Consider the following 230686-nt stretch of genomic DNA (forward strand, 5'->3'; position numbering starts at 1 on the left):
GGCTGCTCCTAGTACGAGAGGACCGGAGTGGACGAACCTCTGGTGTTCCGGTTGTCACGCCAGTGGCATTGCCGGGTAGCTATGTTCGGAATAGATAACCGCTGAAAGCATCTAAGCGGGAAACTAGCCTCAAGATGAGATCTCACTGGGACCTTGAGTCCCCTGAAGGGCCGTCGAAGACTACGACGTTGATAGGTTGGGTGTGTAAGCGCTGTGAGGCGTTGAGCTAACCAATACTAATTGCCCGTGAGGCTTGACCATATAACACCCAAGCAATTTGACTACTCGAAAGAGCATCAGATTGCGGTGTGTGAAGACGAAAGAACCGAAAGTTCGAGATGCTCACAAAACACCAGCTGTCACATACCCAATTTGCTGAAGCGAGGCCAACCGGCCACGACTCAGTACCCGAATTTCTTGACGACCATAGAGCGTTGGAACCACCTGATCCCATCCCGAACTCAGAAGTGAAACGATGCATCGCCGATGGTAGTGTGGGGTTTCCCCATGTGAGAGTAGGTCATCGTCAAGATTAAATTCCAAAACCCCTATCTGCGTATGCAGGTAGGGGTTTTGTCTTTCTGGCTCCTCCCCCCTGTAGGAGCAAGCTCGCTCCTACAATGAAGCAAGTCGCCTTCAATGCTAAAGTCCTCCCTCGATTTGCGCTTTCCAAGGAAGCCTTTATGCCGGACGCAACGTCCCTCACTGCTGGTTTTATGGTGGTTCATGGCAATCGCCTGGACGAGTTACGCAGCCTGGTAGTGAGCTGGATGCGGCGCTACCCGCTGGCTCCCCTGGAAAATGAAATCGCCCTGGTGCAGAGCAACGGCATTGCCCAGTGGCTGAAGCTGGCACTGGCCGAAGACGCTGAGGATGACGACATGGGCGGCTGCGGGATCGCCGCCGCCATCGACGTGCAATTGCCCGGCAGTTTCATGTGGCAGCTCTATCGGATGGTCCTGGGGCGCGACGACATTCCGGCCAAGTCGCTGCTGGATAAAGCCCCCCTGACCTGGCGCCTGATGCGCCTGCTGCCGCAGGTGATCGATCAGCCGCACTTCGAGCCGCTACAGCGCTTTCTCACCCATGACACCGATTTGCGCAAACGCTATCAATTGGCTGAGCGCCTGGCGGATCTGTTCGACCAGTACCAGGTGTACCGCGCCGATTGGCTCGAAGACTGGGCCGAAGGTCGTCACCAGTTACGCAACGGCAGGGGCGAAGCCAAGCCGCTGACCGCCGCCAATGCCTGGCAGGCGGAGTTGTGGCGTGCACTGTTGCTGGATGTCGGTGCTGCAGGGATGGCGCAAAGCAGGGCCGGCGTGCATCAGCGGTTTATCGAACGCATCAACAGCCTCGACGTGGCTCCTACCGGATTACCGTCACGGGTCATTGTATTCGGCATTTCCTCCCTGCCCGCTCAAGCCCTGGAAGCCCTGGCCGGCCTGGCTAGATTCAGCCAGGTGCTGCTGTGCGTGCACAATCCCTGTCGTCACCATTGGGCAGACATCGTCGCCGACAAGGACCTGTTGCGCCATCAATACAAACGGCAGGCGCGCAAGAGCGGCATGCCCGGCGTGCTCGACCCGCAAACCCTGCATCAACACGCCCATCCGTTACTCGCGGCATGGGGCAAGCAGGGGCGGGACTACATCAACCTGCTCGACAGCTACGACGATCCCAACAGCTATCGTTCGGCGTTTCGTGACGGTCGCATCGACCTGTTCAGTGACAGCCAGCCGCTGCACATGCTCAACCAGTTGCAGGACGACATCCTTGAGTTGCGTCCGCTGGGCGAAACCCGCGAATGCTGGCCGGCCGTGGACTTGAAGAAAGACTCGTCGATCCGCTTCCACATTGCCCACAGCGCTCAACGCGAAGTGGAGATCCTGCACGATCAGTTGCTCGCGCGCTTCAGCGCCGATCCGCTATTGCGGCCCCGGGACGTGATTGTCATGGTCCCGGACATCGATGCCTATGCCCCGCACATTCGCGCGGTGTTCGGCCAGCTGGAGCGCCACGATCCGCGCTTCATACCCTTCACTCTCGCCGACCAGGGCCAGCGCGGCCGTGATCCGTTGCTGATCGCGGTCGAACATCTGCTCAAGCTGCCAGACAGCCGTTTCCCGGTGAGCGAGATTCTCGACCTGCTCGACGTCCCTGCGCTAAGGGAGCGCTTCGGCGTAGAGGAGCGTGACCTGCCAACCCTGCACCGCTGGATCGAAGGGGCAGGCATCCGCTGGGGGATGAATGCCGAGCAGCGTGCCGGCCTGGGCCTGCCTGAGGCACTGGAGCAGAACAGTTGGCGATTTGGCCTGCGGCGGATGTTGCTCGGCTACGCCGTTGGCAGTTCCGGCGCCTGTGGCGGCATCGAACCCTACGACGAGATCGGTGGCCTGGATGCCGCGCTCATCGGCCCACTGGTTGCGCTGCTGGATGCCCTGGAAATCGCCCACCACGAACTCACTCGACCGGCATCGCCGCAGCAATGGAGCCTGCGTTTGCAGGCATTGGTGGCACTGTTCTTCCAGGCCAGCAACGAGCACGACGAGTATTTGCTGACGCAGCTGGAAACCTTGCGCGAAACCTGGCTCGAAAACTGTGAGTCAGTTGGCTTGCACGACGAGCTGACCCTGACCGTCGTCCGTGAAGCCTGGCTCGCCGGTCTCGATCAGGGGCGCCTGTCCCAGCGCTTTCTGGCCGGTGCGGTCAACTTCTGCACCTTGATGCCCATGCGCGCGATCCCGTTCAAGCTGGTGTGCCTGCTAGGCATGAACGATGGCGACTACCCGCGGGCACAGCCGCCGCTGGATTTCGACCTTATGGGCAGCGACTACCGCCCCGGCGATCGCTCGCGACGTGAGGATGACCGCTATTTGCTGCTGGAAGCATTGCTGTCGGCGCGCGAGCAGCTCTATGTCAGTTGGGTCGGTCGCAGCATCCGCGATAACAGCGAGCGCCCGGCATCGGTGCTCATCGGCCAGCTTCGGGACCATCTGGCCAGCGGTTGGCGATTGGTCGATGCCGAGGAGGACCTACTCGAAGCCCTGACCCAGGAGCACCCGCTGCAACCCTTCAGCGCCCGTTACTTCCACCAGGGGGATGCCTTGTTCAGCTATGCCAGCGAGTGGCAGGTGCTCCATCAAGCCAGCGGGCAGGCGCCTGTCAGCGAGCTACTGGATGCCCACGTCCAGGAGGAACCGCTGAGTCTGGGACAACTACAGGATTTCCTGCGCAACCCGGTGCGTCATTTCTTCAGTCAGCGCCTGAAGGTGTTCTTCGAGGCGGCCGAAGTGCCTTTGGCCGATGAAGAGCCCTTTGTCCTCGATGCCTTGCAACGCTATAGCCTGAGCGACAGTTTGCTCGGCGCCGCACTGGCAGACCTGGATAACTGCGAACGGGTGCTGGAGGCGCAGGCCAGTCGCCTGCAAAACAGCGGGCTGTTGCCAATGGCGGGGTTTGGCGAATGCCTGCAACGGGAGTTGATCGAACCCTTGCCGGATTTGCTCGCGCGTTATCAACAGCTTCTGGCCTTATGGCCAACGCCCCTGACCAGCGCCCTGCCAGTCAATTTGCAAGTGGATGGCCTGCGCATCGAGGGTTGGCTCAGTGGCCTGCATCAACGCGCCGACGGCGGCTTGCTGTCGGTCACGACGATCCCCAACAGCATCGGTTCGATCAAGTCGCGCAAATGGCATCGGCTGACGCGGCCGTGGGTCAACCACCTGGTGGCGTGCGCCAGCGGCATGGCGATGACCACGGCCCTGGTGGCCAGTGACGACAGCCTGATACTCGAGCCGATTGCCCGGGAGCGTGCTTTGCGAACCCTGGGCGATCTGTTGCAGGCCTGGCAAGCGGGCATGCGCCAACCCCTGCCGATCGCGGTCAAGACCGCCTTTGCCTGGCTCGGCCAGACCGACCCGCTCAAAGCCCAGGCCGCCGCGCGCAAGGCCTACGAAGGTGATGGCTTGACCACCGACGGCGAGCGCCGCGAAAGCGTGGCGCTCGCGCGTCAGTTCGCCGATTACGACGCCCTGGTCGCCGACGAGACGTTCGCCGATTGGTGTGACGCCCTGTATCGACCGCTGCTTGAGGCCCCTTGGCGTTCAGTGTCCAGCGAGGAGCCCCGCCCATGACCACCCAGACCCCCTTGGCCCTGGCGTTCCCGCTGCGTGGCAGTCAACTGATCGAGGCCAGTGCCGGGACCGGCAAGACCTTCACCATTTCCGCGTTGTACCTGCGCCTGGTCCTTGGCCACGGTGGCGAGCCTTGTGGTTTCGGCCGTGAACTGCTGCCGCCGCAAATCCTCGTGGTGACCTTTACCGATGCCGCCACCAAAGAGCTGCGCGAACGCATTCGCACGCGCCTGGCCGAAGCCGCGCGGTTTTTCCGCGAGGAAACGCCGGCCCCGGACGCGCTGATCAACCAGCTGCGCGAAGAGTACGCACCCGATCAGTGGCCCGGCTGCGCCAATCGCCTGGACATCGCCGCGCAATGGATGGATGAGGCGGCGGTGTCGACCATCCACAGTTGGTGCCAGCGCATGTTGCGCGAGCACGCCTTCGACAGTGGCAGCCTGTTTACCCAGACCCTGGAAACCGATCACAGCGATCTGCTCGGTGAAGTGCTGCGCGATTACTGGCGGCTGTTCTGTTATCCGATGCAGGGCGATGCGTTGAACTGGGTGCGCGGCAATTGGGGCGGACCGGCGGCCTTGTTGCCGCGGATCCGCGGGCTGTTCGCCAGCGCGCGTGACACTCTCGCCGGTGTTGAGCCGGCGCAACTGATCAACGAATGTTTGCAGGAGCGCCGGGCCGCCCTGCTTGAGCTCAAGATGCCATGGCGCCAATGGGCCGACGAGCTGCTGGCCCTGTGTCACGAAGGTGTCGCCAGCAAGAGTGTCGACGGGCGCAAGATGCAGGCGCGGTATTTCGAGCCCTGGTTCGAGAAAATCAAAGCCTGGGCCGAAGACGAGGCCCTCGAGCAACTGGACATCGGTACCGGCTTCAGCCGCCTGACCCCCGACGGCATGGCGGAAGCCTGGAAGAAGGGCCCTGCGCCGGACCATCCAGGCCTGGACGCCATGCCCGGGCTAAAGGCCTGCCTCGATGGTTTGCCGACACCCGATGCCGCTGTGCTGCAACACTCTGCCCACTGGGTAGGCGCGCGCTTCGAAGAGGAAAAGCGCCGCCGTGCTGAAATGGGTTTCGACGACATGTTGCTGCGCCTGGACGCGGCGCTGCAAAGCGAGGGCGGCGAGCGCCTGGCGACCTTGATCCGCGAGCAGTTCCCGGTGGCGTTGATCGACGAATTCCAGGACACCGACCCGGTGCAGTACCGGATCTTCGAGAGCATCTACCGCATTGAAGACAACAGCCCCGACAGCGGACTGTTCCTGATCGGCGACCCGAAGCAGGCGATCTACGCCTTCCGCGGCGCCGACATCTACACCTACCTGCGCGCCCGCCAGGCCACCACGGGCCGCCTGCATACCCTGGGCACCAACTTCCGTTCGAGCCATGGCATGGTCAGTGCCGTGAACCATGTATTCGACTGTGCCGAGTCTCGCGAGTCGGGGCGTGGGGCCTTTCTGTTCCGGGAAAAAAATGGCGACAACCCGGTGCCGTTCCTGCCCGTCGAGTCCCAGGGGCGCAAGGAAGTTCTGCGCATCAATCAGCAGGCCGTCCCGGCGTTGAACATCTGGCACCTGGCGGCCGAGCAGCCGATGTCCGGCGCGGTCTATCGGCAACAACTGGCCGCCGCCTGTGCCAGTGAAATCACCGCCTTGCTCAATGGCGGGCAACAAGGCCTGGCGGGGTTCGTGCGTGACGACCAGGTGCTCAAAGGCCTGATGCCGGCGGACATTGCCATCCTCGTGCGTGACGGCAAGGAGGCCCAGGCGGTGCGTGCCGAGCTCTCTGCCCGCGGCGTGCGCAGCGTTTATCTGTCGGACAAGGACTCGGTGTTCGCCGCGCAGGAAGCCCACGACGTACTCACCTGGCTCAAGGCCTGCGCCGAGCCGGACGTCGAGCGGCCGCTGCGGGCGGCATTGGCCAGCATCACGCTGAACCTGTCATTGTCCGAACTGGAGCAGTTGAACCAGGACGAACTGGCCTGGGAATCCCGGGTCATGCAGTTCCGCCGTTATCGCGAGCTGTGGCGCAAGCAGGGTGTGTTGCCGATGCTGCGACGCTTGCTGCATGACTTCAAGCTGCCCCAGGCCTTGATGGCCCGCAGCGATGGCGAGCGGGTGCTGACCAACCTGTTGCACCTGTCCGAGTTGCTGCAACAGGCAGCCGCCGAACTGGACGGCGAGCAGGCCTTGATCCGGCATTTGTCCGAGCACCTGGCGTTGTCGGGCCAGGCCGGTGAAGAGCAGATCCTGCGCCTGGAAAGCGATGAGCAACTGGTCAAGGTCGTGACCATCCACAAGTCCAAGGGACTTGAGTACCCGTTGGTATTCCTGCCGTTCATTTGCTCGGCGAAACCGGTGGATGGCAGCCGCCTGCCATTGCATTACCACGACGCCACGGGCAAGGCCCAGGTGACCCTGAGCCCCACGCCCGAACTGATTGCCCAGGCCGATGACGAGCGTCTGGCCGAAGACCTGCGCCTGCTGTACGTGGCCCTGACCCGGGCGCAACACGTCTGCTGGTTGGGCGTGGCGGATCTCAAGCGCGGCAACAACAACAGCTCGGTGCTGCACCTGTCGGCGCTGGGGTATCTGTTGGGCGGCGGTGCCTGCCTGAACGAGTCGGCGGGTTTGCAGGCCTGGTTACGGGACCTGCAACAGGGCTGTCCGGCGATCGGCTACGGCGAAATGCCCGAGGCCACCCTCGAGTCTTACCATCCCCCGCAGAACACCGCGGCGTTGCTGGCGCCGTTGACGGTGCAACGCAAGGCCAGTGAAAACTGGTGGATTGCCTCCTACAGCGCCTTGCGTATTGGCGACAGCCTGAGCATCGGCAGTGATCAGGCGCCGGAAAGTCCGCAGGCACAGAAACTCTTCGACGACGAACGTCTCGACCCACACGCCCCCCGCGAGATGGTGGCTGGCGGTGCCGATATCCATCGATTCCCCCGTGGCCCGAACCCGGGCACCTTTCTCCATGGCTTGCTCGAATGGGCCGGTGGCGAAGGGTTTGCCGCCACCCCGCAGGCGGTGGAGGATGCGATTGGCCGTCGCTGCAATCGCCGAGGCTGGGAAGGCTGGATCACCACGCTGAGTGAATGGTTGCAGCACCTGCTCAAGTCGCCGTTGCCTGTGGCTAGCGACCAGGCACCGGTGATTTTCGCGCAGTTGACCCAGTACCAGGTCGAGATGGAATTCTGGTTCGCCAGCCACAAGGTCGATGTGCTCAAGCTCGATGCCCTGGTCTGCCAATACACCCACAACGGTGTGCCGCGGGTGGCCGCGGAACCTGTCTTGCTCAATGGCATGTTCAAGGGCTTCATCGACCTGACGTTCGAGCATGATGGCCGCTACTACGTCGCCGACTACAAATCCAACTGGCTCGGAGTTGACGACGCGGCCTATACCGAACAGGCCATGGAGCAGTCGATCCTCGACAACCGCTACGACCTGCAATACGTGCTGTACCTGCTGGCCCTGCATCGCCAGCTCAAGGCGCGGCTGGCCGATTACGACTACGACCGGCATGTCGGTGGTGCGCTGTACCTGTTCCTGCGGGGCACGCGTGCGCCGAGCCAGGGCGTGTATTTCGCCCGTCCGCCCCGGGCGCTGATCGAGCAACTGGACCGCCTGTTCCAGGGCAAACCGCAGCCCAGGGTCGAACCGGCCTGGGAACAGGGAGTACTGCTATGAACCGTACCTTCGCCGATGTGCTGGCGACGCCGCTGACTGCCGAGAGCCTGGCGCAACTCAGCCCGTTGAGTCGTGCCGAAGACCTGTTGCTGCTGCTCTCGCGCTGGGTCGAGCGTGGCTGGTTGCGCGCACTGGACAAGGCCTTCGTCGGCTTTCTTCACGAGCTGGCACCGGCCGATGACCCGCTGGTGCTGCTGGCGGCGGCATTGACCAGTCACCAGTTGGGCCACGGGCATGTCTGCCTGGACCTGTTCGAGACGCTCAAGGAGCCGGACTTCGCCCTGTCGCTGCCTCCGGAAGGCGACCTGCAAGGTGGCGCGATGTTGCTGCCTTCGCAGCTGCTGGAAACCCTGGATGGCGCCCATTGGTGCAAGGTGCTGGCATCCAGCAGCCTGGTTGCCCTGGCCGCGGACGAGCGCGAGAACGTGCAGCAGCGGCCCCTGGTGTTGGCCGGCAAGCGCCTGTACCTGCGGCGCTACTGGGCCTACGAGCGACGCATCGACGATGCGTTGCGTGAGCGCCTGGCTGCGCAGGAAGACGCACCGCAGGATCTGTTGCAACGCCTGACCGGTCTGTTTGGCCCGGCCAGGCCCGGTGAGGTCATCGACTGGCAGAAACTGGCCTGCGCCCTCGCCACTCGCAGCGCGTTCAGTATCGTCACCGGCGGTCCGGGCACCGGCAAGACCACTACCGTGGTGCGCTTGCTCGCGCTGCTCCAGGCGCCGGCGGTAGAGGCGGGCAAACCGCTGCGCATTCGCCTTGCCGCGCCTACCGGCAAGGCCGCGGCACGGCTGACCGAATCCATCAGTGCGCAAGTGCGGACGCTGAAAGTCACGGAAGCCATCCGCGAAAAAATTCCCTCCGATGTCACCACCGTGCACCGCCTGCTCGGCAGTCGCCCGGGGACCCGACATTTCCGTCACCACGCCGGCAATCACTTGCCGCTGGATGTGTTGGTGGTGGACGAAGCGTCGATGATCGACCTGGAAATGATGGCCAACCTGCTCGATGCGCTGCCGGCCCATGCCCGCCTGGTGCTGCTGGGTGACAAGGACCAGTTGGCGTCGGTGGAGGCCGGTGCCGTGCTGGGCGATCTGTGTCGCGACGCCGAGGCGGGTTGGTACAGCCCGCAGACTCGCCAATGGTTGCAGGCCGTCAGTGGCGAGAGCCTCGAAGCGAGTGGGTTGCAGGAAGACACCCAGGGTTCCCATCCGCTCGCCCAGCAAGTGGTGATGTTGCGCCACTCGCGGCGCTTCGGCGAAGGCAGCGGCATTGGCCAACTAGCCCGTTGGGTCAACCAGCAACAGCCCGCGCAAGCCCGTAAATTGCTGGCGGCGCGCAGCCATGACGATGTGTTCTGCCTGTCCCTCAAGAATGAACAGGATCGGGCACTGGAGCGCCTGTTGCTCGAAGGTCATGGCGAAGGGCCGCAAGGATACCGGTATTACTTGAGCCTGCTGCGCAATCAGCGCCCACCGCTGGATTGCCCACTGGAAGACCCGCGCTGGACCGATTGGGCTCGGCAGGTCCTGCAGGCGTTCGACGCGTTCCAGTTGTTATGCGCCGTGCGCAAAGGGCCGTGGGGCGTGGAAGGCCTGAACCAGCGGGTGACCGACGCCTTGCTCAAGGCGCGGCTGATCGACAGCGACCAGCAGTGGTACGAAGGCCGGCCGGTGCTGATGACCCGCAACGATTACGGCCTGGGCCTGATGAATGGCGACATCGGCATCGCCCTCAAGCTTCCCGAACGCGAGGGCCCCGAGGCCGGGAAGCTTGTGCTGCGGGTCGCGTTCCCGAGGAACGACGGCCAGGGCGGCGTGCGATTTGTACTGCCCAGTCGTCTCAATGATGTCGAAACCGTGTACGCCATGACCGTGCACAAATCCCAGGGCTCGGAATTCGCCCACACCGCCTTGATCCTGCCCGATGCCCTGAACCCGGTGCTCACCAAGGAGCTGATCTACACCGGCATCACCCGGGCCAAGGACTGGTTCACCTTGATCGAACCTCGGGCCGGCGTCTTCGAAGAAGCGGTGCGACGCCGGGTCAAACGCTTGAGTGGGTTGATGCTGGAGCTCAAGGAGGGGATCGACTGACAGCGCTCGCAGCGCATCTGCCAAAAAGTGGACGATTCACTTCACGCCATGAAAGCACCGTCAAAAAAACAGTGATTTAACCAATTGCTCGCGACAAAATTTTATCATGGTGTGAAGTGTAAAGTGCAAAAGCTGACCTAGACTACAGGCTTGAATGGTCTGGCTTCATGAGATTTTCAGCGCTGCGACTATTGGGTTTTCATATCCAAAGAGCGAATGCCAATATGAGTGATGGTTCCGTAGCACACTCTCGATTAAATGTACTTGATGGATGGCGCGGCATAAGTATATTGCTTGTCCTGGCGTGTCACCTGCTACCACTCGGCCCAAAGATCCTGCAATTGAATTCCGCTGCAGGTGTCATGGGCATGGCTATATTTTTTACCCTGTCGGGTTTCCTGATAACAAGTTTCCTGCTCAAGAACGACAGCGTCATTGATTTCTTGATTCGCAGGTTCTTTCGGATTGTGCCTCTTGCCTGGTTGTACATGGCAATTGTCTTGCCGATCATGAGCAGCCCTCCGGATTACTACCTCGCAAACTTTCTGTTCTATGCCAACTGGCCGCCCATGTGGCTTGGCAATGTAAACGGGCATTTATGGAGTTTGTGCATGGAGGTCCAGTTTTATGTTGCTATCGCTTTGCTGGTCGTCATGATGCGGAAAAAGTGGATGGTGATGATTCCTTTATTCGCCATCGCCGTCACGACCTACCGAGTCATGAACGATGCCCATGTCGTGATCAACACCTATTACCGCATTGATGAAATACTTTCTGGCTGTTTACTTGCCCTGATATACCACAAAAGAGTGGGCAGCACCTTTGTGAAGCTTCCGCAACAAATATGGGTTGTGCAAATAGTGTTGTTCCTCCTGTTTATTGTTTCCAGTCATCCCGACGGCGGCTTCATGAACTACCTGCGCCCCTATATTGCCGCCGCCATGGTGGGGAGCACGTTAGTCAATGGCCAGACACGCATTGTTGCCCAGGTTCTGAATAATCGCGTTCTGTTTTATATCGCCACCATTTCCTACGCGCTCTACGTTGTTCATCCACTGCTGGCACATACCTGGCTGGGTAGCGGAGATACCGTCATAAAATATTTGAAGCGTCCGTTGTTGTTCGCCGCCATTTTCATGACCGCGCATATCTCGACTTTCTATTATGAAAAGTGGTGGATTGCTTTTGGTAAGACATTGTCCAGGAAAGTCGCTGGCCAACCCGTTCCAACTTAAAGGTTGGCGCTACCTGATTCCTTGAAAAATCTCAGTCGGCAAACAGCATTTGCCGACTGTCCCCCATCAACAGCGCCTGGTTCTGCTCGGTTACCGCGCGGATGTAATCCCACAACAGGGTAATCCGCTTGAGCTTGCGCAGATCCTCCCGGCAGTACATCCAGAACTGCCGGGTGATGTTGATCTCCTGCGGCAACACCGCCAGCAACCGTGGGTCCTGGGCGGCGAGGAAGCACGGCAGGATGGCCAGTGATCGCCCTTGCTGCGCCGCCACGAACTGCGCGATCACGCTGGTGCTGCGCAGATTGGCGCTGGCGCCGGGGAGCACGTTGGCCAGGTACAGCAGCTCGGAGCTGAACGCCAGGTCGTCGACATAACTGATGAACGAATGTTTGCCCAGGTCGGCCGGGCGGCGGATGGTCGGGTGTTTGTCGAGGTATTCCTGGGTCGCGTACAGCTGCAGGCGGTAGTCGGTCAGTTTGCAGCATACGTAAGGCCCGTGTTCCGGGCGTTCCAGGGCGATGACGATGTCGGCCTCGCGCTTGGACAGGCTGATGAAGTGCGGCAGCGGCAGGATATCCACCGAGATCGCCGGGTAGGCGTCGACGAAATGGCTCAGTTGCGGGGTAATGAAAAAGCTGCCGAACCCTTCGGTGCAGCCCATTCGCACATGGCCGGACAACGCCACCCCGGAGCCCGAAACCTGCTCGCAGGCCATGTGCAGCGTGCTTTCGATCGACTCGGCGTACCCCAGCAGGCGCTGGCCTTCGGCGGTCAGGACAAAACCGCTGGTCCGGGATTTCTCGAACAGCAAGGTGCCCAGCGAAGCTTCCAGTGAACTGATGCGCCGCGACACGGTGGTGTAGTCGACGGCCAGGCGCTTGGCCGCGGTGCTGGCCTTGCGGGTGCGGGCGACTTCGAGGAAAAACTTGAGGTCATCCCAGTTCAGCGAGCCTAGAGAGGTGATGTTTTTTTGCATGTTGGACCGGCTTTTATGTGCGTTCTTATTAGAAGTTTGCACATCTATACTCCAAAAACAGTCCGATCACCAATTTGCGGCACACGCCTCATCGCATGGCGACTTTTTCGCCCTGGCTCCCAAGATAAAAACAAGCATCCGGAGACCCACATGAACGCTTCGCTCACGCCCAACGAAACCACCGTACAAAAGGTCAAGCTGTTGATCGACGGCGAATGGGTCGAATCCCAGACCACCGAATGGCACGACATCATCAACCCGGCCACCCAACAGGTGCTGGCCAAGGTGCCGTTTGCCACCGCTCAAGAAGTCGACGCGGCCATCAGTGCAGCCCATCGCGCCTTCCAGACCTGGAAGCTGACGCCGATCGGCGCGCGGATGCGCATCATGCTCAAGCTCCAGGCCTTGATCCGTGAACACTCCAAGCGCATCGCCGTGGTCCTGAGCGCCGAGCAGGGCAAAACCATTGCCGACGCTGAGGGCGACATTTTCCGTGGCCTGGAAGTGGTCGAACACGCCTGCTCCATCGGCAGCCTGCAAATGGGCGAATTCGCTGAAAACGTCGCAGGCGGTGTCGATACCTACACCCTGCGCCAGCCGATCGGCGTGTGCGCCGGCATTACCCCGTTCAACTTCCCGGCGATGATTCCGCTGTGGATGTTCCCGATGGCCATCGCCTGCGGCAACACCTTCGTGCTCAAACCGTCCGAGCAGGACCCGATGTCGACCATGCTGCTGGTGGAGCTGGCCATCGAGGCCGGCGTTCCGGCCGGCGTGCTCAACGTCGTGCACGGTGGCAAGGACGTGGTGGATGCGCTCTGCACCCACAAGGACATCAAGGCCGTTTCCTTCGTCGGTTCGACGGCGGTCGGCACCCACGTCTACGACCTGGCCGGCAAGCACGGCAAACGCGTGCAATCGATGATGGGCGCGAAGAACCACGCCGTGGTGCTGCCCGATGCCAATCGCGAACAGGCGCTGAATGCGCTGGTGGGCGCCGGTTTTGGCGCAGCCGGTCAACGCTGCATGGCCACCTCGGTGGTCGTGCTGGTGGGCGCGGCCAAGCAATGGCTGCCTGACCTGAAGGCGCTGGCGCAGAAACTGACGGTGAATGCCGGCAGCGAGCCGGGCACCGACGTCGGCCCGGTGATCTCCAAAAAAGCCAAACAGCGAATTCTTGATCTGATCGAAAGCGGCATCAAGGAAGGCGCGAAACTCGAGCTCGATGGTCGCGAAATCACGGTTCCCGGTTACGAGAAGGGCAACTTTGTCGGCCCGACCCTGTTCTCCGGCGTGACCACCGACATGCAGATCTACACCCAGGAAATCTTCGGCCCGGTGCTGGTGGTACTGGAAGTGAATACCCTCGACGAGGCCATCGCCCTGGTCAACGCCAACCCGTTCGGCAACGGCACCGGCCTGTTCACCCAATCCGGTGCGGCGGCGCGCAAGTTCCAGAACGAAATCGACGTCGGCCAGGTCGGCATCAACATCCCGATCCCGGTGCCAGTGCCGTTCTTCAGCTTCACCGGTTCCCGTGGTTCCAAGCTCGGCGACCTCGGCCCGTATGGCAAGCAAGTGGTGCAGTTCTACACTCAGACCAAGACCGTCACCAGCCGCTGGTTCGATGACGACAGCGTCAACGACGGTGTGAACACCACCATCAACTTGCGTTAAGGAGCCGGACATGAACATCGCTTTTATCGGTCTCGGCAACATGGGCGCGCCGATGGCGCGCAACCTGATCAAGGCCGGCCATGCACTGCGCCTGGTCGACCTGAACAAAACCGTGCTGGCGGAGCTTGAGCAACTGGGCGGCAGCATCAGCGCTTCGGCACGTGAGGCGGCAGAAGGCGCGGAACTGGTGATCACCATGCTGCCGGCTGCTGTGCATGTGCGCAGCGTCTGGCTAGGCGAAGACGGCGTGCTCGCCGGTATCGGCAAGGGCGTGCCTGCCGTGGATTGCAGCACCATCGATCCGCAGACCGCCCGTGACGTGGCCGCCGCTGCTGCGAAGCAGGGCGTGACCATGGCCGATGCGCCGGTTTCCGGTGGTACCGGTGGCGCCGCGGCAGGGACCTTGACCTTCATGGTCGGCGCGACCCCTGAACTGTTCGCGACCCTGCAACCGGTGCTCGCGCAGATGGGCCGTAACATCGTCCATTGCGGCGAAGTCGGCACCGGGCAGATCGCCAAGATCTGCAACAACCTGCTGCTGGGCATTTCCATGGTCGGCGTCAGCGAAGCCATGGCGTTGGGTGATGCGTTGGGTATCGACACCAAGGTGCTGGCGGGCATCATCAACAGCTCCACCGGGCGTTGCTGGAGTTCGGAGATGTACAACCCGTGGCCGGGCATCGTCGAAACGGCCCCGGCCTCGCGCGGCTATACCGGGGGCTTTGGCGCCGAGCTGATGCTCAAGGACCTGGGGCTGGCCACTGAAGCAGCGCGTTCGGCGCACCAGCCGGTGGTAATGGGCGCGGTGGCGCAACAGTTGTATCAGGCGATGAGTTTGCGTGGGGAAGGCGGCAGTGACTTCTCGGCGATCATCAACAGCTATCGCAAGCCGCAATAATCATGCTGAAAACCTGTGGGAGCGAGCTTGCTCGCGATGGTCGTCAACGATAACGCTGGAAGCCTGGCTCCCCGCGGTGCTCTCAGGTTTTTCGCGAGCAAGCTCGCTCCTACAGAGAAGCGCATCGACATTTACCGGGAAATCACATTGCGTGATCTCCCGGTTTTTTTGCATCAGGCAAACACGAAATACTTGCGCACGGTTTCCACCACTTCCCAGGTGCCTTTCATCCCCGGCTCAACGACAAAAATGTCACCGGCGCGCAGGTGGATCGGCTCTTTTCCCTCAGGGGTGATGATGCAGTAGCCCTCGCGGAAATCGCAGTATTCCCACTTCACGTATTCCACGTACCACTTGCCCGGCGTGCAGATCCAGGTGCCCATGATCTTGCTGCCGTCTTCGCTGGTGTAGGCGTTGAGGTTGACGGTGTGCGGGTCGCCTTCGAGTTTTTCCCATTTGCAGGCATCGAGTACGGGCAGCGGGTGGGTGTCGCGAAGAACGGTGATCGGTGCGGTCATGATGACTCCGGCGTTGGGGAGAACTGAAGTCGCACCCTATAGGGCCTGCCCGGGCGCCAGTTGTCTGTGCTCGACATCGAGGTATCCAGAAACGCAGCGGCTCGACGCCTGCCAGCGACTGTGGCGCCATTGAAATTTCCACGCCATAAACCGCCGATATCTGGCAGTTTGTGCGAAAGCCCCAGGCGTTTTCGAAGTTTTTTGCAAGAACATGCACAGGTATCGCTCGTATCATTCACTTCGGAAAAGGCCGAGAGCTGTGTTATGAAAAAAACAATGTCGTGGTGGGACATCAGCCCGCCCTTGAGTACCGCAACACCGACCTGGCCGGGCGATACGCCGTTTCAGGAAGAACGCGTCTGGACCCTGGGGCCTGAATGCCCGGTGAATGTCGGGCGTATCACGCTGTCGCCGCACACTGGCGCCCATGTCGACGCGCCGCTGCACTACAGCAAGGACGGCGCGGCCATTGGCGATGTGCCTCTCGACGTCTATATCGGGCCTTGCCGGGTACTGCATTGCCTGGATAGCGACGCGCTGGTGCAACCTGGGCAACTGCATGGTCGCTTGGCGAACCTGCCCGAACGCGTGCTGCTACGAACTTATCAACAGGCGCCGCAGACCACCTGGGACCCCGAATTCACCGCGGTCGGCAAAGACACCGTCGACCTGCTCGCCAGTCTCGGCGTGCGCCTGATCGGTATCGACACGCCGTCGCTGGACCCGCAGCAATCCAAGACCATGGACGCGCACAACGCCGTGGCGCGTCACGGCATGGCCATTCTCGAAGGCATCGTGCTCGATGACGTCCCGGAAGGGGACTACGAGTTGATCGCGCTGCCACTGCGATTTGCCAACCTCGACGCCAGCCCGGTCAGGGCGATCTTGCGTCCACTGAATTCATCGCTACATCAGGAGCCTGTTCAATGAGCCAATGTCCGTATTCGCCTGCCAATCAGACAGCGGAGTGGCATAACGCCGAGCTGAATTTTTCCGACTCCATGAGCTACGGCGACTACCTGGACCTGGGGCGTATTCTCAGCGCCCAGCACCCGTTGTCGCCGGACCATAACGAGATGCTGTTCATCATCCAGCACCAGACCTCCGAGCTGTGGATGAAACTGATGCTGCATGAGCTCAAGGCCGCCCGCGAACACGTTCGGCTGGGTGAGCTGGCGCCGGCCTTCAAGATGCTGGCGCGGGTCTCGCGAATCTTTGATCAGCTGGTGCATGCGTGGACGGTACTGGCCACCATGACGCCCACCGAGTACCACTCGATCAGGCCTTTCCTGGGGCAATCGTCGGGCTTCCAGTCGTTCCAGTACCGTGAAATCGAGTTCATCCTGGGTAACAAGAGCGCGACGCTGTTGCGCCCCCACGCCCATCGGCCGGAGCTGTTGCAGGAACTGGAAAAAGCCATCGCCACGCCTTCGCTGTATGACGAAGCCATTCGCTTGATGGCCAACGCCGGGCTGGCGATCGACCCGCAGCGTTTCGAGCGTGACCCGAGCGCCCCGACGCAGCATGACGCCTCGGTTGAAGCGGCCTGGCGTGTGGTCTACAAGGATCCGACGCGTTATTGGGATCTCTATCAACTGGCCGAGAAATTCATCGATCTCGAAGACTCGTTCCGCCAGTGGCGCTTCCGCCATGTCACCACGGTCGAGCGGATCATCGGCTTCCAGCCTGGCACGGGTGGCACTGAAGGAGTGGGTTACCTGCGCAAGATGCTCGATACCGTGCTGTTCCCGGAATTGTGGCGGGTGCGTTCGACCCTTTGACCTGACAGGCATTAAAAAGCCCCGGCATTCAATGAATACCGGGGCTTTTTGTTGCGCGCTGGATTATTGAGCGACTGGCAAGCCGCGATCGCGCGCCACGCGCACCCGGTAGAACAGGTAGATGATCGCCACCCACACCGGGATGGCGATGACCGACGCGCGGATGCCCGGAATCATCCACATCACGCAGATGATCATGGCCATGAACGCCAGGCACAGGTAGTTGCTATAGGGAAACCAGAACGACTTGAAGCCGGGCACTATGCCTTGCTGGCCCATGATCTTGCGAAATTTCAGGTGGGTCAGGCTGATCAGCGTCCAGTTGATCATCAACGAGGCGACCACCAGGGCGAACAGCAACTCCAGCGCTTCATGGGGCGCCAGGTAGTTGACCAGCACCGACAGCATCGTGATCAGTGCCGAGATGCCCAGCGCCCGCAGAGGCACGCCCTGTTTGTTCAGTTTCATCAGTGATTTGGGTGCGTCGCCCTGTTCGGCCAGGCCGTAGAGCATGCGGCTGTTGCAGTAGACGCCGCTGTTGTAGACCGAGAGCGCCGCGGTGAGCACCACGAAGTTGAGGATATGCGCGGCGGTGTCGCTGCCGATCAGCGAGAAGATCTGTACGAACGGGCTGCCGCTGTAGGCATCGCCGGACGCGCCGAGGGTCTGCAGCAGTTGATCCCAGGGGTACAGCGACAGCAGCACGGTGAGGGCGCCGACGTAGAAGATCAGCACGCGATAAACCACCTGGTTGATCGCCTTGGGGATCACCTTCCTCGGTTCGCTGGCTTCAGCGGCCGTGATGCCGACCAGTTCCAGGCCACCGAAGGAGAACATGATGAACGCCATCGACATCAGCAAGCCGGTGGTGCCGTTGGGGAAGAAACCGCCGTGGCTCCACAGGTTGCTGACCGACGCCTGCGGGCCGCCAGTGCCGCTGAACAGCATGTAGCAGCCCAGGACGATCATGCCGATGATCGCCACGACCTTGATGATCGCGAACCAGAACTCCATCTCGCCGAAGACTTTGACGTTCATCGTGTTGATCAGGTTGACCAGGACGAAGAACACCGCGGCGCTGACCCAGGTCGGGATCTCCGGCCACCAGAACTGCACGTACTTGCCCACGGCCGTCAGCTCGGCCATGCCCACCAGCACGTACAGCACCCAGTAGTTCCAGCCGGACAGGAAGCCGGCATAACCGCTCCAGTACTTGTGGGCGAAATGACTGAAGGAACCGGCCACCGGCTCCTCGACGATCATCTCGCCCAGCTGGCGCATGATCAGGAAAGCGATGAACCCGGCAATCGCATAACCGAGGATCATCGACGGCCCGGCCGACTTGAGCACACCCGCCGAGCCCAGGAACAGCCCGGTGCCAATCGCCCCACCCAGGGCGATCAATTGAATGTGCCGGTTCTTCAACCCCCGCTTGAGCGAGCCCTGTTGCAAGATTTCATCCGCCATCTCGTTCCCTTCTGGTTATTGTTGTCAGGCCTGATTTGAAAGATCAGATATTACTCTCGGTGAACTTTTCGTAATACAGGTGAACGCTGTCCAGCGCCTGGCTTTGTAACCAGTCCTTGATCGACTCGACCATCGGCGGTGGGCCGCAGACGTACATGTCGACCGGCGCGTCGCGCAATTCACTGAGGTCGAAATGCTCGGCAATGTAGCCGCGCTTGCCCGTCCACTGAGGCGATGGATCACTGACCACTTCGGAGTAGCGAAACCCCGGAAGGCGCTCGGCATAGGCCTCGATCCGTGCGCGTTCACACAGGTCGGCAGCGTCGCGCACGCCGTAGTACAGATGCACCGGCTGCACGCAACCGCGTTCGGCGAGGTCGTCGAGCATACCCAGCAGCGCCGACAGCCCGGTGCCACCCGCCACCAGGATCAGCGGTTTGGCCACCTGCCGCAGATAGAACGCGCCCAGCGGTGCCTCGAGCATGATTTCGTCGCCCACCTGGCAGCGTTCACGGATGTAGTTGCTCATCACCCCGTCGGGCAACAGGCGAATCAAAAATTGCAGTTGATTGTGCTCGCTCGGCCGATTGGCAAACGAGTAGGAACGCTTGCTCTCGGTGCCCGGAATCGACAACCGGGTGTATTGCCCCGGGAGAAAATCCAGCGGGGTGGTCGTACCGAGGTCCAGGTGCAGGATCGCGGTGCTGGCAGAAATCTGCCTGACGTCGGTCACCGTTGCGCTCAGTTGCTCCGGACCCGAGGCGTTGCACAGGGTGGAGGCGAAGTCGAAATAGAACGCCGCGTCGGATTTGACCCGCGTCTGGCAGGTGAGCATCTTGCGCTGTTGCAGGTCCAGGCTCGAGAGCGCTTCCTCGTCCACGTAATCCTGGCTGTAGTCGCCGGACTCACAGCGCCCCTGGCAGGTGCCGCAGACGCCCTCGCGGCAATCCAGGGGAATGTTGATGCCGTTGCGCAGGGCGGCGTCGAGCAGGATTTCGTTGGGTTGTACGGGAAAGAACAGGGTTTTGCCGTCGGCAAAGCTGAACGCTACTTTGTGATTCATGCCTCGGTCTCCAGGGATTCAGAGGTGGTAGAAGTCGAGTACCGAGTTGATGGTGTCGTTGAGCAGCAGCACATGCTTGCGGCTGATCAGCCAGCTGTCGGCGTGGGGCTTGAGCCGGTAGGTGGCGCGGCCATAGAACTGCTCCGACGTGGCCAGGCGATAGAACAGCGTGTGCCAGTTCAGGCGCACCTCCAGCTCACCGCCCTCGAGTTCGTTAATCCGCACGTTGTTGATCAAATGCAGGGTGCGCGGCATCGGCGTCGAGGACGCGGATTTGCCCGTGCGCAGGCGGAACACGCGATCTTCCAGGCCGGAACGGTTGGGGTAGTAGATCAGCGACATTTCGCGCTTGGGGTCGCGGGTGTAGACGTGTTCCGAATCCCATTGCGGCAGGTGGAATTCACTCTGCTCGGCGAACAGCTGGACGTAGGCGTCCCAGTCCTGGGCGTCGCACAGTTCGGATTTGCGGTAGAAGAACTGTTCGATCTGGTACTGCAATTGCGCATTCATCATTGCACCTCACGGAGTTTCAGGGATTTCGCGTCCAGGCCATCGAGCAGGAATTTCTGCCAGTTGCTGTGCTGGTTGACGTAGAGCCCTTCGTGGGTGAATTCGGTGCCGGTCATGGCCGGGGCGATGCCGATCGCCTCGCTGTTGGGCGTGGCGCCGGTGGCCCAGCGATGACTGCCACGGGAAATGTCGCTCCAGCGCTCCAGGCGTGCCTGGAAACCGCGCTGGGCTTCACGGAATTCCACCAGGTCGTCCGGCGTGCCGAGGCCCGACACGTTGAAGAAATCCTCGAACTGGCGAATGCGGTTTTCGCGGTCGGCATCCGACTCGTTTTTCACCCCGATGCACTGGCTGATGATCTCGGTCTTGTTCCAGGCCACCGGGCGGATGATGCGCAGTTGCGAGCTGATCTGGTCGAGGAAAAACAGGCTCGGGTAGACGTTCAGGTTACGCAGGCGATGCATCATCCATTCGGCCTTTTCCTGGCCGTGTTCTTCGACCAGGCGCGGCATGATGGTGGCGTAGCCCGAGCGTACTGTCGGGTTCGGCATGTCGCTGAATAACACGCTGTGGCCGTTGTTGAAGGCGAACCAGCCGTCATCGGTATTGGCATCGCCTGCACCGAGCTTGCTGTAGTCCAGGGTGCTGCCGTTGCCGCTGCCGTTCTCGCTATTGACCTGCTGGCGATGCTGCACCGTGGCCACGTAGTTATAGTGCACGGTGCTGACGTGATAACCGTCGAGGCCGTTTTCGTTCTGCAGTTTCCAGTTACCGTCGTAGGTGTAGGCCGACTTGCCGGGCAGCACTTCCAGCTCACCGGTGGGTGACTGGGCGACCATCATGTCGAAGAACACCTTGGCGTCGCCGAGGAAGTCTTCCAGGCTGTTGTCGGCGTGAACATCGAGGCTGATGAACACGAAACCCTTGTAGCTCTCGATGCGCGCCTTTTTCAGGCCACGGGTGGCCTTGTCGAAGCCTTCCGGATACTCGCCAGGCGCCTTGACCTTCACCAGGCGCCCGTCGCTCTTGTAGCACCAGGCATGGAACGGGCAGGTGAAGGTCGACTGGTTACCCTTGCCGACCCGGGTCAGGGTCGTGCCGCGATGCTGGCAGGCGTTGATCAGGGCGTTGAGCTGCCCGTTGCCGTCGCGGGTAATGATCATCGGCTGGCGGCCGGCGCGCATCGTGACGAAATCGTGGTTATTGGCCAGCTCGCTTTCGTGGCAGGCGTAGATCCAGTTCTTCTCGAAGATCAGTTCCATTTCCAGATCGAACAACTGCGGCTCGGTGAAAATATCCCGGGCGATGCGGAACACGCCTTCTGCCGGACGGAAGTCCAGGCAACCCTGGATAAACGCTTTCCACTGCTCGACGTTTTTTTCGCCACTCATGGGTGTGCACCTGTTTTTTATTGGGGCTAATCGGTGTGCGCATTAGAGGGAGCGGGACGGGTAGGGGTCTATCCGGTTTGTCGGCGAAGGCAGTCCGTATAATTTGTGGGGTAACACGCGCGGGGTATCAAGCTGTGCAGCGACTACCCAAACCGCGCGCCAAACGATGAACGGCTGCCCCTGTTTGCAGCAATGAGGTACTGTCTTGCACAACCTCGAGTGCCTGTAGGGGAGCGTTCTCCGGCTGCGTTATCCGCCTAGTCGAGGATTGCTATCCACTAAGTTGGCACTGGGGTTTTGTGGCTTGGAACTTGCCTTCTCCACGCCTGAGACGCGCCGTCAGAGCGCGCTGAAAAATAGCCCGTGGGTGCACCGTGATGAACAGCAAAAACGATCCGCAGTGTCGCGACATTCGTGTCGACAGCGATGATCTCGAGGCCGCGAGAAACTGGATGTCCGGTATTTGCGGGCCACATCGACTCGTGAGCACGACGCCCGAGCGGATCCGCTTCCATCACAGCGCCAACATGTTCAAGTCGATGGCCACGACCCTGGGCACCATCGAATACGGCACCGATGTCACCATCGATATCGAAGACGCCGAGCACTTCAGCAGCTACAGCCTGAGCCTGCCCCTGGTGGGCGAGCAGGAGTTGAGCAAAAACGGCAGCGTGGTGAAGTCCGACCGCGACCAGGGTGTGATCATTTCGCCGAATGAAAACCAGCTGCTGGCGATCTCCGGCGATTGCCGCAAGGTCCAGGTGGTGATCACCCGCGTTGCCATGAGCGAGTCCCTGCAGGGCTTGCTGCAGCGACCGCTGGATGAACCCTTGCGCTTCGAACCGGTGATGGATGCGGTCGACGGCGCGTCGGCTTCGTGGTGGCGCATGGCGCGCTATTTTATCGCCGAGCTGGAACGCAGCAACGAACTCTACGAGCAGGTGGCCTTTACCCGGGACATTGAGAGCTCGCTGATCAAAGGCCTGATCCTCGCCCAGCCGAACAACTACTCGGAAGAGTTGCGCGAGGTGCTGGGCGTGAAGTTGCCGCACTACCTGATCCGGGCGCGGCAATACATTCACGACAATGCTCGCGAGGCCCTGCACCTGGAGGACATCGAGCTCGCCGCCGGGGTTTCGCGCTTCAAGCTGTTCGAGGCATTCAAGAAGTACTTCGCGCTGTCGCCGATGGTCTACCTGAAGAAATACCGGCTGAACGGCGTGCGCCAGGAGATTCTCGAGCACGGCTCGGCGCGCAATATTTCCGCGATCGCCATGGGCTGGGGGTTCACCCACCTGGGGCGTTTTTCCGCCGAGTATCGCAAGCTGTTCGACGAATCCCCGAGCATGACCTTGCAGCGCAACGAAGCCCGGCGCATGCGCGGCTTCTGAGCGAACCCCGTGGGAGCGGGCTTGCTCGCGAATGCGGTGGTCCAGTGAACATTGATGTCATCTGACACTCCCTCTTCGCGAGCAAGCCCGCTCCCACAGGTTTAGCAGTGCGTTGCTCCCTTACTTGCGCACCACCAGGTCCAGCAACGCTTCGCGCTCCTTGATTTTCTGCAGGACGATTTCCGAGCGGATATCGGTGACCCCCGCCGTGCGGTTCAAGTGGTTGACGATGAAATCGGAGAAGTGCTTGAGGTTGCGCGCCTGGACCCGCAGCACATAGTTGCTCGCGCCCGTGATCACGTACGCGGTGACCACTTCCGGCCACGACTGGACCTTCTTGATAAAGGTCTCGTGCCAGTCCTCGACGTCCTGTCGCAACGACACATGGACGATGGCTTCCAGTTCGATCCCCAGCCGCTCGGCATTCAGCACGGCGCGATAACCGCTGATGACTCCCTCGCTTTCCAGCAGGCGCAACCGGCGCAGGCAGGCCGACGGCGACAGGGCGACTTTCTCTGCCAGTTCCTGGTTGCTGATACGGCCATCCAGTTGCAGTTGATGGAGGATTCGCAGGTCTGTCGAGTCGAGATTCATGGCTGGTGTAAATCCGCGTTTATAGGAGTTGTATTCGAATTTTATGCGAAACAACTACCCTATGGCCGCTTACTTTGCACGAAAATTCTGCAAGGCATCGTTCATTATCTCTCCACAGAAAAGGGCCAGACAACGCCCGGAAAAACGCGACGACCTTCAAAGAACAGGACACCCGATGACAACAAGAAACGATTGCCTGACGCTCGATGCCCAGGACACTCTCGCGCCGCTACGCCAGCAGTTTGCGCTACCCGACGGTGTGATTTATCTCGATGGCAATTCCCTGGGCGCACGGCCGGTCGCGGCATTGGCGCGGGCTCAGGAGGTGATTGCCCAGGAGTGGGGCAATGGCCTGATCCGCAGCTGGAACAGTGCCGGTTGGCGCGACCTTTCCGAGCGTCTGGGCAATCGCCTGGCCGGGCTGATCGGCGCCCGAGACGGCGAAGTGGTGGTGACCGATACGACCTCGATCAACCTGTTCAAGGTGCTCAGTGCCGCGCTGCGTGTGCAGGCCACAAGGTCGCCGACGCGACGGGTGATTGTCACCGAAAGCAGTAACTTCCCCACCGACCTGTACATCGCCGAAGGCCTGGCCGACATGCTGCAGCAGGGTTACACCCTGCGCCTGGTCGACAGCCCTGAAGAGCTGCCGCAAGCGATCGACCAGGATACGGCGGTGGTGATGCTCACCCACGTCAACTACAAGACCGGCTACATGCACGACATGCAGGCCCTGACCACGCTGGCCCACGAGTGTGGGGCGCTGGCCATCTGGGACCTGGCGCATTCCGCCGGGGCGGTGCCGGTCGACCTGCATCAGGCGGGCGCCGACTACGCCATCGGCTGCACCTACAAGTACCTCAATGGCGGTCCGGGTTCCCAGGCGTTTGTCTGGGTCAATCCACAGTTGTGCGATCTGGTGGCGCAGCCGCTGTCGGGGTGGTTCGGCCATTCGCGGCAGTTCGCCATGGAATCGCGCTACGAGCCGAGCAGCGGCATCGCCCGCTACCTGTGCGGCACCCAGCCGATCACTTCGTTGGCAATGGTCGAGTGCGGCCTGGACGTGTTCGCCCAGACCGACATGGCCAGCCTGCGCCGCAAATCCCTGGCCCTGACGGACCTGTTCATCGAACTGGTCGAGCAGCGTTGCGCGGCACACGAACTGAAGTTGATCACGCCGCGTGAGCACGCCAAACGTGGCAGTCACGTCAGCTTCGAACACCCTGAAGGTTATGCGGTAATTCAAGCCCTGATCGAGCGGGGCGTCATCGGTGATTACCGCGAGCCGCGCATCATGCGCTTCGGCTTTACCCCGCTGTACACGACCTTCACCGAGGTCTGGGACGCGGTGCAGATCCTCGGCGAAATTCTCGATCAAAAAACCTGGGCACAAGCGCAATTCCAGGTTCGCCACAGCGTCACCTGATACCGCCGATATTCACCCCTGTTGCCGGGTTTCCTGGCAGCAGGGCTTCGGTCGTCCTCGATAAACAGTTCTGTGCAATCACAATAACAAGGAACACGCAGAATGAGACTCTCCCCCTGGCCCACCTTGTCGCTCGCCCTCGGCAGTTGCCTCGGGCAAATGGCCTACGCCGCCGCCGACGACGGATTCGTCGAAGACAGCAGCCTGACCCTGACCAACCGTAACTTCTATTTCTACCGCAACAACCTCAACAACCCAGGCGGGCAGAATTACCGGGATGAATGGGCCCACGGGATCATGCTCGATTACCGCTCCGGCTACACCCAGGGCACGGTGGGGTTCGGCGTCGATGCCTACGCGCAACTCGGCATCAAGCTCGACAGTGGCAAGGGACGCACGGGCACGGGTTTGCTGCCGGTCGATTCCAATGGCCATCCCGAGGATGAGTACTCCGAAGCGGGTGGCGCGGTGAAGGCGCGGATATCCCGCACCGAACTCAAGTACGGCAACCTGACACCGCTCAACCCGGTGTTCGGCACTGGCAATGCGCGACTGTTCACCAGCGTGGCCACCGGCTTTCAACTGACCAGCAATGAGCTCAAGGCCCTGCAACTGGACATCGGTCATTTCACCGCCGGCAACGACAGCAATTCGACCAACGCCGATGGCGCGCTGAAAGCGCTGTACGCTGGCGTGGAAACCCGCAGCGTCGATTATCTGGGCGGCAGCTACGCCCTGAGCGATCAACTGAGCGTCAGCCTGTACGGTTCGCAATTCACCGACATCTGGCGGCAGTACTACGCCAACGGCAACTACACCTTTGCCCTGGGTGAAGGCCAGTCGCTGAACCTGGATTTCAATATTTATCGCACCAACGACGACGGCCAGAGCCTGGCCGGCAGGATCGACAACACCACCTGGTCGCTGGCCAGCGGGTACAAGTTCGGCGCCCATCGATTGACCCTGGCGTATCAACAGGTCAATGGCAATGAGCCGTTCGATTACCTGGGTTTCGACCAGCAGCCGGGGACTTCGATTTTCCTCTCCAACTCGGTGCAGGTGCTCGATTTCAACGCCCCCAACGAACGCTCATGGCAACTGCGTTATGACCTGGACATGGCGCCATTCGGCGTGCCTGGCCTGAGCTTCATGTCGCGTTACGTCAGTGGCGATCATATCGACGACAGCCATTACGACGGTGGCCCCAACGGCGCTTATGGACGCTACGGCGATGACGGCAAGCGCTGGGAGCGCGACATCGAAGCGCGCTACGTCGTGCAGTCGGGCAAGGCCAGGGACCTGTCGCTGCGGGTGCGCCAGGCCAGTGTGCGCTCGACTGCGCAAGTGGCGAGGGCCGATACCACGGACAACAACGAAGTGCGCATCATCATCGAATATCCACTGAGTATTTTCTGATCCCTGTCCTGCTGTGCGTGGCTGATCCCCACCGGTAAAAACCAAGACGTGCTCTTCAAGAAAGACAATATTCAGAGGACATAAAAATGACCGATAACACCGGTTTTGAAACGATATCCAACCGTGAGCAGGGCCTGCGGCGTCAGCTGACGTCCGGGCAGATGAGCATGATCGCCATTGGCGGTGCGATCGGCACCGGACTGTTCATGGGCAGTGCCTACGCGATCGGGTATGCCGGGCCGAGCGTGCTGCTCAGCTACGCCATCGGCGCGATCATCACGCTGTTGTTGATGGGCTGCCTGGCGGAAATGACCGTGGCCCACTCGACCTCCGGTTCGTTCGGTGCCTACGCCGAATTCTATGTATCCCCGCTGGCCGGGTTCCTGGTGCGCTATGCCTATTGGGCGGCGATCGTGCTGGCGGTCGGCACGGAAGTGACGGCGGTGGCGATGTACATGAAGTACTGGTTTGCCAACGTGCCGGAATGGGTGTGGATCGTCTCCTTCTCCAGTGTGCTGATCGTGCTCAATGCCATCAGCGTGAAGACCTTCGGTACCTTCGAGTACTGGTTCTCGACCATCAAGATCGGCGCGATTGTCGGCTTCATCATCCTCGCGGTGTACGTGGTGTTCGGTTCCGGTAACCCGGAATACGGCGTGCACAACTACACCGCCCACGGCGGCTTTTTCCCCAATGGCCTGCAAGGCATGTGGGTCGCGGTGATCGTGTCGATCTTCAGCTACCTGAGCGTAGAGATGATCGCGGTGGCCGCCGGTGAGGCGCAGGACCCCGAGCAAGCGGTGAAGAAAGCCTTTCGCGCGACCATCGTGCGCCTGGTGGTGTTCTACCTCCTGACCCTCGCCCTGATGCTGGCGATCGTGCCGTGGGTCCAGGCCGGTCATGCCCAGAGCCCGTTCGTCACGGTGATGCAGGCCATCGGCATTCCCGGCGCCACCGGGGTGATGAATTTCGTGATCCTGATCGCCGCGTTGTCGGCGATGAACAGTCAGTTGTACATCACCACGCGCATGATGTTCAGCCTGTCCCGTGGCGGCTACGCACCCAAGTCCATGGGCAAACTGAGCAAGACCGGGATTCCGCTGAACGCCCTGTTGCTGTCGAGCTCGGGCATTGCCCTGGCGACGTTGCTCAACATCCTGTACCCGGAAAGTTCGTTCACCTTGATGATGGCGATCTCGATGTTCGGCGCCATCTTCACCTGGTTCATGATCTTCCTGACCCACTATTGTTTCCGTCGTTATCACCAGCGCCACGGCGAGCGAAAACTGTCGTTTCGCATGCGCCTGTTCCCCTACAGCACGTTGTTGGGCTTGGTGCTGATGGGTGCGGTGATGATCACCACCTACTTCACCGAAGCCTTCAAGATGACCCTGGTGTTTGGCGTGCCGTTCCTGGTGCTGCTGACGGTGGTCTATGGCGTGTTTTTCAGGAAGCCAAAACCGGCCTCACTCGCTGCGCAAGGCCTCGAGCAACGCTCTGGCATAACCGGGCAGGCCAGTGAATGAGCGCGCGCACAGCAGTAATTTTCGCTGTGCCCAATCTTCCTTCAGCGCGAAGCTTTTGAGCGGCTGATCCAGTGCACGGCGCTGGATCGCCGCCAGCGGTACGATGGCCAGCCCGGCGCCGCGAGCCACCATGCGAATCACCCCGTCGAAGCCTTCCGCACGGATGCGGATCTGCATGCGCATGCCCGCGTGCAGCGCCTGTTCTTCGAGGTACACCGCGAGTGCGCTGTTGGCGGTCAGCCCCACGTAATCGAACTGCAACGTATCACTGAAATTCGGTGGCTCGCCGCCTGCCAAGGGATGCCCGGGCGGCATGATCAGCACCAGCGGATCGTTGCGAAAGGGCAGGGTTTCGAGCGAGTGGGTGTCTACGGCGTCGGAGACGATGCCCAGGTCGGCCGCACCCTGGCGCAAGGCGTGGGTGATGCGCGTGCTGGGCAATTCCTGCAGGTCGATGTCGAGGTTGGGGTGCTCGCGCAGGAAATCGGCGAGCAGTTCCGGCAGGTATTCGGTGATCGCCGTGGTGTTGCACAACAAGCGCACCTGGCCTTTGACGCCCTTGGCATAGTCAGCCAGGTCCTGCTGCATGCGTTCGGCCTGTTGCAGCAGGACCCGGGCGTGCTGGGCGAGGGCTTTGCCGGCAGGCGTAGGGGTTACGCCACGACGGCCGCGCTCCAGGAACTCAGTACCGAGTGATGCTTCCATCGCGCGGATTCGTGCGCTCGCGGCGGCCAGGGACAGATGGCTGCGCGCGGCGCCGGCGGTGATGTTGCCGCTGTCGAGGATGTTCAGGTAGAGGCGCAGGTCGGTCAGGTCGAAGTGCATCGGCAATCTCTGGGAATGTGTTGTCTGGTCGGACGCCTTCGCGAGCAAGCCCGCTCCCACATTTGAAATGCATCCCCCTGTGGGAGCGGGCTTGCTCGCGAAGTCGCCAGTGGCCTTAACTCTTCTTCAGCCTCTTGCTGTAAGAGAGGCACCCTCAGTATATGGCAGATTTTCATCCGGCCAATCCAGGCTCAGGATAGCCCCATGAACACACTCGCCTCGTTCTACCAAAATCTCGGATTTACCCTGTCATTGCTGGTCATTGCCACCTTCCTGCTGGCCGGCATGATCAAAGGGGTCATCGGTCTTGGCCTGCCAACCATCGCCATGGGCTTGCTCGGTCTGGCTATGGCCCCATCACAGGCTGCCGCGCTGTTGATCATTCCCGCGACCCTGACCAACGTCTGGCAACTGGCCTTCGGCGGGCATCTGCACGGGCTGATCAAGCGGCTGTGGCCGATGCTGCTGGCCATTTTCATCGGCACCGGCGCGGGCACGCTGTGGATCGGCATGGCTGGCGGCCACTGGGTGGTGCGCGGATTGGGGGCGGCGTTGCTGCTCTATGCGTTGAGCGGTTTGTGCCTGCCGACCTTGCGAGTAGGGGCTCGCAATGAGCGCTGGCTAGGTCCGCTGTGCGGCGTACTGACGGGCGTCATCACGTCGGCCACCGGCGTGTTCGTGATTCCGGCGGTGCCGTACCTGCAGGCGCTGGGCTTGAGCAAGGATGAACTGGTGCAGGCGCTGGGCCTGTCGTTCACCGTCTCGACCCTGGCCCTGGCCGGCGGCCTGCTATGGCGCGGCGCTCTCGGCGGTGGCGAGTTGAGTGCATCGTTGTTGGCGCTGATCCCGGCGGTGCTCGGCATGTGGCTGGGGCAGTGGCTGCGCCAGCGGATCAGCGCCGTGTTGTTCAAACGCGTGTTCTTCATTGGCCTCGGCTTGCTTGGCGGCCATTTGTTGATCAGCGGCTAGCGGACGACGGGCTGAGCATGTCAATGGCGCGGATCTCGAAATCCCGCTCCAGGTATTCATCGCGCTGTTCGAGAAACTGTTTCATGTGCGGCAGGTTCGAGTGCACGTCGAGGTGTGCCTGGGACTGCCAGATCTCGTAGAAGATAAACAGGGTCGGGTCCTGCTTGTCGCGCAGCATGTGGTACTCGATGCAGCCGGGCTCGGCGCGACTGGCTTCCACATAGCCGCTGAAAAACGCTTCGAAGGCGTCGGATTTTTCCGGGCGGGTCTTGGCGTGCAGGATGAAACCTTGCATTTCACTCATCAGAAAACACTCCTCATTTCAGAATCGGCCCTAGTTTAAGGCAACAATCACCGATTGATTCGTGCGTGTGGGTCAAATGAATTTTGCACAATGGCCGCTTACTCCGCGCGAGCCAGGTCTTTACTCTGCCGCTATCCGATTCCTGACCCTTCCCGAGACCTCCCATGAAAAAAGTCCTGTTGCTCAATGGCGGCAAACAATTCGCCCACTCCGATGGCCGCTACAACACCACCTTGCATGAAGCCGCGCTGAGCGTGCTGGATCGCGGTGGGGTAGATGTCAAAGCCACATTTATCGACGAGGGTTACGACGTCGCCGAAGAAGTCGCCAAATTCCTCTGGGCCGACGTGATCATCTACCAGATGCCCGGCTGGTGGATGGGCGCGCCATGGACCGTCAAGAAGTACATCGACGAAGTCTTCACCGAAGGTCACGGTAGCCTCTACGCCAGCGACGGCCGCACCCGTTCCGACGCCTCGCAGAAATACGGCAGTGGCGGCCTGATCCACGGCAAGCAGTACATGCTGTCGCTGACCTGGAACGCGCCGCAGCAAGCCTTCGACGACCCGACCGACTTCTTCGAGGCCAAGGGCGTGGACGCGGTGTACTTCCCGTTCCACAAGGCCAACGAATTCCTCGGCATGACCGCTTTGCCGACCTTCCTCTGCGTGGACGTGATGAAACGTCCGAACATCGAAGCCGATGTGGCGCGTTATGAGCAGCATCTGAAAGAGGTGTTTGGCCTGAAGGCGTAACGCTCGGCTACTATCGGTCTCAGCGGCTAAAAGATCGCAGCCTTCGGCAGCTCCTACAGGTGTACGCAATACCTTGTAGGAGCTGCCGAAGGCTGCGATCTTTTAGCGATTTTCGTCAAAGAGGACACTCGTGAAAGCCAGATCCGATGAATTGCAGATTTTCGTCTGCGTGATCGAGTGCGGGTCGATTTCCGCGGCGGCCGAGCAGGTCGGGCAAACACCGTCGGCGGTCAGCCGCACGCTGTCGCGGCTCGAGGCCAAGCTCGATACCACGCTGATCAACCGCACCACGCGACGCATGGACCTGACCGAGGAGGGCAAGTACTTCTTCGAACACGCCAAGCTGATTCTCGATCAGATGGACGAACTCGAGGAGCGCTTGTCCTCACGCCAGCAAACCCCGTCCGGGCGCTTGCGCATCAACGCCGCGTCGCCATTCATGCTGCACGCCATCGTGCCCTACATCGATGAATTCCGCCGGCTCTATCCGGACATCCAGCTCGAGCTCAACAGCAACGACCTGATCATCGACCTGCTCGAGCAAAGTACCGACATCGCCATCCGCATCGGCACCCTGGCCGACTCGACCCTGCACGCACGCTCTCTGGGATGCAGTCCGATTCACATCGTCGCCAGCCCGGCGTATCTGGAAAAACACGGCACCCCGACCGCCGTGGCGGATCTGGCCGAACACACCCTGCTGGGCTTCACCCAGAACGAAGGCCTCAACCAATGGCCGCTGCGCTATGTGCACGGCGATCGCTGGCCGATCCAGGCGTCGCTCAGCGCTTCCAGCGGCGAAACCCTCCGCCACCTGGCGCTGGAAGGCCAGGGCATCGCCAGCCTGTCGCACTACATGACCATCGAGGACATTCGTGCCGGACGGTTGAAGGTGTTGCTGGCCGAATTCAACAGTGGTTATCGCCAGCCGATCAACGCGGTGTACTACCGCAACTCGCAGTTGGCCTTGCGCATCCAGTGTTTCCTCGACTTCATCCAGAGCAAACTGGCGGTGTACGCGTCCACGGATTTCAGCGGCTGATTCGTGATTGCAGCGCAAGAGTGAATTGGGTCAGCGGGGATTTTTCGCCAGGGATCGCTGCTGGATACTCGTTGCATCACTTATCCACGCAGGGAGTTTCTCCATGAACGTATTCGTTACCGGCGCTGCCGGTTTTATCGGCGGCTCCATCGCCACCGGCCTGATCAAGGCCGGTCACAAGGTTACCGGCCTGGTGCGCAACGCCGAACAGGCGGATGAGCTCAAAGCGCTGGGCATCATGCCAGTCATCGGTACGCTGGATGACAGCGCACTGTTGGCCGAACAGGCCCGGGCCGCCGACGCTGTGATCAACGCCGCCAGCAGCGACCATCGCGGTGCAGTCGAAGCTTTGCTCGATGCCTTGCGCGGCTCCAACAAAGTGTTCCTGCACACCAGCGGTTCGAGCATCGTCGGCGACGCCTCGGGCGGCAAGTCCAGCGACGTAATCTACCGTGAAGACAACTTGCCGGAACCCACTGTGGACAAGGCCGCACGGGTGGCCATCGACAACCTGATCCTCGCCGCGGCCAAGGATGGCGTGAACTCGGCCGTCATCTGCAACACCCTGATCTACGGCCACAGCCTCGGCGTCAATCGCGACAGCGTGCAGCTGCCGCGCTTGCTGAAACAGGCGCGCAAAAGCGGCGTGGTCCACCATGTCGGCACCGGGCAGAACATCTGGTCCAATGTGCACATCGAAGACGTGGTGGCGCTGTACCTGCTGGCGCTGAGCAAAAACGTCCCAGGCACCTTCTACTTTGTCGAAAGCGGCGAAGCGTCGTTCATCGACATGACCACGGCGATCGCCGAGGCGTTGAGCCTGGGCCAGCCGCAAGACTGGCCATTGAAGGATGCCGAAGCCGAGTGGGGTTATGAAATGGCCAATTATGGCCTGGGCTCCAATAGCCGGGTTCGCGGTACCCGTGCGCGGGAGATATTGGGCTGGGTGCCGAAGCGTACGTCGGTGCTGGAGTGGATTCGTAACGAGATGGTGTGAGTTCGCTTTAGACCGAGTTGCTGCTTTCGCGAGCAAGCCCGCTCCCACACTTGACCGCATTGTCCAGACGGACGCGGTCTAATGTGGGAGCGGGCTTGCTCGCGAAGGCGTTTCTGAAGCCGCATAAACTGGCCGGAACGCCCTCGATTCCGTAACATCCGCACACTCTTTCTTGCTACTCCCTGCATGCGGTCCCCCATGAAACCAAAACATCTACGCGCCGATGCCCTGGCCGGGCTCACGACGTCTTTCGCCCTGTTGCCCGAATGCATTGCCTTCGCGCTGGTGGCGCATCTCAATCCGCTGATGGGCCTGTATGGTGCGTTCATCATTTGCACCCTGACCGCGCTGTTCGGTGGCCGGCCAGGCATGGTCTCCGGTGCCGCCGGGTCGATGGCGGTGGTGATCGTCGCGCTGGTGGTGCAGCAGGGTGTGCAGTACCTGCTGGCGACGGTGCTGCTGGGCGGCTTGATCATGGCGGCGTTCGGCCTGCTGCGGCTGGGCAAGCTGGTGCGCATGGTGCCGCACCCGGTGATGCTCGGTTTCGTCAACGGCCTGGCGATCATCATTGCCCTGGCGCAACTGGAGCACTTCAAGAGTGGCGAGACCTGGCTGAGCGGTACGCCGTTGTACTTCATGATCGGCCTGGTGGCGGTGACGATGGCGATCGTCTATGTGCTGCCACGCCTGACCCGCGCAGTGCCGCCCGCGTTGGTGGCGATCCTCGGGGTAGGACTGGCTGTCTACTTCCTCGGCCTGCCAACCCGCACCCTGGGAGACATGGCACACATCGCCGGTGGCTTGCCGACATTCGCTTTGCCAGACATTCCCTGGAACCTGGAAACCCTGCGCATCATTGCGCCTTACGCGATCCTGATGGCGATGGTTGGCCTGTTGGAAACCTTGCTGACCCTGAACCTCACCGACGAAATCACCGAGAGCCGCGGCTACCCCGATCGCGAATGCGTGGCGCTGGGCGCGGCCAACGTGGTGTCCGGTCTGTTCGGCGGCATGGGCGGTTGCGCGATGATCGGCCAAACCGTGATCAACCTGAGCTCCGGGGGCCGCGGCCGGCTGTCCGGTGTGGTCGCCGGGGTGTCGATACTGCTGTTCATCCTTTTCCTGTCGCCATTGATCGAACGTATTCCGTTGGCGGCGTTGGTCGGGGTGATGTTCGTGGTCTCGCAGCAGACCTTCGCCTGGGCTTCGCTGCGGGTGCTGAACAAGGTGCCGATGAACGATGTACTGGTGATTATCGCGGTGACAGTGATCACGGTGTTCACCGATCTGGCCACGGCGGTGTTGTGCGGCATCATCATCGCGGCGCTGAATTTCGCCTGGCAGCAGGCCCGGCAGCTGTACGCCGACAGTCACCTGGAAAACGACGGCAGCAAGCTTTACCGCGTCCATGGCACGCTGTTCTTCGCCTCGACCACCCCTTTCCTCAATCAATTCGATCCGGCCAACGACCCTGCGCAAGTGACCCTCGATTGCCGCCACTTGAGCTTCGTCGATTACTCGGCCATTGCCGCGCTCGACACCCTGCGCGAGCGCTACAGCAAGGCCGGCAAACACCTGCGGGTGCTGGGCCTGTCCGAGCGCTGCAAGAAACTGCTCAAACGTGCCCGGGTGCAACACGACTGAGACCGACCAGCGCAGGCGTGATGAAAATCCGCCTGCCTGATTTTCATTATTTGCGACACGGCATATCTCTGAGCGACATCCCTTACCTCTGCACGAAAATTACTTTCACCTCGTTTGAAAGTTACTCCTCGAAATGTTTTAAGAGTTTCACAAAACTTTCGACGTGACCCTCTCGAGGAGTACCGCATGACCCCGTCCTTCGGCTATTGGCTGCTGGTGTATGCCGCTGTCGCCATCATCGCGCTGATCGTGCTGATCGCCCGCTACCGGCTCAATCCGTTCATTGTCATCACCCTGATTTCCATCGGCCTGGCGCTGGTGGCGGGCATGCCGCCGTCCGGTGTGGTCGGGGCCTATGAGGCAGGTGTCGGCAAGACCCTGGGGCATATCGCGCTGGTGGTGGCGCTGGGCACCATGCTCGGCAAGATGATGGCGGAGTCCGGCGGCGCCGAGCAGGTGGCGCGCACCCTGATCGACCGCTTCGGCGAGAAGAACGCACATTGGGCGATGGTCTGCATCGCGTTCCTGGTGGGGCTGCCGTTGTTCTTCGAGGTCGGTTTCGTGCTGCTGGTGCCGATTGCCTTCACCGTGGCGCGGCGGGTCGGCGTGTCGATCCTGATGGTCGGCCTGCCGATGGTCGCCGGCCTGTCGGTGGTGCATGCGCTGGTGCCACCGCACCCGGCGGCGATGCTGGCGGTGCAGATGTACCAGGCGTCGGTGGGGCAGACCTTGCTCTATGCGATTGCGATCGGCATTCCGACCGCGATCATCGCCGGCCCCCTGTATGCCAAATTCATCGTACCGCGCATCCAGCTGCCGGCGGAAAACCCGCTGGAACGGCAGTTCCTCGAGCGAGAACCGCGCGACAGCCTGCCGAGTTTCGGCCTGACCATGGCGACCATCCTGTTGCCGGTGGTGCTGATGCTGATCGGCGGCTGGGCCAACCTGATTTCCACCCCGGGCAGCGGCCTCAACCAGTTCCTGCTGTTCATCGGCAACTCGGTCATCGCGCTGCTGCTGGCGACCTTGCTGAGCTTCTGGACCCTCGGCCTGGCCCAGGGTTTCAATCGCGAGTCGATCCTCAAGTTCACCAACGAATGCCTGGCGCCGACCGCCAGCATCACCTTGCTGGTGGGCGCCGGCGGCGGCCTGAACCGGATCCTGGTGGACGCCGGCGTGACCGACCAGATCGTCGGCCTGGCCCACGAATTTCACCTGTCGCCGTTGCTGATGGGCTGGTTGTTCGCGGCGTTGATGCGCATCGCCACCGGTTCTGCCACCGTGGCCATGACCACCGCCTCGGGCGTGGTCGCACCCGTCGCCATCGCCATGGGGTATCCGCATCCGGAGTTGCTGGTGCTGGCGACAGGGGGGGGTCGGTGATTTTTTCCCACGTCAACGACGGCGGCTTCTGGCTGATCAAGGAATACTTCAATATGACGGTCACCCAGACCTTCAAGACCTGGACGGTGCTGGAGACCCTGATCTCGCTCGTCGCCTTCGGCCTGACCGTGGGCCTTTCCTACCTGATTTAGCCGGAGCCGCCTGCCATGGACATCCTCTACCAGATCCGCGCCCGCCAGGATTCCTTCAGCGCCGGCGAAGGACGCATCGCCCGCCTGATGCTCGACGATGTGGGCTTTGCCGCCTCCGCCAGTCTCGATGAGCTGGCGCTGCGCGCCGAAGTCAGCACCGCCACGCTCTCGCGTTTCGCCCGCACGGTCGGCTGCAAGGATTTGCGCGACCTGCGCTTGCAACTGGCCCAGGCCAGCGGCGTCGGCAGCCGTTTCCTCGACCCGGCGGGCACGCCGGAGCAGTCGGCGTTTTACGGGCAGATCGTCGGCGACATCGAGTCGACCCTGCGCCAGCACCTGTCGGCTTTTGACGAATCGCGGTTCGCCGATGCGGTGAAACTGCTGGGCAAGGCGCGGATGATTCACGCTTTCGGCATGGGCGGCTGCTCGACCTTGTGCAGCGATGAGTTGCAGGTGCGCCTGGTGCGCCTTGGCTACCCGATCGCGGTCTGCCACGACGCGGTGATGATGCGCATCACGGCGGCCAGCCTCAGTCCTGATCAGGTGGTCATCGTCTGCTCACTGACGGGCATCACCCCCGAACTGCTGGAAACCGTGGAACTGGCCCGCAACTACGGCGCGCGCATCCTGGCCATCACCCGAGGCGATTCGCCGCTGGCGCAACTGGCCGACATCGTGCTGCCGCTGCAAAGCGCCGAGACCTCGTTCATCTACAAACCGACAGCGGCACGCTACGGCATGTTGCTCGCCATCGATGTGCTTGCCACCGAGCTGGCACTGGCCAATCCTCAAGACAATCAAGAACGCCTGCGGCGGATCAAACTCGCCCTGGACGATTACCGCGGCGGCGACGATCACCTGCCGCTGGGAGACTGACATGATGTACGACACGCTGATTCGCAATGCCCTGGTCATCGACGGCAGCAACAGTCCTGGCTACCTGGCCGACGTGGCGATCCTGAACGGGCGCATCGAGCGCATCGGCGACTTGCAGGATGCCCGTGCCAGCGATGAGATCGACGCCGCCGGCCGCGTGCTGGCGCCCGGCTTCATCGATGTGCACACCCACGACGACACGGTGGTGATCCGTCAGCCGCAGATGCTGCCCAAGCTCAGCCAGGGCGTGACCACGGTGATCGTCGGCAATTGCGGGATCAGCGCTTCGCCGGTGAGCCTGCGCGGCGATCCACCGGACCCGATGAACCTGCTCGGCAGCGCGGCGGCCTTTGTTTATCCGACGTTCAGCGATTACCGCGCGGCGGTCGAGGCGGCGAACACCACGCTCAACGTCGCCGCATTGGTTGGCCATACCGCGTTGCGCAGCAACCACCTCGACGACCTGTTCCGCACCGCCACGCCGGATGAAATTGCCGCGATGCGCGAGCAACTGCGCGACAGTCTCGAGGCCGGCGCGCTGGGCTTGTCCACCGGTCTTGCCTACGCCAGTGCGTTCTCGGCTTCCACCGACGAAGTCATGCAACTGACCGAAGAGCTGACCGCGTTCGGGGCGGTCTACACCACCCATCTGCGCAGTGAATTCGAACCGGTGCTGGAGGCCATGGACGAGGCGTTCCAGATCGGCCGCCATGCGAAATCCCCGGTGATCATCTCCCACCTCAAATGTGCCGGTGCCGGTAACTGGGGGCGCAGCCCGCAACTGCTGGCGTCTCTTGAACAGGCCGCGAAGACCCACCCAGTGGGCTGCGATTGCTACCCGTATGCCGCCAGCTCCTCGACCCTGGACCTCAAGCAGGTCACCGATGCCCACCGCATTACCATCACCTGGTCGACGCCACACCCGCAGATGGGCGGGCGCGACCTGATGGACATCGCCGCCGAGTGGAACCTGTCCCTGCTCGATGCCGCCCGCCAGCTGCAACCGGCCGGCGCGGTGTACTACGGGATGGACGAAAACGATGTGCGACGGATCCTCGCGCACCCGCTGTCGATGGTCGGCTCCGACGGCCTGCCCGAAGACCCGTTTCCCCATCCACGCCTGTGGGGCGCTTTCCCACGGGTGCTCGGCCATTTCAGCCGTGACGTCGGCCTGTTTCCACTGCACACCGCCGTGCACAAGATGACCGGCTTGTCGGCGGCGCGATTCGGCTTGAAGCAAAGGGGCGAGATCCGCGAAGGCCACTGGGCCGACCTGGTGCTGTTCGACCCGGCGACCATTCGCGATGTGGCCGACTTCAACGATCCGCAGCGGGCGGCCGAAGGCATCGATGGCGTGTGGGTCAACGGGGTATTGAGCTACCAGGACGGTCAGGCGAACGGGCGCAGGGAAGGGCGGTTCCTGGCGCGGGAAGGGGATTTGCGTGCGGGGTTCCTGTGACATTGGTGTTTACCAATGCGATGAGTGGGTGAGGCCGTTCGGCAACTTTTTGAGTTTTTATCCGGGCATGATGTGCTAGCATGCAATCAATGATTTCATTGATTGCAGAGGGCGTCATGGCCAGTATCACGATTAGAAATCTGGACGATCAGATCAAGGAGCAATTACGAATCGCGGCTGCCCATAACGGGCATTCGATGGAAGAGGAAGCCCGACTTATTCTGGGTAGAGCATTGGCTACAGTCGATCGTGCGGGAGGACTCGGCAGCAGAATTCGTAGCAGGTTTGGTGCGTGCGGTGGCGTTGAACTTGATCTGCCTGCACGGCAGGAGAAAGCAACCGCGGTAGATTTCTCCGAATGATAGTGCTCGATACCAATGTTCTTTCTGAATTTATGCGGGTTGAACCTGACGCTCAGGTTCTGGCTTGGGTTGATGCACAACCTGCCATGGAGTTGGCCATTGTTGCCATTACCGTGGCGGAAATTCTCCATGGCATCGCCCGTCTCCCTTCCGGCAAGCGCAAACAAAAGCTTGAAGCCCACGCGATGGCAATGTTTGAAGAAGACTTCGCCGGAAGGATATTGCCCTTTGATGTGCATGCTGCAGTCGAGTACGCGACACTTGTGGCGGGTTGTGAAGCCAAGGGGCGGGCTGTGTCGATGGCTGATGCGCAGATTGCCGCTGTCTGCCGAATCCACGGAGCACCGATCGCCACCCGCAATGTTCGTGACTTCGAGTTTTCCGGCTTGGAGGTGATCAATCCGTGGCAAGCCTGAGAATTCAAGGTTGCCGGGCAACATAGAATCTCCCACAGGATGCTCATTGAACCTGTGGGAGCGAGCCTGCTCGCGAATGAATCTTTCATTCACCGCGCAGTGAACGTCAGACGCGGAAGTGGCTGACCATCATCTGCAACTGATTCCCCAACCGCGCCAGCTCAACACTGGACGCCGCCGTCTCATCACTCGCCGCAGCGGTTTGTTCCGACACATCACGCACGTTGACGATGCTGCGGCTGATCTCTTCGGCCACCGCGCTTTGCTGTTCGGCCGCGGCCGCGATCTGCTGGTTCATCGACTGGATGTTGGACACCGTGCGGGTGATGTTTTCCAGTGAGGCGCCGGCCTTGCGGGTCAGGGCCACGCTGCTGTCGGTCAGGGTGCGGCTGTTGTTCATCACGGTCGCCACTTGCTGGGTGCCGTTCTGCAGGGCGGCCACCAGGCCTTCGATTTCCTCGGTGGATTTCTGTGTGCGTTGGGCCAGGCCCCGCACTTCGTCGGCCACCACGGCAAAACCGCGTCCGGCTTCACCAGCGCGTGCCGCTTCAATCGCGGCGTTGAGCGCCAGCAGGTTGGTCTGTTCGGCCACGGCCTTGATCACGTCCATGACACTGCCGATCTTGTCGCTTTCCTGTTGCAGCAGGCCCATGGCTTCAGTGGAGCGCACCACTTCGCTGGCCAGGCGTTCGATCTGGGTGATGGCTTCAGCGACAACCTTGTCCCCTGCGCGTGCTTCGCCATCCGCCGCGGCGGCGGCCTGGGAGGCTTGCTCGGCGTTGCGCGCGACTTCCTGCACGGTGGCGGTCATCTCGTGCATGGCGGTGGCGACCTGGTCGGTCTCGACTTTCTGGCTGTTGACCCCGGCGCTGGTCTGCTCGGTCACGGCCGACAGCTCTTCGGCTGCGCTGGCGATCTGGGTGACGCCGTCGCGGATACCGCTGATCAGGTCGCGCAGGGTCACGCCCATGCGCGCAATGCCTTGTTGCAAGACACCCAGCTCATCGCGACGCGTGACCCTGACGTCCTGGGACAGGTCGCCGCTGGCGATGCGATCGACCACGGCCAGGGTCTCGCGCAACGGACCGGTGATCTGCCGGGTAATGACAACGGCGGCAATAATGCCCACCAGCAATGCCAGCAGGGTGCTGATCAGTTGCAGGGTACGCGCCTGGGCGCTTTCAGCGTCACGACGGTCGAGCTGGATCTGATACAGCTGCTCGCTCAGGCTGACGATGGCCGCGCCCTCGTCGGTCATTTCCTTGCGCGCCTGCACAGCCTCGCTGTTCGCCGCTTTATAGGCCTGCAAGGCGCTGCGGTAGTTGCCCAGCGCGGTCTCCAGTTGGCGCAGGGCCTGGGGCTGGATGTCGCTGAAATGCACGTTGAGCTGTTGCAGGCTGGCAATTGCGGCGTCCAGTTGCGCCACGGCTTTTTGCTCGGTCTCGGCATTGGTGGTGGCGGTGTAGCCACGCACTTCATAGCGGGCCAGCAGGAACGCTTGCTTGGCGGCGGTGATGGCCTGGAACTGTTCGAAGCGCTGATCACTCGGTGGCAGTCGTTGCACGCGGCTGTTCAGGTCGTCGATCAGCGTGCTGGCCGTTTCGGCGTTGCTGCCCATGACGTCGCGCGCGCTGTTGCCGGTACGGTAGGCGTCGCGCATCTTGGCCAGGGACGTCTTGTAGGCGTCGATGACGCTGCCTTGTTCTTTGAGCAGCTTGAGGTTTTCCGGGCTCTTGAACTTCGCCAGCAGCGCTTGCTGCTGATCGGAAAAGGCCTGAAGGGTGGTCTGTACGTTCTGCGCGGTGGCTTCGTCGCCGTTGGTCAGCATGTACTGCAGGCGCACCACGCGCAGCTTGGTCAGGCCGGCGTTGAGCTGGGTGATGTCGCTCATCCAGTTGCTGCGGTCAATCAAGCTGCCCAGGCTGGTCCAGCCGGTCAGGGCGAGGACGCAGGTCAGGGCCAGGACCAGGCCAAAGCCCAGGCCCAGTTTCAGGTTCACGCTGATGTTGCCGAACCAGCTATTCATCAAAATTCCTCCAGGAACGTGGTGTTTCTTGATCGTCGGTTGGCTGGAAGATTGTTGTTCTTAGGCGCCAGCAAGGTGGGTTGCAGGTCTGTATCGGCAGCAATCGCGAGAGCTGAAAGGATTTTGTCGGACGGATGCTGTAACAAGCTTTTGCTAGGGGCTTAAGCTTTTTTTCACATCGGTTTCACTGGCAGCCGACGCCCGCCTCTTTACTCTCACGGCACCTGATGAAGGGCTGCGAGGCGGCTTGTTGTGGAATTGAGACTGAGTCTGTTCGGAATACACCGCTCGATCGACCTGAGCCGTTTTACCCGTTATCGCAATCCGCTCGTGGTGCTGGCCACGGCGATGCTGGCGCTGGCCATGACGGTATTGCTGTTGCGGGCTGACGCCGTGCCGGATCTGGCCCATGGCAACGTGGAGGGCGCGCGGGCGCTGTTGGCGGGTTGGGCCAGGGGCGACATGATCGTGCTGGTGCGCCATGTCGAGCGTTGCGATCACTCCAGCGCCCCCTGCCTGAGTGGCGATGATGGCATTACCGATCGTTCGCGCAGCGTTGCGGTGGCGGTCGGTGCGCAGTTCGAGCAGCTTGGGCTGGGGAAGGCCGACATCTACAACAGCCCGATGGTGCGTACGGCGCAGACCAGCGGGTACATGTTCAACTCGGTCGGCGCTGGCGACGACTGGCTGATCAACTGCAAGGGCACGATGCTGCGCGACGCGCTGACGCACAAGGTCCCCGGGCGCAACCTGATCCTGGTGACCCATAGCGAATGCATGGCGCAACTGCAAAAGGATCTCAAGTTGCCCATCTCGACTCTTGGTTACGGCGCCTCGCTTTTCGTTACCGCCCAAGCGCAACAAGCGCCCCACATACTCGGGTTCATCGAGGCCTCGGACTGGCAATCGGTGACCACCGAATGAATTCACTCTGTCACCAGGACACGCCATGCTGACGGCTTCACGCTCGCGTTTTTACTGGGTGAACTTCGGTATCCCACTGGCCTGCGCGGTCGTGGTGTTCCTGATGTTCGACCTGACCCGGATCGACATCGCCTTCAACGATCTGTTTTATGACCCGGTGACGCAAACATTCCCTCTGGACCATGTGCACCTGTTCGAAAAGATCACCCATAAATGGGCGCGGATCATTCCGAACTGGACTGGCGAGATCGCCATCATCGGTGCCTTGCTGTCGTTTCTCTGGCCGCGCCTGAAGGCGGAAAAACACGCGAAGATCATCGCCGTCCTGGAAAAGATCAAGGTCGCGCCGGTGCTACGTTTTGCCAGCAAACATCGGCGGGATTTCCTCTACGTGGTGTTTGCCTTCTCCATCAGCACCGGCGTCATCCACTATCTCAAGGGTCATACCAGTGTGTATTGCCCGATCGAGACCACCCAGTACGGCGGGAAGATCGAGCACAGGGAGTGGTACGAGAATTTCGATTTGTTGAAAGTCGCCGGTGACGGTCGTTGCTGGCCCGGCGGGCATGCCTCCGGTGGTTTCACCATGCTGGCGCTGTACTTTGTTGCCCGCCGTTACCGCTGGCGCTATTCCAAGGCAATCATGTACGGCTCGCTGGCCCTGGGGTTTGTCTATGGCACGACACGGGTGGTGCAGGGCTGGCACTACATGTCCCACACCTTCTGGGCCGGGATCTTCGTGTGGCTGGCGTGTTTACTGACGGCGCTGGCCTTTTACGGAAGAGCGCGGTTGGAGATGCCGGTGCTGCAAAAGGATTGTCGCAAATTGCGGGTTGAGCGTAGCCCGCAGTTTGAGTGAGATGTTCTGTTTTTTTGTTGCCTGGCAAATTGCTTTCGCGAGCAAGCCCGCTCCCACAATAGTCTTTCGGTGGCCGCAGAATTTGCATACGCCACAGACTAAATGTGGGAGCGGGCTTGCTCGCGAAGAACGATAACGCGGTCTACTTTCCTAGCCCTGCGGATCGACATTATCCAGCGCCCTGTTCACAGCCAGCTCCGCCAGCATGACGATCTGCGCAATCCCAAGCGCGGTGTTGCGCTGGGGGCCGTGAAGGTAAGTGGCGAAGTCATTGAGCATGACGCTGGCTGAAGCCAGTGATTCACAAGCGTGGGCGAGGAGGTTTTCGGATTTGATGTCGGGGAGGATCGTGAAGAAGGGGCTGGGGCGATAGGGCTTTTCGGTTGTGAAAGGCGGATCCGGGATAAGTTTATCCATCTGAGTTCTCCACTCGATTTGAGAACCACCGCCACTCACCGATCTCACGCGGCGAAATGGGTGGCAGCTGTGTGCGGAGTGAGATCACCGGGAGTAGGAAACCGGCCAGACCGAAGTCTGCCCGCACACAGCCGCCATAAAACATTGCTGACAGCGGATAGCTGGCGGCAATTATGGTGGTACTGGCACTGGATTCATACTCCCGGGATCTCACGCCCGATCACTGAGTTATCAGTGACCAACAAAGGCTAAACAGCCCCCTTCCGAGCGACAACCTGAAAGACCTGTGGGATTTTTCTTCGCGAGTTGTTTCAAAGTAGGACATTTCGCAAGACAAAAAAAAGCCCGCGGGAGGGCGGGCAAACCGTAGTTTCTTGAATGAGCAAGGGCAAATGTACAGGGAGTTGCCTGAACCCGGGGTGAAGAAAAGTTCATGTGTTGCCCGGCAGGCGAAACCGGAAAATTGCTCAATACTCCATCACCTTCTGCCTCTGCATAATCCACCCCGCCTCCCCAGGCATCAACCGATACTGAATCTCGCGCATTTTCCCGGTCCGGCCCGCCGAAGCGTCGGCACTGTCATACAGCGCAAACCGCTGCACCAAGGTGTTTTTCACCACGGCAAACTCGTCCTCGCCCCGATACCCCTCGGCGACCTTCGGGTCTTCGCTGACCGGTGGCAGATAGATCGCACTGAGGGATTTTTTACGGTTGGCGGCGTAGGCGACGAGTTCGCCGGGCAATCCGCGCCCTGGTGACCTGACGAACACGTAAATTTCCGGAGAGCCATCCCGATCAAGGTCTCCGACCTCCGCCCGAGCGATGTCGCCGGCCAAGGGGTGAGTCATGGCTGAATTATCGATTTCCAGCCCTTGGGGAGCGATGCGCACTGCCCGGCCGCCATCGACCGACTCATCCGTCACATGAAAAACAATGCCTTGCAGTTCCAGCGTCTGGTCGAAAGGCCGGCTGCCATTGCCGGCATCGAAGGCGTCGACTTCGCTGGCGGCGTGTGCCGGTAGGCAAACCATCGCTGCCAGGAGGGCCAGAATCCGCATATTCATGTTTTGCATTCCTCAATGCTTCTGGTCAGTGGAGGATCGAGCCTGTAGTGAAGTCATCAGCATAGATCCGCCCACGACCCGCCAGTGACCTATTCTTTTGATTCCGGCCAGCATCGAAAGGGGCAAGACCCATGAACGATTTGCTGAAAAAAGTACTCGACGCCCATGGCCAGCTGGAGCGCTGGAACAAGTTTGCCTCGCTCAACGCCACCATCATCACGGGCGGGGAATTATGGGCAATGAAAAGCGTGGTGCAAGACACCATGCCCCGCGTGATGACCGTCAGCCTGCACCAGCAAAACGCCAGCGTGACACCCTTCGGCAACCCGCACTGGCGCACGGCATTCCGGGCCGACTACATCGCCATCGAAACCACCGAGGGCGAAATCGTGCGCGAGCGCTCGAACCCGCGAGAGTCATTCGCCGGGCACGACATGAACACACCTTGGGACCCGCTGCACCGTGCGTACTTCAGCGGGTACGCCATGTGGACCTACCTGACGACGCCGTTTTTCATGGCGATGGCGGATTTCAACGTCACTGAAATCACCCCCTGGCAGGAAGGCCCTGAGACCTGGCGCGGTCTGCGGGTCGAGTTCCCGGAACACATCGCCAGCCACAGCCGTGTCCAGGATTTTTACTTCGCTGACGACGGCCTGTTGCGTCGACACGACTATCACGTCGACGTGGCCGGCGGCTTCGCAGCCGCCCAATACGTGGGCGAGTACGTTGAAGCCCAGGGCTTTCGCTTTCCCTCCCGGCGCAGAGCCTACCTGCGGGGCGAGGACAGGCAACCCCTGCGCGAGAGGGTGATGGTGTCGATTGACCTGAGTGACTTTCGTTTGAGTTGAAGGGCAAAAGTGGTGCCTAGTCCTGAACCAGGTCACCCCAGCGCATCACCTTCTCAAGGTGGCCAGTGTGCTCATCCCGTTGTTCATTTAAAACCACAAATCCCTGGCGCTCATAGAAATGGATGCTGGGCGCATTCGCCGAATATACAGTCACCGTAGCGTTGACCTGGAGGCCTTGGCGTCCGCGAGAAGCCGCGTACCTATGCCGTGCCCCTGATGCTCAGGCGATACGAAAAGCGCCGCAAGCGTGTCGCCATACACGGAGCAAAATCCTGCGACGGCCCCATCGGCCTCAAATACTCTGGACATGGCGCCGGGCAGGTAGACCTCGCGCATGGCATCAAGCTGGTTGCGCCAGAATTCGGGGGCGATGAAGTGATGCGCCTGGATTGACGCCCGTAGCCAGATGTCCAATACGGGTTCCAGGTCCAGGTTTCGAAAGTCGCGGATCATGAGGCCTCTCATCATTATCTGCCGGAGCAGGGTAAGTAACAGTATGTACATTCCCACCCAATGGTCCCAAACATCCAGTGGTGCACCCATTGAACGACAAACCATCGGCGAGTCAGGCGCCGAGGTTTCTCGCATTCGCTGCATCAGCGGCGAACACCTGTTTGTGAAGTCCGAACCCGTTGGCGTCCATAGTGAGCTGCCGCAAGAGATTGAGCGTCTTCGCTGGATGAACCAGCTCGACCTGCCTGCGCCAACCGTTCTTGATGCCACGACAGAAAACAATCGCCATTGGTTACTCATGAGTGCCGTCCCCGGACAGGATCTGGCCAGTGCCAACGATCTGTCTCCACCCCAAGTCATCCGCATCCTGGCAGTGGCACTGCGTACTCTGCACCAGGTGCCAATCGAGGCATGTCCCTTTGATCACCCGTTGGAGCAGCGCATAGCCGCCGCCCGGAGTCGAGTGAGTGCCGGGCTCGTTGACGAGGCAGACTTTGACGATGAGCGGCTGGGTCGGACCGCTGTGGATGTTTTCGCAGAGCTGCTGTCGACGCTCCCTGAAACCTATGATCTTGCGGTCACCCACGGCGACGCCTGCCTGCCGAATTTCATGGTCGAAGGAACCCGTTTTACCGGCTACATCGACTGCGGCCGACTAGGCATCAGTGACATTTACCAAGATCTTGCGCTGGCTGCCCGAAGCATAGAGCGCAACCTTGGACAGGCATGGGTAGCGCCATTTTTCCACGCCTATGGTGTGGAACCCGATCAGCAACGGATAGCGTTTTACTGTTTGCTGGACGAGTTCTACTGATGAGCTGCGAACGAGGTTGCTGAACAGCGGCTCCAGTGACAGGCGGGCACGGGCGTAGTCCATTATCAACAGAACATTATTCATGCTGACTCCCTTCCCGCAGGCTCTGCATGAAGTGCATGCCGCCGTTTTTGCGGTGGTTTGGTTGGCCTCTTCGCGGGCAAGCCCGCTCCTACAGGGGGGCGTATCAGCTTTGGATTACCGAACCCCAGATGCAACAAAACCCGCACTGGGCGGGTTTTGTCTTGCTTCGTATTTGGTGGAGCCGGGGGGATTTGAACCCCCGTCCGCCAGTACTCCGCTGTCGGTACTACATGCGTAGCCGTGTCTATTAAGTTAACCCTCAGCGACCCGACGGGCAGGGTGCTTTGGGCGAGTTGTGTAAGTTTTAGCCGCTTCGTCCACAACGTACTGCACGGCGATTCTGTTCTATATGACAATCACTTTGGGTTTACAGACATCCCCTGGTGATTGCTGGACCCGAAGGTACCAGAAGCTCAGGGCTAAGGCTGCTTACGCAGCGAGAGCGAATTCCTGGCCGTAGTTTTCGTCATTGGCAACTATAAGTAGTTGCAACAGTGGATTTACGAGTTCTGTTACCAACTCGGCATGCACCTAAAGTTTCGCAACCGGCGTCGAATCCTAAACGGCCCCGAACTCATTGCTCGTGAATCCGATGAGCAACAAGCCTGTGTAGTCTACGCCAATGTGGCACGGAAGGCCAACCCGAAGGTTGGCCTTGTCTGTGATCACTTTTTCGTAGGGCTGCGCTGCTGAATTTTCTCAAGCATCTGACTGGAGATCTCGATGCAGTCCTTCTCGTTACCGGCTGCCTTGGCCTTTTCCGCATCCTCCAGCGCAGTTTTTGCGTTATCCATGGAGCTCTCGGATACGGCAGGCGCGGTGGTGATGGCGTTCTTCAGTTTGGCAATGTTCCCGTCACAAAGATTTTCGTCCGCTGCGAACACCGGCGATGCCAACAGTGCAGCAGAAATGAACAATCCAGCCATTGCAGAGTGCTTCATGGGTATCTCCTTGCGCATGAGGGCTCGGTGCTGCCGGTGAATCGGGCTGCCAGCCGAGGTGGTTATAAGCCCGATTAGAGGGCCTAGCTAAATGACTATAGCCGCGCGCAGGAATTCGGTTTTTTTTTGCGATTGCGTGGGGGTAAGAATTTGTAGGAGCGAGCTCGCGATGGATCTTGGGGTAACGAGTTTATCCAGACAGCACGCGTTATCGTTGACGTCCATCGCGAGCAAGCTTGCTCCTACAGGGTGGGGCGCGCTTGGGTTACGCGGTCTACCAGGTACACCAGGCTGTGATAATCGATTCCGCCATGCTGGCTCAAGCCGATTTCGCAGGTGCGGCTGGTGGAGATGCCTTCGCTGCAATACTGCACGGCATCCTTCAACGTGCGCAGCGAATGGGCGTTCAGCTCGGGGGTGGTGAAGCCCTTGTCGCCGGCGAATCCGCAGCAGTGAATGCCTTCGGGGATGACCACGTGGTTGCTGCATTTGCGCGCCAGATCGATCAGCGCCTGGCTTTCGCCAAGGTGCTGGGTGCTGCAGGTGACATGCACCGCGATGGGCGCGTCCTGCGGTGTGAACTGCAGTCGATCCATCAAGTGCGTACGAATGAAGCGCACCGGGTCGTACAGGTCCAGGCGCACATCGCCCAGGTCCTGGGTCAGGCGCAGCGTGCAGGGGCTGGTGTCGCAGTAGATCGGGTCGAGTCCGCCACGGCTGGCGTGGAGCAGGGCGCCGATCAGTTCCTGGCGTTTGTGTTCGGCCTGTTCGGCATAACCCTTGGAGGCGAACGGCTGGCCGCAGCAGAGGTTGTCCAGGTTGTCCGGGAAGACCACCTGGTAACCGGCTTTTTCCAGCAGGCCGCGGGTCTTGTCGTACAGCGACATCTGTTCCTTGTCGCCCGCCGCCGGCCCCATCGCGCGTGAGACGCACGCGGCCAGGTACACCACGCGCGGGCGTTCGTCGGTCACCGTCGGGCTGAAGCGAATGGCTTTTTCCGGCTGCGGCATGGCGTTGGTCCATTGCGGGACCTGACCTTTGGACAAGCGCGTCAAGGTCGCCGACAACTTTGCCAGGCGCGGCGCCCCCAGCAACATCCGTGCGCCATTGGCCACGTGCAGGGTGAAACGCGCACCTTGCAGCGCCGTGGCGAAATTGCCTTCAAGCCAGTTGGCGGTTTTCGTATGAGATGCGTGTAGGCCGCGAAGCTTTTTCACCAGCTCGCCGGTGTTGATGCCCACAGGGCAACGCTGCGCACAAAGACCGGTGGCCGCGCAGGTATCGATGCCCTGGTATTCGTAGGCCGCTTCAAGTTCGCGGGTATCGACGCCGGCGCGTTTCTTCGCCTGGATGTCCCGCCAGATGACGATGCGCTGGCGCGGGCTCAAGGTCAGTCCTTTGGACGGGCAGACCGGTTCGCAGAAGCCGCATTCGATGCACTTATCCACAATCTCGTCGGCGGCGGGTAAGGGTTTCAAGTGCTTGAGGTGGATCTGCGGGTCTTCGCTGAGAACCACGTCCGGATTGAGTATGCCGTTGGGATCGAGCAGGCGCTTGAGCTGCCACATCAACTGGTAGGCGTCGCTGCCCCATTCCAGTTCGACAAAGGGTGCCATGTTGCGCCCGGTGCCGTGCTCGGCCTTCAGTGAACCGCCGAACTCGACCGCCACCAGTTGCGCCACGTCGTCCATGAACGCCTGATAGCGTGCGACTTCTTCCGGGTTGTTGAAGCCTTGGGTGAAGACGAAGTGCAGATTGCCTTCCAGTGCATGTCCGAAAAGGATCGCTTCGTCGTAGTGATGTTTGTCGAACAACTCGATCAGTCGGTTCACGCCGATGGCCAGTTGTTCCACCGGGAAGGTCACGTCCTCGATAATCACCGTGGTTCCGGTTTTGCGCACCGCGCCGACGGCGGGGAAGGTGTCCTTGCGGATCGCCCAGAGCCGGGCGTTTTCCAGCGGGTCTTCGGTGAAGTCGACTTGTTTCTCTACCGGGAACGAGGACAGCGACGCCATGATCTGCGCCAGTTGTTCCTGCAGCAACGAGGACGATGCGGCGCGGGATTCGATCAGCAGGGCGCAGGCATTGTTCGACAGCTGTTGTACGAAAGCGGGCATGCCGGGTTTGTTCTGCACCGAACGCAGGCTGCGCCGGTCCAGCAGCTCTACCGCTGACACCGGTTGGCTTTTAAGCACGGTGACGGCGTTGCAGCAGGTTTCCACATCGGGGAATACGATCAGCGCCGAGGCCTTGTTCGGGTGATCGATTACGGTGTCGTAGGTCACCGCGCTGATAAAGCCGAGGGTGCCTTCGGAGCCCACCAGCAAGTGGCTCAAGATATCCACAGGCTCGTCGTAATCCACCAGGGCGTTGAGTGACAGGCCGGTGGTATTTTTCAGACGGTATTTGTGGCGAATTTTCGCAGCCAGATCGGCATTAGCGCGGGTCTCGCGGCCCAAGGTCGCGAGACGCTCCAGCAGGTCGCCATGACTGGCGCGAAACGCCGCGACACTCGCAGCATCTTCGGTATCGAGACGGCTGCCGTCGGCCAGCACCAGGCGAATGCCGGCCAGGGTGTGATAGGTGTTTTGTGCCGTGCCGCAGCACATGCCGCTGGCATTGTTGGCAACGATGCCGCCGATTTTACAGGCGTTGATCGAGGCCGGGTCCGGGCCGATCTTGCGCCCGAACGGTGCCAGCCAGGCATTGGCCTGCGCGCCGATCACCCCCGGTTGCAGGCGGATTTGTGTGCCCTGGCCACGGATCTCGCGACCGTTCCAGTTATCCCCCAGCACGATCAACACCGAATCGCTGATGGCTTGCCCGGACAGACTGGTGCCGGCGGCGCGGAAGGTCACCGGCACCCGATCGCGTTGCGCCAGTTTGAGCAGCGCCACCACTTCCTCTTCGGACTCGACGCGAATCACCAGTTGTGGATTCAGGCGATAGAAGCTGGCATCGGTGCCGAAGGCCAGCGTCGACAGCGGATCGTCGAAACGTCGTTCCTGGGGAATCAGTTGCTGCGCTTCGCGCAGGAAAGCGGCTGGTAGACTCATTGGTCCTCCAGGATCAGCACCACCAGGTCTTTCGGACCGTGGGCGCCGTAGGCCAGGACTTGCTCGATGTCAGCGGTTTTCGACGGGCCGGACACCAGCAGGGCATTGGTCGGCATGCCCTGGGCCCATTCGAATTCCTGTTGTACCTGATAGAAATTGTCGCGGATTTCACTGGCCTTGAGCAGGGCGAAATGCACCGGGGGCGCCAGGCTCATCAGGCGCGGTTCTTCCCGCGTCGGCCAGATAATCAGGCTGCCCGTGGCGGCGATTGCGCCAAGGGTGGTGGTCAGGCTCGCCGGGGTATCGTTGAACAGTTCGGCTTTCCATTCTTCAACCGGACGGTTGTAGGCCTTGAGCGCCGGCAGCCCGGGATTTGTCGCCCAGTGCTGCGTGACACGTTGCCCATGCGGCGTAGTCGGGGCGATCAACAGGCTGGGCAGTTGGCGCTCCTGCAGCAGTTTCGCCAACACCGCCGGCCAGTCTTCGCCGGACGTCAGATGGATTTCCGTGTGTACCGCTTCCATCAGTTTGCGCAGCTGCGGGATGCGTTGCTCCGGGGTGTAAGTGTAGGGCTGGGTCACCAGATCGACATCGAAGTCGTCCGCCACTGGCGTGGTGCCTGTCAGACTTTTACGCAATTTGGCGAGGATGTTTTGCTTGGCGCTCATCAACGGTCTCCCTGTTTGGCCAGATGCTCGCGGGCCATGTCATGCAGTGAGCGGGCAGCGGGTTTTGGCGCGCTGTGGTTTTGCGTCCACGGGCCGACATTCCTTGGCGTCAGGGCGCGCAGGCGAGTCGCCGCCAGGACGAACAGGCGATACAGCGTCGGCGAGCTGTTGAGCCTGGCCCAGGCGTTCCAGATGAACCGCTCCTTGCGCGAGTACTTGCTGCCCTGGCCGCGCATCACTTGATGAGGGCTGTCGGGCGCCTTGACGTTTTCTTCCCGCAGGCGACGCAGCAGTGAAGGAATCGGAATCTTTACCGGGCACACCTCACCGCAGGCACCGCACAACGAAGAGGCACTTGGGTGGTCCGGGACTTTCGCCAGGCCAACCATGTGCGGGGTGATGATTTTTCCAATAGGGCCGGGGTAGACCTCGCTGTAGGCATGGCCGCCGATTCGAGTGTAGACCGGGCAATGGTTCATGCAGGCGCCGCAACGGATGCAGTTCAGGGTCTGGCGCAGTTCGCTGTCGGCAAAGGCCTGGCTGCGACCATTGTCGAGCAGTACCAGGTGAACTTCCTGAGGGCCGTCGAGCTCATGCGCCTTGCGCGGGCCGGAGATCATGTTGACGTAGGTGGTGATCGGGATGCCCAGGGCCGAGCGGGTCAGCAACGACAGCAGCGGCACTACGTCGCGCAGGTTCTCCACGACTTTTTCGATGCCGGTGACGGCGATGTGCACCGGTGGCACCGTGGTGGTCATGCGGCCGTTGCCTTCGTTTTCCACCAGCAGCAGGGTGCCGGTCTCGGCCACGGCGAAGTTGACGCCGGAGACGCCGATGTCCGCTTCGAAGAATTTCTGCCGCAGGACCCTGCGACCGATCTGAATGAGTTGGTCAACGTCCTTGGTGTATTCCACGCCAAGTTTGTCGTGGAACAAGGACGCGACCTGACCGGCATTCTTGTGGATCGCCGGCATGATTATGTGTGAAGGCTTCTCGTGGTCGAGCTGGACGATGTACTCGCCCATGTCCGATTCCAGGCATTCAATGCCCTGTTCAGCGAGGACGTGGTTCATCTCCATTTCTTCGCTGACCATCGATTTGCCCTTGATCACTTGCCGCCCCTCGTGAGCGCGGATGATCGAGAGGACGATGCCATTGGCTTCGTCCACCGTTTCCGCCCAGTGCACTGTCACACCGTTGCGGGTCAGGTTTCGTTCAAGTTGCTCGAGCAGGTCGGGCAACTTCGATAAAGCTCGGGCGCGGACAGCATTGCCCAGCGCGCGCAGGTGTTCTCTTTCATGGGCATCGCTGAAAGCCGCGGCCCGTTTGGTCATCAGCGAATCCATCGCCTTGCGGAAGTTGCCGCGCAATTGCGCATCACCCAAGGCCTCGTGAGCCCGGGCGCGAAAGTCTTCTTCTACGGCGACCGTAGGAATAATCTCGGCGGCGCTCATTGGGCACCCCCGGTACGCTGCCAGAGGAAACTGGCCAGGTGTTGGCCACGCAACGCTTCTTTCTGTTTCTCCAGCGAGCCGTTGATATTCATCAGGCAACCGCAATCGGCACTGAGTACCTGGTGCGCGCCGGATTCCTTCAGCGAGCGGGTCTTGTCGGCCACCATCGCCCCGGAAATGTCTGGCATTCGGACGCTGAAAGTCCCACCGAAGCCACAGCATTCGCTTTCGTGACTGTGCTCGACTCGTTCCACGTTGCCCAGTTGCGCCAACAGTTCGCGGCCGTGCAGGTGGGTGTTCATTTCCCGGCGGGCCGAACACGAGGTGTGCAGCGCTACTTTCACCGGTGTGCCGCTGTCCTTGAACTGCACTTTGCAGACAAATAACAGGAACTCGGCCAGCTCGTAGGTCCTGGAAGCCAGTGCCTGAACCTGCTTCAAGGTGTCCGGTTCGTCCTTGAACAAGTCGGCATAGTGTTCGCGCAACATGCCCGCGCAGGAACCCGAAGGCACCACCACCGGACAATCCCCGGCGAACAGCGCCAGTTGCGAGCGTGCCACGGTCCTGGCCTGCTCGGTGTAACCCGAGGTGTAGGCCGGTTGCCCGCAGCAGCTTTGCCCTTGCGGGTACTCGACACGGATGCCTTCGCGTTCCAGCAAGTGGATCGCGTCCATTCCGGCTTGCGGGTAGAACAGATCCACTACGCAGGTGCCGAACAGGTACACCCGTTGCGGTTTTTCGCTGGGGTATTGCCGAGGCTCGGGCAGTGGCGGGGCGACGCGGGTCGCATTCGGCACAGCGTTGTAAAAAAGCTCGCTCATCAGGCGTGTCTCCGGGTGGGCCCGGTTATCCGTCCGCTGAGGCCGCTGAATATAGACAGAGATTCTTTCAGCAGCCTTGCAGACCGGGTGGTGAATAGCTGACGCCGGGGTTGTGGCCCGGCGTCGGTTTTTTCCTTGTCGCCTGTAGGACTCAGTGCACCAGCATGCCGGTGAGCCAGTAGGCCTGGGCCAGGGTGATCAGGCCGACAATCGTTGCAAAGAACAGGCTGTGCTTGAGGGTGAAGCGGAACAGGTCCGATTCCTTGCCCACCAGGCCAGTCGCGGCGCAGGCCACGGCGATCGATTGTGGCGAGATCATCTTGCCGGTCACGCCGCCGCTGGTGTTCGCTGCCACCAGCAAGGTGTCGTTGACGCCGATCTGGTGGGCGGTGGTTGCCTGCAACGAACTGAACAGCGCGTTGGACGAGGTATCGGAACCGGTCAGGAACACGCCCAGCCAGCCGAGGAACGGCGAGAAGAACGGGAAGGCGGCGCCCGTGCCGGCGAGGACCAGGGCCATGGTCGAGGACATGCCCGAGTAGTTGGTGACGAACGCAAAGGCCAGCACCATGCCGATGGACAGGATCGGCCAGCGCAGTTCGTAGAAGGTCTCTTTCAAAGTGGTCAGACCAGTTTTGATATTGATCTTCAGGACCAGCATCGAGATCAGCGCCGAGAAGAAGATCGCGGTACCGGTGGCGGAAATCGGGTCAAGCTTGAACACGGCCGGGAGGGCGGTCGGCGCGGCCACGATCGGCGCGACCTTGATCACCAGCTGATCCAGATGCGGAATGGCGAAGTTGAACACGAAGCTGTACATCGAGCCGCCAGCGGCAAACATCGCCTTGAACGGCTTGAGGGTCCAGATGGTCACCAGCACGGTCAGGATCAGGAACGGCGACCAGGCTTTGAAAATTTCCCCCAGGCTGTAAGGCGAAGCTACGGTAGTGCGTTTCTGGCCGAAGCCACCGGCGCTGGCGCTGACCACGGAAGCCGACACGGCACCGACGATGTGCTGGCCGGCGGCGCGTTTGGGCTGCCAGACCTTGAGGAACAGGGTCAGGGAAATCAGGCTGGCCAGGGCCGACGTGATATCCGGCAGTTCCGGGCCGATGAAGTTGGAGGTGAAGTATTGGGTCACGGCGAAGCTCAAACCTGCGACTAGCGCTGCCGGCCAGGTTTCACGGACGCCACGCAGGCCATCCATCATGAACACCAGCCAGAACGGCACGAACAGCGACAGCAGTGGCAGCTGGCGACCGGTCATGGCGCCGATCTTGAAAGCGTCGATGCCGGTCACTTGCCCGGCGACGATGATCGGAATACCGAGTGCGCCGAAGGCCACTGGCGCGGTGTTCGCGATCAGGCACAGGCCCGCTGCGTACAGAGGGTTGAAGCCCAGCCCTACGAGCAGCGCCGCGGTGATCGCCACCGGTGCGCCGAAACCGGCCGCGCCTTCGAGGAACGCACCGAAGCAGAAGCCGATCAGCAGCACTTGCAGGCGTTGGTCGTCGGTGATCGACAGCACCGAGCTGCGGATCACTTCGAACTGGCCACTCTTGACCGTCAGTTTGTAGAGGAATACCGCCGCCACGATGATCCAGGCGATCGGCCACAGGCCATAGGCAAAGCCATACCCGGCGGCGGCGAACGCCATGTCCACGGGCATCTTGAAGGCAAGGATCGCCACCAGGATTGACAAGGCCAGGGTGATGCTGCCGGCCACGTGTCCTTTGAGACGGAACACGGCCAGGGCCAGGAAGAAAAACACGATGGGAATGACGGCTGCGAGTGCGGACAGGCCGAGGCTGCCGAGCGGGCTGTAGAGCTGTTGCCAGGTTTGCATATGGGGTGGCCCCTAATTGTTGTTGGTCAGGCACTGATCAGCGTTCTTGGTTAATTGGTAATACCAATTTACAATCGCTGTTGGCTAGGGTAAAAGCCTTGTAGGCGGTGTGTCAATTTGCCGCCCTAAAACTTTTGTCGTAGGCAGGGTTTTGAACTGTTCGGAAAATGCTCGCGTGGCAGGTGCCTGCGCCGTATGGATAGGCCAGAATAGAGCCCCGGCGCACCGTCGGGTTGTTGGAGAAAATGAGTTATGGCGTTTGATCAGATTCGGCAGCGCCGTTTGTCTGACGATATTGTCGAGCAGCTCGAGGGGATGATCCTCGAGGGCACGCTGAAGGCGGGTGAGCGCTTGCCGGCCGAGCGCGCGTTGGCCGAGCAATTTGGCGTTTCTCGTCCATCGTTACGCGAAGCCATTCAGAAGCTGACCGCCAAGGGCCTGTTGGTCAGTCGTCAGGGTGGAGGCAATTACGTGGTCGAATCCCTGGGCACGACCTTCAGTGATCCCCTGTTGCATCTGCTGGAAAGCAACCCCGAAGCCCAGCGCGACCTGCTGGAGTTTCGCCACACGCTGGAAGCGTCCTGCGCCTATTACGCGGCGTTGCGCGCCACCGACGTTGATCGCGAGCGGCTGACCGCGGCGTTCAATCAATTGCAGGACTGCTATTCGCGTCACGATGAAGTCAGTCGGGCGGAAGAGGGCGCGGCGGATGCAAGTTTTCATCTGGCGATTGCCGAAGCCAGTCATAACGCGGTGTTGCTGCACACCATTCGTGGCCTGTTCGACCTGCTCAAGCGCAACGTGGTCACCAACATCGGCGGCATGTACAAGCAGCGCACCGAAACCCGCGACATGCTGATTACGCAGCACCGGGAGTTGTATCAGGCGATTATCGAAGGCAGGGCGGAGCAGGCGCGGGAAGTCTCCAGTCGACACATCCTGTATGTGCAGGAGGTGCTGGAGGAGGTGCGTCAGGAAGTGCAGCGCGTGGCTCGGGCGGAGCGGCGCAAGGGGACGTAGTCAGACGGTTTTGTATCGTTTGTGCGATTGCATTCGCGAGCAAGCCCGCTCCCACATTTGTTTTGTGTCGTTCACAAATCCATTGTGGGAGCGGGCTTGCTCGCGAAAGCGGTCTTAGGGCAAAGACTAATCTTCCTTGCCCTTGTTGCGCACCGCACGCTGCAATTCGCGCCCGGCGTCGCGTTCGCGCTCGGTATCGCGCTTGTCGTATTCCTTCTTGCCCTTGCCCAGAGCGATCTCGCACTTGACCATGTGCTTGCTCCAGTACCAGGACAGGCACACGCAGGCATAGCCTTTTTGCTGCACGGCGGCGGCGAGCTTTTCCAGCTCCCGCCGGTTGAGCAGCAATTTTCGCGTGCGCACCGGATCAGCGATGACATGGGTGCTGGCGGTCGTCAGGGGCGTGATGTGGCTGCCGAGCAGCCAGGCTTCGCCATCCTTGAGCAGTACGTAACTGTCAACCAGTTGCAACTTGCTTGCCCGCAGACTTTTTACTTCCCAGCCGGCCAGGACCAGACCAGCCTCGAACCGATGTTCGATGAAGTAATCGTGTCGCGCCTTTTTATTTTGCGCGATGGTCCCTGTTGGGTGTTTCTTCTGTTTAGCCATAGGGGCGGCATTATAGGGAGTTGCGCGCGAGTCGGCTACGGGATTGCTGCGTGCTTGAGCAGGTTGATTGAATCCCGGACAATGCGGCCTCTTTTTGAACGCTTGGTCGTAATAACGATGTCGACAGACAAGGTTTCTGTCCACGGCAGTTGGGCTAGCCGCTGGGTCTTCATACTCGCCGCGACCGGTTCGGCCGTGGGCCTGGGTAGTATCTGGAAATTCCCCTACATGGTCGGGGTCTATGGCGGCGGGGCCTTCGTGCTGATGTTCCTGGCCTGTATCGCGTTGATCGGTGTGCCGGTCATGCTCGCCGAAACCCTGATCGGCCGGCGCGCCCGGCAGAGCCCGGCCAATGCCTTGAAGGTGCTGGCGCTGGAAGCGGGGCATTCGGGCAAGTGGTCCTGGGGCGCGTTTGCCGGAATGATCACGGCCTTGCTGATCCTGTCTTTCTATAGTGTGGTCGGCGGCTGGTCGCTGGACTACATCATCGACATGGGGCGTGGCGACTTCCAGGGGGCGACGGCCGATCAGGTGGGGGCGTACTTTGGCAATGTAATTGCCGATCCATGGCGCCTGACACTTTGGCACACGATTTTCATGCTGCTATCGGCGGTCGTCATCGCCAAGGGCGTGGTGGCGGGACTTGAGCGCAGCCTGCGGATCATGATGCCGCTGCTGTTCGTGATGATCCTTGTGCTGCTGGGCTACAGCATGACCACCGGGCATTTCATGGAGGGCGTACATTTCATGTTCGACTTCCATCCGGAAAAAGTGCTCGACGGCTTGCTGCCGGCCATGGGGCACGCGTTCTTTTCCCTGAGCGTCGGGGTCGGTTCGATCATGATCTACGGCGCCTACATGCCCAAGCATTCGTCGATTTCCGGGACGGTCGTGGGTGTGGCGCTGCTGGATACCTTCGTGTCCCTGGTGGCCGGCCTGGCATTGTTTCCGATTGTGTTTGCTGGCGGCCTGAACCCGAGCGAAGGCCCTGGCCTGATGTTTGTCAGCCTGCCATTTGCCTTTGGTAACGTAGCGTTTGGCCAGTTGATGGGCGTAGTGTTCTTCGTGCTGGTCGCGATTGCAGCCTGGAGTTCGGCCATATCCTTGCTCGAGCCCATGGTGGCTTATTTGGTCGAGCGCTCGAAGATCAGTCGCGCCTGGGTCACCTTCTGGCTGGCGTTTACCTGCTGGTTTGTCGGTCTGGGCACCGTGTTTTCCTTCAATATCTGGAAGGAGGCCAAGTTTTTCGTGAACGAAGGCGGGCTGTTTCACCTCTATCAATGGGGTGCGGCGGGCGGCCTGGATTTCTTCGGCGTGATCGATTTCTTCACCTCGCGAATCATGCTGCCGCTGGGTGGATTGTGTTTCGTGGTTTTTGCAGGCTGGGTAATGGGGCGTGACGCAGTGCGTGATGAACTGTCGATGCGTAACCCGATGTTGTTTGCCCTGTCCTTGTTCTTGATGCGCTATGTGGCGCCCATCGGCATTCTCGTAGTGTTTGCCGCCCAGCTCTGGAAGTGACGCTGACATGACGACACACATTTCACGTTCGGCCTTGCTGCCGTACCCTGCGCAAGCGCTGTATGACCTGGTCAACGACGTGGCTCGGTATCCGGAATTCCTGCCCTGGTGTTCAACGGCCGAAGTCCTGGAAAGCTCCGCCGAGCATATGCGCGCCAGCGTTGGCGTGGCCAAGGGCGGGCTCAGCCAGCATTTCGTGACGCGCAACACCCTGGTGTCCGGCCAGTCGATCGAGATGAATCTCGAAGAGGGGCCGTTCACTCAGTTGCATGGAGTGTGGGTGTTCAAGCCGTTGGGCGAGAAAGCCTGCAAGATCAGCCTGGACCTGTCGTTCGATTACGCAGGCCCGATCATTCGCGCGACCCTGGGGCCGTTGTTCAATCAGGCGGCCAATACGCTGGTGGACGCGTTCTGCCAGCGCGCCAAGCAAATGCATGGTTGAGGCGATGATAGAGGTCGAGGTGGTCTATGCCGCCGTTGATCGCCAGGTGCTCTTGCCGGTGAAGGTGCCGGCAGGCACATCCGTTCGCGCCGCCTTGCTGAAGTCCGGTATTGCTCAAGCTTTTCCGGAGCTGGAACTGTCGCAGTGCCCGGTGGGGATTTTCGGCAAGGTGGTCGTCCATCCCGACAGTCGCCCGGTGCAACCGGGGGATCGCATCGAGATTTACCGGCCATTGCTGGCGGATCCGAAGGAGGTGCGTCGACTGCGTGCGGCCAAGGCTGCCGAGGCTAAAGCGCGAAATCAGTGAGCCGGGTAAATGCCAGGCATTAAAAAACCCGGACATGCCGGGTTTTTTTACGTCGCAAATTATTGCGGCGAGGTTTCCAGAGGTTCTGGAGTCGGAACGGGTACGGTTTCGACACCGTCCACTTCCTTCTGGATCTGATCGAGCAACGAACCTGGCTTGACCGGTTTTTCCGGTTTCGGCTGTTCGACGTTCTCTGCCGGCGCAGTGACGGCAGGGGCGCTGTCCTTGCCCAGAATGGCTTCGTCGCGGCTCATGCCGGGCATGAAGTCGCCAGAAAGGCTGACAAGCTGGTCATTTGGGTTGAAGATAACGCTAATGCGTTCCTGTTGGCGTTCACCGCCACCCGGTTGCAGGCTATACAAGTAATCCCAGCGATCGGCATGGAACGTATCAGTCAGCAGAGGGTTGCCCATGATAAACCGTACTTGCTTTCGGGTCATTCCCGGGCGTAACTGGTCTATCATGTCCTGCGTGACGACATTGCCCTGCTGGATGTCGATTTTGTAAACCCCGGGGAATGAACAACCGGCGAGTGCGAGCAGTCCCACAAAGGTGAAACTGGTTAGCAAGAGCTTGGTGTTTTGCATCGGTGGGCGACTTCCACTATCTTGGCTGGGACAACGTAAACGCCGATCATACCCGCATTAAGAGAAGCTGCGAAGCAGCATCGCGAGAAAGCTGACCATGGTTGAAAATAGCGAACTACGCAAAGCCGGCCTCAAAGTGACCCTGCCACGGGTCAAGATTCTGCAAATGCTCGACTCTGCCGAGCAGCGCCACATGAGTGCCGAGGATGTCTACAAGGCATTGATGGAGGCTGGCGAGGACGTCGGTCTGGCCACGGTTTACCGTGTACTGACCCAGTTCGAGGCAGCTGGACTTGTGGTGCGGCACAACTTCGACGGAGGCCACGCGGTCTTCGAACTGGACGACGGCAAGCATCACGACCATATGGTCAACGTCGAAACCAGCGAAGTGATCGAATTCTTCGACGAAGAAATCGAGCGCCTGCAGAAAGCCATCGTCGACAAGTATGGCTTCGAGATGGTTGATCACAATCTTGTGCTGTACGTGCGCAAGAAAAAGTAAGCATGTCGCGCGAACCCACGGTTCGCGAAACGAACGAAGGCGACCCCAGGGTCGCCTTCGTGCTTTCTGCTGCTTGTGCAGGTTTGGATAGGCCTGTAGGAGCTGCCGCAGGCTGCGATCTTTTGACCTTATAAAAGCAAGTTCAAAAGATCGCAGCCTGCGGCAGCTCCTACAGTTCGCTTTAGATTTTTGCAGTGACGACCATTTTCTTGGCGTGAGCCAGGGATTCCTTGGTCAGGTCGATGCCGCCCAGCATCCGGGCCACTTCTTCGACGCGATCGTTCTTGCTCAGTTTGGAGACGGCCGTGCGAGTGGCATCTTCACCGCGCACTTTATGCACAAACAAATGCTGATGGCCCTGCGCCGCCACCTGTGGCAAGTGCGTCACTGTCAGCACTTGGCCGCGCTCGCCGAGACGCCGCAGCAACTGGCCGACGATTTCCGCGGTGGGGCCACCGATGCCCACGTCCACTTCGTCGAACACCAGGGTCGGTACGCGGGAGGTTTGCGCGGTGATGACCTGGATGGCCAGGCTGATTCGCGACAGTTCGCCGCCCGATGCCACCTTCGCCAGGGCTTTTAAAGGCTGCCCGGGGTTCGCGCTGACCAACAGTTCTACCTGCTCAAGCCCGTTCGGCAGCAATTCATTGCTGTTGTTCGGCCGCAGCTCGATGGCAAAGCGCCCGCCGGGCATGCCCAGGCGCTGGATCTCCTGTTCCACCGCGCTGGCCAGGCTGCTGGAGGCTTGGTGGCGCAGGTCGCTCAACTCCCGAGCCTTCTCTTGATAATGACGGGCATAGGATGCCAGCTCATCGCTCAGTCGCTCGATGGACTCATCGTTGGCGTTCAGGGTTTCGATTTCATCCAGCAAGCGCTGCTGCATCTCGGCGACCTCGGTCGGCTGGATGCGGTGTTTGCGCGCCATGGTGTAGATCGCATCGAGGCGTTCTTCCAGGTATTGAAGGCGCGCCGGGTCTGCGTCGAAGTTATCCAGGAAGCGGTTCAGCTCACCCACGGCCTCTTCAACCTGGATCTGCGCGCTGGTCAGCAGGCTGCTGGCTTCGCCCAGCGCGCCAATCGAGCTGTTCACGCTCGACAGGCGGTTCAGGCTTGCCGTCAGGGCGTTCAGGACATTGCCGGAATCGCTCTCGCTGCATTGTTCCACCACTTGCCGGCAGATACCCAGCAAGGTTTCCGCGTTTGTCAGGTTCTTGTGTTCCTGTTCCAGTTCTTCCAGTTCGTTGTCGCCCAGGCCAAGGTTTTCCAATTCTTCAAGCTGGTAGCTGAGCAACTGATGGCGGGCGCGTTGCTCATCGCCGGAGTTGGACAGTCGCTCAAGCTCCTGGTGAGTCTGGCGCCAGCGCTGGGCCGCCAGATGAACCTGGCGGGCGAGGTCCGTGGCACCGGCGTACTCGTCGAGCAGGCGGCGGTGGGTGTCGGTCTTTAGCAGGGACTGGTGTTCGTGCTGGCTGTGGATGTCGATCAGCAGCTCACCCAAGGCCTTGAGATCACCCAGCGGGCAGGGCGTGCCGTTGATGTAGCCGCGCGAGCGCCCTTCGGCGGTGATGACCCGGCGCAAGATGCACGGTCCATCGTTCTCGAGGTCGCGCTCGGCGAGCCAGGTGCTGGCTTCCGGGATGTCGACCAGGTCGAAGGTGGCCAGGATATCGGCCTTGTCTGCGCCGGGGCGGACCACGCCGCTGTCGGCGCGGTCGCCGAGGGTCAGGCCCAGGGCGTCGAGCATGATCGACTTGCCGGCGCCGGTTTCCCCTGTGATCACGCTCATTCCTCGATCCAGTTCAAGATCGAGATGTTCAACGATGGCGTAGTTATGTACGGACAGGTGCACCAGCATGAAGGCCGCTCCCAGGCTTTAGGTCTGGTTATTTATACAGTGTTTTGTTTCTGGCTGACAATGCCCCTCGTTAGCTCGTTTCGCTTGAGCCGACGAAATCCTTAGCGCGCCGGGGAATGACAATGCAGAGCTTTTTGTAGGGTTAATCGCATCCAGCCCCTTGAAGCCGGATTTTGCGGCCCCATATAGCTGGACAGAAGCGCGAGTCGAGCTCGCGGACGATATTGAAAGGAGAATTCTATGGCTGACGAACAGACAGTGGATACGCAAAATCTAGACGCCGACCAGGCTTCCCAGGCTTCGGGTGATGACCTGGCGGCTCGTGTACAAGTGCTCGAAGAGCAACTGGCAGCTGCGCAGGATCAGGCTTTGCGTGTAGCCGCCGATCTGCAGAACGTCCGCCGTCGCGCCGAGCAGGATGTGGAAAAGGCTCACAAATTCGCGCTGGAAAAATTCGCCAGCGACCTGCTGCCGATCATCGACAGCCTGGAGCGCGGCCTGGAGTTGTCCAGCCCGGATGACGAAAGCATTCGTCCGATGCGCGAAGGGATCGAGCTGACCCTGAAAATGTTCCAGGACACCCTGAAACGTTATCAGCTGGAAGCGATCGATCCGCACGGCGAACCGTTCAACGCCGTTCTGCATCAGGCAATGGCCATGCAGGAAAGCGCCGACCTCGAGCCGAACAGTGTTCTGAAGGTGTTCCAGAAGGGCTATCAGCTCAATGGACGCCTGCTGCGCCCGGCCATGGTCGTGGTCAGCAAGGCCCCTGCGCCAGTTTCGCCTTCGATTGACGAGCAGGCTTGAAATTAGCCGCAAGGCCCCCATTTAGAAGTCAAGCGTTTAAGTGCTACCGCAGTTAGCCACCACTGCTGCGGCAACCAAATCCAAAGTTTCGGGAGAGTGAACATGGGCAAAATTATCGGTATCGACCTGGGGACTACCAACTCCTGCGTCTCCGTGCTGGAAAACGGCAAGGCCAAAGTTATTGAAAACGCAGAAGGCGCGCGTACCACGCCGTCGATCATCGCGTACGCCAACGATGGCGAAATCCTGGTTGGCCAGTCCGCCAAGCGTCAGGCTGTGACCAATCCGCACAACACCCTGTATGCGGTGAAGCGTCTGATCGGTCGTCGCTTCGAAGAAGAAGTGGTACAGAAAGACATCCAGATGGTCCCTTACAAGATCGTCAAGGCTGACAACAACGACGCCTGGGTTGAAGTGAACGGCCAGAAAATGGCACCGCCACAAATCTCGGCTGAAATCCTCAAGAAAATGAAGAAGACCGCCGAAGACTACCTCGGCGAGCCAGTGACCGAAGCGGTGATCACCGTTCCGGCCTACTTCAACGACAGCCAGCGTCAAGCGACCAAGGACGCCGGCCGCATCGCCGGTCTGGATGTGAAACGTATCATCAACGAACCAACCGCAGCCGCTCTGGCTTACGGTATGGACAAGGCCAAGGGCGATCACACCGTGATCGTTTATGACCTGGGTGGCGGTACGTTCGACGTTTCCGTGATCGAGATCGCTGAAGTCGATGGCGAGCACCAGTTCGAAGTATTGGCCACCAATGGCGATACGTTCCTGGGCGGTGAAGACTTCGACATTCGTCTGATCGACTACCTCGTCGACGAATTCAAGAAAGAAAGCGGCATGAACCTCAAGGGTGATCCGCTGGCGATGCAGCGCCTGAAAGAAGCCGCTGAAAAAGCCAAGATCGAGCTGTCTTCCGCTCAGTCGACCGACGTCAACCTGCCGTACATCACTGCAGACGCCACCGGTCCAAAGCACCTGAACGTGAAGATCTCCCGCGCCAAGCTGGAATCGCTGGTTGAAGACCTGGTTCAACGCACCATCGAGCCTTGCCGCATTGCGCTGAAAGACTCCGGTATCGAGATCGGCGCGATCAACGACGTGATCCTGGTCGGCGGTCAGACCCGTATGCCACTGGTTCAGAAACTGGTGACCGAGTTCTTCGGTAAAGAAGCACGTAAAGACGTGAACCCGGACGAAGCTGTCGCCATGGGTGCTGCCATCCAGGGCGCGGTACTGGCCGGTGACGTGAAAGACGTTCTGCTGCTGGACGTCAGCCCGCTGACCCTGGGTATCGAGACCATGGGTGGCGTGATGACCGCGCTGATCGAGAAAAACACCACGATTCCTACCAAGAAATCGCAAGTGTTCTCGACTGCCGACGACAACCAGGGCGCCGTGACCATTCACGTGCTGCAAGGTGAGCGTAAGCAGGCTGCACAGAACAAGTCCCTGGGCAAGTTCGACCTGGCCGAGATTCCACCAGCACCACGTGGCGTGCCACAAATCGAAGTGACCTTCGACATCGACGCCAACGGTATCCTGCACGTAGGCGCCAAGGACAAGGCCACCGGCAAGACTCAGTCGATCGTGATCAAGGCCAACTCCGGTCTGTCCGACGAAGAGATCGAGCGCATGGTGCGTGATGCCGAGGCCAACGCCGAGGAAGACCGCAAGTTCGAAGAGCTGGCCGCTGCCCGTAACCAGGGCGATGCACTGGTTCACTCGACGCGCAAAATGGTTGCCGATGCTGGCGACAAGGTAAGCGCTGAAGAGAAGACTGCGATCGAAGCTGCCGTGGTTGCCCTGGAAGCCGCTGTGAAAGGCGACGACAAGGCTGCTATCGAAGCCAAGGTTGAAGAGCTGTCGAAAGTCTCCGCTCCAGTGGCGCAGAAGATGTACGCCGAACAGGCTCAGCCAGCTGAAGGCGCGGCGCCGCAAGGTGAGTCGGCCGAGAAGGCTGATGACGTGGTCGACGCTGAGTTCGAAGAAGTCAAAGACCACAAGTAAGTTGTTGGTCGGCCGGTTGACTGCCTTGCGGCGGTGACTGGTAGGATGTCGCCGCGCGGGAGCTTGCTCCCGCGTTGGCGTATCTGGAATACGCGAATTTTTACAGCATGCGACAACGTTCGGATGTTGGTGGTATGGCCGGAAATGCTCCTGCTTTTCGCGCCGCAAGTACCGCAAGAATCAAAGACCAGGATCGTTGAATTGACGTGAGTTGGGTCCGGGCCTGTATTGGGGCTCAATGAGTTCGGCAGACTCAGGAGGGTTTTGTCGAACGTCCTCAAGAGTGCAGAGACTTATGGCAAAGCGTGACTATTACGAGATATTGGGTGTTGAACGAGGCTCAAGCGAGGCGGACCTGAAAAAGGCTTACCGTCGCCTGGCGATGAAACACCACCCGGACCGTAATCCTGATGACAAGGCATCGGAAGAGATGTTCAAGGAGGCCAACGAGGCCTACGAAGTGCTGTCCGACTCCAGCAAGCGTGCGGCGTACGACCAGTACGGCCATGCCGGTGTAGACCCGAGCATGGGTGGCGGCGGTGCCGGTTTCGGCGGTCAGAACTTCTCCGACATCTTCGGCGATGTCTTCAGCGACTTCTTCGGTGGCGGTCGCGGTGGTTCCCGTGGCGGTGCCCAGCGTGGCAGTGACTTGCGCTACACCCTGGAGCTGGACCTGGAAGAAGCGGTGCGCGGCACGACCGTGAATATCCGCGTTCCGACACTGGTCAACTGCAAGCCGTGCGACGGCTCGGGTGCCAAGAAAGGCTCCTCGCCAGTGACTTGCCCGACCTGTGGCGGTATCGGCCAGGTGCGCATGCAGCAAGGCTTCTTCTCGGTGCAGCAAACCTGCCCGCGTTGCCATGGCCAGGGCAAGATCATCTCCGACCCGTGCGACTCCTGTCACGGCGAAGGTCGTGTCGAAGAGTACAAGACCCTGTCGGTGAAAGTGCCGGCCGGTGTCGACACCGGTGACCGCATTCGCTTGTCGGGCGAAGGCGAGGCGGGCGCCATGGGCGGGCCGACCGGCGATCTGTACGTGGTGATCAACGTGCGCGAGCACTCGATCTTCCAGCGTGACGGCAAGCACCTGTTCTGTGAAGTGCCGATCAGCTTCGTCGATGCGGCGCTGGGCGGCGAGCTGGAGATTCCGACCCTCGATGGTCGGGTCAAGCTGAAAATCCCTGAAGGGACCCAGACCGGCAAGCAGTTCCGCGTGCGTGGCAAGGGCGTTGCGCCGGTGCGTGGCGGCGGTGCGGGTGACTTGATGTGCCGTGTGGCGGTCGAGACGCCGGTCAACCTGAGCCGTCGTCAGCGTGAAATGCTCGAAGAGTTCCGCAACTCCCTGGCGGACGACAACAGTCATTCACCGAAAACCACAGGCTGGTTCGAAGGCGTGAAGCGCTTCTTCGGCGATTTGTAAGGAGACAGGCATGCGACGTATAGCTGTGATGGGCGCCGCCGGGCGCATGGGCAAAACCCTGATCGAAGCCGTGCAGCAAGCACAGGGTGCCGGTCTGACGGCGGCAGTGGATCGTCCTGACAGCACGCTGGTCGGCGCGGACGCTGGCGAGCTGGCGGCCATCGGTCGCATCGGTGTGCCGTTGTCGGGGGATCTGGATCGTGTGGTCGATGAGTTCGACGTGCTGATCGACTTCACCCACCCGACGGTGACCCTGAAGAACCTCGCCTTCTGCCGTAAGCACAACAAGGCGATGATCATCGGTACTACCGGCTTCAGCGTTGAAGAGAAGCAGTTGCTGGTGGAGGCGGGCAAGGAAATCCCGATCGTCTTCGCGGCCAACTTCAGCGTCGGCGTAAACCTGTGCCTGAAGCTGCTCGACACCGCCGCTCGGGTGCTGGGTGACGATGTCGATATCGAGATCACCGAAGCCCACCATCGGCATAAGGTCGATGCGCCGTCTGGTACCGCCGTGCGCATGGGTGAAGTGATTGCCGACGCCCTGGGTCGCGACCTGAAGAAAGTCGCGGTTTACGGTCGTGAAGGCCAGACCGGTGCTCGCGAGCGCGAGACGATCGGTTTTGCCACTGTTCGCGCTGGCGACATCGTCGGTGATCACACCGTGTTGTTTGCCGCCGACGGTGAGCGCGTCGAAATCACGCACAAGGCCTCCAGTCGCATGACCTTCGCCAAGGGCGCGGTCCGTGCCGCTTTGTGGCTGGATGGGCGCGAGCCTGGTCTTTATGACATGCAAGACGTGCTCGACCTGCGTTAAGATGCACCCGAAATCGGGCTCGCGCACAGCGTTCGAGCCCGGTTTTATCCCGCCAAGCGACGTCCTGTCGCATTCTCCAGCCTTTAAGGCTCATTGGCGGTAGACCAAAAATGCCTTTTTCTGTAAGCTACAGCTTTAGTGTGTCCACTAAAAGCGCGCAGAATAATTCAGTGAAGAAGCGGGGTGACGTGTCCATACGTCACTCCGCTTTTTTACAACCTGCGATCGCCCTTTCAGGCTTTATTTACGGGAGGTCTTCTTGACTAAGCCAGCCATACTCGCCCTTGCTGATGGCAGCATTTTTCGCGGCGAAGCCATTGGAGCCGACGGTCAAACCGTTGGTGAGGTGGTGTTCAACACCGCAATGACCGGCTATCAGGAAATCCTTACCGATCCTTCCTACGCCCAACAAATCGTTACCCTGACTTACCCGCACATCGGCAACACCGGCACCACGCCGGAAGACGCCGAGTCCAACCGCGTCTGGTCGGCTGGCCTGGTCATCCGTGACCTGCCACTGGTGGCGAGCAACTGGCGTAACACCATGTCCCTGTCCGACTACCTGAAGGCCAACAACGTTGTGGCCATCGCCGGTATCGACACCCGCCGCCTGACGCGCATCCTGCGTGAAAAAGGCGCGCAGAACGGCTGCATCATGGCCGGTGACAACATTTCCGAAGAAGCCGCCATCGCCGCCGCCCAGGGTTTCCCTGGCCTCAAGGGCATGGACCTGGCGAAAGTCGTCAGTACCACCGAGAAATACGAGTGGCGCTCGACTGTCTGGGACCTGAAAACCGACAGCCACGCAACCATCGAAGCCTCCGAGCTGCCGTACCACGTGGTGGCCTACGACTACGGCGTCAAGGTGAACATCCTGCGCATGCTGGTCGAGCGCGGCTGCCGTGTGACCGTGGTGCCTGCCCAGACGCCTGCCGCCGATGTACTGGCCCTGAAGCCGGACGGCGTGTTCCTGTCCAACGGCCCTGGTGATCCGGAGCCTTGCGACTACGCGATCCAGGCGATCAAGGACGTGCTGGAAACCGAGATCCCGGTATTCGGCATCTGCCTAGGTCACCAGCTGCTGGCCCTGGCCTCCGGCGCCAAGACCCTGAAAATGGGCCACGGCCACCACGGTGCCAACCACCCGGTCCAGGACCTGGACACTGGTGTTGTGATGATCACCAGCCAGAACCACGGTTTCGCGGTAGACGAAGCGACCCTGCCGGCCAACGTTCGCGCGATCCACAAATCGCTGTTCGACGGCACCCTGCAAGGTATCGAGCGTACCGACAAGAGCGCCTTCAGCTTCCAGGGTCACCCGGAAGCGAGCCCTGGCCCGAACGACGTAGCACCCCTGTTCGATCGCTTCATCAACGAGATGGCCAAGCGACGCTGATCGCTCGCCCTGATGTTGCAAAGCCTGAGGGCGGCCCCGACACCGGTGGCCCCCTCGGGTCTTCACAGATTGAACAAGACGGCTTGCCGACTGACCTGCGGATTTGAGTGACAAACCCATGCCAAAACGTACAGACATTAAAAGCATCCTGATTCTCGGCGCTGGCCCGATCGTTATCGGCCAGGCCTGCGAATTCGACTACTCCGGCGCCCAGGCCTGCAAAGCCCTGCGCGAAGAGGGTTACCGCGTCATCCTGGTGAACTCCAACCCGGCCACCATCATGACCGACCCGGCCATGGCCGACGCCACCTACATCGAGCCGATCAAGTGGCAGACCGTTGCCAAGATCATCGAGAAGGAGCGTCCGGACGCGCTGCTGCCAACCATGGGCGGCCAGACTGCACTGAACTGCGCCCTGGACCTGGAGCGTGAAGGCGTTCTCGAGAAGTTCGGCGTAGAAATGATCGGTGCCAACGCCGACACCATCGACAAGGCTGAAGACCGTTCGCGTTTCGACAAGGCGATGAAGTCCATCGGCCTGGCGTGCCCGCGTTCCGGTATCGCCCACAGCATGGAAGAGGCCAATGCGGTCCTCGAGAAGCTTGGCTTCCCGTGCATCATCCGTCCGTCCTTCACCATGGGCGGCACCGGTGGCGGTATCGCTTACAACCGTGAAGAGTTCGAAGAAATCTGCGCCCGCGGCCTGGACCTGTCGCCGACCAAAGAGCTGCTGATCGACGAATCGCTGATCGGCTGGAAAGAATACGAGATGGAGGTTGTCCGCGATAAGAAGGACAACTGCATCATCGTCTGCTCCATCGAAAACTTCGACCCGATGGGCGTGCACACCGGTGACTCGATCACCGTGGCACCGGCACAGACCCTGACCGACAAGGAATACCAGATCCTGCGTAACGCCTCCCTGGCGGTACTGCGCGAGATCGGCGTGGAAACCGGCGGTTCCAACGTTCAGTTCGGCATCTGCCCGAACACCGGCCGCATGGTTGTGATCGAGATGAACCCGCGTGTATCCCGCTCGTCGGCACTGGCTTCGAAAGCCACCGGCTTCCCGATTGCCAAGGTCGCGGCCAAACTGGCTGTGGGCTACACCCTGGACGAGCTGTCGAACGACATCACCGGCGGCAAGACCCCGGCGTCCTTCGAGCCGTCCATCGACTACGTCGTGACCAAGCTGCCACGTTTCGCCTTCGAGAAATTCGCCAAGGCTGACGCGCGCCTCACCACTCAGATGAAGTCGGTCGGTGAAGTCATGGCCATCGGCCGTACTTTCCAGGAATCCCTGCAGAAAGCCCTGCGCGGCCTGGAAGTAGGCGTTTGCGGCCTGGACGAGAAGGTTGACCTGAGCAACCCGGAAAGCATGAGCGTGCTCAAGCGCGAGCTGACCGTGCCGGGCGCCGAGCGTATCTGGTACGTGGCGGACGCCATGCGCGCCGGCATGAGTGTTGAAGACATCTTCGGCATGACCATGATCGATCCGTGGTTCCTGGTACAGATGGAAGACCTGATCAAGGACGAAGAGAAGGTCAAGACCCTGGGTCTGACCAGCATCGACCGCGACCTGATGTTCCGCCTCAAGCGCAAAGGCTTCTCCGACATGCGCCTGGCCAAGCTGCTGGGTGTGACCGAGAAGAGCCTGCGTGCTCACCGCCACAAGCTGGAAATCTTCCCGGTCTACAAGCGCGTCGACACCTGCGCCGCCGAGTTCGCCACCGATACCGCGTACCTGTATTCGACGTACGAAGAAGAGTGCGAAGCCGCGCCATCGGGCCGCGACAAGATCATGATCCTGGGCGGCGGTCCTAACCGTATCGGCCAGGGCATCGAGTTCGACTACTGCTGCGTACACGCGGCACTGGCCCTGCGCGATGACGGGTACGAGACCATCATGGTCAACTGCAACCCGGAAACCGTTTCCACCGACTACGACACCTCCGATCGCCTGTACTTCGAACCAGTGACCCTGGAAGACGTGCTGGAAATCGTCCGCGTCGAGAAGCCAAAAGGCGTGATCGTCCAGTACGGCGGCCAGACCCCGCTGAAACTGGCCCGTGCCCTGGAAGCCGCAGGCGTGCCGATCATCGGCACCAGCCCTGACGCCATCGACCGTGCCGAAGACCGCGAGCGCTTCCAGCAGATGGTCCAGCGCCTGAACCTGCGTCAGCCGCCAAACGCCACCGTGCGCAGCGAAGACGAAGCGATTCGTGCAGCCGCCAAGATCGGTTACCCGCTGGTGGTGCGTCCGTCCTACGTATTGGGCGGTCGTGCGATGGAAATCGTCTACGAAGAAGAAGAACTCAAGCGCTACCTGCGTGAAGCGGTTCAAGTGTCCAACGACAGCCCGGTGCTGCTGGACCACTTCCTCAACTGCGCCATCGAAATGGACGTGGATGCGGTCTGCGACGGTAAAGACGTCGTCATCGGCGCAATCATGCAGCACATCGAGCAGGCTGGCGTTCACTCCGGTGACTCGGCATGCTCGCTGCCGCCGTACTCGCTGCCGGCGCACATCCAGGACGAGATGCGCGAACAGGTCAAGAAAATGGCCCTGGAGCTGGGCGTGGTCGGCCTGATGAACGTTCAGTTGGCGCTGCAAGGCGAAGACATCTACGTCATCGAAGTCAACCCGCGTGCTTCGCGTACCGTACCGTTCGTGTCCAAGTGCATCGGTGTTTCCCTGGCGATGATCGCCGCACGCGTGATGGCCGGTAAAACCCTGAAAGAGCTGGGTTTCACCAAGGAAATCATCCCGAACTTCTACAGTGTGAAAGAGGCGGTGTTCCCATTCGCCAAATTCCCTGGTGTTGACCCGATCCTCGGCCCGGAGATGAAGTCCACCGGTGAAGTGATGGGCGTGGGCGACACCTTCGGTGAAGCATTCGCCAAGGCCCAGATGGGCGCCAGCGAAGTGCTGCCGACCGGCGGTACTGCGTTCATCAGTGTTCGTGATGACGACAAGCCACTGGTTGCGGGCGTGGCCCGTGATCTGATCAACTTGGGCTTCGAAGTGGTTGCCACTGCCGGTACCGCCAAGCTGATCGAAGCGGCAGGCCTGAAAGTGCGCCGCGTGAACAAGGTGACCGAAGGGCGTCCGCACGTAGTCGACATGATCAAGAATGACGAAGTCACCCTGATCATCAACACCACTGAAGGCCGTCAGTCGATCGCTGACTCCTATTCCATTCGTCGCAACGCGCTGCAGCACAAGATCTACTGCACCACGACCATTGCTGCTGGCGAAGCGATCTGCGAAGCGCTGAAGTTCGGTCCCGAGAAGACCGTACGCCGCTTGCAGGATCTACACGCAGGATTGAAGGCATGAGCATAACCAAGTACCCGATGACCGTTCAGGGCGCTCGCGCCCTGGAAGAAGAACACACTCACCTGACCAAGGTCGTTCGTCCGAAGCTCAGCCAGGACATCGGTACGGCCCGTGAGTTGGGTGACTTGAAGGAAAACGCCGAATATCACGCTGCTCGCGAGCAGCAGGGTATGGTCGAGGCGCGGATTCGTGACATCGAAGGCCGGATCCAGAATCAGGTCATCATCGATGTCACGACCATTCCTCACACCGGCAAAGTGATCTTCGGCACCACCGTTGAAATCGCCAACGTCGAGACGGATGAGCGCGTCACCTACCACATCGTGGGAGAGGACGAGGCAGACTTCAAACTCGGCAAGATTTCGGTGGGCGCACCCCTGGCCCGTGCCTTGATCGGCAAGGAAGAGGGTGATGTGGTTGCAGTAAAAACGCCAAGCGGCGTTATCGAGTACGAGATTGTCGAAGTCCGTCACATCTGAAGCCAGGCGCCCGCTGCATGCGGGCGCCATGCTCTGGCAGCTGGCCCAGATGTTGTGGGTCGGCGGCCTGTGGCTGGTACATCTGGGCTTGCAGCCGGTGTTGGGCCGAATTGGCCTGGCACCGTTGCTGATCGATGAGATCGCCGGCTTGTTCGAAACCATGGTGGTGATGTTTGCCGCCGTGTGCGTGATCTTTCAGGCTTTGGTGCTGGTACAGGCCAATGGCCTTGCCAGTCTATGGCGGGATTTTCGTGGGCAGGTGTTGCTGATCGCGTTGTGCGCGTGTGCGATGTTTGTCGCGGTGCTTGTCGGCTGGCCTGATGCGCAGCGCTGGCAGGTGTTCAGCTATATGGTCCTGGGGTTCTCGGGATTGGTGCTGATCATGCAGCCGGTACCCGGATGGAGTGGCAGGGTGCGCGAAGCACACCCTTGACCCTTGTCATCACTTGAAGCGATGGACGTTCGACAGCTGCTTGTTGACGCTGAAGTTCTTGCGGTAAATCAGTGCCATCTTGCCGATGACCTGTACCAGATCCGCTTTGCCAACCTTGCACAGCTCGGCAATGGATGCCAGGCGCGATTCGCGATCGAGGATGTTGAGCTTGATCTTGATCAGCTCGTGATCCGCCAATGCGCGTTCGAGTTCGGCTAACACACCTTCAGTCAAACCGTTGTCAGCCACAATCAAAACTGGTTTCAGATGGTGGCCAATGGATTTGTACTGTTTCTTCTGCTCTTGAGTGAGCGGCATAATCTGACCCTTTCGTCTGGATTCTGTAAAATGGCGGCCATTTTACCCGAGGGTTCGTGGATCCGCCCAACTAATCACGACCCTTATCATCGAGGTGCCCGATGGCGCGTTCCAAGACAAGCCTTGAGTGGCTGAAAAGACATGTCAATGATCCCTATGTGAAGCAAGCGCAGAAGGACGGGTACCGCTCGCGTGCGAGTTACAAGCTTCTGGAGATCCAGGAGAAGTACAAGCTGATCCGTCCGGGCATGAGCGTTGTCGACCTGGGTGCGGCGCCCGGTGGCTGGTCGCAGGTCACCAGCCGGCTGATCGGTGGCCAGGGTCGTCTGATCGCCTCGGACATCCTGGAAATGGACGGCATTCCGGACGTGACTTTCATCCAGGGTGACTTCACCCAGGACGAAGTGCTCGCCCGGATCCTTGAGGCCGTCGGTAATTCGCAGGTGGACCTTGTGATTTCCGATATGGCCCCCAATATGAGTGGTACGCCTGAAGTGGACATGCCCAAAGCCATGTTCCTGTGCGAGCTGGCACTTGATTTGGCTGAGCGGATACTCAAACCTGGTGGTAATTTCGTGATCAAGATCTTTCAGGGCGAAGGTTTCGATGTCTACCTGAAGGACGCTCGCAAGAAATTCGACAAGATCCAGATGCTCAAGCCGGACTCTTCGCGTGGCAGCTCTCGCGAGCAATACATGCTGGCTTGGGGCTATCGCGGTCGCAGTGAGTAAAACGAGGTTTTTTGGCGGGGTGATAGGTTTTTCGTATTTCGCCTCGCGTGCATAAGCGAATATTGTGTAGAAAGTGTTTCACAAAGGGTTACAGACGGCGCCTGCCAGAGTTGTAGGTAATGTAGTAAGTTAGGCCGGTGAATATCATGCGAAGCGCGCGCCAACGCGGCGCTTGCTTCAGAGGGTAGTTAATTGAACGATATGGCAAAGAATCTGATCCTGTGGTTGATCATCGCGGCTGTCCTGGTGACGGTGATGAACAACTTCTCCAGCCCTAACGAGCCGCAGACCCTCAACTATTCCGACTTCATCCAGCAGGTCAAGGATGGCAAGGTCGAGCGCGTGGCGGTTGATGGCTACGTGATTACCGGCAAACGCAACGATGGCGACAGCTTCAAGACCATTCGTCCGGCAATCCAGGACAACGGCCTGATCGGCGACCTGGTGGACAACCACGTCGTGGTCGAAGGCAAGCAGCCTGAGCAGCAAAGCATCTGGACTCAACTCCTGGTGGCGAGCTTCCCGATCCTGGTGATCATCGCGGTGTTCATGTTCTTCATGCGCCAGATGCAGGGCGGTGCCGGTGGCAAGGGTGGCCCTATGAGCTTCGGCAAGAGCAAGGCGCGCCTGCTCTCCGAAGACCAGGTGAAAACCACCCTGGCAGACGTTGCAGGTTGCGACGAAGCCAAGGAAGAAGTCGGCGAGCTGGTCGAGTTCCTGCGTGATCCGGGCAAGTTCCAGCGCCTGGGTGGCCGCATTCCTCGCGGCGTACTGATGGTCGGTCCTCCGGGCACCGGTAAAACCTTGCTGGCCAAGGCGATTGCCGGCGAAGCCAAGGTGCCTTTCTTTACCATTTCCGGTTCCGATTTCGTCGAAATGTTCGTCGGTGTCGGTGCCAGCCGTGTTCGCGATATGTTCGAGCAGGCCAAGAAACACGCGCCATGCATCATCTTCATCGATGAAATCGACGCCGTCGGTCGCCACCGTGGTGCCGGCATGGGCGGTGGTCACGATGAGCGCGAGCAGACTCTCAACCAGTTGCTGGTGGAGATGGACGGCTTCGAAATGAATGACGGCATCATCGTGATTGCCGCGACCAACCGTCCCGACGTACTGGACCCTGCGTTGCTGCGTCCAGGCCGTTTCGACCGTCAGGTCGTGGTCGGTCTGCCGGATATCCGTGGTCGCGAACAGATTCTCAAGGTCCACATGCGCAAAGTGCCAATGGGTGATGACGTCGCTCCGGCCGTGATCGCTCGTGGTACCCCTGGTTTCTCCGGTGCCGACCTGGCCAACCTGGTCAACGAGGCGTCGTTGTTCGCTGCCCGTGCCGGCAAGCGCATCGTCGAGATGAAAGAGTTCGAACTGGCCAAAGACAAGATCATGATGGGTGCCGAGCGCAAATCCATGGTCATGTCCGAGAAAGAAAAGCAGAACACCGCTTATCACGAAGCTGGCCACGCCATTGTCGGTCGCGTCGTGCCTGAGCATGATCCGGTGTACAAGGTCTCGATCATCCCGCGCGGTCGTGCGCTGGGTGTGACCATGTTCTTGCCGGAGGAAGATCGCTATAGCCTGTCCAAGCGCGCACTGATCAGCCAGATCTGCTCGCTCTACGGTGGCCGTATCGCTGAAGAAATGACCCTGGGCTTCGATGGCGTCACCACCGGTGCATCGAACGACATCATGCGTGCCAGCCAGATTGCGCGGAACATGGTGACCAAGTGGGGCCTTTCCGAGAAGCTTGGTCCGCTGATGTACGCCGAAGAAGAGGGCGAAGTGTTCCTCGGTCGCGGCGGCGGTGGCCAGAGTGCAAGTTTCTCCGGTGAGACAGCCAAGCTGATCGACTCCGAAGTGCGCAGCATCATCGACCAGTGCTACGGCACGGCCAAGCAGATTCTCACGGACAACCGTGACAAACTCGACGCCATGGCCGATGCCCTGATGAAGTATGAAACCATCGATGCCGAGCAGATCGACGACATCATGGCTGGACGCACCCCTCGCGAACCTCGCGACTGGTCGGGCGGTACCGGTACATCCGGCACCCCTCCGGCAGTGCAGGGCGAACGTCCGGAAACACCTATCGGCGGTCCCGCTGCTGACGTTTAAGGTTTGAAATGACTTTTGTTCAGTCCTCGACCCGGTTGCCTTGCGGCAACCGGGTTCTTGATTTGGCCCAGACGCATGTCATGGGCATTCTCAATGTCACTCCCGATTCTTTCTCCGATGGTGGTCAATTCAGCCAGCTCGATGCGGCGTTGCGCCATGCCGAAGCCATGGTCGCGGCTGGCGCCACATTGATCGATGTCGGCGGCGAGTCCACTCGTCCGGGCGCCAGGGCGGTTTCTCCGCTCGAAGAGCTGGAGCGCGTGGCGCCGATCGTCGAGCGGATCCACCGTGAGCTGGATGTGATCATCTCCGTTGATACCTCCACACCCGCGGTCATGCGCGAAACAGCGCGACTCGGTGCCGGCTTGATCAATGACGTGCGTTCGTTGCGCCGCGAAGGAGCGCTGGATGCGGCGGCGGCTACCGGCTTGCCCGTGTGCCTGATGCACATGCTCGGTGAGCCGGGTGACATGCAGGACAACCCGCACTACCAGGACGTCACCCAAGAGGTGGGCCAGTTTCTTGCCGAGCGCATGGCTCAATGCGCAGCGGTGGGCATTCCGGCTGAGCGGATCATTCTCGATCCGGGTTTTGGCTTCGCAAAAAACCTGCAGCACAATCTAAGCTTGTTCAAGCACATGGAAGCCTTGCATGCCTTGGGGCGCCCGCTGTTGGTTGGGGTGTCGCGCAAGAGCATGATCGGTCAGGCGTTGAATCGTCCCGTCGGGGAGCGCCTGTACGGCGGTCTTGCCCTCGCGGCGCTGGCATCGCACAAAGGTGCGCGTATATTGCGTGTCCATGACGTAGCTGAAACAGTTGATGTGGTGAAAATGATCACCGCCGTGGAATCAGCCGAATAAGAAAGATGGAGTAATTATGACTAAGAAATATTTTGGCACCGACGGTATTCGTGGTCGGGTCGGCGTTTATCCGATCACTCCTGACTTCATGCTCAAGCTGGGCTGGGCTGCCGGCATGGCGTTCCGCAAGATGGGTGCGTGCAAGGTGCTGGTAGGCAAGGACACGCGGATTTCCGGGTACATGTTCGAATCGGCACTCGAGGCCGGGCTGACGTCTGCGGGTGCCGACGTGATGCTCCTGGGCCCGATGCCGACGCCGGCCATCGCGTACCTGACGCGCACCTTCCATGCTGAAGCCGGCATCGTGATCAGTGCGTCGCACAATCCCCATGACGACAATGGCATCAAGTTTTTCTCCGGGAAGGGCACCAAGCTTCCCGATGAAATCGAGCACATGATCGAAGAGCTGCTCGATACCCCGATGACCGTGGTTGAGTCGAGCAAGATCGGCAAGGTCTCGCGAATCAATGACGCCTCCGGTCGTTATATCGAATTCTGCAAGAGCAGCGTGCCGACCGGCACCAGCTTTGCCGGCCTGAAGGTCGTCATCGACTGCGCTCACGGTGCCACGTACAAGGTGGCGCCGAGCGTATTCCGCGAGCTGGGTGCCGAGGTCGTGGTCCTGTCTGCGCACCCCAATGGCTTGAATATCAACGACAACTGCGGTTCGACCCACATGGGCCAGCTTCAGGCTGCCGTGCTGGCCGAGCATGCCGACCTGGGTATCGCGTTCGACGGTGACGGTGATCGCGTGCTGATGGTCGATCACACCGGTGCCATCGTCGACGGCGACGAACTGCTGTACATCATCGCTCGCGATCTGCATGAGCAGAACAAGCTGCAAGGCGGTGTGGTCGGTACATTGATGAGTAACCTGGGGCTGGAGCTCGCCCTGGCGGACCTGGCGATTCCCTTCGTGCGCGCCAACGTCGGTGACCGTTATGTGATCGCTGATCTGCTGGAACGCAACTGGCTGGTGGGTGGCGAGAACTCGGGGCATATCGTGTGCTTCCATCACACCACCACCGGTGACGCAATCATTGCCGCGCTGCAGGTGCTGATGGCATTGAAGACTCGCTCCCAGGGCCTGGCAGAGGCACGCCAGGCATTACGCAAGTGTCCTCAGGTGTTGATCAACGTGCGTTTCGGCGGCGGTGCAAACCCGCTAGAGCATGCGTCGGTTAAGGAAGCCAGCGAGCGTGTTACCCAGGCCATGGCGGGTCGCGGGCGGGTTCTGTTGCGCAAGTCCGGGACAGAGCCGCTGGTGCGTGTGATGGTCGAAGGCGAAGACGAAACCCTGGTTCGCGGCTACGCCGAAGAGCTGGCAAAACTGGTTACTGAAGTTTCTGCCTGAATTCGGCTTGCCAGCCTCGATTGTGTTGGGTAACATCTGCGCCCACTTTGACCGACGAGGTACAGCATGCGTCGCCCTATGGTAGCTGGTAACTGGAAGATGCACGGTACCCGCGCCAGCGTCGCTGAGCTGATCGACGGCCTATGTGACTTGGCCTTGCCGAGCGGTGTTGAGGTAGCGGTGTTCCCGCCTTTGTTGCATATCAGCCAAGTGGTTGATGGCTTGAAAGGAAAGTCGGTTTCGATCGGCGCGCAGAATTCTGCGGTGGAATCCGGACAAGGTGCACTGACCGGTGAGGTCTCGCCAAGTCAGTTGGTGGATGCAGGTTGTTCCCTGGTGCTTGTCGGGCACTCCGAACGCCGCCAGATAATGGGCGAGCAGGACGAAGTGCTGATTCGCAAGTTTGCAGCGGCACAGGCAAGCGGTCTGGTTCCGATGTTGTGCATAGGGGAAACCCTGGAGCAGCGTGAAGCCGGCAAGACCCTTGAAGTTGTCTCGCAGCAACTGGGCAGCATCATCGACGAGCTGGGTGTCGGTGTGTTTGCCAAGGCAGTAATCGCTTACGAGCCGGTCTGGGCCATTGGCACCGGGCTGACTGCTTCGCCGCAACAGGCGCAGGATGTGCACGCAGCCATCCGCGCACAGTTGGCGGCAGAGAATTCTGAAATCGCACAAGGTGTGCGGCTTCTATACGGCGGCAGCGTGAAGGCGGCCAATGCGGTCGAACTGTTCGGCATGCCGGATATCGATGGGGGCCTCATTGGTGGGGCTTCCCTGAATGCAGATGAGTTCGGTGCGATTTGTCGCGCCGCGGGAAACTGAAAAAATGCTGGAAACAGTCGTAGTCGTTTTTCATCTGCTGGGTGCATTGGGCGTAGTAGCTCTGGTTTTGCTGCAGCAGGGTAAAGGTGCGGACGCTGGCGCGTCTTTCGGAGCAGGTGCTTCAAATACTGTGTTCGGAAGCCAAGGTTCCTCTACCTTTCTTAGTAAGTTTACTGCTATACTTGCCGCAGGTTTCTTCATAACCAGCTTAGGGTTAGGTTACTTTGCTAAAGAGAAAGCTCACCAGCTGACTCAAGTAGGTTTGCCAAACCCGGCAGTGTTGGAAGTTCCAAAGCAACAACCGGCTTCTGATGATGTCCCGGTGCTTCAAGAGCAAAAGTCGGCTACTCCAGCGACTGACGTACCTCCAGCTCAAGAGCAGAAGTAAGAAGGGTTTCAAACGTAGTATTGCCGAGGTGGTGGAATTGGTAGACACGCAACCTTGAGGTGGTTGTGCCCATAGGGTGTAGGGGTTCGAGTCCCCTTCTCGGTACCAATTAGTCAGGAGAGCCCGCTGTTGCGGGCTTTCTTGCAGGTGGAAGGTTACATTGACCCTGTAGGGGATCGGTCGTATACTTCCGCCCCAGCTTTGTCGCGGGGTGGAGCAGTCTGGTAGCTCGTCGGGCTCATAACCCGAAGGTCGTCGGTTCAAATCCGGCCCCCGCAACCAGTTTAAGGAGCCCCTTTTAAGGGGCTTTTTGTTAGCTGGACACTTCCAGCGCCGCTGTTCGACGGCGTTTCAAGGATGGGCGTTTCGCCCATTTTTTTATTTTGCACAGCATGCACATACATGCACGAGGGGGTTCAGGTGTCGAGCAAGCTAGAAGAGTTGCAGGCCTTGCTGGCCCCGGTGGTCGTGGCCCTAGGCTATGAATGCTGGGGTATCGAGTTTTCGGCTCAGGGTCGTCACTCGATGTTGCGCGTTTATATCGATAAAGAGGGCGGTGTGCTGGTGGACGATTGTGCCATCGTCAGCCGTCAGATCAGCGGTGTACTGGATGTTGAAGATCCGATCTCCGTTGAATACACCCTCGAAGTTTCCTCGCCAGGCATGGAACGCCCGCTGTTCACTCTTGAGCAGTTTGCAAAATTTGCCGGTGAACAAGTGAAGATCAAGCTGCGCTCGCCTTTTGAAGGACGACGCAACTTTCAGGGCCTTCTGCGCGGTGTAGAAGAGCAGGACGTCGTGGTGCAGGTAGATGACCATGAGTTCCTGTTGCCGATCGATATGATCGACAAGGCCAACATTATTCCCAGTTTTGACTGAGGCGTGCCAGATACTGCGGATCCCGCGGATCCAATGGCTTGCGAAAGGCGAGGCGTACGATGAGCAAAGAAGTACTGCTGGTTGTTGAGTCGGTATCCAATGAAAAGGGTGTACCGGCAAGCGTAATTTTTGAAGCGCTGGAGCTGGCTCTGGCCACGGCTACCAAAAAGCGTTTTGAAGACGAAGTTGATCTGCGTGTGGAAATCAACCGCCACACCGGTGCTTACGAAACCTTCCGTCGCTGGACGGTCGTCGAAGAAGAAAACCTGGACGATCCGGCCATCGAAACCTGGCCGAGCAAGGTTGCTGAAACGCACCCTGGCGCCAAGGTCGGTGACGTTGTAGAAGAGAAGATCGAATCGATCGAGTTCGGCCGCATCGCTGCACAGACTGCCAAGCAAGTCATCGTGCAGAAGGTTCGCGAAGCCGAGCGCGCCCAGGTTGTTGACGCTTACCGCGAGCGCCTGGGTGAAATCATCTCCGGCACCGTGAAAAAAGTCACCCGCGACAACGTGATCGTCGACCTGGGTAACAACGCTGAAGCGTTGCTGGCCCGTGAAGACATCATTTCTCGCGAAACTTTCCGGGTTGGCGTGCGCTTGCGTGCGCTGCTCAAGGAAATCCGCACCGAGAACCGCGGCCCACAGTTGATCCTGTCGCGTACCGCGCCGGAAATGCTGATCGAGTTGTTCCGCATCGAAGTGCCGGAAATTGCCGAAGGCCTGATCGAAGTAATGGCTGCGTCCCGTGATCCGGGTTCGCGCGCCAAGATCGCCGTGCGCTCCAAGGACAAACGCATCGACCCGCAGGGCGCTTGCATCGGTATGCGCGGTTCGCGCGTCCAGGCAGTGTCGGGTGAGTTGGGCGGTGAGCGTGTGGACATCGTCCTGTGGGACGATAACCCGGCTCAGTTCGTGATCAACGCCATGTCCCCGGCCGAGGTTGCGGCAATTATCGTTGACGAAGATGCCCATGCAATGGACATCGCCGTCGGCGCAGACAATCTGGCTCAGGCCATCGGTCGTGGTGGTCAGAACGTGCGTCTGGCCAGCCAGTTGACTGGCTGGACCCTGAACGTGATGACCGAATCGGACATCCAGGCTAAACAGCAAGCAGAAACCGGCGACATCCTGCGCAACTTCATCGACGAGCTGGAAGTCGACGAAGAGCTGGCACAGGTGCTGGTCGATGAAGGCTTCACCAGCCTGGAAGAGATTGCCTACGTACCGTTGGAAGAAATGCTCAACATCGACGGCTTTGACGAAGAAATCGTCAACGAGCTTCGCGCTCGTGCCAAGGATCGTTTGTTGACCAAAGCCATCGCTACTGAGGAAAAGCTGGCAGACGCCCATCCGGCCGAAGACCTGCTCTCGCTTGAGGGTATGGACAAGGATTTGGCGATGGAACTGGCGGTGCGCGGCGTAATTACCCGCGAAGACCTGGCCGAGCAGTCTATTGACGACCTGCTCGACATCGACGGCATTGACGATGATCGTGCCGGCAAGTTGATCATGGCCGCCCGAGCCCACTGGTTCGAGTAATTAGGCGCGGCCTGAGGAGAGAAGTGCATGACGCAAGTCACGGTGAAACAACTGGCCGATGAGGTCAAAACACCGGTAGAGCGCCTGTTGCAGCAGATGCGTGAGGCAGGTCTGCCGCACACCGCCGCCGAAGAAAGTGTGACTGACAGTGAGAAGCAATCGTTGCTGACTCACTTGAAAAGCAGCCACAAGGCGAAAGTGGAAGAACCACGCAAGATTACGCTGCAGCGTAAAACCACCAGCACCCTGCGTGTTGCTGGCAGCAAAAGCATCAGCGTTGAAGTACGCAAGAAGAAAGTCTTCGTACAGCGCAGCCCGGAAGAAATCGAAGCCGAGCGCAAGCGTGAACTGGATGAACGTCGCGCAGTAGAAAATGCTGCACGTCAGAAGGCTGAAGAAGAAGCCAAGCGCCGCGCCGAAGAAGAAGCGCGTCGCCAGCCTGCTGCTGCACCGACCGCTCCAGCCCAACCCGTTGCAGCGCCCGCTGCGGTGGCCGAGCCTGTGCGCGAAAGCGCACCGGTCGTGGCAGCCGCTCTGGCACCTGCAGCCGATGCCCGCAAGCGTGACGAACAGCGTCGTCCGGACAAACCACGTGCCGACGACAGCAATCGTCGCGGTAGTGGCGATGGCGAGCGCAAAAACGCTCCGCATCGTGCTTCGGTCAAGGAAAAGGCGCCAGCGCCACGTGTTGCCCCACGTACTACCGACGAAGAAAGCGATGGCTTCCGTCGTGGTGGTCGTGGCAAGGCCAAGCTGAAGAAACGCAACGCCCACGGTTTCCAGAGCCCAACCGGCCCTGTCGTGCGCGAAGTGAAGATCGGCGAAACCATCACTGTTGGCGATCTCGCCCAACAGATGTCGGTGAAGGCTGCTGAAATCATCAAGTTCATGTTCAAACTGGGTACCCCAGCGACCATCAACCAGGTACTGGACCAGGAAACTGCCCAGCTGGTTGCCGAAGAGCTGGGCCACAAAGTGACCCTGGTCAGCGACACCGCCCTGGAAGATTCCCTGGCCGAGTCCCTGAAGTTTGAAGGCGAGGCTGTTTCCCGTGCACCAGTCGTGACCGTAATGGGCCACGTTGACCACGGTAAGACTTCCCTGCTCGACTACATCCGTCGTGCCAAGGTAGCTGCTGGCGAAGCCGGTGGTATCACCCAGCACATCGGTGCGTACCACGTTGAAACCGACCGTGGCATGGTGACGTTCCTCGACACCCCTGGTCACGCCGCGTTTACCGCAATGCGTGCCCGTGGTGCCAAGGCGACCGACATCGTGATCCTGGTGGTTGCAGCGGACGACGGCGTGATGCCGCAGACCATCGAAGCAGTTCAGCACGCCAAGGCTGCTGGCGTTCCGCTGGTTGTCGCGGTGAACAAGATCGACAAGCCAGGTGCTGACCTCGATCGCATCCGTAGCGAACTGTCGGTACACGGCGTGACCTCGGAAGAGTGGGGTGGTGACACTCCATTCGTACCGGTCTCGGCGAAGATGGGTACTGGCGTCGACGAACTGCTCGAAGCCGTTCTGTTGCAAGCCGAAGTCCTGGAACTGACCGCTACCCCATCGGCTCCTGGCCGTGGTGTCGTGGTTGAGTCCCGCCTGGACAAGGGCCGTGGCCCGGTGGCTACCGTGCTGGTTCAAGACGGTACCCTGCGTCAAGGCGACATGGTCCTGGTCGGTTCGAACTACGGCCGTGTACGTGCCATGCTCGACGAGAACGGCAAGCCAATCAAGGAAGCCGGTCCGGCCATCCCTGTCGAGATCCTCGGCCTGGACGGTACCCCGGACGCTGGCGACGAGATGAGCGTGGTTGCCGACGAGAAGAAAGCCCGTGAAGTGGCTCTGTTCCGTCAAGGCAAGTTCCGCGAAGTCAAGCTGGCCCGTGCTCACGCCGGCAAGCTGGAAAACATCTTCGAAAACATGGGCCAGGAAGAGAAGAAGACGCTCAACATCGTCCTCAAATCCGACGTCCGTGGTTCGTTGGAAGCGTTGAACGGTGCCTTGAACGGCCTGGGTAACGACGAAGTGCAAGTGCGTGTGGTCGGTGGCGGTGTCGGTGGTATCACCGAATCCGACGCCAACCTGGCACTGGCCTCCAACGCTGTACTGTTCGGCTTCAACGTGCGTGCCGATGCTGGCGCGCGCAAGATCGTCGAGCAGGAAGGTCTGGATATGCGTTACTACAACGTGATCTACGACATCATCGAAGACGTCAAGAAAGCCCTGACCGGCATGCTCGGCAGCGATGTTCGCGAGAACATCCTGGGTATCGCCGAAGTGCGTGACGTGTTCCGTTCGCCGAAGTTTGGCGCGATCGCCGGTTGCATGGTGATCGAAGGTGTCGTTCACCGTAACCGTCCAATCCGTGTTCTGCGTGAAGACATCGTTATCTTCGAAGGCGAGCTGGAATCCCTGCGCCGCTTCAAGGATGACGCGTCGGAAGTACGTGCCGGCATGGAATGCGGTATCGGCGTGAAGAGCTACAACGACGTCAAGGTCGGTGACAAGATCGAAGTCTTCGAGAAGGTTCAGGTTGCTCGCAGCCTCTAACTCGCGCACTTCAAGAGCCGTGATGGCCAGCCGCATGCAATTGCGCGGCGCATCGCCCGGACTCTAAACGCAACGCCCGGTCTGGCTTTTGTCAGGCCGGGCGTTTGCCGCTTTCAGACCACACGGGTTTCACCGTGGGGCAGTAACAGGTAACAAGACATGGCAAAAGAATACAGCCGTACCCAACGTATCGGCGATCAGATGCAGCGCGAGCTGGCACAACTGATCCGTCGTGAAGTCAAAGACCCGCGCGTCGGCCTGGTCACCATTACCGCTGTGGAAGTCAGCCGTGACGTCGGTCACGCGAAGATCTTCATCACCGTAATGGGCCAGGACAGCCACGAAGACATCGCGCAAAGCATCAAGGTGCTCAACTCCGCCGCCGGTTTCCTGCGCATGCAGCTGGCTCGCGAGATGAAGCTGCGCAGCGTTCCGCAGTTGCACTTCCACTACGATGAAAGCGTCGTGCGCGGTGCGCATCTGTCGGCCTTGATCGAGCGTGCAGTAGCCGAAGACAACCAGCACTCGGTTGCGGCACAAGCCGAAGACACCAAGGAGTAATCGGTGGCTCAGGTCAAACGTATCCGTCGTAACGTCAGTGGCATCATCCTGCTCGACAAACCGCTGGGATTCACCTCCAACGCGGCCTTGCAGAAGGTCCGCTGGTTGCTCAACGCCGAGAAGGCCGGGCACACCGGCAGTCTCGATCCGCTGGCCACTGGCGTGTTGCCGCTGTGCTTCGGTGAGGCCACCAAGTTCTCGCAGTACCTGCTCGATTCCGACAAGGGTTACGAAACCCTGGCGCAGCTGGGCAAGACCACCACCACGGCCGATGCCGAGGGTGAGGTTTTGCAGGAGCGCCCGGTGACCGTTGGTCAGGCCGATATCGAAGCTGTGTTGCCGCAATTTCGTGGGCAAATCAGTCAGATACCGCCCATGTACTCGGCCCTCAAGCGTGACGGGCAGCCCCTGTACAAGCTGGCCCGTGCAGGTGAAGTAGTGGAGCGCGAAGCGCGTTCTGTTACTATTACGCGCTTGGAATTGCTGGCCTTCGAAGGTGATACTGCGCGGCTTGCGGTGGATTGCACCAAAGGCACCTATATCCGCACCCTGGTGGAGGATATCGGTGAGCAACTCGGTTGTGGCGCTTACGTTGCAGAACTGCGACGTACCCAGGCCGGGCCTTTCACCCTGGCGCAGACCGTTACCCTCGAAGAGCTGGAAGCGGTACATGCCGAAGGCGGCAACGAGGCGGTCGACCGCTTCCTGATGCCATCGGACAGCGGCCTGCTGGATTGGCCACTGTTGCAGTTCTCGGAAGCGAGTGCGTTCTACTGGCTCAACGGCCAGCCGGTACGCGCCCCGGATGCCCCGAAGTTCGGCATGGTACGGGTACAGGATCACAATGGTCGCTTCATCGGTATCGGTGAAGTGAGCGAAGACGGGCGCATCGCGCCGCGTCGACTGATTCGGTCAGAATGACCGAACGAGTGTGGCTGTTAGCAGGCACGGTCACTACTCATTTTTAGATACAGGGATTTTTCCCTGGCCTGTTGAAACTGTTTTTGAAACAGTTTCCTGATAAAAGGATTGCCACATGGCTCTCGACGTTCAAGAAAAAGCTCAAATCGTAGCTGACTACCAGCAAGCTGTTGGTGACACTGGTTCGCCAGAAGTGCAAGTTGCACTGCTGACCGCCAACATCAACAAACTGCAAGGTCACTTCAAGGCCAACGGTAAAGACCACCACTCCCGTCGTGGTCTGATCCGCATGGTTAACCAGCGTCGTAAGCTGCTGGACTACCTGAAAGGCAAAGACGTGAGCCGTTACAGCGCTCTGATCGGTCGCCTGGGTCTGCGTCGCTAATAAGCGATTGCGCTAGAGGTTGGTTGTCTGTCGTGCGTCAGCGGTTTTCCGCCGGCGCGTGGCAGGCTCCCAGCCTCAAGTTTTATCTGGATATCCGTTTTGCCTGTGTGACACCCAGGACAACCGGTCGGGCCGATTCCCGGCGTTGCCCAAGAATTTCGCAAGAACCCAGTTTCCCCAAGAGCCACAAAAGAAGGTAGGACACCGTGAACCCGGTAATCAAAAAGTTCCAGTTCGGTCAGTCGACCGTCACCCTCGAGACCGGCCGTATCGCCCGTCAGGCCTCCGGCGCAGTATTGGTCACCGTTGACGACGACGTCAGCGTATTGGTGACCGTCGTTGGTGCCAAGCAAGCCGATCCAGGCAAGGGCTTCTTCCCTCTGTCTGTTCATTACCAGGAAAAGACTTACGCTGCCGGTAAGATCCCTGGCGGTTTCTTCAAGCGCGAAGGCCGTCCTTCCGAGAAAGAAACCCTGACTTCCCGACTGATCGACCGTCCGATCCGTCCGCTGTTCCCTGAAGGCTTCATGAACGAAGTGCAGGTTGTCTGCACCGTCGTGTCCACCAGCAAGAAGACCGATCCGGACATCGCTGCGATGATCGGTACCTCGGCTGCCCTGGCCATCTCCGGCATTCCTTTCGATGGCCCGATCGGCGCAGCCCGCGTTGCTTTCCACGAAAGCACCGGCTACCTGCTGAACCCGACTTACGAACAGCAGGCTGCTTCGAGCCTGGACATGGTCGTTGCCGGTACTTCGGACGCCGTGCTGATGGTTGAATCGGAAGCCAAAGAGCTGACCGAAGACCAGATGCTGGGCGCGGTACTGTTTGCTCACGACGAATTCCAGGTTGTGATCAACGCTGTTAAAGAATTGGCCGCTGAAGCTGCCAAGCCAACCTGGACCTGGGCTCCTGCGCCAGAAGCCACCGAACTGCTGGGCGCTATCCGTGCCGAGTTCGGCGAAGCGATCTCCCAGGCCTACACCATCACCGTCAAGGCCGACCGTTACGCTCGCCTGGGCGAGTTGAAGGACCAGGTCGTTGCCAAGCTGTCCGGTGAAGAAGGCCAGCCTTCCTCCAGCGAAGTCAAAGCAGCCTTCGGCGAAATCGAATACCGCACCGTTCGCGAAAACATCGTAAACGGCAAGCCACGTATCGACGGTCGCGACACCAAGACCGTTCGTCCGTTGAACATCGAAGTCGGCGTTCTGCCAAAGACCCACGGTTCGGCTCTGTTCACCCGTGGCGAAACCCAGGCCCTGGTAGTCGCGACCCTGGGCACCGCCCGTGACGCACAACTGCTGGACACCCTGGAAGGCGAGAAAAAAGACCCGTTCATGCTGCACTACAACTTCCCTCCGTTCTCGGTGGGCGAGTGTGGTCGCATGGGTGGCGCTGGTCGTCGCGAAATCGGTCACGGCCGTCTGGCCCGTCGTTCGGTTTCGGCCATGCTGCCTGCCGCTGACGTGTTCCCGTACACCATCCGTGTAGTGTCGGAAATCACCGAATCCAACGGCTCGAGCTCGATGGCTTCCGTTTGCGGCGCTTCCCTGGCCCTGATGGACGCTGGTGTGCCGATGAAGGCGCCGGTTGCCGGTATCGCCATGGGCCTGGTTAAAGAAGGTGAGAAATTCGCCGTCCTGACCGACATCCTGGGTGACGAAGACCACCTGGGCGACATGGACTTCAAGGTAGCCGGTACCGCCAAAGGCGTCACCGCGCTGCAGATGGACATCAAGATCAAGGGCATCACCGAAGAGATCATGGAGATCGCTCTGGGCCAAGCCCTGGAAGCGCGCCTGAACATCCTCGGCCAGATGAACCAGATCATTGGCCAGTCGCGTACCGAACTGTCGGCCAACGCTCCGACCATGATCGCGATGAAAATCGACACCGACAAGATCCGTGACGTCATCGGTAAAGGCGGCGCGACCATTCGTGCGATCTGTGAAGAGACCAAGGCTTCGATCGACATCGAAGACGACGGCTCGATCAAGATCTTCGGCGAAACCAAGGAAGCTGCAGAAGCTGCTCGTCAGCGCGTCCTGGGTATCACCGCTGAAGCCGAAATCGGCAAGATCTACGTCGGTAAGGTTGAGCGCATCGTCGACTTCGGCGCATTCGTCAACATCCTGCCTGGCAAGGACGGTCTGGTTCACATCTCCATGCTGAGCGATGCTCGCGTTGAGAAAGTGACCGACATCCTGAAAGAAGGTCAGGAAGTGGAAGTACTGGTACTGGACGTGGACAACCGCGGCCGTATCAAGCTGTCCATCAAGGACGTAGCAGCAGCGAAGGCTTCGGGCGTTTAATTACTCCCGCGTCTGACCGCTGAACAACAAAGCGCCCCGACTGGTTCGGGGCGTTTTGCTGTGCGCAGATCGCAGCTTATGCAGGAGCTGCCGCAGGGTGCGATCTTTTGATTTTAAACGTGTTCGAAGTTGCCTGACTCCATGGTCAGTGCTAGGTTTAGCCCACTGCCCGTGTAGCTCAGCCGGTAGAGCAGCGCACTCGTAACGCGAAGGTCGCAGGTTCGATTCCTGTCTCGGGCACCAGCGACACGTTGTTTTCAGATGATCCCGAATGGTTCTGAAGGCCAGAAAAACCGGGTTTCAAGCGGTTTTTTTGCGTCAGAGAGATCCTTGATGATCCAGATCCATCTTCCATTCCCCCGATCTAAGAGAACGCCATGACCGTTAAAGAGATGTCCCAGGAAGCAAGGCACGTAGAAGCACTGAAGAAATACGTGTTGGATGCGCCAGAATTGATGGACGAGATCAAGGACCTGCCCGCCGACGATCAGAAAGACCAGATCCAGTGGGCGTTCGAGGATGAAGCCGAAGCCCAGGGCTTGCAGCCGTGGGAACTGACGCTCAAATACACATCAACCCCCGAAGAGTACGAGGCCGAGCGCCTGAAACTGCATAAGGAAGCGGCTGAAGTGTTGGGTGTCGAGTGGGATGAGTACTGCGAGATGAACAATCTGGTGGTCTGACAAAAACGCCGGCCTTCATGAGGCCGGCGTTTTTCGTTCAACGACGCGTGATCAGAGGCTCAGTCGCATCGACAGATCCACAGCCTTCACATCCTTGGTCATCGCCCCAATCGAAATGTAATCCACCCCGGTTTCGGCAATCGGCAGCAATGTGCTTTCGTTGATCCCGCCGCTGGCCTCCAGCTTTGCCTTGCCATCGTTCAGGCGCACGGCTTCGCGCATGTCATCCAGGCTCAGTTCGTCGAGCATGATGATGTCGGCCCCGGCCGCCAGGGCTTCCTTGAGTTCATCCAGGCTTTCCACTTCGATCTCTACCGGCTTGCCCGGTGCAATCTTGTGCGCGGCGGCGATGGCCTGGGGGATGCCTCCGCTGGCGGCGATGTGGTTTTCCTTGATCAGGAAGGCGTCGTACAGGCCGATGCGATGGTTGTGGCAGCCGCCGCAGGTGACCGCGTACTTTTGCGCCAGGCGCAGCCCCGGCAAGGTCTTGCGGGTGTCGAGCAGTTTCACCCGGGTTTCGGCAACGAAGTCTGCCAGTTGCTGCGCGCGAGTGGCGACGCCAGAGAGCATTTGCAGGAAGTTCAGCGCGCTACGTTCGCCCGTCAGCAGCGAGCGGGCCGGCCCTTCGAGGTGGAACAACACCTGGTTGGGCTTTACGCGCTCGCCATCGGCGACCTGCCAATGCACCGCCACCCGTGGGTCCAGCTGCCGGAACACGGTATCGACCCAGGCAGTGCCACAGATGACGGCGGCGTCGCGGGTGATGATGGTGGCTTTGGCCAGGCGTTCGGCCGGGATCAGCTGCGCGGTGATGTCGCCGCTGCCGATGTCTTCGAGCAGCGCGCGGCGCACGTTGGCTTCGATTTCGGCGTTCAAATCGGCGAGACGTAGATTCGGCATAAGCAACTCCACAAACAAAGTGGTCCGATTATAGGGCCATGCTACCGGGCAACCCAAGGCATCAGCATTGTTCCCGGTCGATTCCGTGCCTGATCGACATCCGTGAGACTGTTCTTTTCATGCGCAGCGAGCGTCGGGGTGGCGTTAGGGCTACCTTTATCCGATAATTCGCCTTGGATTTGACGTCACGACTTTGACGGCTGCAGATTTCAGGAGGCTGGATGCACAACGACGGGAATGTGGTGCCTTTGCGCAGGGTCGCTACCGACCAGACGGCGCACCCGCCACTCGCCCGCCTGCCTGTCATCGTCCTGCAGGTTCGCGACAAGGCTACTCAACAGCTCAGGCAGGGCTTGCAGACGCTGTTCGATAATGCCGACGATAGCCTCTTCGAAATGGCTGACCGGGCACTCGATGACGTCGAGCAGAACCTGTTGTTTGAGGCGATGCGCGATTTGCGCTTGAAGCGCAAAAGCATCGAGCGGTTGTTTTTTGAGCAATTCTTCGAGGCGTTCATCAGCCTCGGTCAATGCGACCTCGCTTACAGGGCCCTGCCTCGGTCATTGTCTGCCGATACCCGCGGGGCGCTGCCGGATGACGGGCTGGAGCGTAACCAGGCTGTGGATGCGATGGTCAATCAGGTGCTCTATCGCGACGGATTTGCCCTTGACCAACTCACCGCCCGCCTCAGCACGTTGCTGGGCAGGACGCTGATCGAGCAGAACAATCCCCTGGGGCCGACGATGCTCTGCCAGTGCTTCCTTGGGGCCGGACGCCACCTGGGCGTGGACATCAAGGTCAAGCTGATTATCCTCAAGCTGTTTGATCGCTATGTGCTCAGTGGCGCCGGCCAGCTTTACGCCCAGGCCAACCAACTGCTGGTCGCCACCGGTGTGCTACCTGGCCTCACGCCCGCCCCGACCATCTCCACAACGGATAACGCCAGCGCCGGTACGGTTGCCACGCCAGCAGATCCGCAGGCTGATGAGATCGTGCCCGCGGTACTGGCGGCGCTGCAGGACCTGTTGTTGCAGGTGCGCGCGAGCATTGCCAATTCTCCTGGGCCCGAGGCCGGTGATCATGAGCGCGACAGTCTGTACCGGCGCATCGAGCACGTGGTGCAGCGTTTTTTGGACGAGTTTGTCGACGACCCGGCGATATTTTCTGAACTGCTGAATGAGTTCCTTGCGTTCGCCCGTGACGAACGCCGTCGCAGGGAATTGCTTGAGCAGCGGATTCGTGATGCCGAGGAAAGTCGCGGCAGAACCGCTTTGGCCCGCCAGCGAGTCGAGCAGGCTTTGAATCAGGCGCTGCTGGGCGAGAAATTGCCACAAAGTGTGCTGGGGTTCGTGCAAGACGCCTGGAGCAACGTTTTGCTGATGACCTGCCTCAAGCATGGCCATCTGTCGCTGCCGTGGCAGGCAGATGTGCAGACCATGGTGCAATTGATCTGGAGCGTCCAGCGTCATGACCTGCCCGATGCACAAGAACATTTGTTGACGCTGGTCCCGGGGTTGCTCAAGTCATTGCGCGAGGGACTGAGCAGTTCGGCGTTCGATCCGTTTGCCACGAGCAAGTTTTTCAGCGAGCTGGAGCGCTTGCACGTTCAATCGTTCGAGCATCCAGGGCATTCAGCAGGTGCGACGGCGATGGTCGAGGTGTTGGAGCCATTCACTCTGCCTACGGCTGGGGAAAGTCCCGCCGACACTGCTCGCGTGCTCGAGGATAGCGCATTGTTTGAACGCGCGCTGGCGTCGGTGATCGCAAAACTGCAGCGCCTCAATCGCGTCTAGTGATCGCCCCCGGTGGGCTATCGCGGCATACTGGGTGCCAACACAGTCGTCGTGAAGGAACCTGTATGCAGCTGGACCCCGCGAGCGGTTGGTGCAAGGGTGTGCATTTATGCCCCTCGCCCAACTTCAATGCGCGCCCCGAGGGCGAAATTTCCCTGCTGGTGATTCATAACATCAGCCTGCCGCCAGCGCAGTTCAAGACTGGCAAGGTGCAGGCGTTTTTCCAGAACTGCCTGGATGTCACGGAGCATCCCTACTTTGCAGGGATTGCCGATTTGCGGGTGTCTGCGCATTTCCTGATCGAGCGTGATGGCAGCGTCACTCAGTTTGTCTCTTGCCTCGAGCGTGCCTGGCATGCGGGAGTTTCGAGTTTCGAGGGGCGGGAAACCTGTAACGATTTTTCCGTAGGCATCGAACTCGAAGGCACGGATGATCTGCCATTCGACGATGCGCAATACCGAGCGTTGATTTCCCTGACTCGCCAGCTGCAAGCGGCGTTTCCGGCAATCACCACGCAACGCATCTGCGGGCACAGCGACATCGCCCCCGGGCGCAAGACTGATCCGGGGCCCGCGTTCGACTGGGCACGCTATCGGGCAGCCCTGGCACAAGAGGAAGGATAATGAGTTTTCTGGTGTTGCTGTTGGCGGTGTGGATCGAGAAATTTTCGGCCCTGCGCCATCGGGTTCAACGCGACGCTGGCTGGATTCGCGAGCTGCACAAGCTTGAACTCGGCCCGCGCCTGGTGAACCGTCCGTGGCTGGTCCTGGCGGTGCTGGTGTTGTTTCCGGTGGCGTTGCTGGGCTTGCTGCTGGTGGTGCTCGACCCTGTCGCCTACGGCCTGTTGGCGCTGCCGGTGCATTTGCTGGTGGTGATCTACAGCCTGGGTCGCGGTGATCTGCTGGCCGGTCTCGGTCCCTTCCGCGATGCCTGGCGTCGCGAAGACCTGCAAGCGGCGGCCCATGTGGCCAAGCGTGACCTGGACATCTGCGCCGACAATGCCGAGCAACTGCTGGAGCGGGTCGAAGGGCATTTGCTGTGGGAGGCCTACCAGAGCTTTTTCGCGATCATTTTCTGGTACTTCCTGCTGGGGCCGGTCGCCGCCCTGAGCTATCGATTGCTGGCCTTGGCCGAAGAACACGGGCAAAACCCCGCCGTGGTCGAGCGCGCCGCGCAACTGCGCCATGCATTCGACTGGGTGCCAGTGCGTCTGTTGGCCGCCAGCCTTGCCCTGGTTGGCAACTTTGTCGCGGTCAGCCGGGTGATGCTGCACGAACTGCTGAACTGGAACATCAGCGCCGCACAACTGATCGAACGGGTCGGACTGGTGGCCGGTGAAATCCCCGCCCCGGTGGTCGGGCCTGAGGGCATCCACAATCTTGACCGTATCTGGGAGTTGCTGCTGCGGGCGGCAGTGCTCTGGTATGCGGGGTTTGCGTTGTGGACTGTGTTGCCGTAGGCGCCGGCTTACCGAGTCGCCGCATGCTCGCGGATGCACCCGACCCACTGTAGGAGCTGGCTTGCCAGCGATGGAGGTCAACGATGACGCTTGGAGCCTGACACCCTGCGGTGTTCTCAGGTTTTTCGCGAGCAAGCTCGCTCCTACAGAGTTAACCGGGTTGCCCACAGCGCAGAACCTGGTACACGGTTCCCTGCCTGCGCCAGCAATTATTTGTGCGCACCGTTAACCTTAAGTTACAAAACATCCCCCTGATTTACGCTATACAGAGATAGCGCCGAATAGTGGCTATCTGCTCTCTCGCTGCGCCCACCCATAAAAATAAGAAATCCAAGGGAGACTTCCAGTGAAGAGCTTGCTCTATCCCGCCGTCGCGCTGATGAACCGCCTGAGTTTTGGCATGAAGTTCAGCCTGATCAGCGTACTGTTCCTGGTGCCAATGCTGGTCACCAACTTCTACCTGGTGCGTGACTCCTATCGCGAATTCCAGGGCACCCGGGTCGAACTGCAGAGCCTGGACCTGTTGGGCAGCAGCCTCGCACTGCGGCGTGATCTGGAGACCCTGAACAATCTTGTGCAGATCAACGTCGCCTTGGGCCAATCCGGCAAGGCGGCGAATCTCGAGGCGCAGATCAATACGCTGGAACAAGGCGTTCTGGCACGCTTGCAGGGGTTGACGGCGATGGCCACCGATCCCGAGCAGATCGCATTGTTCGATGGCAAGCGCGATGAAATGATCAGCGCGTTCAAGGCCCAGCAGACGGAAAAATCCCTGCAAAGCAAAAGTGCACTGATCGGCAAACTGGTCGGCAATGCCCAGGTCTTCGGCCAGATTATCGCCAGCCAGGCCGGCCTGAGCCACGACAGCCAGAGTGACATGCGCCAGCTGAGCGAACTCGTCACCAACATCACCCCGCGCATCACCCAGATGCTCGGCGAAGGCCGTGCATTGGGCTCCGCTTCGCTGGGCCAGGGGTTTCTCAATTCGTCGTCGAGTACGCGTTTCGATGAATTGCTCGCGCAAATCGAAAAGCTCCAGGCCGAGTATGGCCTGAAGCTGCAGGATGCCACGGGCTCCAGCAATGCCGCGCGTGAAGCCCTGGCTGCCCCGGCTGACAGCAGCAAGGCCTCGTTGAAAAAGGCCAGTGAACTGTTCGAAGAGCAAGTGGTGATGGCCGACACGCTCGATGCACCGTGGCTGGCCTTCTACGATCAGGTCTCGACGCTGATGGGCCAGACCTACCAGCTCAATGAAGCCACCTTGAAATTTCTCGGTACCCAGTTGCAACAGCGCCTGGACCAGAACCGCACGCACATGATCCTGCAGGCCGTTGCGCTGTCGGTGGTGTTCGTACTGATCTTTTATCTTTACGGCGCCTTCTACGCCTCCACCCGCACCACCCTCAAGCGTCTTGGCGCGGTCATGGACAAGGTGGCGGCTGGCGACATGACGGTCACCTTCAATGCCCACAGCCGTGATGAACTGGGTGAGTTGGGCGAGGTGTTCAACGGTACCGTGAAAAAAATCCATGACTTGATCGAGCGTGTCGGTCAGACCGTCGGCGAAGTCGAGCGCCAGGCCGGGCAAGTCGAGAGTGTCTCGGCGCAAAGCAACCAGGCCGTGGCCGGGCAGCGCTCGCAGATCGAGCAGGTCGCCACGGCGATGAACCAGATGTCGGCCACTTCCCTGGAGGTGGCGCGCAGCGCGGCCGCCGCTGTCAGCAGCGCCCACAGTGTCAACGACGAAACGGTGAGCGGTCGTGGGCTGGTGCAGTCGCAGCAGGGCAGCATCGCGGCACTGGCCAGCGAAATCGACCAATCGGTGCAGGTGATCAACCAGTTGGCCAGCGACAGTCAGTCCATCAGCCGTGTGCTGGAGGTGATAAAGAGCATCGCCGAACAGACCAACCTGCTGGCGCTCAATGCCGCCATCGAGGCTGCCAGGGCGGGTGAGCAGGGTCGCGGGTTTGCGGTGGTGGCGGATGAAGTCCGCACGCTGGCCAAGCGCACCCAGCAATCGACCGAAGAGATCGAACAGATGATCGCCAAGCTGCACGGCGGTGTCGGGGCCGCGGTCAAGGCGATGGGCGTCAGCCATGAGATGGCCAGCGGCACGGTGGGGCAGTCGGAAAAGGTCCAGCAGGCCCTGGAAAATATCCTTGGGGCGGTCGGCATGATCGTCGACCAGAACCAGCAGATCGCCGCGGCTGTGGAACAGCAGACCGCAGTCGCCCATGACATTGACCAGAACATCGTCGAGATCAATCGTGCCGGAGAACGCACGGCCGAAGGTGCGCACCAGACCGAGGATGCCAGTCGAGCGCTGTCGGCGCAGGTGGTCGAGCTCAAACAGCTGATCAGCGCGTTCCGGGTCTGAAAGCTCTGTAGTACCTCTTCCCAATGCCTGGAGGAAACCTCCTGTTTTCCTCCGGGCTCTGGTTTTTCGGCTTCAATGAAGGAGTATCCACTTCACTGACCGCTTGGAGGAGGCACGGTTATGGCTGTTGCAACACTTGGAATCCAGGGTCGCTGTGCACATTGCCAGCGCACGCTGTTGCTTAAACCCTGGCAACTCAATGCCATTGCAATCAACGAAGCATTCACCTGTTCGCACTGCCAGAAAACCCTGCAACTGTGCGACCCGAAACAGATCAGGCGCTTCAAGTCCCTGGACTCGATAGCCATGTTGAAGGCAAGCCTGTTGGTCACGATTTGCACCACATTGCTGGTGGTGCTGGTACTGGAATGGATCGGTATATTCAGCGTCGTGGAACAGCTGAATTTTTCGCTGGGCGCGATTTTCGTCTACTTCGTTGCCCTTCGATTTGCCCGTCAGCGTCAGCACATGACACTGATTCTCGAGGCCGCCAAGGCCCACGTCGACTGATCACCAGTTGAACAGTTCACGGGCATTGGCGGTGCTGGCGGCGGCCAGTTGTTCGGGGGCGAGCGACATGATTTGCGCCAGCGCCGTGCAGATCGCCGGCAAGTGCGCCGGGCTGTTGCGCTGGCCGGGGAACATCGCCGGTGCCATGTCCGGCGAGTCGGTTTCCAGCACCACCGATTCCAGCGGCAACCGCGCGAGCACCCGGTGCATGCGCAGTGCCTGGGGCCAAGTCGCCGCGCCCCCGAGACCGAGCTTGAAACCGAGCTTGATGTATTCGCGGGCTTCTTCCTGGCTGCCGGCGAAGGCATGGATGATCCCGGCGCGTTTCAATTTGAAGCGTTTAAGCGTGGCAATCACGGCCGCATGACTGCGGCGCACATGAATCAGCGCGGGCAGGTGGAAATCCACCGCCAGTTGCAGTTGCGCGTCGAACAGCGCTTGCTGACGTTCGCGATCCAGGGTTTCGATGAAGTAGTCCAGGCCGATCTCGCCCACAGCACACAGCTGGCGATGGCCAGCCAATCGCGTCAGCCAGTCGCCCAGCTCGGTGAGATGCTCGGGACGATGATCCTCGAGATACACCGGGTGCAAACCGAAGGCCGCATGCAGGTCGGCATCGCTTTGCACCAGATCCCAGACACGTTGCCAATTGCCCTGATAAACCCCCAGCACCACCATCTGCCGCACCCCGAGTGCGCGGCTTTCGGCCATCAGCGCCTGACGATCCGCGTCGAAGTCGGGGAAATCCAGGTGAGTGTGGGTGTCGATCAGGTCCATAGCTCAGTCCTGGCGAATACGTTGTTTGAACGTCCGCGCGATGGCCTGCACACCGGGTTGGTAATCGGATTGCTCGATGGCCGCCAGGGCGAGCGCGAGTGCCTTGTCGGCAATCAATTGGTGTTGCTGCGCCATGGCATTCACCGGCAGCGGCAGGAAATCAAGCAACTGGGTGTCACCAAATGTGCCGAGGCGCAGCGGGCGGGTTTTCAGCGGGAAGTCGTGCAATGCATCGAACACGCCCTGCAGCAGGACATAGGACGTGGTCACCAGGGCTTCTGGCAAATGCCCTACGCGCTGGAGCAATTCTTCCATCAACTGTTTGCCGCATTCACGGCTGAACGAATCACCGTGTTCGATCAGGACCTCGCCGTCGTACCCGATCAAGGCCTCCTTGAAGCCGGCGGCCCGTTCCTGGCTGATGCTCAACTCGGGGCGGGCACCGATCAAGGCGATCTGTTTGGGCAGCGGATCAAGCAGGCTCTGGGTCAGGTGCAGGCTGGCCTCGCGGTCGTCGCTGATCACCGAGCAGAAATACTCGGGCTCCATGACCCGGTCGATGGCGATGATCGGAATGCCTTTGGCTTGCAGCAGGCGATAGCTGTCGTCGCCCGGCGGCAGGCAACTGGCGACGATCAGGGCATCACAGCGACGGGCGCGGAACAGTTGCAGCAGTTGCCGTTCACTGTCGGGTGCATCGTCGGAGCTGGCGATCAACAGCTGATAGCCACGCGCCCGGGCGCCTTGTTCCAGGAGCTTGGCGATCCGCGCGTAACTGGGGTTTTCCAGGTCCGGCAGAATGAAGCCCAAGGTCCGGGTGTGGCGACTGCGCAGGCCGGCCGCCTGGGGATTAGGCGTGAAGCCATGTTCTTCGACGACCGCGCGCACGCGCTCGACGGTAGCGCTGCTGATGCGTTGCTGTTCGGCCTTGCCATTGATGACGTAGCTGGCGGTGGTGACAGACACACCGGCCAGCTGGGCTATATCACTGAGTTTCAACCCGCTATTCCTTGTTTTCTCGAGGTTGCCTCGACATTTTCACCAATCCTACCCGATTCAGGCAGGCGACCTTTGTCACAACGCACCCGACAAGTTGGGCTTCAACGATGCAACATTATCGAGTAACGTGCCAATCACTCTAGATTAAACGATTCAGCAAGCGTATTTTCTACGTTAATGGCTGCTTTGGCCGGTTCTGCCGCGAAACCACCAAAGATTGTTTAAAGACAAAGGCCTAAGCTGAATCATTCAAAAACAATACCTGGCGCCCCAAGGGTGCCAACAGGAGAAAGCATGCTCGAGCTCACCATAGAGCAGATATCCATGGGCCAGTCGGCTGTGGATAAGTCCGCCGCGCTGCAACTGCTGGCCCGGCACCTGGTTGCCGATGGCCTGGTTGACGAGGGCTACCTCGCCGGCTTGCAGGCACGCGAAGCCCAGGGCTCGACCTTTCTCGGTCAAGGTATTGCCATCCCCCACGGTACGCCCGAAACCCGCGATCAGGTGTTTTCCACAGGCGTACGCCTGATGCAATTCCCCGACGGCGTGGACTGGGGCGACGGACAGATTGTCTACCTGGCGATTGGTATTGCCGCCAAGTCCGACGAACACCTGCGCCTGTTGCAACTGCTGACCCGTGCCCTCGGTGAAACTGATCTGGGCCAGGCCTTGCGCCGCGCCGGTTCCGCCGAGGCCCTGCTGAAATTGCTGCAAGGGGCGCCGCAGGAGCTGGCGCTGGATGCGCAGATGATCGGCCTGGGCGTTGCCGCCGAAGATTTCGAGGAGTTGGTCTGGCGCGGCGCGCGTTTGCTGCGTCAGGCCGACTGCGTCAGCAACGGTTTCTCCGCCGTGTTGCAGCAGGTCGAAGCGCTGCCGCTGGGCGATGGCCTGTGGTGGCTGCACAGTGAGCAAACGGTCAAGCGCCCGGGCCTGGCGTTCGTCACCCCGGACAAACCGCTGCGTTACCTCGGCCAACCGCTGAACGGTTTATTTTGTCTGGCCAGTCTTGGCGAGGCCCATCAAGCGTTGCTCGAACGGCTGTGTGCGTTGCTGATAGAAGGTCGCGGCCATGAGTTAGGCCGCGCCACCAGTTGCCGCGCCGTGCTGGAAGTGCTGGGTGGTGAGCTGCCAGCCGATTGGCCGAGCGCGCGCATAACGCTGGCCAACGCCCACGGCCTGCATGCCCGTCCGGCGAAAATCCTCGCCCAACTGGCGAAGAGTTTTGAGGGTGAGATTCGTATCCGCATCGTCGATGGCCAGGACAGCGCGGTGTCGGTCAAGAGCCTGAGCAAACTGCTCAGCCTCGGCGCCCGTCGTGGCCAGGTGCTGGAAATCATCGCCGAGCCAGGCATCGCTGCCGACGCCTTGCCCGCCTTGTTGGCCGCCATCGAAGAAGGTCTTGGTGAAGAAGTCGAGCCGTTGCCACCGATGAGTCAGCCGCGTGAAGACATTGTCGAGGTGGCCCAGGTGCTGCTCGCCCCGGCGTCCGGCAGTCTGGTGCAGGCCATCGCGGCCGCCCCGGGAATCGCCATCGGCCCGGCGCATATCCAGGTGCTGCAAACCATCGATTACCCGCTGCGCGGAGAATCCGCCGCCATCGAGCGTGAGCGTCTCAAGCAAGCGTTGGCGCACGTTCGCCAGGACATCGGCGGCTTGATCGAGCGCAGCAAGGCCAAGGCTATCCGCGAGATTTTCATCACCCACCAGGAAATGCTCGACGATCCGGAATTGACCGATGAAGTCGACACCCGCCTCAAGCAGGGCGAAAGCGCGGAAGCGGCGTGGATGTCGGTGATCGAAGCCGCCGCCCGGCAACAGGAATCCTTGCAGGACGCCCTGCTCGCCGAGCGCGCCGCCGACCTGCGTGATATCGGTCGACGGGTGCTGGCGCAACTCAGTGGTGTCGAAACCCTGAGTGAGCCTGAACAACCGTACATTCTGGTAATGGACGAAGTCGGCCCGTCCGACGTGGCGCGGCTTGATCCGACCCGGGTCGCCGGCATTCTCACCGCCCGGGGTGGCGCCACCGCCCACAGCGCGATTGTCGCGCGGGCCTTGGGGATTCCAGCGCTGGTCGGCGCCGGCGCGGCGGTGTTACTGCTGGCGCCGGGTACGCCGTTGTTGATCGATGGCCAGCGCGGTCGCCTGCATGTAGACGCTGATGCCGCCACGTTGCAACGCGCCACCGTAGAGCGCGACACCCGCGAACAACGCCTGAAGGCCGCCGCCGAGCAACGGCATCAACCGGCGTTGACCACCGACGGTCACGCCGTCGAAGTGTTCGCCAACATCGGCGAAAGCGCCGGCGTCACCAGCGCGGTGGAGCAGGGCGCCGAAGGCATCGGTCTGCTGCGCACCGAGCTTATTTTCATGGCCCACCCGCAAGCGCCGGACGAGGCGACCCAGGAAGCCGAATACCGCCGTGTGCTCGATGGCCTGGCCGGTCGGCCGCTGGTGGTGCGCACCCTGGATGTGGGAGGCGATAAACCGCTGCCGTATTGGCCGATCGCCAAGGAAGAAAATCCGTTCCTCGGCGTGCGCGGCATTCGCTTGACCCTGCAACGACCGCAGATCATGGAAGCGCAGCTGCGCGCCTTGCTGCGCGCCGCCGACAACCGTCCGCTGCGGATCATGTTCCCGATGGTCGGCAGCGTCGACGAGTGGCGCCAGGCGCGAGACATGACCGAGCGCCTGCGCCTGGAAATACCGGTTGCGGACCTGCAATTGGGGATCATGATCGAAGTGCCGTCGGCGGCCCTGCTGGCGCCGGTGCTGGCCAGGGAAGTCGATTTTTTCAGCGTCGGCACCAATGACCTGACGCAATACACCCTGGCCATCGACCGCGGCCATCCGACCTTGTCGGCCCAGGCGGATGGCTTGCATCCGGCGGTGCTGCAACTGATCGACATCACCGTGCGCGCGGCCCATGCCCATGGCAAGTGGGTCGGCGTGTGCGGCGAGCTGGCGGCCGATCCGCTGGCGGTGCCGGTGCTGGTCGGCCTGGGTGTGGATGAGCTCAGTGTCGGCGGGCGCAGCATTGCCGAGGTCAAGGCGCGAATTCGCGAGCTCAGTCTCGCCCAGGCCCGCACGCTGGCCCAACAAGCCCTGCTCGTGGGCAGCGCCAATGAAGTACGTGAATTAGTGGAGGCCCTGTAATGGCCAAGATTCTGACCCTGACCCTGAACCCTGCGCTGGACCTTACGGTCGAGTTGTCGCGCCTGGAGGCCGGTCAGGTCAACCGCAGCGACGCCATGCACACCCACGCCGCCGGCAAAGGGGTGAACGTGGCGCAAGTGCTGGCAGACCTGGGGCATCAACTGACGGTCAGCGGCTTCCTCGGCGAAGACAATCCGCAGGCGTTTGAAACCCTGTTCGCCAAACGCGGTTTTGTCGATGCCTTTATCCGGGTTCCCGGTGAGACACGCAGCAATATCAAACTGGCGGAAAGCGATGGGCGCATCACCGACCTCAATGGGCCGGGACCGCTGGTCAGTGCTGAGGCGCAGCAGGCCTTGCTCGAGCGACTCGAGCGGATTGCACCGGGACATGACGCGGTCGTGGTGGCCGGCAGCCTGCCCCAGGGCATCAGCCCGCAGTGGTTGCAGGCGTTGATCGTGCGCTTGAAAGGCCTGGGCCTGAAGGTGGCCCTCGACACCAGCGGGCCGGCCTTGCGTGCCGCGCTCAAGGCCGGTCCATGGTTGATCAAGCCCAATGCCGAGGAACTGGCGGAAGTGCTCGGTGGCGAGGTGGTGTCGGTCTTGGCCCAGGCGCAAGCCGCCAGCCGTCTGCACGCCCAAGGCATTGAACATGTGGTGATCTCCCACGGCGCTGAAGGCGTGAACTGGTTCAGTGTCGGTTCGGCGCTGCACGCCACGCCCCCCAAGGTCAGTGTCGCCAGCACGGTCGGAGCGGGTGATTCGCTGCTGGCCGGCATGCTGCATGGCCTGGTCAGCGCCGACACGCCGGAGCAGACGTTGCGCACCGCCACGGCGATCGCCGCGATGGCGGTCACCCAGATCGGTTTCGGTATCAGCGATGCGGCGCAACTGGCGCAGCTCGAACAGGGTGTGCGCGTGCGCCCCCTGACAGAACAATAAGAGGGTTGGTCATGAAGTTAGCCATTGTTACTGCCTGCCCGAACGGCATGGTCACCAGTGTGCTGTGTGCCCGCTTGCTCGATGCGGCGGCCCAGCGTCAGGGCTGGAGCACCAGCGTCGAAATAAGCGATGCGGCGCACCCCGAACGGCAATTGTCGGCGGCCACGATCGACGCGGCCGAATGGGTGTTGCTGGTGACCAGCGCGCCTGTGGATATGTCGCGTTTCGTCGGCAAGCGCTTGTTCCAGAGCACCCCGGCCCAGGCGCTGCAAGATGTCGAAGCGGTGCTGCGTCGTGGCGCTGAAGAGGCTCAGGTGTATGTCGCACCTCAAGCCGTGGTCGAGCCGGTGGCCGTGGTCAAGAACGCGCCGCGACTGGTTGCCGTGACGGCCTGTCCGACCGGTGTCGCCCACACCTTCATGGCGGCCGAAGCCTTGCAGCAAGCGGCCAAGCGCCTGGGCTATGACTTGCAGGTGGAAACCCAGGGCTCGGTCGGCGCACGCAACCCGCTGAGCAGCGACGCGATTGCCGACGCCGATGTGGTATTGCTGGCGGCGGACATCGAAGTCGCCACCGATCGTTTTGCCGGCAAGAAGATTTACCGTTGCGGCACCGGCATTGCTCTCAAGCAGGCTGAGGCAACGCTGAATAAAGCGCTGGCCGAAGGCAAGCAGGAAACCGCCTCGACCGGTGCCAAGGGGCCAGCCAGGCAAGAGAAGACCGGCGTCTACAAACACCTGCTGACCGGCGTGTCGTTCATGTTGCCGATGGTGGTGGCGGGCGGCTTGATGATCGCCTTGTCGTTCGTGTTCGGCATTACCGCGTTCAAGGAAGAGGGGACGCTGGCGGCGGCGCTGATGCAGATCGGCGGCGAGACTGCGTTCAAGCTGATGGTGCCGTTGTTGGCGGGTTATATCGCCTACTCGATTGCCGACCGTCCGGGCCTGGCGCCGGGGATGATTGGCGGGTTGCTGGCGAGTACCCTGGGCGCCGGGTTTATCGGCGGGATCATCGCCGGTTTTATCGCCGGTTACGCGGCGCAGGCGATCAATCGTTATGCACGGTTGCCGCAGAGTCTTGAGGCACTGAAACCGATCCTGATCATCCCGTTGCTGGCGAGCCTGTTCACCGGCCTGGTGATGATCTACGTGGTCGGCAAACCGGTGGCGGGCATGCTCGCCGGGCTTACGCATTTCCTCGACAGCATGGGCACCACCAACGCGATTCTGCTCGGCGTGTTGCTGGGCGGCATGATGTGCGTCGACCTCGGCGGGCCGATCAACAAGGCTGCGTATGCGTTTTCGGTCGGGTTGCTGGCGTCGTCGAGTTATGCACCGATGGCGGCGACCATGGCCGCCGGCATGGTGCCGCCGATCGGCCTGGGCATCGCCACGTTCATCGCCCGGCGCAAGTTCGCCCAGACTGAACGCGAGGCGGGTAAGGCGGCGCTGGTGCTGGGGCTGTGCTTCATCTCCGAAGGCGCAATTCCGTTTGCCGCGAAGGACCCGCTGCGGGTGATCCCGGCGAGCATTGCCGGCGGTGCGCTGACCGGTGCGTTGTCGATGTACTTCGGCTGCAAGCTGATGGCGCCCCATGGCGGGTTGTTCGTGTTGGCGATTCCGAATGCGATCAACCATGCGTTGCTGTATCTGCTGGCGATTGTTGCCGGGAGCTTGTTGACGGCGGTGGTGTATGCGCTGGTCAAGCGGCCGGAGGTGGTGGAGTTGGCGTTGGAGCCCGTCAAGGCATAGATCAAAAGATCGCAGCCTTCGGCAGCTCCTACATTGGAATGCATTCCCCTGTAGGAGCTGCCGAAGGCTGCGATCTTTTTTCCGGGAGAACACCATGAGCGAATTCGACCCCGGTCGGCGACGTGTCATGCAGGCGCTCGGTGCCGGTTTGTTGATGCCGAGCCTGGCACCGGCGGTGATCGCTTCGGTCAAGGATCGTCCGCAACTCACCGATGGCGTGCAGTCCGGCGACTTGCAGGGCGATAAAGCGATCGTCTGGAGCCGCTGCGATCGCCCCGCACGCATGGTGGTGGAGTGGGACACCCGCAGTCTTTTTCCCAACCCCCGGCGCTTCGTCTCGGCGCTGACAGACGCCCGCAGCGACTTCACGGCGCGGGTCGATCTCACCGGCCTGCCCGCCGACCAGGCGATTTTCTATCGCGTGCAATTCGAAGACGCCCAGAGCGGCGTCGCCAGTGAACCCTGGTTCGGCCACCTGCGCAGCGTGCCCCAGACCCGGCGCGACATTCGTTTCGTCTGGAGCGGCGACACTGCTGGCCAGGGCTACGGTATCAATCCAGACATCGGCGGCATGCGCATCTACGAAGCGATGCGCCTGCGCCTGCCGGACTTCTTTATCCACAGCGGCGACACCATCTATGCCGACGGCCCGATACCGGCGCAGCTCCTCACCGAGGGCGGCCGGGTGTGGCGCAACATTACCAGCGAGGCGAAGAGCAGGGTCGCCAAAAACCTCGACGATTTCCGTGGCAATTACCGCTACAACCTGATGGACGAAAACATCCGCCGCTTCAACGCCGAAGTCCCGCAGATCTGGCAATGGGATGACCACGAAGTGGTGAACAACTGGTCTCCGGGCACAGCGCTGGGTGTGCGCTACGCCAACAAAGATATCCACAGCCTGGTCAGTCGTGGACGTCAGGCCTGGCTCGAATATGCACCGATGCGCTGGCAGAGCGCCGAGGGTGGCAAACGGATTTACCGTCAAATCGATTACGGGCCGTTGCTCGATGTGTTCGTGCTCGACATGCGCAGTTATCGCGGGGCCAATGACGCCAACCTTGGCGATGCCAAGCCGTTTCTTGGGCGCGAACAACTGGACTGGCTGAAGGCTTCGTTGAAAGCGTCCAAGGCCCAATGGAAAGTCATCGCCGCCGACATGTCGATTGGCCTCGGCGCACCGGATGGCAAGGTCAGCCCCGGCGTGACGCGCTGGGAAGCGGTGGCCAACGGTGACCCCGGACCGGCTCAGGGGCGGGAGCTGGAAATCGCCGAGCTGCTGGGTTTTCTGCGGGCGCAGCAGGTGCGCAATTTTGTCTGGCTGACGGCGGAGGTGCACTATTGCGCGGCGCATCACTATCACCCTGACCGTGCCGCGTTCCAGGACTTCGAACCGTTCTGGGAGTTTGTCGCGGGGCCGCTGAATGCGGGGAGCTTCGGCCCGGATACGCTGGACAGAACTTTCGGTCCTGAAGTGGTGTTCGAGAAAGCGCCACCGGTGCACAACATGTCGCCGTTTGGCGGATTCCAGTTTTTTGGCGAGGTGAACATCGACGGGCAGAGCGGGGAGTTGAGTGTGGTGTTGCGGGATCTGGAGGGGGTGGCGGTGTTCGAGCAGAAACTGCAACCTCTGTAACAACACCAATCCCATCCCCTTGTAGGAGCTGCCGCAGGCTGCGATCTTTTGATGTTGAAAAAATCAAAAGATCGCAGCCTGCGGCAGCTCCTACAAGGGCGTGCGGGGTCAGTAGACGTCGCGGCGGTAGCGGCCCTGTTCGATCAGGCGCTCGACCTCGGCAGCGCCGAGTACATCGTTGAGCACTTGATCGACGCCTGAGGCCATGCCCTGCAGGCTGCCGCAGATGTAGATCACCGCACCGTCCGCCAGCCATTTCTTCAGCTCATTGGCCGATTCGCGCAGGCGATCCTGCACGTAGATCTTCTCGGCCTGGTCCCGGGAAAACGCCAGGTCCAGGCGCTCGAGATCGCCGGCAATCAACCACTCTTGCAGCTCATCGCGACACAGGTAGTCGTGCTCACGATTGCGCTCGCCGAACAACAGCCAGTGACGCTGTTGGCCATCGGCGATGCGCGCCTTGAGCAGGCTGCGCAAGCCGGCGAGGCCGGTGCCGTTGCCCAGCAGGATCATCGGCACCGGTTCGTTGGGCAGGTGAAAGCCGCTGTTGCGCCGCACCCGCAGGCTGATGCTGCCGCCCACGGGGGCGTGTTCGGTCAGCCAGCCGGAACCGACGCCAAGGCTGCCATCGGCATGCAGCTCCTGGCGCACGATCAGCTCCAGGACACCATCGGCGGCAATCGAGGCGATGGAGTATTCGCGCATCGCCAACGGCACCAGCGCATCCACCAGCGCCTGGGCATGCAAGCCGACCAGGTGCGTACGGTTCTCGGGCAGCTGGCGACCGGCGAGGGCCTGCTCCAGGGTTTGCGCCAAGCCATCGAGTTCAATCGTGGCGCGGCCGTCGATCCCCAGGCCGTCGAGGAAGTGTTCGATGGCCCAAGGGCAATTGCGTGGCAGCACTTCCACCAGGTCACCGGCCAGCCAACTGCTGGTGGTGGGGGCGGCCAGGCCAAGCAGGTACACCGGGGAACCGCTGCTGTCCGGGTTGAGCAGCTCGCGACGGGTCAGGGTCCAGTTGTCGTAACGCGGGGCCTGCCAGGTGTCGATCGGCGCCTGGCCGGTCAGCTGGCCGAGTTGCTGCTGCCAGTGACGCAAGGCATAGGGGTCGCCACTGTCGACTTCCACCGGCGCGAACAAGGTCTTGCCGCCGTGCTCGCCCAGCCAGTTGTGCAGGCGGTGGGCGAACCCGCAGAAGTGTTGATACTGCCGGTCGCCGAGGCCAAGCACGGCGTAGTTCAGGCTGTCGAGGCTCAACGCCCGGCCCAGCACCTTGCGCTCGAAACCGCGGGCGCTGTCCGGCGCTTCGCCGTCACCGAAGGTGCTGACCACGAACAGCGCATTGCTTGAGCCCTGCAGATCCTGCTCGCTGACAGTGGCCAACGGCTGCACGTTGACTGGCAGGCCAGCAGCCTGCAACTGGCCGGCGGTCTGCCAGGCCAGTTGCTCGGCAAAGCCACTCTGGCTGGCGAAACCGATCAGCCATGCCGGGGTGTCGCCGGCGGGTTGGGCCAGGCCTTTGCGGGCGTCCTTGATCTGGCGTTTCTTGCGCCGGCGATCCAGGTACAGCAGCCAGCCGGTGATGAAGAACAGCGGCATGCTCAAGGCCGTGAGCGTCAGGATGATGCGCCCGACGATGCCGAAGTAGCTGCCTACGTGCAGCGCATAGATGCTGGTCAGCAGTTGCGCTTTGACGCTCTTGTCGCTGTAGCGGTCATGGTGTTTGATCGCGCCGGTCACCGGGTCGAGGCTGATCTGGTTCAGCGCACGGTCGTGGGGCGAGTTTTTCAACAGGTAGAAAACGGTCGCCGGTTGCCCGGCCACGGGGGGCATGCGCGTGTTGTAGAAGCTCAGGTCGGGACCGGCGGCGCTGTAGATGCTGCTCCACATCGCCGAATAATCGGCCGTCGGCGCCGGACCGCTTGGCCCAGGGCCGCGTCCGCCGCGCACGCGTTCGTTCTGTGGCGAATCGGAGAGCAATCGGGTCAGGCCCTTGTTGTACCACTCGTAGGACCAGGACAGCCCGGTCAACGCGGCCAGGAGGTAAAACACCAGGCACCAGGTGCCGGCAATCGAGTGCAGGTCCCAGTTGAAGCTGCGGCCTTTTTTCTTCCAGTCGAGGGTCAGCCAGGCGCGCCAGCTTTTCCACTGGCGAGGCCAGCGCAGGTACAGGCCGGACAGGCAGAAGAACACCAGGATCAGGGTGCAGGCACCGGTGATCTGCCGACCGGTATCGCCCATGGCAAGGAAGCGGTGCAGTTGCAGCATCAGGCCGAAGAAGCCCTGGCCGGTGGCGTCGCCCAGCAGTTCACCGGTGTAGGGGTCGAAGTAACGCATGGGGCCGCGCCGCTCGCCCGCTGGCGGAGTGAAGAACACTTTGGCGGCAGTGTCGCTGTCGATGCCCACCGAGAGCATTGCGACTTTCATGCCCGTCGTCGCTTCGATCTTTTCCACCAGATCGGCGGGTGGCAGCACGCCAGCGACTTGCTTCTGGACTTGCAACACGGAAGGGTTCAGCGCGGACAGGATCTCATCCTGAAACGAGACCGTCGCACCGGTGATGCCCATCAGGGCCAGGACCAGTCCGGCAGTGATGCCAAAAAACCAGTGCAACTGGAACAGGGTTTTCTTCAACACGTCGCTCGCCTTGTTCGTTCAAAAGTAATCATCACGGCGCGCATTATGCCGTGGGTTGTCGAGAAACATTCCCTTTGCACACAAAAGCCCCGTTCACCTGGATGAACGGGGCTGGCCCCCTGTGAGCTGCCGAAGGCTGCGATCCTTTGATCTTGAAAAACAAAATCAAAAGATCGCAGCCTGCGGCAGCTCCTACAGGTGAGTACGCATTGCCTGTAGGAGCTGTCGAGTGCAACGAGGCTGCGATCTTTTAAAAGGCAGCGCCTACAGGTTTGAGTCATCAGAAGTGGAAGTTGGTGCTCAGCAACGCAGTCCGGCCCGCCGCCTGGTTGGCGAAGTGGGTGGAGAACGCCTTGTCGTAGTAGGTGACGTCGGTCAGGTTCTGCACGTTCAGTTGCAGGTCGATGTTCTTGGTCAGCTTGTAGGCGGCCATCGCGTCGTAACGCACATAGTCGTTGACCATGGTGGTGTTGGCCACGCTGCCGAACACGTCGTCGACATAGAACGCACCGCCACCGATGGTCAGCTTCGGCGTGACCTGGTAGGTCGTCCACAGGCTGGCGCTGTTTTTCGGCGTGTTAGGCAGTTCGTTGCCATCGTTGGCCGCACCCAGCGGACCACCGTCAACCTGCTCGCTGTCCATGTAGGCGTAACCGGCGAAGACTTGCCATTTGTCGGTGAGCTTGCCGGTGGCCGACAGCTCGACACCCTGCACGCGGGTCTTGCCGGCGTTTTCGTACGAGGTGGTATCGACCTGCACACGGGCGTTGTCTTTCTCGGTGCGGAAGATATCCGCGGTCAAGGACAGACGATCGTTCAGCAGATCCCACTTGGTACCGATTTCGTAGTTCTTGGTGGTTTCCGGCTCCATGTCGCTGCTCAGCAGGTTGCCGTTACGATCCGGAGTGCCGCCCAGCGGGTTGCCGTCCTGACCTTCGCCAAGCGTGGAGCCCGGAGGTGTCGCGGACGTCGCGTAGGACGCATAGATGCTGCCATTTTCCGCGGGTTTGTAGACCACACCGAACTGACCGGTAACGAACTCGCTGACGTCATCGCCCTTGGAAGTCGTGGTGCCGGCGGCGTTGTAGGTCTTGTAGTCGGTGTCGAAATGGTCGTAGCGCAGGCCCATGTTCACCAGCCACTGATCGGACAACGTCAGGGTGTCGAACACGTAAAGCGCGTAGGTTTTACCCGTGGTGTCGGTGCCGGCGTAGTTGCGGCTGATCGAACCGTTCCATGGATCGTTCGGGTTCGGGTTCGCCAGCGAGGTGCAGTTGTAGCCACTTGGTGCGCCGATGATTGCCGGGTTGCAAGTGGTGGTGGCTGCGGGTGTCCCCGGCGTGGTGTCGGTGTTGACGGTGTATGAGGACTTCTTGCTTTCCTCGCGGCTCAACTCGATACCGGTGGCGAAGCTGTTCTTGAAGCCGGCGATGTAGACATCACCAAACAGGTCGGTCTGGTTGGTCGTCGTATCGGTGTTGCTCACACGGGTGTTGGCCCGACGCCAGACGGTGCCGTTGTTGACGTTGCCCTTGCTGTCGTCCGGCTGGGTCAGGATGTAGTCCTGCATGCTGCTGCCGTGGCGCAGGGTGTTCTTGACGGTCAGTGCGTCGTTCAGGTCGTGCTCGACGGCGATGGTCGCGGTGTCGGTACGGCCCTTGCGGAAGTCACGATCGGTCAGGCCGTAGAAGTTGCTGCTGTCGCCGCCGGCGTAAGGTTTGTCCGGATTGGACTTGGTGCGGGCAGCCGAGCCACCGGCCGGGATGGTGTAGGGAATACCCGAGTCCGGCGTGTCGTTGCTTTCCAGGTGGTAGTAGTCAAGGTTGACGCGGGTGTCGGTGCCCAGGCCAAAGGCCAGCGATGGCGCGACGCCCCAGCGATCGTAGTCGACGCTTTCACGGCCGGCGACGTTGCTTTCGTGGCTCATCAGGTTCAGACGACCGGCAGCGGTGTCGGAGAACTGGTAGTTGCCGTCCATGGTGTAGCGCTGGGTCTGGTCCGAACCCCAGGTGAAGCCACCGTCGAACGAGTCGCCCAGGTGCGCTTTCTTGCTCACCAGGTTGATGCTGCCGCCGGCTGCGCCGCGACCGCCAATGGCCGAGTTCGGGCCCTTGCTCACTTCGATCGATTCAACGGCGAAGATTTCGCGGCTCTGCGAACCGGTATCGCGCACGCCGTCCAGGTAGGTGTCGCCCTGGGCATCGAAGCCACGGATGAAAGGACGGTCGCCCTGTGGGTTGCCGCCTTCGCCGGCACCGAAGGTGATGCCTGGAACGGTGCGCAGTGCGTCCTGCATGTTCAGGGCGCCGGTGTCCTTGAGGACCTGCTGCGGGATGACGGTGATCGAGCGCGGAGTGTCTACCAGCGGCGCGGTGTACTTGGGCGAGGAGGCTTTCTCGACGTTGTAGGAGGTCTCGTCCTGGGCTTCGCCGGTGATCGCGGTAGCGCCAAGGGAAATGGTGTTGCTCGGCGCTTTCTCGTCGGTTTTTTCAGCGGCGAAAGCCATGTGGCCCGCAGAGCCGGCCGTGATTGCCACGCCAATGGCGCAAGTGAGCAGACGCGGTGAACTGACCGGTAGTTGTGGGTGCTGACGTGACATTTTTTATTCCCCTCCCCAAGGATTTGAGGCGGCGGAATATAGGGTAAACACGTATTCGTATCAATTGCGAAACATTACTATTCGCACTGAATTTACATTCTTTACAATTTAACCTTACGGTTTTTGCTGTTTCATTCGTCTGGCGGGTTTTACACAGGCAATAAGAATCAATACCATTGGCACCCTTTTGCTTTCAGGTGCTTGCCCCATGCTGCTGCACATTCCCGGCTTGTTCGAAAAAGAAGAAGTGCAGCGCATTCGCGAGGCCTTGCAACAGGCTGATTGGGCCGATGGCAAGATCACCGCCGGCTATCAATCGGCCAAGGCCAAGCACAACCTGCAGCTGCCGGAAGGTCATCCGCTGGCCAAGGAAATCGGCGCGGCCATGCTGGAGCGGCTGTGGAAGAATCCGCAGTTCATGTCGGCGGCATTGCCGCACAAGGTGTTTCCTCCGTTGCTGAACTGTTACACGGCCGGCGGCAGTTTCGACTTCCACATCGACAACGCCGTGCGCCAGCCCAAGGGCAGTATCGAACGGGTGCGCACCGACCTTTCCGCCACGCTGTTCTTCAGCGAGCCCGAGGACTACGACGGCGGCGAACTGGAAATCCAGGACACCTACGGCACCCAGCGCGTGAAGTTGCCGGCTGGGGACATGGTGTTGTACCCGGGCACCAGCCTGCACAAGGTCAATGCGGTTACCCGAGGTACACGTTACGCCTCGTTCTTCTGGACCCAGAGCCTGGTGCGCGAAGACAGCCAGCGTGCCCTGTTATTCGAGATGGACGGGGCGATCCGGCAGTTGACCGAGGACGTGCCGGATCACCCTTCGCTGATTCGCCTGACCGGTACCTATCACAACCTGTTGCGTCGCTGGGTCGAGGTATGAGTTTTCAATTGCGTCGCGAGGAAGTCTTCGACGGCGATGCGCTCAAATCCATGCTTGATGAAAGCCCGGCCCGTGCTGCCCAAGCCATTTTGATGGCTGCCCGCGAAAACCTCCTCGATGCCCAGGCGTTGCTCGGGCAGATTCTGCTGGACGGGCAGGGGATCGCCCAGGATCAGCCGCTGGCCGTGCGCTGGTTTGACATCGCCGCCCGGCGTGGACATCTGATGGCGCGTAACATGCTCGGGCGTTGTCATGAGCATGGTTGGGGCTGCGAGGCGGATGCCGCTGTTGCCGCCGTACACTATCGCCAGGCTGCAGAAGCCGGGCTGGATTGGGCGATGTACAACTACGCCAATCTGCTGGCGACCGGGCGTGGGGTGGTTGAGGATCAACTGCAGGCGCTCAACCTCTATCGCCGCGCGGCTGAGCTGGGCCACGCGAAGTCGATGAATCTGCTGGGGCGATATCTGGAAGAAGGGCAGGTGTGCCCTGCGGACCCGGCGGCGGCCCGTGACTGGTATCGGCGTTCGGCCGAGGGTGGGGATTTTCGCGGGCAGTTCAGCTTTGCGGCGGTGTTGGCTGATGAAGGGAATGTCGATCAAGCGCTGGTTTGGCTACGTAAGGCGCTGATCACCGGGAATCTGAATTTTCTGCGGGTGGCGAGCGGGGCGCTGATGAGCGCCACGGATCCGCGCATCCAGATGCTGGCGAACGATTACCGCCGCCGCTGCACCGAACTCGCCTCGGTCCTGTAGGAGCCGGCTTGCTGGCGATTAACGGTCACGCGGTATATCTGGTTAACCGCGGTGCCTGGATCGCCAGCAAGCCGGCTCCTACAGGGTTGTGGTGGGTCGATATTTTGTAATCACCCACAAAAAAGCCCATGACACGTCATGGGCTTTTTGATTTCTGCGAGCGGTACTTACACGTAGAACGACTTCAGCGGCGGGAAGCCATTGAACTCGACGGCGCTGTAGCTGGTGGTGTACGCACCGGTCGACAGCCAGTACAGGCGATCACCGATGGCCAGGTTCAGCGGCAGGCCGTACTTGTAGTTCTCGTACATGATGTCGGCGCTGTCGCAGGTAGGACCGGCGATGACGACTTCTTCCATCTCGCCTTTCTTTTCGGTCCAGATCGGGAACTTGATGGCTTCGTCCATGGTTTCGATCAGGCCGGAGAACTTGCCCACGTCCGTGTACACCCAACGCTCGACGGCGGTACGGGATTTACGCGCGACCAGCACCACTTCGCTGACCAGGATGCCGGCGTTGGCGATCAGCGAACGGCCCGGCTCCAGGATGATTTCCGGCAGGTCGTCGCCGAAGTCTTCCTTGAGGAAGCGAATGATTTCTTCAGCGTAGGTTTCCAGGCTGTTGGTGCGGGTGATGTAGTTGGCCGGGAAGCCACCGCCCATGTTGATCAGCTTCAGGACGATGCCGTCTTCTTCCTTCAGGCGCTCGAAGATCACCTTGACCTTGGCGATCGCGGCGTCCCAGACGCTGATGTCGCGCTGCTGCGAGCCCACGTGGAAGGAGATGCCGTACGGCACCAGGCCCAGGTCACGGGCGAGGATCAGCAGGTCCATGGCCATGTCGGTCTGGCAGCCGAATTTGCGCGACAAAGGCCAGTCGGCGGTGGTCGAGCCTTCGGTCAGGATACGTACGTAGACTTTCGAGCCCGGTGCGGCCTTGGCGATGTTGCGCAGGTCGGCTTCGGAGTCGGTGGCATACAGGCGCACGCCCTTCTCGTAGAAGTAGCGGATGTCCTTGGATTTCTTGATGGTGTTGCCGTAGCTGATCTGGTCGGCGCTGACGCCGCGGCTCAGCACTTTGTCCAGCTCGTAGATCGAGGCGATGTCGAAGCTCGAGCCTTTCTCTTTGAGCAGGTCGATGATTTCCACGGCCGGGTTGGCCTTGACCGCGTAGTAGACCTTGGCGAATTCGAAACCGGCGCGCAGGTCATCGTAGGCCTGGCTGATCATCGCGGTGTCGATCACCACGAACGGGGTTTCTTGCTTGTCGGCGAACGCCTTCATTTTCTGAAAGGTTTCGCGCGCGAAATAATCTTCGACCTGGATCGACATGCTGGGAACTCCTACTGGCAAACTGAAATTATCAATGGGTGCAAATGAACGTCCTCCGTATCCCCACTTTGGTTCGCCTACTTCCCAAGGCATGTCGCCGAAAGCAAAAAGGCCATGGGGAAGCGCTGCTTTCCCTTGGCCTTGCTGTCTCGTCGTCAGTACTTGAGCCGGATGGATCGTTTCCAGCATGGACGTTCGGCGCGAACTTTAGGGCGTGAGGGGCTTGAGATCAACAAAAAATGTCGCGTTTTTACACGCATCCGTCGTGCGGTCCCCGACAGCTACTGGTGTAAAGGACCTATGTGACGGTGTGATGTTCCCGTTGCAGGGAGATTTGAGGTGTTTCAGGGGGATTTGTGGTGTGCCATTCGCGAGCAAGCCCGCTCCCACACTCAACCGCGTTCACTCATCGGAGTGCGGGCGAAATGTGGGAGCGGGCTTGGTCCGGGCGGCGTTCCGACGAAGGCGTCAGATCAGGCGACAGCAGTTTCTGCTGGCGAAACAATACTGGTCTTGCCCCCACGGGACTTGCCAGAGCTCAAGTACTCGGCAATCGACTCCTGAGTCACCTCACCCAAAAACACCCGCTCGGCATCCATCACCGGCAACCACGAGCGATTGAACTCATACATGCGCGACAACAGGATGCGCAAATGCTCGTCATACGCCGCCGTGGCGTTGAACTCACGCAGATACTGCCCGCAAGTGCCGCTCTGACGGTGCAGGTCGCGACGACGCACATAACCCAGCGCCTTGTTCTCGGCACAGGTGACCACCACGTAGCGACGGTCATGCTCGTCCATCAATTCCAGCGCATCGGCCACCGGCGTTTCCGGGCTTACCGACGGCGCGTTGTCCGCCGCATCTTCGGCTTTCACCAGCAACAGACGCTTGAGGGTGCTGTCCTGGCCGACGAAATTGCTGACGAAATCGTCCGCCGGGTGCGCCAGCAGGGTGTCCGGATGGTCGATCTGCAGCAGTTTGCCGGCGCGGAAGATCGCGATCTTGTCACCCAGCTTGATGGCTTCGTCGATGTCGTGGCTGACCATGATCACGGTCTTGTTCAGCGCCCGCTGCATCTCGAAGAACTCGTTCTGGATCATCTCGCGGTTGATCGGGTCGACCGCGCCGAACGGTTCGTCCATCAGCAACAGCGGTGCATCGGCGGCCAGTGCGCGAATCACGCCGATCCGCTGTTGCTGGCCACCGGACAGTTCCCGAGGGTAGCGATGCAGGTACTGCTTGGGTTCCAGCTTGATCATGCTCATCAACTCGCGGGCGCGGTCGTGGCATTTCTGTTTGTCCCAGCCAAGCAGCTTGGGCACCACGACGATGTTTTCTTCGATGGTCATGTTGGGGAACAGGCCGATCTGCTGGATCACATAACCGATGTTACGGCGCAGGGTCACTTCGTCGAGGCCGGTGGTGTCTTCACCATTGATCAGGATCTTGCCCGAGGTCGGTTTGATCAGGCGGTTGATCATCTTCAGCGTGGTGCTCTTGCCGCAGCCCGAAGGCCCGAGGAATACGCAGATTTCGCCTTCATTGACGGTCAGGCTCACCGAGTCCACGGCTTTCACGTCTTTGCCGTTGCTTTGGAAGGTCTTGCTGAGGTTTTGAAGTTCAATCATTTGAGCAGTCCTTTTGGAGTCAGCGAGCGTTGCAGCCATTGCAGAAGCAGGTCGGCGAAGATGGCCAGGAGGCTGACCAGCACGGCGCCGACGATCAGCATCGACATGTCGCTGCGGCTGATGGAAGCGAGGATGAGTACGCCGAGGCCACCGGCGCCGATGGTCGCGGCGATGGTCATGACACCGATGTTCATGACCACGGCGGTGCGCACACCGGCGAGGATCACTGGCACGGCAATCGGCAGTTCGACCATGCGCAGGCGCTGGCCGAAGGTCATGCCGATGCCGCGCGCGGCTTCGCGGATGCCCGGTTCGACGTTGGTCAGGGCCAGGTAGGTGTTACGCATGATCGGCAGCAGCGAGTATAGGAACACCGCGGTGATGGCCGGCATCGGGCCCAGGCCTTGGCCGAACTTGGAGTAGAACGGCAGCAGCAGGCCGAACAGGGCAATCGACGGCACCGTCAGCAGCACCGTGGCGCTGGCCTGGAGCGGGCCGGCGAGCGTCGGGAAACGCGTCATCAACACGCCCAGCGGCACACCGACCACGATCGCCAGGGTCACGGCGATGCCCACCAGGGTGATGTGTTGCCCGGTCAGGTGCAGTACCTGTGCCCAGTCGAGGTGGGAAAAGGCGTTGAGAAATTCCATGGCTTTTCCTCCTTATTTGATTGGATGCTGGCGCAGGAAATCTGCGGCAACGGACGAAGGGCTTTGGTGATCGACATCGACCCGCGCATTAAGCTCGCGCATGGTGTTGTCGTCGAACAGTTCAGCCAGCGGCTTGAGCTGTTCGGCCAATTGCGGATGCGCATCGAGGTAGGCCTGGCGCACCACGGGCGCGGCGGTGTAGTCGGGGAAGTAGTGCTTGTCGTCTTCCAGCAGCTTGAGCTTGAAGGCGTTCAAGCGACCGTCGGTGGTGTAGACCAGACCGGCGAATACTTGACCGTTGCGCAGGGCGGTGTAGACCAGGCCGGCGTCCATCTGGCGGATGTTCTTGCGGGTCAGGCTCATGTCGTACAGCTTGACCATGCCGTCCAGACCGTCGGAACGGTTGGCGAACTCGGTGTCCAGCGCCACCAGATTGTTGGTCCTGGCTTCATCGCGCAGCACCTTGTTCAGATCGCTGATGCTGTGGATCTGCGGGTATTTATCCGCGACGTTTTTCGGCAGGGCGAGGGCATAGGTGTTGCTGAATTTCGACGGGGTCAGCCAGACCAGGCCTTTTTTCCCGTCGAGTTCTTTCACCCGGGCGTAGGACTGTTCGCTGTCGAGTTTTTCCGTCACATGGTTGTAGGCCACCAGCGACACGCCGGTGTATTCCCAGAGCATGTCCAGCTGTCCGCTTTCGTGGGCGCTGCGGGCCAGATTGCTGCCCAGGCCGCCGGTCACCTGCACGTCATAACCCTTGGTGCGCAGGTACTGGGAGGTGATCTCCGCCAGCAGCGTCTGTTCGGTGAACACCCGGGCGCCGATGCGGATCAACGGTTTTTCCGCGGCTTGGGCAAATCCTGCGAACAGCAGGACGCAGCCCAGTAAAAAGCTTGAAGTCTTCATGATGATTCCTTTGCCGAGGCTTAAGACGGGCGCAAACCGCGTTCGAGCCAGAGACGGCTGGCGATTGTCACCAGGCCATCGAGCAGCAACGCCAGCAGGGCGGTGCAGGCCGCGCCCAGCAGCAGTTGCGGCTGGTTGTTCAGGGCGATGCCGGGGAAGATCAGGCTGCCCAGGCTGTTCGCGCCGATCAGGAACGCCAGTGGCGCGGTACCCACGTTGATCGCCAGGGCCACGCGCACGCCACCGATGATGATCGGCACGGCATTCGGCAGTTCGACCCGCCACAGCACTTGAGACGGGGTCATGCCGATGCCGACGGCGGCTTCCTTGAGCGAACCCTGGACGTTTTTCAGGCCTTCGTAGGTGTTGCGCACGATGGGCAACAGTGAAGCGAGGAACAGGGCGAAGATCGCGGGGCCGCTGCCGATGCCGAGGATGCCCAGGGCGATGGCCAGTACGGCGAGAGGCGGCACGGTGTTGCCGATGTTGAAGAGCTGCATGAAGCGCTCGGCGCGACCCACCATGCTCGGGCGGCTGAGGAAGATGCCGGCGGGGATGCCCACAACGAGGGCGGCCAGCATGGAAGCGAGGACGAGAATCAGATGAGCTTGCAGGTAAAACAACAAATCGTCGCGGTAGTGTTCGATCGTGTTGATGCCGATCCAGTGGATCAGCAGGGCCAGAAGGGCGATTACCAGCGCGCCTCCTATCAGCCCTTTGCCATAGCGAATAGCCACAGGCGGACTCCTTTTTTTCAGTCGGCGAACACTTCCCCGTGTGGCAACGCCATTCCTGGCTGCCGAAAAAGTGATCGCGAGATGCAGCTCATGCCGAGCGCTTTCCACTGTAGGAGCGAGCTTGCTCGCGATGGGCGTCAACGATAACGCTGGGTACCTGAATGTACGCGTTGTCTGGACGTTTTTCGCGAGCAAGCTCGCTCCTACAGAGGGCTAGCGCACGGCTATCGAGCCATGAGCACAGCCTCGTCAGGCTGAAATGCGGGTGTTTCAGGCCCCCGACGAGTGGTCGTTACGGGGGAGTGGACGTCTCCGTGCTTTAAAAGGTTCCCATCTACGGCAGCATTTGGCCACCCCTGATGTGCTCAACGGTTCGGTTATTGACTCAACTTGGGCTATAATCTGCGCCCTTTTTTGAATCACCTGCCAGGCGATTTCCCATGACCAAACAGGCCGCCGAAGTCGCGAAACGCCGCACTTTCGCCATTATTTCCCACCCCGATGCCGGTAAGACCACCATCACCGAGAAGCTCTTGCTGATGGGCAAGGCGATTGCGGTAGCCGGTACGGTGAAATCTCGTAAATCCGACCGCCATGCCACCTCCGACTGGATGGAAATGGAAAAACAACGGGGTATTTCCATTACCACGTCGGTCATGCAGTTCCCGTATCGCGAGCACATGATCAACCTGCTCGACACCCCGGGCCACGAAGACTTCTCCGAAGATACCTACCGCACCCTGACGGCAGTGGACTCGGCCTTGATGGTCCTCGACGGCGGTAAGGGCGTTGAGCCACGGACCATCGCCTTGATGGACGTCTGCCGTCTGCGTGACACGCCGATCGTCAGCTTCATCAACAAACTCGACCGTGACATCCGCGACCCGATCGAACTGCTCGACGAAATCGAAGCGGTCCTCAAGATCAAGGCCGCGCCGATCACCTGGCCGATCGGCTGCTACCGTGACTTCAAAGGCGTGTATCACCTCGCCGACGACTACATCATCGTCTACACCGCCGGTCACGGCCACGAGCGCACCGAAACCAAAATCATCGAGAAGCTCGATTCCGATGAAGCCCGCGCGCACCTGGGTGACGAATACGAGCGTTTCATCGAGCAACTGGAGTTGGTGCAGGGTGCCTGCCACGAATTCAACCAGCAGGAATTCCTCGATGGCCAGCTGACCCCGGTGTTCTTCGGTACCGCACTGGGCAACTTCGGTGTCGACCACGTACTCGACGCCGTCGTTGACTGGGCTCCGCGCCCACTGGCCCGGGTGGCCAACGAGCGCACCGTGGAGCCGGTGGAAGAGAAGTTCTCGGGCTTCATCTTCAAGATCCAGGCGAACATGGACCCGAAACACCGCGACCGTATCGCCTTCATGCGCATCTGCTCCGGCAAGTACGAAAAAGGCATGAAGATGCGCCACGTGCGCACCGGCAAGGACGTGCGCATCGGCGATGCACTGACCTTCTTCTCCTCCGAGCGTGAGCAACTGGAAGAAGCGTTTGCCGGGGACATCATCGGCCTGCACAACCACGGCACCATCCAGATCGGCGACACCTTCAGCGAAGGCGAAGTCCTGGGTTTCACCGGCATCCCGCACTTCGCGCCGGAACTGTTCCGCCGCGTACGCCTGAAGGACCCGCTGAAATCCAAGCAACTGCGCCAGGGCCTGCAACAGCTGGCCGAAGAAGGCGCGACCCAGGTGTTCTTCCCGGAACGCAGCAACGACATCATCCTCGGCGCCGTCGGTGTGCTGCAGTTCGACGTGGTCGCCAGCCGCCTGAAGGAGGAATACAAGGTCGAGTGCTCCTACGAGCCAATCACCGTTTATTCCGCGCGCTGGATCGAATGCAGCGACAAGAAGAAGCTTGAGGAATTTTCCAACAAGGCCGTGGAAAACCTGGCACTGGACGGCGGCGGTCACCTGACCTACCTCGCGCCTACCCGGGTCAACCTGGCCCTGATGGAAGAGCGCTGGCCGGACGTGAAATTCCGCGCGACGCGCGAGCATCACTAAGCATCAAGTTGAAACACCCAAAACCCCGTTGCGAAAGCTGCGGGGTTTTTTGTTACCACACGGTTCAATGTGGGAGCGGGCTTGCTCGCGAAAGCGGAGTGTCAGTCAACATTGATATTGGGTGTGATGGACTCTTCGCGAGCAAGCCCGCTCCCACACTGGACAGTGTTGTTATTGAGTTTGGGTATAACCCTTATTCAAAACCAGTCTCTACATTCACGGCATTTCCGCCCATCCGTTAGCGTCCTATCTGGAGAACGGGGCTGATCGCGACTAGATTTAATCAGCGCCAGACAGGCACTCTACGAAAGGATGGACTCGGCTATGAACAGGTTGCTACGCATTGTGTTGCTGTTGAAGGTATTGGTGATGCTGGCTTTCGGCAGTTCGGCGGTCTGGGCCGAGTGCGAGGATCATGAAACCCAGGCGTCGAGCGGGCAGGGGACCCACGGTGAGCTGATGATCGCCAAGTCCGAATCGGAACCGGGCGACAAGGGGCAGGGTGGTGCCGACAACGATGATGACTCGACCACCGATGAACCGGACTCCGACGATTCGGACGAAGGCGATAGCCAGACGTAAATGGCAGACAAAACAACCCCCCTGTAGGAGCGAGCTTGCTCGCGATGGACGTCAACGATGACACGTGCTTTCAGAAAGAATGCGGCGTATTTGAGTGCATCGCGAGCAAGCTCGCTCCTACAGGAGTTCTGGGCTCAGGTTTGAAGCCCGTAGACCACCGGCCCGTGATGCCCGAAGTCGATGAATGCCTCGGCGCCAATGATAATGCGAGCGGCGCCCTGCACCTTCACGTCCCACGCCAGTCCCCCTGAAGGACCAAAGGAAACCCACCCTGACCCGGACCTGCCGAATCGGGTGTCATGCTCTCCATTGTGCAACAACCTGCCAGCGATGATATGCAGTGCCCGATTGTGACCGACCACGACAATCTTGCCATCCGGCTGCTGGGCCAAGGATCTCCAGAATGTTTCAGGACCGGTGTCGGTCAATACCGGACGCCCGCCATTCCACTCCTTGTCGGGGTGACCGTCTGCGGTAAATCTCATCACCATGCCGATGGTATCCATCAGACCGCCAGCACACACCAGCTTGCCATCAGCCTGTGCGATGAGTTGACGCATTCTGAGTGAGCCATCCGATATTGCGAAGAAAGCAAAGCCATCGACACCAAATTGGCTATCGATCTTCCCTTGCAGATCATAACGTGCAAGAACGAGCTGACCGGATAGGGTGGTCCCGCCAACAACTATTTTTCCGCCTTGAATCACAACGCTGTTAACACGGATGAAGTCATCCCCGTTTTCGATCTCGATAAAACCCCTAACACCGAAACCGGTATCGAGTTCACCATTACTGTGCAGGCGAGCCAGCAGTGACCCTTGGGATTCACTGATGTAATAGGTGAACGACACAAGCACTTTTCCATCACCCTGCAGACAACCGTCGATCAACTCCACTTGGGAATAATCATGCTGTGCCACAGGAACAACGACACTGCCAAAGACCAGGTCAGGGCTGCCGTTGGCATTAAAGCGTCTCAGTGCTGCCCGGCGGATACCGTCGGGTTCCCGGGTCTCGCCGATCACCAGGATCCTGCGATCGTCCTGCAGTAGCAAGCGCACCGGCGTTGCCTGTTTACCGCTGACAAACTGCCACTCACCGGTGTTGCCGTCATGACCAAAGTTCGTGTCCTTGATACCGTCAAAATCGGTTCGGTACAGAGTGAAACCCTTTCCCTGCTGGGTAGCGTAGGTCAGGGCACCTTCAGCCGATAACACGACGGCCCTGACCGAGCCGGCCAGAAAGTCGGGGCGGATCTGGCCAAAATCACCAAATCCCGGGTCTAGCTGACCAGCGTTTTCGATTGTTGTTTGAATTTCCATGATGCTTGCACCTGTCCCTGTCGTTTGAATGTTTCCGGGTCTACGCCTTGTGTCGCGTGACTCTCCGACGGGATTCAAACAAAACGGCTGGACGTGCGTAACTGTCAGAAAAGACAGTGCACTTGTGCAAACAAAAGAAAAACCCCTCCTCCCTCGATTGATGGCAATCGAAAGAGAAGGGGTTTGCCTGATTAAAGCGCCTCAGTGACCGAGGCGTTATTTACGCCGCGCCGTCGAGGAATTGCTCGGCGTAATGGCAAGCCACCTGGCGACTGTCGAGCAGGCGCAAGGCCGGCTCTTCAGTGCTGCAACGCTCGGTAGCGTAAGGGCAGCGCTTGTGGAAAGCGCAGCCGGCGGGCGGGTTCAGCGGGTTGGGCAACTCGCCGACGATCTTGATTTTCGGTTTGTCCGGGTCCGGGTGGATGGTCGGCGTGGCCGACAACAGCGCCTGGGTGTACGGGTGCAGGGGACGGGTGTAGATGTCTTCCTTGGGACCCATTTCCACCGGGCGGCCGAGGTACATCACCATCACGTGGTCGGCGACGTGACGCACCACCGCCAGGTTGTGGGAGATGAACACGTAGGCGGTGTTGAACTCTTGCTGCAGGTCCATGAACAGGTTGAGCACCTGCGCCTGGATCGACACGTCCAGCGCCGAGGTCGGTTCGTCCGCCACCAGCACTTTCGGTTGAAGCATCATGGCGCGGGCCAGGGCGATCCGCTGACGCTGACCGCCGGAGAACATGTGCGGATAGCGCTGGTAGTGCTCGGGACGCAAGCCCACCTGCTTCATCATCGCCTGGACTTTCTCGCGACGTTCGGTGGCCGACAGGTTGGTGTTGATCAGCAAGGGCTCTGCCAGCTGATCACCGATTTTCTGCCGTGGGTTCAACGAGGCGTATGGGCTCTGGAACACCATCTGCACGTCTTTACGCAGTTGCTTGCGCTGGGCCTTGTCGGCACCGGCGACTTCCTGGCCGGCGATTTTCAGGGAGCCGGAGGACGGCTCCTCGATCAGGGTCAGGGCACGGGCCAGGGTGGACTTGCCACAGCCCGACTCACCCACCACGGCGAGGGTCTTGCCGGCTTCCAGTTCGAACGACACCCCGTTGAGGGCGCGTACGGTAGCGTGACCCTTGAACAGGCCACGGGACACTTCGTAGTGACGGGTCAGGTCGCGGGCGGTAAGTACGACGGCCATTACGCCACCTCCTGGTTCAGCGGGTAGAAGCAGCGGGCGAGGCTGTTGCTTTTCGGGTCAAGGGCCGGACGCTGCACGCGACAGTTGTCCTGCACGTACGGGCAGCGCGGCGACAGCAGGCAGCCCTGCGGACGGTCGTAGCGACCGGGAACGATGCCCGGCAGGGTCGACAGGCGCGAGGCGCCCAGGCTGTGTTCCGGAATCGCCTTGAGCAACGCTTCGCTGTACGGGTGCGCCGGGATGTCGAACAGCTGCGGCACCTGGCCGACTTCGACGGCTTGGCCGGCGTACATCACGCACACGCGCTGGGCGGTTTCGGCGACGACCGCGAGGTCGTGGGTGATCAGCACCAGGCCCATGTTCTGCTCTTTCTGCAACGCCAGCAGCAGGTCCATGATCTGCGCCTGGATCGTTACGTCCAGCGCGGTGGTCGGTTCGTCGGCGATCAGCAGTTTCGGCTCGCCGGCAATCGCCATGGCGATCGCGACGCGCTGGCTCATGCCACCGGACAGTTGGTGCGGGTAGGCGTCCATGCGGCTGGCCGCGCCCGGGATTTCCACTTTTTCCAGCAACTCGATGGCGCGCTTGCGGGCGGCCTTGCCGGACATTTTCAGGTGCAGGCGCAGCACTTCTTCGATCTGGAAACCGACGGTGTAGCTCGGGTTCAGCGCGGTCATCGGGTCCTGGAAGACCATCGACAGGTCCTTGCCGACGATCTGCCGACGCTGACGGTTGCTGAGCTTGAGCATGTCCTTGCCGTCGAAGCTGAGCGAGTCGGCGGTGACGATGCCGGGATGCTCGATCAGGCCCATCAGCGCCATCATGGTCACGGATTTACCCGAACCCGACTCGCCAACGATGGCCAGCACTTCGCCCTTGTCCACTTTCAGGTCGAGGCCATCGACCACGGGCGTGGCGTTCTTGTCGCCGAAGCGAACGTTGAGATTCTTGATTTCTAACAGTGACATTGGAATCTCCTCAGGCGGCGTTCTTGAGTTTCGGGTCCAGCGCGTCGCGCAGGCCGTCACCCATCAAGTTGATTGCCAGCACGCTGAGCAAAATGGTCAAACCAGGCAGACTGACTACCCACCAGGCGCGTTCGATGTAGTCGCGAGCCGACGCCAGCATGGTGCCCCACTCAGGGGTTGGCGGCTGAACGCCAAGGCCGAGGAAGCCCAGTGCGGCGGCATCGAGAATCGCCGAGGAAAAGCTCAGGGTGGCCTGGACAATCAGCGGCGCCATGCAGTTGGGCAGCACGGTGACGAACATCAGGCGTGGCAGGCCGGCACCGGCCAGGCGCGCGGCGGTCACGTAGTCGCGATTCAGTTCACCCATCACCGCGGCGCGGGTCAGGCGCACGTAGGACGGCAGGGACACCACGGCGATGGCGATCACGGTGTTGATCAGGCCAGGGCCGAGGATGGCGACGATCGCCACGGCCAGCAGCAGGGACGGCAGGGCCAGCATGATGTCCATCAGGCGCATGATGGTCGGGCCGACGGCTTTCGGGAAGAAACCGGCGAGCAGGCCCAGCAGGATCCCCGGGATCAGCGACATCACCACCGACGACAAGCCGATCAGCAGCGACAGGCGCGAGCCCTGGATCAGGCGCGACAGCAGGTCGCGACCCAGTTCATCGGTACCCAGCAGGAACTGGATCTGCCCGCCTTCCAGCCAGGCTGGCGGGGTGAGCAGGAAGTCGCGGTACTGCTCGCTCGGGTCATGGGGGGCAACCCACGGGGCGAAGATGGCGCAGAAAATCACCAGCAGCATGAACATCAGGCCGGCAACGGCACCTTTGTTCCTGGAGAACGCTTGCCAGAATTCTTTATACGGCGACGGATACAGCAGGCTTTGATCCACGGCGGACGTGGTGGTGGCTACTGAGGATGTTGGAGTGCTCATGGTATTGACCTCAGCGCTGATGACGGATGCGTGGGTTGGCAAAGCCGTAGAGGATGTCCACTACGAAGTTGACCAGAATCACCAGGCAGGCGATTAACAGGATGCCGTTTTGTACGACGGGGTAGTCACGGGCGCCAATGGCTTCGATCAGCCATTTGCCGATGCCCGGCCAGGAGAAGATGGTCTCGGTCAGGACCGCACCGGCTAGCAGGGTGCCGACTTGCAGGCCCACCACGGTCAGCACCGGAATCAGCGCGTTGCGCAGGCCATGCACGAACACCACGCGCGAGGGCGACAGGCCTTTGGCGCGGGCGGTACGGATGTAGTCTTCACGCAGCACTTCTAGCATCGACGAACGGGTCATGCGCGCGATCACCGCCAGCGGGATGGTGCCCAGCACGATGGCCGGCAGGATCAGGTGATGCAGGGCATCGAAGAACGCGCCGACGTCATCGGCCAGCAGTGTATCGATCAGCATGAAACCGGTGCGCGGCTCGATGTCATAGAGCAGGTCGATCCGCCCCGACACCGGGGTCCAGCCCAGGGACACCGAGAAGAACATGATCAGGATCAGGCCCCACCAGAAGATCGGCATCGAGTATCCCGCCAGGGAGATGCCCATCACCCCATGGTCGAACAGGGACCCTCGCTTGAGGGCCGCGATCACCCCGGCCAGCAGGCCCAGGATGCCGGCGAACAGCAGGGCGGCCATGGACAGTTCCAGGGTCGCAGGGAAGAGGGAGGTGAACTCGTTCCAGACGCTTTCACGGGTACGCAGGGATTCCCCGAGATCGCCGTGGGCCAGTTTGCCGATGTAATCCAGGTACTGGGCATACAGGGGTTTGTTCAGACCTAGGCGTTCCATTGCCTGAGCGTGCATTTCCGGGTCGACTCTGCGTTCGCCCATCATGACTTCCACGGGGTCGCCAGGGATCATGCGAATCAACGCGAATGTCAGCAAGGTGATGCCGAAGAACGTGGGGATCAGTAACCCCAGTCGGCGGGCAATAAAACTAAACATCGTAAGGTGTACCTCATCAGCCGGTTAGGCGTGCCCGGCATGCCAGGGTGCGGCAATGCCGGGAGTTTCTTATCTACTTCACCTGGGTGGTGGCGAAGTTATTGGTGGTGAGCGGGCTAATCTGGTAGCCCTCTACGTTGTTGCGCATTGCGGTAAACATTCTAGTGTGTGCGAGGCTGATCCATGGCTGGTCCTGGTTAAAGATAACCTGAGCCTGTTCGTACAGCGCTGCACGCTCGGCCGGGTCGGTTTTTTCACGGGCCTGGTCAAGCAGGGCCTGGAATTTTTCATTGCACCAGCGAGCGTAGTTTTCGCCGTTCTTCGCGGCCTCGCAACTGAGCATAGGCGTCAGGAAGTTATCCGGGTCGCCGTTATCGCCCGCCCATCCGGCGGAAACCATGTCGTGCTCGCCGTTTTTCGCGCGCTTGAGCATCTCGCCCCATTCCATTACGCGGATGTCGATCTTGATCCCGACCTTGGCCAGGTCGGCCTGCATCATCTGCGCCGCAAGCATCGGGTTCGGGTTGGTTGCGCCGCCACCGTTGCGGGTGAACAGGGTGAAGGTGGTGCCTTCCGGTACGCCGGCTTCCTTGAGCAGGGCGCGGGCCTTGTCCAGGTCGCGGGTCGGGTTTTTCAGCGTGTGGTTGTAGCCCAGCAGGGTGTCCGGGTACGGGTTGACCGCCACGGTGGCATTGCCCTTGCCGAACAGCGCGTTGACCGCGGCTTCCTTGTCGAACGCGATGTCGATGGCCTTGCGCACGCGCGCATCGCTCAAGTACTTGTGCGTAGTGTTGATGGCGATGTAGGCGACGGTCATCGCGTTCATTTCCTCGACCTTCAGGTTCGAGTCTTTCTTGATGCTCGGGATGTCATCCGGCTTCGGATACAGCGCGACCTGGCATTCGTTGGCCTTGAGCTTCTGCAGGCGCACGTTGTTGTCGGTGGCGATGGCCAGGATCAGCGAATCGGCCGGCGGCTTGCCACGGAAGTAGTCCGGGTTGGCCTTGAAGCGAACCTGGGCGTCCTTGTTGTAGCGCTGGAAGACGAACGGCCCGGTGCCGATCGGCTTGCTGTTGAGGTCGCCGGTCTTGTTGGCCTTGAGCAGCTGGTCGGCGTACTCGGCAGGGTAAATCGAGGAGAACGCCATGGCGATGTCGGCCAGGAACGGCGCTTCGCGGCGGGTCAGGGTGAACTTGACCGTGTTGTCGTCGACCTTCTCGACGCTCTTGAGCAGCTCTTTGAAGCCCATGCTTTCAAAGTACGGGAAACCGACGCTCGAGAGCTTGTGCCATGGATGGTTCGGGTCCAGCTGGCGCTGGAAGCTCCAGACCACGTCGTCGGCATTCAGGTCGCGGGTCGGCTTGAAGTATTCGGTGGTGTGGAACTTGACGCCTTTGCGCAAGTGGAAGGTGTAGGTCAGGCCGTCTTCACTGATGTCCCAGGATTCGGCCAGGGCCGGAATCACCTCGGTGGTCCCTGGTTTGAAGTCCGCCAGGCGATTGAAGATGGTTTCGGCCACCGCATCGGCTGTGACTGCAGTCGTGTACTGGACCATGTCGAAGCCTTCGGGGCTGTTTTCGGTACAGACCACCAGCGGCTTGGCCGATACACCCACCGCGACGCTCAGCAAGGCGGCCGCGATGGCCGCGCGTAGGGGAAGCATTTTCATCAAGAACCCTCTGCAATCGGTTTAAGGACAATAGTCGGATGGCTGATTCGTCGCTGAATCAGCCGTCCGGCGGGTGCATTACAGGATGTTGAACGGAACCGTGGTCACCAGACGGAACTCGTTGATGCTGCCATCAGCCTGGTTTTCACTGGCGCGGTGAGCGGTGTAGGTGCCACGGATAGTGGTGGCCTTGAACGGACCGCTCTGGACGGCGTAGGTTGCACCGATGCCGTATTCGTAGTGGTGTTCGCCGTCTTGCGACTGGATACCGTCGTAGCCCTTGTCCGCCACGCCCTTGTTGCCGGTGTAGTGGGTACCGTCGATGCCCCAGCCACGTGCCTGGTAGATGTTGAACTTCAGGCCGGGTACGCCGTACTCGGCCATGTTCAGGCCGTAGGCGATCTGGAAGGACTTCTCGTTCGGGCCGTTGAAGTCCGACAGCAGGGAGTTGGCCAGGTAGATGCCGTTGGTTTCGTGCAGGTAGTCGAAGTACTCGTTACCGTTCACTTCCTGGTACGAGAAGGTCAGGGTGTGCGCCTGGTGGGTCAGGCCGAACGACAGGGAGTAGGTGTCGTTGTCGATGTCGCCGATCAGTGCTTTGCCTTCTTCCTGGGTCTTGTAGTAGTTCAGGCCGGTGGTCAGGCTCAGGACCTGGCTGTCACCCAGTACGTGGGTGGCGCCGAAGTAGTACTGGTTCCAGATGTCTTCGGCCTGGGTGGCCCAGAGGCTGGTGGTCAGGCTGGCGAACGGGGTGTAGGTGATGCCGCCGGTGTAGACGTGATCGGTTTCAACGATACCGTTGGCGTATTCGGTGCGGAACTTGCGCTGGCTTTCTTCGGTACGCGGAGAGTTGCGATCGAAGGTGGCCAGGTCGAATTGCAGGTTGTTCAGCTCTTCACTGTGGATCGCCACACCCTGGAAGCTCGAAGGCAGCGCACGGTTACCGATGACGTCGACCATCGGGCTGCTGAAGTTCTGGCGACCGGCAGTCAGGGTGGTGTTGGAAATACGCGCCTTGACGTTGGCCAGGCCCAGCTTGCTCCACTGGCCAACGGCGTCGCCGCCTTCTTCGGTCAGGGTACGGTTGTTGCCCGCGCCTGGGCGAGTGCCCGGTGCGCCACCGTTGTTGGACGCCAGGTCCTTGCGGTCCTGGTCCAGGGCGATGGCGTTGTAGGCCGCGACTTCAGTGCTGAAACCGAGGGCACCTTCGGTGAAGCCCGAGTTGTACTTGACGATCGTGCCTTGAACCCAGTTGATACGGCGGTCAGTCGGGGTCGAAACGCCGTCTTTCTTGTAGGAAAATTTGGCCCCACGTTTCAGTTGTTCGTTGGCGTACCAGTTACGGGTCGTGCCGCTGATCGACTGGCCTTCCAGGAAGCCGGTTGCTTCGCTCTGGGCGCTTTTTTCATTCAGGGTAACCGGGGTATACGCCTGGCTTTGGGTTTCAGCGTATGCCGTGGCGGTTACGCTGCTGATGGCCAGGGCCAGTATCGCAGTGCTGCTCAGTTTCATGGGTGAAGCTCCTTACTTTCTATTATTAATGCCGGTCTTTTTTGGTGATCCGGCTATTTGCTTTGGAACACTTGCACACATCGCAAACGTTTGCTGCTGACCAGAATGGCGAATGACGGCAATACGCTTGCGTGGAGGCGCAATGCGCCCCCAGCGTTTTCAGCTACACGGTTTTATTTTTCGATGCCGACACCCGAGAACACGTTGCGACCGAAGGGGCTGACCTTGAACCCTTCGACTTTGGCGCTCAACGGCTGGTTGACCGTCGAGTGGGCGACCGGCGTGATCGGTACCTGCTGCTTGAGGTACTGCTGCGCCTGTTTGTAGAGCAGGGTGCGCTGGTCGCGGTCGGTCACGACCTTGGCCTGCTTGATCAGCTTGTCGTAAGCCGGATCACACCACATGGAGTAGTTGTTGCCGCCAATGGCGTCGCAGCTGTACAGCGTGCCGAGCCAGTTGTCCGGGTCACCGTTGTCGCCGGTCCAGCCGATCAGGCTGATATCGTGCTCGCCATTCTTGGTGCGCTTGATGTACTCGCCCCATTCGTAGCTGACGATCTTGACCTTGAGGCCGATCTTCGCCCAGTCAGCCTGGAGCATTTCGGCCATCAACTTGGCGTTGGGGTTGTAGGGGCGCTGTACGGGCATGGCCCACAGGGTGATTTCGGTGCCTTCCTTGACGCCGGCAGCCTTGAGCAGTTCCTTGGCTTTTTCCGGGTTGTAGGCGGCGTCCTTGATGCTGTCGTCGTAGGACCATTGGGTCGGCGGCATGGCGTTGACCGCCAGTTGCCCCGCACCCTGGTAAACGGCGTTGAGAATGCTTTGCTTGTTCACCGCCATGTCCAGCGCCTGGCGCACTTCGAGCTGGTCGAACGGCTTGTGCCGAACGTTGTAGGCGATGTAACCCAGGTTGAAGCCGGGCTTTTCGATCAACTGCAGCGCGGGGTCGTTTTTCAGAGCGGTCACGTCGGCGGGGCGCGGGTGCAGGGTGACCTGGCACTCGTTGGCCTTGAGCTTCTGCACGCGCACCGAGGCGTCGGTGTTGATGGCGAAAATCAGATTGTCGAGCTTGACCCGGCTCGGGTCCCAGTATTGCTTGTTGCCGGTGTAACGGATGTTCGAGTCTTTCTGGTAGCTCTTGAACACGAACGGCCCGGTGCCGATCGGCTTCTGGTTGATGTCGCTCGGCTTGCCTTCCGCCAGCAGCTTGTCGGCGTACTCGGCGGAGAGAATCGCGGCGAAGCTCATGGCGATGTTCTGGATGAACGCGGCATCCACGCTGTTGAGCGTCATGACCACGGTCAGCGGCCCGGTCTTTTCGACCTTGGCGATATTCTTGTTCAGGCTCATCCCGTTGAAATAGGGGAATTCGGTCGGATAGGCCTTACGGAACGGTTGCTGCGGATCGAGCATGCGATTGAAGGTGAACAGCACGTCGTCAGCGTTGAAGTCGCGGGTCGGCGTGAAGTACTTGGTCGTGTGAAATTTCACCCCGGGACGCAGGTGAAAAGTGTACTTGAGGCCGTCCTCGGAAATATCCCAACTCGTGGCCAGGCCCGGTACGACATTGGTCGAGCCTTTTTCGAACTCGGCCAGGCGGTTGTACAGCGGTTCGGCGGCGTCGTTATCGGTCGCGGTGGTGTATTGCGCGGTGTCGAAGCCGGCGGGGCTGCCTTCGGAACAGAACACCAGGCTATTGGAGGCAGCCTGGCTCATGGACGTGGCGGCCAACAGGCCCGCGCCCAGCAATGCGGATAAAACCAAGGTATGGCGCATGACGCTCTCTCTTGTTCAGTGATTGGCAATGAGGACTCCAAAGGGAGGTCTCATTGGTCTCAAGCCATGACGTGCAGCAAAACCGATGACCCACGCATGAACTGGTCGAATCCCGACGGTATGAACCGTGGGTCCGGCAGTAAATACGAAGAGTCCTAAAGACTCGTAGGAAAAGGCGACGCGTCCTAATGCTCTGCTGTAGGCAGCAGACGATTTGGAGGTAGGCGGATTCCTGCTTTCTCGGTCGATAAAGTAACGGCGACGTCAAGAAACGTCGCCGTTACCGAACCTTATTTGCTGACGCTGACGCCGTAGAAGGAGTTCAAGCCAAACGGGCTGATCTTGAAGTCCTGCACATTGGCGCGCATGGGTTGGAACACCGTCGAGTGAGCGATAGGTGTCATTGGAACAGCATCTTTGAGGACGTGTTGCGCCTGTTTGTACAGCTCGGTGCGCTTGCCCTGGTCCGAAGTACGCTTGGCTTGTTTGACGATGTCGTCGAACTTCTTGTCGCACCACTTGGAGAAGTTGTTGCCTTCCAGCGAGTCGCAGCCGAACAGCACGTTCAGCCAGTTATCGGGATCACCATTGTCACCGCTCCAGCCAATCAGCATTGCCTGGTTCTCGCCACCTTTGGAGCGCTTGATGTACTCGCCCCACTCGTAGCTCTGGATCTTGACCTTGAGGCCGACCTTCGCCCAGTCGGACTGCAGCATTTCTGCCATCAGCTTGGCGTTCGGGTTGTATGGACGCTGGACCGGCATCGCCCACAGAACGATTTCGGTGCCTTCTTTCACACCGGCTTCCTTGAGCAGCTCCTTGGCTTTCTCAGGGTTGTACGGCGCATCCTTGATGGTGGTGTCGTAGGACCACTGGGTCGGCGGCATGGCGTTGACGGCCAGTTGGCCGGCGCCCTGGTACACGGAGTCGATGATCTGTTGCTTGTTGACGGCCATGTCCAGTGCCTGACGCACTTTCAGTTGGGCCAACGGGTTTGGCTCGTTGCTGCCCTTGACCTTGTCCATCACGTTGTAGGCGATGTAACCCAGGTTGAAACCAGCCTGGTCAGGCAGCTTCAGGGTCTTGTCTTCGCGCAGCGCTTTCAGGTCGGCTGGACGAGGGAACAGGGTGACCTGGCACTCGTTTTTCTTCAGCTTCTGGATGCGTACCGACGGGTCGGTGGTGATGGCGAAGATCAGGTTGTCGATCTTGACGTCGTCCGGCTTCCAGTAGTCCTTGTTCCCGGTGTAGCGGATGTTGGAGTCTTTCTGGTAGCTCTTGAACACGAACGGACCAGTGCCGACCGGCTTCTGGTTGATGTCAGCGGCCTTGCCTTCTTTGAGCAGCTGGGCGGCGTACTCGGCGGACTGGATCGAGGCGAAGCTCATGGCCATGTTCTGGATGAACGCAGCATCGACGTCTTTCAGGGTGAACTTGACGGTTTTGTCGTCGACTTTATCGATCTTGGTGATGTTGGTGTCCATCCCCATGTCGGTGAAGTACGGGAATTCGGTCGGGTACGCTTTGCGGAACGGGTCATCCTTGTTAATCATGCGATTGAAGGTGAACAGCACGTCGTCCGCGTTGAACTCACGAGTCGGCTTGAAATACGGGGTGGTGTGGAACTTGACGCCTTCGCGCAGGTGGAAGGTGTAGGTCAGGCCGTCATCGGAGACGTCCCAGCTGGTCGCCAGGCCAGGAATGACGGCGGTACCGCCGCGCTCGAACTGGGTCAGGCGGTTGAACATGGTTTCGGCAGAGGCGTCGAAGTCGGTTCCGGTGGTGTATTGACCTGGATCGAAACCGGCCGGGCTCCCTTCGGAGCAGAACACCAGGTTAGTCGCAGCTTGGGCGAACGGTGCGCTAGCTAGCAAGCTGGCACCTAATAAAAACGGAATGACCGCTTGTTTAAGCATGGTGGCCTCATGATTTGTTGTCATTTTTTGATTTTGAGGACGACCTCGTGAGTCGTGCCTGCGGATACTTATGCAGGGGCCATACCCAATGCAAGATCCAGAGCGACTACAGGCATTAAACAGTGGCACGAACGTACCTTAATGTCGCATTAGTATAAAACCTGGCGCATTTGAACGTTTGCGCGGTGTTTTTGTAGTGCAATTGGCGCACCTTTATGGTGCGTTAAAGCCTTGGGCTGCCCGTGGGTGGGGCGGGGTGTTACCTATTTATACCCAGTCCTTGAGGGGTGTGCGGGGGTGAATGGGAGTGGTTATCGTTGCACTGGTACTGGTCGCAGGTTGCGAGTTGTACAAGGTGCAACTTTTCATTCCAATTTGTACGACATCTCCGTAGGAGTTGCCGCAGGCTGCGATCTTTTCGGTCGCCGCTGAAATGTCTTTGAGAGCATAGAACAAGATCAAAAGATCGCAGCCTGCGGCAGCTCCTACAGGGTGAATTCGAAAAAAAACGGCGGTCACCTGAGTGATCGCCGTTTTTTTGTATTCAGTTATCGAATCAAGGCATCAGCACTTCAATCGAGCCATCGGCCGTCATGCTGACCTGGCTGGTGCCGGCTTCCACTTCCGGGGTCACCGGAGCGGCGTCCATGCTGGCTGCTTTCATCATCATCGGTGCGCGCATGTACGGTTGCGGGTAGCCATTGCTGTTGAAGTTCAGGTTGACGATTTTGTATCCCTTGCCGCCCAGGGCGTCAGTGGCGAGTTGGGCGCGGGCCTTGAAGGCCGTCACGGCCTCCTTCAGCAAGGCATCTTCGCTGGCCTTGCGGGTGGGGGGGGCGATGGCGAAATCCATGCCGCCCATTTTCAGGTCGCCGAGCAGTTCGCCGGTCAGCTTGGACAGGGCCGCGAAGTCCGGGCTTTCCAGACGCAGTTCGGCACGCTCGCGCCAGCCGGTGATTTTCTGGCCCTTGGCGTCGTAGATCGGGTAGCTGTTGCGGCTGCCCTGGCGCAGGGTGATGTCCTTCACTTGCTTGGCCTGGGCCAGGGCCTTGTTCATGGTGGTGCTGACGTCCGCGGCGAGTTTGGCCGGGTCGGTGTTCTGATCTTCGGTGTAGAGGGTCACGATCATCAGGTCGCGAGCCACTTCCTGGCTGACTTCGGCGCGCAGGGAAATCTGGTTGTAGTGAAGCTCGTCGGCGGCCATGGCCGGGAGGGCGGCGAGGGTGCCAGCACTCAGGGCGAGGAGGGCGGCGCTGCGGCGGAATGTGTGCATGAAGGCTCCTGGGTGGGTGCGCAGGTTGATGTGCGGGCCTGCGTGAAACCATCAGACTCTAGCTTTGATGATCCGGTTCGCGCACTTACAACTTTTATACAGACGATTGCAGGTGGCTGCTTCGCAGCCAATCGCGGGCAAGCCACGCTCCTGCAGGGGTATGCGTTTGAATGTGGGAGTGTGGCCGTTTGCCGCACTTTCGCCTGCCAGCCCCCGCGCTTGGTTATACTCCCGTCGATCCGCCTGGAGCGCTCATCAGGAGAGCTCATGCTCGCCCCCGTTCAAATCACTTCCGCCACACGCCAGAATCTCTGGCGGCTGACGTTCATCCGCACCCTGGTATTGGCCGCTCAAGCCGGTTCCGTGGGCCTGGCCTACTGGTTCGAGCTGCTGCCACTGCCCTGGTTCCAATTGGCCGCGACCCTCGGCTGCTCGATGTTGCTGTGTGCGTTCACGGCCATTCGGCTGCGCACCACCTGGCCGGTCACCGAGCTCGAATACGCGGTGCAACTGGCCTGCGACCTGTTTATCCACAGTGCGCTGCTGTATTTCTCGGGCGGCTCGACCAACCCGTTCGTTTCTTATTACCTGGTGCCGCTGACCATCGCGGCAGTGACCTTGCCATGGCGATATTCGGTGATTCTGTCGGGCATCGCCCTGACCATGTACACCTTGCTGCTGGCGCGCTTCTACCCGCTGCAAACCTTCCCGATTGCCCGGGAAAACCTGCAGGTGTACGGGATGTGGTTGAGCTTCGCGCTGGCGGCGGCAGTGATCACGTTCTTTGCCGCGCGCATGGCCGAAGAGCTGCGTCGCCAGGAAGAGCTGCGGGCCATTCGCCGGGAAGAAGGCCTGCGCGACCAGCAGCTGTTGGCCGTCGCCACCCAGGCGGCGGGCGCTGCCCATGAATTGGGCACGCCGCTGGCGACCATGAGCGTGTTGCTCAAGGAGATGCAACAGGATCATCCTGACCCGATGCTGCAGGATGACCTGAAAGTGCTGCAGGATCAGGTCAAATTGTGCAAAGAGACCTTGCAGCAGCTGGTTCGGGCGGCGGAGGCCAATCGCCGGCTGGCCGTGCAGATGCAGGACGTCACCGACTGGCTCGACGAAGCGCTCAATCGTTGGCACCTGATGCGTCCGGAAGCCAGTTATCGCTTCCAGCGCCTGGGCCAGGGCTCGGTGCCGCGCATGGCACCACCGCCGGACCTGACCCAGGCGTTGCTCAATTTACTCAACAACGCGGCGGATGCCTGTCCCGAAGGGCTGCAAGTGACCCTGGACTGGAATGCCGAAGACTTGACCATCAGCATCCGCGACCACGGTGCGGGCGTGCCGCTGGCCATCGCCGAGCAGATCGGCAAGCCATTTTTTACCACCAAGGGCAAAGGTTTCGGCCTGGGCCTGTTTTTGAGCAAGGCCAGCGTGACACGCGCCGGCGGCTCAGTGAAACTCTACAGTCATGAGGAAGGCGGCACGCTCACCGAGCTGCGCCTGCCCCATGGCGCCCGAGGAGACGAACATGAGTGACGAAATCCAAGTTGAAGGCGAAGAACTGCCGCATTTGCTGCTGGTCGACGACGACGCGACCTTTACCCGGGTGATGGCCCGCGCCATGGCCCGCCGTGGCTTTCGCGTCAGCACCGCCGGTTCCGCCGAAGAAGGGCTGACCATCGCCCAGGCCGATCTGCCGGACTATGCCGCGCTGGACCTGAAAATGGATGGCGACTCGGGCCTGGTGCTGCTGCCCAAGTTGCTGGAAATGGACCCGGAAATGCGCGTGGTGATCCTCACCGGTTATTCGAGCATCGCCACGGCCGTTGAGGCGATCAAGCGCGGCGCCTGCAACTACCTGTGCAAGCCGGCCGACGCCGACGACGTGCTGGCGGCGCTGCTGTCCGAACACGCCGACCTCGACAGCCTGGTGCCGGAAAACCCGATGTCCGTGGACCGCCTGCAGTGGGAACACATCCAGCGCGTGTTGACCGAGCACGAAGGCAACATCTCCGCCACCGCCCGCGCCCTGGGCATGCACCGCCGCACGCTGCAGCGCAAACTGCAGAAGCGTCCCGTTCGACGCTGAACCAACGCTGAACGAATGCGGGCCGCTCCTCGCGACAAACCGAACCGATCATCTATGATCGGTTCGTGCATGTATTTTTTCTTATCGAGCCTTATCCATGAATCAGAACGCTGAATATTCCGCGGTCAATGATGCTGTGCGCGGGCAGTTTTTTCGAAAAGTCTGGGCGATGATCACGCCTTACTGGCAGAGCGAAGAAAAGGTCAAGGCCTGGACATTGCTGATCGCCGTGATTGCGTTGTCGCTGATGAGCGTGGGCATCTCGGTGTGGTTCAACACCTGGTACAAGGATTTCTACAACGCCCTGCAGCAAAAGGACGAGGAAGCGTTCTGGCGGCTGATCCTGTATTTCTGCGCGATTGCGGCGGTGGCGATCGTCGGTGCGGTGTACCGGCTCTACCTGACGCAGATGCTGACGATTCGCTGGCGGGCCTGGCTCACCGAAAAGCATTTCGCCCGCTGGCTGGGCAACAAGAATTACTACCAGCTGGAGCAGGGCGGCTACACCGATAACCCGGACCAGCGCATTTCCGAAGACCTCAACAATTTCACCTCCGACACCTTGAGCCTGGGCGTTGGGCTGTTGCGCAATGTCGTCAGCCTGGTGTCGTTCTCGATCATCCTCTGGGGTGTGTCAGGGAGCATCGAGGTATTCGGGGTGACCATTCCCGGCTACATGTTCTGGTGCGTACTGGTCTACGCCGTGGTGGGTAGCTGGCTGACGCATTTGATCGGTCGCCGCCTGATCGGCCTGAACAACCGGCAACAACGCTTCGAAGCCGACCTGCGTTTCTCCATGGTGCGGATTCGCGAGAATGCCGAAAGCATTGCGCTGTACAACGGCGAGCCCAATGAGAACCGCCGCCTGACCCAGCGTTTCTCGATGGTCTGGCACAACTTCTGGGACATCATGAAGGTGTCCAAGCGCCTGACCTTCTTCACTTCCGGCTACGAGCAGGCCGCCATCATCTTCCCGTTCATGGTGGCCGCGCCGCGTTATCTCTCCGGCAAGATCGAACTGGGTGAGCTGATGCAGATCAGCTCGGCGTTTGGCAATGTCCAGGACAGCTTCAGCTGGTTCATCACCGCGTACCAGAGCCTCGCCTCATGGCGCGCCACCTGCGATCGTCTGCTCAGCTTCCGTCAGGCCATGACCGACAACGAGCAACGGGCGCCAGCCATTGACGTGCAGAACGCGGGCTCGGCCTTGAAGGTGCACAACCTCGGCCTCGACCTGGCCGACGGTCGCCACCTGTTGACCAGTGCCGACATGACTGTGGAGGAGGGCGAGCGCGTCATGCTCAGCGGCCGTTCCGGCAGCGGCAAGTCGACCTTGCTGCGGGCGATGGGGCACCTGTGGCCAGCGGGGCATGGCAGTATCCGGCTGCCGGCGGCGCGCTATCTGTTCCTGCCGCAAAAGCCTTACTTGCCGATTGGCACGCTGCGCGAAGCGCTGAGTTATCCACAGGCCGGCGATACCTACCCCAACGAGCGCTACGTGCACGTTCTGGAAACGTGCCGTTTGCCGCATCTGGTGGCGCGACTCGACGAAGCCAATCACTGGCAACGCATGCTGTCGCCGGGCGAGCAGCAACGCCTGGCCTTCGCCCGTGCACTGCTTTATGCACCGCAATGGCTGTACATGGACGAAGCGACTTCGGCGATGGATGAAGAAGACGAGGCGTCGCTGTACCAGGCACTGATCGATGAGTTGCCGGGCCTGAGTATCGTCAGCGTCGGCCATCGCAGCAGCCTCAAGCGTTTCCACCCACGGCACGTTCGTATCGAGAACGGGCATTTGGTGGACCAGACCGTGACCGCCTGATGGGTGATCGTACAACCGCGTTGCGCTATGATGCGGTTTCAGCAGCCGAATTTTTCGAGACAGATGTTCACCATGGAAAACCCGAACGCCGCACCACGCCTCCCTCGCAAGCGCCGCAGCCTCGCTCAGGAACTGGTGACGGTGCTGTCCGAGCAGATCCGCGACGGTCACCTCAAGCGTGGCGACAAGTTGCCCACCGAGTCGGCGATCATGGATGCCCATGGCGTCAGCCGCACCGTGGTGCGTGAAGCGATTTCCCGTTTGCAGGCGGCCGGGCAGGTGGAAACCCGTCACGGCATCGGCACCTTCGTGCTCGACACCCCGAGCCCGAGCGGTTTTCGCATCGACCCGGCGACTGTGGTCACCCTGCGTGACGTGCTGGCGATTCTGGAACTGCGCATCAGCCTTGAAGTGGAATCCGCCGGCCTCGCCGCGCAACGCCGCAGCCCCGAGCAGTTGGCGCTGATGCGCGCGGCACTGGATGCGCTGAACGAAAGTGTTTCCCACGCCAGCGATGCCGTGGCTTCGGACTTCCAGTTCCACCTGCAGATTGCCCTGGCAACCGGCAACCGCTACTTCACCGACATCATGACCCACCTGGGTACCAGCATCATTCCGCGTACCCGCCTGAACTCCGCGCGCCTGGCCCATGACGATCAGCAGCACTACATGAATCGCCTGAGCCGCGAGCACGAAGAGATCTACGACGCCATCGCCCGCCAGGACTCCGACGCGGCGCGCGCCGCCATGCGCCTGCACCTGACCAACAGCCGCGAGCGGCTGCGTCATGCCCATGAAGAGGCTGAGGCGCAGCGGGGTTAAAATTTCCTGGCGTAATTATTTATTGCCTGGCAGATAGCCTTCGCGAGCAAGCCCGCTCCCACAATTGATTTCGGATGCTCACAAGATTTGTGCTCGCAGACAATCCAATGTGGGAGCGGGCTTGCTCGCGAAATAGCCAGCGGCCATTTCACACACCTTTCAGCAAGCCCACAAACATCTCCTCCGACAACCTATCTCCAAAAACGCCGGATAGTAGCATCCCTCATTTCTCGTCCATTTTGCTGAAAAGCCCATATCAGTAGTCTTGGGAGACTTTTGTCGAACAATTTTCACCCCCGGCGATGAAATGCAGTTGACGGTTATTTTTTAAGTTGTACGATGACCTACAACTTCGGCGCAGGCTGAACGGTTTTCTCACACACAAACGTCGCTACCCAGGGTGTTCGAATAATGAATCCACAAGAACTGAAGTCCATCCTCTCTTCCGGTCTGCTGTCTTTCCCGGTCACCGATTTCAATGCCCAGGGCGATTTCAACCGCGCTGGCTATATCAAGCGTCTGGAATGGCTGGCCCCATACGGCGCCTCGGCTCTGTTCGCCGCAGGCGGCACCGGTGAGTTCTTCTCCCTGGCGGCCAGCGAATATTCGGAAATCATCAAGACTGCCGTCGACACCTGCGCCACCAGCGTGCCAATCCTCGCCGGCGTCGGCGGTTCGACCCGCCAGGCTATCGAGTACGCACAGGAAGCCGAGCGTCTTGGCGCCAAAGGCCTGTTGCTGCTGCCGCACTACCTGACCGAAGCGAGCCAGGACGGCGTCGCCGCCCACGTTGAGGCCGTGTGCAAGTCGGTCAACATCGGCGTGGTGGTCTACAACCGTAACGTCTGCCGCCTGAACGCGCCCCTGCTGGAACGTCTGGCCGAGCGCTGCCCGAACCTGATCGGCTACAAGGATGGCCTGGGTGATATCGAGTTGATGGTGTCGATCCGTCGCCGCCTCGGTGATCGCTTCAGCTACCTGGGTGGCCTGCCGACCGCCGAAGTCTATGCTGCGGCCTACAAGGCGCTGGGCGTGCCGGTCTACTCCTCGGCGGTGTTCAACTTCATCCCGAAAACCGCGATGGATTTCTACCACGCGATCGCTCGCGAAGATCACGCCACCGTCGGCAAGATCATCGATGACTTCTTCCTGCCGTACCTGGACATCCGTAACCGCAAGGCCGGTTACGCAGTGAGCATTGTCAAGGCCGGGGCAAAAATTGCCGGTTACGACGCAGGTCCTGTGCGTGCGCCGCTGACCGACCTGACCGGCGAAGAGTACGAAATGCTCGCCGCGCTGATCGACAAGCAGGGTGCGCAGTAATACATCCGATTTAGTAAGGCCGCTGAGCGATCAGCGGCCTTTTGCGTGAGGAGATCTTAAAGTGGCAGATGCAAAGCGTTTCGATAACTACATCAATGGCGAATGGGTTGCCGGTGGCGATTACTCGGCCAACATCAACCCGTCCGAACTGACCGATGCCATCGGCGATTACGCCAAGGCTGACCTGGCCCAGGTCAACGCCGCCATCGACGCTGCCCGTGCCGCGTTCCCGGCATGGTCCACGTCCGGTATCCAGGCGCGTCACGACTCGCTGGATAAAGTCGGCACTGAAATCCTCGCCCGTCGCGAAGAGCTCGGCACCCTGCTGGCCCGGGAAGAGGGCAAGACCCTGCCCGAAGCCATCGGCGAAGTGACCCGCGCCGGTAACATTTTCAAGTTCTTCGCCGGTGAATGCCTGCGCCTGTCCGGCGACTACCTGCCGTCAGTGCGTCCTGGCGTCAACGTGGAAGTCACCCGCGAAGCCCTCGGCGTGGTCGGTCTGATCACCCCGTGGAACTTCCCGATTGCCATCCCGGCGTGGAAAATCGCCCCGGCCCTGGCCTATGGTAACTGCGTGGTACTCAAGCCTGCCGACCTGGTGCCGGGTTGTGCCTGGGCCCTGGCTGAAATCATCTCCCGTGCGGGCTTCCCGGCCGGTGTGTTCAACCTGGTGATGGGCAGCGGTCGTGTGGTTGGCGATGCACTGGTGCACAGCCCTAAAGTCGATGGCATCAGCTTCACCGGTTCCGTGGGCGTCGGTCGGCAGATCGCCGTCAGCTGCGTGTCGCGCCAGGCCAAAGTACAGCTGGAAATGGGCGGCAAGAACCCGCAGATCATTCTCGACGACGCCGACCTCAAGCAAGCGGTCGAGCTGTCGGTGCAGAGCGCGTTCTACTCCACCGGCCAGCGTTGCACGGCATCGAGCCGCTTTATCGTCACCGCCGGGATCCACGACCAGTTCGTCGAAGCCATGGCCGAGCGCATGAAGTCGATCAAGGTCGGCCACGCGTTGAAAGCCGGCACCGACATCGGTCCAGTGGTGTCGCAAGCGCAGCTGGAACAGGACATGAAGTACATCGACATCGGCCAGTCCGAAGGTGCGCGCCTGGTCAGCGGCGGTGGTCTGGTGACCTGCGACACCGAGGGCTACTTCCTCGCGCCAACGCTGTTTGCCGACAGTGAAGCGTCGATGCGCATCAGCCGCGAAGAGATCTTCGGCCCGGTGGCCAACATCGTTCGCGTGGCCGATTACGAAGCCGCACTGGCCATGGCCAACAACACCGAATTCGGCTTGTCCGCGGGCATCGCCACGACTTCGTTGAAATACGCCAACCACTTCAAGCGCCACTCCCAGGCCGGGATGGTGATGGTCAACCTGCCGACCGCCGGCGTGGATTACCACGTTCCGTTCGGTGGTCGTAAAGGTTCATCCTATGGATCACGTGAGCAAGGTCGCTATGCGCAAGAGTTCTACACGGTCGTAAAAACGTCCTACGTCGGCTCCTGATACACCGCAATACCCCTGTAGGAGCTGCCGCAGGCTGCGATCTTTGCTTTTAAAGATCAAAAGATCGCAGCCTCGTTTCACTCGTCAGCTCCTACAGGGAGCAACCAAAGATTCACCCCGCATAAAAATAATCAGTGGGAGTACATCTACATGCAATCGACCAAGAAGCCGACTCACGTCCGCTATCTGATCCTGCTCATGCTGTTTCTGGTGACCACGATCAACTACGCCGACCGCGCCACCATCGCCATCGCCGGCTCCAGCCTGCAGAAAGACCTCGGCATCGACGCAGTCACCCTCGGCTACATCTTCTCCGCATTCGGTTGGGCCTACGTGGCCGGGCAAATTCCCGGTGGCTGGCTGCTGGACCGTTTCGGTTCGAAAAAAATCTATGCCTTGAGCATCTTCACCTGGTCGCTGTTCACCGTGTTGCAGGGCTATGTCGGCGAGTTCGGCATGTCCACGGCGGTGGTCGCGCTGTTCATGCTGCGCTTCCTGGTGGGCCTGGCCGAAGCGCCATCCTTCCCCGGCAACGCACGCATCGTCGCGGCCTGGTTCCCGACGGCTGAACGCGGCACCGCTTCGGCAATCTTCAACTCGGCGCAATACTTCGCCACCGTGTTGTTCGCACCACTGATGGGCTGGATCGTCTACAGCTTCGGCTGGCAGCACGTGTTCATCGTCATGGGCGTGATCGGCATCATCTTTTCGGGCATCTGGCTGAAAGTGATCTACAGCCCACGCCAGCACCCGATGATCAATGACGCCGAGTTCAAGCACATCGCCGACAACGGCGGCATGGTCGACATGGACCAGGACAAGGGCAAAGGCAAGAAGACTGACGGCCCGAAGTGGGACTACATCCGCCAACTGCTGACCAACCGCATGATGCTCGGCGTGTACCTGGGCCAATACTGCATCAACGGCATCACTTACTTTTTCCTGACCTGGTTCCCGGTGTACCTGGTGCAGGAGCGCGGCATGACCATCCTCAAGGCTGGTTTCATCGCCTCGTTGCCGGCGATCTGCGGCTTCATCGGCGGTGTGCTCGGCGGGGTGATTTCCGACTACCTGCTGCGCAAGGGCCATTCCCTGACCTTCGCCCGCAAGGCGCCGATCATCGCCGGCCTGCTGGTGTCCAGCAGCATCGTCGCCTGCAACTACGTGGACGTTGAATGGATGGTCGTGGGCTTCATGGCCCTGGCGTTCTTCGGCAAAGGCGTGGGTGCATTGGGTTGGGCCGTGGTGTCCGATACTTCACCGAAGCAGATCGCCGGTTTGAGCGGTGGCCTGTTCAACACCTTCGGTAACCTGGCCTCGATCACCACGCCAATCGTCATCGGTTACATCATCAGCTCCACCGGTTCGTTCAAGTGGGCGTTGGTGTTTGTCGGTTGCAACGCACTGGTCGCGGTGTTCAGCTATCTGGTCATCGTCGGTCCGATCAAGCGAGTGGTGCTCAAGGAGCCGCCGGTAAACGGTCCTGAAGCATCCGGTAAATTGTCTCAAGCGCATTCCTGAGGAGCGGCGTCATGCAGTTGATTGAACATTCCGACTCGCCGCGTTACATCCGCCTGCACGAGCGGGACAACGTGGTGATCGTGGTCAATGACCAGGGTGTACCGGTCGGTACCGAGTTCCCGGATGGCCTGGTCACCGTGGACTTCGTGCCACAGAGCCACAAGGTCACCCTTGAAGACATTCCCGAGGGTGGCCAGGTGATTCGCTACGGCCAGGTCATCGGCTACGCCCTGCGGCCGATTCCCCGTGGCAGTTGGGTCAAGGAAGATCAACTGCGCATGCCGACCGCGCCGCCGCTGGACAGCCTGCCGCTGTCCACCGAAGTGCCGGCCGCGCAGGCACCGCTGGAAGGTTATACGTTCGAGGGTTATCGCAACGCCGACGGTACGGTCGGCACGCGCAACATCCTGGGTATCACCACCACGGTGCAGTGCGTAACGGGTGTGCTGGATCATGCGGTCAAGCGCATCAAGGACGAACTGCTGCCCAAGTACCCGCACGTCGATGAGGTGGTGGCGCTGACCCACAGCTACGGCTGCGGTGTGGCAATCACCGCCACCGACGCGTACATCCCGATCCGCACCGTGCGCAACCTGGCGCGCAACCCGAACCTGGGTGGCGAAGCCCTGGTGATCAGCCTGGGCTGCGAGAAATTGCAGGCCGGGCAGGTGATGCACGAGGACGATGCCTCGGTGGACTTGAGTGAGCCGTGGCTGTATCGCCTGCAGGATTCCAGCCACGGTTTTACCGAGATGATCGAGCAGATCATGGAACTGGCTGAAATCCGCCTGAAGAAACTCGACCAGCGCCGCCGGGAAACCGTGCCGGCGTCGGAGCTGATCCTCGGCATGCAGTGTGGCGGCAGTGATGCGTTTTCCGGGATCACCGCCAACCCGGCCCTGGGTTATGCCTCGGACCTGTTGCTGCGTGCCGGTGCGACGGTGATGTTCTCCGAAGTGACCGAAGTGCGCGACGCGATCTACCTGCTGACCTCCCGCGCGAAAACCGAGGACGTCGCGCAGGAACTGGTGCGGGAAATGGATTGGTACGACCGTTATCTGGCCAAGGGTGAGGCGGACCGCAGCGCCAACACCACGCCGGGTAACAAGAAGGGCGGGTTGTCGAACATCGTCGAGAAGTCCCTGGGCTCGATCGTCAAGTCCGGCAGCAGCGCTATCACGGGTGTTCTCGGCCCTGGCGAGCGGTTCAAGGAAAAAGGCCTGATTTTCTGCGCGACCCCGGCCAGTGACTTTGTCTGCGGTACGTTGCAACTGGCGGCGGGGATGAACCTGCATGTGTTCACCACGGGGCGCGGTACGCCTTATGGACTGGCCATGGCACCGGTGGTGAAAGTGTCGACCCGGACGGAACTGGCGCAGCGCTGGCCGGACCTGATCGACATCGACGCCGGGCGCATTGCCACCGGGCGCGCGTCCATTGAGGAGCTTGGCTGGGAGTTGTTCCACTACTACCTGGATGTGGCCAGCGGCAAACAGCAGACCTGGGCTGAAAAGCACAAGCTGCATAACGACATCACCTTGTTCAACCCGGCGCCGATCACGTAACACCGCGTTGTCTGCTTCGCGAGCAAGCCCGCTCCCACATTCGACCGCGTTCTGCCAGAAGGAATGCGATCAAATGTGGGAGCGGGCTTGCTCGCGAAGGCGTTCTCCCAGACGCCAACGTCCCTGGTGGCTTATCATTAGCCAACTAACGACACCATCTAGGTTCCCACCGGCATGCTGGCAATTTTCCTCGAAACCCTGAACATCACCGCACCGGTGTTCGCCATGCTGTTTCTCGGGGTGTTGCTCAAGCGCATCGACTGGATCAACGACAACTTCATCCATACCGCCTCGTCCCTGGTGTTCAACGTCACCATGCCGGCGCTGCTGTTCCTGGGCATCCTGCATGCCGATTTGCATGCCGCGTTGCAACCGGCACTGCTGATCTACTTCTCCCTCGCCACCTTGGTGTGCTTCGCCATTGCCTGGGGCTGGGCGATCTTCAGGTGCCCGCGCGAAGACCGGGGAATTTATACCCAGGGTGCGTTTCGCGGTAATAACGGCGTGATCGGCCTGGCACTGGCCGCGAGCATGTATGGCGACTACGGGATTTCCCTGGGGGCGATCCTGGCGGCGCTGGTGATCCTGTTCTACAACACGCTGTCGACCATCGTGCTGGCGGTGTACAGCCCGGTGATCAAGTCCGACCCGTGGAGCATCTGCAAAAGCGTGATGGTCAATCCGCTGATCATCAGCGTGATTACGGCGGCGCCCTTTGCCTATTTCAAGATCAGCCTGCCGGGCTGGCTGGAGACGTCCGGCCAGTACCTGGCACAAACCACCTTGCCGCTGGCGTTGATCTGCATTGGCGGCACGCTGTCGCTGGCGGCCATGCGCAAAAGCGGCTCGATGGCGCTCAGTTCTAGCCTGGTGAAAATGCTCGGCCTGCCGATCCTGGCGACGCTCGGCGCGTGGCTCTGGGGTTTTCGTGGTGCGGAGCTGGGCATTCTGTTCCTGTACTTCGGCAGCCCGACCGCCGCCGCCAGTTTTGTCATGGCCCGGGCTGCCAATGGCAATCATGAACTGGCGGCGGCGATCATCGTGATCACCACGCTGATGGCGGCGGTGACCACCAACATCGGGATCTTTTTGTTGCAGTGGGGTGGGTGGATCTAGCGGCTGGCCATCTCGGGCAGGGTTTTGCACAGTGGCCCGGTCTCTGGAGGTGCTGCGGTCGGGTAGCGATCAGGCAGGACCTGTACCGGTGTGGTGACGACAAAACCATCGGCGAAGGTCGCCTCGACAAATGTTGCTGTCCAGCCCTGTTCGGGTGTTTCTATCTGTACCTGTGCATGCAATGGGGTGGAAGGGGTGACATGCCGTGGCTGATAACGAATTCCGCAAGCATCCCGGAAGTCTCGCGCCATCGGGTTCACGGCCGTCCATTGAGTGACCTGAACCGGCGCCTCGGTAAAGTGCAGCGAAACGGCTTTGCCCGTTCCATGGGTTGTTGCGCTTGTCGTCACGGAGGGTAACGGGCGATCTTGCTGCCACCGGTTGACCACAGGAATCAGTGAGCTTTCAACGAATTGCCGGATGCCGTTGTGGCTGGAATTGGGGGCAACCCGCAGGCTCTTCGGCCCAGGCAGTCGATCGAAATAGATATCCGAATTGTCAGGGGTGAAAAAGTCGTCACTGCTGGCGTTGACGATGTATTTCGCAATGGCCAATCGCTCGGCATAGGCACTGTCCAGATAAGCCAGGGGGTCGACGATTTTCAGCAGTTTCTCGAAGTTTTCGGTGTGGCGCAGACGGAGCACCCCTTCGCTGTAATAGTCATAGAAGGCCAGCGGCCAGTTTTTGCCATAGGTTTGAAAGGTATGTTCGAACACTTTGGCTGTGCCGAGTCCATCAATGACAAATGGCACGACGGCGTTGACGCGCTCATCGGCAATAGCGGCCAGCCAGGCTGCCCAGGCGCGTTTCGACACCCCACTGGCAATAAATCGTTCAACGTTCCATGGCTTCAGTTCTTTCTGGGCAAGGTCCATCGCCTTGACCAGGGACGCCATCATCGGTACATGAGCCGACATGTAGGGGCGCGTTTCAGGACTTTCGAGAAATAATTTCCAACTATGGGCCACGCTTGAGTCTTCTGTGCGGGGAACTCCGTCATCGGCGTAAGTGAGATATTGATTGGGGATGTTGCTGAGCGAGATGACGATTGTATTGGTTTGGCGTGCAACTTCCAGGGCCATGGCTTGAGTGAAATCTGTAGGTTCAGATTTAGCCTTGTTACCGGCAGGTATGTTGGTTCCGTTGTTCGCCACCAGTAGTGCCTGTCCATGAAGGGCATTGTGTGGGATATAAATGTCGACACTATGTTTCCATTGTTCCGGGCTGACCAGTCCTTCAGGCGACCACTGTTGAGATGACAGATCAAAGCTGCGCTTCTCTACGCCAGGAAAGACCTGGGTACCTTTTGCTACGTAGAGTAATGGTTTGGAGGCTTCCTGATTTTTATAGCAGTTCAGTATTTCGCTGAAGTCGTTGGGGGGAGAGCATTTGTCGACCAGCGTTTCGGCTTGTGCCGTGAAGCTTGCCAGGCCTAGGGTTATTAACATGTTTGGTAGAATGACACGAAGAGTGGATCGCATTGGACTAGTCTCGCTTGTTTCAATTTATTTTATGATTGTTATCGCGGGATTTTTTTGCGACGGTAAAAATATTGTCTTCGTGTCATCGTTATTGGAAGTTATTTTGTGGGTGTTGTTTTTCTGGATATATGTAATGGAAAGTGACTTATATAAGTAGGCTTGGAGTTCTGGCGGTCGAATGCATTCGACGGGACGGCGAAATCAATCACCATCCCCTCGAACGAAGTTTTAACAGGTAGGGGGGTTACTGATATTGCTCGATCACTTCCTGCGCCGCGCGAAACGCATCGATGGCCGCCGGCACGCCGGCGTACACCGCACAATGCAGCAGTGCCTCGCGAATCTCCTCCACGGTGCAGCCGTTGTTCAGCGCGCCGCGCACATGACCTTTCAATTCCTGCGGGCACTTCAGCGCAGTCAACGCGGCCAGGGTGATCAGGCTGCGGGTTTTCAACGGCAGGCCTTCGCGATTCCACACCCCGCCCCAGGCATGTTCGTTGACGAAGTCCTGCAGCGGCTGGGTGAACTCGGTGGCGTTGCCCAGTGCGCGGTCGACGAAGCTGTCGCCCATCACTTGGCGACGTACTTCGACGCCGGATTTTTTATTCTCGGTCATGGCAATTCCCTCTTGTGGTGTTGGCGACGCCAGGCGCGCAGTGACGTGAACAACAGGAACGCCAACAGTGCCGGCAGGACAAAAAACAGCATCAGGTGTTCAAGCTTGCCAGCCAGCGGCATGCCGGTGGTGAACGACACCACGTGCAGGCCGTAGGCCAGGTACAGGCCCAGAAACAGCAGGCCTTCGGCGCGGGTCACCCGGTAACCGGAATAGAATACCGGCAGGCACAACGCCGCGACGCCGAGCATCACCGGCAGATCGAATTCCAGCGCATTAGGCGATACCGACAAGGGCGACGGCGCGATCAGCGCCGTCAAGCCAAGCACGCCCAGGAGGTTGAACAGATTGCTGCCGATCACGTTGCCCACGGCAATTTCCCGTTCACCGCGCAAGGCGGCGATCAGGGAAGTGGCCAGCTCCGGGAGTGAGGTGCCGACGGCGACGATGGTCAGGCCGATGATCCGCTCCGACAACCCCAGGTCGGTGGCGACCGCGACCGCCGCCCCCAGCAGCAGATGCCCGGCGTACACCAGCATCGCCAGGCCGGCGACGATCATCAGCAGGCTGGTGAACCATGGCGCTTCCCCTGTATGGCCATGAGTCGACACCGGGCGCACCGAATGTCGCGACTGGCGCAGCAACAAGGCCAGGTACAGCAGCAGTGCCACCAGCAGCATGACGCCGTCGGTACGGGTCAGCTCTTCATTCCACGCCAGGAAGAACACCAGCAGGCTGGCGCCGATCATCAGCGGGATGTCCAGGCGCACCAGTTGCCGGGAAACCCGCAACGGTATGATCAGGGCGGAGAGCCCGAGGGTCACGAGGATGTTGAAGATGCTGCTGCCGATCACGCTGCCGACGGCAATGTCGGCGTTATGTGCCAGGGTGGCTTGCAGGCTGACCGCCATCTGCGGTGCGCTGCTGCCAAGGGCGACGATGGTCAGGCCGATGATCAGCGGGCGTACATGCAGGCGTGCCGCCAGGCGCACCGCAGCGCGCACCATCAGTTCGGCGCCGGCAATCAGCAGCACCAGCCCGCTGAGCAATTCGATCACGCTGATCAGGGGTAAATCGGCTAGTCCGAAAATGGTCGGGGCTCCGTCGGTCAGTCGAGGGCTTGCACGCGAACCCGCGCGGTGCCGCTCTTGAGCATGCCCAGGCGCTCGGCGGCTTCATGGGACAGGTCGATCAGGCGGCCACGGGTATGCGGGCCACGGTCGTTGATGCGTACCACGCAGGATCTGTCGTTGTTCAGGTTGGTGACCTTCACCCGTGTACCGAAGGGTAGCTGGCGATGGGCGGCGGTCAGGGAATTCTTGTTGAAGCGCTCGCCACTGGCGGTGCGTTTGCCTTGGTGTTTGGCGCCGTAGTAAGAGGCAACGCCGGTTTTGTCGTAGCCGTGGGGGTCGACAACATCGTTGCTGGCGCAACCGGCCAGGAGCGAGAGGAGGGCGCAGGCGCCGAGTAGACGCTTCATAGAAGGGTTTCCCGAAACAATTGTAGGAGCGAGCTTGCTCGCGATTGGCATTCTGACAATCAACTTTGTGTTGAGTGCCGGACCGCCTTCGCGAGCAAGCTCGCTCCTACGCTCCATTCCGATCAGCCTTCGAGCTTGCTTTTCAGCAATTCGTTGACCTGTTGCGGGTTGGCCTTGCCTTTGGAGGCTTTCATGGCCTGGCCGACGAAGAAGCCGAACATCTTGCCGCGCTTGGCTTCGTCTGCCGCGCGGTATTGCTCGACCTGCTCGGCGTTGGCCGCGAGCATTTCGTCCAGCACCGCCGAAATGGCGCCGGTGTCGGTCACTTGCTTCAAGCCGCGCTTGTCGATGATCTCGTCCGCGCTGCCTTCGCCGTTGGCCATGGCTTCGAATACCACCTTGGCGATCTTGCCGGAGATGGTGTTGTCCTTGATGCGCTGCAACATGCCGCCCAGTTGCTCGGCGGAAACCGGCGACTGATCGATGTCCAGGCCTTGCTTGTTGAGCAGGCTGCCCAACTCGACCATTACCCAGTTCGCTGCCAGCTTGGCGTCGCCGCCAATGCTCGCGACCTTCTCGAAGTAGTCGGCCTGCTCGCGGCTGGTGGCCAGCACGCTGGCGTCGTACACCGACAGGCCGAACTGCTCCTGGAAACGCTCGCGTTTCTGCGGTGGCAATTCCGGCAGGGTGGCGCGCACGTCATCGAGGAAGGTGTTTTCGATCACGACTGGCAGCAGGTCTGGATCGGGGAAGTAACGGTAGTCGTTGGCTTCCTCTTTGCTGCGCATCGGACGGGTCTCGTCCTTGTTCGGGTCGTATAGCCGAGTCTGCTGGATCACCTTGCCGCCGTCTTCGATCAGCTCGATCTGGCGTTGGATCTCGCTGTTGATCGCCTTCTCGATGAAACGGAACGAGTTGACGTTCTTGATCTCGCAGCGCGTACCGAACTCGACCTGGCCTTTCGGACGGATCGACACGTTGCAGTCGCAACGCAGCGAGCCTTCGGCCATGTTGCCGTCGCAGATGCCCAGGTAGCGCACCAGCGCGTGGATCGCCTTGACGTAGGCCACGGCTTCCTTGGCGCTGCGCATGTCCGGCTCGGAAACGATTTCCAGCAGCGGAGTGCCGGCACGGTTCAGGTCGATGCCGCTGGCGCCGCTGAATTCTTCGTGCAGGCTCTTGCCGGCGTCTTCTTCCAGGTGCGCGCGGGTGATGCCGACGCGTTTGACCGTGCCGTCCTCAAGGGCGATGTCCAGGTGGCCCTTGCCGACGATCGGCAGTTCCATCTGGCTGATCTGGTAGCCCTTGGGCAGGTCAGGGTAGAAGTAGTTTTTACGGGCGAACACGTTGTGCTGGCCGATCTCGGCGTCAATCGCCAGACCGAACATCACCGCCATGCGCACCGCTTCCTGGTTCAACACCGGCAACACGCCGGGCATGCCCAGGTCGATCAGGCTGGCCTGGGTGTTCGGCTCGGAACCGAAGGTGGTGGAACTACCGGAAAAGATTTTCGACCGGGTGGTGAGCTGGGTATGAATCTCCAGCCCGATCACGACTTCCCATTGCATGTGTGTCTCCTCAGAAGCCGGTTGGGGTGCGGGTGTGCCAGTCAGTGTGTAACTGATACTGGTGGGCAACGTTCAACAGGCGACCTTCCTGGAAATACGGAGCGAGCAGCTGCACGCCGACCGGCAGGCCGTCGACAAAACCGGCCGGCATCGACAGGCCTGGCAGGCCGGCGAGGTTGGCGGTGATGGTGTAGACGTCTTCCAGGTAGGCAGCGACCGGGTCGCTGTTCTTGGCGCCGAGCTTCCAGGCCGGGTTCGGCGTGGTTGGGCCGAGGATGATGTCGACCTCGTTGAAGGCGGCCATGAAGTCGTTCTTGATCAGGCGACGGATCTTCTGCGCCTTCAGGTAGTAGGCGTCGTAGTAACCGGCGGACAGCGCATAGGCACCGACCATGATCCGGCGCTGCACTTCCGGGCCGAAGCCTTCGCCACGGGAGCGCTTGTACAGGTCGATCAGGTTGACCGGGTTTTCGCAGCGGTAGCCGAAACGCACGCCGTCGAAACGCGACAGGTTGGACGAGGCTTCCGCCGGGGCGATCACGTAGTACGCCGGGATCGCGTGCTGCATGTTCGGCAGGCTGATTTCCTTGACCACGGCACCGAGCTTTTCCAGCTCCTTGACGCTGTTGTGGATCAGCTCGGCGATGCGCGGGTCGAGACCGGCGCTGAAATACTCTTTAGGCACGCCGATGCGCAGGCCTTGCAGCGAACCGTTGAGGCTGGCGCTGTAGTCCGGCACGGGCTCGTCGATGCTGGTGGAGTCGTTCGGATCGAAGCCGGCCATACCTTGCAACAATATTGCGCAGTCTTCGGCCGTGCGCGCCAACGGACCGCCCTGATCGAGGCTGGAGGCGTAAGCGATCATGCCCCAGCGCGAAACACGACCGTACGTCGGTTTCAGGCCCGTCAGGTTGGTCAGCGCAGCGGGCTGACGAATGGAGCCACCGGTGTCGGTACCGGTAGCGGCAGGCAACAGACGAGCGGCCACCGCAGCGGCCGAGCCACCGGACGAACCGCCGGGCACGTGTTCCAGGTTCCACGGGTTTTTCACCGCGCCGTAGTAGCTCGACTCGTTGGCCGAACCCATGGCGAATTCGTCCATGTTGGTCTTGCCCAGGGTCACGGCCCCGGCAGCGGCCAGCTTGGCGACAACGGTCGCGTCATAGGGGGCCTTGAAGTTGTCGAGCATCTTCGAGCCACAGCTGGTGCGGATGCCCTGGGTGCAGAACAGGTCCTTGTGGGCGATCGGCGCGCCGAGCAGGGCGCCGCTCTCACCGTTGGCCCGGCGTGCGTCAGCGGCTTTCGCCTGCGTGAGCGCCAGGTCTTCGGTGAGGCTGATGAAACTGTTGAGCTGCGGGTCGAGCTGGGCGATGCGCGCCAGCAGGACTTTGGTCAGCTCTTCGGAGGAAAACTTTTTATCGGCGAGTCCGCGGGCGATCTCGGCCAGAGTCAATTGATGCATTGCAGGCTCTTTCCCTTTAGTCGATGACTTTCGGAACCAGGTACAGGCCGTTTTCGACCGCTGGTGCGATGGACTGGTAGGCCTCGCGGTGATTGGTCTCGGTCACGACGTCCGCACGCAGGCGCTGGCTGGCTTCCAGAGGGTGGGCCAGCGGTTCGATACCGTCGGTATCGACTGCCTGCATTTCGTCGACCAGCCCGAGAATGCTGTTGAGGGCCGAAGTGATGTGTGGAAGATCGGCATCATTGAGGCCCAGACAGGCCAGATGAGCGATTTTTTCCACGTCGGAGCGTTCAAGCGCCATTGGGATTCTCCAGTGGAAAACAAAACGGACGGCGTCCGTGTGTTAGATTGTCGGAACACTACCGCACTTCTACGGTCATATGGCCGCGATTGTGGGGTTTGGTGCACATAAAAGCGGTCAATTTAACATATTGGCGCCTTGCCCAAAATCCCTGTCGTTGTTAGAGTTTGCCGCACTTTTTTACCCACGCGTTGCCTAGGGTCCCTTTCCCATGTTCAAGAAACTGCGTGGCATGTTTTCCAGCGATCTTTCCATTGACCTGGGCACTGCCAACACCCTTATTTACGTGCGTGAGCGCGGTATCGTCCTGAATGAGCCATCGGTTGTGGCCATTCGGACGCACGGTAACCAGAAAAGTGTCGTTGCTGTCGGCACCGAAGCGAAGCGCATGTTGGGCCGTACGCCGGGCAACATTGCTGCCATTCGTCCGATGAAAGACGGCGTGATCGCCGACTTCAGCGTCTGCGAAAAGATGCTGCAGTACTTTATCAACAAGGTTCATGAAAACAGCTTCCTGCAGCCCAGCCCTCGTGTGTTGATCTGCGTTCCGTGCAAATCCACCCAGGTTGAGCGTCGTGCCATCCGTGAATCGGCACTCGGTGCCGGTGCCCGTGAAGTATTCCTGATCGAAGAGCCGATGGCTGCCGCGATCGGTGCCGGCCTGCCGGTTGAAGAAGCCCGCGGTTCGATGGTCGTGGATATCGGTGGTGGTACCACCGAAATCGCGCTGATCTCCCTGAACGGTGTGGTGTATGCCGAATCCGTACGGGTTGGCGGCGACCGCTTCGACGAAGCGATCATCACCTACGTGCGCCGCAACTACGGCAGCCTGATCGGTGAATCGACGGCCGAGCGCATCAAGCAGGAAATCGGTACCGCCTACCCGGGCGGCGAAGTTCGCGAAGTCGACGTTCGTGGCCGCAACCTGGCCGAAGGCGTTCCACGGGCATTCACCCTGAACTCCAACGAAGTGCTGGAAGCTCTGCAAGAGTCCCTGGCCACCATCGTTCAGGCAGTGAAGAGTGCGCTGGAGCAATCGCCGCCGGAACTGGCTTCCGATATCGCCGAGCGTGGCCTGGTGCTGACCGGTGGTGGCGCGCTGCTGCGTGACCTCGACAAGCTGCTGGCCCAGGAAACCGGTCTGCCGGTGATCGTTGCCGAAGATCCGCTGACCTGTGTTGCTCGCGGCGGTGGCCGTGCATTGGAAATGATGGATAAACACACCATGGACCTGCTCTCCAGCGAATAAATGCCGGATCGCCTCTATGCTGTTGAGCGCGCAGGCGGCACTTTGCAGTGCTGCCTGTTCGCGTTTATCTTCTGTCGTCTGCATCCAGGCCGGTTTGATGCCGTATGAATAAAGAGAACATTTGCCTGGGAGGAGCGGCTTATTAAACCGCTTTTCACCAAGGGTCCCTCACTGGGCGTGCGCTTGTTGGTGCTGGTCGTGCTGTCGGTCGCGCTGATGGTGGTCGATGCCCGCTTCACACTGTTCAAACCAGTGCGTAGCCAGATGTCGCTGGTGCTGATGCAGTCTTACTGGATCACCGACCTGCCGCAGCGGCTATGGCAGGGTGTGGCCAGCCAGTTTGGCAGTCGCACCGAGCTCGTCGCCGAAAACGAAAAACTCAAGAGCGAAAACCTGCTGTTGCAGGGGCGCATGCAAAAGCTTGCCTCCCTCACCGAGCAGAACGTTCGGCTGCGCGAGTTGCTCAACTCTTCGGCACTGGTCAACGAAAAGGTCGAAGTGGCCGAACTGATCGGCATGGACCCCAACCCGTTCACCCATCGCATCATCATCAACAAGGGTGAGCGCGACGGCGTGGTGCTCGGTCAGCCGGTACTCGATGCCCGTGGCCTGATGGGCCAGGTGGTCGAGTTGATGCCCTACACGTCCCGGGTCCTGCTGCTGACCGATTCCACCCACAGTATTCCGGTGCAGGTCAACCGCAACGGCCTGCGCGCCATTGCCAGCGGCACTGGCAACCCGGAGCGCCTGGAACTGCGTCATGTGGCCGATACCGCAGATATCAAGGAAGGCGACCTGCTGGTCAGTTCCGGCCTCGGCCAGCGCTTTCCGGCCGGTTATCCGGTGGCGACAGTGAAGGAAGTGATCCACGATTCCGGCCAGCCGTTCGCCATCGTTCGCGCCGTACCGACTGCCGCCTTGAACCGCAGCCGTTACCTGCTGCTGGTGTTCAGCGACACCCGCACCGCCGAAGAGCGCGCCAACGACGCTGCCCAGGCCCAGGAAAGCCTGGATGCGCAGGGTGGTGGGCCGATCATTCCGGCGACGGTGCCGAGGCCGGCGATTGTTCCGGCGGCTGTTGCCGCTCCCGCTGCTCCAGCCGCCCCGACTGCTGCCACCACCCCGGCCAAGCCTGCCGCGACTGCACCCGCCAAGCCACCGGCGGCGCAACCCGCCGCCGCCAAGCCTGCGGCCAAACCGCCTGTCTCCGCGCCGGCTACCACCAGGGGACGAGAATAATGGTTGGTGTTACAGCTTCCCGAAACGGCTGGATCGTCTGGCTGACATTCGCCATCGGCATGTTGCTCAGCGTATCGCCGCTGCCGCAATTCATGGAGATCCTGCGACCCCTGTGGCTGGCCTTGCTGCTGGCGTTCTGGGCGCTGGCGCTGCCGCAGAAAGTCGGGATGGTCACCGCGTGGTGCCTGGGCCTGGCGGAGGATGTGCTGTACGGCACGCTGCTGGGCCAGAATGCGTTGATCCTGACGCTCATCACCTACCTGGTGCTGGCGCTGCAACAACGCCTGCGCATGTTCCCGATGTGGCAACAGAGCCTGGTGATCCTGGTGATCTTCGGCCTGGCCCAGCTGGTACAGCTCTGGCTCAGCGCCCTGACCGGCAACCGTCAACCGACCCTGGCGCTGGTATTGCCGGCACTGGTCAGCGCGTTGCTCTGGCCCTGGATCAGCTTCGGTTTGCGCGGATTGCGTCGACGCTACAAAATCAATTAATTCGCCTCGGCATTCAGACAGGGAGAGGTCTTGATGAAACAGCTGTACCTCGCCTCTGGCTCACCGCGTCGGCGTGAGCTGCTCACGCAGATCGGCGTGCCATTCACCGCCGTCAGTGCGGACATCGATGAAACCCCTTTGACCCATGAAAGCCCGTCGGCCTATGTCGAGCGCCTGGCGCGCGGCAAGGCCGAGGCCGGACGCGGCGCGATCTCTCCTGCAGCCTCGTGCTGCGTGCTCGGTGCCGACACCGCCGTGGTGCTCGACGGAAAAATTCTTGGCAAACCAGTTGATGAAGCCGACGCGTGCGCCATGCTGAAGATGTTGTCCGGGCGCGAGCATCAGGTCCTGACCGCGATTGCGCTGCTCGACGGCGAGCGCTGTGAGTCTCGGGTGGTCATCAGCCAGGTCCGCTTTCGGGCTATCAGCCCTGATGAAGCGACCGCCTACTGGGCCAGTGGCGAACCCCGGGACAAGGCCGGTGGATACGGTATTCAAGGACTGGGCGCGGTGTTTGTCGCCGGGCTCACTGGAAGTTACTCGGCGGTGGTTGGACTGCCGTTGTGCGAAACCGCGGAACTGCTCGGCCATTTCGGCATACCCTGTTGGCAACCCCATAACGCGCGCTAAGCGTTGTATCCGGCCATTATCGTGAACATGCCTGAACGAGACCCTGCCATGAGTGAAGAGATCCTGATCAACATCACGCCGATGGAATCGCGCGTGGCGGTGGTCGAAAACGGTGTCCTGCAAGAAGTTCATGTCGAGCGCACGCAAAAGCGCGGGATCGTCGGCAACATCTACAAGGGCAAGGTGGTGCGGGTATTGCCGGGCATGCAGGCGGCGTTCGTCGATATCGGCCTGGACCGCGCCGCGTTCATTCATGCGTCGGAAATCTCCCTGCGTGAAGGGCCGGCGGTCGAGAGCATCAGTGCGCTGGTGCACGAAGGCCAGAGCCTGGTGGTGCAAGTCACCAAGGACCCGATCGGCTCCAAAGGCGCGCGACTGACGACGCAGCTGTCGATCCCTTCGCGTTACCTGGTGTACATGCCGCGCACCGCGCACGTCGGTATTTCGCTGAAGATCGAAGACGAAGCCGAACGCGATCGCCTCAAGCAAGTGGTGACCGATTGCGTGGCGAAGGAAGGCATCAAGGAAGCCGGCGGTTTCATCCTGCGCACGGCGGCCGAGGGCGCCGGCGCCGATGAGATCCTCATGGACATCCGCTATCTGCGCCGGTTGTGGGACCAGATCAGCGAGCAGATCAAAACCATCAGTGCCCCCAGCGTTATTTACGAAGACCTTGGCCTGGCGCTACGCACGCTGCGGGACCTGGTGAGCCCTAAGATCGAGAAAATTCGCATCGATTCCCGGGAAACCTTCCAGAAAACCACGCAGTTCGTCGCCGAACTGATGCCGGAGATCGCCGATCGTCTGGAACATTACCCGGGCGAGCGGCCGATTTTCGACCTGTACGGCGTAGAAGACGAAATCCAGAAGGCCCTTGAGCGCAAAGTCCCGTTGAAGTCCGGCGGATACCTGGTGGTCGACCCGGCGGAAGCCATGAGCACCATCGACGTCAACACCGGGGCGTTCGTCGGGCATCGCAACCTTGAAGAAACCATCTTCAAGACCAACCTCGAAGCGGCGACCGCCATTGCACGCCAGCTGAGGCTGCGTAACCTGGGTGGCATCATCATCATCGACTTCATCGACATGGAAGATGAAGAGCACCAGCGCCAGGTGCTGCGCACGCTGGAGAAGCAACTGGAGCGTGACCACGCCAAGACCAACATCATCGGCATCACCGAGTTGGGCCTGGTGCAGATGACCCGCAAGCGCACCCGCGAAAGCCTCGAGCAGGTCCTGTGCGAGCCGTGCACGAGTTGCCAGGGGCGCGGCAAGCTGAAAACGCCGGAAACCATTTGCTATGAAATCTTCCGCGAAATCCTCCGTGAGGCTCGCGCCTATCAGGCGGAAGGCTATCGTGTATTAGCGAACCAGAGAGTCGTCGACCGCCTGCTCGATGAAGAGTCGGGCAACGTCGCCGAACTTGAAGTGTTCATCGGGCGCACCATCAGGTTCCAGGTCGAAACCATGTATTCCCAGGAACAATACGACGTCGTGCTGCTCTGAACTGCTGCGTCTTGAATTTTCCTGAACGGCTGGCCTCAGCTTTCTGCAAGACTTTTGCCATGGGAGCCAACTGACATGGAGCGTCTGACACGCATATTGGCCGCACTGACCCGCTGGGGTCTGGGCCTGTGCGCGTTGGTTTTGGTGTTGATGGCGTTGTACGTCAGCCTTGGCCGGGAACTGGCGCCGTTGGTAGCCGAGTATCGTGCCGAAGTCGAAACCAAGGCCAGCGAAGCCTTGGGCATGCCCCTGCAAATCGGTGAGTTGAAAGGCAGTTGGAGCGGCTTCGCGCCTGTTTTGTCCGCTCACGACGTGACGGTGGGCGAGGGTGCCAACGCCTTGCACCTGGAGCAGGTGCGGGCGATCCCGGACCTGTGGGCCAGTCTGCTGGCTCGCGATGTGCGCATCGCCAATCTGGAACTCAATGGCCTGAAGATCAGCCTCAAGCAAGGCGATGATGGCAAGTGGGCGCTGGAAGGTTTGCCGGTAAAGGAAGATCAGCCCCTCGACCCGGAGCAGTTGCTCAATCGCATGCAAATGATCCAGCAGCTGTCGGTGCTCGACAGCCAGGTCACTTTGCAGCCGTGGGGGGAATCGCCGCTGACCCTGACGTACGTCGGCTTGAGTCTCAAAACCGGCGCCTACCGCCAGCGCCTCGATGCCCGCTTGACCCTGCCCGATGGCCAGCCATTGGCCATGAGTTTGCGTAGCCGCATTCGTGCCAGCGAGTGGAAGGACGGCGAGGTGGAAGCCTATGCGAGCCTGCCGCAAAGCGACTGGGCGAAATGGTTGCCCGAAACCCTGACCCAGAATTGGAATTTCTCCGAGATCAAGGCCGGTGGCGAGCTGTGGGTTACCTGGGGCAAGGGCGCCCTGCAAAGTGCCGCCATCCGTTTGAATGCCCCGCAACTCAAGGGTGCCTATGCCGAGCGCAAGCCGATCCAGATCAATAACCTGGCGCTTAACGGTTATTTCCAGCGCAGCGCCGAGGGCATGCTGGTCACGGTAGATTCCCTGGCCATGAACCTTGCAGAAACGCGTTGGGAGTCGCGCCTGCAATTGAAGCAGACCACGGCCGCGGACAGCACCCAGAATCTCTGGCACCTGCAAGCCGACCGTCTCGACCTGACGCCGCTCACACCGCTGCTCAATGCCCTGGCGCCCTTGCCGGAAGGTGTTGCCAAGGTGGTCGAACGGCTCAAGGTCACCGGTGGACTGCGCAACGTGCTGATCGACGTGAAACCCAATGCCACAGACGACAGTCGGTTCAGCTTCGCGGCCAACCTTGATCGGGTCGGCTTTGACGCGTATCACGGCGCGCCGGCGGCGCGTAATGTCTCGGGCAGCATCAGCGGGGACCTTGGCCATGGCGAGTTGCGCATGGACAGCAAGGATTTCATGCTGCACCTGGACCCGATTTTCGCCAAGCCATGGCAATACATCCAGGCCAACGCCACCTTGACCTGGAAGCTCGACAAGGAAAGTTTCACCCTGATCGCGCCGTACCTGAAGGTGTTGGGCGAAGAGGGCAAGATTGCCGGCGATTTCCTGATCCGCCTGTTCTTCGATGACACGAAGGAAGACTACATGGACCTGCGGGTCGGCATGGTGGAGGGCGACGGTCGCTACACCGCGAAATACCTGCCGACCGTTCTCAGCCCGGCGCTGGACGAATGGCTGCGTACGGCGATTCTCAAAGGTGCGGTGGACGAGGGTTTCTTCCAGTACCAGGGCTCGTTGAACCATGGCGCGGCGGAAACGGCCCGCAGCATCAGCCTGTTTTTCAAGGTCCACGATGCCGAACTGGCGTTTCAGCCTGGCTGGCCGCATGTCAGCAAGGTCACCGGTGATGTGTTCGTAGAAGACAGCGGCGTGCGGGTTCTGGCCAGCCAGGGGCAGTTGCTCGACACCAAGGTCCGCGACATCTACGTCAATATTCCCCACGTGCCTGACGGGCAGAACAGTCATCTGTTTCTCGATGGCGCGTTCGCTGGCGGCCTGGGCGATGGCTTGAAAATTCTCAAGGAAGCGCCGATTGGCACGGCCGAAACGTTCGCTGGCTGGGAAGGCGAAGGCGACCTGCAAGGCAAGCTCAAGCTGGATATTCCGCTGGCCAAGGGCGAGCCGCCGAAGATCCTGGTCGACTTCAAGACGGCCAAGGCCCGCCTGAAACTGCCCGAACCGCCCCTTGAGCTGACTCAGCTCAAGGGTGACTTCCGGTTCGACAGCAGCAAAGGCTTGAGTGGGCAGAACATCAGCGCGCGCGCCTTCGACAAGCCGGTGACTGCGCAAATTTTCGCCGAGGGTCGCGAGGGCAAGCTCAACACCCGGGTCACCGCTTCCGGGCAGGTCGAAGTGAAGAAACTCACGGACTGGCTGAGCGTGACCCAGCCGTTGCCGGTGAGCGGCGTGATCCCCTATCAATTGCAACTGACCCTCAATGGCGCCGATAGCCAGTTGCTGGTCAATTCCAATCTCAGGGGTGTGGCCGTCGATCTGCCGGCGCCCTTTGGCCTGGCGCCGGATGCCGGGCGCGACACCTCGTTCCGCATGACCCTGCAAGGCGAGGAGCGGCGCTACTGGGTGAACTACGGTGAACTGGCGAACTTCACATTTGCTGCACCGGCCAGCAACTTTGCCAACGGCCGTGGCGAGTTGTTCCTCGGCAATGGCAATGCCGTGTTGCCCGACACAAAGGGCCTGCGCATTCGTGGCACGCTGTCGGAGCTGGATATCGGCCCGTGGCAGGACCTGATGAACAAGTATGCCGGGCAAGACCCAGGCGGTAATGCCAAGCAGTTGCTCAGTGGATTGGACGTCAAGGTCGGCAAGCTCCGCGCTTTCGGCACAACGTTGGACCAGGCAGCGGTGCAGCTGACACGCAAACCGTCCGCCTGGGCCTTGCAGCTCGACAGCCAGCAGGTCAAGGGCAACGCCAGCCTCCCGGATGCCAAAGCCGCGCCGATGGTGATCAACCTGCAGACCGTGCGGCTGCCGGCACCTGACCCGACGGTGCTGGCCGATGAAAACTCGCCGGACCCCCTGGCCTCGGTAGACCCGAAAAAGATCCCGGCGCTGGATATCACCATCAACCAGCTGTACCAGGGTAACGACCTGGTCGGTGCCTGGTCGCTGAAAGTGCGTCCGACGGCCAAGGGTATAGCGCTCAACTCGCTGGATATGGGCCTCAAGGGCATCCTCCTGCAAGGCAGCGGCGGCTGGGAAGGTGCGCCGGGCGCCAGCACCAGCTGGTACAAGGGGCGGATCAGCGGCAAGAATCTTGCGGATGTGCTCAAGGGCTGGGGCTTTGCGCCGAGCGTCACCAGCCAGGAATTCCACATGGATGTCGACGGCCGCTGGCCCGGCTCGCCGGCATGGCTGGCCACCAAGCGCTTCTCCGGCACCCTCGATGCATCGCTCAATGAAGGCCAGTTTGTCGAGGTTGAAGGCAGTGCCCAGGCGTTGCGGGTGTTTGGCCTGCTCAACTTCAACTCGATTGGCCGCCGCTTGCGCCTGGACTTTTCCGACCTGTTCGGCAAAGGCCTGAGCTATGACCGGGTCAAGGGCCTGCTGGTGGCGACCAATGGCGTGTACGTGACCCGCGAACCTATCCGCCTGACGGGCCCGTCGAGCACCATCGAGCTCAACGGTACCCTGAACATGGTAGCCGATCAGATCGATGCCAAATTGATGGTGACCTTGCCGGTGACCAACAACCTGCCCATTGCCGCACTGATCGTCGGCGCGCCGGCCATCGGCGGGGCGCTGTTCCTGATCGACAAGTTGATCGGTGACCGTGTGTCGCGTTTTGCCAGCGTGAAATACACGGTCAAGGGGCCGTGGAAAGAACCGAAAATCACCTTCGACAAGGCTTTTTGAGAAACCACTGCCCTGGCCTATGGAGTAGCATGGCCGTACCTCCCCCTGCGTTGATACCTGAACAGGAAAAGGCCATGTCCGTAGCGGTAATTCAAATGGTCAGCCAAAGCGAAGTGCCGGCCAATCTGGCCCGGGCGCGCCAATTGCTGGAACAGGCGGCCGCCGGCGGTGCGAAACTGGCCGTGTTGCCGGAAAACTTCGCCGCCATGGGCCGGCGCGACGTCGCCGACATCGGTCGCGCCGAGGCCCTGGGCGAAGGCCCGATCCTGCCGTGGTTGAAACAGACGGCCCGCGACCTCAAGTTATGGATAGTGGCCGGTACCTTGCCGCTGCCGCCGGTGGATCAACCGACGGCCAAGGTGCATGCCTGCTCGTTGTTGGTAAATGATCACGGCGAGACGGTGGCGCGCTACGACAAGCTGCACCTGTTTGACGTGGACGTGGCGGACAATCGCGGCCGTTATCGCGAATCCGATGACTATGCTTATGGCAGTGGCGTGGTGGTTGCGGACACACCGGTGGGGCGAGTCGGCCTGACGGTCTGTTATGACCTGCGCTTCCCGGAGCTGTATAGCGAGTTACGCGCTGCCGGGGCGGAGTTGATTACCGTGCCATCGGCGTTTACCGCGGTGACCGGTGCGGCGCATTGGGACGTGCTGATTCGTGCGCGAGCCATCGAAACCCAGTGTTATGTGCTCGCGGCCGCCCAGGGTGGAACACATCCGGGACCGAGGGAAACCTGGGGGCACGCGGCCATTGTCGACCCCTGGGGACGGGTACTGGCTCAACAGGATCAAGGCGAGGCCGTGCTGCTGGCCGAACGCGATAGCAGCGAACAGGCGTCCATCCGGGCGCGGATGCCGGTGTCCAGTCACCGGCGCTTTTTCTCGCAGGGCGCCCAGCGACCTGCCTCAGAACGATGAATTTAAGGCGTAAAGCATATGAGCGAGTTGTTGTCCTCAGTCAGTGAACACCTCCTGGCACCGGGTGGCGTAACGATCGAAAGCCTGCAAGGTGTGCTCGGCGACTTGGCCGGCCCGGGCATCGATGCCGCCGACCTGTATTTCCAGGGGCAGATTTCCGAGTCCTGGGCGCTGGAAGACGGCATCGTCAAGGAAGGCAGTTTCAACCTCGACCAAGGGGTTGGCGTGCGCGCGCAATCCGGTGAGAAGACCGGTTTTGCGTACAGCAACGCCATCACCCTGGAAGCCCTGGGCGCGGCGGCCCGTGCTGCCCGGTCGATCTCCCGAGCCGGGCAGAATGGCACCGTGCAAGCGTTCACCACCCAGGACGTGGCGCAGTTGTACGGGCCGGACAATCCTCTGGAAGTGCTGACCCGTGCCGAGAAAGTCGATCTGCTCAAGCGCATCGATGCCGCTACCCGAGCCCTCGATCCGCGCATCCAGCAGGTCACCGTGAGCATGGCCGGTGTCTGGGAGCGGATCCTGGTGGCGTCCACCGACGGCGGCCTGGCGGCGGATGTACGGCCGCTGGTGCGCTTCAACGTCAGCGTGATCGTCGAGCAGAACGGCCGCCGCGAGCGCGGTGGCCACGGCGGTGGCGGGCGTACCGACTACCGTTATTTCCTCGCTGAAGACCGCGCCATGAGCTATGCCCGTGAGGCGCTGCGCCAGGCCTTGGTCAATCTGGAAGCCATCCCGGCGCCGGCCGGTACCTTGCCGGTGGTGCTGGGTTCGGGCTGGTCGGGCGTGTTGCTGCACGAGGCGGTCGGCCACGGCCTGGAAGGCGACTTCAACCGCAAAGGCAGTTCGGCCTACAGCGGGCGCATGGGCGAGATGGTTGCGTCCAAGCTGTGCACCATCGTCGATGACGGCACCCTGGCCGGTCGCCGTGGCTCCTTGAGCGTCGACGACGAAGGGACGCCGACCGAGTGCACCACGCTGATCGAAAACGGCGTACTCAAGGGCTACATGCAGGACAAGCTCAACGCCCGCCTGATGGGCGTGGCCCGCACCGGTAACGGTCGCCGCGAATCCTACGCGCACCTGCCGATGCCGCGCATGACCAACACCTACATGCTGGCCGGCGAAAGCGATCCGGAAGAAATCATCGCCTCGGTGAAACGCGGCATCTACTGCGCCAACCTCGGCGGTGGCCAGGTGGACATCACCAGCGGCAAGTTCGTGTTCTCCACCAGCGAGGCGTACCTGATCGAGGACGGCAAGATCACCGCCCCGGTCAAAGGCGCGACGTTGATCGGCAACGGCCCTGAGGCCATGAGCAAGGTGTCGATGGTCGGTAACGACCTGGCACTGGACAGCGGCGTGGGGACGTGTGGCAAGGATGGGCAGTCGGTGCCGGTGGGTGTCGGCCAGCCAACGCTGAAAATTGATGCGATCACCGTGGGTGGCACGGGCGCATAGGGATTGATACATCCCCTGTAGGAGCTGCCGAAGGCTGCGATCTTTTGCTTTTTAGAAGATCAAAAGATCGCAGCCTGCGGCAGCTCCTACAGGAGTTGCGATGGCTTAACGCAGACCGCGTTGAGTCTCGTCCAGCTCACGGATGTACTTGAAGATTTTACGGCTGGAAGCAGGAGGCTTGTTTTGCGCAACCTCGTGCTGGGCCTGACGGATCAGGGAACGCAATTGCTGGCGGTCCGCGTCCGGGTAGTCGACGACGAATTTTTCCAGTACGGCATCGTCGCCGGCGATCAGGCGATCGCGCCAACGTTCCAGGTTATGGAAGCGTTCGTTGTACTGGCGGGTGGAGGCATCGAGTTGATCGAGCAAGACCAGAATCGCGTCAGTGTCCTGATCGCGCATCAGCTTGCCGATGAACTGAAGGTGCCGTTTACGCGCGATGTTCGCGGTGTGCTTGGGCGCATCGGCCAGGGCCCGACGCATGGCGTCGGTCAACGGCAGCTTTGCCAGCAAGTCAGGCTTGAGCGTTGTAAGGCGCTCGCCGAGGTCAACCAGAGCATGCAGCTCGCGTTTAACCTGGGATTTGCTTTTTTCTCCCGTATCGAGGGAGTCGTCGTAAGAATCAACCATGGTGGCCGTCCGCAAAGAAACGCCGCCATGATAACCAGTCGGGGGCCGCTTGTCCGGCCCGGTCGCTCGATGACCGTTACCGAAAGCAGAATTTGAGTGGAGAACAGCATGAGTGCAGTTGAGAGCGTCGGCCCACAAGCGTTGCCGGCACTGCAAGAACAGGTCGAGCAGATCATCGCTGAAGCCAAGCGCCAGGGCGCCAGTGCCTGTGAAGTGGCGGTGTCGCTGGAACAAGGCCTGTCGACCACGGTTCGTCAGCGTGAAGTCGAAACCGTCGAATTCAACCGCGACCAGGGTTTTGGCATCACGCTGTACGTCGGTCAGCGCAAGGGCTCGGCCAGCACCTCGGCCAGTGGCCCTGAGGCGATTCGCGAAACCGTAGCCGCTGCCCTTGCGATTGCCAAACACACCTCGGAAGACGAAGCTTCGGGCCTGGCGGATGCCGCGCTGATGGCCAAGGACGTGCAGGACTTCGACCTGTTCCACCAATGGGATATCACCCCGGAACAGGCGATCGAGCAGGCTCTGGCCTGTGAGGCTGCAGCCTTTGCTGCCGACAGCCGGATCAAGAACGCCGATGGTACGACCCTGAGTACCCATCAGGGCTGCCGTGTCTACGGCAACAGCCACGGGTTTGTTGGCGGTTATGCGTCGACCCGGCATAGCTTGAGCTGCGTCATGATCGCCGAGGCCGATGGCCAGATGCAGCGCGATTACTGGTACGACGTGAACCGCCAGGGCAACCTGCTGGCCGATCCGGTGAGCATCGGTCAACGTGCTGCCCAGCGCGCGGCGAGCCGTCTGGGCGCGCGTCCGGTGCCGACCTGCGAAGTGCCGGTGCTGTTTTCCGCGGAGCTGGCCGGTGGTTTGTTCGGCAGTTTCCTGTCGGCGATTTCCGGCGGCAGCCTGTATCGCAAATCGTCGTTCCTCGAAGGTACCCTGGGGCAGAAGCTGTTCCCGGAATGGCTGACCATCGACGAGCGTCCGCACCTGATGCGGGCCATGGGCAGTGCGGCATTTGACGGCGATGGCCTGGCGACCTACGCCAAACCGTTCGTCGAAAAAGGCGAGCTGGTGTCCTACATCCTCGGCACCTATTCCGGCCGCAAGCTTGGCATGCCGAGCACCGCCAACGCGGGCGGCGTGCACAACCTGTTCGTCACCCACGGTGATGAGGACCAGGCTGCGTTGCTGCGTCGCATGGGCCGCGGCCTGCTGGTGACCGAACTGATGGGCCAGGGCCTGAACATGGTGACCGGCGATTACTCCCGTGGCGCGGCGGGTTACTGGGTCGAGAACGGCGAAATCCAGTTCGCGGTCCAGGAAGTGACCATCGCCGGCAACATGCGCGACATGTTCAAGCAGATCGTTGCCGTGGGTAATGACCTGGAGCTGCGCAGTAACATTCGCACCGGTTCGGTGTTGATCGAGCGGATGACGGTGGCGGGCAGCTAAGCCTCGCCGTTACACAAAAAGGCGCGCCACCCCAGGTGGTGGCCTTTTTTTTATATGCCTTACACAGATCCCATGTGGGAGCGGGCTTGCTCGCGAAGGCGGCACGCCAGTCAACGAAGATGTTGAATGTGCTGGCCTCTTCGCGAGCAAGCCCGCTCCCACAGAGTGTTCTACGTGCGCTATCGAGCTTGTGTTGGTTCTCATTATCATCTAATAATAAATCTCATTACCGAATGAGCCCCGGATCATGAGTTCTGCCTTGCACGAGCAGCCTTACCTCGAAAGCTGGCGCTGGATGAGTCGCCAGATCCGTTGCGCGATGGATCCCGACGAGCCGCGCCTGATCGATCATTACCTGGCCGAAGGCCGGTATCTGGCCTGTTGCACGGCAACCTCGCCCTGGACCATTGCCCAAACCTCGTTCCGTTTGCTGCTCGACACCGCCGCCGATGTCGCGCTGCCCTGGCACTGGCGCACTTACTGCCTCGACCAGGCCTGGCGCCCTTTGCGCGAACTCGAACGCCTCGCCTTGTGCAAATGCCGACTCAAGCGCTGGCAGAGCTACACCTGGCAACTGGCGACCTGCGAGCTGCAACCCTCGATTCCCTTAACTGAACTGGTGCAAGGATTTTCAGATGACCAAGACACGTATTGAGCGCGACAGCATGGGCGAACTTCAGGTCCCGCATGACGCCCTCTATGGCGCACAGACTCAGCGTGCAGTGGATAACTTCCCGATCAGCGGCAAGCCAATGCCGGTGCAGTTCATTCGCGCGTTGATCCTGGCCAAGGCTGCGGCAGCGCGCGCCAACATCGAGCTCAAGCAGATCAGCGAGTCCCAGGGCATCGCCATCGTCGAGGCTGCGCAAGGCTTGCTGGAAGGCGATTTCATGCAGCACTTCCCGGTGGATGTGTTCCAGACCGGTTCCGGCACCAGCTCCAACATGAACGCCAACGAAGTGATCGCCACCCTGGCCAGCCGCCTGCTCGGCGAGCCGGTGAACCCCAACGATCACGTCAATTGCGGGCAGAGCAGCAACGACATCATCCCGACCACTATCCACGTCAGTGCCGCGCTGGCCTTGCACGAGCAGTTGTTGCCGGCCCTGAACGGGCTGGTGCAGGTGATCGAGCGCAAGGCGCAAGAGGTGCATCACCACGTCAAGACCGGGCGCACCCACCTGATGGATGCCATGCCGGTGCGCATGAGCCAGGTGCTCAAGGGTTGGGCGCAACAGCTCAAGGCCAACATCGGCCATTTGCAAGGCCTTCAGCCAAGCCTGCAATCCCTGGCCCAGGGCGGTACGGCAGTGGGCACCGGGGTCAATGCGCATCCCGAATTCGCGGCGCGCTTCAGCCAACAACTGAGCAAGCTGACCCAGGTGCAATTTACGCCGGGCGTGGATCTGTTTGCCTTGATCGGCTCCCAGGACACCGCCGTTGCCGTTTCCGGCCAGCTCAAGGCGACCGCGGTGTCGCTGATGAAAATCGCCAACGACCTGCGCTGGATGAACTCCGGTCCTCTGGCTGGCCTGGGTGAGATAGAGCTCGAAGCCTTGCAACCGGGGTCTTCGATCATGCCCGGCAAGGTCAACCCGGTGATCCCGGAGGCCACCGCCATGGTCGCCGCCCAGGTAATCGGCAACGACACGGCGATCACCATCGCCGGTCAGTCGGGCAATTTCGAGCTCAACGTGATGCTGCCCATCGTCGCCCAGAACCTGCTGGGCAGCATCGAATTGCTGGCCAACTCCAGCCGTCTGCTGGGGGAAAAGGCCATTGCCAGCTTCAAGGTCAACGAAGACCGGATCAAGCAAGCGCTCTCGCGCAACCCGATCCTGGTGACGGCACTCAACCCGATCATTGGCTACCAGAAAGCCGCTGAAATCGCCAAGAAGGCCTATCAGCAGGGCCGCCCGGTGATCGATGTCGCACTTGAGCACACCGAACTTCCGCGTAGCCAGCTGGAAGCGTTGCTCAACCCGGAAAAACTCACCGCTGGCGGCGTGTAACCGCCACCACCGCTTTGGAGGCTCACCATGGAACACTGGAAACGCACGATCGAAAGGGCAAATCGCTGTTTCATGTTGGGCGAGCTGGTCGATGCCCGCGAGGCTTACTTGCAGGCATTGGCCCTGGCCCAGGTGCTGTTCGAGCGCTGGGCAAATGCCGATGAAGCGGTGGCGGCCTGCGTGATCTCCCATCACAACCTGGCGGACCTGCATTTGCGCCTGAACCAGCCGGAGGAGAGCGCCGAGTACCTGTGCGCCATCCACCAGCGCCTGCTACAGACCGTGCAGGACCCGCGACTGACGCCAGCGCTGCGTGAAGCGGCGCTGCGCCAGAGCAACAAGACCTACGTCGAACTGCTGAATTTCATCAGCGAGCACGGTGAATATCCACGCACCCATCGGTTGCTGCACATCGAGACTGCCTCACCGTCGCATCGCCCTGCGCCTCACCATCATGGAGTCCACTGAACATGGCTTTTACCCTGCCTGCCTTGCCGTATGCCTACGACGCCCTGGAACCGCACATCGATGCGCAGACCATGGAGATCCACTACACCAAACACCACCAGACCTATATCAACAACCTCAACGCTGCGGTCGAGGGCACCGAGTTCGCCGAGTGGCCAGTGGAAAAGCTGGTGGCCGCCGTGCAGCAACTGCCGGAGAAGCTCCGTGCGGCGGTGATCAACCAGGGCGGCGGCCACGCCAACCATTCATTGTTCTGGGAAGTCATGGCGCCGCACGGCGGCGGCAAGCCTGAAGGCGCGCTGGCCAAGGCGATCGATGAGCAGCTGGGTGGCCTCGACAGTTTCAAGGACGCTTTCACCAAGGCGGCGTTGACTCGTTTCGGCAGTGGCTGGGCGTGGCTGAGCGTAACCCCACAAAAGACCCTGGTCGTGGAAAGCAGCGGCAACCAGGACAGCCCGTTGATGAACGGCAATACGCCGATCCTCGGCCTGGATGTGTGGGAACACGCCTATTACCTGCGGTATCAGAACCGCCGTCCGGAATACATCAGCGCGTTCTACAACGTGATCAATTGGCCGGAAGTTGCGGCGCGCTATCAAGCGGCACTGGCCTGAGTCCTTTATAAAAACAACCCAAGGCTGATTATGGGCACTGAAACGCTGGCGATCGGAAGTGGACGAATGTTTCGTTACGCATTCGGATCGCTGTTACTGCTGGCGGGCATGAGCTTGCTGGTTGCACATGGGCTGGCCTGGCTGGACCTTGAACCGCGGCTGTCGCGGGCGTTGCAGGGCGGTGCGATCTGCGCCCTGGGCACGGCGCTCGGGGCTGTGCCGGTGCTGGTGATCCGGCGCATGCCCCAGGCACTCAGCGATTCGCTGCTGGGCTTTGGTGCTGGCGTCATGCTCGCGGCGACAGCGTTTTCGCTGATCATGCCGGGCATTGCCGCGGCAGAAAACCTGGGCATGAGTCCGTGGGCCGCCAGCGGCCTGATGTGTCTTGGCATCCTGCTCGGCGCCTTCGGTCTGTTCCTGGTGGATTGCCAGGTCTCGGGTGCTTCACCGCAAATGCTCGTCGGCACCGTGGAGCATCCGGTCATTGCGCCACGGATCTGGCTGTTCGTGTTTGCCATCATTGCCCATAACATCCCCGAAGGCATGGCGGTCGGCGTGTCGGCCGGTGGCGGCATGCCTGACGCCGACAGCCTGGCGATGGGCATCGCCTTGCAGGATGTGCCGGAGGGGTTGGTGATCGCATTGGTCCTGGCCGGGGCAGGGATGTCGCGTTTCAAGGCCTTCCTGATCGGTGCGGCGTCAGGGTTGGTGGAGCCAGTGTTCGCGCTGTTGTGCGCATGGCTGGTGAGCCTGGCCGAACTGTTGTTGCCTTTGGGGTTGGCGCTGGCAGCGGGGGCGATGCTGTTGGTGGTCACCCACGAAGTGATTCCCGAGTCGCGCCGCAATGGTCACGACAAATTGGCAAGCCTTGGGCTGCTGATCGGGTTTTGCCTGATGATGGTGATGGATACGGCGTTGGCCTAAAAAGATCGCAGCCTGCGGCAGCTCCTACAGGTAAACACGATCCCATGTAGGAGCTGCCGCAGGCTGCGATCTTTTGATCTTGACCTTTATTCGCCTTCGTCGAAGTAGTTGTTGATCAACTTCACCAGCGCATCCAGCGCTTCCTGTTCCTGCTCGCCTTCCGTGCTCAGGTAAATCCTGGTGCCCTTGCCGGCGGCCAGCATCATCATCGCCATGATGCTTTTACCGTCGACGGTGGTCTCTGGCGTGCGTCCTACCCTGATCGTGCAATCCTTGAATTGACCGGCGATTCCAACGAATTTTGCCGAAGCGCGGGCATGCAGGCCCAGCTTGTTGATGATTTCGATTTCCAGAGCAGGCATCGCGGTGTGAATCCTTTAGCTGAGGTCGCGGTGGCGAACCTGGACGTTCTTCAGGGATTGCTGCAGGACCTGGCCAAGACGTTCAGTCAGGTAGACGGAGCGGTGATGGCCGCCGGTGCAGCCAATGGCAATAGTGACATAGGCGCGGTTGCTGGCGGCAAAACGTGGCAGCCATTTGAGCAGGTACGTAGAAATGTCCTGGAACATCTCCTCGACATCGGGTTGCGCCGCCAGGTAATCGGCCACCGGTTGGTCGAGCCCGGACTGCTCGCGCAGTTCCGGCTTCCAGTAAGGATTGGGCAGGCAGCGCACATCGAATACCAGATCGGCGTCGACCGGCATGCCACGCTTGAACCCGAACGACTCGACGAGGAATGCCGTACCGGGTTCCGGCTGGTTCAGCAGGCGCAGCTTGATGGTATCGCGCAGTTGATACAGGTTCAGGCTGGTGGTGTTGAGCTTGAGGTCGGCCAGGTCGGCAATCGGCCCGAGCAGGGTGGTCTCGTCGTTGATCGCCTCGGCCAGTGAGCGGTTGGCATTGCTCAGCGGGTGACGGCGGCGGGTTTCCGAGAAACGCTTCAGCAGGGTTTCCTCGTCGGCATCCAGGTACAGGACATCGCACTGGATGTGGCGGCTGCGCACTTCGGCCAGCAGCTCGGGGAAACGCGACAGGTGACTTGGCAGGTTGCGCGCATCGATGGATACGGCAACCAGCGGTTGCGCCAGCTCGGTGTGAATCAGCGCGCGCTCGGCCAGTTCGGGCAGCAAACCGGCAGGCAGGTTGTCGATGCAGTAGTAGCCGTTGTCCTCGAGGACGTCGAGGGCGGTACTTTTACCTGAGCCGGAACGACCGCTGACGATGATCAAGCGCATGATTAGTGACCGTTTTGCTCGTCCAGGACAACCTGATACAAGGCTTCATTGCTCGCGGCACTGCGCAGTTTTTCGCGCACTTCCTTGCGGTCGAGCATGCTGGCGATCTGGCGCAAAAGCTCCAGGTGCGCATCGGTAGCGGCTTCCGGGACCAGTAGCACGAACAACAGGTCAACCGGGGCGCCATCGATGGCGTCGAAATCGATAGGGGCGTCGAGGTGCATCAAGGCGCTGATGGGCGATGTGCAGCCCTTCAGGCGACAGTGGGGAATGGCGATGCCGTTGCCAAAACCGGTCGAACCGAGTTTTTCACGGGCAATCAAAGCCTCGAAGACATCTTGCATCTCCAGATCCGGCACTTCCCGGGCGATCAGGTTGGCAATTTGCTCGAGGGCTTTCTTTTTACTGCCGCCCGGCACGTTCACCAGGGAACGGCCGGGGGTCAGGATGCTTTCAAGTCGGATCATGGGTTGGGAGTGTTAACGACCCGTAGCGCCCTGGAGGAGGCTCTGGGTCTTTTCCTTATGCTTTTTGAGTTGTTTATCCAGCTTGTCGGTCAGTAAGTCGATAGCTGCGTACATATCAGTATGTTCCGCGTTTGCGACGACCTCATTGCCGGGAATATGCAGCGTGGCTTCGATTTTTTGCTTCAGCTTTTCGACGCACATCGTGACTTGCACGTTGGTGATCTTGTCGAAATGTCGCTCCAATCGTTCGAGTTTTTCGCCGATGTAGGTGCGAAGAGGTTCGGTCACTTCCAGTTGGTGTCCACTGATGTTGACTTGCATACAGCTTCTCCTTCGTTGCCAGTGCATAAAGCGGCAGATCCAGATGATCTGCCACTGGAACGCTGTGGCGTGGCCCTACATCAACCGCTTGCGTTCGCTCGAAGGCGCGATCCCGAGGGATTCGCGGTACTTGGCGACGGTGCGGCGAGCCACCTGAATGCCTTGTGCCTCCAGTAAACCAGCGATCTTGCTGTCACTCAACGGCTTTTTCTGATTTTCCGCCGCCACCAGTTTTTTGATGATCGCGCGAATCGCCGTGGACGAGCATTCTCCGCCCTCGGAGGTGCTGACGTGACTGGAGAAAAAGTATTTCAGTTCATAGATGCCCCGAGGGGTATGCATGAATTTCTGCGTGGTCACCCGCGAAATCGTCGACTCGTGCATGCCGACCGCTTCGGCGATGTCATGCAGCACCAGCGGTTTCATGGCCTCGTCGCCGTACTCCAGGAAGCCGCGCTGATGCTCGACAATCTGCGTGGCCACTTTCATCAGGGTTTCGTTGCGGCTCTGCAGGCTCTTGATGAACCAGCGGGCTTCCTGCAGCTGATTGCGCATGAAGGTGTTGTCGGCGCTGGTGTCGGCACGGCGCACGAAGCCTGCGTACTGGGCGTTGACCCGCAGGCGCGGCACCGACTCCTGGTTCAACTCCACCAACCAGCGCTCGTTGTCCTTGCGCACGATCACGTCGGGTACCACGTATTCGGCTTCGGTCGACTCGATTTGCGAGCCAGGGCGCGGGTTGAGGCTCTGCACGAGTTCGATCACCTGGCGCAGTTCGTCTTCCTTGAGCTTCATGCGGCGCATCAGCTGGCTGTAGTCGCGGCTGCCGAGCAAGTCGATGTAGTCGGTGACCAGGCGCTTGGCCTCGGCCAGCCAAGGCGTCTTGGCGGGTAGCTGGCGCAATTGCAGCAGCAGGCATTCGCCCAGGTTGCGGGCAGCGATGCCGGCGGGTTCGAATTGCTGGATGCGGTGCAGGACGGCTTCGATTTCGTCCAGTTCGATGTCCAGTTCCGGATCGAAGGCTTCGAGGATCTCCTCCAGCGTCTCGTCCAGATAACCCTGGTTGTTGATGCAGTCGATCAGGGTCACGGCGATCAGGCGATCGGTGTCGGACATCGGTGCCAGGTTCAATTGCCACAGCAGGTGGCTTTGCAGGCTCTCGCCCGCCGATGTGCGGGTGGTGAAATCCCACTCGTCGTCATCGTTGCTCGGCAGGCTGCTGGCACTGGTCTGGTACACGTCTTCCCAGGCGGTGTCGACCGGCAGTTCGTTAGGAATTCGCTCGTTCCAGTCGCCTTCCTCGAGGTTATCGACCGTCGGGGCGGTTTCCTGGTAAGAGGGTTCCTGGATGTCGGTACTGGGCTTGTGTTCGGCGTTGTCGGCCAGCGGGTCGGAATTGTCGAAGTCGTCGCCTTCTTCCTGGCGCTCGAGCATCGGGTTGGACTCCAGGGCCTCCTGGATTTCCTGTTGCAGGTCCAGGGTCGACAATTGGAGCAGGCGGATGGCCTGTTGCAGCTGCGGTGTCATCGTCAGCTGCTGGCCCATTCTCAAGACTAGCGATGGTTTCATGGCAGGGGCTTAACACCTTATTCGCCGGCGCACATGCGCCATCCACTACAGGGCGCCGGAGCGCCAAACATAAGCAAATTATATGCCCGAAACCGCGGCGTTTGCCTAGAGCGCTGTAACAATAAAAAAAGGTTGATTTTTTATTGCGCCGAGCGCTCGGTCGACCCGCCGGACACCTCGACGCTTACAGACGGAATTCGTGCCCCAGGTACACTTCCTTGACCAGGTCATTGGCCAGGATGGTTTCAGCGTCACCTTCGGCGATCAGTTGGCCATCGTTGACGATATAGGCGGTTTCGCAGATATCCAGGGTTTCACGGACGTTGTGGTCGGTGATCAGTACGCCGATGCCCTTGGCCTTGAGGTGATGGATGATCTGCTTGATGTCGCCCACCGAAATCGGGTCGACGCCGGCGAACGGTTCGTCGAGCAGGATGAATTTCGGGTTGGTGGCCAGTGCCCGGGCGATTTCCACGCGGCGGCGCTCGCCGCCGGACAGGCTCATGCCGAGGTTGTCGCGGATGTGGCTGATGTGGAATTCCTGCAGCAGGCTTTCCAGTTCCTTGCGGCGACCGGCCTTGTCGAGTTCCTTGCGGGTCTCGAGGATGGCCATGATGTTGTCGGCCACCGACAGTTTGCGGAAGATCGACGCTTCCTGTGGCAGATAGCCGATGCCCGCCTTGGCGCGACCGTGCATCGGCTGGTGGCTGACGTCGAGGTCATCAATCAGCACGCGGCCCTGATCGGCCTGTACCAGGCCGACGATCATGTAGAAGCAGGTGGTCTTGCCGGCGCCGTTGGGGCCGAGCAGGCCGACGATCTGGCCGCTGTCGATGGACAGGCTGACGTCACGCACGACCTGGCGGCTCTTGTAGCTCTTGGCCAGGTGCTGGGCTTTCAGAGTTGCCATTACGGGGCCTTTTGCTCGTCGGTTTTCTTTTTCGGCTGGATCACCATGTCGATGCGCGGACGCGACTCGGTCACCTTGCTGCCTGTGGCGCGACCGGCGCTGGCCAGTTTCTTCTCGGTGTCATAGACGATTTTCTCGCCTTGGGTGACGTTGTTGTCCTTGTCGATGACTTTGGCCTTGTCGATCAGCACGACGCGGTTTTGCGGAGCGAGGTACTGGATGGTCACGCCCCAGCCCTGCACCGGCTTGGCGTCGCCAGCCGTCTGCATTTGCTCGAAGTAAGCCAGGTTGCCCACCGAGGTCACCACGTCGATGTCGCCGTTCGGCGCGCGGGTCATGGTCACCTTGTTGCCGGTGACCTTCATCGAGCCCTGGGTGATGATGACGTCGCCGGTGTACGTGGCGATGCCTTGCTTGTCGTCCAGCTGGGCATCGTCGGCCTGAATGCGAATAGGCTGCTGTTGATCGTCCGGCAGAGCCCAGGCGCTCACGCTTCCCAGTGCAGCGCCCAGACTGAGCAAAATAGGGAGGGTTTTAACGAGCCTCATACTGTCCTCTTACGTTCGATAGCAGGTGTATCCTGCTTTCTTTCAAATACGCCTTCATTCCCTTGCCAGTCGATACACCGCCAGCGCCGTCGATTCTAACGTCTCGCTCGGTCTGCGCATATTGCTGCTGCGGGAACACGGTCATGCGAGTGGTGGTGATCAGCGTCCTGCGATTTTTCTCGTCAAAACGTGTAATGCGTACTGAATCGATCAACTCGACCTCAGTGCCGTCGGGATTGACCTCGCCTTTTTCGCTCTGCACGTGCCACGGAAACTCGGTGCCGCGGAACATGTTCAGGTCGGGGTTTGTCAGCAGCGTCACCTCGGTGGCCTTGAGGTGCTCGACCTTGTCCGACGTCATCTCGTACTGCAGCCTGCCGTCCGGCAGGAACTGTACGCTGTGGGCGTTGGTGGCGTAATAGTCGATCGCACTCTCATCGACTTGCACGACCGGCTTGTCGAGGAAGCGTTCCGGGCTGATGTTCCAGTAGCCGACCGCAGCGAAAATCGCCGTGATGCTACCGAACACCAGTATGTTGCGAAACTTTTTACTTAGCATTATCTGGCTCACAGGTACGCGGCGTTAGCCTCATCGAGACGGCCTTGGGCGCGCAGGATCAATTCGCAGAATTCACGGGCGGCACCTTCGCCACCTCGGGCCTGGGTGATGCCGTGAGCGTGCTCGCGCACGAAGCTGGCGGCATTGGCCACGGCCATGCCCATGCCGACGCGGCGGATCACTGGCAGGTCCGGCAAATCGTCTCCGAGGTAGGCGACCTGCTCATAGCTTAGGCCGAGTTGGCCAAGAAGCTCGTCGAGCACCACCAGTTTGTCCTCGCGGCCCTGATACAGGTGGGGGATGCCGAGGTTCTTCGCCCGTCGCTCGACCACCGGGGTTTTGCGCCCGCTGATGATCGCGGTTTGCACGCCGGCCGCCATCAGCATCTTGATGCCCTGGCCGTCGAGCGTGTTGAAGGTCTTGAATTCGCTGCCGTCTTCGAGGAAGTACAGGCGCCCGTCGGTCAGGACGCCGTCGACATCGAACACCGCCAGCTTGATCTGTTTGCCGCGTTGCAGCAGGTCAGCGCTCATTACATTACTCCCGCACGCAGCAAGTCGTGCATGTTCAAGGCGCCGACCGGGCGATCTTCGCTGTCGACCACGACCAGCGCGTTGATTTTGTGATCTTCCATTATTTTCAGGGCCTCGGCGGCGAGCATTTCGGCACGGGCCGTCTTGCCGTGGGCTGTCATGACCTGATCGATGGTGGCGCTGTGGATGTCGATACTGCGGTCCAGCGTGCGTCGCAAGTCGCCGTCGGTGAAGATCCCGGCCAGCTTGCCATCGGCCTCGAGCACCACGGTCATGCCCAGGCCTTTGCGGGTCATTTCCATCAGCGCATCCTTGAGCAGGGTGCCGCGTTGTACTTGCGGCAGCTCCTGCCCGGCGTGCATGACGTTTTCAACTTTCAGCAGCAGGCGTCGGCCCAATGCACCGCCCGGGTGGGAGAAGGCGAAGTCCTCGGCGGTAAAGCCGCGTGCTTCCAGCAACGCGACGGCCAGGGCATCGCCCATGACCAGCGCGGCGGTCGTCGACGAGGTGGGCGCGAGGTTCAGCGGGCAGGCTTCATGCTCGACATGCACATTCAAGTTGACCTCGGCGGCCTTGGCCAGCGGTGAGTGGGGCTTGCCGGTCATGCTGATCAACTGGATGCCCAGGCGCTTGATCAGCGGCAACAAGGTGACGATTTCATTGGTTGAGCCGGAATTCGACAGCGCCAGGATGATGTCGTCGCGGGTGATCATGCCCATGTCGCCATGGCTGGCCTCGGCGGGGTGCACGAAAAAGGCCGTGGTGCCAGTACTGGCCAGGGTCGCGGCGATCTTGTTGCCGATATGCCCCGATTTGCCCATGCCGACCACGACGACACGGCCTTTGCTGGCCAGAATCATTTCGCAGGCGCGCACGAAATCCGCGTCGATACGGGGCAGCAAGCCTTTTACGGCTTCCACTTCGAGGCGGATGGTGCGTTGTGCTGACTTGATCAGGTCGCTGGATTGGCTCATTTCGAAAATGTTTAGCCTGATGAAAAGGCGGCGATTATAGCCGGTATGGTTCAAACCCTCACGCAAGTTCGTTGCCCATTGTCATTCATTGTTACCTAATCCCCTCTGGATTGAGCCTTCCTGGCTGTCATGTTGCTGAACATGGCCCGGCATTGGCCTTGGGCGCGTGCCGCTTGCAGTGATATAGTTCGCCGCCAGTTCGGCCCGCCCAGGAGGTAGTGTGCTTTTGTCAGGAAGCCAGGCGTCCGAGTGTGAGGCTGCATCGCAAGGAGTTTAGATGAGCGCCGATAACGCCTACGCGGTCGAGCTGAAGGGACTGACCTTCAAGCGCGGTACGCGCAGCATTTTCAATAACATTGATATCCGCATCCCGCGCGGCAAGGTCACCGGCATCATGGGGCCTTCCGGATGTGGCAAGACCACGCTGTTGCGCCTGATGGGCGCGCAGTTGCGGCCTGCCAGTGGCGAAGTCTGGGTCAATGGCCAGAACCTGCCGACGTTGTCGCGCAGTGATCTGTTCGATGCACGCAAGCACATGGGTGTGCTGTTTCAGAGTGGCGCACTGTTTACCGACCTCGATGTCTTCGAGAACGTCGCCTTCCCGTTGCGCGTTCATACCGGGCTGCCCGAAGAAATGATCCGCGACATCGTCCTGCTCAAATTGCAGGCCGTGGGGTTGCGTGGCGCCATCGACCTGATGCCCGACGAGCTGTCCGGCGGCATGAAACGTCGCGTCGCACTGGCGCGGGCGATTGCGCTCGATCCACAGATTCTCATGTATGACGAGCCTTTTGTCGGCCAGGACCCCATTGCCATGGGCGTGCTGGTGCGTCTGATCCGCTTGCTCAACGATGCGCTGGGCATTACCAGTATCGTGGTGTCCCATGACCTGGCCGAAACCGCCAGCATTGCCGACTACATCTATGTGGTGGGCGATGGCCAGGTATTGGGGCAGGGCACGCCCGACGAACTGATGAACTCGGACGAGCCGCGTATCCGTCAATTCATGACAGGCGAGCCCGACGGTCCGGTCGCCTATCACTTTCCAGCGACGGATTACCGCGCAGATCTTCTGGGGAAGCGTTGATGCGCAAGATTTCACTGTTGGAAAGGGTGCGCCGGTTCGGCCACGCGGGCATCGATGTGCTGGCGGTGTTCGGGCGCTCCTCGATTTTCCTGTTTCATGCACTGCTGGGGCGCGGCGGTATCGGTGGCGGGTTTGGCCTGCTGGTCAAGCAACTGCATTCGGTGGGGGTAATGTCCCTGGTGATCATCGTGGTCTCCGGGATATTCATCGGCATGGTGCTGGCGCTCCAGGGCTTCAACATCCTGTCCAGCTACGGTTCGGAGCAGGCGGTGGGGCAGATGGTGGCGCTGACGCTGCTGCGTGAACTGGGGCCGGTGGTCACCGCATTGCTGTTCGCCGGGCGTGCCGGTTCGGCGCTGACGGCGGAAATCGGCAACATGAAGTCCACCGAACAGCTCTCCAGCCTGGAAATGATCGGGGTGGACCCGCTCAAGTACATCATTGCCCCGCGCCTGTGGGCCGGCTTCATTTCCTTGCCGGTGCTGGCGATGATTTTCAGCGTGGTGGGTATCTGGGGCGGTTCCTGGGTGGCCGTCGACTGGCTGGGTGTCTATGACGGCTCCTACTGGGCGAACATGCAGAACAGCGTGACGTTTGCCGACGATGTGCTCAACGGCATCATCAAAAGCATGGTTTTTGCCTTTGTCGTGACCTGGATCGCCGTATTCCAAGGCTATGACTGTGAGCCCACTTCAGAAGGGATCAGTCGTGCCACTACCAAGACCGTGGTGTATGCCTCTTTGGCTGTGCTCGGCCTGGACTTTATTCTGACCGCCTTGATGTTTGGAGATTTCTGATGCAAAACCGCACCCTGGAAATCGGTGTCGGCCTTTTCTTGCTGGCTGGCATCCTGGCTTTGCTGTTGTTGGCGTTGCGGGTCAGTGGACTGTCCCCGAGCCCGAACACCGAAACCTATAAACTTTATGCGTATTTCGACAATATCGCCGGATTGACTGTCAGAGCCAAGGTGACCATGGCCGGTGTGACCATCGGCAAGGTCACGGCAATCGATCTGGACCGCGACAGTTTCACTGGTCGGGTGACCATGCAGCTGGAGAAGCGTGTAGATAATCTACCGGCAGACTCCACTGCATCTATCCTGACCGCTGGCCTGTTGGGCGAGAAGTACATCGGTATCAGCGTGGGTGGGGAAGAAGCCCTGCTCAAGGATGGCGGGACCATCCATGACACCCAGTCGTCGCTGGTGCTCGAGGACCTGATCGGTAAATTCCTGCTCAATACCGTTAGCAAAGACGCCAAATGAGGAGCTTTTGAATGATCTCTACCTTGCGACGTGGCCTGTTGGTTTTGCTCGCGGCCTTGCCGTTGGTGGCTAACGCCGTGGCGGCGCCTTCCGCGCACGAACTGGTCCAGGACACCACCAACCGGTTGCTGGCCGACCTGGCCGCCAACAAAGAGAAATACAAGCAGGACCCGCAGGACTTCTATGCGGCGCTCAACAGCATCGTCGGCCCGGTGGTGGATGCCGAGGGCATTTCCAAGAGCATCATGACGGTCAAGTACTCGCGCAAGGCTACTCCGGCGCAAATGAAGACCTTTGAAGAAAACTTCAAGAAGGGTCTGTTCCAGTTCTATGGCAATGCCTTGCTGGAGTACAACAACCAGGGCATCACCGTTGATCCTGCCAAGGACGAGTCGGGCGAACGTACCAGCGTCGGCATGACGGTCAAGGGCAGCAACGGCGCGATCTATCCTGTGTCCTACACACTGGAGAAGGTCGGCGGCGAGTGGAAGCTGCGTAACGTCATCATCAACGGCATCAACATTGGCAAGCTGTTCCGTGATCAGTTCGCTGATGCGATGCAGCGCAATGGCAACGACCTGGACAAAACCATCAATGGTTGGGCAGGGGAAGTCGCCAAGGCCAAGGAATCCACCGAGAAACAGACCCAATGAGTGAGTCGGCGGTCCGCATGGACGAGGCCGGCGAGCTGCGGCTCAGCGGTGTGCTGGATTATCGAACCGGTCCGGAGCTGCGCCGGCAGGGGCAGTCGCTGATTAACTCCAGCAAGGCCGCGGCCGTGGTGGTCGATTGTTCAGCGGTGGAGAAGTCCAGCAGCGTCGGTCTGTCGTTGCTGTTGTGTTTCATGCGTGATGCCCAGGCGGCCGGCAAGGCGCTGAGCATCCGCGGGATGCCAGAAGATATGCGCGAAATAGCCCAGGTCAGTGAGCTGACCGAGCTGTTGGCGCATCCCTAACCCGCATCTATAAGGAAGCCCCCCGTCAGAGTCCTGCTTCCCGGGGTTCGCAGGCGCGGGGCTTTTTTGTATGATGTCCGACCCGCGCGCACAGGGCGCCGATTGAGGTTGAGCATGCAGGCCAACGAAGTTAAGAGCTTTCTTGAAGGAAAGCTGCCCGGAACGAATGTAGAAGTCGAGGGCGAAGGCTGCAATTTCCAGCTGAACGTGATTAGCGATGAACTGGCGGCGTTGAGCCCGGTGAAGCGTCAGCAGCAGATCTATGCCCATTTGAACCCGTGGATCACCGATGGCAGCATCCATGCGGTCACTATGAAATTTTTCAGCAGCGCGGCCTGGGCCGAGCGCACCTGAGCCCAAGGGCGTCGAGATTCTTATGGATAAATTGATTATTACTGGCGGTGCTCGTCTCGATGGCGAAATCCGTATCTCCGGGGCAAAGAACTCGGCACTGCCGATTCTCGCTGCCACCCTGCTGTGCGACGGTCCCGTGACCGTGGCCAACCTGCCGCACCTGCACGACATCACCACCATGATCGAGTTGTTCGGTCGCATGGGCATCGAGCCGGTGATCGACGAGAAGCTGGCCGTTGAAATCGACCCGCGCACCATCAAGACCCTGATCGCTCCGTACGAACTGGTTAAAACCATGCGTGCGTCGATCCTGGTGCTGGGCCCGATGGTTGCCCGCTTCGGTGAAGCCGAAGTCGCGCTGCCTGGCGGTTGCGCCATCGGCTCGCGTCCGGTTGACCTGCACATCCGTGGCCTGGAAGCCATGGGCGCGATCATCGACGTCGAAGGCGGCTACATCAAGGCCAAGGCCCCTGAAGGCGGCCTGCGTGGCGCGCACTTCTTCTTCGACACCGTCAGTGTGACCGGTACCGAAAACATCATGATGGCGGCCGCTTTGGCCAAGGGTCGCAGCGTTCTGGCTAACGCCGCGCGCGAGCCGGAAGTGGTCGACCTGGCGAACTTCCTGAACGCCATGGGTGCCAAGGTTTCCGGTGCTGGCACCGACACCATCACCATCGATGGCGTCGAGCGTCTGCACACCACCACCTACAAGGTGATGCCGGACCGTATCGAAACCGGCACCTACCTGGTGGCCGCGGCCGTGACCGGCGGGCGTGTGAAGGTCAAGGACACCGATCCGACCATCCTCGAAGCCGTGCTGGAAAAACTCCGCGAAGCCGGTGCCGAAATCACCTGCGGCGAAGACTGGATCGAGCTGAACATGCACGGCAAGCGGCCTAAAGCCGTCAACGTGCGCACCGCTCCGTACCCGGCGTTCCCGACCGACATGCAGGCGCAGTTCATCTCCCTCAACGCCATTGCCGAAGGCACGGGCGCCGTGATCGAGACAATCTTCGAAAACCGCTTCATGCACGTGTACGAACTGCACCGCATGGGCGCCAAGATCCAGGTCGAAGGCAACACCGCCATCGTTACCGGTACCGAGAAGCTCAAGGGCGCGCCAGTGATGGCCACCGACCTGCGTGCCTCGGCCAGCCTGGTGATCTCGGCGCTGATCGCCGACGGCGACACCCTGATCGACCGCATCTACCACATAGACCGTGGTTACGAGTGCATCGAAGAGAAACTGCAGATGCTGGGCGCCAAGATCCGCCGCGTTCCGGGCTAGTACCTGCTGCATGGGCACAGGGAAGTGCCCGTTGAATTGTTCAAAGTCGAGGGTGGTCTACACCCTCGATGTATGTCCGGCGCCATTTGCGACCGGGCATGAGTACCTTGATAAGGACTGACGTTTCCCATGTTGACCATCGCACTGTCCAAGGGCCGCATCCTTGACGACACCCTGCCGCTTCTGGCTGAAGCGGGCATCGTGCCGACCGAGAATCCGGACAAGAGCCGCAAGCTGATCATCCCCACGACCCAGGAAGATGTACGCCTGTTGATCGTGCGTGCCACCGACGTGCCGACTTATGTCGAGCATGGTGCCGCCGACCTCGGTGTCGCCGGTAAAGACGTGCTGATGGAATACGGCGGCCAGGGCCTGTACGAGCCTCTGGACCTGCAGATTGCCCAGTGCAAGTTGATGACCGCCGGCAAGGTCGGCGCAGTCGAGCCCAAGGGCCGCCTGCGTATCGCCACCAAGTTCGTCAACGTTGCCAAGCGCTACTACGCCGAGCAGGGCCGTCAGGTCGACATCATCAAGCTCTACGGCTCGATGGAGCTGGCGCCGCTGATCGGCCTGGCCGACAAGATCATCGACGTGGTCGACACCGGTAACACGCTGCGGGCCAACGGCCTGGAGCCACAGGATTTCATCGCGGCCATCAGCTCCCGACTGATCGTCAACAAGGCTTCGATGAAAATGCAGCACGCCCGTATCCAGGCGTTGATCGACACCCTGCGCAAGGCAGTGGAGTCTCGACACCGCGGCTGATTCACCTGCGCGGCCTTGAGTCGCGCCCGTCTATCCGCCTCATAGCCAGAATTCTCAGGTGCCCAAGCGGAAACGACTGCTAAGTTAGGGCGCCTGAGTTTTTTGCCAATCCTATGAGGCTCTCGCTATGACCGCACCGACTGCAATTCGCCGACTCAACGCTGCTGACCCGGATTTCGCGCATCATCTGGATCATCTGCTGAGCTGGGAAAGTGTGTCTGACGACTCGGTCAATCAGCGAGTGCTGGACATCATCAAGGCCGTGCGCGAGCGCGGTGACGCGGCGCTGGTGGACTTCACCCGTCAGTTCGACGGCCTGGACGTGAAGTCCATGGCGGACCTGATCCTGCCGCGCGAGCGTCTGGAGCTGGCACTGACGCGCATTACCGTGCCCCAGCGCGAAGCCTTGGAAAAAGCCGCGGCCCGGGTACGCAGCTATCACGAAAAGCAGAAGCAGGACTCCTGGAGCTACACCGAGGCCGATGGCACCGTGCTGGGCCAGAAGGTCACGCCGCTGGATCGCGCCGGCCTGTACGTGCCGGGTGGCAAGGCGTCCTACCCGTCGTCGGTGCTGATGAACGCGATTCCGGCCAAGGTCGCCGGCGTGACCGAAGTGGTCATGGTGGTGCCGACTCCCCGCGGTGAGATCAACGAGCTTGTGCTGGCTGCCGCCTGCATCGCCGGTGTCGACCGTGTATTCACCATCGGGGGTGCCCAGGCGGTGGCCGCGTTGGCCTACGGTACCGAAAGCGTGCCGATGGTCGATAAGGTGGTCGGCCCGGGCAACATCTACGTTGCCACTGCCAAGCGCCACGTATTCGGCCAGGTCGGTATCGACATGATCGCCGGTCCGTCGGAGATCCTCGTGGTGTGTGACGGCAAGACCGATCCGGACTGGATCGCCATGGACCTGTTCTCCCAGGCCGAGCACGACGAAGACGCCCAGGCGATCCTGGTCAGCCCGGATGCCGAGTTCCTCGACCAGGTTGCCGCGAGCATCGCCAAGCTGATGCCGACCATGGAACGCGCCCAGATCATCGAAACCTCGATCAACGGCCGTGGTGCGCTGATCAAGGTGCGCGACATGGAGCAAGCCATCGAAGTGGCCAACCGCATCGCGCCGGAGCACCTGGAGCTGTCGGTTGCCGATCCACAGGCCTGGCTGCCGCAGATTCGCCATGCCGGTGCCATCTTCATGGGCCGTCACACCAGCGAAGCGCTGGGCGACTACTGCGCAGGCCCGAACCATGTGTTGCCGACTTCCGGCACGGCGCGATTCTCGTCGCCGCTGGGTGTGTACGACTTCCAGAAGCGTTCGTCGATCATTTTTTGCTCGGAGCAGGGCGCGTCCGACCTGGGCAAAACCGCTTCCGTGCTGGCCCGTGGCGAGTCGCTGACCGCCCACGCCCGCAGTGCCGAATACCGCATCATCGACGACAAGCAGGGGAACTGAGATGAGTAAATTCTGGAGCCCGTTCGTCAAGAACCTGGTGCCGTACGTACCGGGCGAACAGCCAAAACTGGCGAAACTGGTGAAGCTCAACACCAATGAAAACCCGTACGGTCCATCGCCCAAAGCCCTGGCTGCGATGCAGACTGAACTGAACGACAACCTGCGCCTGTACCCGGACCCGAACAGCGATCGGCTGAAAAATGCCGTGGCCCAGTACTACGGCGTGCAGAGCAACCAGGTGTTCCTCGGCAACGGTTCCGACGAAGTCCTGGCGCACATCTTCCACGGTTTGCTGCAGCACGATCAGCCGTTGCTGTTCCCGGATATCAGCTACAGCTTCTACCCGGTCTACTGCGGCTTGTATGGCATCCAGTTCGATGCGGTGCCGCTGGACGAGCAGTTCCAGATCAACCCGGCGGACTACGCCAAACCGAACGGCGGGATTATTTTCCCCAACCCGAACGCACCGACCGGTTGCCTGTTGGCACTCGATGCCATCGAGCAGATCCTCAAGGCCAGCCCGGATTCGGTGGTGGTGGTCGATGAGGCCTACATCGATTTCGGCGGCGAGACGGCGATCAGCCTGGTGGATCGTTATCCGAACCTGCTGGTGACCCAGACCCTGTCCAAGTCGCGCTCGCTGGCCGGTCTGCGGGTCGGCTTGGCGGTGGGGCATCCGGACCTGATCGAGGCGCTGGAGCGGATCAAGAACAGCTTCAACTCCTATCCGCTGGATCGGATGGCGAACGTCGGGGCCGCGGCGGCGTTCGAGGATCGTGAGTACTTCGACAAGACGTGCCGCCTGGTGATCGAGAGTCGCGAGAAGGTCGTCGCACAGTTGAAAGCGAAGGGCTTCGAAGTACTGCCATCGGCGGCGAACTTCATTTTCGCCCGTCACCCCCAGCACGATGCAGCAGGCCTGGCGGCCAAACTGCGCGAGCAAGGCGTGATCGTCCGGCACTTCAAGCAGGAGCGGATTGCCCAGTTCCTGCGGATCTCGATCGGTACACCTGAGCAGAATCAGGCACTGATCGACGGCCTCGGCGACCTATAAACCCTGTGGGAGCGGGCTTGCTCGAAGCTGTGTCAGCGACATGGGTGTCGACTGACACACCTTCGCGAGCAAGCCCGCTCCCACATTGGTTTTGTGCTGCCTGCTTAGTTTTCTTCTTTCTCTTTGACCGGCGCAGGCGGCGGACGCAAGCCAATCTCAGCCGTTAGCTTCAGTTCCTTGCCATTGCGCATCACCTGGATCGCGACCTTGTCGGTCGGCTTGATCCGCGCCACCTGATTCATCGAGCGACGGCCATCGCCAGCCGGCTCGCCGTCGATGCTGAGGATCACATCGCCCAATTGCAGGCCGGCCTTTTGCGCCGGACCGTCACGGAAAATCCCCGCGACCACGATGCCCGGGCGCCCCGACAGGCCAAACGACTCCGCCAGTTCCTGGGACAACGGCTGCACTTCGATACCGAGCCAGCCGCGAATCACCTGGCCGTGTTCGATGATCGACTTCATCACTTCCATGGCCAGCTTTACCGGAATCGCGAAGCCGATGCCTTGGGAACCGCCGGACTTGGAAAAAATCGCCGTGTTGATGCCGGTCAGGTTGCCGTTGGCGTCCACCAGCGCACCGCCTGAGTTGCCGGGGTTGATCGCGGCGTCGGTCTGGATGAAGTCTTCGTAGTTGTTCAGGCCCAGCTGATTGCGCCCGGTGGCGCTGATGATGCCCATGGTCACGGTCTGGCCGACGCCGAACGGGTTGCCGATGGCCAGGGTCACGTCGCCAATGCGGATATTGTCGGAGCGGCCGACGGTGATCGACGGCAGGTTCTTCAGGTCGATCTTGAGGACCGCCAGGTCGGTTTCCGGATCGCTGCCGATCACCCGTGCCAGGGTTTCACGGCCGTCCTTGAGCGCCACCACGATCTGGTCAGCACCGCTGGTCACGTGGTTGTTGGTGAGGATGTAGCCTTGCGGGCTCATGATCACGCCGGAACCGAGGCTCGACTCCATGCGTTTCTGCTTGGGCGAGTTGTCACCGAAGAAACGGCGAAACTGCGGATCCTCGAACAGCGGGTGATTGGGTTTGTTGATGACTTTGGTGGTGTACAGGTTCACCACCGACGGCGCGGCGGTGGTCACCGCGTCGGCATAGGACACCGGACCTTGCTGCATACTGGTGGTTTGCGGGGCTTGTTGCAGGTTGACGTCGAGGCTTGGAAGCCCGACCCACTGCGGGTAACGCTGGATGATTAACAGAGCGACAAGCACGCCGGCCAACAGCGGCCAGCCGGAAAAACGCAGCGCCTTGAGCATTAAGCACGTCCTGAGAGAGTTGCAGGCGGTATGAGACCGCTCATAATGACGCGCATTATACGAGGCCGCGCGTGCCTCTGAACGGGATATTTAGGAGTCTTTTATGGCCGTCGCCCTGAGCACCCTGGTCGAAGAAGCCGACCGTTACCTCGGCAGTTCGAAAATTGCCGATTACTGCCCCAACGGCCTGCAGGTCGAGGGCCGGCCGCAGGTGATGCGCATTGTCAGCGGCGTCACCGCCAGCCAGGCCTTGCTCGATGCCGCGGTGGAGGCCAACGCCGACCTGGTGCTGGTGCATCACGGCTACTTCTGGAAAGGCGAAAACCCGTGCATCACCGGCATGAAGCAGCGCCGCCTGAAGACGCTGCTCAAGCACGATATCAGCCTGCTGTCCTATCACCTGCCGCTGGACCTGCATCCTGACGTAGGCAACAACGTGCAGTTGGCGCGGCAGCTGGACATCACTGTCGAAGGTCCGCTGGACCCGGACAACCTGAAAATCGTCGGCCTGGTCGGTTCGTTGAACGAACCCGTGACGCCCCGGGACTTCGCCCGCCGCGTGCGCGAGGTGATGGGCCGCGAACCTTTGCTGATCGAAGGTGGCAACATGATACGCCGGGTCGGCTGGTGCACCGGTGGCGGTCAGGGCTACATCGATCAGGCGGTGCTGGCGGGTGTCGATCTGTACCTGAGCGGGGAAGCGTCCGAGCAGACCTTCCACAGTGCCCGTGAGAACGACATCAGCTTCATCGCCGCCGGTCACCATGCCACCGAGCGGTATGGCGTGCAGGCGCTGGGTGACTACCTGGCGCGCAGGTTCGCCCTCGAACACATCTTCATCGATTGCCCCAACCCGATCTAAATGTGGGAGCGGGCTTGCTCGCGAATGCGGTGTGTCATTCAACATTTATGCTGACTGATTCGCCGCCTTCGCGAGCAAGCCCGCTCCCACAAAGGTCCGCGGCGCCCAAACAGGCGGGCATATTCATATGCTCTTTCGATCTAGTTGGCGTCCTCATTAGAAGGGGGCGCTGTGCTAGGATTCCCCGCTCGAACACGGCCCGCTGGCCGTTCATAAGAAAGATTTCGTGAGTAGCCATGGTCGACAAACTGACGCATCTGAAACAGCTGGAGGCGGAAAGCATCCACATCATCCGCGAGGTGGCCGCCGAGTTCGATAACCCGGTGATGCTGTACTCCATCGGTAAAGACTCCGCCGTGATGCTGCACCTGGCACGCAAGGCCTTCTTCCCAGGCAAGCTGCCGTTCCCGGTGATGCACGTCGACACTCGCTGGAAATTCCAGGAGATGTACGCTTTCCGCGACAAGATGGTTGCCGAGCTGGGCCTGGACCTGATCACTCACGTCAACCCGGATGGCGTGGCGCAGAACATCAACCCGTTCACCCACGGCAGCGCCAAGCACACCGACATCATGAAGACCGAGGGCCTGAAGCAGGCACTGGACAAGCATGGTTTCGACGCCGCCTTCGGTGGTGCCCGTCGCGACGAAGAGAAATCCCGTGCCAAAGAGCGCGTGTACTCGTTTCGCGACAGCAAGCACCGCTGGGACCCGAAGAACCAGCGTCCGGAGCTGTGGAACGTCTACAACGGCAAGGTCAACAAGGGCGAATCCATCCGCGTATTCCCGTTGTCGAACTGGACCGAGCTGGACATCTGGCAGTACATCTACCTGGAAGGCATCCCGATCGTCCCGCTGTACTTCGCCGCCGAGCGTGAAGTCATCGAGAAGAACGGCACCCTGATCATGATCGACGACGAGCGCATCCTCGAACACCTGAGCGATGAAGACAAAGCCCGCATCGTCAAAAAGAAAGTGCGTTTCCGTACCCTTGGTTGCTACCCGTTGACGGGCGCGGTGGAGTCCGAGGCCGAAAGCCTCACGGACATCATTCAGGAAATGCTCCTGACGCGAACTTCCGAGCGCCAGGGCCGTGTCATCGACCACGATGGCGCAGGCTCCATGGAAGACAAAAAACGTCAGGGTTATTTCTAAGGGGTTGTCATGTCGCACGCATCTGATTTGATCAGCGAGGACATCCTCGCTTACCTGGGCCAGCACGAACGTAAAGAGCTGCTGCGCTTTTTGACTTGCGGTAACGTCGACGACGGCAAGAGCACCCTGATCGGGCGCCTGCTGCACGACTCCAAGATGATCTACGAAGATCACCTGGAAGCGATTACCCGCGACTCGAAAAAAGTCGGCACCACCGGTGAAGACATCGACCTGGCGCTGCTGGTCGATGGCCTGCAGGCCGAGCGCGAGCAAGGCATCACCATCGATGTCGCATACCGCTACTTCTCCACCGCCAAGCGCAAATTCATCATCGCCGACACCCCCGGCCATGAGCAGTACACCCGCAACATGGCCACCGGTGCCTCCACCTGTGACCTGGCGATCATCCTGGTCGATGCCCGCTACGGCGTGCAGACCCAGACCCGCCGCCACAGCTTCATCGCCTCGTTGCTGGGCATCAAGCACATCGTCGTCGCCATCAACAAGATGGACCTCAAGGACTTCGATCAGGGCGTGTTCGAGTCGATCAAGGCCGACTACCTGCAGTTCGCCGAAGGCCTGAAGCTCAAGCCGACCAGCATGCACTTCGTGCCGATGTCTGCCTTGAAGGGCGACAACGTGGTGAACAAGTCCGAGCGCTCGCCGTGGTACACCGGCCAGTCGCTGATGGAAATCCTCGAGACCGTGGAAGTGGCGGGCGACCGCAACTTCACCGACCTGCGTTTCCCGGTGCAGTACGTCAACCGTCCGAACCTGAACTTCCGCGGTTTCGCCGGCACCCTGGCCAGCGGCATCGTCAAGAAAGGCGACGAAGTCGTGGTGCTGCCGTCGGGCAAGAGCAGCCGCGTGAAATCCATCGTCACCTTCGAAGGTGAGCTGGAACACGCAGGTCCAGGTCAGGCAGTCACCCTGACCATGGAAGACGAAATCGACATCTCCCGTGGCGACCTGTTGGTTCACGCCGACAACGTGCCGCCGGTGACCGACAGCTTCGAAGCCATGCTCGTATGGATGGCCGAAGAGCCGATGCTGCCGGGCAAGAAATACGACATCAAGCGCGCCACCAGCTACGTGCCGGGCTCCATCGCCAGCATCGTCAACAAGGTCGACGTCAACACCCTGGAAGAAGGCCCGGCCAGCGCGTTGCAGCTGAACGAAATCGGCAAGGTCAAGATCGCGCTCGACGCGCCGATTGCCCTCGACGGTTACGACAGCAACCGCACCACCGGCGCGTTCATCATCATCGACCGCCTGACCAACGGCACCGTCGGCGCCGGCATGATCGTCGCCCAGCCGTTGGCCCATGGCACCAGCACGCACCACGGCAAACTGGCCCACGTTGCCACCGAAGAACGCGCCCAGCGCTTCGGCCAGCAACCGGCCACCGTGTTGTTCAGCGGCTTGTCGGGCGCTGGCAAGAGCACCCTGGCCTATGCGGTTGAGCGCAAGCTGTTCGACCTGGGTCGTGCGGTGTTCGTGCTCGATGGCCAGAACCTGCGTCACGACCTGAACAAAGGTCTGCCACAGGATCGCGCCGGGCGCACCGAGAACTGGCGTCGTGCCGCGCATGTGGCGCGTCAGTTCAACGAAGCCGGTCTGCTGACCCTGGCGGCGTTCGTTGCACCGAGTGCCGAAGGTCGTGAACAGGCGCGGGAACTGATCGGCAAGGAACGTCTGCTGACGGTCTACGTCCAGGCTTCGCCAACAGTCTGTGCCGAGCGTGACCCGCAAGGCCTTTACGCGGCGGCCGGGGATAACATCCCGGGCGAATCCTTCCCGTACGACTTGCCGCTGGATGCCGACCTGGTGATCGACACCCAGTCCGTGTCGCTGGAAGAGGGCGTGAAGCAAGTGCTGGAACTGTTGCGTAAACGCGGCGCGATCTAAGCCTTAGCCAGAAATGAAAAACCCGCCGATGAGTGATCATCGGCGGGTTTTTTTTGCCTGTTCGGACGCCTTCGCTGGCCGCCCATCATTGTAGGAGCTGGCTTGCCAGCGAAGAGGCCATAACAGACACCTGATTACTTGGCTGGATATTCGTGGTGCATCTGCCCCAGCAGCACATCCTTGTCTTCCCACAACTGGTTGATCCAGCCTTGGAACTGCAATCGATACTCACCATCCTGGTCATAATTCTTGCCAATGAACTGCGGCGGTATCTTCAGCTCCTCAAAGTGCACCACCACATCCGTCACATTCCCGCACAACAAATCCCAAAAACCGGGACGCCCGGCCGGGTAGTGGATGGTCACGTTGACGATGGATTCCAGTTGCTCACCCATGGCGTCCAGCACGAACGCAATGCCACCAGCCTTGGGTTTGAGCAAATAACGGAACGGCGATTTCTGCTGGGCATGCTTGCCTTCGGTGAAGCGCGTGCCCTCGACGAAATTGAAGATGCCCACCGGGTTATCGCGAAATTTCGCGCAGGTCTTGCGCGTGGTTTCCAGGTCCTTGCCTTTCTTCTCAGGGTGCTTTTCCAGATAGGCCTTGGAGTAGCGCTTCATGAACGGAAAGCCCAGCGCCCACCACGCCAGGCCAATCACCGGTACCCAGATCAGCTCTTGCTTGAGGAAGAACTTCAGCGGCTGGATACGCCGATTGAGCACGTATTGCAGCACCAGGATGTCGACCCAGCTCTGGTGGTTGCTGGTGACCAGGTACGAGTGTTGATAGTCGAGGCCCTGCAGGCCGCTGACGTGCCAGCGGGTGCGCCGGACCAGGTTCATCCAGCCCTTGTTGACGCTGATCCAGGCCTCATGGGTATGGCTCATCAGCCATTGGGCAATGCGTTGGGTGAGCGCGAACGGCAACACCTTGAACAGCGCCACACAGAACAGGAACGAGCACAGCAAAATCGTGTTCAACGCCAACAGCAGCGCGGCGATTACTCCGCGTAAGAACGCGGGCAGGAAATCCAGCATTTACACATCCATAGGTCGGTTGGCAGCTTGAATCGCCGTCAGGGCGATGGTGTAGACGATGTCGTCGACCTGCGCGCCGCGCGGCAAATCGTTCACCGGTTTGCGCAGGCCTTGCAGCATCGGCCCGAGGCTGACGCAGTCGGCGCTGCGCTGAACGGCTTTGTGCGTGGTGTTGCCGGTGTTCAGGTCGGGGAACACGAACACCGTGGCGCGACCGGCCACCTGGCTGTTCGGCGCCAGTTGCCGGGCCACGGTTTCGTTGGCGGCGGCGTCATACTGCAACGGACCGTCGATCAGCAGCGAGTGTTGCTGTTCATGGGCGAGCAATGTCGCTTCGCGGACCTTCTCGACTTCCTCGCCGCTGGCCGACTCACCGCTGGAATAGCTGATCATCGCCACCCGCGGGGTGATGCCGAACGCGGCCGCCGAGTCGGCGCTTTGCAGGGCAATCTCGGCCAGTTCGCTGGCGCTCGGGTGCGGGTTCATCACGCAGTCGCCGTAGACCAGCACTTCTTCGGGAAACAGCATGAAGAACACCGACGACACCAGGGTGCAGCCCGGCGCGGTCTTGATCAGCTGCAGGGCCGGGCGAATGGTATTGGCGGTGGAGTGAATGACCCCGGACACCAGGCCGTCCACTTCATCGAGCGCCAGCATCATGGTGCCGATCACCACGGTGTCTTCCAGCTGCTGCTCGGCCATCGGTGCGTTGAGGCTTTTGGTTTTACGCAGGGCCACCATCGGCTCGATGTAGCGCTCGCGGATCAGGTCCGGGTCGAGGATTTCCAGGCCTGGCGGCAGCTCGATGCCTTGGGCGCGGGCCACGGCTTCGACGTCTGCCGGTTTAGCCAGCAGCACGCAACGGGCAATGCCACGGGCCTGGCAGATGGCGGCGGCCTGGACGGTCAGCGGTTCGCTGCCTTCCGGCAGGACGATGCGCTTGTTGGCGGACTGTGCGCGCTGGATCAATTGGTAACGGAACACCGCTGGCGACAGGCGCATTTCCCGCGGGGTACCGCAGCGCTGGTGCAGCCAGTTGGCGTCGAGGTGGCTGGCGACGAAATCGGTGATGATCTCCGCGCGCTCGCGGTCGTCGATCGGGATTTCCTTGTTCAGGCCATTGAGCTGGTTGGCGGTGTCGTAGGAGCCGGTGCTCACCGACAACACTGGCAAGCCCGCCTGCAGGGCGCCACGGCACAAATCCATGATGCGCGGGTCGGGCAGGGTGTCGCTGGTCAGCAACAGGCCGGCCAGGGGCACGCCATTCATGGCCGCAAGGCTCACGGCGAGGATGATGTCGTCACGATCGCCGGGGGTCACCACCAGTACGCCGGGCTTGAGCAGCTCCACGGTGTTGCGCATGGTGCGCGCGCAAATGATGATCTTGGTCATGCGCCGGGTTTCGTAATCGCCGGCGTTGAGCACCTGGGCGCCCATCAGGTCCGCCACGTCTCGCGTGCGCGGCGCATTCAGCTCCGGCTGGTACGGGATGCAACCGAGCAGGCGGAAGTCACCGCTGCGCAACAGCGGCGAGTGTTCGTTCAGGCGGGCGGCGAAGGCCTCCATGCTTTCGTCGGTCTTGACCTTGTTGAGGATCACGCCGAGGACTTTCGGGTCCTTGGGGCCGCCGAACAATTGCGCCTGCAGTTCGACGCGACCGGACAGTTCGGTCAGCACTTCGTTTTCCGGTGCCGAAACCAGGATCACTTCGGCATCGAGGCTCTTGGCCAGGTGCAGGTTGACCCGTGCGGCATAGCTGGCGCTGCGGGTCGGGACCATACCCTCGACGATCAACACGTCCTTTCCGATGGCGGCCTGCTGATAAAGGGTGATGATTTCTTCGAGCAGCTCATCGAGCTGGCCATCGCCAAGCATGCGCTCGACATGGGCCAGGCCCAAGGGTTGCGGCGGCTTCAGGCCGTGGGTGCGCGCCACCAGTTCGGTGGAGCGCTCGGGTCCGGTGTCGCCCGGATGGGGCTGGGCAATCGGCTTGAAAAAGCCGACCTTGAGGCCGGCCCGCTCGAGGGTGCGTACCAGCCCGAGGCTGATGGAGGTCAGGCCCACGCCAAAATCGGTGGGTGCGATAAAAAAAGTTTGCATGCGGATTCTCTAGAGGTGCATGGCAGTGGTGATCATCTATATCTGACGATCTACCGAAATTCAGTCGCCAAGGTTATCGCTAACCGAGCCCTGTGCGCACCAACCGCAGTCAAAGCGCTGGCCTATTTTTTCAAGGCGTTGCGCAGGGTCCAGGACCCAGGCCCGGGATTGCCAGGGTGGCTGGTGCCGAAGGTGCTGGGTGTGACCGCAGGAAAGCTCGACCACCCAGTGGCCGTCTTCGTCCTGATGAAAGCCCGTGATCGTCGAATCCCGTCTGTCCGGGTTGTGTTCGCTTTCGGGCGATTGCTTCGCTAAACTGGGTCTTTCAATATTCTTATGCAAAAGGTCTCGCCCCATGCTGATCGCCGCCAATAAGGCTGTCTCCATCGACTATACCCTGACCAACGACGCTGGTGAGGTCATCGACAGCTCAGCCGGCGGCGCGCCGCTGGTCTACCTGCAAGGCGCAGGCAACATCATCCCGGGCCTGGAAAAGGCCCTGGAAGGCAAAGCAGTCGGCGACGAGCTGACCGTGGCCGTTGAACCGGAAGATGCCTACGGCGAGTACGCTGCCGAACTGGTCAGCACCCTGAGCCGCAGCATGTTCGAAGGCGTTGATGAGCTGGAAGTGGGCATGCAGTTCCACGCTTCCGCTCCGGACGGCCAGATGCAGATCGTGACCATCCGCGATCTGGACGGCGACGACGTCACCGTAGACGGCAACCACCCGTTGGCGGGTCAGCGCCTGAACTTCCAGGTCAAGATCATCAACATCCGTGATGCCAGCCAGGAAGAAATCGCCCATGGTCACGTCCATGGCGAAGGTGGCCATCACCACTGATTTCTGCGCTAAGCTCAGATAGCTGGAGAGGCGCCCCGAGGGCGCCTTTTTAGTCTGCGGCTGTTCCAGGCGACACCACCAAGTGGCTGTTTCGAGAAGAACACGGGAATCTGGAGTACGTCATGAGTGCTTTTCACGAACTTAATTTGACAGCCCTGGATGGTCAGGCGCTCCCTCTGGCCCCTTTCAAGGGGCACGTCGTGCTGGTGGTCAACGTGGCCTCCAAATGCGGTTTGACCCCGCAGTACGCGGCGCTGGAAAACCTCTACCAGCAATACAAAGGCAAGGGTTTCAGCGTGCTGGGCCTGCCGTGCAACCAGTTTGCCGGGCAGGAACCAGGTACCGAGCAGGAAATAAAGGACTTCTGCAACCTCAACTATGGCGTGACCTTTCCGTTGTCCAGCAAGCTGGAAGTCAACGGCCACGAACGTCATCAGCTGTACAAGCTGCTGGCGGGCGAGGGCGCGGAGTTCCCCGGCGACATTACCTGGAACTTCGAGAAATTCCTGCTGGGTAAAGACGGTCGTGTGCTGGCGCGGTTCTCGCCACGTACGGCGCCGGATGATCCGAGTGTGGTTCAGGCGATCGAAAAAGCCCTGGCCTGATACCTCCCCTGTAGGAGCGAGCTTGCTCGCGATGGTCGTTAACGATAACGCTGCCAGCCTGACACCCCGCAGCGTTCTCAGGTTCATCGCGAGCAAGCTCGCTCCTACAGTGTTCCCTCCTTCTGACCCTTAATCACGCTGATCAATAATGCTGTTCAAGGCGTCGGACTCTCCATATTATCGCCGTCATAAAGTCATTCTTCCGTGGAGCGTCCAAATGCCCGTTAAAGCCCTGTTCAAACCGTTCCACCTCGGCAGCCTCGAATTGCCGACCCGTGTGGTCATGGCGCCGATGACCCGTTCGTTTTCGCCGGGCGGCGTACCCAATTCCAAAGTGATCGAGTACTACCGTCGTCGCGCCGCCGCCGGCGTGGGCTTGATCATCACCGAAGGCACCACAGTCGGGCACAAGGCTTCGAACGGCTACCCGAACGTGCCGCATTTCTACGGTGAAGCGGCCCTGGCCGGCTGGAAGAAAGTCGTCGATGCGGTTCACGCCGAGGGCGGCAAGATCGTTCCGCAACTGTGGCATGTCGGCAGCGTGCGTCGCATCGGCACCGAGCCGGACGCCAGCGTGCCAGGTTACGGTCCATCGGAAAAAGTGAAGGACGGCCAGGTCGTGGTTCACGGCATGACCAAGCAGGACATTCAGGACGTGATTGCCGCGTTCGCCCAAGCGGCGAAGGATGCCCAGAGCATTGGCATGGACGGCGTGGAAATCCACGGTGCCCACGGTTACCTGGTCGACCAGTTCTTCTGGGAAGGCAGCAACCAGCGCTCCGACGAATACGGCGGCAGCCTGGCCAACCGCTCGCGTTTCGCCATCGAATTGATCCAGGCGGTACGTGCCGCGGTTGGCGAAGGCTTCCCGATCATCTTCCGCTTCTCCCAGTGGAAGCAGCAGGACTACACCGCGCGCCTGGTGCAGACGCCAGAGGCCTTGGGCGATTTCCTCAAGCCCTTGGCCGACGCTGGCGTGGATATTTTCCACTGCTCGACACGCCGTTTCTGGGAGCCGGAGTTCGACGGTTCCGAACTGAACCTGGCAGGCTGGACGCGCAAACTCACCGGCAAGCCGACCATCACCGTGGGCAGCGTTGGCCTGGACGGCGAGTTCCTGCAGTTCATGGTCAACACCGACAAGGTGGCGCAGCCGGCCAGCCTGGAAAAACTGCTGGAGCGTCTGAATAACGACGAGTTCGATCTGGTGGCGGTGGGGCGTGCGCTGTTGGTGGACCCGGACTGGGCACAGAAAGTGCGTGACGGTCGCGAGGAAGACATCCTGCCGTTCAGCCGTGAAGCGTTGATGACGCTGGTTTAAGCGGCGTCTGTTCGGGCCTCTTCGCGAGCAAGCCCGCTCCCACAGGGGAACGCATTGCAAAATGTGGGAGCGGGCTTGCTCGCGAAGACGGACTTGAAATCACCAGAAATCTCAGGGAATGGTCGGTGCATTCGGCACCACCACCTCCCCAACACAAGCCCCTCGCAACTGCCCCTCGAACTGTTCAATGATCGCCGCCCAACCTTGGCGACTCGCATGCTGGCGCGCATTTAGCCGCAGACAACGCAAGTTTTCGCGCTTCTCCAGCAACCACACCGCGGCATCGCAAAACGCCTCCTCATCCCCCGGCATCGCCAGCACCCCGTTGTAGCCATGGCGAATATGCTGCGCCGCTGCTGCCTGGTCGTAAGCCACCACCCCCAGCCCCGAGGCCAGCGCCTCAAGCACTACATTGCCGAAGGTTTCGGTCAGGCTCGGAAACACAAACACATCCCCCGACGCATAATGACTGGCCAGGGCTTCGCCTCGTTGTGCCCCACAGAAAATCGCTTCCGGTAATTCGCTTTCCATCTGCAGACGCTGCGGGCCATCGCCCACCACAATCAGCTTCAAGGTGCGCTGTGGATAAGTAGCCTTGAGCGTGTCGAAACAGCGTTTGAGCAACCCGAGGTTTTTCTCCGCAGCCAACCGTCCTACATGGATGACGGCGATGTCTTTTTCCCCCAGCCCCCATTGATCGCGCAGCGCATTCAAGCGTTTGGCCGGGTGAAACAACTGGCTGTCGACCCCGCGGGACAGCAACGCCAGGCGCTCGAAATGCCGACGTTCCAGCTCCATGCGCTGGCTGACACTGGGCACCAGCGTCAGGTTCGAGCGATTGTGGAACCAGCGCAAATAGTGGGTCAGCAGGCGAGACAGCAAGCTGAAGCCGTACTGGCTGGAGTACTGCTGGAAGTTGGTGTGAAAGCCGCTGACCACCGAGATGCCCAGGCGTCGTGCTGCGCGCAAGGCCGACAGGCCGAGCGGTCCTTCGGTGGCGATATACAGCACATCCGGGCGATGGCGCTTCCAGCGCCGCAGCAGCTTGTGCATCGACGACTGCCCCCATTGCAGCCCGGGATAGCCCGGCAGTGGCCAGCCTCGGCACAGCAGCAACTCATCGTCGCTGCTCGCCGATTGATCGCAGCCCTGGCGAGGACGCACCAGTTCCACCTGATGCCCGCGCGCGCGCAAACCGTCGCACAGGCGCCCAAGGGTGTTGGCCACGCCATTGATTTCCGGGGGGAAGGTTTCGGTGATCAGGGTGATATGCAGAGCTGTCGTCATGACCTCAGTGTGGCCTGAGGCCATGTCGGCGTTGTGACGACAGGATGATGGATTTGTGACCGACTCAGCGCTGGGTCACCAGATTCTCCGCCCCACGCTCACGGACCCAGAACAAGGTCGCCCCGGCCACAGCCGCCGGCATCATCAGAATGTTGACCACCGGAATCAGCAGCACCAGGTAAACACTCCCGCCAAAACTCATGCTCTGCCAGCGCTTCTGGCGCAGCCAGGCGAGCATCTCGTTCCAGCCAAGCTTGTGGTTGTCCGCCGGGTAGTCGATGTACTGATAAATCGAGATGCATCCGCTGAAGGCCACGTAAATCACAGCCCTTTCCCAAGGGAGCGAACGGGAAATGTATCAGTTAAGTGGATGTCCTGAATAGACCGCACGGGAGGTAGTGTTCGACTCATGCCGACACTCTCTAACGCCGCTGATGCGGCAAACGGGGGGGACGACTCACGCTCACTCCACACCGAATGGACCGGTGTTTTCACGCCATTGGTGTGGCTTTGAGTCATGAGCCTTTTCGTGACGTGAAGGCGCATGCCGACAGAAAACCAAGGTCTCTTGCGAAGCGCTACTCAGGCTTCCCATCCACTACCATCGTTTCATCTGCCAATTCATCGAGTGCATCGAAGACCCCACCCAGGTCTTCGCTATACGATGCTTTATAGTTAGATGTAAATACAAAGCGATCTTCGACCTCCAGTATCCTGAGGCGAATGAGTTCTCGATGTTTCCTCCAGTACCGTCCAATCGCCTTCGGATCGAAGCCGCTCGTGAGTTCAACCTTGGATGCAACGTAGCCACGTTCATGGCCATTCATGAAGTAGCTATTGCTTAATCTTGATAAACAATGGTCGAGAAAGTGAAAGGCGTTATCCTGATGGAGTTCGGGATTAAAGCAAAATCCGAACACATATTCGTTCATCAGTTTTGCAATACTTCCATCATCGTCCTCGCCGGTGGTATCGTAATATCCGCACCCTACACCGGATCCAGTTGGAGGTAGGGAATTGCTCAGCTGGTAAATAACAAATGATTTCACAGTATTGCGTGCTGAGGAAACGCCAAAGGCTAGCGAGTCGGTATTTTGTACGGATGCCTCGTCAATTGAAGCATCATGAAGAAGTTGAGATGAAGCTTCACCAGTAAATGCTTCAATTGGGGTTTCATTGACTTTTGAGTAAAAATTCTCCTGCGTATCGATATAGGTAGTCTTAAATAATTCAAAAATCTCTTGAGATAGCCTTCTCATTCCGCGTAATGCACGTTCATTGACCCAGCCAGTTGTCTCAGAACTTTGATCTTCATGCAAGATGAGAGCTGAATGCAGGTTATGCAACTGCCCTTGACGATCTGCGGAGCACTGGAGCCTGAACAGCATAAGATCATTCCAGCCAAGAACGCCACGGTCGTTGCTAGCAAGGCGTTGAAGTAACCCCTTTCCTTCGTAGGTTTTTTCGCCAAAAATCCGCCATGCAATCTCAACCACATTCTCTTTTGAATTCGGGAGACGCTTACCTGATGTCCTTCCCCAACCAGCACTTTCTAAAAGCCGCAGCAGGGAGTAGATCGACCTGTGCCGCAATCCTCTATCATCATTCGTGACTGACGAATAGCGCGGAAGGTAGTCAACAAGCGTATTGATAGCGTCCTCGGCAACAGATTGGGTGAAGTTGTGAGATTGATTGACGAGCACCCTCCAAAACTGATCATGAGCATGCTCGCCTTTTTCCAATTGGAAGTCAGGCGACGTCAGAACTGAAACGATGCTCCCCCCTTTTTGAACTCTTTCCACGGCATGTTGATAAAGAACATAGGTTTTTTGGGGTTCAGGAGTGGCGAACCTCACGATGAGGTTGAGGTAAGCCTCCAAATTCCTGAATGAGTCCTGATTAAAGCAAGCACGTGCTGCCAGAACTGCCTCCTCCACCTCAGATCGTTCAGGAAGCGCTAGGGTTTCCACATCGAAAAGTTGCTTCAATAGAAACACCTCCGAGCCTTGTGTATCTGACACTAGTTTGGAGAATTCAGCTGAGTTACTGAACTTGCTCTGTCCGTATTCTCGGTTTAAAGAAAAAGTTCCAGCACGCCCTGCAGTCTCCTCGGCATAGATACGCCTGAACAATCCGGGATAGTTAAGATGTATAAGAATAAGATTGATCAGATCGCCTTTATGGAAATCCGTCCGCCCCAAGTCGATTCTCTCAAGTTGCATGAGCAGCGTGGCGTTAACGAAGCGCTTCACCTTGCGTAGATCGCCCACAAGGGGTAGATAATTTGCCGCTAGATCACCTTCAAGTATGCTCGCCAACCCATTGAGAACGGACCCAAGCTTCAACATGGTGTCGGAAGGAATCGAACCAAGTTGGTTGTCGGTGTGTTGCCAGTCCTTTCGCAGGAAGTCGCGAATCCTTGAGCTATCAACAAACAAGCTTAGCTTGACAGTAACAAACTTCTCAAGAAATTCTCTCGCTCTAGAACCTTCTTCTTGGCTGCCAGCAAGTACTTCTGTGTCATAGCAGAGGATGTAGGTTGCCTGCGAGAGTTTGAACGTCCGACGAGTTGCAAACAGAACGGTATTTGTAGCTTTCGCGTCCAAGCGATCAAGGTCATCAATGACGATAATGACCCGACGGCCGATGCGCCTGAGGACCTCGTCAATATCATCCAGCAGTTCATCAACGGTCTCCTGCGAAGGTTCCACCGAGAGTTTGAAGCCAAGGAAAGAAACGTCGGCCTTACCTTTTATCAATCGGGAGTAACGTGATGCCGCTGGACGAAACTCTGGCGCAAAGACCGTACGTTGAATCGCAGCAGTTAAATCTCTAATCAGCCGGTCCGCAAGGTCAGGCTCAGATGCATACCGAAGTGGTTCGAATCGGCAAAGGATGATCTTGTCTTCTGCGTTTGCCCAGTGACGTTCTGCAAGATTTATGAAGCTTGTCTTGCCTACCCCCCATGGACCATCGATCCCAAAAACAAGCCCTGGATGGGCTCCGCTTGCAAGAACTGTCTCTGCGAATGACTTGGCTTGCGCCTTGGTCGCTAGCAAATCTTCGTTATCGTCTCCAATTTCCTCATCTGCAATGAAGTACAGTTGGGGGATCATTCTGCTTGGTCTACGCCAGTACTGCTGAACCAGTGGTGATAACAACACGGTGCATAGCAGAAGGAACACTGCTGGCGTCCAATTAGGATCCACTGTCTTTAATAATGTGTGGCCTTTGGTTAGCCAGGGTGAGGTCAGCTCATTTACCCAGATGCCTATACCGACAGCGACAAGCAGATCCAGACGACCACTGAGGGCCATTCGTGCAGCAGTGATGTGCGCCCCTCGATTGAATAGGTAAACCAAGCAAAGCAGCAAACTGGCTACTATGCCGCTAATTTGAACTCCTAGGGCTACATCAGACAATTTAGGAGCGAAATTCGCGCCTAGATAGGATGCGACCCGCCAGACTTCAGCTCCTATGAAGCCGGTGGCGAGAGGCTTCGCGAATACAAGTAACTCAGCCATCTTCATCACTGGCTTGCTAGCCGTCATCGAAATTTCCTCTATGGTTCGGTGCAACCGCCTTTTTGTACTCAAAAGCAATGCAACCAAAGTGAATACTCTACCCACATAAAGCCAGTCTAAAGCAGCCGCTCTCTTGAAGGCCATTTGCGATTGTTTTGAGCAATTTTGCCACCTGCGTCCAACAGACGGCCTCTGGTCGAAGGTAGTCCCCGATGGCTCGCTCATGGAAGAGGGGGCGTTAGATGAAGCTACGACTGGCGTAATTGCATGATGGCGTCAGTGATGCCTTGAGCATTGGTGTCCAGCGTTTCTATGGCCGAAATAGCGTTAGCTGCAACACTGTCTACACCATTCGCTGAAAGCCACATGGTCACTTCTTCTATGGCAGCAGCTAAGGCATGCTGATTATGCAGGAGCAAGGTTAACGCGTCCGCCGTAGCGATCTTAGCTTCGGGGTTATCCGACATGGCTATCGTCCCTGAGTGATGGTTCGGGAAGCCTAGCTCATGTCACCTCTGGTTGGGTAATTGCTCTAGCTTGCCCCATTGTTTGCGTCGATTTAACCGGTCCTTTGGGCCGGATTTGACCAGAATGCTCCTTGGCAATGACCGGCAGAAGATGACTGTGGGTTCAACGGTTCGACACCAATCGTGAAACTAAAAGTACGGAAGTTTTCCAAGTGCCTCGTAGTGCTAAGATGAGAGAGGTTGTGGGGGGGGGCGGGATCTGATTAACCAAACAGGCCCCGCAACTATTTACAGTAAGCCTCATCAGGGTGGGCGTTATAATGCAAAAGCCCCCTGCCGATTAAAACTCTGATAGAGGAGGCCTTGTTGCGAGTAAGGAATGAAGTAAGCTTATTTGGCTATCTGGTTGCTGATATAATCATTCAGGGGGTGAAAGGAAGGGCAGCACATCAGTTGTTTAATGGAGAGTTTAGAAGCAATTTTTTTATTATGTATTGTGTTTATGTATGGTTTATTTGAAAGTTTTTTGACTAGTTTTTGCAAATGCTCCTTGGGAGATTTTACCTTCTCAACGTCGGCTATCTGCTTGATCTCAGATTTAATGGCGAAAATCTCTTTAATGGCATTGAGGTCGGAGAGGAGCCAGCTCTCAAGTTCTTCCACAGGAATTACAATTAATGTATTCTTTAATCCGGTAGGGTTGAGCTTATCAGATAATTCTTTTCTTAGAGTGTGCTCGTCATATCGATCTAGGTCGTGGAAAATTAATATGTGATCGCAGCCTTGAGTGGAAAGATTGATAGACCAAGCCGCACATTTTGCTCTTAGCTTTCCACAGCCTTTCCCTACAAACTTCTTTGTGCTAAAGCTTGGTTGCGGTAGATACATTCCAAGGATTTCTTTTATCACATCGACATCGCTATCGTCTTCCGCAATAATGCCTATCTTTATGGCCATTTACAGCTCTCCGTGCTTCCAATATTGTCCAAGGCCACCCTCATTTTGTAAGTAATCCCTCAGGGCTTTGAGCTCTTCAGATCCCAGCTCCTTAGTGATGTTAGTTACAGAGGTTGTCTCCTCCGAGCGTGTCGTTTTAAAGACTGATTCCAAAGGAATATGGTCAATCAACTGATCGGAGTGTGTTGATATTATAATTTGTTTTTCATGGCTGTATGATTTTATCAGTTCAATTATGCTGGAGAGTAAGCCATGGTGTACGCAAACCTCTGGTTCTTCGATTAATAACATAGATCCGTGGTTTGTCATAATGTAGAATATTAAAGCTAAGGTTTTAAAAGTGCCTTCAGATAGCTGGCTTGGGGACAGTGCATTACCGTAGATAAAGAAATTTGGAACAATCAGGTTTGTTTTCTTTTCCCGATTAGTGATCCGTCCCCCGACTGAAACTTTGTAAGTTGAAGAAGATGTTTCAATTGCATGAAAAGTCAACTGATCGATAAGGTTTAAGCCGTCGCTGCCGATGATTTCACAATAGTTTTTGAAGTCTTCAGTGTCATCGCGGTACGCTGTGTAAAGATCGTAAAGAAACTTTTTGTGTCCTACACCGATGGCGCCTCTTCGAACCATCGAGTCGCCTTCAACCTCGAACGAGATTGGGGAGCTTGAGGGGTTGGTGAATACGGAAGCACTATAGTAGCTAATCGAAGCAATGAATTGCGAAATATCCAAAATAGCCTGCGTTGCAGATTCGGCAGTTTCTTGATTTCCAGACAAGCGTCCGATGTGGCCTACTAACGTTTCCCTAAAGCTTTGGCCAGGATACCGATAGTCGTTACTCAGTGCACCCAAGGGTATGGGCATCTGTTTACGACTTCCGATTACAGTCGGCATCGTCCATGATTCAGTGGCTGCTATTATCTCGTCTTCATTGCGTTCAGTGTTGATTAAACTAATTTGTGCCTTATAAACTACGTTCTTTCCGTGCCACTTAAAGGTAGCCGTGATCACGCAGTCAGATGAGTATGGATCTGGACTACGTCGCCGATAATAGTTCGAAGAAGCATGAAGCTTGATGAGGAGTTGGAGGGCCGAAAGTACTGTTGTTTTTCCACTGCCGTTCGGACCAATTAGCGCAGAAAGGGTTGGTGTAGGTTCAAAGTTGGTAGAGACACATGATCTGTAGTTTTTTATATCTATTTTTGTGAGTTTTACGTGTTCCATATAACTTCCTGTTATGAGTTGGCAGTGCTATCATACCTGTATCCTGTTTTTTCGTCACGAAACGGGCGTCTCTTCCGAAATGGAGAGCGCACATGCGTGATGTGTCAAAATGCGGTGAGGATTTTACGGGCAAACGAGTAGCTCACCGTGACCTTAGAGATCCTAAAGCGTATCCACGCACAATAAAGTAGATGCGTGCATTGTTTTTTTTAACGATCTTTAAAGGCGTTATTATTTACTTTTCACGCTTCAAATCTTGAGAGCCTACTGCCAACGTGGCAATACGATTGGAAGGCCGTTTTTCGTGTCTCGCGGATTCCGAGCTATTAGTAAAAGCCTTTCCCATGATGCCTCGGGAAGGGCGCGTAGGTTTCTACCAGTGGCCGCTGTTGTCCATTCTCTGGCTCGTAACTTCCCCTTTTATACCTGCTCATACCTGGGCTTTTCAAAGTTGGTACCTGCCTCGGATCGAACTTCGCTCGTGAGTCCGTGGCGAAATATCAGGGCAGAGCATGTGTCAGATCGGGGGATTTTCCGCACAGGGTGGGTCGAGATTAAGAGCCGTTCCCGTGCCACCTTGCCGTCAACGGTTACAAATTCAAAATATCACGAGGCGAGAAACCCGGTAGGCAGCTTATGTCACGCTGATGGGGCTTACAGAGTCAGCTCCCGCTTGATGCGGTACACGGTTGCAACTCCCACTTCCGCGATCTTGGCGACTTCTTCCACGGTATTGCCGTTCCGCTTAAGCAACCCCGCCACCTTGTCCCACTTCGCTTGATTACGCCCTTTGCCAGCTGGCTTCCACTCAGGTTCAGCAGCACGCTTGTTCTCCAGGCCTTCCCGAATCCGCTGTACTCGCTTCTCTTGATCCAAGCGGGCCATGGTTGCCATGAGTTCGATCAGCATATCGTTGATAACTCGCATGATGGCTACATCGATACCATCCCCCTCAATCATCTTGTGACTGGTAGGCAAGTCGGCCACAACCAATCGGAGCCCCTTGGCCTTGATGGTTGCTTTGAGAGTGTCCCAGTCGACTTGGGAGAGACGACTAAGGCGGTCTACAGACTCCACCAGTAGCAGTTCGCCCGGTTGGGCATTGGCCAGCAGCCGCATCAGTTCAGGGCGAAGGAGTTTGGTCCCACTGATGTTCTCCGCATATATGCCAGCAATGAACAGTCCCTTCTCAGCCGCGAACGATTCCAGTGCGACTTTTGCACGGTGGGCATCCTGATCCTTGGTTGATGCACGCAGGTAAAGATGAGTATTCATGACCTACTATCCTTTGCTCTAGGAAACGATAGATCAATGATAATTGAATCATATGGCTATCCGCAATAGTCATTTGATAGTGGTTTTTAGGGTGTTGCTGGGCTACCAGACTTGTCTACTTCTCTGATAGCTGCGAGCTGTTACGGCTGGGTTGAGGAAGGCCGGACAATTTAAGTATCCAGCATGTTGCGGTTGTCCCGCATTACGTGATCGTGCCGCGTTTCAGTAAGCTGGGCGATCGGTACGCTGCTCATAGACAGGCCGTCGTCCTGGGGTAGCAGCTGTTACCCGCACCGTTGGAGCAGTGAGAGATGTTCCCAAATCTGGGGCGAACTATTGTGGTGACCAGAATGATGAACGCAAGACTGCGTCGACCTTCGCTGTTCTAGTCTCGCACCAGAGCAATAAACATCCAGAAATCTGTGGGATACGAAAGAATCGGGCGATCCGCTTGATACCAATGGCTGGAAAGCCCGTGAATATGCGCTTTGGCTGGAAGAGGATGGTGTTGGGGCTGTGACCGACGCCTGCGAGTGAATAGATATTGCTTGGTTTTTGACCGATTTTATTCAGGGGGCCGCCTAAGGGGAGCCCTCAAGCGGCGGATGCACTTCGTGGGAAAGCACCTTGATTAGGTGCGGTTCACAAGGGCGTCAACTTCGGTAATGAAGCTTTTGTTTCGATGCAGTGGCCCACTTGAAGATCATGGTGATCGTCGGTTGAGCCACGCCTCTCTATATAGGCTGACATGCCCACACTAATATTCACCGTCACGGACAAGCTTGATATCACCCCTGTGACGATTGTTTTTTTTTGAAAACTCGCGTGCACAAAAATCAAAAGACACCTTACCTGAGCGAGAATCTGACGGTGCAGGAAGACACCGGGAAAGGAAATTCAACGCAATGAGTTGAACAGTTCATGTGCAGACGAAGGAAGCCGATCAATTTGTCCTGGGTATAAGATCCGAACGATTGAATCTGATTCATTGCGTTCGAGTAGACCATAAAAAATATAATAGTGGTCACGCTCTGAGATTTTCCAGCCCTTCTTTTCAAGTACATGAGGGTCGCAGTATACGACTAAATTGTGTTCAGTATTGAAGAACTTGAAGAAAATTTTAACCCTTCCGGAATCTATTGAGTTTGGCTTGCCGACGAAAAGGAAACTCTTCCCAATATATTGGCGGCTGTCCTTTTGAACATTTTCGATCCACACAATCAGGTCGCGTAGGCGAGTCACCTCCAGATCGGGGAATTGCACGGATATATCGAGAGACGTTTTAGCAAGGGTCACGAGCCTACCCACAGTGCGAAACTCACCCGCATTTAGCAACTTTCCACCGCCGTCAAACACCAGTTCGACCCCCCGCTCATTCCCAGCAGTTCCACCCTGAACGACGCGTTTGGACTTTGAGATTTGCCAAGCTTCATCATCTTCCGCTTCGTCGTCATCCACGCTATTCCATCCAGCAAAACTGACGAGGTTGATAGCTTTTTTCTCTTTGCTGATACCGTCTACGCATGCACTGCCACCAGGCATTCGGTGCGGACAAACAACATCGTCAAATCCGCGAATGTGGGCATAGAATGCGCGTACGTTATCTCTTCGCCTCGCTTTCTTGCGTGGTATTCGGCTGCACATGACACCACAGCTGGGACAGTAAATTGTGCGATGATGCTGGTCGTCAAAGTAAAGCTCTGGAGGTATTTTAACCGCATTAGTTAGTAAGTTAGGATCAACCCTGACTGGCTGCCCATCCAGAAGGAAATGTGCAACGGATGGAATTGAAATCTGTGACATACAGCCCTCTGTGGCGCCGGTATTGAACGCCTTCCTAATAGTTGTAATAAAAGCCGACATCGAATCAAGATGCTGTCGGGATATATGTGTCCAAACGAACCTGGATTTGTCTGCAGGTGTTTCCTAGTTTGTGCTCAAGTGAGTGAGGTTAAAGGTTCCTAATGTCTTGTATTAACGTGCAGGTTTACTGGTCATCACGTCTGTGACGCACCATCACGAGATATAAACTCTATTGGCTTTGATAGTGGTACGATATAGTTCGCGCGATATTTATGTTGGTCGGTTTGATCTAGCTGGGCCGATGAGTGAAGGTATTTTGTCGTTGTATTATTGAGGAAAAAATCCCTTAAAGATTCTTTAAGGAAAAATTTCCACTATTCAGTCGGTTGTAACTGACGGTAAAGTTTTAGCCATTCTTTGATCGTCTTCTCCGTCTTGCCAATTTTTTCTGCTATGGTTTTGGTGTGATCCCCTTGCTCCCATAGTGCAATGGACTTCTGCTTCAGAGTGTACCTAAGGGCTTTTGCCGTAGAAGTCGATGGAACATAAACTTCAGAGTATGTGCAGTCTATGGTGCAATTGCCAATCTTCTCTGCGAGGAAGTTGGCAATGTAAAGATCTTGGACAAATAGCAAAATCGGACCATTGTTTGATTTTGAACGTAGGGCAGTCCTGCAAACAGACTGTAGTGTTGATTCGTAAAATCGTTCGTACTTAATCGCATTCATGATCTGGTTAGGAGAAATACTGCTCGCAATAGAGAGCAGGGCCGCGAGGGTATAAAGGTTTCTACTCTCTATAGGAGTTATATTCCCATGCTGTAGGCAGATCGCGATGCTGTAGTCGTCGTAGTCGTTGATTCCTCGACTGTCAATTGGAATGAATCTAATGTTGCTGACGTCGCTATCTTGAGGTAGTGGGAGTTCAGGTCTGCACCAGGTATGTGCAACGAGTATCGCTTTTTTGTTCTCAATCAATCGGAAAACATCGACCTTCAGCCAATCATCGAGCAAGCAACCCTGCTGATAGTCTTGTTGAAGTTTCCCCGCTTTCATAAGGGCTGCACGCTTTGAGTAATTCTTGTTCGTAAAGAACGGGTGAATCACCACTTTATTGCCATACCCTACAAAGTCGAGCTCAACCGCGATAGGCATAATAGACCAGCCAGCACCTTTCAAGATCACACCGAGCAGAGTTTTCTCAATTTCTGCACCCATTATTACAGTGGTATCTGCTGCCTCGAACGCTGGAATGTAGTGCTTGATTCCAATGATCCTCAGGATCCGGTTTTGTTTCGTATCAAGCTCGTCAACCTCAACGATATATCGATTGTCTAGTAGGGCAGTGAGAACGCTACGTGTCTCAGCGGATAGGGTTGAGTCCACTCCATTCGGCAGCTCTTCAATTAATAGTTTACGATTTTCTTTTGCTTTGGCCCTGTCTTTGCCATCTGTCCTGACAATGTCGATGATGCTGTCAAAAACTTTGTGGTACGATAAGTTGCTGAAGCTGCAAGTAGTACAATCCCAAGTAACTGGGACTTCATCGATATATAGATTCCACCCTTGTAATGCCTCTGGATTAATAAGTCTAAGAGATTCGTGGGTGCAAATGATGATGCTGCTATTCTGATTTGTCAGGGCTTCTCCCAGGCATTCAATAACTGCTCCCTCAACGGTGTCGCTGTTGATTGAGTTGAACTCTATATTCATGCTCTCTAATCGCCTTGTCACTTCCGATGCGAGAATCTTTGTAGGAAATGCAAGAACAGAGCGTTGATCGTTTAGCTCAGCAAGTTGCTTGATCAGCCACGAAGTTTTTCCTGCTCCTGGTGGTGCAATTAATGCGTATATGGCTTTCATAAACGTTTCGGCTTTGAATGATTTGATACTAGCTGGTTCAATTATTTTAGGGCGTAACAATGCACTGCCAGAGATTTGAGTCTCTGGTTGAAAGTATGTGATTTCTCAAAAAACGCTCTGGCAGCTTTTGCTGAAGCTTATTGCTTGGAGATAATCGGAAACAAAGTTTTCCGGACTCAGCGACTTTAGAAGTAGGGCTGGCGGTTAATGATCGTTCGCTGGTTATTGGTGTGGGATGATATTAATCATCGTTTGAGATGTTTTCTTGGTTTAAGTACTGCTCCCTCAAATTGGATGTCCGGTATTTACGATAGTCTAATAGTGCTGGTAGCGTGGGCGTAATCTGAGGGAATTGATTGGAGAATACTTTTAGAAAAGCAACGTCGGAATTTTCCGCAGTTACCGAAAAATACTCTTCATGTTTATCGAAGTCATGTGTTACACCCCTTATCTCCCCGTTGGGGGTGATCTGCAGATAATAAGGCGGGCGAGTGTAATAGTCATCGGGATCGAGGCTGTTGGGTTCAATCAGGCTGGTATCAATTACTGTAGCCCACTGAATTGGGTGGAGCTCTCCATGTTCAGGGTTAATGAAAGGCAGGTTGTCATAGATAAAGTGGTCTTTGTGGTTTGCTGTGGGGAATGTCATTTTATTTGTCATAAGGTTATACCTGTCAGGTTTCTCGTTATTTAGTGTTGTTATTAGCAGTGCTCAGTTGGTCTCCGGGTGTCTGGTGTCGGAAACACGTATACCTATATCGCAGGCGACAAGGTTTGCTCTGCTCAGCGTTCTATGGGCTTGAACATGCAGAATAATTGGTAGTGCAGAATGTTTGCTGTATCCAGCCTAAGAGTATGCAGGCTGGTGAGTAGGTTTTTTTGTATGGGCGTTAATTCATGTTTGCCTAGTGCGTAATTCTCCCATCCGCCTGCATATGCACGCTGGTTAGCTTATTCGCTATTTATGCAAGGCTGCTCCCATCGTGTCGCCGTAGCCCTACCTGTTGTAACAAAAACTCCGAGTATTTGAATTTGCGGTGGAGCACGAGTTCCGAAAGAACTGGTGTGAGTCCTGGATAGTCCGTTGCGAATGCGATCAAGAAATCGACATCTTCAATGCCTCCGGCGACGTAGACGTAGTCGTAGTTGTAGTTGTAGTTGCAGTTGTCATCATAGCAATCATGAACTACACCCCTAATCTCTCCTTTGGGTGTGACTTGCAGATAAAGGAAGGGGGGGACTTCGTCATCGCTTAAATCTGTAGTGATACCCGTAGTGAACGGCGTTAGCTGGCCATGCTCAGGGTTGATGAATGGCTGGTTAGAGTAGGTGTTCATGTCGTTCATTTGTGGACTCGATGATGTTGTTTGGTTTTTCATGAGGCAGTACCTGTGCTCTGTTATAGCTGCAATGGTTGTTGCTGGGTAGTCGAAATGGGTGCAGAAAATACAGTTGTTATTTTTGGTTGGTCAAGATTGTTTTTTAACGTGTGGTCAAAATTCGGTAGTTGGATGGTCTGGGGCTTTACCTCTGAATGGTTGTTACGGTTTGGTGATGTTTGCGAGGACTGAATGATAGTGCTGTATTTGCGATTGTCAATGGAGAAAATTGAGATTGCTATGAATTATTTTTGTTGTTCGTTCTCTAGATTTGGGTTATTCGGGCGGCCGTTTAGTTGCTTGCAGTGGGTGTCCGTACAGTGTCTGGCATGGTGATCTGCAGTAAGTGCAATACAGCACCATATATAGAGGGTTGCAGTACGTGCAATACAGCACTATATATAAGGGGTTGCAGTATGTTCAATACAGCACGATATATAATAGATTGCAGTATGTGCAATACAGTGCCATATATAAGTGATTGCAGTATGTGCAATGCATTACCATATGTGAGAGGTTGCAGTACGGCCAATACAGTGCCGTATTTTAACTGCGCGTTTTCACGTGATGAGTGCTCGGCTAACTCGATGGATTTATTGTGCCCTTATTTTTGGCGGTACACAATTTTTCGGCGGGAGTTATACCGTTGCTTACGACTTCTTCTGTTTGATGGTCAGACGTATATTGCGAATTATAAGGCGAGAATCATTTTGTGTTGCTGTCGTGAATCCCAATCATCTGATTGAAGGGGTATCGAGGAAGCAGCGCTAGCACAGCAAGATGGGGATCTAATTCGATAGCGTTAACAGTGGTGTAGGGTCGTAAGGGGAGACACGCCGATACGTGCCAGCTCATGGGTGTAACGTCCCTGTGCGACCCATTGGTGATTTTTAAAGTTCTATTTGTTGCAGTGCCTCAGCCATCGCCTTGAGTGGACTTCGGCTTCCGTAAATGCTGAAGGTCACCGATGCGTCCTCATGTCCCGCTATACGCTTGATGAGCGAATCCTGAACCCCAGCATCTCGCAGGTCGTCGATCAGCGTGTGACGAAAGCTGTGGAACGTCTTTCTCGGGTCGGTGATGCCCTGCTTGGTCTTGTACCGACCGAACCACTTCGACGGTGCGTGGCCTAATTTCCCTCGTACGGCTTCCAGTTCAGGGAACAGGCGATCTGCTCCGGTGCTCCGGACTGCTTCAACATTCTTCAACAGCCCCAGTTCTATCAGGGCAGGGTGCAATGGGAGAATGCGACGGCTGCTGGAGTTCTTCAGGGTCTGGCCTTCACGGCTGTCATCGATGCGGATGCACTGGAGACCCTGTTGCTCGATGAAGTCGGCCACCCGCAATGGGCAAAGTTCTTCTAATCGTGCTCCGGTGGTGCGACCTAGTAGTGGCAACCAATAGCGCCATGGATGCTTCCGGGCTTCTGCTCTCAGTGTATCCAAGTTGAGCAGGATGGTTAGATCCTGACGATCAAATGACAGCCGAGCTTCTTTGGCTGACCCGGTCATGACCCTAAGTCCCAGCAGCGGATTGTCCGTGATGTATCCATTCGACTTGCACCAGTTCAGGAAGGCAGAGAGCTTGCGTAAGCGATTGTTCACGGTAACAGCGGTGATGGTCTTGTAAGTGGCGCCTGATTCAACCACTTGCTTCAGGGTCGCGCCTTCATATTCGGGGCGTAGGCCGAAGTATTGCGGGCAGCGACTCAAACGATCCTTCAGCAGTCTGGCTCGCTGGATGTCGAATGCTTCCACGGGTATGTCACCCATCAGTTCGAACAAATCTCGTAATGAGCGTTCGACTTCGTGCGTGCTTACCTCACGCCATGTGCCACCACGTTTTCCTTTTTCTATATAGAGCTTGGACAAGGTGGCGAGGGTAGGTCCGTCACTTTTCCGATTCACCGTAGCCGCTGGTGCCTTCCTTGGAGCAGGCTGGGCGGTCTGCGTTGGTGCAGCATCCCGCAATTGCGAGCATAAGGCACGGAGTGTTTGGGGGGCTGCCAGGGGGTGTTCGTTCAGGTGGTTGTGGACATGCTGGGCGAGTGAGGCGGCGAGGAATAATGCAGCCTGACGCTCTCGCAAGTTCAGGCATATACGCAGGGTGTGTCGGTTCGGGAACAGGTGCTTAGGAAGGCGAAGGTTCAGGTAATAGACCGATTGGCGGCGGACGATATAGGTCATGAGTGGAACACCAAAGTGGAACAGCAGAGTGGAACAATGCTGAGTACGCCCCAGAGTATTGACTGCCCGTGCAGCGAGTTCGCACGGTAGATATCCAGCAACTTTAAAAGCCTGAAACCCTTACCCCATAAGGCCCGCAACGATTGCCGAGCATGCTGGCATGCCACCCGGTCAGGCCTGGAAGGGAGCAGCCGCAGCGGTGACAGTGTGTGCCGGGGTGTGGCTGGTGGGGTTACCTGTTTTGAATAAGCACCTGCCGACGCCGAATGAGGTTGAGTTTGGGGATTCCACTGGCGTGACCACCCAGTTCCACTCCACCTGATCAGGTATTTGCATTCGTGTTGACCACTTTTTATATGCGACTTGAGCAGTACATGCCGAAATGCTGATCGTCAGCACTCTAAAACGGTCATGAGGGCTAAATAGGTAATTGTCATATAACGGATTAAACGTTCAAGATACTGCGGACCGTTATGCCATTGAGCATGCGTGTGGCGGCTAGCAGGGTCTTGAGTCTGGCTAGTCATCCTCCACCAGGGATTTGTTGCAATTAACGTTTGGAAGGTGCGATGGATTTGCAGATAAGGAAGGGGCCTTCGGGGCGAGTCAAGGGGCTGCGAGATCTACTCGCTGGTATGAAACGAGAGGATGTATTGGCAGTGCTGCCAGTCTTTTCTCTCAGTGCTGCCGCTTCATATCGCTACGCCGAGTCCACCGATTTTGATCTCGTTCATGAAGGGCGGAGGTATCCTCCAAAGGCGGTTCTAGGGCTTGCGGCAGAAAGGGTGGTTGGCCGTCCATTGACCTCCGAAGAGTTTACGGGCGGCGAAAAATCGACTTGCTTTGCGATCCTCAATGCACTTGGATTTGAAATTGTCAAAAAGATCTCGAACGATTCAGTTCTGTTTGGTACGCGAGGATTAGACCGATTTCAGCTGTATGAGCGGAAGGAGATTGCCAAAGTTTTTGAGCCTGATGTGGGATTCACTCCGGGGGCTGGCCGATGGGGCATACAAGGCATCGTTGAAACTCCAAAGGAGAGCGGGAACTTTGTATTCATGGTGACATTAGGGAAGCTGACTGAGGGCAACCCTTACCAAGATGCGCTGACGGTTGATGGGTACCTAATCTGGGAGTCGCAGACTCGGCAGAGCTTCGAGTCTCCAGTGATTCAAAAGCTGCTAGTTCATGATCCGCAGAATAGGGATATCCACCTGTTTTTACGCCCGAATCGGCACGTTAAGTACTCATATATAGGTATGTTGGAGTACTTCTCTCACGACCCGAACAAAACGAATCCTGTTCACTTTGTATGGAGGATTCAGAACTGGGATCTGAGTCCGGAGGGCTTAGACAGGGTGAACCTTCCGTTCCGTCCACCACTTGATCCTGCTTACTCTCCAGCGATTCAGCCGCCTGTTTCTCAAAACCTTGTCCAAGTGGCCGTGCCTGGTGCGGCAAGGCGAAAGGCTAGCACTCGCTCAGCGCAGAACGGCACGGTGGATTGGGCAATAAGGGACCTCCGAAATCGCGAGCTTGGTGGTCGGGGCGAGAAGCTTGTACTCGATTACGAGGTTGATACGCTTCGTGCGGCTGGTCTCGCAGAGTTGGCAGAGCAGGTCCGTCATGTGGCGCTCTACAACTCCGCTGCAGGATTCGATATTGCTTCGTTCCAGCTTGACGGTAGTCCCAAGCGAATTGAAGTCAAGACAACCGAGGGGCCAGAGTCGACCCCGTTCTATATTTCGGCGAACGAGGTCAGGGTATCGAGCAACCATCCTGAGAGCTATGTAATCTACCGTGTTTTTAACCTTCGTCCTGAAAATGTCCAAGTCCAATTCTTTGAGCTGCCTGGGAATGTCGAGGAAAGCTGTGGTCTAGATCCAGTGAGCTTTCGAGCTTATCCAGGCAGAAGCTCAGAGTGAATTCAGCGGCAACAGTCCTGGGCTTCAGCAACCAAGTCCGATTTGTCTTGTACCGACCAAACCACTTCGGTGGTGCGTGGCCCAGTTTCCCCCGCACGGGTTCTCGCTGAGGAGCCTGACGCCTTAGCTCCATCGGACTGAACTAGCTCAGTATCGACACTTCATACGCTGGGAAGCAGTCCGGCGGCCTTCGCGATGCTAGGAAGCTTCCGTATTTCTAAGGCCATTCGAGAGAGCGGGTTAATGCCGTAGCTGTCCCCTATGTGTCCAGATGCATGACCGGTGATCCAATCACTTACTTCCTTGGGTATGCCGTGCTCCCTTGCGAGAGTCTTGAAGCTATGGCGGAAAGCGTGCAGCGGATTGCGGCCTGCCTGATACACCCCGCACCGTTGAGTGATCGGACGCCATGACTTTGAAATGATTCCTGCAAAGCCATCGGAGACTTTGACCAGTTGAGGGAAAACTCTCGTTCCAGGCTCGCGTCCTTGAACAAGCGACAACAAGCCAAGGGCGATCAAGTCAGGATGCACAGGAATTTCCCTTCGACTGCTGTCGGTCTTTACTGACTTGTCGGGGCGGTCGTCGATGACGCGAATGAACCATGAGTTCCCTTCGTGCTGGTGAATGTCTTCAACGTACAGCTGAGCGAGTTCTTCGCGACGGCCACCAGTGTAAGCGGCTATCAACGGTATCCAGAACACTGCGTTGCCCGGACGGCCCTCGGCAGTTCGAAGCCGCTGAAACTCGGCATGACTGAATAGCGTGACCAGTTCACTCCAGGTGTATCCCCGATTATCGTCCAGGCGGCGTTTCGGTTTGCCTGATCCTAGACGCTTGTGAATCCGTGATGCAGTCACGGGATTCGCTTCAATCAGTCCGGAGTCCACAGAGAACGCCAACACTGATGACAGCCTTGCCAAGAGCAGGCGCGTGGATGAGGTCGCCAGTGGCTTCACGTTGGCGTTTTCGGGCTGGATCAGGTTGGCTGCGAAAGCATGGATGTGCGAAGGCCGGATCGCCGCAATGGGCATGTCGCCCATGTCAGTCATGTACCGTTTGACGGCACGGCTGTAGTCGACAGCATGACGCCGCGATACGTACTCCGACCTTCCCGACATGGAGATGGACTGGACGTAGCGAGCAAGCGCTTCTGAAAGCTTTATGGAGGCTTCTATGCGTGCCGGCAGATAGGAGGCAGGTAGGGGCTTTGCTGGCACCTCCGGCTGATGGTGCTCAAGGTAGAGCCCTTGGCGTGCATCATTGAACAGTCGCTCGGACTCTGCATACGCCACGGCAAACGCGGCTTTGGCTTGCTGGTGGTTCCGCGTATTCAGCGAGCGACGAATCTCGGTCTTACCGATGATGTGCCTGAGATCACCCGGCACCCTGCGTCGGAGGTAGTAGATGCCCGAGTCGGGGTGCCGGAATGGTTGTGCTATGAGTGCCATGTGTACCAGCCTTGTGTATCAGTTGGCTGGGAAAGGGCAGTTCAAGCGTGATCAGCAAACGGGGTCTTTCTGTCAGTCATCACCGACTCAGCGCTGGGTCACCAGGTTTTCCGCCCCACGCTCACGGACCCAGAACAAGGTCGCCCCGGCCACAGCCGCCGGCATCATCAGAATGTTGACCACCGGAATCAGCAGCACCAGGTAAACACTCCCGCCAAAACTCATGCTCTGCCAGCGCTTCTGGCGCAGCCAGGCGAGCATTTCGTTCCAGCCGAGCTTGTGGTTGTCCGCCGGGTAGTCGATGTATTGGATCGCCATCATCCACACCCCGAACAGCAGCCACAGCGGCGCCGCAATGATGTTCACCACCGGGATGAACGACAGGATGAACAGCCCGAGCGCCCGGGGCAGGAAATAACCGAGCTTGCGCATTTCCCGGGCCAGGGTGCGCGGGATCATGGCGATCAGCTCGCCCCAGCTGAAGGCCGGGAAGTCGTCCGTGCCGCGCACCACCACTTCGACCTTTTCCGCCAGGAAGCCGTTGAACGGCGCGGCGATAACGTTGGCGAGCATGGTGAAGGTGAAGAACACCATCAACACCACCAGCACCACGAACAACGGCCACAGCACATAGTTGAGGAAGCTTAGCCAGTCGGGCAGGGATGGCATCAGCGTATCGACCCACAGGCTGAACTGATGGCCGGCCAGATAGATCAATCCGACGAACAGCACCAGGTTGATCACCAGTGGCAGTAATACAAAAAGGCGCAGGCTGGGGCTGAGCACCAGTTTCAGGCCTTCACGCAGGTATTGCGGGCCGGACAGTACAGGGGCGGGCATAGGGTGCTCCGAACAAAGGAAAACGCGCCGACCTTACCGGCTTTGCCTGACCGGCGAAAGCGCGACGGCGACATCGACATTAACTGTAACAAAGGCGTCCCGATCATCACTCAGTGAGGATAGAGACCACCTATGAGCTGGATTGTTAAACGGTATTTCCTTAATCTTCGCCCCCTCGATACGCTGCACCCAACTTTTTACAGGACTGTCGAGTTCAAGCCTTCCCCAAGTGCTTTCAATGGTCCTTTTTTATTCCCGCCGGTCATCCGGCGTTCCGCGCCAGGTATTCCGGGCCGGTCAACAGGAGCAGGTCATGTCTGAAGTCCGTCATTCGCGAGTGATTATTCTCGGTTCCGGCCCTGCCGGTTACAGCGCCGCCGTCTATGCCGCCCGTGCCAACCTCAAGCCACTCTTGATCACCGGCATGCAGGCCGGCGGTCAATTGACCACCACCACCGAAGTCGACAACTGGCCGGGCGACGTCCATGGCCTGACCGGCCCGGCGCTGATGGAGCGGATGCGCGAGCACGCCGAGCGCTTTGAAACCGAGATCGTGTTCGATCACATCAATGCCGTGGACTTCGCTGCCAAGCCGTACACCCTGACCGGCGACAGCGCGACCTACACCTGCGACGCCCTGATCATTGCCACCGGCGCCAGCGCTCGTTACCTGGGCCTGCCATCGGAAGAAGCATTCATGGGCAAAGGCGTTTCGGCCTGCGCGACCTGCGACGGTTTCTTCTACCGCAACAAGCCAGTGGCCGTGGTCGGTGGCGGCAACACCGCTGTCGAAGAGGCACTGTACCTGGCCAACATCGCCAGCACCGTGACCCTGATCCACCGTCGCGAAACCTTCCGCGCCGAGAAGATCCTGATCGACAAGCTCAATGCCCGCGTGGCTGAAGGCAAGATCATCCTGAAGTTGAACGCGAACCTGGACGAAGTCCTGGGCGACAACATGGGCGTGACCGGTGCCCGCCTGAAGAACAACGACGGCAGCTTCGACGAGATCAAAGTCGACGGCGTGTTCATCGCCATCGGCCACACCCCGAACACTTCGTTGTTCGAAGGCCAGCTGACGCTCAAAGACGGTTACCTGGTGGTGCATGGCGGCCGTGACGGCAACGCCACTGCGACCAACCTCGAAGGCATCTTCGCCGCTGGCGACGTGGCCGACCACGTCTACCGCCAGGCGATCACCTCCGCTGGCGCCGGTTGCATGGCGGCACTGGATGCCGAGCGTTACCTGGACAATCTGCAGAACGCTTGATTCTGCGTTGGTAAAAAAACCGGCTTCGGCCGGTTTTTTTTCTGTCTGCAATTCATGCCTGAATGCTATCCCACAGGGGTTTTGTGTTCAGGTCAGTTTGGTGAGGCACGCCTCAAGGATGTCCAGGCCTTCCTCCAGCACCGAAGATTCGGTGGTCAATGGCGCCAGCAAGCGAATGATGTGTCGCGACTTGCCACTGGGCATCAGCAACAAACCGGCGTCCCGCGCCAGGGCCAGCAGTTGCGTCAACTGAGCTGAAGCCGGTGTGCCGTCGGCGTTGGCCAGTTCAATGCCGCGCATCGCGCCAACGCCGGTCAGGCGGCCAAGGAACGGTGACAGATTACGATCGCGCCAGCTTTCGTAGCGACTGACAATCGCTTCTTCCTGTTGCGAACCCCAGGCCTGCAGATTGGCGTCAGTCATTTCGTCCAGGGTCGCCAGCGCAGCAGCGCAAGCGATAGGGTTGCCGGAATAGGTGCCGCCGAGCCCGCCCTTGGGCAAGTTATCCAGCAGCGCCTTGCGCCCGACCACCGCACCCAGCGGCACACCGCCGGCGATGCTCTTGCCCAGCAGGATCAGGTCCGGTTCGATGCCCAGTCGCGAGAATGCAAAGCGCTGGCCAGTGCGGCCGAAGCCGGACTGGATTTCATCGGCAATCAGCACAATGCCTTTTTCGTCGCAGAACTTGCGCAATGCCTGGGCGAACTCGACATCCATGGCCAGGAAACCCGCTTCGCCCTGCACCGGCTCGACGATGAAGCAGGCCACGTCCGCAACATCGATCTCGACGCTGAACAGGCGCTCCATGGCTTTCAGGGCCTCGGCACAGGTCACGCCGTTGTCCCGGCTGGGGAACGGCAGGTGATACACCGGCCCGGGCAACACCCCGACTTTCTGTTTGTAGGGCGCCACCTTGCCGTTGAGGTTGAGGGTGGCCAGCGTTCTGCCGTGGAATGCCCCATCAAAGGCAATCACGCCCGTACGCCCGGTCGCGCCACGGACGATCTTCAGCGCATTCTCCGCCGCTTCGGCGCCACTGTTGGTGAGCATGCCGCTGACCGGGTAATCGACCGGGATAAAGGCGCTGAGGCGGTCCATCAGGTCGATGTAGGGCGTATGGGGCGCGGCGTTGAAGGCGTAGTGGGTCAGTCGGGTGGCCTGTTCGCGGATGGCATCGACGATGCGCGGATGGCAATGGCCGAGGTTCAGCACGCCGATGCCGCCGACGAAGTCGATGTAGCGCTTGCCATCGGTGTCCCAGACCTCGGCGTTTTTGCCGTGGCTGAGGGTGACAGGGTGAACGATGTTGATCGACTGGCTGATGGTTTCACTGCGCATGGGGGGCCGGCTCGGAAGAAGGAGGACTTCTTTTTATCTAAGCCGTGAGCAGCGGTGGCGGGCAAACGAAATAAAGTGAGCGGGTTAATCTTAAAAGTCGGGATGTGTTGAACATTCCAAAAACAGACGCAGAACCTGTAGGAGCTAGCTTGCCAGCGAAGGGGCCCTTGAATTTGGCATCACCCTTCAGGACGCCTTCGCCGGCAAGCCGGCTCCTACAAGGATCAGCGGCGGGTCAGGGGCTGCTGGGTGAATTTCACACCGGCCAGGCCATGCACCATCAACGCACGGATATTGCCATGATCGCTGCCCTCGGGCGTCGCCAACACCGAACGGTAATGCTCGCCGAACGCCAGCAGTGCTTCGTCATCGCTCAGGCCTTCCAGCAATGCCAGGCCCAGGGTCTTGCACGAGCCTTCGTTCTGCCCGGCGGCGTTTTCCACGCCGCCATTGTTGAAGGCCTGGGGCTGGTAGTCGTAACCGGCGGCAACGAATGCCAGGGTGTCGGCGAAGACGTGTTCGCCGCTCTTGAGGCTGGCGCGCAGGGTGTTCAAATCACTCATTGGGTTTTCCTTTGGCGAACGCCGCTTGTTGTTCGGCGCTGGCTTCTTGCTGAAATTGGGCTTTCCACTCGGCGTACGGCATGCCGTAGACCACTTCGCGGGCGTCATCGAGGCTGACCTCGATCTGGCGCTCGTCGGCCGCGGCCTTGTACCACTTGGACAGGCAGTTGCGGCAGAAACCGGAAAGGTTCATCAGGTCGATGTTCTGCACATCCTTGCGGCTGTCCAGGTGGGCCACCAGCCGGCGGAAGGCGGCGGCTTCGAGCTCAAGGCGTTCTTGATCGGTCATGGGGGGCTCTGTGAGACAGCTTCAAGCGGCAAGCTTCAAGCTGCAAGATGGTTGGCGGTGAGGTGCAGTTTACAGCTTGCGGCTTGAAGCTTGAAGCTAGCGGCTCGCTGCAAGCGTTATCGACACCGACTCGGCGAATCGCAGGGCGTGGGGCTTGTCGACTTCGACTTCGGCGTACAGCACCGACTCATTGGCCATGACCAGGTCCAGCAACTCCTGGGTCAGGCGTTCGAGCAGGGCAAAACGATTGCCTTCCACGTGGGCGATGATCGCCTTGGTGATGGTGCGGTAGTTCAGCGCGTGATCGATATCGTTGTCGCGCACCGCTTCCTGGGCTGCGTACAGAATGGTGAGGTTGATCAGCACATCCTGCTTGTTGAGGATTTCATCCTCGTTGATGCCGATGTAGGTGCGCAGGCACAGGTCCTTGACCCGGATGCGCGCCATGCCTGGTTGAAGTTGTGGCATTGCTACTTGCTCCGTCCAATCAATTGCAGGAACTCCTGGCGTGTGTTGCTCGATTCGCGGAAGGCGCCGAGCATCACCGAGGTGTTCATGGTCGAATTCTGTTTTTCGACGCCGCGCATCATCATGCACATGTGCTGCGCTTCGATGACCACGGCGACGCCGGCCGCGCCGGTCACCTGTTGCACGGCGTCGGCGATTTGCCGGGTGAGGTTTTCCTGGATCTGCAGGCGACGGGCGAACATGTCTACCAGCCGCGCGATCTTCGACAGCCCCAGCACCTTGCCCGTTGGAATATAAGCCACATGCGCCTTGCCGATGAAGGGCAGCATGTGATGTTCGCACAGCGAATACAGCTCGATGTTGTCGACGATCACCATTTCATCGTTGTCGGACGCGAACAAGGCGCCGTTGATGATTTCCTCGACACTTTGCTCGTAACCATGACACAGGTACTGCATGGCCTTGGCCGCGCGCAACGGCGTATCACGCAGGCCTTCGCGATCTGGGTTCTCTCCGAGCCCGATGAGGATCTCGCGATAGCTCTGTGACAGGCCGTTCTGGGGTAGGGAAAGCGTCATGGAAGTTCCTCAGGGACACTTATTTGATGTGCCTTCCGCCGTTGACGGTCAGGGTGGTGCCGGTGACATAAGGGTTGTCGAGCAGATAACGCAGGCTCTGATAGATCACTTCGCTGCCAGGTTCGATGCCCAGCGCGGATTTGGCCAGTGCCTTGGCGCGATAGGCCGCATCATCGTCGGGATTGAACAGTAGCAGGGCGGGGGCGATTCCGTTGACCTTGATACCGGGCGCATATTTGGCGGCGAAGGACAGGGTCAGGCTGTCGAGCCCGGCTTTGCTGGCGCAGTAGCCGATGTGCTTGCTGCTGCCCTTGCGGGTCACGTCATCGCTGATGTGCACGATGTCGGCGGGGCTCGAGCGTTCGAGCAGGTCGGCGCAATGCAGGTTGATCAGGTAAGGCGCCAGCATGTGCACGCTGAACATGCGGCCGAATGCCGTGGCATCGGTCTCCGGTGTTTCGGCCAGCCATTCGGAGGCGTTGTGGATTATCGCTCGCAGGCTGTCGGTATGGGTTTTCAGTTCACTGATGAAGGTGACGATCCCGGCTTCGCTGGAGAAGTCCGCGAACAGCCCGATCGCCCCCAGGTCACGCAGGGTTTGCACGCCGGGACGTTCACTGCGGTAACTGAAAATCACCCGATGACCGTCTTCGAGCAAGCGCTGCGCGCAATGCAGGCCGACACGTTGGCCGGCACCGGTGATGAGAATGGGGGCTGCGGTAGAGGTCATGAACGGCTCGCATCGCGGTAAGAGCAAAACTATACCAGCGACGCGGGCGGTCTACCTATTTCAGCGGTTTTGGGTGGACGGTCGAACAGGCAACGGTCGTGCTGATGTGCCATTCAACCAATTGGCCAACAAACGGGTCGACAACGGAATGAAGAAATAGACCATCAACGGCGTCAGGCACAGGGTGCTGATCAGCACGCGAGGCAACAGCGTCATCTCACTCAGCAACGGCCCAAGTACAAAATTGAACAACAGCGACACCGGAAAAAACGCCAGCCAGATCGCAACTGCCTGTTTCCAGCGCGGCGGGCGTTGTCCCGCTGCACCGAACCAGCCTTCGATGCCACTGACCCGATGTTCCTTCGGGTGAGCGAACAGATCGCTGCCACGGGCCAGCCAGGCGGTACGCGAAGCCGAGTGCTCCCAGGCGTGCAGCGTCGGCTCGTCGGCGAAGCGGAAGATGATCTGGAATTCGTTATCGTCAGGCGGCGGAGCGAGCACGCCGGAGCCCAGGTAACCGGGGAAGTCGGTGGCCAGTTGTTCGCCTTCGCGCAACCAGACCATCAGGTCCTGATAACGCCCATCGGCGACGCGGCGCGCCACCATCAGCGTGACGGGGGAGGTAGACATCATGTATCTCCGTAAACAAATGCGTCGCTCCGGGTAGGAGTTTCGCCAGGCGCAGCGCCGGGGTGGTGGGCTGCATCTTGGGACAAGCAAAAATTATTCCTGATTCTACCCGCGACGTCAGTGGCTCGGTAACAATCTATGCCTTGAATCATTGAGGTGCAGCAGAGGTACAATGGGATCTGAATAACACATGGATGTAGGCCGATAAATGCCTGTCTTGACCGACGTTGACCTGGAAGTGTCACCGGCGCTCTCCCTGGAACGGGAAGAGCTTTTTCCGATTCGCGAGGTGGCGCGCCTTACCGGTGTTAACCCGGTCACGCTTCGCGCATGGGAGCGACGCCATGGCCTGATCGTGCCCACTCGCACCGAAAGCGGGCACCGCCTGTATTCGATGACCGATATCGAGCGGGTGCGCAGCATCCTCAACTGGATCGAGCGCGGGGTAGCGGTCAGCAAGATCAGCAAGATCCTGGCCAAGACCGCGCCGTTACAGGCACTGGCCCACATCATTCCCAACAATCTGGTGCAGGCCGATTACGCACAATGGCAGCAACAGCTCGCGGCCGCCGTCAGCGCTTTTGACGACGCCCGGCTGGAGCAGGTCTATGGGCAGATTTTTTCCAGCTACTCCCAGCCGGTTGTTTTCCAGGACATCCTTCTTCCGCTGTGGCGGCAATTGCTGCAGCGCCAGGACACGTTTGGCCGGGCCAGCGAGTGGTTGTTCCTCGATGGTTTCCTGCGCTCACGGGTGGTGCAGCGCCTGCTGTTGATCCGTGACAGGCACCCCAGGCGCGTCATCGTCAGCGCCTTGGCAGGCCAGTGTCGCGAGCTTGAATTGCTGATCGCCGCGTTGTTCCTCGCAAACGATCAAATGGGGGTGCGGGTGCTGACCACCGGCCAACCGTTCGACGAACTGACCCTGGTCTGCGAAAGGATCAAGCCCCGGGCGCTGGTGCTGTTTTCCAACCACGTCCCCAGCCCCGACTTGCCCCGGCGCCTGAATCGTCTGGCGATGAGCCTGGATTGCCCTTTGCTGCTGGCCGGTGATGCGTGCGACCTGGCGCAGGAAAACCTCGCCGGGTCATCGATCGGATGCCTGGGAAATGAGGGAACGGTGATGCGTCAGCGCCTCAACCAGTTTCTGGCGGGCAACCTGGATACCTGATGTTCAGAGGGGCAGGGTTCAGAAGGGCAGGGCTCAGAGGTGCAGGGTAGGATGTGTCAAGCGATGTTGTTGCAGAATGAACTGGCGCAGGCGCTCGGTTTCATCCAGGTCGTTCTGGCTCAGTTGGTAGGCAAAGAAACCCTGCTCGGTTTCTTTTTCCAGCGTGCCACGCAAGGCGATCCGCTCATAGCCTGACGGGCTGAACCACAAGGCGAAATGCTTGGGTGCCTTGGTCTTGTTGCGAATCTCCAGCAACACCCCTTTGAACGATACTTCGTGCACCCACAGGGTGCCGGGTTGGCCCTTGGCGTTTTCCAGCGCCACCGGTTCGTCGAGCACCAGCCGCCAAGGCCGGACCGATGGCCCGCCTTCGTAAATGCTCGGCACGCCCAGGCGCAGATGCATGGCATGAAACTCGTCTTCCACCAGGTGCAGGGGGAAGGTCATTTGCTGGTTTTCGAAATTTGCTTGCAGGGTGACCTGCTCATGCGCGGCCAGGCGCGTGAGCAGGTCACGGATCTGCGACCCACCATTGACGAGCAGGCTCGACGTCGCATCCCGCACATTCAGCTGCGGGTTGTGTTGCATGGTCTGGATAAAATCCAGCTCGTCCTGGGTGAGGAGCGCGTCGCGTTGCATGGTGGGCTCGAAAAATTTAGTTACAGAGGCACTGGTGATTGTAGTTAATGACAATTAATTCGCGGTTTTGTTTTTGCCGTTCGTCGCTTTGAGCGCATCAAGCTCGGCCTGGACCTCGGCCAATTGAGCTTCAAGCTGCACCACTCGCTGCTGCGCCTTGACCTGGATGGTCACGTCCTTCTGTACGCCAATAAAATAAACCTGCCCGTCACTCGGACTTTTCACCGTCGAAAGCGACAGTTCGTTCCAGAACGGCGTGCCATCCTTGCGGTAGTTGCGCAGGATTTCCCGGCAGGAGCCTTCACTGGCCAGCGCGTCACGAATCTTCGACAAGGCATCCTGGTCGCGGTCTCCCGACTGCAGGAAGCGGCAATCCTGGTAGAGGATTTCTTCGCTGGTATAGCCGGTGAGGCGTTCGAAAGCCGGGTTGACGTAGATCAGGATCTTGTCCTGATCGCCTTCCTTTTCGGCAATCACGATACCGTCGTTGGAGGCATTGATCGCCAGCTGCAGCAGCTTCGCGTTGATCATCGGTAAAACCCTTCCTTGTTGGTCGTCTGTGGGATTCTAAAAGAACAATCCAGACCGTGCTGTTAATATCCCGGTCTTTTATTCAGCTTCAGGATCAGATTGATGAAAGTCGCCATCATTTCCGGCTCGGTGTACGGCACGGCCGAAGAAGTTGCCCGCCATGCCGCCAATATTTTGAAAGACGCCGGTTTCGAAACCTTCCACAACCCCCGTGCCAGCCTCGCCGATCTTCAGGCCTTCGCGCCCGAAGCCTTGCTGGCGGTGACGTCGACCACCGGCATGGGCGAGCTGCCGGACAACCTGCAGCCCCTGTACTCGATGATTCGCGACCTGCTGCCCAGTGCCTGGCGAGGCTTGCCGGGGGCCGTGATCGGCCTGGGCGATGCGAGCTATGGCGATACCTTTTGCGGCGGTGGTGAGCTGATGCGCGAGCTGTTCGGTGAGTTGGGCATTGTCGAAGTCCTGCCGATGCTGCGCCTGGACGCCAGTGAAAGCGTGACCCCGGAAACGGACGCCGAGCCTTGGCTGGCGGAACTGGTCGACGCCCTGCGGGGCTGATCGACACCGCTGACTCGCTCGGCCATCAAGCTGGCTGCCAATGCAACTACGCGAACCTCGGAGGGTGACTAGACTCGGTAGTCATTGGAAACACTCCATAATAAAAACCGAGGTTCCTTGTCGTGAGCGTAGCCCCCGTCCAATCCGCTTCGAGCGTCAAAGACCAGGTCAGCGCTGCCGAGTGGCAGGCCCGCGTCGACCTCGCTGCCTGCTACCGCCTGGTCGCCCAGCATGGCTGGGATGATCTGATTTTCACCCACATCTCCGCCAAGGTGCCCGGCACCGAAGACTTCCTGATCAACCCCTATGGTCTGATGTTTCACGAAATTACCGCCTCGAGCCTGGTCAAGGTCGATCAGGCCGGCAACAAGTTGATGGACAGCCCCTACGAGATCAACCCGGCGGGGTACACCATCCATAGTGCGGTGCATGAGGTTCGCCACGATGTCGTGTGCGTGCTGCACACCCATACGGCTTCGGGCGTGGCGGTGTCGGCGCAGCGCCAGGGCATTCTGCCGATCAGCCAGCAGTCGCTGTTTGTCCTGTCCAGCCTGGCGTATCACGCCTATGAAGGCGTTGCCCTCAACCACGAGGAAAAGGCGCGACTGCAGGCTGACCTCGGTGAAAACAATTTCCTGATGCTGCACAACCACGGTCTGCTGACCTGCGGCAGCACCATCGCCGACACCTTCCTGGCGATGTTTATCTTTCAGCGCGCCTGCGATATCCAGGTCATGGCGCAGAACGGCGGGGCAGAATTGATTGCCATCGAACCGCAGATTCTCGCGGGGGCCAAGGCGATGATCGCCGGTGTCACCAAAAGTGCTCAAGGAATGGGCGGAGCGCTGGCCTGGCCGGCGCTGCTGCGCAAGCTCGATAAACTCGACCCGGGATATAAACTCTAATGCAACTTGCCGAGATCCCCCTGAGTGTCTGGCGCAAGCGCGGCCAGACTTTCGTGTTTCGTGGTCACGCCATCCGTTACTGGACGGCGGGGCAGGGTGAGCCGTTGCTGCTCATCCATGGTTTCCCGAGCGCCAGTTGGGACTGGCATTACCTTTGGCAACCCTTGGCCCAGCGTTATCGGGTGATCGCCTGTGACATGCTCGGTTTCGGCGACTCGGCCAAACCGCTGAATCACGAGTACAGCCTGCTGGAGCAGGCCGACCTGCAACAGGCGCTGCTGGCCCACCTGGGCGTCGAGCAACCGCTGCACCTGCTGGCCCATGACTACGGTGACAGCGTGGCCCAGGAACTGCTGGCCCGGCACTACGAAGCGGGCATCGACCTCGCCAGTTGCGTCTTCCTCAATGGCGGGCTATTCCCCGAAACCCATCGCCCGGTGCTGGTGCAAAAACTCCTGCTCAGCCCGTTGGGGTGGATGATCGGCCGTGCGTTCAGTCGCGATGGCCTGGTGAAGAGTTTCCGCCAGATCTTCGGCCCGCAGACCCGTCCCAGCGAGAGCCAGATGGATGATTTCTGGAGCCTGGTCGAAAGCAACCATGGCCCACGGGTCATGCACAAATTGATTGCCTACATCCCCGAGCGGCGAGTCCAACGCGAGCGTTGGGTCGGGGCGATGCAGCGCGGCGACGTGCCGCTGCGGGTGATCGATGGCGAGGTCGATCCGATTTCCGGTGCGCACATGGTGGCGCGCTACCGTGAACTGATACCCAACCCGGACGCGGTCCTGCTCAGCGACATTGGTCATTACCCACAGATCGAAGCGCCATGCCAGGTGCTCAAGCACTACCTGGCGTTTCGCGACCGGTTGATCTCGACGCCGCTCAAGGTGGCTTGCTCCTAGTAGCCCTGTGGACACCGGCCCTCGCGACCACACCCGATCCCCTGTAGGAGCTGGCTTGCCAGCGATGGAGGTCAACGATGACGCGGGGAGCCTGACACCCCGCGGTGCTCTCTGGTTTTTCGCGAGCAAGCTCGCTCCTACAGGGTTCATGCTCATCATCCCCCTGCCTTATCGCACACCATTCAGCCTCCCCCGTATTCATTGTGACCGGCAACGCCGTGCCTGACACTCCAATCCATTGTCCCTGGCCTGCTGGAGTTCCCCATGAATGAGTCTGTGCGTTTCGAAGATAAAGTCGTGATCATCACCGGCGCGGGTGGCGGCCTGGGACGGGCGCACGCACTGCTGTTCGCCAAACAGGGCGCCAAGGTGCTGGTCAACGACCTCGGCGGCTCGACCCAGGGCGAAGGCGCCAATGCCTCGGCGGCAGACCGCGTGGTCAGCGAAATTCGTGAGGCGGGCGGCACCGCCGTGGCCAACCACGACTCGGTCACCGACGGCGACAAACTCGTCCAGCACGCCCTTGACGTCTTCGGTCGCGTCGACGTGGTGGTCAATAACGCCGGCATCCTGCGCGACAAGACCTTCCACAAAATGGAGGATGGCGACTGGGACCTGGTGTATCGCGTCCACGTCGAAGGCGCCTACAAAGTCACCCGCGCCGCCTGGCCGCACCTGCGCGAGCAAAACTATGGCCGGGTCATCTTCACCGCGTCCACCTCAGGCATCTACGGCAATTTCGGCCAGTCCAACTACGGCATGGCCAAGCTCGGCCTCTACGGCCTGACCCGCACCCTGGCCATCGAAGGCCGCAAGAACAACATCCTGGTCAACGCCATCGCCCCCACCGGCGGCACCCGCATGACCGAAGGCCTGATCCCGCCGCAAGTGTTCGAGCAGCTCAAGCCGGAACTGGTCAGCCCGCTGGTGGTGTACCTGGCCAGCGAGAACTGCCAGGAAACCTCCGGGCTGTTCGAAGTCGGCGGCGGCTGGATGGGCAAGGTGCGCTGGGAACGCAGCCTCGGCGCCGGGTTCGATCCGCGGGTCGGTTTCTCCCCGGAAGACGTCGCGGCGCACTGGCAGCAGATTTGTGATTTCGAGGGTGCTGCACATCCGAAGGACAATATTGAAGCGCTGAAGGAGATGATGGGGAATTTGCAGAAGTATTCGATTTAAGGGTTTAGATGCCCCAAGCCGCAAGGTGCGGCTTGGGGTGTGATTTTTTACTCGACGTAGCGTTTTTCTGTGACGAACTGGGGGGCTTTCCAGTTGGGCCCTTTGTTTGACAGTCCCTTTTCTCCCTTCACTAAAACACCCTTTTCAAACAGTCGCGCATAGGAGATTTGAAGTTCTCCGTGCCGGATGGCTTCAGGCTTATAGCGACATATCATCATGTCTAAATGCGGTTGAGCTTTAATTAGAGCGAAAACTGTAACGATATCGTCTAAGGATTCATTGTTAACGATTTGTTGAATATCGCTCATTTCCATATCTCCTTCAGGAATCGTTGATAGTCACGCTCATCTTGTTTCTCCGCAGCGGCTAGCGCTTCCGGCGTGTACAGCAGTGAGGGATCATCTTTCAGTTTGAAATCTTCCAAAGTGGCAGTATGAACATTGTTCCATGCGGGGGACTCTGGATCCGGCATTTCAGTATCGCCATAACCCAGAGCTTTGAAACGTTCAAACTCTCTGATTTCGTGAGTATAGAAGCGTTTGTCCGTGTCGGTCATCTCAAGCTCTCCACGGAGAATCCTTTCCAGGCGATCGATCATCACGTCGTTGGCATCGGACTGAAGGAATTTTGAGGTGTGCAATTTCACGATAATGACCCCTTCTTGTGAAGCAGAGGCAGAAGCCCATTCTATATCCGTAATTGGTCCACCTGATTCCTGAGGGTTGAAATCTCGACCGCTGTTTTCCCCTTCTACAATTGCACCTTCATAAGGTGTATTGAACATCACATATTGAGGCGGAATTCCCGACTCAATCGGAAATACATAGATGAAACCACCAAAGCTGTAGAGATCCAACTCCGGATTTGTATCTACCCTTCCTTCGATGGCGTTGGCGCTAGCGCCGGTGTAGGGGGCAACGTCCGGTTCCTTCACCGGAAGAGTCGTTGACGTATCGCCTGGTCTGACAATTGGCGTCCATGTCATGCCAGGGGATTGGGCGTCCGGGGTTTCAGTCCTGTAGATTTTTAGAACTTGATCGTAAATCGCGAGACGAACCGGCACTTTGCGAGGCACCGTGTTGCCGTTCGTGGCAACGACAGAATACTCGGTGGCGTCATCCACAGTTTTGGCGCCGACGGTGACCGGCAGCTCGATTTCCCCGTTGGCCAGGGCGATGGCATGCAGTTCGTCGGCGTCGTATGTCGTCAGATCCGAGAGCGGCACGCTCAAGGCGTACGGCTCTTTGTTGTCCCTCAATGCGTAATAAACAAGCGCTGCGACACCCACGACGATCACGACACCTGACGCTGTGCCGATAGCTGCTGCCAACGCCGTGATTGCAGTGGCTGCCGCCGAGCGCAGAGCAGTCTTGATCGCGAGCTGGGTGACCGCGTCGACGGCCAGTGTTCCTGCCGCAACGGTGAACACCGGACCGCTTGCCGCCGCCGCGCCCGATACTGGAAACGAGCGAACTTCCTTCGCGGCATCAAGCGCCGCCATTGCCTCGCGGAGTGCCTGTTCCTCAGCTTGCCGTTGATTTTCGAGACGCAGTTGTTCGGCTTGACGCTTTACTTCGGCCTCGGCTTCCAGGCGTGCCTGTTCAGCAGCGATATACCGTGCGGCAGCCTCAGCGGCAATCCGGGCTTGCTCGCCGGCCATCCGCTCGGCTTCAGCCAGTGCAGCTAACCGCGCCTGCTCTTGCGCAAAGGCCAGTGCTTCAGCTTCAGCCCTGATGCGTGCCTGTTCAGCCGCGACACGTTGAGCTTCCTGTTCAGCTGCCAGTCGCGCCTGTTCAGCGGCCTGCATGCCATTGAAGGTGTGTTGAAGGTCGACAGTTCGCTGATGGAGAGATTGCAGGGTTTGAGAAAGTAATCTGACCTCGATCGCGGCTCTGAGGGATTGATTCAAAGCCTGCATGGCAATGCCTTCCGGCCCCGGCCACTTCTCCATCTTCGTGGCCTTGAGCATGAATTCATTGATATGTCGATTAAACGGGTCGCCTCCATAAAACGCATTGGCAGAAGCTGATTTAATGTTAAGTTCAGCGGTTTTTCGTTCTGTAACTTTGTTCAGTACGCCTAATTCCCGGGCGATTGATTGCAATGGTGGCACCGGGTCCGTGGGGCCTTCATTTCGGGTCGCTGTAAGTTCTGCTTCCAGGGTTGCCGGTAGCTGAGCGGATCTGGTTTGATACTCCTGTTCCAGCGCTCGAGTGGTGTTTATTACGGTTCCACGATTTTGATTATAAGTTGATACCCCAGGTCCAAAAGGTCCCGCTTGCAAACGCGTTCCCGATTGGGGAGGGGGAATAAAGTGA

At 59.6% G+C, this 230686-nt stretch carries 201 protein-coding genes, 3 tRNA genes, 2 rRNA genes, 1 other RNA gene and 2 pseudogenes (2 of these 209 cut by a window edge); 117 read left to right on the forward strand and 92 right to left on the reverse strand.

What is annotated here, in order from left to right; all coding sequences use genetic code 11:
- The 6 genes from DKB71_RS03955 to DKB71_RS03980 form a co-directional block, all read left to right on the forward strand.
- Positions 1-261 (forward strand): 23S ribosomal RNA (locus DKB71_RS03955) (it extends 2633 nt beyond the left edge of the window).
- Positions 262-416: 155 nt separating this feature from the next.
- Positions 417-532: ribosomal RNA gene (gene rrf / locus DKB71_RS03960) — 5S ribosomal RNA — on the forward strand.
- A 151-nt stretch (positions 533-683) separates the two neighbouring features.
- The gene (gene recC / locus DKB71_RS03965; protein WP_408599678.1) at positions 684-4136 is read left to right on the forward strand and encodes an exodeoxyribonuclease V subunit gamma; all 3453 of its coding nucleotides are present in this window, start codon (positions 684-686) and stop codon (positions 4134-4136) included.
- On the forward strand, positions 4133-7825 hold the full coding sequence (gene recB / locus DKB71_RS03970; RefSeq protein ID WP_408599679.1) for an exodeoxyribonuclease V subunit beta: 3693 nt from the start codon (positions 4133-4135) through the stop codon (positions 7823-7825). The genes recC and recB overlap by 4 nt, the downstream gene beginning before the upstream one ends.
- Positions 7822-9921 (forward strand): exodeoxyribonuclease V subunit alpha, encoded by a 2100-nt coding sequence (gene recD / locus DKB71_RS03975; protein WP_408599680.1) that lies wholly within the window; start codon positions 7822-7824, stop codon positions 9919-9921. The genes recB and recD overlap by 4 nt, the downstream gene beginning before the upstream one ends.
- Before the next feature lie 224 nt (positions 9922-10145).
- Positions 10146-11156 (forward strand): acyltransferase family protein, encoded by a 1011-nt coding sequence (locus DKB71_RS03980; RefSeq protein ID WP_408599681.1) that lies wholly within the window; start codon positions 10146-10148, stop codon positions 11154-11156.
- A 31-nt stretch (positions 11157-11187) separates the two neighbouring features.
- On the opposite strand, the gene DKB71_RS03985 is transcribed toward DKB71_RS03980, so the two are convergent.
- Positions 11188-12135 carry a LysR family transcriptional regulator gene (locus DKB71_RS03985; RefSeq protein WP_408599682.1) on the reverse strand — a complete coding sequence of 316 codons (948 nt, stop codon included), beginning with the start codon at positions 12133-12135 and terminating at the stop codon, positions 11188-11190.
- A 150-nt stretch (positions 12136-12285) separates the two neighbouring features.
- Between DKB71_RS03985 and DKB71_RS03990 the strand changes: the two genes are divergently transcribed.
- The gene (locus DKB71_RS03990; protein WP_274074130.1) at positions 12286-13812 is read left to right on the forward strand and encodes a CoA-acylating methylmalonate-semialdehyde dehydrogenase; all 1527 of its coding nucleotides are present in this window, start codon (positions 12286-12288) and stop codon (positions 13810-13812) included.
- A 10-nt stretch (positions 13813-13822) separates the two neighbouring features.
- The gene (mmsB, locus tag DKB71_RS03995) at positions 13823-14710 is read left to right on the forward strand and encodes a 3-hydroxyisobutyrate dehydrogenase (protein ID WP_408599683.1); all 888 of its coding nucleotides are present in this window, start codon (positions 13823-13825) and stop codon (positions 14708-14710) included.
- A 173-nt stretch (positions 14711-14883) separates the two neighbouring features.
- On the opposite strand, the gene DKB71_RS04000 is transcribed toward mmsB, so the two are convergent.
- Positions 14884-15228 (reverse strand): cupin domain-containing protein, encoded by a 345-nt coding sequence (locus DKB71_RS04000; protein ID WP_274074128.1) that lies wholly within the window; start codon positions 15226-15228, stop codon positions 14884-14886.
- A 264-nt stretch (positions 15229-15492) separates the two neighbouring features.
- Between DKB71_RS04000 and kynB the strand changes: the two genes are divergently transcribed.
- Positions 15493-16158, forward strand: a complete 666-nt coding sequence (gene kynB, locus DKB71_RS04005; protein WP_408599684.1) for an arylformamidase — start codon at positions 15493-15495, stop codon at positions 16156-16158.
- Positions 16155-17009 carry a tryptophan 2,3-dioxygenase gene (kynA, locus tag DKB71_RS04010; protein WP_274074126.1) on the forward strand — a complete coding sequence of 285 codons (855 nt, stop codon included), beginning with the start codon at positions 16155-16157 and terminating at the stop codon, positions 17007-17009. Before kynB ends, kynA begins: the two co-directional genes overlap by 4 nt.
- Before the next feature lie 63 nt (positions 17010-17072).
- Here the strand turns inward: kynA and DKB71_RS04015 are convergent, their stop codons facing one another.
- From DKB71_RS04015 to antA, 4 genes are read right to left on the reverse strand one after another with little or no spacing between them, the layout of a single operon-like run.
- Positions 17073-18476 (reverse strand): amino acid permease, encoded by a 1404-nt coding sequence (locus tag DKB71_RS04015; RefSeq protein WP_323628902.1) that lies wholly within the window; start codon positions 18474-18476, stop codon positions 17073-17075.
- Between the two features lie 43 nt (positions 18477-18519).
- Positions 18520-19539: an anthranilate 1,2-dioxygenase electron transfer component AntC gene (antC, locus tag DKB71_RS04020; protein ID WP_408599685.1), complete on the reverse strand. Its 1020-nt coding sequence runs from the start codon at positions 19537-19539 to the stop codon at positions 18520-18522.
- Positions 19540-19557: 18 nt separating this feature from the next.
- On the reverse strand, positions 19558-20049 hold the full coding sequence (gene antB, locus DKB71_RS04025; protein WP_408599686.1) for an anthranilate 1,2-dioxygenase small subunit: 492 nt from the start codon (positions 20047-20049) through the stop codon (positions 19558-19560).
- Complete coding sequence (antA, locus tag DKB71_RS04030) at positions 20049-21440, reverse strand: anthranilate 1,2-dioxygenase large subunit (protein WP_408599687.1); 1392 nt, start codon at positions 21438-21440, stop codon at positions 20049-20051. Before antA ends, antB begins: the two co-directional genes overlap by 1 nt.
- A gap of 377 nt (positions 21441-21817) precedes the next feature.
- Here antA and DKB71_RS04035 point away from each other — a divergent pair, with 377 nt between their 5' ends.
- A complete protein-coding gene (locus DKB71_RS04035; protein WP_408599688.1) occupies positions 21818-22831 on the forward strand; it encodes a helix-turn-helix domain-containing protein in 1014 nt (337 codons plus the stop codon).
- 120 nt (positions 22832-22951) lie between these two features.
- Here DKB71_RS04035 and DKB71_RS04040 read toward each other — a convergent pair whose 3' ends face one another.
- Positions 22952-23425 carry an Lrp/AsnC family transcriptional regulator gene (locus tag DKB71_RS04040; protein WP_408599689.1) on the reverse strand — a complete coding sequence of 158 codons (474 nt, stop codon included), beginning with the start codon at positions 23423-23425 and terminating at the stop codon, positions 22952-22954.
- A 175-nt stretch (positions 23426-23600) separates the two neighbouring features.
- Here DKB71_RS04040 and kynU point away from each other — a divergent pair, with 175 nt between their 5' ends.
- The 3 genes from kynU (at position 23601) to DKB71_RS04055 (ending at position 27793) form a co-directional block, all read left to right on the forward strand.
- Positions 23601-24851: a kynureninase gene (gene kynU, locus DKB71_RS04045; RefSeq protein ID WP_274074120.1), complete on the forward strand. Its 1251-nt coding sequence runs from the start codon at positions 23601-23603 to the stop codon at positions 24849-24851.
- A 102-nt stretch (positions 24852-24953) separates the two neighbouring features.
- The gene (locus DKB71_RS04050) at positions 24954-26267 is read left to right on the forward strand and encodes an OprD family porin (RefSeq protein WP_408599690.1); all 1314 of its coding nucleotides are present in this window, start codon (positions 24954-24956) and stop codon (positions 26265-26267) included.
- Between the two features lie 86 nt (positions 26268-26353).
- A complete protein-coding gene (locus DKB71_RS04055; protein WP_323628132.1) occupies positions 26354-27793 on the forward strand; it encodes an amino acid permease in 1440 nt (479 codons plus the stop codon).
- Here the strand turns inward: DKB71_RS04055 and DKB71_RS04060 are convergent.
- Positions 27734-28618 carry a LysR substrate-binding domain-containing protein gene (locus DKB71_RS04060; protein WP_408599691.1) on the reverse strand — a complete coding sequence of 295 codons (885 nt, stop codon included), beginning with the start codon at positions 28616-28618 and terminating at the stop codon, positions 27734-27736. The two genes, DKB71_RS04055 and DKB71_RS04060, sit on opposite strands and share 60 nt — an antisense overlap.
- A 204-nt stretch (positions 28619-28822) precedes the next feature.
- Here DKB71_RS04060 and DKB71_RS04065 point away from each other — a divergent pair, with 204 nt between their 5' ends.
- Positions 28823-29587 (forward strand): sulfite exporter TauE/SafE family protein, encoded by a 765-nt coding sequence (locus DKB71_RS04065; protein WP_323605452.1) that lies wholly within the window; start codon positions 28823-28825, stop codon positions 29585-29587.
- Here DKB71_RS04065 and DKB71_RS04070 read toward each other — a convergent pair.
- Positions 29577-29891, reverse strand: a complete 315-nt coding sequence (locus DKB71_RS04070; protein WP_274074113.1) for a putative quinol monooxygenase — start codon at positions 29889-29891, stop codon at positions 29577-29579. The two genes, DKB71_RS04065 and DKB71_RS04070, sit on opposite strands and share 11 nt — an antisense overlap.
- A gap of 164 nt (positions 29892-30055) precedes the next feature.
- Between DKB71_RS04070 and DKB71_RS04075 the strand changes: the two genes are divergently transcribed.
- The 9 genes and pseudogenes from DKB71_RS04075 (at position 30056) to DKB71_RS04115 (ending at position 38977) form a co-directional block, all read left to right on the forward strand.
- Complete coding sequence (locus DKB71_RS04075; RefSeq protein WP_274074112.1) at positions 30056-30646, forward strand: NAD(P)H-dependent oxidoreductase; 591 nt, start codon at positions 30056-30058, stop codon at positions 30644-30646.
- Positions 30647-30776: 130 nt separating this feature from the next.
- Complete coding sequence (locus DKB71_RS04080; RefSeq protein WP_408599692.1) at positions 30777-31688, forward strand: LysR family transcriptional regulator; 912 nt, start codon at positions 30777-30779, stop codon at positions 31686-31688.
- Between the two features lie 103 nt (positions 31689-31791).
- Positions 31792-32685: an NAD-dependent epimerase/dehydratase family protein gene (locus DKB71_RS04085; RefSeq protein WP_408599693.1), complete on the forward strand. Its 894-nt coding sequence runs from the start codon at positions 31792-31794 to the stop codon at positions 32683-32685.
- A 198-nt stretch (positions 32686-32883) separates the two neighbouring features.
- Positions 32884-34329 (forward strand): SulP family inorganic anion transporter, encoded by a 1446-nt coding sequence (locus DKB71_RS04090; protein ID WP_406592668.1) that lies wholly within the window; start codon positions 32884-32886, stop codon positions 34327-34329.
- A 186-nt stretch (positions 34330-34515) separates the two neighbouring features.
- Positions 34516-35864, forward strand: a pseudogene (locus DKB71_RS04095) (gluconate:H+ symporter).
- A gap of 15 nt (positions 35865-35879) precedes the next feature.
- Positions 35880-36740, forward strand: coding sequence for a MurR/RpiR family transcriptional regulator (locus DKB71_RS04100; protein ID WP_323628139.1), 861 nt, complete (start codon positions 35880-35882; stop codon positions 36738-36740).
- A gap of 1 nt (position 36741) precedes the next feature.
- On the forward strand, positions 36742-38199 hold the full coding sequence (locus DKB71_RS04105) for an N-acyl-D-amino-acid deacylase family protein (protein WP_408599694.1): 1458 nt from the start codon (positions 36742-36744) through the stop codon (positions 38197-38199).
- 116 nt (positions 38200-38315) lie between these two features.
- Positions 38316-38561 (forward strand): FitA-like ribbon-helix-helix domain-containing protein, encoded by a 246-nt coding sequence (locus DKB71_RS04110; RefSeq protein ID WP_408601057.1) that lies wholly within the window; start codon positions 38316-38318, stop codon positions 38559-38561.
- Positions 38558-38977 (forward strand): type II toxin-antitoxin system VapC family toxin, encoded by a 420-nt coding sequence (locus DKB71_RS04115; RefSeq protein WP_408599695.1) that lies wholly within the window; start codon positions 38558-38560, stop codon positions 38975-38977. Before DKB71_RS04110 ends, DKB71_RS04115 begins: the two co-directional genes overlap by 4 nt.
- 106 nt (positions 38978-39083) lie before the next feature.
- On the opposite strand, the gene DKB71_RS04120 is transcribed toward DKB71_RS04115, so the two are convergent.
- Together DKB71_RS04120 and DKB71_RS04125 are read right to left on the reverse strand one after the other, a co-directional pair.
- Positions 39084-39947, reverse strand: a complete 864-nt coding sequence (locus DKB71_RS04120; protein WP_406592681.1) for a methyl-accepting chemotaxis protein — start codon at positions 39945-39947, stop codon at positions 39084-39086.
- A pseudogene (locus DKB71_RS04125) lies at positions 39942-41003 on the reverse strand (methyl-accepting chemotaxis protein); the annotation flags it as partial. The gene DKB71_RS04120 and the pseudogene DKB71_RS04125, both read right to left, overlap by 6 nt.
- A gap of 252 nt (positions 41004-41255) precedes the next feature.
- On the opposite strand from DKB71_RS04125, the gene DKB71_RS04130 reads away from it, so the two are divergent.
- A complete protein-coding gene (locus DKB71_RS04130) occupies positions 41256-41927 on the forward strand; it encodes a histidine phosphatase family protein (protein WP_408599696.1) in 672 nt (223 codons plus the stop codon).
- A 25-nt stretch (positions 41928-41952) separates the two neighbouring features.
- Positions 41953-42786, forward strand: coding sequence for a phosphatase PAP2 family protein (locus tag DKB71_RS04135; protein WP_408599697.1), 834 nt, complete (start codon positions 41953-41955; stop codon positions 42784-42786).
- 150 nt (positions 42787-42936) lie between these two features.
- Here DKB71_RS04135 and DKB71_RS04140 read toward each other — a convergent pair whose 3' ends face one another.
- Positions 42937-43203, reverse strand: a complete 267-nt coding sequence (locus DKB71_RS04140; RefSeq protein ID WP_408599698.1) for a DUF6124 family protein — start codon at positions 43201-43203, stop codon at positions 42937-42939.
- Positions 43204-43670: 467 nt separating this feature from the next.
- Positions 43671-44267: a hypothetical protein gene (locus DKB71_RS04145; RefSeq protein WP_408599699.1), complete on the reverse strand. Its 597-nt coding sequence runs from the start codon at positions 44265-44267 to the stop codon at positions 43671-43673.
- Positions 44268-44398: 131 nt separating this feature from the next.
- On the opposite strand from DKB71_RS04145, the gene DKB71_RS04150 reads away from it, so the two are divergent.
- Positions 44399-45118 carry a hypothetical protein gene (locus DKB71_RS04150; RefSeq protein ID WP_408599700.1) on the forward strand — a complete coding sequence of 240 codons (720 nt, stop codon included), beginning with the start codon at positions 44399-44401 and terminating at the stop codon, positions 45116-45118.
- Positions 45119-45268: 150 nt separating this feature from the next.
- Here the strand turns inward: DKB71_RS04150 and DKB71_RS04155 are convergent, their stop codons facing one another.
- A complete protein-coding gene (locus DKB71_RS04155; protein ID WP_408599701.1) occupies positions 45269-45571 on the reverse strand; it encodes a GNAT family N-acetyltransferase in 303 nt (100 codons plus the stop codon).
- Positions 45572-45614: 43 nt separating this feature from the next.
- On the opposite strand from DKB71_RS04155, the gene DKB71_RS04160 reads away from it, so the two are divergent.
- On the forward strand, positions 45615-46385 hold the full coding sequence (locus DKB71_RS04160) for an APH(3')-II family aminoglycoside O-phosphotransferase (protein ID WP_408599702.1): 771 nt from the start codon (positions 45615-45617) through the stop codon (positions 46383-46385).
- A 257-nt stretch (positions 46386-46642) separates the two neighbouring features.
- Here DKB71_RS04160 and ssrA read toward each other — a convergent pair.
- From ssrA to DKB71_RS04195, 7 genes are all read right to left on the reverse strand, one after another.
- Positions 46643-47039, reverse strand: a transfer-messenger RNA (tmRNA) gene (gene ssrA / locus DKB71_RS04165).
- A 95-nt stretch (positions 47040-47134) separates the two neighbouring features.
- Positions 47135-47410, reverse strand: coding sequence for a hypothetical protein (locus DKB71_RS04170; RefSeq protein WP_274074089.1), 276 nt, complete (start codon positions 47408-47410; stop codon positions 47135-47137).
- A 242-nt stretch (positions 47411-47652) separates the two neighbouring features.
- Complete coding sequence (locus tag DKB71_RS04175; RefSeq protein ID WP_408599703.1) at positions 47653-50466, reverse strand: FAD-binding and (Fe-S)-binding domain-containing protein; 2814 nt, start codon at positions 50464-50466, stop codon at positions 47653-47655.
- Positions 50463-51134: a lactate utilization protein C gene (locus tag DKB71_RS04180; protein WP_323628163.1), complete on the reverse strand. Its 672-nt coding sequence runs from the start codon at positions 51132-51134 to the stop codon at positions 50463-50465. The genes DKB71_RS04175 and DKB71_RS04180 overlap by 4 nt, the downstream gene beginning before the upstream one ends.
- Positions 51134-52588, reverse strand: a complete 1455-nt coding sequence (locus tag DKB71_RS04185; protein ID WP_408599704.1) for a LutB/LldF family L-lactate oxidation iron-sulfur protein — start codon at positions 52586-52588, stop codon at positions 51134-51136. The genes DKB71_RS04180 and DKB71_RS04185 overlap by 1 nt, the downstream gene beginning before the upstream one ends.
- Entirely contained in the window at positions 52585-53409 is an 825-nt protein-coding gene (locus tag DKB71_RS04190; RefSeq protein ID WP_408599705.1) for a (Fe-S)-binding protein, read from the reverse strand. Before DKB71_RS04190 ends, DKB71_RS04185 begins: the two co-directional genes overlap by 4 nt.
- A gap of 151 nt (positions 53410-53560) precedes the next feature.
- Positions 53561-55255 carry a lactate permease LctP family transporter gene (locus DKB71_RS04195; protein WP_408599706.1) on the reverse strand — a complete coding sequence of 565 codons (1695 nt, stop codon included), beginning with the start codon at positions 55253-55255 and terminating at the stop codon, positions 53561-53563.
- 252 nt (positions 55256-55507) lie between these two features.
- Here DKB71_RS04195 and DKB71_RS04200 point away from each other — a divergent pair, with 252 nt between their 5' ends.
- On the forward strand, positions 55508-56275 hold the full coding sequence (locus DKB71_RS04200; protein WP_323628166.1) for an FCD domain-containing protein: 768 nt from the start codon (positions 55508-55510) through the stop codon (positions 56273-56275).
- 126 nt (positions 56276-56401) lie between these two features.
- Here DKB71_RS04200 and smpB read toward each other — a convergent pair whose 3' ends face one another.
- Positions 56402-56884 carry an SsrA-binding protein SmpB gene (smpB, locus tag DKB71_RS04205; RefSeq protein WP_008057382.1) on the reverse strand — a complete coding sequence of 161 codons (483 nt, stop codon included), beginning with the start codon at positions 56882-56884 and terminating at the stop codon, positions 56402-56404.
- A gap of 117 nt (positions 56885-57001) precedes the next feature.
- Here smpB and DKB71_RS04210 point away from each other — a divergent pair, with 117 nt between their 5' ends.
- The 3 genes from DKB71_RS04210 to DKB71_RS04220 are packed head-to-tail and all read left to right on the forward strand — an operon-like array spanning position 57002 to position 59154.
- A complete protein-coding gene (locus DKB71_RS04210) occupies positions 57002-58405 on the forward strand; it encodes a sodium-dependent transporter (protein ID WP_323628167.1) in 1404 nt (467 codons plus the stop codon).
- Positions 58406-58412: 7 nt separating this feature from the next.
- A complete protein-coding gene (locus DKB71_RS04215; RefSeq protein WP_408599707.1) occupies positions 58413-58847 on the forward strand; it encodes a type II toxin-antitoxin system RatA family toxin in 435 nt (144 codons plus the stop codon).
- Entirely contained in the window at positions 58840-59154 is a 315-nt protein-coding gene (locus tag DKB71_RS04220) for an RnfH family protein (protein WP_274074080.1), read from the forward strand. The genes DKB71_RS04215 and DKB71_RS04220 overlap by 8 nt, the downstream gene beginning before the upstream one ends.
- Positions 59155-59213: 59 nt before the next feature.
- Here DKB71_RS04220 and DKB71_RS04225 read toward each other — a convergent pair whose 3' ends face one another.
- The gene (locus DKB71_RS04225; protein ID WP_274074079.1) at positions 59214-59741 is read right to left on the reverse strand and encodes an outer membrane protein assembly factor BamE; all 528 of its coding nucleotides are present in this window, start codon (positions 59739-59741) and stop codon (positions 59214-59216) included.
- A gap of 97 nt (positions 59742-59838) precedes the next feature.
- On the opposite strand from DKB71_RS04225, the gene fur reads away from it, so the two are divergent.
- Entirely contained in the window at positions 59839-60243 is a 405-nt protein-coding gene (fur, locus tag DKB71_RS04230) for a ferric iron uptake transcriptional regulator (RefSeq protein WP_003197684.1), read from the forward strand.
- Between the two features lie 181 nt (positions 60244-60424).
- Here the strand turns inward: fur and recN are convergent, their stop codons facing one another.
- Positions 60425-62098, reverse strand: a complete 1674-nt coding sequence (gene recN, locus DKB71_RS04235; protein ID WP_408599709.1) for a DNA repair protein RecN — start codon at positions 62096-62098, stop codon at positions 60425-60427.
- 240 nt (positions 62099-62338) lie between these two features.
- Between recN and grpE the strand changes: the two genes are divergently transcribed.
- The 8 genes from grpE to DKB71_RS04275 all read left to right on the forward strand — a co-directional run bounded on the left by grpE (position 62339) and on the right by DKB71_RS04275 (position 72806).
- Complete coding sequence (gene grpE, locus DKB71_RS04240; protein WP_274074077.1) at positions 62339-62905, forward strand: nucleotide exchange factor GrpE; 567 nt, start codon at positions 62339-62341, stop codon at positions 62903-62905.
- A 102-nt stretch (positions 62906-63007) separates the two neighbouring features.
- Positions 63008-64924 (forward strand): molecular chaperone DnaK, encoded by a 1917-nt coding sequence (dnaK, locus tag DKB71_RS04245; protein ID WP_274074076.1) that lies wholly within the window; start codon positions 63008-63010, stop codon positions 64922-64924.
- Positions 64925-65219: 295 nt separating this feature from the next.
- Entirely contained in the window at positions 65220-66344 is a 1125-nt protein-coding gene (gene dnaJ / locus DKB71_RS04250; protein WP_274074075.1) for a molecular chaperone DnaJ, read from the forward strand.
- Between the two features lie 10 nt (positions 66345-66354).
- Positions 66355-67158: a 4-hydroxy-tetrahydrodipicolinate reductase gene (dapB, locus tag DKB71_RS04255; RefSeq protein WP_408599710.1), complete on the forward strand. Its 804-nt coding sequence runs from the start codon at positions 66355-66357 to the stop codon at positions 67156-67158.
- 259 nt (positions 67159-67417) lie between these two features.
- Positions 67418-68554: a glutamine-hydrolyzing carbamoyl-phosphate synthase small subunit gene (carA, locus tag DKB71_RS04260; RefSeq protein ID WP_046820625.1), complete on the forward strand. Its 1137-nt coding sequence runs from the start codon at positions 67418-67420 to the stop codon at positions 68552-68554.
- Positions 68555-68672: 118 nt separating this feature from the next.
- A complete protein-coding gene (gene carB, locus DKB71_RS04265) occupies positions 68673-71894 on the forward strand; it encodes a carbamoyl-phosphate synthase large subunit (protein WP_274074073.1) in 3222 nt (1073 codons plus the stop codon).
- A gap of 2 nt (positions 71895-71896) precedes the next feature.
- On the forward strand, positions 71897-72373 hold the full coding sequence (gene greA, locus DKB71_RS04270) for a transcription elongation factor GreA (RefSeq protein WP_274074139.1): 477 nt from the start codon (positions 71897-71899) through the stop codon (positions 72371-72373).
- Between the two features lie 28 nt (positions 72374-72401).
- Positions 72402-72806: an MFS transporter gene (locus DKB71_RS04275; RefSeq protein WP_274074072.1), complete on the forward strand. Its 405-nt coding sequence runs from the start codon at positions 72402-72404 to the stop codon at positions 72804-72806.
- Between the two features lie 9 nt (positions 72807-72815).
- On the opposite strand, the gene DKB71_RS04280 is transcribed toward DKB71_RS04275, so the two are convergent.
- Positions 72816-73124, reverse strand: a complete 309-nt coding sequence (locus DKB71_RS04280; RefSeq protein WP_007942889.1) for a YhbY family RNA-binding protein — start codon at positions 73122-73124, stop codon at positions 72816-72818.
- A 101-nt stretch (positions 73125-73225) separates the two neighbouring features.
- Between DKB71_RS04280 and rlmE the strand changes: the two genes are divergently transcribed.
- The 17 genes from rlmE (at position 73226) to DKB71_RS04365 (ending at position 89226) form a co-directional block, all read left to right on the forward strand.
- Positions 73226-73855 (forward strand): 23S rRNA (uridine(2552)-2'-O)-methyltransferase RlmE, encoded by a 630-nt coding sequence (gene rlmE, locus DKB71_RS04285; RefSeq protein ID WP_274074071.1) that lies wholly within the window; start codon positions 73226-73228, stop codon positions 73853-73855.
- 201 nt (positions 73856-74056) lie between these two features.
- Positions 74057-75967 carry an ATP-dependent zinc metalloprotease FtsH gene (ftsH, locus tag DKB71_RS04290; protein WP_020796530.1) on the forward strand — a complete coding sequence of 637 codons (1911 nt, stop codon included), beginning with the start codon at positions 74057-74059 and terminating at the stop codon, positions 75965-75967.
- An 8-nt stretch (positions 75968-75975) separates the two neighbouring features.
- Positions 75976-76827 (forward strand): dihydropteroate synthase, encoded by an 852-nt coding sequence (gene folP / locus DKB71_RS04295; RefSeq protein ID WP_408599711.1) that lies wholly within the window; start codon positions 75976-75978, stop codon positions 76825-76827.
- A gap of 16 nt (positions 76828-76843) precedes the next feature.
- Complete coding sequence (gene glmM, locus DKB71_RS04300) at positions 76844-78181, forward strand: phosphoglucosamine mutase (RefSeq protein ID WP_274074069.1); 1338 nt, start codon at positions 76844-76846, stop codon at positions 78179-78181.
- A gap of 66 nt (positions 78182-78247) precedes the next feature.
- Positions 78248-79003: a triose-phosphate isomerase gene (gene tpiA / locus DKB71_RS04305; protein ID WP_408599712.1), complete on the forward strand. Its 756-nt coding sequence runs from the start codon at positions 78248-78250 to the stop codon at positions 79001-79003.
- 4 nt (positions 79004-79007) lie between these two features.
- Entirely contained in the window at positions 79008-79391 is a 384-nt protein-coding gene (gene secG / locus DKB71_RS04310; RefSeq protein WP_017336473.1) for a preprotein translocase subunit SecG, read from the forward strand.
- 22 nt (positions 79392-79413) lie between these two features.
- A tRNA-Leu gene (locus tag DKB71_RS04315) sits at positions 79414-79499 on the forward strand.
- 97 nt (positions 79500-79596) lie between these two features.
- Positions 79597-79673, forward strand: a tRNA-Met gene (locus DKB71_RS04320).
- Positions 79674-79811: 138 nt separating this feature from the next.
- Complete coding sequence (gene rimP, locus DKB71_RS04325; RefSeq protein ID WP_007915250.1) at positions 79812-80270, forward strand: ribosome maturation factor RimP; 459 nt, start codon at positions 79812-79814, stop codon at positions 80268-80270.
- A 59-nt stretch (positions 80271-80329) separates the two neighbouring features.
- Positions 80330-81811 (forward strand): transcription termination factor NusA, encoded by a 1482-nt coding sequence (gene nusA / locus DKB71_RS04330; RefSeq protein WP_274074067.1) that lies wholly within the window; start codon positions 80330-80332, stop codon positions 81809-81811.
- Positions 81812-81838: 27 nt separating this feature from the next.
- Positions 81839-84364: a translation initiation factor IF-2 gene (gene infB / locus DKB71_RS04335; RefSeq protein WP_408599713.1), complete on the forward strand. Its 2526-nt coding sequence runs from the start codon at positions 81839-81841 to the stop codon at positions 84362-84364.
- A 159-nt stretch (positions 84365-84523) separates the two neighbouring features.
- Complete coding sequence (gene rbfA / locus DKB71_RS04340) at positions 84524-84925, forward strand: 30S ribosome-binding factor RbfA (RefSeq protein ID WP_008057429.1); 402 nt, start codon at positions 84524-84526, stop codon at positions 84923-84925.
- 3 nt (positions 84926-84928) lie between these two features.
- Entirely contained in the window at positions 84929-85846 is a 918-nt protein-coding gene (gene truB / locus DKB71_RS04345) for a tRNA pseudouridine(55) synthase TruB (RefSeq protein ID WP_274074065.1), read from the forward strand.
- A 115-nt stretch (positions 85847-85961) separates the two neighbouring features.
- Positions 85962-86231: a 30S ribosomal protein S15 gene (gene rpsO / locus DKB71_RS04350; RefSeq protein WP_046820615.1), complete on the forward strand. Its 270-nt coding sequence runs from the start codon at positions 85962-85964 to the stop codon at positions 86229-86231.
- A gap of 206 nt (positions 86232-86437) precedes the next feature.
- Positions 86438-88543 carry a polyribonucleotide nucleotidyltransferase gene (gene pnp / locus DKB71_RS04355; protein WP_007915263.1) on the forward strand — a complete coding sequence of 702 codons (2106 nt, stop codon included), beginning with the start codon at positions 86438-86440 and terminating at the stop codon, positions 88541-88543.
- Positions 88544-88710: 167 nt separating this feature from the next.
- Positions 88711-88786, forward strand: a tRNA-Thr gene (locus tag DKB71_RS04360).
- 134 nt (positions 88787-88920) lie between these two features.
- Complete coding sequence (locus tag DKB71_RS04365) at positions 88921-89226, forward strand: DUF6388 family protein (protein ID WP_274074064.1); 306 nt, start codon at positions 88921-88923, stop codon at positions 89224-89226.
- A 51-nt stretch (positions 89227-89277) separates the two neighbouring features.
- Here DKB71_RS04365 and nadC read toward each other — a convergent pair whose 3' ends face one another.
- Complete coding sequence (nadC, locus tag DKB71_RS04370; RefSeq protein WP_274074063.1) at positions 89278-90126, reverse strand: carboxylating nicotinate-nucleotide diphosphorylase; 849 nt, start codon at positions 90124-90126, stop codon at positions 89278-89280.
- Positions 90127-90347: 221 nt separating this feature from the next.
- Here nadC and DKB71_RS04375 point away from each other — a divergent pair, with 221 nt between their 5' ends.
- The 5 genes from DKB71_RS04375 (at position 90348) to DKB71_RS04395 (ending at position 96265) form a co-directional block, all read left to right on the forward strand.
- Positions 90348-91919 carry a DUF1631 family protein gene (locus DKB71_RS04375; RefSeq protein WP_408599714.1) on the forward strand — a complete coding sequence of 524 codons (1572 nt, stop codon included), beginning with the start codon at positions 90348-90350 and terminating at the stop codon, positions 91917-91919.
- A gap of 65 nt (positions 91920-91984) precedes the next feature.
- A complete protein-coding gene (ampD, locus tag DKB71_RS04380; RefSeq protein WP_408599715.1) occupies positions 91985-92542 on the forward strand; it encodes a 1,6-anhydro-N-acetylmuramyl-L-alanine amidase AmpD in 558 nt (185 codons plus the stop codon).
- The gene (gene ampE / locus DKB71_RS04385; protein WP_274074060.1) at positions 92542-93378 is read left to right on the forward strand and encodes a regulatory signaling modulator protein AmpE; all 837 of its coding nucleotides are present in this window, start codon (positions 92542-92544) and stop codon (positions 93376-93378) included. The genes ampD and ampE overlap by 1 nt, the downstream gene beginning before the upstream one ends.
- A gap of 1672 nt (positions 93379-95050) precedes the next feature.
- On the forward strand, positions 95051-95755 hold the full coding sequence (locus tag DKB71_RS04390; protein WP_408601058.1) for a methyl-accepting chemotaxis protein: 705 nt from the start codon (positions 95051-95053) through the stop codon (positions 95753-95755).
- Positions 95756-95875: 120 nt separating this feature from the next.
- On the forward strand, positions 95876-96265 hold the full coding sequence (locus tag DKB71_RS04395) for a hypothetical protein (RefSeq protein WP_274074058.1): 390 nt from the start codon (positions 95876-95878) through the stop codon (positions 96263-96265).
- Here the strand turns inward: DKB71_RS04395 and DKB71_RS04400 are convergent, their stop codons facing one another.
- Positions 96266-97042 (reverse strand): TatD family hydrolase, encoded by a 777-nt coding sequence (locus DKB71_RS04400; RefSeq protein ID WP_274074057.1) that lies wholly within the window; start codon positions 97040-97042, stop codon positions 96266-96268.
- A gap of 3 nt (positions 97043-97045) precedes the next feature.
- Entirely contained in the window at positions 97046-98041 is a 996-nt protein-coding gene (gene cra / locus DKB71_RS04405; protein WP_323628581.1) for a catabolite repressor/activator, read from the reverse strand.
- A 294-nt stretch (positions 98042-98335) separates the two neighbouring features.
- On the opposite strand from cra, the gene ptsP reads away from it, so the two are divergent.
- The 4 genes from ptsP to DKB71_RS04425 all read left to right on the forward strand — a co-directional run bounded on the left by ptsP (position 98336) and on the right by DKB71_RS04425 (position 105525).
- Positions 98336-101197 carry a phosphoenolpyruvate--protein phosphotransferase gene (gene ptsP, locus DKB71_RS04410; protein WP_408599716.1) on the forward strand — a complete coding sequence of 954 codons (2862 nt, stop codon included), beginning with the start codon at positions 98336-98338 and terminating at the stop codon, positions 101195-101197.
- A complete protein-coding gene (pfkB, locus tag DKB71_RS04415; protein WP_408599717.1) occupies positions 101197-102138 on the forward strand; it encodes a 1-phosphofructokinase in 942 nt (313 codons plus the stop codon). Before ptsP ends, pfkB begins: the two co-directional genes overlap by 1 nt.
- A gap of 11 nt (positions 102139-102149) precedes the next feature.
- Positions 102150-103889, forward strand: coding sequence for a PTS fructose-like transporter subunit IIB (locus DKB71_RS04420; RefSeq protein WP_408599718.1), 1740 nt, complete (start codon positions 102150-102152; stop codon positions 103887-103889).
- Between the two features lie 94 nt (positions 103890-103983).
- Positions 103984-105525, forward strand: a complete 1542-nt coding sequence (locus DKB71_RS04425; RefSeq protein WP_408599719.1) for an alkaline phosphatase D family protein — start codon at positions 103984-103986, stop codon at positions 105523-105525.
- Positions 105526-105633: 108 nt separating this feature from the next.
- Here DKB71_RS04425 and DKB71_RS04430 read toward each other — a convergent pair whose 3' ends face one another.
- On the reverse strand, positions 105634-108162 hold the full coding sequence (locus DKB71_RS04430; protein WP_408599720.1) for a PepSY domain-containing protein: 2529 nt from the start codon (positions 108160-108162) through the stop codon (positions 105634-105636).
- A 280-nt stretch (positions 108163-108442) separates the two neighbouring features.
- Positions 108443-110761 carry a TonB-dependent siderophore receptor gene (locus DKB71_RS04435; protein ID WP_323605504.1) on the reverse strand — a complete coding sequence of 773 codons (2319 nt, stop codon included), beginning with the start codon at positions 110759-110761 and terminating at the stop codon, positions 108443-108445.
- 208 nt (positions 110762-110969) lie between these two features.
- Between DKB71_RS04435 and DKB71_RS04440 the strand changes: the two genes are divergently transcribed.
- The gene (locus DKB71_RS04440) at positions 110970-111650 is read left to right on the forward strand and encodes a Fe2+-dependent dioxygenase (protein ID WP_046820599.1); all 681 of its coding nucleotides are present in this window, start codon (positions 110970-110972) and stop codon (positions 111648-111650) included.
- Positions 111647-112405: a tetratricopeptide repeat protein gene (locus DKB71_RS04445; RefSeq protein WP_323605505.1), complete on the forward strand. Its 759-nt coding sequence runs from the start codon at positions 111647-111649 to the stop codon at positions 112403-112405. The genes DKB71_RS04440 and DKB71_RS04445 overlap by 4 nt, the downstream gene beginning before the upstream one ends.
- A gap of 167 nt (positions 112406-112572) precedes the next feature.
- Here DKB71_RS04445 and DKB71_RS04450 read toward each other — a convergent pair whose 3' ends face one another.
- The 5 genes from DKB71_RS04450 to DKB71_RS04470 form a co-directional block, all read right to left on the reverse strand.
- Entirely contained in the window at positions 112573-113736 is a 1164-nt protein-coding gene (locus DKB71_RS04450) for a type III PLP-dependent enzyme (protein WP_046820597.1), read from the reverse strand.
- Between the two features lie 473 nt (positions 113737-114209).
- Positions 114210-115367, reverse strand: coding sequence for an ABC transporter ATP-binding protein (locus DKB71_RS04455; RefSeq protein ID WP_323628586.1), 1158 nt, complete (start codon positions 115365-115367; stop codon positions 114210-114212).
- The gene (locus tag DKB71_RS04460) at positions 115364-116017 is read right to left on the reverse strand and encodes an ABC transporter permease (protein ID WP_046820595.1); all 654 of its coding nucleotides are present in this window, start codon (positions 116015-116017) and stop codon (positions 115364-115366) included. The genes DKB71_RS04455 and DKB71_RS04460 overlap by 4 nt, the downstream gene beginning before the upstream one ends.
- A 12-nt stretch (positions 116018-116029) precedes the next feature.
- Positions 116030-116923, reverse strand: coding sequence for a glycine betaine ABC transporter substrate-binding protein (locus DKB71_RS04465; RefSeq protein ID WP_274074046.1), 894 nt, complete (start codon positions 116921-116923; stop codon positions 116030-116032).
- 20 nt (positions 116924-116943) lie between these two features.
- Complete coding sequence (locus DKB71_RS04470) at positions 116944-117660, reverse strand: ABC transporter permease (RefSeq protein ID WP_323605508.1); 717 nt, start codon at positions 117658-117660, stop codon at positions 116944-116946.
- Positions 117661-118100: 440 nt separating this feature from the next.
- Between DKB71_RS04470 and DKB71_RS04475 the strand changes: the two genes are divergently transcribed.
- Both DKB71_RS04475 and DKB71_RS04480 read left to right on the forward strand, forming a co-directional pair.
- Positions 118101-119684, forward strand: coding sequence for a peptide chain release factor 3 (locus tag DKB71_RS04475; protein WP_060541686.1), 1584 nt, complete (start codon positions 118101-118103; stop codon positions 119682-119684).
- 324 nt (positions 119685-120008) lie between these two features.
- Positions 120009-120266, forward strand: a complete 258-nt coding sequence (locus tag DKB71_RS04480) for a hypothetical protein (RefSeq protein ID WP_408599721.1) — start codon at positions 120009-120011, stop codon at positions 120264-120266.
- Positions 120267-120400: 134 nt separating this feature from the next.
- On the opposite strand, the gene DKB71_RS04485 is transcribed toward DKB71_RS04480, so the two are convergent.
- From DKB71_RS04485 to DKB71_RS04530, 10 genes are all read right to left on the reverse strand, one after another.
- Positions 120401-121588: a hypothetical protein gene (locus tag DKB71_RS04485; protein ID WP_408599722.1), complete on the reverse strand. Its 1188-nt coding sequence runs from the start codon at positions 121586-121588 to the stop codon at positions 120401-120403.
- A 220-nt stretch (positions 121589-121808) separates the two neighbouring features.
- Entirely contained in the window at positions 121809-122789 is a 981-nt protein-coding gene (locus tag DKB71_RS04490) for a peptide ABC transporter ATP-binding protein (protein WP_323605513.1), read from the reverse strand.
- The gene (locus DKB71_RS04495; RefSeq protein ID WP_274074041.1) at positions 122789-123757 is read right to left on the reverse strand and encodes an ABC transporter ATP-binding protein; all 969 of its coding nucleotides are present in this window, start codon (positions 123755-123757) and stop codon (positions 122789-122791) included. The genes DKB71_RS04490 and DKB71_RS04495 overlap by 1 nt, the downstream gene beginning before the upstream one ends.
- Before the next feature lie 10 nt (positions 123758-123767).
- Entirely contained in the window at positions 123768-124694 is a 927-nt protein-coding gene (locus tag DKB71_RS04500; protein ID WP_408599723.1) for an ABC transporter permease subunit, read from the reverse strand.
- A gap of 10 nt (positions 124695-124704) precedes the next feature.
- Positions 124705-125715, reverse strand: a complete 1011-nt coding sequence (locus tag DKB71_RS04505) for an ABC transporter permease subunit (RefSeq protein WP_274074039.1) — start codon at positions 125713-125715, stop codon at positions 124705-124707.
- A 73-nt stretch (positions 125716-125788) separates the two neighbouring features.
- Positions 125789-127384, reverse strand: a complete 1596-nt coding sequence (locus DKB71_RS04510; RefSeq protein WP_408599724.1) for an ABC transporter substrate-binding protein — start codon at positions 127382-127384, stop codon at positions 125789-125791.
- 78 nt (positions 127385-127462) lie between these two features.
- Positions 127463-128896, reverse strand: coding sequence for an OprD family porin (locus DKB71_RS04515; protein WP_274074037.1), 1434 nt, complete (start codon positions 128894-128896; stop codon positions 127463-127465).
- Positions 128897-129069: 173 nt separating this feature from the next.
- Positions 129070-130671: an ABC transporter substrate-binding protein gene (locus DKB71_RS04520; RefSeq protein ID WP_408599725.1), complete on the reverse strand. Its 1602-nt coding sequence runs from the start codon at positions 130669-130671 to the stop codon at positions 129070-129072.
- Between the two features lie 290 nt (positions 130672-130961).
- Positions 130962-132587 carry an ABC transporter substrate-binding protein gene (locus tag DKB71_RS04525; protein ID WP_212625801.1) on the reverse strand — a complete coding sequence of 542 codons (1626 nt, stop codon included), beginning with the start codon at positions 132585-132587 and terminating at the stop codon, positions 130962-130964.
- 556 nt (positions 132588-133143) lie between these two features.
- Positions 133144-133860: an SIMPL domain-containing protein gene (locus DKB71_RS04530; RefSeq protein ID WP_408599726.1), complete on the reverse strand. Its 717-nt coding sequence runs from the start codon at positions 133858-133860 to the stop codon at positions 133144-133146.
- Between the two features lie 267 nt (positions 133861-134127).
- Here DKB71_RS04530 and DKB71_RS04535 point away from each other — a divergent pair, with 267 nt between their 5' ends.
- From DKB71_RS04535 to DKB71_RS04575, 9 genes are all read left to right on the forward strand, one after another.
- Positions 134128-135390, forward strand: coding sequence for an ATP-binding protein (locus DKB71_RS04535; protein WP_274074034.1), 1263 nt, complete (start codon positions 134128-134130; stop codon positions 135388-135390).
- Complete coding sequence (locus DKB71_RS04540; RefSeq protein ID WP_008057484.1) at positions 135383-135943, forward strand: response regulator transcription factor; 561 nt, start codon at positions 135383-135385, stop codon at positions 135941-135943. Before DKB71_RS04535 ends, DKB71_RS04540 begins: the two co-directional genes overlap by 8 nt.
- A gap of 97 nt (positions 135944-136040) precedes the next feature.
- A complete protein-coding gene (locus DKB71_RS04545) occupies positions 136041-137768 on the forward strand; it encodes an ABC transporter ATP-binding protein/permease (protein ID WP_323626033.1) in 1728 nt (575 codons plus the stop codon).
- A 72-nt stretch (positions 137769-137840) separates the two neighbouring features.
- Positions 137841-138590 carry a FadR/GntR family transcriptional regulator gene (locus DKB71_RS04550; RefSeq protein ID WP_274074032.1) on the forward strand — a complete coding sequence of 250 codons (750 nt, stop codon included), beginning with the start codon at positions 137841-137843 and terminating at the stop codon, positions 138588-138590.
- Between the two features lie 411 nt (positions 138591-139001).
- On the forward strand, positions 139002-139913 hold the full coding sequence (gene kdgD, locus DKB71_RS04555; protein WP_020796617.1) for a 5-dehydro-4-deoxyglucarate dehydratase: 912 nt from the start codon (positions 139002-139004) through the stop codon (positions 139911-139913).
- Between the two features lie 61 nt (positions 139914-139974).
- On the forward strand, positions 139975-141420 hold the full coding sequence (locus DKB71_RS04560) for an aldehyde dehydrogenase family protein (RefSeq protein WP_408599727.1): 1446 nt from the start codon (positions 139975-139977) through the stop codon (positions 141418-141420).
- 150 nt (positions 141421-141570) lie between these two features.
- A complete protein-coding gene (locus DKB71_RS04565; RefSeq protein ID WP_274074030.1) occupies positions 141571-142941 on the forward strand; it encodes an MFS transporter in 1371 nt (456 codons plus the stop codon).
- A gap of 11 nt (positions 142942-142952) precedes the next feature.
- A complete protein-coding gene (gene garD, locus DKB71_RS04570; RefSeq protein WP_408599728.1) occupies positions 142953-144506 on the forward strand; it encodes a galactarate dehydratase in 1554 nt (517 codons plus the stop codon).
- A 174-nt stretch (positions 144507-144680) separates the two neighbouring features.
- Positions 144681-145622, forward strand: coding sequence for an AEC family transporter (locus DKB71_RS04575; protein WP_274074028.1), 942 nt, complete (start codon positions 144681-144683; stop codon positions 145620-145622).
- On the opposite strand, the gene DKB71_RS04580 is transcribed toward DKB71_RS04575, so the two are convergent.
- The 7 genes from DKB71_RS04580 to gatC form a co-directional block, all read right to left on the reverse strand.
- Positions 145619-147103, reverse strand: a complete 1485-nt coding sequence (locus DKB71_RS04580; RefSeq protein ID WP_408599729.1) for a PhoPQ-activated pathogenicity-related family protein — start codon at positions 147101-147103, stop codon at positions 145619-145621. The two genes, DKB71_RS04575 and DKB71_RS04580, sit on opposite strands and share 4 nt — an antisense overlap.
- Before the next feature lie 244 nt (positions 147104-147347).
- Positions 147348-147719: a carboxymuconolactone decarboxylase family protein gene (locus tag DKB71_RS04585; protein ID WP_274074026.1), complete on the reverse strand. Its 372-nt coding sequence runs from the start codon at positions 147717-147719 to the stop codon at positions 147348-147350.
- Positions 147716-148777, reverse strand: coding sequence for a calcium/sodium antiporter (locus DKB71_RS04590; protein WP_323626029.1), 1062 nt, complete (start codon positions 148775-148777; stop codon positions 147716-147718). Before DKB71_RS04590 ends, DKB71_RS04585 begins: the two co-directional genes overlap by 4 nt.
- A gap of 50 nt (positions 148778-148827) precedes the next feature.
- Positions 148828-149199 carry a septal ring lytic transglycosylase RlpA family protein gene (locus DKB71_RS04595; protein ID WP_274074024.1) on the reverse strand — a complete coding sequence of 124 codons (372 nt, stop codon included), beginning with the start codon at positions 149197-149199 and terminating at the stop codon, positions 148828-148830.
- Between the two features lie 122 nt (positions 149200-149321).
- Positions 149322-150767 (reverse strand): Asp-tRNA(Asn)/Glu-tRNA(Gln) amidotransferase subunit GatB, encoded by a 1446-nt coding sequence (gene gatB, locus DKB71_RS04600; RefSeq protein WP_274074023.1) that lies wholly within the window; start codon positions 150765-150767, stop codon positions 149322-149324.
- Positions 150768-150777: 10 nt separating this feature from the next.
- Positions 150778-152229 (reverse strand): Asp-tRNA(Asn)/Glu-tRNA(Gln) amidotransferase subunit GatA, encoded by a 1452-nt coding sequence (gatA, locus tag DKB71_RS04605; protein WP_408599730.1) that lies wholly within the window; start codon positions 152227-152229, stop codon positions 150778-150780.
- A 16-nt stretch (positions 152230-152245) separates the two neighbouring features.
- Positions 152246-152533, reverse strand: coding sequence for an Asp-tRNA(Asn)/Glu-tRNA(Gln) amidotransferase subunit GatC (gatC, locus tag DKB71_RS04610; protein WP_003221657.1), 288 nt, complete (start codon positions 152531-152533; stop codon positions 152246-152248).
- Positions 152534-152744: 211 nt separating this feature from the next.
- Between gatC and mreB the strand changes: the two genes are divergently transcribed.
- The 8 genes from mreB (at position 152745) to tldD (ending at position 163911) form a co-directional block, all read left to right on the forward strand.
- Positions 152745-153782 carry a rod shape-determining protein MreB gene (gene mreB, locus DKB71_RS04615; RefSeq protein ID WP_002555108.1) on the forward strand — a complete coding sequence of 346 codons (1038 nt, stop codon included), beginning with the start codon at positions 152745-152747 and terminating at the stop codon, positions 153780-153782.
- A 141-nt stretch (positions 153783-153923) separates the two neighbouring features.
- A complete protein-coding gene (gene mreC / locus DKB71_RS04620; protein ID WP_274074138.1) occupies positions 153924-155021 on the forward strand; it encodes a rod shape-determining protein MreC in 1098 nt (365 codons plus the stop codon).
- Positions 155021-155512, forward strand: a complete 492-nt coding sequence (mreD, locus tag DKB71_RS04625; protein WP_274074021.1) for a rod shape-determining protein MreD — start codon at positions 155021-155023, stop codon at positions 155510-155512. The genes mreC and mreD overlap by 1 nt, the downstream gene beginning before the upstream one ends.
- Before the next feature lie 33 nt (positions 155513-155545).
- Positions 155546-156142 carry a nucleoside triphosphate pyrophosphatase gene (locus DKB71_RS04630; RefSeq protein ID WP_274074020.1) on the forward strand — a complete coding sequence of 199 codons (597 nt, stop codon included), beginning with the start codon at positions 155546-155548 and terminating at the stop codon, positions 156140-156142.
- Between the two features lie 48 nt (positions 156143-156190).
- Positions 156191-157648 (forward strand): ribonuclease G, encoded by a 1458-nt coding sequence (gene rng, locus DKB71_RS04635; protein ID WP_020796631.1) that lies wholly within the window; start codon positions 156191-156193, stop codon positions 157646-157648.
- Positions 157649-157723: 75 nt separating this feature from the next.
- Positions 157724-161527: a YhdP family protein gene (locus DKB71_RS04640; protein ID WP_408599731.1), complete on the forward strand. Its 3804-nt coding sequence runs from the start codon at positions 157724-157726 to the stop codon at positions 161525-161527.
- A gap of 74 nt (positions 161528-161601) precedes the next feature.
- Positions 161602-162450, forward strand: coding sequence for a carbon-nitrogen hydrolase family protein (locus DKB71_RS04645; RefSeq protein ID WP_408599732.1), 849 nt, complete (start codon positions 161602-161604; stop codon positions 162448-162450).
- Between the two features lie 18 nt (positions 162451-162468).
- Positions 162469-163911 (forward strand): metalloprotease TldD, encoded by a 1443-nt coding sequence (tldD, locus tag DKB71_RS04650; protein ID WP_408599733.1) that lies wholly within the window; start codon positions 162469-162471, stop codon positions 163909-163911.
- Between the two features lie 105 nt (positions 163912-164016).
- On the opposite strand, the gene yjgA is transcribed toward tldD, so the two are convergent.
- Positions 164017-164541 carry a ribosome biogenesis factor YjgA gene (gene yjgA / locus DKB71_RS04655; protein ID WP_034148278.1) on the reverse strand — a complete coding sequence of 175 codons (525 nt, stop codon included), beginning with the start codon at positions 164539-164541 and terminating at the stop codon, positions 164017-164019.
- Positions 164542-164649: 108 nt separating this feature from the next.
- Here yjgA and pmbA point away from each other — a divergent pair, with 108 nt between their 5' ends.
- The 6 genes from pmbA (at position 164650) to DKB71_RS04685 (ending at position 170014) form a co-directional block, all read left to right on the forward strand.
- Positions 164650-165996 carry a metalloprotease PmbA gene (gene pmbA, locus DKB71_RS04660; RefSeq protein WP_046820559.1) on the forward strand — a complete coding sequence of 449 codons (1347 nt, stop codon included), beginning with the start codon at positions 164650-164652 and terminating at the stop codon, positions 165994-165996.
- 247 nt (positions 165997-166243) lie between these two features.
- A complete protein-coding gene (locus DKB71_RS04665; RefSeq protein WP_046820558.1) occupies positions 166244-166651 on the forward strand; it encodes a hypothetical protein in 408 nt (135 codons plus the stop codon).
- Complete coding sequence (locus DKB71_RS04670; RefSeq protein WP_408599735.1) at positions 166632-168008, forward strand: class II fumarate hydratase; 1377 nt, start codon at positions 166632-166634, stop codon at positions 168006-168008. Before DKB71_RS04665 ends, DKB71_RS04670 begins: the two co-directional genes overlap by 20 nt.
- Positions 168009-168035: 27 nt before the next feature.
- Positions 168036-168476, forward strand: coding sequence for a hypothetical protein (locus DKB71_RS04675; protein WP_274074016.1), 441 nt, complete (start codon positions 168036-168038; stop codon positions 168474-168476).
- A gap of 2 nt (positions 168477-168478) precedes the next feature.
- Positions 168479-169090, forward strand: coding sequence for a superoxide dismutase (locus DKB71_RS04680; protein WP_046820555.1), 612 nt, complete (start codon positions 168479-168481; stop codon positions 169088-169090).
- Positions 169091-169120: 30 nt separating this feature from the next.
- Positions 169121-170014 (forward strand): ZIP family metal transporter, encoded by an 894-nt coding sequence (locus DKB71_RS04685; RefSeq protein ID WP_274074015.1) that lies wholly within the window; start codon positions 169121-169123, stop codon positions 170012-170014.
- Between the two features lie 86 nt (positions 170015-170100).
- Here the strand turns inward: DKB71_RS04685 and DKB71_RS04690 are convergent, their stop codons facing one another.
- The 10 genes from DKB71_RS04690 to DKB71_RS04735 all read right to left on the reverse strand — a co-directional run bounded on the left by DKB71_RS04690 (position 170101) and on the right by DKB71_RS04735 (position 177130).
- Complete coding sequence (locus DKB71_RS04690; RefSeq protein ID WP_046820553.1) at positions 170101-170376, reverse strand: HPr family phosphocarrier protein; 276 nt, start codon at positions 170374-170376, stop codon at positions 170101-170103.
- Positions 170377-170391: 15 nt separating this feature from the next.
- On the reverse strand, positions 170392-171249 hold the full coding sequence (gene rapZ, locus DKB71_RS04695; RefSeq protein ID WP_083348227.1) for an RNase adapter RapZ: 858 nt from the start codon (positions 171247-171249) through the stop codon (positions 170392-170394).
- 2 nt (positions 171250-171251) lie between these two features.
- On the reverse strand, positions 171252-171716 hold the full coding sequence (gene ptsN, locus DKB71_RS04700; RefSeq protein WP_274074014.1) for a PTS IIA-like nitrogen regulatory protein PtsN: 465 nt from the start codon (positions 171714-171716) through the stop codon (positions 171252-171254).
- A 12-nt stretch (positions 171717-171728) separates the two neighbouring features.
- Complete coding sequence (gene hpf, locus DKB71_RS04705) at positions 171729-172037, reverse strand: ribosome hibernation-promoting factor, HPF/YfiA family (RefSeq protein ID WP_274074013.1); 309 nt, start codon at positions 172035-172037, stop codon at positions 171729-171731.
- A gap of 75 nt (positions 172038-172112) precedes the next feature.
- A complete protein-coding gene (locus DKB71_RS04710; protein ID WP_274074012.1) occupies positions 172113-173606 on the reverse strand; it encodes an RNA polymerase factor sigma-54 in 1494 nt (497 codons plus the stop codon).
- A 184-nt stretch (positions 173607-173790) separates the two neighbouring features.
- A complete protein-coding gene (gene lptB, locus DKB71_RS04715; RefSeq protein ID WP_008054366.1) occupies positions 173791-174516 on the reverse strand; it encodes an LPS export ABC transporter ATP-binding protein in 726 nt (241 codons plus the stop codon).
- Positions 174516-175064 carry a lipopolysaccharide transport periplasmic protein LptA gene (gene lptA / locus DKB71_RS04720; RefSeq protein ID WP_408599736.1) on the reverse strand — a complete coding sequence of 183 codons (549 nt, stop codon included), beginning with the start codon at positions 175062-175064 and terminating at the stop codon, positions 174516-174518. The genes lptB and lptA overlap by 1 nt, the downstream gene beginning before the upstream one ends.
- Complete coding sequence (lptC, locus tag DKB71_RS04725; protein ID WP_274074010.1) at positions 175051-175623, reverse strand: LPS export ABC transporter periplasmic protein LptC; 573 nt, start codon at positions 175621-175623, stop codon at positions 175051-175053. The genes lptA and lptC overlap by 14 nt, the downstream gene beginning before the upstream one ends.
- A gap of 8 nt (positions 175624-175631) precedes the next feature.
- Entirely contained in the window at positions 175632-176156 is a 525-nt protein-coding gene (locus tag DKB71_RS04730) for a KdsC family phosphatase (RefSeq protein WP_408599737.1), read from the reverse strand.
- Positions 176156-177130, reverse strand: a complete 975-nt coding sequence (locus DKB71_RS04735; RefSeq protein WP_408599738.1) for a KpsF/GutQ family sugar-phosphate isomerase — start codon at positions 177128-177130, stop codon at positions 176156-176158. The genes DKB71_RS04730 and DKB71_RS04735 overlap by 1 nt, the downstream gene beginning before the upstream one ends.
- A 277-nt stretch (positions 177131-177407) precedes the next feature.
- Here DKB71_RS04735 and DKB71_RS04740 point away from each other — a divergent pair, with 277 nt between their 5' ends.
- The 10 genes from DKB71_RS04740 to hisC all read left to right on the forward strand — a co-directional run bounded on the left by DKB71_RS04740 (position 177408) and on the right by hisC (position 185350).
- Positions 177408-178217 carry an ATP-binding cassette domain-containing protein gene (locus DKB71_RS04740; RefSeq protein WP_323605555.1) on the forward strand — a complete coding sequence of 270 codons (810 nt, stop codon included), beginning with the start codon at positions 177408-177410 and terminating at the stop codon, positions 178215-178217.
- Complete coding sequence (gene mlaE / locus DKB71_RS04745; RefSeq protein WP_274074006.1) at positions 178217-179014, forward strand: lipid asymmetry maintenance ABC transporter permease subunit MlaE; 798 nt, start codon at positions 178217-178219, stop codon at positions 179012-179014. The genes DKB71_RS04740 and mlaE overlap by 1 nt, the downstream gene beginning before the upstream one ends.
- A complete protein-coding gene (gene mlaD / locus DKB71_RS04750; protein ID WP_034147091.1) occupies positions 179014-179481 on the forward strand; it encodes an outer membrane lipid asymmetry maintenance protein MlaD in 468 nt (155 codons plus the stop codon). Before mlaE ends, mlaD begins: the two co-directional genes overlap by 1 nt.
- A gap of 11 nt (positions 179482-179492) precedes the next feature.
- Positions 179493-180134 carry a phospholipid-binding protein MlaC gene (locus tag DKB71_RS04755; RefSeq protein ID WP_274074005.1) on the forward strand — a complete coding sequence of 214 codons (642 nt, stop codon included), beginning with the start codon at positions 179493-179495 and terminating at the stop codon, positions 180132-180134.
- Positions 180131-180436: a lipid asymmetry maintenance protein MlaB gene (locus tag DKB71_RS04760; protein ID WP_274074004.1), complete on the forward strand. Its 306-nt coding sequence runs from the start codon at positions 180131-180133 to the stop codon at positions 180434-180436. The genes DKB71_RS04755 and DKB71_RS04760 overlap by 4 nt, the downstream gene beginning before the upstream one ends.
- Before the next feature lie 114 nt (positions 180437-180550).
- A complete protein-coding gene (locus DKB71_RS04765) occupies positions 180551-180790 on the forward strand; it encodes a BolA family protein (RefSeq protein WP_274074003.1) in 240 nt (79 codons plus the stop codon).
- A gap of 22 nt (positions 180791-180812) precedes the next feature.
- The gene (murA, locus tag DKB71_RS04770; RefSeq protein WP_046820542.1) at positions 180813-182078 is read left to right on the forward strand and encodes a UDP-N-acetylglucosamine 1-carboxyvinyltransferase; all 1266 of its coding nucleotides are present in this window, start codon (positions 180813-180815) and stop codon (positions 182076-182078) included.
- A 129-nt stretch (positions 182079-182207) separates the two neighbouring features.
- The gene (gene hisG, locus DKB71_RS04775; RefSeq protein ID WP_008018703.1) at positions 182208-182843 is read left to right on the forward strand and encodes an ATP phosphoribosyltransferase; all 636 of its coding nucleotides are present in this window, start codon (positions 182208-182210) and stop codon (positions 182841-182843) included.
- 127 nt (positions 182844-182970) lie between these two features.
- A complete protein-coding gene (hisD, locus tag DKB71_RS04780; RefSeq protein WP_274074001.1) occupies positions 182971-184296 on the forward strand; it encodes a histidinol dehydrogenase in 1326 nt (441 codons plus the stop codon).
- Between the two features lies 1 nt (position 184297).
- Entirely contained in the window at positions 184298-185350 is a 1053-nt protein-coding gene (gene hisC, locus DKB71_RS04785; protein WP_323605559.1) for a histidinol-phosphate transaminase, read from the forward strand.
- Between the two features lie 104 nt (positions 185351-185454).
- Here hisC and algW read toward each other — a convergent pair whose 3' ends face one another.
- The gene (gene algW / locus DKB71_RS04790; RefSeq protein ID WP_274073999.1) at positions 185455-186615 is read right to left on the reverse strand and encodes a Do family serine endopeptidase AlgW; all 1161 of its coding nucleotides are present in this window, start codon (positions 186613-186615) and stop codon (positions 185455-185457) included.
- Positions 186616-186718: 103 nt separating this feature from the next.
- On the opposite strand from algW, the gene DKB71_RS04795 reads away from it, so the two are divergent.
- The 3 genes from DKB71_RS04795 to cysN all read left to right on the forward strand — a co-directional run bounded on the left by DKB71_RS04795 (position 186719) and on the right by cysN (position 190539).
- Positions 186719-187477: a Nif3-like dinuclear metal center hexameric protein gene (locus tag DKB71_RS04795; protein WP_274073998.1), complete on the forward strand. Its 759-nt coding sequence runs from the start codon at positions 186719-186721 to the stop codon at positions 187475-187477.
- 236 nt (positions 187478-187713) lie between these two features.
- A complete protein-coding gene (gene cysD / locus DKB71_RS04800; RefSeq protein WP_007970286.1) occupies positions 187714-188631 on the forward strand; it encodes a sulfate adenylyltransferase subunit CysD in 918 nt (305 codons plus the stop codon).
- A gap of 9 nt (positions 188632-188640) precedes the next feature.
- Positions 188641-190539: a sulfate adenylyltransferase subunit CysN gene (gene cysN, locus DKB71_RS04805; protein WP_408599739.1), complete on the forward strand. Its 1899-nt coding sequence runs from the start codon at positions 188641-188643 to the stop codon at positions 190537-190539.
- Between the two features lie 134 nt (positions 190540-190673).
- Here cysN and DKB71_RS04810 read toward each other — a convergent pair whose 3' ends face one another.
- Genes DKB71_RS04810 through DKB71_RS04820 form a run of 3 tightly spaced genes read right to left on the reverse strand, consistent with a single transcriptional unit; the run spans position 190674 to position 194063 of the window.
- Positions 190674-191576 carry an acyltransferase gene (locus DKB71_RS04810; RefSeq protein WP_408599740.1) on the reverse strand — a complete coding sequence of 301 codons (903 nt, stop codon included), beginning with the start codon at positions 191574-191576 and terminating at the stop codon, positions 190674-190676.
- Positions 191577-193676: a phosphate acetyltransferase gene (gene pta / locus DKB71_RS04815; protein ID WP_323605568.1), complete on the reverse strand. Its 2100-nt coding sequence runs from the start codon at positions 193674-193676 to the stop codon at positions 191577-191579.
- A 60-nt stretch (positions 193677-193736) separates the two neighbouring features.
- Positions 193737-194063 (reverse strand): DUF3565 domain-containing protein, encoded by a 327-nt coding sequence (locus DKB71_RS04820; protein ID WP_274073995.1) that lies wholly within the window; start codon positions 194061-194063, stop codon positions 193737-193739.
- On the opposite strand from DKB71_RS04820, the gene DKB71_RS04825 reads away from it, so the two are divergent.
- The 3 genes from DKB71_RS04825 (at position 194032) to DKB71_RS04835 (ending at position 196443) form a co-directional block, all read left to right on the forward strand.
- On the forward strand, positions 194032-194517 hold the full coding sequence (locus DKB71_RS04825) for a peptidylprolyl isomerase (protein WP_008054392.1): 486 nt from the start codon (positions 194032-194034) through the stop codon (positions 194515-194517). The genes DKB71_RS04820 and DKB71_RS04825 overlap by 32 nt on opposite strands.
- 122 nt (positions 194518-194639) lie before the next feature.
- Positions 194640-195122 carry a glutathione peroxidase gene (locus DKB71_RS04830; RefSeq protein ID WP_274073994.1) on the forward strand — a complete coding sequence of 161 codons (483 nt, stop codon included), beginning with the start codon at positions 194640-194642 and terminating at the stop codon, positions 195120-195122.
- A gap of 217 nt (positions 195123-195339) precedes the next feature.
- Positions 195340-196443, forward strand: a complete 1104-nt coding sequence (locus DKB71_RS04835) for an NADH:flavin oxidoreductase (protein WP_408599741.1) — start codon at positions 195340-195342, stop codon at positions 196441-196443.
- 111 nt (positions 196444-196554) lie between these two features.
- On the opposite strand, the gene DKB71_RS04840 is transcribed toward DKB71_RS04835, so the two are convergent.
- The 12 genes from DKB71_RS04840 to DKB71_RS04895 all read right to left on the reverse strand — a co-directional run bounded on the left by DKB71_RS04840 (position 196555) and on the right by DKB71_RS04895 (position 212407).
- Positions 196555-197754, reverse strand: coding sequence for a glycosyltransferase family 4 protein (locus DKB71_RS04840; protein ID WP_408599742.1), 1200 nt, complete (start codon positions 197752-197754; stop codon positions 196555-196557).
- 40 nt (positions 197755-197794) lie between these two features.
- Positions 197795-198055 (reverse strand): EI24 domain-containing protein, encoded by a 261-nt coding sequence (locus tag DKB71_RS04845; RefSeq protein WP_408599743.1) that lies wholly within the window; start codon positions 198053-198055, stop codon positions 197795-197797.
- Between the two features lie 253 nt (positions 198056-198308).
- Positions 198309-201281: a KAP family NTPase gene (locus DKB71_RS04850; protein WP_408599744.1), complete on the reverse strand. Its 2973-nt coding sequence runs from the start codon at positions 201279-201281 to the stop codon at positions 198309-198311.
- A gap of 221 nt (positions 201282-201502) precedes the next feature.
- Positions 201503-201721 carry a hypothetical protein gene (locus DKB71_RS04855; protein WP_408599745.1) on the reverse strand — a complete coding sequence of 73 codons (219 nt, stop codon included), beginning with the start codon at positions 201719-201721 and terminating at the stop codon, positions 201503-201505.
- Between the two features lie 390 nt (positions 201722-202111).
- Positions 202112-202678, reverse strand: coding sequence for a DUF4276 family protein (locus DKB71_RS04860; RefSeq protein ID WP_408599746.1), 567 nt, complete (start codon positions 202676-202678; stop codon positions 202112-202114).
- A complete protein-coding gene (locus tag DKB71_RS04865; RefSeq protein WP_408599747.1) occupies positions 202679-203902 on the reverse strand; it encodes an AAA family ATPase in 1224 nt (407 codons plus the stop codon).
- A 654-nt stretch (positions 203903-204556) separates the two neighbouring features.
- Positions 204557-205177, reverse strand: a complete 621-nt coding sequence (locus DKB71_RS04870; protein WP_408599748.1) for a recombinase family protein — start codon at positions 205175-205177, stop codon at positions 204557-204559.
- 897 nt (positions 205178-206074) lie between these two features.
- Positions 206075-206980 (reverse strand): hypothetical protein, encoded by a 906-nt coding sequence (locus DKB71_RS04875; protein ID WP_408599749.1) that lies wholly within the window; start codon positions 206978-206980, stop codon positions 206075-206077.
- A 374-nt stretch (positions 206981-207354) separates the two neighbouring features.
- The gene (locus DKB71_RS04880) at positions 207355-208842 is read right to left on the reverse strand and encodes a hypothetical protein (RefSeq protein ID WP_408599750.1); all 1488 of its coding nucleotides are present in this window, start codon (positions 208840-208842) and stop codon (positions 207355-207357) included.
- Positions 208843-209083: 241 nt separating this feature from the next.
- Positions 209084-209503 carry a hypothetical protein gene (locus DKB71_RS04885; RefSeq protein ID WP_408599752.1) on the reverse strand — a complete coding sequence of 140 codons (420 nt, stop codon included), beginning with the start codon at positions 209501-209503 and terminating at the stop codon, positions 209084-209086.
- Between the two features lie 301 nt (positions 209504-209804).
- The gene (locus DKB71_RS04890) at positions 209805-210188 is read right to left on the reverse strand and encodes a hypothetical protein (RefSeq protein ID WP_408599753.1); all 384 of its coding nucleotides are present in this window, start codon (positions 210186-210188) and stop codon (positions 209805-209807) included.
- Between the two features lie 923 nt (positions 210189-211111).
- Positions 211112-212407 carry a site-specific integrase gene (locus DKB71_RS04895; RefSeq protein WP_408599754.1) on the reverse strand — a complete coding sequence of 432 codons (1296 nt, stop codon included), beginning with the start codon at positions 212405-212407 and terminating at the stop codon, positions 211112-211114.
- A 569-nt stretch (positions 212408-212976) separates the two neighbouring features.
- On the opposite strand from DKB71_RS04895, the gene DKB71_RS04900 reads away from it, so the two are divergent.
- A complete protein-coding gene (locus DKB71_RS04900) occupies positions 212977-214332 on the forward strand; it encodes a DUF3427 domain-containing protein (protein ID WP_408599756.1) in 1356 nt (451 codons plus the stop codon).
- A gap of 161 nt (positions 214333-214493) precedes the next feature.
- Here DKB71_RS04900 and DKB71_RS04905 read toward each other — a convergent pair whose 3' ends face one another.
- Positions 214494-215783, reverse strand: coding sequence for a DUF6538 domain-containing protein (locus DKB71_RS04905; protein ID WP_408599758.1), 1290 nt, complete (start codon positions 215781-215783; stop codon positions 214494-214496).
- 87 nt (positions 215784-215870) lie between these two features.
- On the reverse strand, positions 215871-216623 hold the full coding sequence (gene cysZ / locus DKB71_RS04910; RefSeq protein ID WP_408599759.1) for a sulfate transporter CysZ: 753 nt from the start codon (positions 216621-216623) through the stop codon (positions 215871-215873).
- A 313-nt stretch (positions 216624-216936) separates the two neighbouring features.
- Here cysZ and trxB point away from each other — a divergent pair, with 313 nt between their 5' ends.
- Positions 216937-217893, forward strand: a complete 957-nt coding sequence (gene trxB / locus DKB71_RS04915) for a thioredoxin-disulfide reductase (protein ID WP_274073990.1) — start codon at positions 216937-216939, stop codon at positions 217891-217893.
- 87 nt (positions 217894-217980) lie between these two features.
- Here trxB and DKB71_RS04920 read toward each other — a convergent pair whose 3' ends face one another.
- From DKB71_RS04920 to DKB71_RS04950, 7 genes are all read right to left on the reverse strand, one after another.
- On the reverse strand, positions 217981-219231 hold the full coding sequence (locus DKB71_RS04920; RefSeq protein WP_274073989.1) for an aspartate aminotransferase family protein: 1251 nt from the start codon (positions 219229-219231) through the stop codon (positions 217981-217983).
- A gap of 224 nt (positions 219232-219455) precedes the next feature.
- Positions 219456-219794, reverse strand: a complete 339-nt coding sequence (locus DKB71_RS04925; RefSeq protein WP_408599760.1) for a HopJ type III effector protein — start codon at positions 219792-219794, stop codon at positions 219456-219458.
- Positions 219787-220083 (reverse strand): DUF1244 domain-containing protein, encoded by a 297-nt coding sequence (locus tag DKB71_RS04930; RefSeq protein ID WP_272604657.1) that lies wholly within the window; start codon positions 220081-220083, stop codon positions 219787-219789. Before DKB71_RS04930 ends, DKB71_RS04925 begins: the two co-directional genes overlap by 8 nt.
- Before the next feature lie 96 nt (positions 220084-220179).
- The gene (gene folX, locus DKB71_RS04935; protein WP_008054404.1) at positions 220180-220551 is read right to left on the reverse strand and encodes a dihydroneopterin triphosphate 2'-epimerase; all 372 of its coding nucleotides are present in this window, start codon (positions 220549-220551) and stop codon (positions 220180-220182) included.
- Between the two features lie 2 nt (positions 220552-220553).
- Positions 220554-221129 carry a GTP cyclohydrolase I FolE gene (gene folE / locus DKB71_RS04940; RefSeq protein WP_408599762.1) on the reverse strand — a complete coding sequence of 192 codons (576 nt, stop codon included), beginning with the start codon at positions 221127-221129 and terminating at the stop codon, positions 220554-220556.
- Positions 221130-221148: 19 nt separating this feature from the next.
- Complete coding sequence (folM, locus tag DKB71_RS04945; RefSeq protein WP_408599763.1) at positions 221149-221859, reverse strand: dihydromonapterin reductase; 711 nt, start codon at positions 221857-221859, stop codon at positions 221149-221151.
- A gap of 60 nt (positions 221860-221919) precedes the next feature.
- The gene (locus DKB71_RS04950; protein ID WP_406592226.1) at positions 221920-222489 is read right to left on the reverse strand and encodes an antibiotic biosynthesis monooxygenase; all 570 of its coding nucleotides are present in this window, start codon (positions 222487-222489) and stop codon (positions 221920-221922) included.
- A 208-nt stretch (positions 222490-222697) separates the two neighbouring features.
- On the opposite strand from DKB71_RS04950, the gene DKB71_RS04955 reads away from it, so the two are divergent.
- A complete protein-coding gene (locus DKB71_RS04955) occupies positions 222698-223657 on the forward strand; it encodes a MerR family transcriptional regulator (RefSeq protein ID WP_408599764.1) in 960 nt (319 codons plus the stop codon).
- A 33-nt stretch (positions 223658-223690) separates the two neighbouring features.
- On the opposite strand, the gene DKB71_RS04960 is transcribed toward DKB71_RS04955, so the two are convergent.
- A complete protein-coding gene (locus tag DKB71_RS04960; protein WP_323626012.1) occupies positions 223691-224296 on the reverse strand; it encodes a hypothetical protein in 606 nt (201 codons plus the stop codon).
- Between the two features lie 54 nt (positions 224297-224350).
- Positions 224351-224827, reverse strand: coding sequence for a PAS domain-containing protein (locus DKB71_RS04965; RefSeq protein ID WP_323626011.1), 477 nt, complete (start codon positions 224825-224827; stop codon positions 224351-224353).
- A 102-nt stretch (positions 224828-224929) separates the two neighbouring features.
- Here DKB71_RS04965 and DKB71_RS04970 point away from each other — a divergent pair, with 102 nt between their 5' ends.
- The 4 genes from DKB71_RS04970 to DKB71_RS04985 all read left to right on the forward strand — a co-directional run bounded on the left by DKB71_RS04970 (position 224930) and on the right by DKB71_RS04985 (position 228368).
- Positions 224930-225385 carry a flavodoxin gene (locus DKB71_RS04970; protein WP_323605585.1) on the forward strand — a complete coding sequence of 152 codons (456 nt, stop codon included), beginning with the start codon at positions 224930-224932 and terminating at the stop codon, positions 225383-225385.
- A 122-nt stretch (positions 225386-225507) separates the two neighbouring features.
- Positions 225508-226290, forward strand: a complete 783-nt coding sequence (locus DKB71_RS04975; RefSeq protein WP_274073980.1) for a class II aldolase/adducin family protein — start codon at positions 225508-225510, stop codon at positions 226288-226290.
- Entirely contained in the window at positions 226290-227192 is a 903-nt protein-coding gene (locus tag DKB71_RS04980) for an alpha/beta fold hydrolase (protein WP_408599765.1), read from the forward strand. Before DKB71_RS04975 ends, DKB71_RS04980 begins: the two co-directional genes overlap by 1 nt.
- Before the next feature lie 264 nt (positions 227193-227456).
- Complete coding sequence (locus tag DKB71_RS04985; protein ID WP_323605588.1) at positions 227457-228368, forward strand: SDR family oxidoreductase; 912 nt, start codon at positions 227457-227459, stop codon at positions 228366-228368.
- Between the two features lie 47 nt (positions 228369-228415).
- Here DKB71_RS04985 and DKB71_RS04990 read toward each other — a convergent pair whose 3' ends face one another.
- Both DKB71_RS04990 and DKB71_RS04995 read right to left on the reverse strand, forming a co-directional pair.
- A complete protein-coding gene (locus tag DKB71_RS04990; RefSeq protein ID WP_408599767.1) occupies positions 228416-228676 on the reverse strand; it encodes a hypothetical protein in 261 nt (86 codons plus the stop codon).
- On the reverse strand, positions 228673-230686 hold the 3' portion of the coding sequence (locus DKB71_RS04995; protein ID WP_408599768.1) for an S-type pyocin domain-containing protein. The gene runs 95 nt beyond the window's last position; only the last 2014 of its 2109 coding nucleotides appear in the window; its start codon lies off the right edge, out of view; it ends in the stop codon at positions 228673-228675. The genes DKB71_RS04990 and DKB71_RS04995 overlap by 4 nt, the downstream gene beginning before the upstream one ends.

The organism is Pseudomonas sp. PLMAX (assembly GCF_046042685.1).
Taxonomy (GTDB): Bacteria; Pseudomonadota; Gammaproteobacteria; order Pseudomonadales; family Pseudomonadaceae; genus Aquipseudomonas; species Aquipseudomonas putida_AE.

Coding starts and splice junctions, on each gene's coding strand:
- DKB71_RS04450 (WP_046820597.1), bottom strand. CDS start 113,736: ATGTCGATCCAGGTCGAAGATTATTTCGCGCGCGAAACCTTTCAGAAA.
- antA (WP_408599687.1), bottom strand. CDS start 21,440: ATGAGTGGCGAAAAAAACGTCGAGCAGTGGAAAGCGTTTATCCAGGGT.
- DKB71_RS04575 (WP_274074028.1), top strand. CDS start 144,681: ATGCTGGCAATTTTCCTCGAAACCCTGAACATCACCGCACCGGTGTTC.
- DKB71_RS04985 (WP_323605588.1), top strand. CDS start 227,457: ATGAATGAGTCTGTGCGTTTCGAAGATAAAGTCGTGATCATCACCGGC.
- lptC (WP_274074010.1), bottom strand. CDS start 175,623: ATGCTAAGTAAAAAGTTTCGCAACATACTGGTGTTCGGTAGCATCACG.
- DKB71_RS03980 (WP_408599681.1), top strand. CDS start 10,146: ATGAGTGATGGTTCCGTAGCACACTCTCGATTAAATGTACTTGATGGA.
- DKB71_RS04595 (WP_274074024.1), bottom strand. CDS start 149,199: ATGAAGCGTCTACTCGGCGCCTGCGCCCTCCTCTCGCTCCTGGCCGGT.
- mlaD (WP_034147091.1), top strand. CDS start 179,014: ATGCAAAACCGCACCCTGGAAATCGGTGTCGGCCTTTTCTTGCTGGCT.
- DKB71_RS04920 (WP_274073989.1), bottom strand. CDS start 219,231: ATGCGCAGTGAAACCATCAGCCAGTCGATCAACATCGTTCACCCTGTC.
- dnaK (WP_274074076.1), top strand. CDS start 63,008: ATGGGCAAAATTATCGGTATCGACCTGGGGACTACCAACTCCTGCGTC.
- DKB71_RS04680 (WP_046820555.1), top strand. CDS start 168,479: ATGGCTTTTACCCTGCCTGCCTTGCCGTATGCCTACGACGCCCTGGAA.
- DKB71_RS04545 (WP_323626033.1), top strand. CDS start 136,041: ATGAATCAGAACGCTGAATATTCCGCGGTCAATGATGCTGTGCGCGGG.
- DKB71_RS04060 (WP_408599691.1), bottom strand. CDS start 28,618: ATGCACTTCGACCTGACCGACCTGCGCCTCTACCTGAACATCCTCGAC.
- DKB71_RS04465 (WP_274074046.1), bottom strand. CDS start 116,923: ATGAAGACTTCAAGCTTTTTACTGGGCTGCGTCCTGCTGTTCGCAGGA.
- DKB71_RS04090 (WP_406592668.1), top strand. CDS start 32,884: ATGAAACCAAAACATCTACGCGCCGATGCCCTGGCCGGGCTCACGACG.
- kdgD (WP_020796617.1), top strand. CDS start 139,002: ATGAATCCACAAGAACTGAAGTCCATCCTCTCTTCCGGTCTGCTGTCT.
- DKB71_RS04115 (WP_408599695.1), top strand. CDS start 38,558: ATGATAGTGCTCGATACCAATGTTCTTTCTGAATTTATGCGGGTTGAA.
- DKB71_RS04835 (WP_408599741.1), top strand. CDS start 195,340: ATGCCCGTTAAAGCCCTGTTCAAACCGTTCCACCTCGGCAGCCTCGAA.
- DKB71_RS04515 (WP_274074037.1), bottom strand. CDS start 128,896: ATGAAACTGAGCAGCACTGCGATACTGGCCCTGGCCATCAGCAGCGTA.
- DKB71_RS04100 (WP_323628139.1), top strand. CDS start 35,880: ATGGACATCCTCTACCAGATCCGCGCCCGCCAGGATTCCTTCAGCGCC.
- DKB71_RS04175 (WP_408599703.1), bottom strand. CDS start 50,466: ATGAGTCTACCAGCCGCTTTCCTGCGCGAAGCGCAGCAACTGATTCCC.
- antC (WP_408599685.1), bottom strand. CDS start 19,539: ATGAATCACAAAGTAGCGTTCAGCTTTGCCGACGGCAAAACCCTGTTC.
- cysN (WP_408599739.1), top strand. CDS start 188,641: ATGTCGCACGCATCTGATTTGATCAGCGAGGACATCCTCGCTTACCTG.
- DKB71_RS04970 (WP_323605585.1), top strand. CDS start 224,930: ATGAAAGTCGCCATCATTTCCGGCTCGGTGTACGGCACGGCCGAAGAA.
- gatC (WP_003221657.1), bottom strand. CDS start 152,533: ATGGCGCTTGAACGCTCCGACGTGGAAAAAATCGCTCATCTGGCCTGT.
- folE (WP_408599762.1), bottom strand. CDS start 221,129: ATGACGCTTTCCCTACCCCAGAACGGCCTGTCACAGAGCTATCGCGAG.
- infB (WP_408599713.1), top strand. CDS start 81,839: ATGACGCAAGTCACGGTGAAACAACTGGCCGATGAGGTCAAAACACCG.
- DKB71_RS04825 (WP_008054392.1), top strand. CDS start 194,032: ATGCTGATCGCCGCCAATAAGGCTGTCTCCATCGACTATACCCTGACC.
- hpf (WP_274074013.1), bottom strand. CDS start 172,037: ATGCAAGTCAACATCAGTGGACACCAACTGGAAGTGACCGAACCTCTT.
- DKB71_RS04760 (WP_274074004.1), top strand. CDS start 180,131: ATGAGTGAGTCGGCGGTCCGCATGGACGAGGCCGGCGAGCTGCGGCTC.
- DKB71_RS04435 (WP_323605504.1), bottom strand. CDS start 110,761: ATGTCACGTCAGCACCCACAACTACCGGTCAGTTCACCGCGTCTGCTC.
- DKB71_RS04120 (WP_406592681.1), bottom strand. CDS start 39,947: ATGGGCGTGACCCTGCGCGACCTGATCAGCGGTATCCGCGACGGCGTC.
- nadC (WP_274074063.1), bottom strand. CDS start 90,126: ATGCCGAATCTACGTCTCGCCGATTTGAACGCCGAAATCGAAGCCAAC.
- DKB71_RS04630 (WP_274074020.1), top strand. CDS start 155,546: ATGAAACAGCTGTACCTCGCCTCTGGCTCACCGCGTCGGCGTGAGCTG.
- pta (WP_323605568.1), bottom strand. CDS start 193,676: ATGCAAACTTTTTTTATCGCACCCACCGATTTTGGCGTGGGCCTGACC.
- yjgA (WP_034148278.1), bottom strand. CDS start 164,541: ATGGTTGATTCTTACGACGACTCCCTCGATACGGGAGAAAAAAGCAAA.
- mreB (WP_002555108.1), top strand. CDS start 152,745: ATGTTCAAGAAACTGCGTGGCATGTTTTCCAGCGATCTTTCCATTGAC.
- DKB71_RS04275 (WP_274074072.1), top strand. CDS start 72,402: ATGCTCTGGCAGCTGGCCCAGATGTTGTGGGTCGGCGGCCTGTGGCTG.
- gatB (WP_274074023.1), bottom strand. CDS start 150,767: ATGCAATGGGAAGTCGTGATCGGGCTGGAGATTCATACCCAGCTCACC.
- DKB71_RS04220 (WP_274074080.1), top strand. CDS start 58,840: ATGGTTGAGGCGATGATAGAGGTCGAGGTGGTCTATGCCGCCGTTGAT.
- DKB71_RS04640 (WP_408599731.1), top strand. CDS start 157,724: ATGGAGCGTCTGACACGCATATTGGCCGCACTGACCCGCTGGGGTCTG.
- nusA (WP_274074067.1), top strand. CDS start 80,330: ATGAGCAAAGAAGTACTGCTGGTTGTTGAGTCGGTATCCAATGAAAAG.
- DKB71_RS04375 (WP_408599714.1), top strand. CDS start 90,348: ATGCACAACGACGGGAATGTGGTGCCTTTGCGCAGGGTCGCTACCGAC.
- DKB71_RS04925 (WP_408599760.1), bottom strand. CDS start 219,794: ATGAGTGATTTGAACACCCTGCGCGCCAGCCTCAAGAGCGGCGAACAC.
- DKB71_RS04875 (WP_408599749.1), bottom strand. CDS start 206,980: ATGTCACAGATTTCAATTCCATCCGTTGCACATTTCCTTCTGGATGGG.
- lptA (WP_408599736.1), bottom strand. CDS start 175,064: ATGAGGCTCGTTAAAACCCTCCCTATTTTGCTCAGTCTGGGCGCTGCA.
- DKB71_RS04855 (WP_408599745.1), bottom strand. CDS start 201,721: ATGTCGGATAACCCCGAAGCTAAGATCGCTACGGCGGACGCGTTAACC.
- DKB71_RS04520 (WP_408599725.1), bottom strand. CDS start 130,671: ATGCGCCATACCTTGGTTTTATCCGCATTGCTGGGCGCGGGCCTGTTG.
- antB (WP_408599686.1), bottom strand. CDS start 20,049: ATGAATGCGCAATTGCAGTACCAGATCGAACAGTTCTTCTACCGCAAA.
- pfkB (WP_408599717.1), top strand. CDS start 101,197: ATGGCCAAGATTCTGACCCTGACCCTGAACCCTGCGCTGGACCTTACG.
- dnaJ (WP_274074075.1), top strand. CDS start 65,220: ATGGCAAAGCGTGACTATTACGAGATATTGGGTGTTGAACGAGGCTCA.
- DKB71_RS04710 (WP_274074012.1), bottom strand. CDS start 173,606: ATGAAACCATCGCTAGTCTTGAGAATGGGCCAGCAGCTGACGATGACA.
- kynB (WP_408599684.1), top strand. CDS start 15,493: ATGAAAAAAACAATGTCGTGGTGGGACATCAGCCCGCCCTTGAGTACC.
- DKB71_RS04900 (WP_408599756.1), top strand. CDS start 212,977: ATGGATTTGCAGATAAGGAAGGGGCCTTCGGGGCGAGTCAAGGGGCTG.
- DKB71_RS04455 (WP_323628586.1), bottom strand. CDS start 115,367: ATGATTGAACTTCAAAACCTCAGCAAGACCTTCCAAAGCAACGGCAAA.
- DKB71_RS04525 (WP_212625801.1), bottom strand. CDS start 132,587: ATGCTTAAACAAGCGGTCATTCCGTTTTTATTAGGTGCCAGCTTGCTA.
- tpiA (WP_408599712.1), top strand. CDS start 78,248: ATGCGTCGCCCTATGGTAGCTGGTAACTGGAAGATGCACGGTACCCGC.
- folP (WP_408599711.1), top strand. CDS start 75,976: ATGACTTTTGTTCAGTCCTCGACCCGGTTGCCTTGCGGCAACCGGGTT.
- DKB71_RS03990 (WP_274074130.1), top strand. CDS start 12,286: ATGAACGCTTCGCTCACGCCCAACGAAACCACCGTACAAAAGGTCAAG.
- DKB71_RS04885 (WP_408599752.1), bottom strand. CDS start 209,503: ATGACAAATAAAATGACATTCCCCACAGCAAACCACAAAGACCACTTT.
- DKB71_RS04210 (WP_323628167.1), top strand. CDS start 57,002: ATGTCGACAGACAAGGTTTCTGTCCACGGCAGTTGGGCTAGCCGCTGG.
- DKB71_RS04200 (WP_323628166.1), top strand. CDS start 55,508: ATGGCGTTTGATCAGATTCGGCAGCGCCGTTTGTCTGACGATATTGTC.
- DKB71_RS04755 (WP_274074005.1), top strand. CDS start 179,493: ATGATCTCTACCTTGCGACGTGGCCTGTTGGTTTTGCTCGCGGCCTTG.
- DKB71_RS04155 (WP_408599701.1), bottom strand. CDS start 45,571: ATGATCCGCGACTTTCGAAACCTGGACCTGGAACCCGTATTGGACATC.
- DKB71_RS04735 (WP_408599738.1), bottom strand. CDS start 177,130: ATGAGCCAATCCAGCGACCTGATCAAGTCAGCACAACGCACCATCCGC.
- carB (WP_274074073.1), top strand. CDS start 68,673: ATGCCAAAACGTACAGACATTAAAAGCATCCTGATTCTCGGCGCTGGC.
- DKB71_RS04540 (WP_008057484.1), top strand. CDS start 135,383: ATGAGTGACGAAATCCAAGTTGAAGGCGAAGAACTGCCGCATTTGCTG.
- DKB71_RS04135 (WP_408599697.1), top strand. CDS start 41,953: ATGCTGACGGCTTCACGCTCGCGTTTTTACTGGGTGAACTTCGGTATC.
- DKB71_RS04035 (WP_408599688.1), top strand. CDS start 21,818: ATGAACAGCAAAAACGATCCGCAGTGTCGCGACATTCGTGTCGACAGC.
- DKB71_RS04895 (WP_408599754.1), bottom strand. CDS start 212,407: ATGACCTATATCGTCCGCCGCCAATCGGTCTATTACCTGAACCTTCGC.
- trxB (WP_274073990.1), top strand. CDS start 216,937: ATGTCTGAAGTCCGTCATTCGCGAGTGATTATTCTCGGTTCCGGCCCT.
- DKB71_RS04820 (WP_274073995.1), bottom strand. CDS start 194,063: ATGGAGACAGCCTTATTGGCGGCGATCAGCATGGGGCGAGACCTTTTG.
- DKB71_RS04215 (WP_408599707.1), top strand. CDS start 58,413: ATGACGACACACATTTCACGTTCGGCCTTGCTGCCGTACCCTGCGCAA.
- DKB71_RS04905 (WP_408599758.1), bottom strand. CDS start 215,783: ATGGCACTCATAGCACAACCATTCCGGCACCCCGACTCGGGCATCTAC.
- DKB71_RS04110 (WP_408601057.1), top strand. CDS start 38,316: ATGGCCAGTATCACGATTAGAAATCTGGACGATCAGATCAAGGAGCAA.
- folM (WP_408599763.1), bottom strand. CDS start 221,859: ATGACCTCTACCGCAGCCCCCATTCTCATCACCGGTGCCGGCCAACGT.
- DKB71_RS04860 (WP_408599746.1), bottom strand. CDS start 202,678: ATGGCCATAAAGATAGGCATTATTGCGGAAGACGATAGCGATGTCGAT.
- DKB71_RS04550 (WP_274074032.1), top strand. CDS start 137,841: ATGGAAAACCCGAACGCCGCACCACGCCTCCCTCGCAAGCGCCGCAGC.
- DKB71_RS04565 (WP_274074030.1), top strand. CDS start 141,571: ATGCAATCGACCAAGAAGCCGACTCACGTCCGCTATCTGATCCTGCTC.
- DKB71_RS04445 (WP_323605505.1), top strand. CDS start 111,647: ATGAGTTTTCAATTGCGTCGCGAGGAAGTCTTCGACGGCGATGCGCTC.
- DKB71_RS04015 (WP_323628902.1), bottom strand. CDS start 18,476: ATGGCGGATGAAATCTTGCAACAGGGCTCGCTCAAGCGGGGGTTGAAG.
- fur (WP_003197684.1), top strand. CDS start 59,839: ATGGTTGAAAATAGCGAACTACGCAAAGCCGGCCTCAAAGTGACCCTG.
- DKB71_RS04055 (WP_323628132.1), top strand. CDS start 26,354: ATGACCGATAACACCGGTTTTGAAACGATATCCAACCGTGAGCAGGGC.
- DKB71_RS04395 (WP_274074058.1), top strand. CDS start 95,876: ATGGCTGTTGCAACACTTGGAATCCAGGGTCGCTGTGCACATTGCCAG.
- folX (WP_008054404.1), bottom strand. CDS start 220,551: ATGCCACAACTTCAACCAGGCATGGCGCGCATCCGGGTCAAGGACCTG.
- DKB71_RS04425 (WP_408599719.1), top strand. CDS start 103,984: ATGAGCGAATTCGACCCCGGTCGGCGACGTGTCATGCAGGCGCTCGGT.
- garD (WP_408599728.1), top strand. CDS start 142,953: ATGCAGTTGATTGAACATTCCGACTCGCCGCGTTACATCCGCCTGCAC.
- DKB71_RS04740 (WP_323605555.1), top strand. CDS start 177,408: ATGAGCGCCGATAACGCCTACGCGGTCGAGCTGAAGGGACTGACCTTC.
- ptsP (WP_408599716.1), top strand. CDS start 98,336: ATGCTCGAGCTCACCATAGAGCAGATATCCATGGGCCAGTCGGCTGTG.
- DKB71_RS04280 (WP_007942889.1), bottom strand. CDS start 73,124: ATGCCGCTCACTCAAGAGCAGAAGAAACAGTACAAATCCATTGGCCAC.
- DKB71_RS04685 (WP_274074015.1), top strand. CDS start 169,121: ATGGGCACTGAAACGCTGGCGATCGGAAGTGGACGAATGTTTCGTTAC.
- DKB71_RS04475 (WP_060541686.1), top strand. CDS start 118,101: ATGACCAAACAGGCCGCCGAAGTCGCGAAACGCCGCACTTTCGCCATT.
- DKB71_RS04795 (WP_274073998.1), top strand. CDS start 186,719: ATGGCCGTCGCCCTGAGCACCCTGGTCGAAGAAGCCGACCGTTACCTC.
- DKB71_RS04050 (WP_408599690.1), top strand. CDS start 24,954: ATGAGACTCTCCCCCTGGCCCACCTTGTCGCTCGCCCTCGGCAGTTGC.
- lptB (WP_008054366.1), bottom strand. CDS start 174,516: ATGGCAACTCTGAAAGCCCAGCACCTGGCCAAGAGCTACAAGAGCCGC.
- DKB71_RS04180 (WP_323628163.1), bottom strand. CDS start 51,134: ATGAGCGCCAAGCAAAACATCCTCGCCAAATTGCGTAAAAGTCTGACA.
- recB (WP_408599679.1), top strand. CDS start 4,133: ATGACCACCCAGACCCCCTTGGCCCTGGCGTTCCCGCTGCGTGGCAGT.
- murA (WP_046820542.1), top strand. CDS start 180,813: ATGGATAAATTGATTATTACTGGCGGTGCTCGTCTCGATGGCGAAATC.
- mreD (WP_274074021.1), top strand. CDS start 155,021: ATGGTTGGTGTTACAGCTTCCCGAAACGGCTGGATCGTCTGGCTGACA.
- DKB71_RS04000 (WP_274074128.1), bottom strand. CDS start 15,228: ATGACCGCACCGATCACCGTTCTTCGCGACACCCACCCGCTGCCCGTA.
- DKB71_RS04510 (WP_408599724.1), bottom strand. CDS start 127,384: ATGAAAATGCTTCCCCTACGCGCGGCCATCGCGGCCGCCTTGCTGAGC.
- gatA (WP_408599730.1), bottom strand. CDS start 152,229: ATGCATCAATTGACTCTGGCCGAGATCGCCCGCGGACTCGCCGATAAA.
- DKB71_RS04390 (WP_408601058.1), top strand. CDS start 95,051: ATGTCGGCCACTTCCCTGGAGGTGGCGCGCAGCGCGGCCGCCGCTGTC.
- DKB71_RS04505 (WP_274074039.1), bottom strand. CDS start 125,715: ATGTTTAGTTTTATTGCCCGCCGACTGGGGTTACTGATCCCCACGTTC.
- DKB71_RS04950 (WP_406592226.1), bottom strand. CDS start 222,489: ATGTCTACCTCCCCCGTCACGCTGATGGTGGCGCGCCGCGTCGCCGAT.
- DKB71_RS04225 (WP_274074079.1), bottom strand. CDS start 59,741: ATGCAAAACACCAAGCTCTTGCTAACCAGTTTCACCTTTGTGGGACTG.
- kynU (WP_274074120.1), top strand. CDS start 23,601: ATGACAACAAGAAACGATTGCCTGACGCTCGATGCCCAGGACACTCTC.
- DKB71_RS04930 (WP_272604657.1), bottom strand. CDS start 220,083: ATGACCGATCAAGAACGCCTTGAGCTCGAAGCCGCCGCCTTCCGCCGG.
- DKB71_RS04810 (WP_408599740.1), bottom strand. CDS start 191,576: ATGCTGGATTTCCTGCCCGCGTTCTTACGCGGAGTAATCGCCGCGCTG.
- DKB71_RS04070 (WP_274074113.1), bottom strand. CDS start 29,891: ATGAGTGAAATGCAAGGTTTCATCCTGCACGCCAAGACCCGCCCGGAA.
- grpE (WP_274074077.1), top strand. CDS start 62,339: ATGGCTGACGAACAGACAGTGGATACGCAAAATCTAGACGCCGACCAG.
- DKB71_RS04840 (WP_408599742.1), bottom strand. CDS start 197,754: ATGGCCTCAGGCCACACTGAGGTCATGACGACAGCTCTGCATATCACC.
- DKB71_RS04690 (WP_046820553.1), bottom strand. CDS start 170,376: ATGCCTGCTCTGGAAATCGAAATCATCAACAAGCTGGGCCTGCATGCC.
- DKB71_RS04980 (WP_408599765.1), top strand. CDS start 226,290: ATGCAACTTGCCGAGATCCCCCTGAGTGTCTGGCGCAAGCGCGGCCAG.
- DKB71_RS04990 (WP_408599767.1), bottom strand. CDS start 228,676: ATGAGCGATATTCAACAAATCGTTAACAATGAATCCTTAGACGATATC.
- hisG (WP_008018703.1), top strand. CDS start 182,208: ATGTTGACCATCGCACTGTCCAAGGGCCGCATCCTTGACGACACCCTG.
- DKB71_RS04870 (WP_408599748.1), bottom strand. CDS start 205,177: ATGAATACTCATCTTTACCTGCGTGCATCAACCAAGGATCAGGATGCC.
- DKB71_RS04535 (WP_274074034.1), top strand. CDS start 134,128: ATGCTCGCCCCCGTTCAAATCACTTCCGCCACACGCCAGAATCTCTGG.
- algW (WP_274073999.1), bottom strand. CDS start 186,615: ATGCTCAAGGCGCTGCGTTTTTCCGGCTGGCCGCTGTTGGCCGGCGTG.
- DKB71_RS04850 (WP_408599744.1), bottom strand. CDS start 201,281: ATGACGGCTAGCAAGCCAGTGATGAAGATGGCTGAGTTACTTGTATTC.
- hisC (WP_323605559.1), top strand. CDS start 184,298: ATGAGTAAATTCTGGAGCCCGTTCGTCAAGAACCTGGTGCCGTACGTA.
- recN (WP_408599709.1), bottom strand. CDS start 62,098: ATGCTGGTGCACCTGTCCGTACATAACTACGCCATCGTTGAACATCTC.
- DKB71_RS04880 (WP_408599750.1), bottom strand. CDS start 208,842: ATGAAAGCCATATACGCATTAATTGCACCACCAGGAGCAGGAAAAACT.
- rlmE (WP_274074071.1), top strand. CDS start 73,226: ATGGCGCGTTCCAAGACAAGCCTTGAGTGGCTGAAAAGACATGTCAAT.
- recD (WP_408599680.1), top strand. CDS start 7,822: ATGAACCGTACCTTCGCCGATGTGCTGGCGACGCCGCTGACTGCCGAG.
- mmsB (WP_408599683.1), top strand. CDS start 13,823: ATGAACATCGCTTTTATCGGTCTCGGCAACATGGGCGCGCCGATGGCG.
- DKB71_RS04670 (WP_408599735.1), top strand. CDS start 166,632: ATGACCAAGACACGTATTGAGCGCGACAGCATGGGCGAACTTCAGGTC.
- DKB71_RS04440 (WP_046820599.1), top strand. CDS start 110,970: ATGCTGCTGCACATTCCCGGCTTGTTCGAAAAAGAAGAAGTGCAGCGC.
- DKB71_RS04890 (WP_408599753.1), bottom strand. CDS start 210,188: ATGAACGACATGAACACCTACTCTAACCAGCCATTCATCAACCCTGAG.
- kynA (WP_274074126.1), top strand. CDS start 16,155: ATGAGCCAATGTCCGTATTCGCCTGCCAATCAGACAGCGGAGTGGCAT.
- DKB71_RS04185 (WP_408599704.1), bottom strand. CDS start 52,588: ATGAGCGCCGCCGAGATTATTCCTACGGTCGCCGTAGAAGAAGACTTT.
- DKB71_RS04530 (WP_408599726.1), bottom strand. CDS start 133,860: ATGCACACATTCCGCCGCAGCGCCGCCCTCCTCGCCCTGAGTGCTGGC.
- DKB71_RS04960 (WP_323626012.1), bottom strand. CDS start 224,296: ATGCAACGCGACGCGCTCCTCACCCAGGACGAGCTGGATTTTATCCAG.
- DKB71_RS04585 (WP_274074026.1), bottom strand. CDS start 147,719: ATGACCGAGAATAAAAAATCCGGCGTCGAAGTACGTCGCCAAGTGATG.
- cysD (WP_007970286.1), top strand. CDS start 187,714: ATGGTCGACAAACTGACGCATCTGAAACAGCTGGAGGCGGAAAGCATC.
- DKB71_RS04665 (WP_046820558.1), top strand. CDS start 166,244: ATGAGTTCTGCCTTGCACGAGCAGCCTTACCTCGAAAGCTGGCGCTGG.
- DKB71_RS04955 (WP_408599764.1), top strand. CDS start 222,698: ATGCCTGTCTTGACCGACGTTGACCTGGAAGTGTCACCGGCGCTCTCC.
- DKB71_RS03985 (WP_408599682.1), bottom strand. CDS start 12,135: ATGCAAAAAAACATCACCTCTCTAGGCTCGCTGAACTGGGATGACCTC.
- ampE (WP_274074060.1), top strand. CDS start 92,542: ATGAGTTTTCTGGTGTTGCTGTTGGCGGTGTGGATCGAGAAATTTTCG.
- DKB71_RS04420 (WP_408599718.1), top strand. CDS start 102,150: ATGAAGTTAGCCATTGTTACTGCCTGCCCGAACGGCATGGTCACCAGT.
- tldD (WP_408599733.1), top strand. CDS start 162,469: ATGAGCGAGTTGTTGTCCTCAGTCAGTGAACACCTCCTGGCACCGGGT.
- DKB71_RS04490 (WP_323605513.1), bottom strand. CDS start 122,789: ATGGCCGTCGTACTTACCGCCCGCGACCTGACCCGTCACTACGAAGTG.
- DKB71_RS04865 (WP_408599747.1), bottom strand. CDS start 203,902: ATGGAACACGTAAAACTCACAAAAATAGATATAAAAAACTACAGATCA.
- ptsN (WP_274074014.1), bottom strand. CDS start 171,716: ATGATCCGACTTGAAAGCATCCTGACCCCCGGCCGTTCCCTGGTGAAC.
- hisD (WP_274074001.1), top strand. CDS start 182,971: ATGACCGCACCGACTGCAATTCGCCGACTCAACGCTGCTGACCCGGAT.
- ampD (WP_408599715.1), top strand. CDS start 91,985: ATGCAGCTGGACCCCGCGAGCGGTTGGTGCAAGGGTGTGCATTTATGC.
- DKB71_RS04150 (WP_408599700.1), top strand. CDS start 44,399: ATGAACGATTTGCTGAAAAAAGTACTCGACGCCCATGGCCAGCTGGAG.
- DKB71_RS04495 (WP_274074041.1), bottom strand. CDS start 123,757: ATGTCACTGTTAGAAATCAAGAATCTCAACGTTCGCTTCGGCGACAAG.
- DKB71_RS04965 (WP_323626011.1), bottom strand. CDS start 224,827: ATGATCAACGCGAAGCTGCTGCAGCTGGCGATCAATGCCTCCAACGAC.
- DKB71_RS04580 (WP_408599729.1), bottom strand. CDS start 147,103: ATGCGATCCACTCTTCGTGTCATTCTACCAAACATGTTAATAACCCTA.
- DKB71_RS04645 (WP_408599732.1), top strand. CDS start 161,602: ATGTCCGTAGCGGTAATTCAAATGGTCAGCCAAAGCGAAGTGCCGGCC.
- dapB (WP_408599710.1), top strand. CDS start 66,355: ATGCGACGTATAGCTGTGATGGGCGCCGCCGGGCGCATGGGCAAAACC.
- DKB71_RS04075 (WP_274074112.1), top strand. CDS start 30,056: ATGAAAAAAGTCCTGTTGCTCAATGGCGGCAAACAATTCGCCCACTCC.
- DKB71_RS04765 (WP_274074003.1), top strand. CDS start 180,551: ATGCAGGCCAACGAAGTTAAGAGCTTTCTTGAAGGAAAGCTGCCCGGA.
- rbfA (WP_008057429.1), top strand. CDS start 84,524: ATGGCAAAAGAATACAGCCGTACCCAACGTATCGGCGATCAGATGCAG.
- recC (WP_408599678.1), top strand. CDS start 684: ATGCCGGACGCAACGTCCCTCACTGCTGGTTTTATGGTGGTTCATGGC.
- ftsH (WP_020796530.1), top strand. CDS start 74,057: ATGGCAAAGAATCTGATCCTGTGGTTGATCATCGCGGCTGTCCTGGTG.
- DKB71_RS04170 (WP_274074089.1), bottom strand. CDS start 47,410: ATGAAGCACTCTGCAATGGCTGGATTGTTCATTTCTGCTGCACTGTTG.
- mlaE (WP_274074006.1), top strand. CDS start 178,217: ATGCGCAAGATTTCACTGTTGGAAAGGGTGCGCCGGTTCGGCCACGCG.
- DKB71_RS04105 (WP_408599694.1), top strand. CDS start 36,742: ATGATGTACGACACGCTGATTCGCAATGCCCTGGTCATCGACGGCAGC.
- rng (WP_020796631.1), top strand. CDS start 156,191: ATGAGTGAAGAGATCCTGATCAACATCACGCCGATGGAATCGCGCGTG.
- DKB71_RS04830 (WP_274073994.1), top strand. CDS start 194,640: ATGAGTGCTTTTCACGAACTTAATTTGACAGCCCTGGATGGTCAGGCG.
- DKB71_RS04065 (WP_323605452.1), top strand. CDS start 28,823: ATGAACACACTCGCCTCGTTCTACCAAAATCTCGGATTTACCCTGTCA.
- cysZ (WP_408599759.1), bottom strand. CDS start 216,623: ATGCCCGCCCCTGTACTGTCCGGCCCGCAATACCTGCGTGAAGGCCTG.
- DKB71_RS04730 (WP_408599737.1), bottom strand. CDS start 176,156: ATGAGCGCTGACCTGCTGCAACGCGGCAAACAGATCAAGCTGGCGGTG.
- DKB71_RS04040 (WP_408599689.1), bottom strand. CDS start 23,425: ATGAATCTCGACTCGACAGACCTGCGAATCCTCCATCAACTGCAACTG.
- smpB (WP_008057382.1), bottom strand. CDS start 56,884: ATGGCTAAACAGAAGAAACACCCAACAGGGACCATCGCGCAAAATAAA.
- DKB71_RS04400 (WP_274074057.1), bottom strand. CDS start 97,042: ATGGACCTGATCGACACCCACACTCACCTGGATTTCCCCGACTTCGAC.
- DKB71_RS04195 (WP_408599706.1), bottom strand. CDS start 55,255: ATGCAAACCTGGCAACAGCTCTACAGCCCGCTCGGCAGCCTCGGCCTG.
- DKB71_RS04140 (WP_408599698.1), bottom strand. CDS start 43,203: ATGGATAAACTTATCCCGGATCCGCCTTTCACAACCGAAAAGCCCTAT.
- rpsO (WP_046820615.1), top strand. CDS start 85,962: ATGGCTCTCGACGTTCAAGAAAAAGCTCAAATCGTAGCTGACTACCAG.
- DKB71_RS04160 (WP_408599702.1), top strand. CDS start 45,615: ATGTACATTCCCACCCAATGGTCCCAAACATCCAGTGGTGCACCCATT.
- glmM (WP_274074069.1), top strand. CDS start 76,844: ATGACTAAGAAATATTTTGGCACCGACGGTATTCGTGGTCGGGTCGGC.
- DKB71_RS04480 (WP_408599721.1), top strand. CDS start 120,009: ATGAACAGGTTGCTACGCATTGTGTTGCTGTTGAAGGTATTGGTGATG.
- rapZ (WP_083348227.1), bottom strand. CDS start 171,249: ATGCGCTTGATCATCGTCAGCGGTCGTTCCGGCTCAGGTAAAAGTACC.
- DKB71_RS04485 (WP_408599722.1), bottom strand. CDS start 121,588: ATGGAAATTCAAACAACAATCGAAAACGCTGGTCAGCTAGACCCGGGA.
- DKB71_RS04365 (WP_274074064.1), top strand. CDS start 88,921: ATGACCGTTAAAGAGATGTCCCAGGAAGCAAGGCACGTAGAAGCACTG.
- secG (WP_017336473.1), top strand. CDS start 79,008: ATGCTGGAAACAGTCGTAGTCGTTTTTCATCTGCTGGGTGCATTGGGC.
- DKB71_RS04675 (WP_274074016.1), top strand. CDS start 168,036: ATGGAACACTGGAAACGCACGATCGAAAGGGCAAATCGCTGTTTCATG.
- DKB71_RS04460 (WP_046820595.1), bottom strand. CDS start 116,017: ATGGAATTTCTCAACGCCTTTTCCCACCTCGACTGGGCACAGGTACTG.
- pmbA (WP_046820559.1), top strand. CDS start 164,650: ATGAGTGCAGTTGAGAGCGTCGGCCCACAAGCGTTGCCGGCACTGCAA.
- DKB71_RS04145 (WP_408599699.1), bottom strand. CDS start 44,267: ATGAATATGCGGATTCTGGCCCTCCTGGCAGCGATGGTTTGCCTACCG.
- DKB71_RS04500 (WP_408599723.1), bottom strand. CDS start 124,694: ATGAGCACTCCAACATCCTCAGTAGCCACCACCACGTCCGCCGTGGAT.
- DKB71_RS04085 (WP_408599693.1), top strand. CDS start 31,792: ATGAACGTATTCGTTACCGGCGCTGCCGGTTTTATCGGCGGCTCCATC.
- DKB71_RS04190 (WP_408599705.1), bottom strand. CDS start 53,409: ATGAGCGAGCTTTTTTACAACGCTGTGCCGAATGCGACCCGCGTCGCC.